Consider the following 230,686-nt stretch of genomic DNA (forward strand, 5'->3'; position numbering starts at 1 on the left):
CCCGATCTCTCATGAATTGGTCGAGAAGATCTACGCCGAATGGGCCGAATTCTTCTCCAGCGCCGACAAGCTTGACTGGCGCTTCGACCCCAAGACCCAGGATGGACTCTTCCCGGCAGATGTCTCCGAGACCGCCAAGGGCCATACGGCGCGTGATCTCAAGGAGTATTACCACATCTACCCGTGGGGCAAGATTCCGGACAGTCTGCGCGAGAATGCCATGGAGTATTACCGCCAGGCCGAAGCCTTCGCGGCAGAGCTTCTGAGCTGGGTCGAGGCCCATTCACCTGCCGAAGTGGCCGAGCTCTACCGTGAACCGCTCTCCAACATGATCAAGGACAGCGGTCAGACGCTGCTGCGCGTGCTTCACTACCCGCCGATGACCGGCAGTGAAGAGCCGGGCGCCGTCCGTGCCGCGGCGCATGAAGACATCAATCTGCTGACCGTGCTGCCGGCAGCCAACGAGCCGGGCCTGCAGGTGATGGACGTCAATGGCGAATGGATGGACGTGCCCTGTGATCCGGGTCAGCTGGTCATCAATGTCGGCGACATGCTTCAGGAGACCAGCGGTGGCTACTTCCCGTCGACCACGCACCGCGTGATCAACCCGACCGGCGAGGGCTCCAGCCAGTCACGTCTGTCGTTGCCGCTGTTCCTGCATCCGCGTCCCGAAGTGGTACTGTCTGACAAGCACACGGCGGACTCCTACCTCAAGGAGCGTCTGCGCGAGCTGGGTGTCATCTAGCGCCGGCTGCGGCCTGGCTTTCGTTCCCGGCCTGGCTTTCGCTCCCGGGAGCGATGAAGAGACACCTGTTGATCCGACGCCATCCGCGCCAGTGCGCGGGTGGCGTTGTCGTTTCCGGGCGTGGCCTCTGGCGGCAGAAGGCTTGATTCATCGGCGCCAAGACCGCATTGACTGTATTCGCAATCATGATCTGCCGCATCGCGGCTAAGGCTTCACTGATGACCACATCGCCTGTTGTACAGGACACGCATTCCAAGACCATGGGCTATCTGCTGTGGATCTTCGGTTTCCTCGGCGCGCACCGTTTCTACTATGGCAAGCCGGTCACCGGCACCATCTGGCTGTTCACCTTCGGGTTGCTGGGCATCGGCTGGTTGATCGACCTGTTCCTGATTCCGGCGATGGACCGCGAGGCGGACTTCCGTTTTCGCGAAGGCCCGATCAATTACTCGCTGAGCTGGATTCTGCTCACCTTCCTGGGAGTGTTCGGCATCCATCGCATGTACATGGGCAAGTGGCTGACCGGCTTGCTCTACCTGTGCACCGGTGGGCTGTTCTTCATCGGCGTGCTGTATGACTTCTGGACACTCAATGACCAGATATCGCTGCGTCATGCCGAGCAGGCGCCGGCCACCCAGCGCTAGAGATCACGCCTGCGTTGCATCCAGCGGGACGGAAGTGACGTAGCAGGAAAGGCAGTGTCGAGTTTTCGCATGTTCTAATGTGCTGGGGCTCGGATGTTTTCATCAACATGACGACAAGGAAGTGAACATGATCTGGTTGAAAGCCTTCATCGCCGCCTTTCTGGCGACTCTGATCTTCCATCAGGGCCTCTTCGGGCTCTTCTATCTGGCCGATATCCTGCCCAATGCACCCTACAACATGACGCCTACCGGGCCGCTGGGCGTCCCGTCAGTGCTCTCGCTGGCCTTCTGGGGCGGGCTGTGGGGGCTGCCGCTGTGGGCATTGGTGCGCCGCAGGACGGGCGTCAGCCATTGGCTGATCAGCCTCGTCTTCGGTGCAGTCGGCCCGACGGCCGTGGCCATGCTGGTCGTCTTTCCGCTCAAGGGGATCGAGGTCGCGCCACTGATGGTGGTCGGTGGCCTGATCCTGAATGGCGCCTGGGGCGTCGGCACCAGCCTGTTGATGCGTGTGCTGGGCGCGCGACCGAGTCCTGCAGCCCCGACGACAGCATGATGGCATCGATTCCGTGGACCATGGTGGCGCTCGCCTGGGCTGCCGGGTTGTGCATGCCGCTGGGTGGCGTGATCGCCCAGCTGGAGCGCAGTCACGAGAGTCACGTCAAGCGCAGCTGGCTGGCGGGGATCACCGCGCTCGGCGGCGGCATTCTGTTGGCCGCCGTGTCATTGGTGCTGGTGCCGCATGCCATGCAGGCGCTGTCCATCACGGCGCTGTTGGGGCTGTTCCTGTTGGGCGCGCTGACCTTCATGCAACTGGACCGCTGGCTGGCGCGCGGTGGCGGTGCCAAGGGCCAGTTGCTGGCGATGCTGATGGATTTCATCCCCGAGGCGATCGCACTGGGCGCACTGGCCTCTGCCTCTCCCGCCGCGGCGATGCTGCTGGCACTGTTCATCGCGGTGCAGAACCTGCCGGAAGGCTTCAATGCCTACCGTGAGCTGGAAGGGGTCGGGCTGACGGCGCGTCAGGGGCTCGGGGCCTTCGTGCTGCTGTCACTGCTGGGCCCGCTGGCGGCATTGGCCGGCCATCTGTGGCTTGCGGATGCGCCGGGCGTGCTGGGCGGTCTGATGGCCTTCGCCGCCGGCGGCATTCTCTACCTCGTCTTCCAGGACATTGCGCCCCAGTCGCGGGTGGCGCATCACTGGTCACCGCCATTGGGCGCCTCGCTGGGGTTCATGATCGGCATGCTGGGCGATCGCCTGGTCGGCTGACGATTCACCGTGGCGGGGCGGCACCAGCTGCCTCGCCACGGCTCGAGACCTTCACACCCTCCGTCATCTTCCCGATAGGGAGCTCGCATGAGCAAGCACGCCAATGAAGGCAACCTCACGGGGTTGCTGGAAGAGCTGGACCGCGAGATCGAAGGGGATATCTCGCTGGGCGACATTCTGGAGCACTTCAACTCCCGGGGCTTCGGCCCCTTGCTGGTATTGCCTGCCTTGCTGGTACTGCTGCCGACCGGGGCGATCCCCGGCGTACCGACGACCTGCGCGCTGTTCATCGTGCTGATCGCGGGTCAACTGTTGCTGGGGCGCAGGATGCCGTGGTTGCCACGCCGGCTGGCGCGCTTCAGTTTCGAGCATCAACGCCTGACCCATGGCGTCGAGCGGGCAAGGCCCTGGACACGACGCCTCGATCGTCTGCTCAAGCCACGCCTGAGCTTCATGACGCGCGGCGTTGCCTATCGCGGTATCGCGGCGCTGACCATCCTGCTGGCCACGGCCATGGTGCCGCTGGAGCTGGTGCCCTTCGCCGCGGCCTTGCCGGCAGCGACCTTGCTGCTGCTGGGACTGGGCCTGATCGGGGAGGATGGCCTGGTCATCCTGCTGGCCTTGCTGGTGCTGCTGCTGGATGTCGCCACGGGGTTCTGGTTGGTAGGTTGAAGGCTGCGTTGGTCGCTCAACAGCGACGCAGCGTATTTTAGGAGTCGAGGCTCGTATCCTTGATGACGCGATTTGGCTTCTGCATGCCATCAGCTGCGGGTTCATGAGAGCGGCTGCGCCGTTGTGTAGCAACGCAGTAAGACAAAAGACTGAAGTGCACCATTCAGAGGCAAACCAGGCTGTCATCTTGATGGGGATGGCTTTGCAGGCTGGCCGTGCTCGCCTAGACTGGTCGCCTGTTCAGTGCCATGGGGGCACGAATTCGGCTACTGAAGCGGGTCTGTCGCAAGGACGTTCGTCATGTTTGATTTCATCCAGTTCGATGCTGCCTTCTGGTCCTTCGTGGTGGCCATCACCTTGCTGACGGTCACACCCGGGGTCGACACCCTGCTGGTGATTCGCAATACCTCGCGCGGCGGCCTGCGAGACGGCGTGCTGACCAGTCTCGCGATCTGTGCCGGTCTCTTCGTGCACGCGCTGGTGTCGTCGGCGGGCATCTCGCTGATCCTGTTGCAGTCGGCATGGGCGTTCTCGGCCCTCAAGCTGGTCGGGGCGGGCTATCTGATCTGGCTGGGCATCAAGAGTCTCAAGAGTGCGCGGCGCGCACGCGGGCTGAATGTCGACGTCAGCGTGACACGGCAGCAGGTATCGTGCTGGCTGCCGCTGCGTGAGGGCTTCCTGTCCAATGTGCTCAATCCCAAGACGGTGGTGTTCTACATGGCCTTTCTGCCGCAGTTCATCGCGCCGACCGACCCGGCCGTGCTCAAGTCATTGTGGCTGGCGGGTGTCCACTTCGTGATCGCCAATCTCTGGCAGATCAGCGTGGCGCTGATGGTCGGTGGCGCAGGACGCTGGCTGGCAAGGCCGCGAGTCGCCTGCTGGATGGAAGGCATCACCGGGTCCGTCATGGTGCTGCTGGGGGCACGGCTGGCGCTAGGCCGCTAGGGATGAGCGGCCACTGCCAACATCGCAACGGAGCGCATGGGATGACGGTTCGTATCCTTGATGACACATGGATCCTGTGACATTGACTCTGGCGGCCTTTCTCAAGGTCGTCACGCACCTGGAAGCTCGGGATATCAGTGATGTCTACGATTCCCGCGTACAGCAGGTACGGGTGCTTTACTACGGTTACACCATCGACTTCCGCCACCAGCTGTGGCGCATCGATGATGAGTCGGTCTGTGCACATCTGGAAAAGACCGGTACCGCCGTCGAGCAGCGCGAGTGCTCGCGCATGGCCAGCCGACTGTTCGTCGAGACCTGCCATGCCTTGCAGCGCCGGGGGCGGGCGGCGCATATCGACACCCGCACCATGTATTGCAAGGCCGCAGCGACTTTCAAGCCTCGGCGCGACCCCTATGCGGGCATGACGCCTGCAGAGCGCAAGGCGCGCAAGGCGCTGGAAGCGGCGCATCGAGAAGCCGAGCAGGCCTGCAACCGCTACGTGCTGGATGCCCTGTCCTCGAATTCTCTGGAGATCCTGCGCCTGCGGCAACGCTACTGCGACAAGAGCAATCGATTGGCAGCACGGCTCGAACAACAATGATGCCCGGGCCGGTGCTGACGCCTGCCCGAGCCAACGACAGCAGCGGCACAGTGCTGCATTCATGACATGAAGACCGGCCCATCAAGGCTGGCATTGGCAGGGAACGCAATCGGATGAGTCTTTCACATACCCTTCGTCGCCGTCTGGGCGGGTTGAGTGCCGTGGTGCTGGTGGTCGCCGGGATAGCGGCCTGGCTGTACGCTGTCGATGAGGGGCGCTGGGTCGGGCGCGTGACCACGCGCCCCGAAACGCTGAATCTCGAGTCGGTGGAGCAGGGCAATCTGCCGGTCAATCAGTTCGTCTCGCTGCGCAATCACTGGGCGGTCTATCGCGAGCACACCGAGACCTTCCGCCTCGATGCCAATGCAGACGGGGGGCGCCGCATCGAGACGCTCTATTATCCGGTCATCTCTGACATGAACCCCTATCTGCTGGAATTGGCCGGCCTGTCACGCGCCTTCGGGGGCATCGATGGCATCCCCTCGGAAGAATGGCCGCGCATCGAGCGCATGGGCGTGCTGGTGCGAACCGACTCCGTGCAGAGCCTGGAAAACGTGCCGCCGCTGATCGAGTTCCCCGATGGCCTGTTCGGCACCGTATTGCACGCCGAGACGGACCTGCCGGGCGATGAGCGCTCCCTTCTGGCCGAGCGCTGGCCCGACATCGATCTGTCGCGTGTGATCATCATCAATGCTGGCCACCGCCCCGGCAATGTCTGGGCGATGATCGTCTATGGCGTGCTGGGCACGCTCTGCTGGGCACTGGCGGTCTGGCTGATGGTGCGACTGATGCGTACACCGCGCGTCACGCGCTCCCAGCCCTTGGCCTATTCCGGCCGAGCGGCCTCGGAGCCGGTGGTGTCGCAGGCATACCCAGGCGGCGAGGCTGAAGGCGAGGGGGCGTCTCAGCCCTATGCGCCTCGCTCCAATGCGGCATCTCAGCCCTATGCGGAATCTCAGGCCCATGACGACGCACCACAGCCCCAGGGCGCTCCCGGCAAGCGCCAGGGCTGGCGTGGCAAGGGCAAGAGAAGCGATGAAGGGCGACCTCTGAGCTATGCCGAGGCGCTGGGGCGTTACACCCCTCAGCAGAAGCCGCCGTTCGGCAATGGTGTGGCCGCCTCGCGACCGGGAGAAGCCAAGGGCGAGAGCCAGTCCGGGTCCTCGCCCGCCATTCGTCCACGTCGCGATGACTGACTGAACAAATGGCTGAAAGAATGGCGGAAGGGCGCAATGAGCTCTGATGCCATGGGCCCTGATACCATGGAAACGAAAACGCCAGCCCCATGGGGCTGGCGTTTTCGTTGCTGGATGCTGCTCGGCTCAGCGGCGATCCACTAGCGCGGTGGTGTAGCGCTGGCTGACTTCGCGGTCGCTGACCACCTTGACACCTTCGCTGGTGCCCTTGGCCAGGCTTTCGAAGATCACGCGGTAGGCCAGCACGGCCTTGACGTATTCGCGGGTCTCCTTGAAGGGGATACGCTCGACGAAGCGGTCGTATTCGCCCGGGGTGTCGGCGAGCCAACGATCGACGCGCCCCGGCCCGGCGTTGTAGGCCGCGGCGGCAGCCAGGCGGTTGCCGGAGTAGCGGTCCAGCATCTCGCGGATGTAGGTGCTGCCAAGGCGGATATTGGTGACCGGATCACCCAGCGCCGCGTTGCTGGGCGTGGGCAGCCCCAGGCCGCGACTGACCTGAGCGGCGGTGCCCGGCATCAGCTGCATCAGGCCGCGTGCGCCCACCGGCGAGGTGGCGGTGGGGTTGAAGGCGCTCTCGCGACGCGCGAGTGCCATCAGCATCCACGGGTCGACGCCGGCATCGGCACCGAAGCGCTGGAAGTCCTGCTGCCAGGCCGGCGGGAAGCGCCAGGAAAGGCCATCCCACAGCTGGCCGCGGATGGTGGCGAAGACGGTCAGGTCATACCATTTCTGCTGCAGTGCATAGGCTGCGAGACGGCGAGCATCGGCGTCATCCGCCTGGGTGACGGCGTTGAACCATTCGGAGCGAGCCAGACCGATCTCGTCGATGTTCATCAGCGCCCTGACACGCTTGACGGCCGGCGTCTCGGCGACCTCGGCCAGCTCCGCGTCGGAGAAGTCCTGGTCATCGCGATTGAGCGAATACGCCTGCCCGATACGGTCGGCGGCCAGGAAGCCGTAGAAGTTGCGCTCGGTCGCGGCACGCGTCCAGGCGGCGCGTGCTTCCTGCGGGCGGCCCAGGCTGTCATCGGCACGCCCCAGCCAATACTGGTAGCGGGCTTCGTTGCGGAAGCGGTCCGGCATCTTCAACACCCATTCACGCACCTGCGGCCAGTCGCCATCGCGCACCGCGTTGCGCATGCGCAGATCGAACAGCTCCTCGTCATCGAGGATGGTCAGGCGCTGATCGACCCAGCCGCGGTTGTTGGGGATGTCGCGCACCAATGAATACCAGGCCAGGTCGCGTTCGACGGTGTGGCGCTGTTCATCACTCATCGGCATGTGCGGATTCACCTTGCGCCAGGCTTCCAGCGCGGCCTCGGTGTCGGCACGCACGAAGCCATGCATGGCGGCGACGCTCAAGGCGGCGAAGGCATGGCCGCCGTGGCCGAGGTTGGTCGGCAGGCGCGTGATGGCGGCAAAGTTGCCCTCCAGCTGTTCGCGTGCCGCGATGGCCCGCTGCCAGCTGCTGGGCAGCTGGCGCTCGAGATAGCTGACCATGCCACCCTGGCCGGCAGCCCAGGCGAGCATGGCGCGTTCCCAGATGGCTTGATCATCGATCACGCCGCGCTCGCGCAACGCCGAGAACAGCGGGTCACAGGCCGAGTCCTGCGAGCCGGAGACATGCCAGAGCTTCAGGCCGCCTTGCGATGCGCTCGCGACATCATTGCTCAGCTGCGCCGTGTAGTAATAGCACTGGCGCTGCGCGCCGGCCGGCACGCCATCGCTGACTTCCAGCAGGGCATCATGACGGCCGGTACGCCCGTAGGCGGAGATCGCCTGGCCTCGCATCCACTCGGCCAACGGCGAGTCCGCATGACGCTCGATGAAGGACAGCACTTCCGCGGCGGTGGCGTACGGCAGGCGGGCCTTGAGCTGGTGGTACTCGATGTAGCCCTCCAGCACGTGGCCATTGACGGCGACCTGCTGAATCTCGTCAAAACGCTTGGCGCGCGCATCATCGAAGGCGGCGCGGAAGCTCTGGTCACTGGGAGTGGCGGCCTGCAGGGGCAGGCTCAGTCCCAGCAGCAGGCCTAGGCCGGTGAGGTGCCGCAGCGCCGCGAAGCGACGGCTGCCACGGGGTCGGAGTGTTTGCTTGCCTGGTGTCACCTGGGACTCCTGCGACTGTCGGTAAAGGGGGCGTGGACTGGCTGCGACCTTGTGGTGGCGGTTCAGTGCCCCGATGTTGAACAAGTGCCCCGATATTGGCTATCAGGGGTTGCCGATTCAGTAACGATAGTGGCTATCGTGGCAGTGGTCGGCGCTGAATAACAGCACCATCTGATACTGATAGTGAATTATCCGAGAGTGATATCGCGGCTGTGCTGCCGTGAAGTTGACAAGCTCAGTGAATGAAATTTGTGCTACCCGTGAGGAGTCCACTATGGGCAAGGCATTATGGTTGACGCGATTGTTTGGCCGCCGACATGTGCTGGGCAAGGCAGGCGCCGCCTTGCGCACCATGGGGCCCTTGCTGCGCGACGTGGTGAGCGGACGTTACCGGCCGGTACCGTGGAAGGCGCTGGGGTTGGCGGCCGGCGCCTTCATCTATCTGGTCTCGCCGCTGGATCTGATCCCGGATCTGCTGGTGGGGCTGGGGATTCTCGATGATCTGGTGATCGTGACCTGGTTGCTCGGCAAGCTCGATGATGCGCTGGCCGACTATCGCCTGTGGCGTGGCGAGATTCCCGAACCTGATCCCTCCGAGCCGCCGGCCCCCTGAAGGCATCCAGCGTGGAAACACCATCTCTCTACCGGCCCTGACGCCTGGCACTGGCCATTGGCCGCATGGCAGGGACGCCGCGACCCTGCCATGCTCGTGACACGCTATCAAACACCAGTTTGAATTGGCGTGCCGTCAGTGTCTGATCTGCCGTTCATCACAGGGCGGCGCACCGTTTGTTCACAAACGAGACGCGCCGCTGTGGCAACGCCCTGAACAACGCCTTTCAAGGATATTCTGCATGCTGATCTATGCCTGCCTGTTGTTTGCCGCACTGATGCTGGTGCTGACCAAGGTGCCGGTCGCCTGGGCGCAACAGCGAACCGGACGTTACGACAACCATGACCCGCGCGCGCAGCAGCGTGAACTGACGGGCTTCGGGGCCCGCGCGCTCGCCGCGCACCAGAACACCATCGAAGCCTTTCCGCTGTTTGCCGCCGGGGTACTGGTCAGCGTGATCACCGCGCCGGGCGCGCCTATCGCGACCACGCTGGCGGTGATCTTCGTGCTGGTACGACTGGGCTATTGGGGCTGCTATCTGGCCAACATCGCCACGTTGCGTTCCCTGTTGTGGGGCGTCGGCTATGTGGTCTCCCTCACGTTGATGGCGATGCCGCTTTGGATGTGATGCATGCAGTGCCGCAGAGCCTGCTGGGGCTGGCCGTCAATCCCGCTGACGTGCCGGCTGCGGGTGGCGTATTGGATGACGCCAGCTGGGCGCGGGCGCTGACCGGATTTCTGAGCTTCATTCCGCACACGGCGCGCTTGAACGTCAGGGTTGAGGAGGTCGCCGCGCCGGCCATCCGCATGCAGCTTCCGTGGCAACCGGCCTTGATCGGCGATCCACACCGCAGGCTGGTGCATGGCGGTGTGCTGACCATGTTCGCCGATACGTTGTGCGGCAGTGCCGTGCTCACGGGGCTGTCGGCACCGGAAGTCTGCCCGACGCTGGATCTGCGCCTCGATCACTACCGACCCGGCGTCGAGGGCCTGGCGTTGGTGGGCGAGGCGCGCGTGCTGCGGGTCACGGAGTCGATGGTGTTTACCGAGGCGCAGATCTGGCAGCAGCCGGGCAAGATCCTGTGTCGCGCGATCGGCAACTTCGTCAGGCTCGGCGAGCGCAATACGCCCAGCGGCTTTGCCGAGGCGCTGCTGGCGGCGGCCAACGCTCAAGCCCCCGCGAATCCCTCCACGGACGAGTCGGAACCATTGGGGCAGTCATCACAGGCTGCACAGCCAGCAGGCGAGAAAACCGAGCCGCAGGCGCCGCGCGACGCCCAGGACCCGCGCGGCCTGCTCAGTGCGCGACGTTTCGTCGAAGGGCAGCGCACTCACGCCGACCTGGCGGCGCTGCTGGCGAGTCTGCCCTACGCGCAGGCGATCGGGCTTGGGCTGTGTGCCATTGACGGGCAGCAGGCGGGCGCGGCCAGCGATGTCGAGCTGCATCCTGAGCAGGCGCTGAGCTATTCCATGGCGGCGATGCCTGACAATGTCGGCAACCCGATGCTGCCGGCGGTGCATGGCGGCGTGCTGGCCGCGGCAATGGAAACCGCTGCGACGCTTGAGGTGCTCAGGCGGCATGGGCGCGGCGGTCGCGAAGCGCGCCTGCCCAAGCTGATCGATTTCTCCATCGACTATCTGGCCACGGCGCGCGGCGATCAGGTGACGCGCATCGACTGTGAAGTGATGCGTGAAGGTCGGCGCATGACCAATGTGCGCGTCAGCGCCTGGCAGAAATCCCGCGAGCAACCGGTCGCCAGCGCGCGCATGCACTTCGTGCTGGAATCACTCGCCTCCCCGTGATTGCAGGTGATGTCTGCCCTGCAGGCGTCACACTAGAAAGCACCTCCCTGATGGCTACCTCTCCGTTGGCTTCCTTCGTTGGCTCCTTTCGTTACTACCCCAGGGAGCCGCTTGGGTGTTGCTGTGGCACATGCCTGGTGGGCCGGGCGCAATCATATGTCGCTAGTGCCTTGAAATCCCTCACCCTTGCCCCATATCTGATCCACGAGTGCTTCCTTCGATCTGCCGCCCAAGAAAGGCAGGCGTCGGCGAGCCGGTTAAATTGTTGCGGGGGCGCTCTGGCCACCGCGAATCTTCTTTTCAGGCATCCACGACATAGAGGTCCTTTTCGATGACGACCGCCACTCACACCGAAACGCACGGCTTCCAGACAGAAGTGAAGCAGCTGCTTCACCTCATGATCCACTCGCTGTATTCCAACCGCGAGATCTTCCTGCGCGAGCTGGTCTCCAACGCGGCGGATGCCTGCGACAAGCTGCGCTACCAGGCGCTGGACAACGATGCCCTCTACGGCAACGACAGCGAACTGCGCATCGAGATCGAGCACGACGCCGAGGCGAAGACCATCACCCTGCGTGACAACGGCATCGGCATGAGCCGTGACGATGTGGTCGCCAACCTGGGTACCATCGCGCGCTCCGGTACCGCCGAGTTCATGAAGAACCTGTCGGGTGACCAGCAGAAGGATTCGCGTCTGATCGGTCAGTTCGGGGTTGGCTTCTACTCCGGCTTCATCGTCGCCGACGAGATCACCGTGCGTACCCGTCGCGCCGACCTGGGCGCTGACCAGGGCGTCGAGTGGACCTCACGTGGCGAAGGCGAGTTCAGCGTCGCCGACATCGAGCGCGCCGAGCGCGGCACCGAGATCGTGCTGCACCTCAAGGACGATGCCATCGAGTTCGCTGACGATCATCGTCTGCGCAACCTGGTCACCAAGTACTCTGACCATATCGAACTGCCGGTGCGCATGAAGCGCGTCGAGAAGGACGAGGAAGGCAACGAGCAGGTCCACTGGGAAACCGCCAACTCCGCCACCGCGCTGTGGGTGCGCTCCAAGTCCGAGGTCAGCGACGAGGAGTACAAGAACTTCTACAAGCACGTCTCGCATGACTTCTCCGACCCGCTCAGCTGGAGCCACAACAAGGTCGAGGGCAAGCTCGAGTACACCAGCCTGCTGTTCGTGCCGGGCCGTGCGCCGTTCGACCTCTACCAGCGTGATGCCGCGCGTGGCCTGAAGCTCTACGTGCAGCGCGTCTTCATCATGGACGACGCCGAGCAGTTCCTGCCGCTGTACCTGCGCTTCATCAAGGGCGTGCTGGACACCAATGACCTGTCGCTGAACGTCTCGCGTGAACTGCTGCAGCAGGACCCGCAGGTCGACAAGCTCAAGTCCGCGCTGACCAAGCGTGGCCTGGACATGCTCAAGAAGCTGGCCAAGGACCCCGAGCAGTACCAGACCTTCTGGAACCAGTTCGGCTCCGTGCTCAAGGAAGGCCCGGCGGAAGACTTCGCCAACCGCGAGAAGATCGCCGAGCTGCTGCGCTTCTCCACCACCGAGACCGACAGCGCGACCCAGGACCAGTCTCTGGCCCAGTACGTCGAGCGCATGAAGGAAGGCCAGAGCAAGATCTACTACCTGGTCGCCGACAGCTTCAATGCCGCCAAGTCCAGCCCGCACCTCGAGATCTTCCGCAAGAAGGGCATCGAAGTCCTGCTGCTGACCGACCGCATCGACGAGTGGCTGATGAGCCATCTCACCGAGTTCGATGGCAAGTCCTTCGCGGATGTCGCCAAGGGCGATCTCGATCTCGGCGATGTCGAGAACGAAGAAGAGAAGAAGGCCCAGGAAGAGACCGCCAAGGCCAAGGAAGATCTCGTCAAGCGCGTCAAGGAAGCGCTGGCCGAGAACGTTCAGGAAGTGCGCATCACGCACCGCCTGACCGATTCCCCGGCCTGCGTGGTGCTGCCGGAGCACGAGATGGGCTACCAGATGCGCAAGATGATGGAAGCCGCTGGCCAGCCGCTGCCGGAAGTGAAGCCGATTCTCGAGCTGAACCCGGAGCACGCCCTGGTCACGCGTCTGGAAGGCGGTGAAGGCGATTACTTCACCGACCTGGCACACGTGCTGCTCGATCAGGCCATCATCGCCGAAGGCGGTGCGCTGGAAGATCCGGCCGCTTACGTGCGCCGCCTGAACAGCATGCTCAGCGCCTGAGACGGCGGAACGATCGAGCCACTGGCTTGATCAAGCATGTCCGCAACGACGCCCTCGCAGCCTATGCTGCGGGGGCGTTTTGCGTTGGGTGTGTCGTCAGCGATAGCGTCCAGTGCGAGGTGCAAGGTGTGCGGGGCAGGAAGGCGGCAGGGTAGGAAGGGAGGAAGGGGAAAGGGAAAAAGAAAAAGAAAAAGGGGAGGAAGCGCAGGGAGCACAGAGAGCGCGCCGCGGCAGTGGCGCGAAAGGCAGGCATCGTCTGGCGGTCTGTCGGTGACAGACGACAGGGCTTGCCGTGTCTTTCCTCGCTTGGCCGACCGCGCCATCTTCTCGCCCACGCGTTTTTAGGGTTTCATGCAGCCTCATGAGATACGCTGATGGTATCTCGCGTCCTGCTACTGCATCCCTCTCGATGAGCGCAGCACATGACTTACCTACCTTTCTCTGCGGATTGGCTGACTGGCGGAGTGCGTGGCCTGCCACGCCTGTCTGCGTGGGCCTGGGCCTGGCCGCGGCGCTCGTGGCGCCTGAGCTCTGTACGTCAGGGCTCTGTCCGTCCGGGCTCTGTTCGTATGGTCAGTGCCGCCTTGCTGCTGGTGATGGGGCTGGGCTCGATGGCGCAGGCGGCGCGGCTGGATGATGAGCTGCTGGCCCGTGACAGGACCCATCAGATGCCGGACCTGCGGCCCTATCCCGCGGGCAACAAGCGCAAGGTCGCATTCTTCGAACTGATGATTCCGCTGGTGGTGGCCGAGAACCAGCGTATCGCCGAGCAGCGCGACTGGTTGCTGGCGATGCGCAAGCGCGCAGGGGACGGAGGGCGTGACTACAGCGAGCGCGAGCAGGAGCGCCTCAACGGCCTGTGTGATCAGGCCAATCTGCCCTGTGACGTCACGCGCGAGGACATCGGCGTCAGCTGGACGCGCCTGCTGCTGCGCATCGATACCCTGCCGCTGGACATGGTGCTGGTGCAGGCCATCGAGGAGTCGGGCTGGGGGACGTCGGGCCATGCCCGTGAGGGCAACAATCTGTTCGGCATGCGCTGCTTCTCGCGCGGCTGCGGTATCGGGCCGCCGGGGCGTGAATATCGGCGTTTCGAGAGCCTGGAGGCCGGTATCGCCGCCTATTTCGACAACCTCAATTCCCAGCGCAGCTATGCCGAGCTACGTGAGCTGCGCGGGCGTCTGCGCAACGCGGGCCAGCCGGTGCGCGCCGAAGACCTCATCCCGACGTTGAGTGCCTACTCGACGCGGGGCAATGCCTACTTCACCACGCTCTATGATCTGTTGCGCTGGAATCGTGGCCTGATGCGTACCGTGCGTGAGCGCCTCGCGGCCAATGGCGCACTGTCCTAGTCATGATCGCGCAGCGAAGGTCTTGCCCCCCGCGCTGACAGGGGGGATCATGCCGCCATGCATCTGAGCAATGATCAACGGCGAATTCTCGCCCATCCCTTTCCCTCGCGCCTGCGCGATCGCACGCCGGCCAACAGCGCCGAGCACAGCGATTGCGTGGTGGTGCGTGCCTGTGCCGGCAGCGGCAAGACCGTGCTGATGGTCGAGCTGGCGCGTACCTACGCCGACGAGACCCTCATCTACACCTCGCTCAACCCGGCGGTGGCCGGGCGGACTGCCAGTCAGCTGCCCGCCAATGTCCAGTCGCTGTCGCTGCATCAGCTGGCGCGCCAGGCCTTGATGGAGGAGTACGGCGACAAGCTCAAGCGGCAGCCCGACATCACGCGCCGTCTGGCGCCGCAGAGCCTCAGCTGGCTGGGCAGTCTTTCCAGTCAGTCGCGCAGCCTGATCGCCCAGGGCCTGAACACCTTCTTCGCCGAGAGCGACGCGGTGCCGATGCCGGAGCATCTGCCTGAAGGCGTGGCACAACGGCTGAGCGCCAATGAGCTGCGCCAGCTGGTCGAGAGCATGCGGCTGGTGTGGGAGTGTCTGCTGGACCCCGCCGATCATCAGCAGAGCCTGTCGTTCAACGCCCTGCTCAAGCTGTGGTCGCAGCATGGCCAGTCGCTGGAGGCCGACCTGGTGATGCTGGATGAGGCGCAGGATGCCACGCCAGCGCTGCTGGCCATGTTGCGTCGCCAACGCTGTGACCTGCTGCTGATCGGCGACCCGCATCAGAGCCTGTCGCGTCAGGTGGAAGGCATGAGCTCGCTGGATTCGCCGCTGCTGGCCGATGCCACCGTCTACTCGCTGCCCGGCGCCTGGCGCTTCGGGCCGGCGTTGGCGGCGCTGGGCACGCGGTTGGCGGCCTGTTCGCCCACCGCCCGCGAGCAGGCCATGAGCGGCCTCGGCCCGGCGACCCGTCTGGCGCTGCCCGCGGTGCGTGAGGCATTGCTGCACTCCGGCAAGCGCCATGCGGTGATCAGTGCCGGCCCGGTGGCGGCGCTGGGTGAGGCGCTGGCACTGCATCAGCGCGGCATCGCGGTGGCCTGGCTGGATGGCATCGAAGGCTATCCGCTGGCGGGGCTGCTGGATCACTGGCGACTCTGGCGCGCGCATCAGATGGCCGAGCAGGGCGACAGCGCGAGTCAGCGTGAGTGGTGGCGACTGCTGCCTCCCTCCCTGACACGACTCGGCCAGACCCCGGCGCAGGTGCTGGGGGCTCTGACGCGTCTCGATGATCATCAGGCGCGCAGCCTGCATGAGCTGGCCTCCTGGTATGCCCAGGCGCCACTGGATCAATGGATCGGGGAGCTGCGCAAGCACGATGGCGACCTGCAGGCCGCCATCGTCAGTGCTCACTCGCGGGGGCAGTCGGTCGAGCTGCCCACGGTCATGCTGGGGACGGTGTTCCGCGCCAAGGGTCTCGAATTTGATTGCGTGGTGCTGGCCGATGATCTGGCATTGCCAGGCGCGCGCCAGCAATTGCCCAATCAGGTGCTGGTCACCAACCTCAGCTACACCGCCGCCACGCGGGCACGCCAGCTGCTGGTGCTCAATGAACGCCTGAGCCACTGGTGGCAGGCGCAGGGCGAGAGTGAGCGCTTCCCTCTGCTCGAGGCACTGCCGCAGGCCTGGCTGAGCGAGTCCACGCATGGCGTGCAGGCGCCACATCCGTGGTGGGGCAAGGCACGCCTGTCGGAGTTGGCGCTGACACCGCGCAAGCGCCTGCTGCTGCGCCGTCATGAGACCTCGCTTGAGGGCACGTCTGCCGCGGTGTCGCCCGCGGCTGGAGCGCGCGATCAGGCGCAAGCCTCGGGCGCTCCTGCCAGTCATGCTCAGCGCCTGGCCCATGATCAGCATCTGGGCCATGCCCGGGGCTCCGACGATGCCCTGCAGGCGCTCAAGCGTCAGGCACGCACCGACACGACGGCGCGCAAGCTGTATGAAATGGCCAGCAAGCTGCCGCCCGGGCGGCCTTCCGGCGGCCTGCGCAGCCTGCTGACCCCGAGCGACGCCGCCGCGTCCACTTCTTCCCCCAGCGAGTCGCCGACCCCCGGCGGCCCGACGGAGCCTCTTGATGAGTGAGTTTGCCCCTACGCCCGCCGCGCACGTGCACGACCTGGCGGCGCTGCGCTTCAACAATCGCTATGCCCGCCTGCCGGAGCACTTCTTCACGCGTGTTGCCCCGCAGCCGCGACAAGGCACGCGCCTTGCCGATGTGAGTCCTGACTGCGCCCGCCTGCTGGGGCTGGAGGCGCCCTTGACCTCAGACGCTTCCAGCGAGGAGGCGCTCGAGCAGCTGCGCCTCTTGATGGCCGGTGAGCAGTTGCTGCCGGGCATGGACGCATTGGCCCAGAAATACACTGGCCATCAGTTCGGTCATTACAATCCGCAGCTCGGCGACGGGCGAGGCATTCTGCTCGGCGAGCTTGAGACCGATCACGGCAAGACCTTCGATCTGCATCTCAAGGGCGCCGGGCGTACGCCTTACTCGCGCTTCGGCGATGGTCAGGCGGTGGTGCGCTCCAGCGTGCGCGAGTATCTGGCCAGCGAGTACATGGCCGCGCTGGGCATTCCCACCAGCCGCGCGCTGGCACTGGCGGTGAATGCCGAGCGGGTTCAGCGCGAGACCGTCGAGCCCGGCGCTACCGTGTTGCGCGTCTGCGAGAGCCACCTGCGTTTCGGGCACTTCGAGTGGCTGGCCCACTCCGGCCGGCATGAAGACCTCAAGACACTGATCGATCACGCCCTGCGGGAGCATTTTTCAGAGTGTCTGCCCGAGGAGCTGACTGAACCACTGCCGGAAGGCGGCGCGCAGGCAGCGGCGGACCAGCCGCTTGCAGACCAGCCCCTCACAGATCAAGTGCGCGTGACCAGTGCGCTGGCCATGTTCGAGACAGTGATCACTCGCACCGCGAGACTGATCGCGGCCTGGCAGGCCTACGGCTTCGTGCATGCGGTGATGAACACCGACAACATGTCGCTGCTGGGGCTGACCTTCGATTACGGGCCCTACGCCTTCCTCGATGGCTATGAAGAGAATCTGGTGCCGAATCATACCGATCAGGCCGGGCGCTATGGTTTCGCCCAGCAGCCGGGCATCGGGCTATGGAATCTGGAGCGTCTGGGGATCGCGCTGTCGCCGCTGATCGATGTCGAAGCGCTCTCCGCTGCGCTGGGCACCTATGAGGGCGAGTTGCAGCGCGAATATGCCCGCCTGATGCGCGCGCGTCTCGGGTTTCCGGATGCTCGCGATGAGGACATGACGCTGGTGCAGCAGTGGCGCGAGCTGCTGGCGGCCGGCAAGGTCGACCACACCCATGCCTACCGTCTGCTCAGTCATTGGGATGTCACGCAGTCCGCGCCGGAAACGCTGGTCGTGCGCCTGGCGGGGGAGCGTGGGCCGCATGGCAACTCGGCCCAGGCGCGCGATGAAGCTTCGGCGTGGCTCGCGCGCTATCAGGCGCGCGTCATGGCCATCGGGCTCTCCGCCGAGGATGAGCGCCAGCGTCGTCTGGCCATGCTCGGTTGCAATCCGCTGTATGTGCCGCGCACGCATCTGCTGCTGGAGGTGATCGCACGGGTCGAGCAGGGTGATGACACTACGCTCAAGGCCGTGCGTCAGCGTCTGACGGCGCCTTTCTTTCGCCCCGAGGAGGGCAGTCTGGAGGCGGCGCTGGAGCTGGGGCAGGCGCAGGGCGTCGCTGCCGAACTCGTCGATGACTGGACACGGCCACCGGCGGCGAATGCTGCGCCGATCTGCATGAGTTGCTCGTCCTGAGCGGTTCTGCCAGAGCGGCTCTCATTGAAGGGGCCTGAACTGCTTCGCTGACAGCGCAAGCCATGGCAGAGCATCCGCTTGGCGCAATGCAGGAAACACGCGCTGACACTCAAGTCATCGTCACGAAAATGGGATACTGCTGCGGCGGTATCCCATTTTTCATGGCAGGCGCTATCGCAGCCATAAGCTCGAGATTATGCGATGCATAACACAAAGCTGAGCTATTCTTGGTGAGGTGCCTTTTGTAAACTCATTGCAAATCAGTCACTTGGTAGTGCCGCAAGACGCCTGTCAGCATAAGGCAGCTGTTATGGCTGCCATAACGATAGCTTTATGCTTGCTTTTTTTGCAATGCAGCGCTTGACCCTGATGCACCGACAAGAAAAGACTGATGCTGGACACTCATCGTGTCGCGGGTGATGTCAGGCCTTCTGGCCATGCGTGAGTCACGGCTTGCGATTCAGGCAAGTCTCACCTGTGACAGGCAATAACGTCGCTGAAAGCGCCTCCGGCAGGCAGGATGGCGCGAATCAGCGCTCAACAGGAACGACGCCATGAACCTTTCAAGGCTGGCAGCCTCAGGTATGAACACGGACGTGAAACGAGGTGCGCGATGCTGAATATTCTAGTCGTGCGCGAGATGCGTGCACCGGACCTGGTGACACCCGACGAGGGCGTGAGCAGCACACTGGCGCGCGGGGAATGCCGCGTCGCGCTGGACCCGGTGACGGCCGGCAAGCTCGCGCGTCACCTCGACAGCAGCGTCAGTGACACCAGCGACGCCATCGTGCACGTGGAGAGCGGCGCCGGACGTCATGCGCACTTCGATGATGCGGCCTACGCCGCCCAGCCCGGGGTGGCGGTCGTCGCCGAGGCCGATATCGCGGCGGCGCGTGCCGCGGCGGATCTCGTGCTGTGCGTGCGCACGCCCAGCGAGTCACAGATCAGCGAGTTGCGTGAAGGCGCGGTGGTGGTGGCATTGATGACGCCGTACCAGAACCCGCAGCTGATCAGTAAGCTTGCCAGCCAGGGGCTGACCAGCCTGTGCATGGAATTCGTGCCGCGTATCTCGCGCGCCCAGAGCATGGACGCCCTGTCCTCGCAGGCGGGTGTCGCGGGCTATCACGCCGCGTTGCTGGCGGCCAATGAGTCCTCTGTATTCTTCCCGATGCTGACGACTGCCGCCGGGACCGTGCGTCCCGCGCGTGTCGTGGTGGTCGGTGCCGGCGTTGCGGGTCTGCAGGCCATCGCGACCGCCAAGCGTCTCGGCGCCCAGGTGTGGGCCTATGACATCCGCGCTGCCGCGCGTGAGCAGGTCGAATCGCTGGGCGCCAAGATGATCGATACCGGCGTCGATGCCTCCGGCGAGGGCGGCTACGCCCGCGAGCTGACCGATGACGAGCGCGCCCAGCAGGCCGATGCGCTGGCACGTCACATGGGCGATGCGCATGTGGTGATCTCTACCGCCGCGATTCCGGGGCGTCCGTCGCCGCGCATCATCAGCCGCGAGATGGTCGAAGGCATGAAGCCCGGCGCCGTGCTGGTCGATCTCGCCGCCGAAGGCGGTGGCAACTGTGAACTGACCGAGCCCGGCAAGCGTGTCGAGCACGCCGGCGTCACGGTACTCGGCCCGCTGGACATGGCCTCGAGCCTGGCGGTCAATGCCAGCGAGATGTACGCCAAGAACCTCTTCAACCTGCTGACCCCCTTCATGAAGGACGGCGAACTGACGCTGGACTTCGAGGATGCGGTGCTCGGCCCGATGCGTCTGACCGAAGGCGGCCGCATCACCCACGATGACGTACGCGCTCGCGCGGAGGACGCCGCATGATCGAAGGACTTTCTGCCGTATACATCCTGATGCTGGCGGCCTTCGTCGGCTACGAGGTCATCTCGCGCGTGCCGGTGATCCTGCACACGCCCCTGATGTCCGGTTCCAACTTCATCCACGGCATCGTGCTGGTCGGGGCGATGATCGCCCTCGGTCAGGCCGAGACCGGCATGCAGCAGTTCATCGGCTTCATCGCCGTGCTGCTGGGCGCCGGCAACGCGGTCGGCGGTTATGTGGTCACCGAGCGCATGCTGGAAATGTTCAAGACCAGTGATCGCAGCAAGGGCACAGACGCTGCCAATGGCATCAACGACAAGGAGGCTCGCTGATGAACTGGCTGGTCGAAACAGGGTATTTCGCGGCGGCGGTGGTCTTCATCCTCGGCCTCAAGCGCATGTCACATCCTTCCACGGCACGCAGCGGCATCCATTGGGCCGGTATCGCGATGGTCGTGGCGACGCTGCTCACCTTCCTGCATCCGCAGATTGATGGTCGTTATGGCCTGATGCTGCTGGCCATCGTCATCGGTGGCGGTATCGCCTGGTATTCCGGCAACAAGGTCGAGATGACCGACATGCCGCAGATGATCGCCATCTACAACGGCATGGGCGGCGGTGCGGCAGCGGCGATCGCCGCGGTCGAGCTGATGCGCATGAGCGACAACCCGGCACTGATCGAGCAGCACGGCTCGCTGGCGCTGTGGCTGGGCGTGCTCGGGGCGATGATCGGTGCGGTGGCCTTCTCCGGTTCCATCGTGGCCTGGGCCAAGCTGGATGGGCGCCTCAAGAAGGCGTTCAACTTCCCGAGTCAGCAGCTGATCAACATGATCGTGCTGGGCCTGACGGTCTACCTGGGTGTCGTGATCGCGGCGGTGGAACCATCAAGCTCACTGGTGCTGGTGTTCTTCGCGCTCGCGTTGCTGTTCGGCGCGATGCTGGCACTGCCCATCGGTGGCGCCGACATGCCGGTGATCATCTCGCTGTTCAATGCGCTGACCGGCCTTGCGGTGGCGATGGAAGGCTTCGTGCTCGGCAATGCCGCGATGATCATCGCCGGTACTGTCGTCGGGGCGGCCGGTACGCTGCTGACCCAGCTGATGGCCAAGGCCATGAATCGTCCGATCCGCAACGTGCTGTTCAAGCAGTTCGGGGGCGCCTCCGGCGTCGAGCAGGGCGAGATCGAGGGCAGCATGAAGGCCTCCGATCCGATGGACGCCGCCGTGCAGCTGGCCTTCGCCGAGCGCGTCATCATCGTGCCGGGCTACGGCATGGCGGTGGCACAGGCACAGCACAAGGTCTGGGAGATGGTCGAGCTGCTGGGTGAGCGTGGCGTCGAAGTGCGCTTCGCGATCCACCCGGTCGCCGGTCGCATGCCGGGTCACATGAACGTGCTGCTGGCGGAAGCCGGCGTGCCCTACGACATGATCGCGGACCTGGACGAGATCAACAACGACTTCGAGACCACCGACGTCACGCTGGTCATCGGTGCCAATGACGTGGTCAATCCGGTCGCCAAGAACGACGCCTCAAGCCCGCTGTACGGCATGCCGATCCTCAACGCCGACCAGTCACGCAACGTGCTGGTGATCAAGCGCGGCCAGGGTTCCGGCTTCTCCGGTGTCGAGAACCACCTCTTCTATCTTGACCACACACGCATGGTGTATGGCGATGGTCAGAAGGTGGTTGGCGACATGATCACGGCCCTCAAGACGCTGTGATCTGACGCCTCGGCGTGATGGGGCAAGTCTGCCGCCATCACGCCAGTGCTGAACAGACCGGCAATTTCTGCGCCTCAGGGGGCAGGAATTGCCGGTTTTTTTGTACATGTCGAGAGTTCATGCATATCGAGAATTCATGCATATCGAGAGTTCATGCGTATCGATGGTGCATGCCGGTCGATTGCTTGCGAGGCGCGCGTGGCAGGCGCGTCACCCAGGCGCAGCCCCCTGCGTTGGCCACGAGGTCTGCGCAGACATCTCTTGTTCAGCATTCTCTGACAAACTATGAGTACAATGCCTGCCATTCACTGAGCACATCGTCATCCAAGGAGTCAGCATGTCTGCCACTACCCCTTCACCTCGTCGGGCCATTCGTGATCGCGAGGTAAGCGAAACGACCCCTCAGGCGGTGGGACTCAATGTCTGCGTGCTGGGTGGCGGCAGCTTCGGGACCGCGATCGCCTCGATTGCCGCCGACAACGGTGCCAGCGTCACCCAGTGGATGCGTGATGCCAGCCAGGCCGAGGAGGTCAACACCCGGCACCGCAACTCGGGCTATCTGCCGGGCTTCGAGATCAATGCCTCGGTGCATGCCACCACCGACATGGCCGATGCACTGGCCGAGGCCGAGCTGGTCTGCGTGGCGATTCCTTCCAAGGCCTTCCGTACGGTGGTCCGTCAGGCGCGCGCTCACCTGCGTGAAGGGCAGATTCTGGTGGCCACCACCAAGGGCATCGAGAGCGAAGGCTTCACCCTGATGAGCGAGGTGCTGGAGCAGGAAACCGGCTTCACGCACATCGGCGTACTGTCTGGCCCCAATCTGGCGGCCGAGATCGCCCAGCGGCAGCTGACGGCCACAGTGATCGCCTCCGACGACGCCTACACCCGCGCTCGCGTGCAGACGGCCTTCGGCTGCGACTATTTCCGTGTCTACGCCAGCAATGATCGCTACGGCGTCGAGCTGGGCGGGGCGCTGAAGAACATCTACGCCATCGCGGCCGGCATGGCCGCGGCTCTGGGCATGGGCGAGAACACCCGCGCCATGCTGATGACCCGCGCGCTGGCCGAGATGAGCCGCTTCGCCGTGGCCAAGGGCGCCAATCCGATGACCTTCCTCGGCCTTGCCGGCGTTGGCGATCTGATCGTGACCTGCTCCTCGCCGCTGTCGCGCAACTATCGGGTCGGCTACGCGCTGGGAGAAGGGCGCACCCTCGACCAGGCGGTCGAGGTGCTGGGACAGGTCGCCGAGGGTGTCAACACCGTACGATTGGTGCAGGATGAATCCGAGCGACTGGGCATCTACATGCCGCTGGTCAGTGGCATGGCCAAGGTGCTGTTCGAGAATGTCGACCCGCATCACATGGCCCGCGCGCTGATGGGCGGTGAGCAATCCAGCGATGTGGAATTCGTGCTGTCGCGTGAGTCGGTGCAGCAGGCGCGGCAGTTGGAACCCGACGGCTCCTGAGGACTCATAGCAGGTAGCGGGTGATGGAACGTGTTTCGCCATCCCCTTGTCTGACTCGTGCAACGCTCCGGTTGGCGAGTCCCTGGTCATCGGCCGCAGCGACAGAGCGAGTGATGAAGCGCTTGCGCTGCGGCAGTCATCTTTTCAGGAGAATGTCATGAGTGTACTGATCATGCGTCACGGTGAGGCCCAGGCCGGCACGCCGGACCCCAGCCGCGAATTGAGTGAATATGGCCGCGAAGAGGCGCGCCGCATCGGGCGCTGGTTGGCCCATCAGCTGCCCGCTGAGCGTCGTGCGCGCCTGACGCTGGTCGTCAGTCCGTTTACCCGCGCCCAGCAGACCGCCCAGGAGATCTCCTCGGCGCTGGAGTTGAGTGGTGAGCAGCAGACCACGCTCGAGATCATCACCCCGGATGACCCGCTGACGCCGGTACTCGACTGGCTGCAGACCCATGTGCCGCCCACCTCTGAAGGGCGCGAGCCGCGTGACTGGCTGATCATCAGCCACAATCCGCTGGTCTCGAATCTGGCCAGCGCCCTGGTCGATGGCCCCGGCAGTACCCAGCTGGCCTTTGCCACCGCAAGTCTCGCCTGGCTGGACGCCGATGTCTGGGCCGCTGGCCTGGCGGATCTGCACCAGTTCGTGAGTCCGGCGGAACTGGCGTAAGTCACGCGCGGCTGTCATGAGCCACAACCATTGAGCCGCAACCATTGAGCCACAACGAAACGCCCCCGCCAGTCTGCACTGGCGGGGGCGTTTCGTTTTGGCCTGCAGCCAGACCGCTGCTGCTAGACCAGACCGCTCAGCTTGAGCACGAAGATGCCTGCCGTGATGGTGATGCCCGCCATTAGAGTGCTGATGGCGATGATGTTGGCGGCCAGGCGGTCATTGCCGCCCATCGCCCGCACCATCACGAAGCTTGCCGCCGCCGTCGGCGAAGCGAAGAACAGGAACAGCACTCCGAGTTCGGTGCCACGGAAGCCCAGCAGCACGGCGACGGTGGTCGCCAGCAGTGGCACGCTGATCATCTTCATCAGGCTGGCGCTCAGCGCCAGCTTGCGGCCTTCACGCAGCGAGCGCATCGACAGGGTGCCGCCGATGCAGATCAATGCCAGCGGCAGCGTCATGCGCGCGAAGTAGTCGCCGGAGGTCTCCAGCCACTCGGGCAGCTGCCAGCTGAATGCCGCGAAGGGCAGGGCGGCCAGCACGCCGAGAATCAGCGGGTTGGTGATGATGCCGCGCGCGATGCCACTCCAGCTGGTGCGGCCATCGCCGAGATAGCTCGACAGCACCACTACCGACAGCATGTTGTAGGACAGGATGACGACGCCCATCAGGATGCCGCCCATCGAGAGGCCGAGATCGCCATAGAGATTGGCGGCCAGTGCCAGCCCGACGATGGCGCAGTTGCCGCGAAACGAGCCCTGGACCACCTCGCCGCGTTCCTTTCTCGGCACGCGCAGGATCGCCCAGCCCCACAGCAGCAGGAAGGTGCCCAGTGTCGCCAGCGCGAAGTAGGTCAGCATGCCCGGACGCAGGGCGTGATCCAGGTCCGCGCGCACGATGGAGAGGAAGACCAGCGCCGGCATGGTGCCCTTGAACACAAGTGATGAGGCGGTGCCGATGAAGGTGTCATCGATCCAGCCAAGACGTTTGAGGCCCAGGCCCAGAAATACCATCGCGAAGACCGGAACGGTGACGTTCAGGGTCGCGACGAACAGCGCCAGCATGTCGTTCATGAAGTAGTCTCGCTCATTTCCGCCCTTGTCCTGTGAGTGTTGCGGTCTGTCTGGTGAGGCTTTTGGTCAGCGCCTGACGAGCGTTGCGCGACCGCGGCGGCCCGTTGCGAGCTGTCGTATCAGCCCCGTCGTGAACTGCCGCGGCGGCCTGGCTCAGGCCAGCCAGAAGCCCGTGATCAAGGCCGCTGCCAGCAAGGCCCAGAACAGGCCGTTGCGCAGGCGGGTATCGCGACGCGGCCTGGAAGACGGCGAGGAGGTGGCGGACTGCTTGTCATGCTTGGGCATCGAGGGGTCCTGTCCAGCAAGGTGAAATGTTGGCTCAGCGAATGAAGGCTCAGCGGGTGAAGGCTCAACGTGTGAAGGCTCTGGCGGGCAGACGACCGGCCAGCAAGGCGCTCTGACAACGGCGCGTGCCTGTCATCCGCCCAGCATATCAGGCTTTCCTTAGACTTAGGGATAGTCGCTCAGCTCGGGCATCAGCTCCGGTGCTAGTTCCGCTATCAGCTCTGGTATCAGGTCGCGTTGATCGCATGCCGCCAACCAGGGGCGCGGGCGGATGTGATGATCGAGAAGACCGGCGCCGCGACGCGCCTTGAGGGCCGGCAAAGGGCGGAATAGCCGCCATAACCGCGCGAGCGGCGACTGTGCGCGCACTCCTGCTTGGCGAGCGCAGGCTGTCCGCTTACCCTGTGCGCTGCATTGTCATCTGTCACGGTTAACTGCCGGGGCCACGGTTATCTTCCGGCCTCATGATCACCTGCCGGAACCATCAGCCCCGGCAGCGCATTGCCCCTATCAAGAAAAGTACAAGGAGCGGGTATCTTGCAGGACCCATACACGACCTCTGCGTCATCTTCTGCCGCGACGCCCTCTGACGCGACGCCCTCTGACGCGGCGCCCTCTGCTGCGACTCGTTCTGTGGCAGCTCGCTCTGCTGCAGCTCCCGCGCGCGCGTCTGACGATCCGTCCGCCTCTCCGGCGCTGTTGGTCAGTCGTGGGCTCGGGCGTCAATTCGGTCAGCAACAGGCCGTCACCGGGCTGACCTTTACGGCCTCGCGTGGTGAAGTCATCGGTCTGCTGGGTCCCAATGGCGCCGGCAAGACCACCAGCCTGCGCATGCTGGCGGGCACGCTCGCCGCCACCCAGGGCCAGCTGGAGCTGGAAGGCGAGGCCTTCGATGGTCGAGCCAGTCAGCGCCAGCTCAACCGCCTCAAGCGTCGCATCGGCTATCTGCCGGAGGGCGCGCCCCTGTGGCCGCAGCTGACGGTGCGCGAGAGTCTGGAGTGCGTGGCAGGTCTGCATGGGTTGTCGCGCAAGGTGCGCAATGATCGTCTTGCAGCATTGATGGACCGCCTGGATATCACGCCTTTCGCCAATCAATTGTGCGCAGTGTTATCCAAAGGCTATCGGAGGCGTGTGGCACTTGCGATGGCGTTGACCCATGACCCGGACATCCTGCTGCTCGATGAGCCCACCGATGGGCTGGACCCGCTGCAGAAGGACAGCGTGCGCGCCTTCATTCGCGAGCTGGGGCGCGAGCGACTGATCATCGTCTCCACCCACCTGCTGGAGGAAGTGCCTCGTATCTGTGACCGCGTGCTGGTCATGGCCAATGGCCAGCTGGGCTTCGATGACACGCCGGAGGCGCTGGCCGCGACCTCCGTCAGCGAAGGCATCCTGGGTGGCAGCCGTTCGCGCTACGGCGCGGGGTATGGGGCGAGTTCCAGCCTGCCGGTATGGCGAGTGACGCTGAGTCGGGCCCTGAGCGAGCGCGAGCTGGCCAGTGTCTCGCGCCTGCCGGGCGTGGCGGCCATCACGCCCGTCAAGCCCGGCGATGCCATGGCGCGTGACAAGTCGCCGCTGGTGGTCTCGACCGGCGCCGTGCTGCGTCTGGCCGGGCGTCTCCACCAGGACCCGCGCCCCGCGCTGGCACGCTGGTGCAGCTACATGGAAATCCGCCTCGATGAATGCGTCCACGAACGGGGCGATATCGAAGTCGCGTTCCGCCAGCTGGTGACGCGCATGGCGGAGCAGCCCTCGCCGCTGCCGATGCGCAAGCAGACACCGCGCGCAGATCAGGAGGTGTCGTCATGAGGGCCGTTCTCGCGCTGGTCCGCCGTGACCTGCATCAGGCACTGACGCAGGGTGCCAGCTGGTCGCTGCTGGTGGTGATGGCGGTGCTGGCTCCGCTGGGAGCCTTCGAGGTGGGCGATCTGCTGGCACGTGATCGCGCCGATCTTGGCTCGCTGTGGCAGGTGTTGCCCTGGTTGCTGGTGCTGTGGACGCCGCTGCTGGCCCTGCGCGGCTGGCCGGAAGAGCGCGCCAACGGCCTGCTCGAATGGCTGTCCGGTCTCGGGCTGGGGTCATGGCGACTGGCCAGCGCACGCCTGATCAGTGCCAGCGTGCTGGGCTGGCTGGGGCTTGCGATGACGGCGCCGCTGGTGGTGCTGATCCATTGGCTCGGCACGCCGGATCTCGGTCTGATGCTCAGCGGCTATCTGGGCATGGCGCTGCTGGTGATGGCGCTGGCCAGTCTCGGTCAGGCGCTGGCGGTGCGCGCGCCTTCTGCGCTGTCGGCGTGGCTCGGGGCGCTGGTACTGGGTCTGGCGCTGATGCTGCCGGGCACACCTGCGGTGACGAGCCAGCTGGCTCAGCATCTGGCGCCGCACTGGGTGCAGCTGCTCGATCTGATCAGCTTGCCGGCGCATCTGACGCCTTTCAGTGAAGGCCGGCCGACCTGGCTCGATGCCAGCTATTTCCTGCTGCTGACCCTGGCTGGGGTGGTGTTGCAGGCGCGCGGCCTCAGTCAGGAGCGCCATGCACGCAAGCAGGCGCCACAGTGGCTGGTCACGGCGGCGCTGGCGGTCGCGGTCACCGCGCTATTGCTGGCCGGCGTGCGCCTGCCGCCGCTGCTGACGGCCGGCGGCCACAATCCGCTCACCCGCGCTCATGATCTGACCGCCACGCGTCAGCACAGCCTGAGCCCCGCCAGCCGTGCGGTGCTCGATGACCTCGAGGCACCGGTCACGCTGACCTTCGCCTACAGCGAACGCTTCGCCGCCGATCTGCCGCAGCTGCGTGAACTGGCGACACGGATCGAGACGCGTCTGGCCGCCTTCGCGCGTGAGCCGCAGATACGCCTCAAGCGTGTCGACCCTGCACCGGACAGTGCCGACTTCGCGGATCTCGAAGCGCAGGGCCTGACCGCGCTGTCATTGCCGGGCGGCGAAGAGATGCTGTTCGGGCTGGTGGTGGATGGCCCCTACGCCGAACGCCGCGCCATTCCGCTGCTCAAGGCGGCGGATATCGGCGGGCTGGAAGCGCAGGTGACACGCCAGATTCAGGAAGTCTCGCGCACCGAGCCGCCGCGCCTGGGCGTCGTCTCGCGTTTGCCGGTGATGGGCCAACCCAGTCTGGAGCAGGGCAGAGCGCTGGGCAGCTGGGGCCTGATGGAGCATCTCAATGCACGCCTGCGCATCGACTGGCTGTCGGCCGGCGATGATGCCGCGCGTCCGATCGCCGATCAGGATGCGTTGCTGGTGATCGCGCCGCGGCTGTTGCCGGTCAAGACGCTGGAGGCCATTACGGCCTATCTCGAGCATGGCGGCCGGGTGTTGATGCTGGTGGACCCGCTGCCCGAAATGCTCGATCAGCCGGCGCCGGCTTCCGAGGCGCTGACGACATTGCTGGCGCGCGCCGGGCTTGAATCACGCGCGGGCGAGGTGGTGGCGGATGCGCAGCTGGCCTTGCCGATCGGCTTGCTGGACGGCACGCGTGCGCTGAGTCCGACGTTGCTCGGGCTAAGTGCCGCGCAGCTGTCGGACGCCGCGCTCAACCTCAATGTCGAGCAACTGGTGATGTCCAGCGCGGGCTGGTTGGCGCCGCTGCCTGATGCAGCAGACGCATCATCGAAAGGCCCAGGGGCGCAAGGCGCGCCGTTGCAGTGGCTGATTCGTGCCAGCGATGAGGCGCGCCTGATTCCGGCGGCGCGTGTTCACGCCAGCCGTATGGACCCGCGTCCGCTGTCGGGACTGGCGGGGGGAACACCGCCGGCGGGCGGGCTGGCCGTGCTGGCGCAGTGGCCGGCGGCGGGCGCCAAGGGCGGCCAGTTGCTGGTGGTCAGCGATGTCGACATGGCCAGTGACCGTCTGTGGCGACGCACGGCAGCGGATGGCAGCGAGCAGACCCTCAATGCCAATGCGCGTTGGCTGGAAAATGCCGTGGACCTGCTGGCAGGCAGCCCCGAGCTGGTCGCCCTGCGCGCGCGTGCCCATCAGGTGCGCGAGCTGACGCGCCTGCATCAACTGGCCGATCATCAGGCCGCCGAGGAGACCCGGTTGCGCAATGATTGGCAGACGCGTCTGAGTGCGCTCGGCGCGTCGCCGGTGTCTGGCAAGGCCGAAGCCGCGCAGCAAAGCGACGCCCTGGCGGCGATGCAGCATGACTTCGAGGACGCGCTGTCACGTCAGCAGCGTGAGGCGAATGCCGAGCGTGATGCCCTGCGTCGCGAGCTGCGCCTGTGGACGCTGCTGGCCTTGCCGGTAGCGTTGAGCCTGCTCGGCGAGCTGATCTGCTGGCGCCGTTATCGCGCCAGCCGTCGCGCGGGCTATCAGTCGACAGGGCGTCTGTCGGGCCACGGGCAACCCAGCGGGAAGCGCAACGCAGAACGTAATGAACAGCGCAATGAGCAGCGCAATGGACAACACAGCGCCCGCTCCGCGAGTGACGCCGCCACAAGCGCTTCGACAGGCTCGGGCAAGTCAGCCGCAGGCGTGTCAGTTTCAGGCAAGGCGGCTTCAGGCAAGACAAGACCGGGCGATACTACCCAGTCGGGAGGTGATTGATGGGGCGCTTCAATCGGACGGGATGGGCACTGACGGCGCTGGTCTCCGTGGCCGCGGTGATGGCGCTTACCGCAGGGCCGTCACTGCTGGAATCGCTGCGCTCAGGCGCCGCCACGGGCGGGGCAGACCCTGCGCAGTGGCAAAGTGATTCGTTGATGAGCCAGGCGCTGACGACAGTGACCGCGGGCCAGTCAGGCGTCTTGCAGCCCTTGCCGCTGCTGTCGCAGGTGGCCGCCTCAGCGCAGCGCATCGGCATTCGACATGGCACAGAGCCCAGCCAGGACTGGTTGAGTCTGGCGCGTGGGCCTGCAGGTGACTGGCAGATCACTTCATTGGCTGGCTGGCCTGCCCGCCAGGGCAAGGTGGAGGCGCTGGTGAGTCAGCTGGGCGAGGCACAATTGCGCACGCGCAAGCCGGCCACGGACAAGGCACTTGAGGCGCTGGGCTTCAGCGCGCAGTCACCGCTGCTGAGCGTGAAGGGCAACGGCGCTCAGGTGAGTCTGCAACTGGGCGCCAGGCCCGCGGCGGCAACGCAGCTGAGCGGTGCGGGTAGTGCTGAGTTGGCGGGGCGTTACGTGCGGTGGGTGCCGTCGCCCACGGATGCGAACGTGAAAGGCTCCCCCGCCATGGCTGGTGCGAATGGCGCACCGATCTGGGAGCTGACGCGCGATATCGGGTTGCCGGATTGGCGCGGCGGCATGGCGCCCAGCGAGGTGCTGGACGTCACCGAGCTACGCAGTGACGCCGCGGTGTACAAGCCGCTGAGTCGCATGGACATCTCGCTGGCGGCGTCTGCTCAAGACGCGTCAGCACGGCAAGGGCCGCTGGTGCGAGGCCTGGCACCTGACAGCGACGCTGCCCATGAGATTCTCGCTGCGCTGTCGCCGCTGACGCAGAATGATCTGCGCCCTCGCGCCTCCACGCCTGAAAGCGGCGCAGCCCAGCCAGACGCCTGGCAGCCTGCCGTGACGCTGACCCTCAACTGGTCGCGCCCCTCGCTCTATTACCGTCAGCATGAGCAGCTCAATGATCGCACCCAGCTGGTGCTGGCCATCGCGGCGGGCAGCAAGCCCTGGGCGCGGCTGACGCTCTCCGGCAAGGGGTGGCCCCCTGAACTGGTCGCGCGCTTGAATGCCGTCGAGATACAGGTCAATGGCGCGCTGCGCGATCAGCTGCTGGCACTGGGCGCGAGGGTGCCCCAAGACGAGCCCGTTGAGCTCACGGCTATCGCGGTTCAGGCGGCGCTGGCGGTCAGTCGTGCCTTGGCGTTGCCTGAGCCAGGAGCAGCTGAGACGGGATCGGAAGCAGCCGAGCCCAGCACGGAAACAGCCGCTGCGCTGGTGCCGGCGGGCATGGAAGGGGAGTGAGGTGCTCCATGGGCCAAAGGGAGGAGTAGCGCCCATGGGGCGGGGCTGGCATGCTGTTGACTGTATTTAAACAACCGTTTGTCTGGGCGCGTCAGGGACGGCGGCCCGTGGTAAGGAGACCTTGCGATGAATGCCACCTCACGGCAACCCCGGCCCGAACAGGCCTTGTCCAAGCAGGGCGACGCTGACCCGGCCAGCCTGAATACCGACACCGAGCGCCCGGTGCTGGCCTTCGCGCATGCCAATGGCTTCACCGGTGCCTGCTACAAGAGCCTGCTGGCGCCGCTGGCCGAGCACTTCAATCTGTTGCCGGTGGACCGACTGGCGCACGACCCTGCCTATCCGGTCGGCAACAATCTGATCTCGCTGCGTGATGAGTGGCTGGCGTGTCTGGACGCCGCGCTGGGGCCGTTGCCCGCGGCGGGCGGCACCGGGCGCAAGGTGATCGGGGTCGGGCATTCGCTGGGAGGCATCGTCAATTACATGGCGGCGCTCAAGCAACCGGAACGCTTTCACTGCCTCGTGCTGCTCGACCCGCCGTTGATGCTGGGCCGCGATGCGCTGGGCATGAAGGTCGCCAAGCGCTTCGGCTTCATTGATCGTGTCACGCCGGCAGGCCGCACTCGCGGGCGTCGCGCACGCTGGGACTCCCGTCAGGCCATGCAGGATTACCTGCGCCGTCGCTCGCTGTTCGCCAATTTCACGCCAGAGGCGCTGGACGACTACGTCGACAACGCCACCCATCGTCACGCGGATGGCAGCCTGTCGTTGAGCTTCGATACCCGTCACGAGGTCGAGATCTTCCGCCACCTCAGCGATCACCTGTCAGGCTCGCCGGCGAAGCTGGCGGTGCCGGTCAGGATTCTGGCCGGCGCCCAGTCTGATCTGCTCACGCCGGCGCGTCAGGCACGCCTGCGCCGCGCCGGGCTGATGGTGGAGCATGTCCGGGGAGGACATATGTACCCCTTTGAATACCCGCAAGAGACGCGCGCCGCGCTGCTGGCGGCCATCGCGGACCTTGCGCCGCCGGATGTACTGCCGCCAGGCCTGCTGGCCGGGAGGCAAGCATGAGCACTGATCAATCCATTCAGGACATCGCAGAGGCTTCCCTGAGCGCCAACGTCTCGCTGCGTGAGCGTCGCTTCCCACGGCGCACGGGCGGAGAGCTGGCGGCCCTAGAGTGGGCGCCTGCCGAGCACGCCGAGCAGGCACCGACGTGGCTGGCGCTGCATGGCTGGCTCGACAATGCCGCCAGCTTCAGCCGCCTGGCACCGCTGTTGTGTGAACGGCTGGGCATTCGTCTCATCGCCATCGACATGGTCGGTCACGGACTCTCGAGTCCGCTGGGTGAGCACGGTGATTATGCGGTGTGGGATTACTGCCACGATGTGATCGAGGCACTGGAAGGCCTGTATGACGAGGGGCTGCCGCGCGCGCCGGTCACGGTGATGGCGCACTCGCTGGGGGCGGCGGTGTCGGGGCAGGTGGCTGCGGCGCTGCCGGAATATATCGCGCGACTGGTGCTGATCGATGGCATCGGCGCACTTGCCACGCCAGCCTCGGAGGTGGTCGATCAGCTGCGCCGCGGATTGCTGGCACGCCACGCGCAGCCGGTCAGACGCGCCGCCACGCGACGTGCCCATTATCGTCATGTCGAGGACGCCGTGGCGGCGCGGGTCGCGGGAGGTGTCACGCCGATCGATGCCGATACGGCGCGACCGATCGTCGAGCGCAACCTCGAGGTGCTGGAAGACGGTGGCCTGCGGTTGAGAAGTGACCGCCGCCTGCTGCGGCCTTCATTGATGCGCTACACCCCGGAGCAGGTGCTGGCGTTATTGGCGGCGTTGACCCAACCGGTACTGCTGATCGAGGGCGAGCAGGGTATCCTGACCATAAGGCACGAGGCACAGCAGGCGCGCGATGCCGTGAAGAGGCTCGAGCGTCGCGTCTTGCCGGGCGGCCACCACCTGCATCTGGAGCCGGCCCATGTGGCGGCGGTCGCTGATGCCATCGTCGAGTGGATCAGCTCGCACTGAGCGATGCACCGCGTGCCGCGTCCGTTCATCTTTCATCATCTGCAGCGGGAGACATGCCATGGCCAAGCGCAAGACCATCGCCCTGGCACTGGGGAGTGGCGGGGCCCGAGGCTATGCCCATATCGGCGTCATCGAGGAAGTGCTGGCGCGCGGTTACGACATTCGCGCCATTTCGGGCTGCTCGATGGGCGCACTGGTCGGGGGTATCCATGCCGCCGGCAAGCTGGATGCCTATCGCGACTGGGTCTGTGAGCTGGATTACTTCGACGTGCTGCGGCTGGTGGATGTCACCTGGAGCCCGATGGGCGCCATCCGCGCGCGCCGCATCATGGATGAGCTGGAAGCCCTGATCGGTGATACGCGCATCGAGGACCTGCCGATTGCGGTCACCACCGTCGCCACCGACCTGATCGCCCAGAAGGAGGTCTGGTTCCAGAGCGGCAATCTGCTCGAGGCGATTCGGGCCTCCATCGCGGTGCCTGGGGTGATCACGCCGGTGCAACGCGACCGCAAGGTGCTGGTGGATGGCGGCCTGATGAATCCCTTGCCGATCACGCCGCTGGTCGCCGCCCACGTCGACCTGGTGCTGGCGGTCAACGCCACGGCGCATTCGCCGCGCAACCAGACACTGGAGCAGATGCTGCCACCGGCCGATGCCGCCGAGGAAGAGGCGCGCGAAGCCGCCCTGGAAGCGCGCGGCGGTGGTTTCAGTGACTGGCTGCGGGGAGTGCGTCGCGGGGCCGAGCGCATATTCTCTGCCGAGAAGGAGCAGGCGCTGGAGGACCAGCAGGGCATGGCATTTGCCAGTCCGGTCGGCGGTGTCCCGCTGCCGCCGGGTGATGCCTCGCGCCTGAAGTTCGAGGCACTGAAAAGCAGCGATGCCGAGCCAGTGTCGGGAGAAGACGCGTTGGCAGAGCCGCAGGCAGAGGCTGGCGCTGTCACCCAGGGCAAGCAGCCGCCATCCGCAGCCGAGCCTGAACGGGTCGATGAGAACGCGCCGGAGCTTGCCTGGGGCAAGCTGGACATGATGATGCGTTCCTTCGATATCACCCAGGCGACGTTGGCCAAGTACAAGATCGCCGGCTATCCACCGGATATCCTGGTCGAGATTCCCAAGACGGTATGTGGCGCCTATGAATTCCACCGCGCCGCGGGCCTGATCAAGCTGGGCCGGCACCTGGCCGCCGAAGCGCTGGATCGCTACGAGAAGGGCAGCGACGGCTAGCCTTTTTTGAGTTGCCCTTTAATGAAAAAGCCCCCGCCAATCGGCGGGGGCTTTTCGTTACGGTGCTCTTCAATACAGTGCTCTTCAATACAGTGCTCTTCAATACAGAGCGCTTCATTGCAGAGCGTGTGACCGAAGCCTGAGCGAAGCGTCGCCTCAGCCGTTGATCCACTTGTCGAAGATGGCGGCCTGCTCACCGGTGCCCTGCATCTGGGTCAGCCACTGATCGACGTAGGCCTTCCAGATGTTGTCGCCCAGCGGCAGCAGATAGCCCTTCTGGGAGAAGGTGAACGGCGCATCAGGATGCACGCTGCACAGCTCCGGATGACGGCTGGCCTGCAGCTGGGTCTCGATGGCGTCGGTGACCATCACATCAGCACGGTCTTCGATGATGTTGTTGAAGATGGTGCGGTTGTCGTTGTGCGCGACGCGCGTGGCATCGCTCAGGAATTCATTGGCGAAGCGCTCGTTGGTGCCACCCGGATTGACGGTGATGCGCACGCCGGGCTGATTGATCTGCGCGACGGTCTGGTACTTGTCGACGTCCTCGCAGCGCACGATGGGCGTCTTGCCGCCGGTCTGGTACGGCTGGCTGAAGTAGGCCTGAGCCTGACGGTCCAGCTTGACCGAGATGCCGGACATGGCGATATCGCACTTGCCGGAGGTGAAGTCTTCCATCAGTGTCGGCCAGCTGGTCGGCACGGTCTGTACCGTGGCGCCCAGGCTCTTGGCCAGTGAGGCGGCCATGTCGATGTCGATGCCTTCGAAGTCGCCATTGTCTTCACGGTGGCTGAAGGGCGCATAGTCACCGGTAGTGCAGACCTTCAGCACCTGGCCTTGTTGCACGCGCGAAAGCGTGCTGTCGGACAGTGCATCGCTGGCGGCGGCCGGCATGGCGAAGGCCAGTGACAGGCCAGCGGCGGTCGCGCCGCCGAGAATGGCAGCGGAAAGGGCGCGGCGCGAAGAGGTGCGCATTGGCTGTTCAGCGTTGGGTGTCATCAGGGTGTTCCCTTGTCGTTATGGCGGCAGGCTCGGCGTGAGGCCTGCCTTTGTTACTCAAGTGCTCGGCTATTCAATCACTCAGTTATTTAGATGCTCGCTATTCAGATGATCGCTATTCAAGTGCTCGGCTATTCAGGTGCTCGGATGGTCAATGTCTCGGCGGTGTGGCGAGCGCAGGATTCGCTCAGTCGAGCAGCGGGTCACGGCCCTTGCTGCGCAGCAGGACATAGACCGCGCCGCTGCCGCCATCCAGCTCCAGTGACGAGGTAAAGGCCAGCACGTCAGGCCATTGGCGCAGCCAGGCATTGACGTGGCTCTTGATGATGGGGTGATCGGCCATGCCGGTCCATGCCTTGCCATGCACCACCAGCACGCAGCGTGAGCGACGGGCGATGGCATCGTCGATGAAGGACTCGAGCTCGATGCGGGCCTGCTCCAACGTATAGCCGTGCAGGTCGAGGCCCGCCTCCCAGGCGATCTCGCCGCGCTTGAGACGCTGACGCTGGCGGTAGGGGAGATCGGGCACCGCGAAGTCGAGCAGCTGGCTGGGCGTGACCGGCTCGACCTGACCATCGGTGGTACGTGATGGCGTGCCGAGCGTGTCGGTCGAGGCTTCGCTGGCGGCAGCGCGCCGCGCCGCCAGGCGCGCCTGCTCTTCCTTGTCGACGGGCTTGCGGCCGGGGTCGGCGCGGTTGGTGGTGATCTTGCGTACGCCGGCCTGCTTGAGGGCGGCACGGAAGGCGTTGAAGTCGTCGCCGGTATCCGAGCTGTCGTCGTGATTGGGTGGCATGGCCGGGCTCCGCGGGCAATAAAATGGCAAGTCGCGCAGTATAGCGCGGCTGTTGTCGCTGTCGAAGACAGGCGGTTGTCACTTGCGAAGACAAAAGCGGCAGGCGCGCCATCAAGGCATGCCAAGGGTCGCCGCCACGCCTCGTGAACGCTACAATGCCTGCGCGAGACGCCACCGGCCCCTCACGACTGGCGGCGCTCGTTGTCCATCTGTCCGCTTACAGGAATCACCGTGTCCACATCTTCCGCGTCCGACCTGCGCCATCCTTCCAGTCTCAGTGAGCCGGACTCCCGTCTCGTCGAGGAGCTGGTGACCCTGCGCGACCTGATCCGCTGGGCGACCAGTGAGTTCCACGCGCATCGCCTGCACTTCGCCCATGGCACCGATTCTGCCTGGGACGAAGCGGTGGCGCTGGTGCTGGGTGCGCTGCATCTGCCGTGGGACACGGACCCCGCCGTGATCGACGCGCGCCTTCTGACCATGGAGCGTGCGCGCATCGTGGCGCTGGTGCGTGAGCGCATCACCACCCGCAAGCCGCTGCCGTATCTGCTCGGCGAGGCCTTCTTTACCGGCGTGCCCTTCGATGTCGATGAGCGCGTGCTGATTCCGCGCTCGCCGATCGCCGAGCTGATCGAGAGCGGCTTCTCGGCCTGGTTCCCGGAACTGCCGCCGACTCGCGTGCTGGACATGTGTACCGGTTCCGGCTGCATCGGTATCGCCACCGCGCTAGTGATGCCGACCGCCGAGGTCGATCTGGTCGATATCAGCAGCGAGGCGCTGGAAGTCGCGCGTCGCAACATCGAACGCCACGACGTGGCAGGGCGTGTCATCGCCGTGCAGTCGGACCTGTTCGCGGGCGTGGCGGGCAAGCGCTATGACCTGATCGTCTCCAATCCGCCCTACGTGGATACCTTCGATCTCTCCAACATGCCGCAGGAATTCGGCCATGAGCCGGCACTGGCGCTGGGCGCCGGTGACGACGGCCTGGATATCGTGCGCCGTATCCTGCGCGAGGCGCGTGACTACCTGACCGACGACGGCGTCTTGATCGTCGAGGTCGGCAATTCCGAGCGCCACCTGATGGAAGCCTTCCCGGAAGTGCCCTTCATGTGGCTGGAGTTCGAGCGCGGCGGCAACGGCGTCTTCGCCATCGATGCCCAGACGCTGGAAGTCTGTGCGCCCGAATTCGCTTGAGCTGGCGGGCGCCTGACCCGGCGGATTTCGCTTGAGCTGGCGGGTGCCTGAGCTGGCGGGATTCGACAGAAGCACGGGCGCAGGCCGCCAGGCGCTGCAACGCTTACGACAACTATTATCAGAACGCCGTCGGCCATGACCGGCGGCATCGCCTGAGGACCCCCTGAATGTCCGGAAATACCTTCGGCAAGCTGTTCACCGTCACCACCTTCGGCGAAAGCCATGGCCCGGCACTGGGCGCCATCATCGATGGTTGCCCGCCGGGCATCGAGATCAGCGAAGCGGATCTGCAGATCGATCTGGACCGCCGCCGTCCCGGCACCTCGCGCCACACTACCCAGCGTCGCGAGCCGGACCAGGTGCGCATTCTCTCGGGCGTGTTCGAGGGCCGCACCACCGGCACGGCCATCGGCCTGATGATCGAGAACACCGATCAGCGCTCCAAGGACTACGGCAAGATCAAGGACCAGTTCCGCCCGGCCCACGCCGACTACACCTATCACCACAAGTACGGTGAGCGTGACTACCGTGGCGGCGGCCGCAGCTCCGCCCGCGAGACCGCGATGCGCGTCGCCGCCGGTGCCATCGCCAAGAAGTATCTGGCGGGCCTGGGCGTGCAGGTGCGTGGCTACCTGTCCCAGCTCGGCCCCATCGAGCTTGAGGTCAAGGATTGGTCGCTGGTCGACACCAACCCGTTCTTCTGTGGCGATGCCGATCGCCTCGAGGAGCTGGAGCAGTACATGGACGCCCTGCGCAAGGAAGGCGATTCCGTGGGTGCCAAGGTCACCGTCGAGGCGACTGGCGTGCCGGTCGGCCTGGGTGAGCCGATCTTCGATCGCATCGATGCCGAACTCGCGCATGGCCTGATGAGCATCAATGCCGTCAAGGGCGTCGAGATCGGTGACGGTTTCGCCGTGGTCAGCCAGAAGGGCACCGAGCACCGTGACGAGATGACGCCGGAAGGTTTCCTCTCCAATCATGCCGGCGGCATTCTGGGCGGCATCACCAGCGGCCAGACCATCCGTGCCAGCATCGCCCTCAAGCCGACCTCCAGCCTGCGACTGCCGGGTCGCAGCATCGACGTCAACGGCGAGGCGGTCGAGGTGATCACCACCGGCCGTCATGATCCGTGTGTCGGCATCCGCGCCACGCCGATCGCCGAGGCGATGGTCGCGCTGACGCTGATGGACCACCTGCTGCGCCACCGCGGTCAGAACGCCGACGTCAAGGTCGACACGCCGGTGCTGCGCGAGGTGTAAGCCGCTTGCGGCGTTGCTGAATTTGTAAAAAAGACACGCCCCAGCCGTGGAGTGATGCCCAGCATCCTTCGTGGCTGGGGCGTCTTGCGTTGTGGGTTGGCTTGCGGAAAGTAAATAAGAAAAGACGTAAGTATCAGGCTGCCCCCGTGTCATTCTCGCTGCTAGACTCGAATGGCATGCATGCCAGCGGACTCGCGCACCACGCCGTGCGCGGGCAGACAACACAAGGAATCTGCCATGAAGATCAATGTCGAATTCGACCTCACGCCGCAGGAATTTCGCCAGGCGATGGGCCTGCCGGACGTGGAAGCCTTCCAGCAGGAATTGATGGAGCGCTTTCGTCGCCAGATGGAGGCGGGTGTTGAAGGCTACGACCCCATGAGTCTGCTCAAGCCATTGATGGCGCCGGGCGCGGGCACGCCGTTTGCCAAGTTCATGCCGCCGGGCATGGCCGAGGGGATGATGGGCGGCGCGTCTGGCGCTGGCAATGCCGGGCAGGGCGCAGCGGGCGGCATGCCCGGCGACATGGGCGAGAGCATGGCCCAGGGCATGGCCGCCTTCAATCAGTATCAGAAGATGATGCTGGATACCCTGCAGCAGTTCGGTCAGGGCGGCGCGGAAGGCAAGGAGGCTGACAAGCCGGAGTCTGCCACGCGCAGGAGTTCGGAGCGCAGTGGTGATCAAGGCGCGGATCAGAAGGCAGAACAAAGCGCCAGCCGGGCGGATGATGCGAAACCGGCCTCTGCGGCCAGTGCGCGCTCACGCGCCAAGCGCAGTTGATGACCGGCAGGCGCGAAGAACGCTCTTGGCTGACAGGGGCGTGAGGCATGCCCGGCCAATCCCATGACAGAAAATGTCCTTTGACAGTTTTCTGTCATGGGATTGCAACCACCTGAGGAGCAGACTAGTCTTTGTGCAGTGCAGCATATTGCTGTGCTCCACAGGTGGCGCAGAGACTTCTGCGCGCTGTCCCGGTACGGAATCCATGGGAGGAACCGTCATGCAGCAGGATCAGATGTTCAACGCCTTTGCCGAGCAAGCCCGCAGCTTCTACCAGCCGATGCGCAAGCTCAACACTCTGATGCTCGACCATATGGGCAAGATTGCCGATTATCAGATGGACGCTGCCAAGCGCTATACCGAGACTGGTCTTGAGCGTGCGCGTGCTGCCACTGAAATCAAGGGTATGGAAGAGTTCAGCGAGTTCAGCAACCGCCAGCTGGAAGTGGCGACCGAGCTGTCTCAGCAGATGATGGATGATTCCCTGAAGCTGGCCGAGATGGGCAACGAAATGCGTGCTCAGCTCGAACAGGCCTACTCTGACGCTGGCAAGGAAGCCACCGACAAGGCGTCCGCTGCCACAGAGAAAGCCGCTTCAGCAGCAGAGGACAAGGCATCCTCCGCTGCCAGCAACAAGCCGGCTGCCGCGACAAGCCGCGCCAAGCAGAACTAAGGTATACCCCGAAAAGGCTGGCGCTTGCGCCAGCCTTTTTTTTGCCGTTTTCAGGCATTGCCCCTGCCGTGCTGGAAGGCGCATGCTGGAGATGAGCACGCTGGCGCACAGGCTGTTTTGCTCTCGTATTTGCCGCGCGCGAATCCGACGGAAAGCAGACCTGCAGGTGGCAGGGCGTTGCAACTGACAGCGCATTTTAGCTGACAACGTACTTTGCTTGCCTTGGCATGCTCGCCTGCACCGCCCTGAAATCAGCCATGAAACGGTCTTCAACCCGTCTTGTGAAACGGTCTTCAAAAACAGTCTGAAAAGCAGTGTCCGTCGCCAGTGAAGGCGCCCGTCTCACGAGAGGCGGCATGGCACTGCTCAGTGGTCAGGAAGGATTCGATTCGATGAAATCGTGCCGCCGACAGACGTTCGGCAGCCAAGCTTCGATAGCCAATGACGTGATGGTCAATGACAAGGAGGAAGGGCGATATGGACTCAGCCCAGCAGCAGGCATTCTCGCAGACATTCTCTCAGGCCTTTACCAGTCTGTTCCCCGACGGTGCTGAAGGCACGAAGTGGGCCAGCGTGATGCAGCAGGCCAGTGCCCAGTATCAAGCCTTGATGAGTGACATGCTGGAGCGCCTATGGCCCAGCGCTGCCGCTTCCACCATCTATGACGAGATGGGTCGTTGCTTCCAGGCGGGGGCCGAGGCCCTGGCACGTGACCCGCAACTGTTGATGTCGACCCAGACGCGCCTCTTCCAGGACCAGATGGCCCTGTTGCAGGGCACGTTGCGCGAGCTGAATGGCGAGAGCGTCGAGCCGGTGATCACGCCCGCGCGCTCTGACCGTCGCTTCCGCGATGAGGCCTGGCAGAGCGAGCCCTATTACCACTTCCTCGTGCAGCAATACCTGCTGTTCTCGCGCGCCGTGGACGACATGCTGGCCGGCATACAAGGCCTGCCGGAGAGCCAGAAGCGCAATCTCGAGTTCTACGCGCGCCAGTACGTCAGCGCCTTCTCGCCCTCCAACTTCGCCTCCACCAACCCGGAAGTGCAGCGCGTGACCCGCGAGACCGGCGGCCAGAACCTGCTCGACGGCCTGAAGCGTCTGCGCGATGACCTGGCCAACTCCGCCGAAGGCATCAATGTCGCGATGACCGACACCGAAGCCTTCCGTCTCGGCGACAACATCGCCGTCACTCCGGGTGACGTGGTCTTCGAGAACGAGCTGATCCAGCTGATCCAGTATCGTCCGGCCACCGAGAAGGCCTTCAGCACGCCGTTGCTGGTCGTGCCGCCGTGGATCAACAAGTACTACATTCTCGATCTGCGTCAGGACAATTCGATGATGCGCTGGCTGGTGGAGCAGGGCCACACCGTGTTCCTGATCTCCTGGCGCAATCCGGGGCCCGAGCAGAGTGATCTCACCTGGGCCGATTACATGCAGATGGGGCCGCTGGCCGCGATGGATGCCATCGAGCAGGCCACCGGCGAGAAGCAGGTCAACATCCTGTCCTACTGCATCGGCGGCACGCTGACGGCCAGCACCATGGCCTATCTGGCGGCCGAGAAGCAGTCCGACCGCGTGCGCTCGGTCAGCTACATGGCAACGCTGCAGGATTTCTCCGATCCCGGTGAGATCGGTGTCTTCCTCAACGAGCCGGTGCTGCAGGGCCTCGAGAAGCAGATGGCGCAGGACGGCTATCTGGATGGCCGCGTGATGGCGTTCTCCTTCAACCTGCTGCGCGAGAATGACCTGTTCTGGTCGTTCTACGTCTCCAACTATCTCAAGGGCGAAGCGCCGACCGCGTTCGACCTGCTGTACTGGAACACCGACGGCACCAACCTGCCGGCCGGTACCCATGCCTGGTATCTGCGCCACATGTATCTGGAGAACCGCCTGGTGCAGCCCGGCGGCATCGAGCTGGACGGCGTGCCGATCGATCTCTCCCAGATCGAGACGCCGAGCTACTGGGTCTCCGCGCGCGAGGACCACATCGCCAAGTGGCAGACCACCTACAACGGTACCCAGCTGCCAAAGGCCTCCATCAAGCGCTTCGTGCTCGGTGGCTCTGGTCATATCGCGGGTATCGTCAATCCGCCGCACAAGAACAAGTACGGCTACGCCACCAATGACAGCCTGCCGGCAACGCCGGATGAGTGGCTCGAGGGCACCGAGCAGCACGAAGGCTCCTGGTGGAATGACTGGCAGGCGTGGATGACCGGCAATGGCTTCGTGGAGCCGGAACCGGAGGTCTCTGCGCGCACACCGGGTGAGGGCAAGCTCGACGTGATCGAAGCGGCACCGGGGCGTTATGCGCGCCAGACCATCCCCGAAGTGCTGGGGCAGAGCGTGCCGGAAGAGATCACCAGCGTGGCGGATGCGCAGCTCAAGGCCGTGCGTGATGTCCAACAGACGGTCGAGAAGAGCGTGAATGAAGCGCTCAAGCAGGTGACGCTGCCGCTGGAAGAGGCCATGACCGCGATGACCGAAGCCGTCACCGGCAAGGCCGCCAATGATGCCGGCGACACGGCGGGCAATAGTTCATCCAGTGCCTCCAGGGCGAATGGTGCGAGCACCAGACCTGCCGCCTCCAAGGCCGCATCAGCCGCTGGGTCGCCAGCCGCTGAGTCGGCTACGCCGGCAAGCAAGCCCGCCGCGCGCAAGCGTGCTGCACCCAAGAGCACAGCCTCCAGGAGCACTGCTGCCAAGAGCACAGCTGCCAAGAGCGCAACGACCACCAGCAGCACGGCCAGCGACAGCACTACCAAACAGAGCACGGCAAAATCGAGCACTGCGAGCACGGCTGCCAGCAACACCGGTAGCTCAGCGACCAAGACCACCACGGCGAGAAAGACCTCCACGCCGCGCAAGACGGCTGCCAGCAAGACGACCACTGCCAACAAGTCAACGGCGGCCAAGACGACTGCAAGCAAGACGACTGCGAGCACGTCAGCCTCTGACAGCAAGCCGTCTACATCCGGCACCTCGAGCAGCAGCACTTCTTCCACGGCTTCGGGTTCCAGCGCGGCAGGCTCCAGCGCTACGAAGCCCGCGACGACGCGCAAGAGTACTGCCAGCAAGACTACGGCGAGCAAGAGCACCGCCAGCTCGACGGGAAGCGCGAGCACTGCCAAGACGGGTAGCAGCACCGGTTCCTCCAGTCAGGGGGCTACCCGCTCCGGCACTTCAAGCTCTGGTACTTCCACTACCACCGCCAAGAGCGACACCGGCAGCGAAGCGCCCAAGCCGCGCCGTGGCCGTCCCTCCAATGCCAGCAAGGCCGCCGCCGCCAAGGCAGCGGAAGAAGCGAAGAAGGATGACGCCAAGCCTACGGCCAGCAAGACGGATGGCGCGTCTGGCAATGCCAAGGATAGCGACAAGAGTTGATCCGCGGCGCCACAAGCAGTGAGTCAGAACCGCAACGCCAGCCCTTCGGGGCTGGCGTTGTGCGTTCAGGCTGTATTTTCAAGCGGGGCTTTCGAGTGCGCTAGAGGTTTATCGACGCCGCATCCCTTGCGCCTTCCAGCAGTTCGATCATCGCGCTGGCGGCGTTCGAGAGGGTGCGGTTGTTGTGATAGAGGTAGCCGAGCTGGCGTTCGATGGGGCGGTGGTCGATGGGCAGGATCTCGATCTCGTCGTCGATCATGCTTTCCGGCAGTACGCTCCAGCCCAGGCCGATGGCGACCATCATCTTGAGGGTCTCGAGGTAGTTGGTGGACATCGAGACTTCCACCGAGAGGCCGTCACGCGCAAAGGTGTCGATGACGATGCCGCGCGTGAAGGTCAGGTGGCCCGGCAGCACGGCGTCGTGCTGTGAGAGGGCGGCCAGCGGCAACGCTTTATGGCCTGCCAGCGGGTGATCACGTCCGCACACGAAGCGCATCTCATCCAGCCACACCGGCACTACCGTCAGATTGGGATCGCGATGCGGTGCCAGGGTGACGACGGCCAGTTCCAGCTCCCCATCCAGTACGCCCTGATAGGCCTGTTCCGAATCCAGAAACCGCATGTCCATGCGCACCTCGGGGTGGGCCATGGTGAAGGCCTTGAGCAGCGGTGGCAGCCGGTGCAGGCCTACATGGTGGCTGGTGGCCATCGTCAGGCTGCCTTTTACCTCGCCGGACAGATTGCGCAGCGCACGCCGGGTGTCATCGTGCATCACCAGAATGGCGCGGGCACGGGGCAGCAGGATATTGCCGGCCTCCGTCAGCGAGACACGCCGTCCGATGCGATCGAACAGCCGTGCGCCATGCAGTTGCTCCAGCTGGGCGATGCGCTTGGAAACGGCCGGCTGGGTGAGGTGCAGCTGCTCGGCGGCAAGCGAGAAGGAGGCGGTTTCGGCGACGGCGACGAAGGCCTGCAGAGAGGGTGTGTCCATGTGGGGCAGCTATCCTGTCATGAGGGCATTCGGAGAGGCGTTCTTAGGGGCGTTCAGTGGAGCGTCAAGCGGGGCGATCGATGCCGGCGCAGGCGGATGCACTCCTGATCAAGACCTGATGAACAATAGTATTCCTTTTGGGAATCCAAAGCATGAAAAACATGAATTGCTTTTATTCATTGTCGCCGAGTACTCTTGATGGCACAGGACGCGGCGGCGATGCTGGAGCCTGCAAGCAAGTGGTCACTATCCACGGGCTCGCACGACCGCCCCGCCATCAACACTGGACGACACACCCTCATCAAGGGGCCGTTACGAGCCCCGAGGCAGCAAGCGCGCTCTTACCGTAAGGCGCCACGAGGAGACACGACATGGCTAGCCAGACCCTTTATGACAAGTTGTGGGATCAGCACCTGGTCAAGCAACGCGAAGACGGTACTGCACTCATCTACATCGACCGTCACCTGCTGCACGAAGTCACGTCGCCGCAGGCATTCGAAGGGCTGCGTCTGGCCGGTCGCAAGCCGTGGCGTCTGGATGCCAACCTGGCAACGCCGGACCACAACGTGCCGACGTCTCTCAAGGAGCGTGCTGCCGGTATCGCGGGCATCGAGGACGAGACCTCACGCATCCAGGTGCAGACCCTCGACGACAACTGCAACAGCTTCAACATCGAGCAGTTCACCATCAATGATGCGCGTCAGGGCATCGTGCACGTGGTCGGGCCGGAGCAGGGCGCGACTCTGCCGGGCATGACCGTGGTGTGTGGCGATTCCCACACCGCGACCCACGGTGCCTTCGCGGCACTGGCCCACGGGATCGGCACCTCCGAGGTCGAGCACGTGCTTGCCACCCAGTGCCTGATCCAGCGCAAGATGAAGAACATGCTGGTGCGCGTCGATGGTCGTCTCGGCACTGGCGTCACCGCCAAGGATGTCGTGCTCGCCATCATCGGCGAGATCGGCACCGCCGGCGGTACCGGCTACGCCATCGAATTCGGCGGCTCTGCCATCCAGGACATCTCCATGGAAGGCCGCATGACCATCTGCAACATGGCGATCGAAGCCGGTGCGCGGGTCGGTCTGGTCGGTGTCGATGACATCACCATCGACTATCTCTACGAGCGCCCCTATGCGCCGAACGCCCAGCAGTGGGAAGCGGCCGTCGCCGACTGGCGCAATCTGGTCTCCGATGCTGACGCCGAATTCGACAAGGTGGTGGTGCTCAAGGCCGAAGACATCGCGCCGCAGGTCACCTGGGGCACCAGCCCGGAGCAGGTCACCAGCGTCAATGGCGTGGTGCCGGACCCGGCCGCGGCCAGCGATGACACCGAAGCGCGTGGCATCACGCGCGCGCTCGAGTACATGGGCCTCAGTGCTCAGCAGAAGATCACCGACATCAAGCTGGACCGCGTGTTCATCGGTTCCTGCACCAACTCACGTATCGAGGATTTGCGTGAAGCGGCGCGCGTGGCCGAAGGCCGCACGGTCGCCAAGAGCCTCAAGCAGGCGATGGTAGTGCCGGGCTCTGGCCTGGTGAAGGCGCAGGCGGAAGCGGAAGGGCTGCACCAGATCTTCCTCGCGGCGGGCTTTGAATGGCGTGAGCCGGGTTGCTCCATGTGTCTGGCGATGAACGCCGACAAGCTGGGCGCCGGTGAGCATTGCGCATCTACCTCCAACCGCAACTTCGAAGGCCGTCAGGGCTTCGGTGGGCGTACGCACCTCGTCAGCCCGGCCATGGCCGCCGCTGCCGCGATTGCGGGTCACTTCGTTGATGTTCGTGACTTTGCCCCCATCCCTACCAACAACACTCAAGTCGCCTGAGGAGGCCCGACATGGAAAAGTTCATTCGCCAGCAGGGCCTCGTGGCACCGCTTGATCGCGCCAACGTCGATACTGACCTGATCATCCCGAAGCAGTTTCTGAAGTCGATCAAGCGTACCGGCTTCGGGCCGAACCTCTTCGATGAGCTGCGTTATCTCGACGAGGGCTATATCGGTCAGGACATCAGCAAGCGTCCGCTGAATCCGGACTTCGTGCTCAATCAGCCGCGTTACGCGGGTGCCAGCGTATTGCTGGCGCGTCGCAACTTCGGTTGCGGTTCCTCGCGGGAACACGCGCCCTGGGCACTGACCGACTTCGGCTTCCGCGTGGTCATCGCGCCGAGCTTCGCCGATATCTTCTACAACAACTCGTTCAAGAACGGTCTGTTGTTGATTACCCTCGACGAGGACACGGTGGACCGTCTGTTCAAGGAAGCCGAGGCGGTGGAAGGGTATCGTCTGGATATCGACCTCGAGGCACAGGCAGTCATCACGCCGACCGGTGAGTCGATTCCCTTCGAGGTCGACAGCTTCCGCAAGCATTGCCTGATGGAAGGCCTGGACGATATCGGTCTGACCCTCAAGGACCAGGACGCCATCGACAGCTTCGAGAAGCGTCATCGCACCGAGCGTCCGTGGCTGTTCCGCGACGGCAAGACGGCCTGATCTGGCCAGCGTCGCGTCAGTCAGCGCCTGACATCGCAACATATTCGTCATGGCTCGCCGTCCAGAATGGCGGCGAGCCCAGTCTCAGCACCGACGGTGAACCGTCGGTCTCGCCGGAAGACTTCCGGCCCAAGGAGAGTTCCAGATGAGCCGCAATATCCTGATTCTGCCCGGTGATGGCATTGGCCCGGAAATCACTGCCGAAGCTGTGAAGATCCTTGAAGCCGCCCGCAGCGAAGGTCTGGACATCACGCTGAGCGAAGGCAAGGTCGGTGGTGCAGGGTATGACGCGGCCGGCCACCCGCTGCCGGCGGAAACGCTGGAGGCGGCCAAGGCGGCGGATGCCATCCTGCTCGGCGCAGTCGGTGGCCCGCAGTGGGACAAGCTCGAGGACATCTCGCTGCGCCCGGAACGCGGCCTGCTGGGGCTGCGCAAGGAGCTCGAGCTGTTCGCCAATCTGCGTCCGGCGATTCTCTACCCGCAGCTGGCCGAGGCCTCCAGCCTCAAGCCGGAAGTGGTGTCCGGTCTGGACATCATGATCGTGCGTGAGCTGACCGGCGGCATCTACTTCGGTCAGCCGCGCGGCATCGAGACGCGTGATGGCCAGCAGGTCGGGTACAACACCTACGTCTACTCCGAGTCCGAGATCGAGCGCATCGGTCGCACCGCCTTCGAGATGGCGCAGAAGCGCAACAAGAAGCTGTGCAGCGTCGACAAGGCCAACGTGCTGGAAGTCACCATGCTGTGGCGTGACGTGATGGAGCGCATCTCCGCCGACTACCCGGATGTCGAGCTGTCGCACATGTACGTCGACAACGCCGCCATGCAGCTGGTGCGTGCCCCCAAGCAGTTCGACGTGGTGGTTACCGGCAACATGTTCGGCGACATCCTGTCGGATGAAGCCGCCATGTTGACCGGCTCCATCGGCATGCTGCCGTCCGCCTCGCTGAATGCGGGTGGTCAGGGCATGTACGAGCCGTGCCACGGCAGCGCGCCGGACATCGCGGGTCAGGGCATCGCCAACCCGCTGGCGACCATCCTGTCGGTGGCCATGATGCTGCGCTACTCGCTCAACGAAGCGGCCTGGGCCGAGCGCATCGAGAAGGCGGTCGGCGTGGTGCTGGATGAAGGGCTGCGCACTGCCGACATCGCCTACGCCGGGACGCGCAAGGTCTCCACCTCCGAGATGGGCGATGCCGTGCTGGCCGCCTTCAAGGCCCAGGCGTAAGGCAAGACCCGCGTGAACGCCGCAAGCCAGCGGCGTTCACGCGATGATCATGGGGGAGCTCGGCGTGCGTCGCCGGGTTCTCATGTCAGGACCTGCGGCTGGAGCGTTGGGCAAGGCTCGCCTCGTGTGAGTTGCCTGTGCTCGCTGCGGGTCATTCCTGTGTCGGGAGCGGTGGTGTCTTCCATGCTCCCGGCCGTGCATGAACAAGGAGAACAAGCATGTTGAAAGTCGGATTTGTCGGTTGGCGTGGCATGGTCGGTTCCGTGCTGATGCAACGCATGCGTGATGACAACGATTTCGCCGGTATCGAGCCGGTATTCTTCTCCACCTCCCAGGTCGGTCAGGCCGGTCCTGACGTGGGCACGCCGGTGCCGGCGCTCAAGGATGCCAATGACATCAATGAGCTGAAGGCGCTGGATGTCATCGTCACCTGTCAGGGCGGCGACTACACCAAGCAGGTGTTCGGCCCGCTGCGCGAAGCCGGCTGGAAGGGCGACTGGATCGATGCGGCCTCCACCCTGCGCATGGACAAGGACGCCGTGCTGGTGCTGGACCCGGTCAACCGTCATGTGATCGACCAGAAGATCGGCGCCGGTGCCAACACCTTCGTCGGCGGCAACTGCACCGTCAGCCTGATGCTGATGGGCCTGGGCGGCCTGTTCGAGGCCGGCATGGTCGAGTGGATGACCTCCATGAGCTACCAGGCGGCGTCCGGCAGCGGTGCGCGCCACATGCGTGAGCTGCTGACCCAGATGGGCCAGCTCAATGGCAGCGTGGCCTCCGAGCTTGCGGACCCGGCCAGCGCCATCCTCGACATCGACCGCAAGGTGACCGCCACCATGCGCGGTGATGACTTCGCGACCCAGCAGTTCGGTGCGCCGCTGGCCGGCTCGCTGCTGCCGTGGATCGATTCCGCGATGGAATCCGGTCAGACCCGCGAGGAGTGGAAGGCCGGTGTCGAGGCCAACAAGATTCTCGACAGCCAGGGCAACCCGATCATGATCGACGGGCTGTGCGTGCGTATCGGTGCGATGCGCTCTCACTCCCAGGCCTTCACCGTCAAGCTCAAGCAGGACGTGCCGCTGGACGAGATCGAAGACCGCCTGGCCAAGCACAACGACTGGGTCAAGGTCGTCGCCAATACCAAGGAAGACAGCCTCAAGCACCTGACACCGGCCGCCGCGACCGGCACCCTGACCGTACCGGTCGGCCGTCTGCGCAAGCTGGCGATGGGTGGCGAATACCTGTCCGCCTTCAGTGTCGGTGACCAGCTGCTGTGGGGGGCCGCGGAGCCTCTCAAGCGCATGCTGACCATCCTGCGTGAACATCGCGCGGCCTGATCGCACTGTGTAGCAGCATGTCGTCGGGTTCGTTGCGAGCCTGACCTGAAAACGCCCTCGGCTCTCTGGAGTCGAGGGCGTTTCTCTTTTGCACGTTACGTCTTGGAAGGTCGGTGATTTCAGGTAAGAGATAGGTCACTGATGTCACGGCGAGTACCAGATATCTCAGTCTTACCTGCGCATTTTTTGCGATTTTGACTGGCGCTTTTGATGCATGATGGCAGGGAGGTGTTTTTTACGGGTATCGTAAAGGGGATATCGTCGAGCTGGTCACTCGCGATATGACGCCTCTGCGGCCGTTATCGATCGTGGGCCGTCACTCTATCGTTGAAACTTTTTCCACTTTGCCAATGGCTTCCCGCACTCTTGGGACGGACTCTCTGGTATCTTGTGTAAGTATACGTAACATAATGCGCAGGCCGGGCAATGATTCGGCCGCATACGAAGGGACACTCAATGGGACGCAAGCTTCCTCTCGCACTGGCGGTGTCGTTCGCCGTCTACAGTGCTCAGGCCTTGGCAGTCGGCATGGAATCGCCGCGGTTGCGCTCGAATCTGAATCAGCCACTGGACGCGCGCATCGGCCTCACGGATACCTCGGGCCTCGATGCCAGCCTCATCAAGGCCGGCGTTGCCGATTCTGCCGCCTTTACGCGAGCGGGCGTCGATCGCAGCTATGTCAGCGATGACATCAAGGTTGCCGTCAAGCAGCAGGGTGGGCGCTACTACCTCCAGCTGTCCACCAATGGCGCGGTACGTGAGCCCTATGTGGACCTGCTGCTGGATGTCGAATGGCCCAATGGCAAGCTGCAGCGTCAGGTGACCCTGTTGTTCGATCCGGCGGGCTATTCGAGTCAGCCGTCATTGGTGACACCTGCCGGCGCGCGCTCGCGGCCGCTGGCCACCAACGATTCCTCGCCGACGCGTTCCGTGGTGTTCCGCGACAATGCCCAGCCCAGCCAGGCTGCCTCGCGCAGTGCGTCATCCAGCACGCCGCCGTCCAGCATCAAGGTGCGCAACGGTGATTCGCTGTGGACGATCGCGCGTCGCGTGCGTCCGGATGCCAGTGTCAGCATCCGTCAGGCGATGCTGGCGATCCAGGAAGCCAACCCCCGGGCCTTCCCGGGCGGCAACATCAACAAGCTGCGGGCGGGAGTGGTGCTGAGCGTGCCGGACCGCAGCACCATGTTGGGACGTTCGCGTACCGAGGCTGACAAGGAAGTGCGTCAGCAGTATCAGCAGTGGGTCGCGGGCGCGCAGGGCAAGACCGTGCCGGCTCCGGCCAGCAAGAAAACCGCTGCGGCCAGCACATCGAACGAGCCCTCCTCCAGTGCTGCGCCTGCGGCCACGGCCGCACCGAGCGGGCCCGCCAGCGCGGGTGCCGACGGCAAGCCGCGTCTGACGCTGCTGGATGAAGACGGCAGCAAGCCCAAGGCGGCGGCAGCCAGTGGTCAGATCTCCGCGGGTAGTCAGCAGGCGATCGATGAACTGTCCGATCGCCTCGAGTCGCTGGAAGATCAGCTGCTGACCAATCAGCAACGCCTCGATCAGCTGGAGCAGGAGCGGGATGACCTGCGCAGTGAAGTGGCCTCCCTGCGCAACGAAGTCGGTGAGCTGCGAGCGTCGCTGGCAGAGCGTACCGAGCAGCTCGAGACGGCCAAGGTACTGCTCGCCAAACAGAATCGTCTGCTCGTCAACAGCGGTATCTCTCCGTTGGCGTTGCCGGAAAGCCTGATCACGGCTGGCGTGGACCTCGGTCAGCCGCGCGACGGCGAGGGCAACCTGGTATTGCCCAAGCAGCCGTGGCCCCAGGCAACCTGGAAATGGGTGCAGGACAACCTGGCCATCGTCGGCGGTGCAGCCGGGGCATTGCTGCTTCTGTTGCTGCTGTTGTTGCGTCGCCGCTCCGGTTCCGGGGGCGATGAGAACATGAGCTTTGCCGATGCGGTCCGCGGCAATGAAGAGCCCGACCAGGACAAGCCACGCGTCTTCCCGGATACCTTTGCGGCCTCGACTGCCGCTGCTGCCGCGGGTCACAAGTCATCCGCGTCTGAAGATGCCAATGTGGCGGCGCGCCGGGGTTCCGGTAGCCTCGAGCCGCTCTCCCAGCCGGAAGCGGCTGCGATCAGCGAGGCGGACATCTTCATCGCCTACGGCCGCTTTGATCAGGCACAGGCCCTGCTGGAAGCCGGTCTGGTGGAAGATCCCGCACGCCAGGACCTGCGCCTCAAGCTGATGGGAGTCCATGGCGAGCTTGGCAACGCCGAAGCCCTGCATCATGAAGGTGAGCAGGTGCTGGCGGCCGGCAATGAGGAAGAGCGCTTCGAGGCTCAGGCGCTGCTGGATCGCTACAGTGTCTCAAGCAGTGCGCTGCGTGCTGTCGCAGGCGGCGGCGCGAGTCAGGTGGGGCGCAAGGTCTCCTATCTGTCGGGGGTAGCAAGTCAGCAGGCGGCAGCGCCTCGCGCGCCGCTTGAAGGTCGCGACAAGGCCGATGATGCGGCTCGCGGCCCGGCAGAGGCATCCGCCACGGGCTCTGACGCCTCCCTTGATGACCAGGAAGATGCCGGCGCGCTGTCTGACAGCGAATCGCATGCCGGTGACGGCGTGAGCGAACCGCTGGTCGAGCATGCTCCCGATCAAGGCTTCGCGTTCGAGCCGGGCCTCAAGGGCGAGGACCTCGAGAAGGCGCCCGTGCGTGAGAGCCACTTCAACAGCGACAACGTGATCGATTACCAGGCGCCGGAATTGACGCTGGGGGATGCTGGTCACGCCGATGGCGAGAAGGGCACTGATACCGCGGCATCCAAGGCGGCGGATAGCGCGCTCAAGGGCGAGTCCGTCGAGTTTACCTCGCTGCGTGAAGAGCTGGATGACCACTCCGCGCTCGAGGGTGGTGCCGCGAACGAGAAGGACGGTGCTGCAAGTGAGAGCAGTGGCGCAAGTGAAGGCAGCGCTGCGAGCCAGAAGCCCTATGAGGTGTCCAGCAAGCCGTCAGCCGCAGTCGATGGCATGGACGAGTTGCCGTCACTGGATAGCATGACGCTGGAAGAGGTGGACGTGCCGCGGCGTGATATCTCGGAATTCGAGGTCGAGGAAGTGGCGTTCGAGTCAGGGGATCAGGATAATGCCTATCCCTCTGTCGAGTCGGCAGGGTTTGGGGCTGGCGCCCAGGATACCGTGGCATTCCAACAGCTCGAGGAAGCCCGTCAGTTGTTGGTGGATGGCGATGATGATCAGGCGGCTGCGCTGCTTGAGCCGCTCGCTACTGCCAGTGATGACATGGTCCGTGAAGAGGCGCTGGCGTTGATGGAGCGCTTTGGTCTGACCTGATGCCCTTTTTTACACCGCTGGATGATAACGAGAAACGCCCGGGGCGCATTGCTCTGGGCGTTGAATATGATGGCACCCGCTATTGTGGCTGGCAGCGTCTGAGCCACGCCCCCTCCGTGCAGGAAGCGCTCGAGAAGGCCTTGTCCAAGGTCGCCTCCACGCCGATTAACGTGCATTGCAGTGGCCGCACCGATTCCGGTGTGCATGCCGTGCGTCAGGTCGTGCATTTCGATACCCCCGTGGGCCGCAGTCGCAAGGCCTGGCGCATGGGCGGTAACGTCAACCTTCCCCCCGATATCGGGATTCATTGGGCCGTGCCGGTGCCCGATGATTTCCACGCGCGTTTCAGCGCCATCGCCCGTCGCTATCGCTATATGATCATCAACCAGCCGTTTCGGCCGGTGATGGAGCGCAACAATGTCACCTGGTGTCGCGAGCCGCTCAATGTCGCCGACATGCAGGCTGCGGCGGCGCACCTGGTGGGCGAGCTGGATTTCTCGGCGTTCCGCGCCGCAGGCTGTCAGTCGCGCTCGCCGCGCCGCCACGTGCACTTCATTGAAGTCAGTCGCCATGGCCATCTCGTCATGATCGATATCCAGGCCAATGCCTTCCTGCATCACATGGTGCGCAATATCGCGGGCACCTTGATGGCCATCGGGCGTGGCGAGAAGCCTGTCGAGTGGATCGTCGAGCTGATGCGCGGGGGAGATCGCACGCGCTCGAGCGCGACGGCAGCGGCGACAGGGCTTCACTTCGTCGATGTCATCTATCCGCCGCGCTATGCGCTGCCCAAGGAACCCCTGGGCCCTGGTCTGGTCGCACATCTTGGCGAGTGGACGGGCGAGCGCCCGTTGCCGGACTGCCCGATGGTGCGCTCACGCATGGCGCGTGCCGAGGCCGAGGGTGCCGAAGAGGCGCGCGCGGCAGGCAAGCTCAGTGAGCAGGAGGCCATTCGACTGGCTAACGTAGCCCGTGAAGCCGAGCGCCTCAGTCGCGAGCATGAACAAGCGATTCCTGCGGCAGGCGATCCTGCGGCAGGCGATCCTGCGGCAGGCGTTCCTGCGGCAGGCGGCCCTGCGGCAGGCGCCGAGGATGACACGCTGACGGCTGCCACCCAGAATGAATCCTCACGTTGAACGGAGTGATCCCATGACCGAGATGAGCGCTCGAGCGAGCCAGCGTACCCGGATCAAGATCTGTGGCTTGACGCGTGAGCAGGATATCCGCGACGCCGTGGCGGCAGGTGCCGATGCGCTGGGTTTCGTGCTGTGGCCGGGCAGCAAGCGTGCGGTGGATGTGGCGCGGCTGGCCGAGCTTGCCGCGTGCGTGCCGGCCTTCGTGACGCGGGTCGGCCTGTTCGTGGATGCCAGCGCCGAAGAGATTGCGGCGGCGGCACCGCACCTCGATCTGCTCCAGTTGCATGGCAATGAGACGCCGGAGCAGTGTCGGGCGGCTGGGCGGCCCTATATCAAGGCGTTGCGCATGCGTGACGGGATCGATCTCGCCGCGCAGGCGGCGCGCTATCACGATGCGCGTGGCTTGCTGCTGGATGCCTATCGTCCCGGCGTGCCCGGTGGCACCGGCGAGACCTTCGACTGGTCGCGCATCCCCGCCGATCTGCCGCTGCCGGTCATCTTGGCCGGTGGTCTCGAGTCAGGCAATGTCGCCGCGGCGGTGGCGCAGGTCGCCCCTTACGCGGTCGATGTCTCCGGTGGTGTGGAAGCCGCGCCCGGCGAGAAGAGTGCCGAGCGCATGCAGGCATTCTGTCAGGCAGTCCGCCAGCAGCGCTGATTTGCCGGCAAGCGTTGTGGCCCTTGCGCTGCTTTCGCCCCAAGCGGCGAGGGCCGCAACGCTCAATTGGCATCTCGCACTACCCGCAAGGGGGGCGAAGCCGCTACAATGACCCCCAGAATTCGGAAAAGTGGCCGTACGACCAATGGGTTGCACGGTCTTTTCCATTGGCACTGCCCTGTGATGGTAGCTGCCCGCCATATTGCCGAGGCGTGAACGCCCTGGAATATGTGCCAACTCGCATGGCCGCCGACAGTCGTCGAGCGGTGCCCAGAACAGCAGCAAAACGGAAGCCTCCCCACCATGAGCTGGCTTGACAAGATTGTGCCGTCAATGAGCCGTATCCAACGCAAGGATCGGCGTACCTCCATTCCTGACGGCCTGTGGCGTAAATGCCCCAAGTGCGAAGCAGTCCTGTACCTTCCGGAGCTGACCAAGCACGACAACGTCTGCCCGAAGTGTGACCACCACCTGCGTCTCACTGCGCGTGCGCGTCTGTCCTGGTTCCTCGACAGCGAAGGCCGCGAGGAAATCGCGGCAGATCTCGAGCCGGTCGATCGCCTCAAGTTCCGCGACTCCAAGAAGTACAAGGATCGCCTGAGCGCTGCCCAGAAGCAGACCTCCGAGAAGGACGCGCTGGTTGCCATGCGCGGTGCTCTTTCCGGTCAGCCGGTCGTTGCCGTGGCCTTCGAGTTCAGCTTCATGGGTGGCTCCATGGGTGCCATCGTCGGCGAGAAGTTCGTGCGTGCAGCAGAGCTTGCGCTGGCCGAGAACATCCCGCTGGTCTGCTTCGCCGCCTCCGGTGGTGCTCGCATGCAGGAAGCCTTGTTCTCCCTGATGCAGATGGCCAAGACCTCCGCGGCGCTGGAAAAGCTCAAGCAGGCTGGCGTGCCGTACATCAGCGTGCTGACCGATCCGGTCTTCGGTGGCGTGTCTGCGTCGCTGGCGATGCTGGGTGACCTGAATGTCGCCGAGCCGAACGCCCTGATCGGCTTTGCCGGTCCGCGTGTCATCGAGCAGACCGTGCGTGAGAAGCTGCCGGAAGGCTTCCAGCGCTCCGAGTTCCTGCTCGAGCATGGCGCCGTCGACATGATCATCCATCGCCGCGAGATGCGTGAGCGCCTGTCCAGCATCCTGCTCAAGCTGCAGGGGATGCCGGTCAACGCCGCCAATCTGCCGGTCGCGGATGCGGTCGTCGAAGAAGCGCCCGTCGAGGCGGATGCGACTGTCGAAGCACCGGCCGAGCCGCGCTCCGCCGTGGACAGCGTGCTCGACGAGACCTTCACCAGCGAGAAGCCGCAAGGCGAACGTCGTGATGGCTGAGCAGGGCTCCGCCCCGGCAAGCTGCAGCACCGATGAGGTGCTGCAGTCTTCCTCACTCCCTCCGCTGGATGCCGCTTCGTGGCAGCTTTCCCCCCTGCATGATGCCGTGCCGCGTGGCCTCTCGCTGGATGAGTGGCTGACGCGTCTCGAGTATCAGCACCCCGTCAGTATCGATATGGGCCTTGCCCGAGTGCTGTGCGTGGCCAGGCGTCTCAGTCTGGTCGGGGCGGGTGCGCGTCGGCTCGGTGGCCGCATCATTACCGTGGCGGGCACCAACGGCAAGGGCTCGACGGTTGCCATGCTCGAGGCGCTGGGGCGTGCCCACGGGCTGAGCACCGCCACCTACACCTCTCCGCACCTGCTGCATTACAACGAGCGTCTGAGCTTCAATGGTCACGACGTCAGTGATGCGGCGTTGGTCACGGCCTTCGAGCAGGTCGATTCCGCGCGCCACTCCGGGCTGTCGGCCAGTGGTGAGCCGGTGGATGACGAGGGCGTGATCAGCCTGACCTACTTCGAGGCCGGCACGCTGGCCGGGCTATGGCTGATCGCTCAGCAGCAACCGCAGCTCGCGATTCTGGAAGTTGGCCTGGGCGGGCGTCTGGACGCCGTCAACATCATCGACTGTGATGTCGCGATGATCATCACGGTCGCGCAGGATCATGCCGCGTTTCTTGGCACCGACCTCGAGAACATCGGCTTCGAGAAGGCCGGGATTCTGCGCGCCGGCAAGCCGGCCGTGTTCGGCTCGGATGTGCTGCCGTCCAGTTGTGCGGCGCATGCTCGCACGCTGGGTGTCACGCCGCAGGTGCTATGGCAGGACTTTCGCTGGCAGGTCGTGGCTGACCTTGTGAATAGCAGTGGGAATGGCAGTGTGGATGGCAGCACGGACCATTCGGCTACCTCGCAATGGCAATGGCAGCGCCTGTCAGCGCCGGCGCTGACGTTCGATGCGCTGCCAGACCCGGGCTTGCCGCGTGACAATGCGGCCAGTGCGCTGAATGCTCTGGTCGAGGCCGGTATCGAGCTCAACGCCGAATGCGTGCAGCAGGCCATGGCGAGCGTCAAGCTCAAGGGGCGCATGCAGTGGCTGAGTCGTCACGGGCGTGACTGGTGTCTGGATGTCGGCCATAACCCGCATGCCGCGAGTTATCTGGCCAGCCGTCTTGCCGCTCATGACCTGCGTTGCGCGCGGGATCCTGCCACCCGTCCGCGGCGGGCGTTGCTCGCCATGCTGGGCGACAAGGATGCCGCTGGCGTGATTCAGGCGCTGGCACCGGTGGTGGACGGCTTCGTCGTCGCCACCCTGGATGGCGAGCGTAGCCGTCAGGCCAGTGAGCTTGCCGCCGTGGTCCGCCACTGTGGTGGTGAGGTGCTGGCGGAGTGCGAGACGGTCACCGCTGCAGCCGAATGGTTGGTACGCGAGACGAGCGCTGGAGAAGTATTGGTCTGTGGTTCCTTCTTCACGGTCGGTGAAGCATTGATGTGGCTCGACGCCCAGGCCTGATGCAGGCCGGCGGCGGGTCCGGGATTTCGGGTGCAAGGGAGATGTCACAATGAAATATGGCAAACGCGAGCGAATCAGCGGTGCGGTCATCCTGCTGGCGTTGGGGGTGATCTTCATCCCGATGCTCTTCGATGAGCCGCCGGCCCGTGATGAGCGCCCGAGTCCGGTGATGACGCTTGGCAAGCCGGTGGATATCGATCGCTCCAACGTCGATGAGCCGCAGCCGCCCAGTGAGCTGAAGATCGGCACGGATGTGCCGATCACCTTCGTCGACAGCAACGGCAAGGTGCGTGACAGTGACCCGGGTGCCGGCAGCGACAGCGGTTCCGAGTCCCAAGGCCGTGTCGCCGAGGCCGAGCAGTTGTCGCCGACCCGCTCTGTGGCCAGCAGCGAGCCGCAGTCAAAGCCAAAGCCGGAACCGGAACCCGCTGCCAAGCCGGAGCCCAAGCCTGCTCCCAAGCCTGAACCCAAGCCTGAACCGAAGCCTGCGGTTGCCTCGAATGCGCCGTCGTCTTCCGCCGGTGGCTGGGCCGTGCAGGTCGGCAGCTTCGGTGACCCGGCCAACGCCGAGCGTCTCCAGAAGGAGCTGCAGGGCAAGGGCTTCGCGGCATACCGTATCCCGCGTGGCAGCAAGTTGACCGTTGTCTTCGTCGGCCCGTACAAGTCCTCCGAGATCGGTGAGTCCGCACGCTCGCGCTTGCAGCAGCAGGTCAATATCAAGGGCCTGCTGGTACGACGCAAGGAGGGTGAGTGAACGAGCTGGTCTGGATCGATTGGCTATGTCTGGGCCTGATCGGGATCTCGGTACTGCTGGGGCTGATGCGGGGCCTGCTCAGCGAGGCCCTGGGCCTGGCGGGCTGGCTGGTGGCGCTGGTCGCGGCACGCCAGTTCGGCGCCGAGGTGGGGGGGCTGCTCGAAGAGATGATCGTCTCGCCGGGCATCCGCACCGCAGTCGGCTTCGTGCTGGTGGTGATCGCGAGCGTACTGATCTGGGGGCTGATGTTGCGCCTGCTGGAACGCTTGATTCATGCGGTCGGCATGGGCGGCTTCAATCGTCTGCTCGGCGGTGTGTTCGGCGCCTTGCGCGCGGCGATCATACTGGTGCTGATCACCGCCGTGGTGGGGCTGACGCCCCTGCGTGACAGCGCCGACTGGCAGGCCGCCCAGCTGCGGCCGACGCTTGAGCAGCTGCGCGACTGGTCGTTGGCTCGCTATCGTGAGTGGGATACGGGCGGTGACTGGGGCCAGAGCGTGTCGCTGCCGGATTCCGCCAGCGGCTCCAGGCTCAAGCAGCAGGCCAGCGGTCTGATCGACAGCGCCCAGCGTGAAGGGCGTGCGTTGAGCGACAGCCTCAGCCAGCAGGCGCTGCAGTCATTCACGCGCCAGGATGCCACGCAGGACCAGCCCTCGCTGGAGGCGTTGCTCAGAGGCAGCACCGCTGGCGAGGCCGCAAGCCGCAATGCGGGTGGTGAGCAGTGACAGGCAGGATCTTCAGCGCCGGGCATCGTGGCCCGGCGTTGTCGTTTTCGGCATTCGGCACACGTTGCTGAAGTCTCATGCGGGGCAGTCGAAGGGGTTGACCCATCGGTCAGGTGTTGCCTGCATGGGGGGCAGGCCTGACAATTGCGCCGTGTGAGCACTCATATTGCCATATGGACGGGCGCCGGCAGTCGCCAGCGTGCGCTTCCCTATCCAAGTGTGTATTAGTGAGGTAATGACGGGATGTGCGGGATTGTAGGTTTGATGGCCAACGCCTCGGTCAACCAGGCGCTGTATGACGCGCTGACCGTATTGCAGCACCGCGGGCAGGATGCCGCGGGCATGATGACCTGGCACGAAGGTCGTTTCCTGCTGCGCAAGAGCAATGGTCTGGTGCGTGATGTCTTCCGCACTCGTCACATGCAGCGTCTCAAGGGCAACATGGGGATCGGCCATGTTCGCTACCCGACCGCCGGTTCTTCCAGCGAGGCGGAATCACAGCCGTTCTATGTCAACTCGCCTTACGGCATCACGCTGGCGCACAACGGCAACCTGACCAACTCCGACCAGCTCAAGCAGGAGTTGTTCTCCTCTGATCTGCGTCACATCAACACCAGCTCCGATTCGGAAGTGCTGCTCAACGTCTTCGCTCACGAGCTGGGCAAGCAGGGCATGCGTCTGGGTGCCGGTGATGTGTTCGATGCCGTGCGTCGTGTGCATCGTCGCTGCAAGGGCGGCTACGCGGCCGTCTCGATCATCAACGGCACTGGCCTGGTCGCTTTCCGCGATCCGCACGGCATCCGTCCGGCGTGTTTCGGCAAGCGTGACTCCGCCGAAGGCGTCGAGTACATGATCGCCTCCGAGTCCGTGGCGCTCGACGTCGCCGGCTTCGAGCTGATCCGTGACTTGGCCCCGGGCGAAGCGGTATTCATCGACATGGAGCGTGAGCTGCACACCCTGCAGTGCGCGGATGATCCGGTTCTCAAGCCGTGTATCTTCGAACACGTCTACCTGGCGCGTCCGGATTCCCTGCTCGACGGTGCCTACGTCTACGGCACCCGCATGCGCATGGGCGAGAAGCTGGCCGACAAGATCGTGCGTGAATGGCCGGAGCAGGACATCGATGTCGTGATTCCGATCCCCGATACCTCGCGTACCTCCGCCCTCGAGCTGGCCCAGCATCTGGGAGTGACTTACCGCGAAGGCTTCATGAAGAACCGCTATATCGGCCGTACCTTCATCATGCCGGGTCAGACACTGCGCAAGAAGTCCGTGCGTCAGAAGCTCAACGCCATCGATATCGAGTTTGCCGGCAAGAACGTGCTGCTGGTGGATGATTCCATCGTGCGCGGTACCACCTGCAACGAGATCATCCAGATGGCGCGCGAAGCGGGCGCCAAGAACGTCTATTTCGCCTCGGCAGCACCGGCGGTTCGCTATCCCAACGTCTACGGCATTGACATGCCGGCGGCGGAAGAGCTGATCGCCCATGACCGTACCGAGAAGGAAATCGCGGACCTGATCGGCGCTGACCGTCTGTTCTATCAGGACCTCGACGACCTGAAGGACGCCTGTCGTGAAGTCAATCCGGCGCTGGATGAGTTCGATTGCTCCGTGTTCGACGGCGTCTACGTGACCGGCGACATCGACGAAGCCTATCTGAACGACCTGCGTGCCTCGCGCAATGATGGCGCCAAGAGCGCTGGCGAGACCCACGCGGTGGTGGATCTGCACAACGATTCGGAAGATCTCGACTGATCCGGCTGCCTGCCATTCTCGGCAGGCAATCACGCGATGAGCGAACCGCAACGGGCTCCGGAGAAATCCGGGGCCCGTTGCGCGTTCAAAACCGGTAACATTGGCGCATCGCTTTTCCTTCTTCTTGCTGTCGACGCGACCCGAAATGCTGAAGACGCGACATGTCACAGCGGCGCGTGAGGCTGGATCGTGATTCACAGGGCAGTAGATTCCATCAGTAGAGGTACTGGACACCATGCACGACGACAATCTTTCCCGCGCCGGTCTTTCCCGCGATGAGCTGGGCCTCGAGACGCTCGCCATCCGTGCCGGTCACCTGCGCGGTGCCGAGCAGGAACACGGCGAGCCCATCTACACCACCTCAAGCTTCGTCTATGGCAGCGCCGCTGAGGCCGCAGCCAAGTTCGGGGGCGATGAAGCCGGCAACATCTATTCGCGCTTCACCAATCCGACGGTGCGCTTCTTCGAGGAGCGCCTGGCGGCGATGGAAGGCGGTGAGCGTTGCGTGGCGACCAGTTCCGGCATGGCCGCGATCATGTCCACCGTGCTGGCGTTGCTGGAATCCGGCGATGAAATCGTCGCGTCGCGTTCCATCTTTGGTTCGAGTGTCAGCCTGTTCACCAAGTACTTCGGCAAGCTGGGCATCACCACGCGCTTCGTCGAACTGAAGGATCTGGATGCCTGGCGCGACGCGATCACGCCGGCCACCAAGCTGTTGTTCGCCGAGACGCCATCCAACCCGCTGTCCGAGCTTGGCGATATCAAGGCATTGGCGGCGCTGGCCCGTGAGAACGACGCCTGGCTCGCCATCGACAACTGCTTCTGTACGCCGGCCCTGCAGCGCCCGCTGACGCTGGGTGCCGATATCGTCATCCACTCCGCCACCAAGTATCTCGATGGTCAGGGCCGGACGCTGGGTGGCGCCGTGGTCGGAAGCTCCTCGTTGATGGAGGAGGTCTATGGCGTGGTGCGTACCTGCGGGCCGTGCCTGAGCCCCTTCAACGCCTGGGTCTTCCTCAAGGGCCTGGAGACGCTGAACATTCGCATGGAAGCCCACTGTGCACGCGCGCTGACGCTGGCACATTGGCTGGAATCGCATCCGGCCATCGAGCGGGTGCATTACTCCGGACTTGAGAGTCATCCGCAGCATGAACTGGCCAAGGCCCAGCAGAAGGCCTTCGGTGCGGTGCTCGGGGTGGTGGTCAAGGGCGGCCGCGAGGCGGCCTGGTCGGTGGTCGATGCGACGCGCATCCTGTCGATCACCGGCAACCTGGGCGACGTGAAGACCACCATCACGCACCCGGCCACCACGACTCACGGTCGCCTCAGTGATGACCAGAAAGCGGCCGCCGGCATCGAAGAGGGCCTGCTGCGTATTGCCGTCGGTCTGGAAGATCTCGACGACATCAAGCGTGATCTGGCGCGCGGACTTGATCGCCTCGCGAGCTGAGTCCCGTAACGCCTGCCTTTGCACACCAACGCCCGGTTCTGCCGGGCGTTGGTGTCTCTGGACAATTTCGCTGGTGTTGCCCGCAAGGGTTGGCGTCCGTTCGGGCACTGGTTAAGCTCTTGCTCAAAGAACCTGCCAGGTCGATGGTCAGGTGGAGACTGTCATCAGGAGCACTTCATGTGGCGTAATTCTCGACGGGGCTGGGGCTGGCCTGTCATCGTGATGCATTGGCTGTCGGCGCTGGCCATCGTCGGGCTCTTCGCGCTGGGCTGGTGGATGACGTCGCTTGGCTATTACGATGCCTGGTACCAGCTCGGTCCGTGGTGGCATCGCTCGGTCGGGGTGATATTGCTGGTGCTGACGCTGGTGCGGCTCGCCTGGCGCTGGAGCCAGACGACCCCGCAGGCTCACGGCACGCGCAATGAACAGCGCGCGGCGCTGGTCGGGCATGTGCTGCTCTACGTGCTGATGCTGGTGGTGATGATCTCGGGTTACCTCATTTCCACCGCTGACGGGCGTGGCATCAAGGTATTCGATCTCTTCGAGGTGCCGGCAGTGATCTCGGGGCTGAAGGATCAGGCATCGCTGGCAGGTGAGGTGCATTGGTATGCTGCCTGTGTGCTGATCATCCTGTCGCTGGGGCATGCAGCGGCAGCATTCAAGCATCACCTGCTGGATGGGCAGGACACGTTGCGGCGCATGATTCGGCCGCTGCGCTGACGAAAAGGAAGGCGTTGGGTACGCTCGAACGCCAGATGTGACGAAACCTCTCAAGGAGCACCAACATGAACAAGACATCCTTCCTCGGCAAGTCACTGGTGGCAGGTCTCATGGCGGCGTCGTTGCCGCTGATGGCGGGTCAGGCACAGGCCTCCGATTACACGATCGATACCGATGGCCAGCACGCCTTCATCCAGTTCAAGATCAGCCATCTGGGCTATTCCTACGTGCTGGGGCAGTTCAAGGAGTTCAGTGGTGATTTCTCCTATGACCAGGGCAAGCCGGAAGATGCAAAGGTGTCGGTAGAGGTCGATGTCGATAGCCTGGACAGCGCCCACGCTGAACGCGACAAGCACATCAAATCGGCCGACTTCCTGGATGTCTCCCAATATCCGACGGCAACCTTCACCTCGACCGGCTTCGAGTCCACCGGCGATGGTTCCGGCAAGCTGAAGGGTGACCTGACGCTGCACGGCCAGACGCAGCCCGTGACCCTGGATGTGGATCATATCGGCGGCGGTGAAGACCCGTGGGGCGGCTACCGTCAGGGCTTTGAAGGCACCACCACGCTGAAGCTCGCCGATTACGGCATCGATACCTCCAAGCTTGGCCCGAATGCGGCCACCGTCGATCTGTACCTGGTCATCGAAGGTATCCGCCAGTAAGGACGGCAAGCGCAGGACACTGGTGCTGACGTCAGCACCGACAGTGTGCACTGACGCTATGGGCTGAGCGCAAGCGCTCTGCAATCCGACCCCATGCCTCTCGACACAAACGCCCCTGCCAATCGGCAGGGGCGTTTGTGTTTGTGCAAGGCGCTCGCATCACATGGAGCGTCGTTCAGGCGTCAGCCGCGCAATGCCAGATAGCCGCCTGCCCCGATCATCAGGCCGCCGGCGCTGCGATTGAGGCGTTTGACCGCCTTCGCCGAACGCAGATAGCGGCGGACACGCCCGGCGAGATAGCCCACCGGCACCACGCCCAGCAGCAATGCGCTCAGGTTGAGTCCGGCGGCGATCACGATATCGCTGCCGGACAGCCGGGTGATATCCATGAAGGTGGGCAGGAAGGCGATATAGAACAGGATGACCTTGGGGTTGGATGCCGAGATGAGAAAGCCCTGCAGAAACCCTTTCCACCAGTTGCCGCGTAGCCTGGGGACATCAGTCTCATCCAGCGTCGGTGAGCTCGTCCATAACTTGTAGCCGAGATAGAGCAGGTAGGCGGCGCCCAGGATACGGATGACCACGAAGACTTCGCCCCAATGCGTGGCCAGTGCCGACAGGCCGAACACCGCCGCCAGCATGTAGCAGACATCACTGAGACTCATGCCCACGGCCATCGGCACGCAGGCATTGCCACCCTGGCTCATGCCGCGCGCCAACAGCGCGAGGATGCCAGGCCCGGGGGTGATGCCAAACAGGAAGATGGCAATGAAGAAGGTCAGCCCGCTTTCAAAGGTCATGAGAGGTCCCTGATGCATAGAGGGGAGGACAGCGCCGCCAAAGCGACGATGCAATCAAGCGCGTCTCGACAGGCGAGAGTGCCAAGCGCAAGACACCAGAGTAATGCAAAGCGCGGCGGCGCGGGAGAGCAGAACAAGAGGAGGGGATGAAGGAGGAGAAAGCGAGAACAAGGAAAGAGTAAAGAGAGCAGAATGAAGAGGAGATAAGAAGAGAGAGAAGAGAGAGAAGAAGGAAGAATCGTGTAACAGGGCAGATGCATGATTCAAGACAAGCGCGAAGCGGGCGCTCTGTGGCATATAAAAGCGCCAGCCGGTGGCCCGGCTGGCGCTGGGTGCTGCACATGCACGTTTTCGTCGGCGCGCATCTTGTGACAGTGCGTCACCTGCTGGCAGGTTCTCCTTCTTCTTTCCTGTGTCTGATGCCATGAGGCTCGGGCACTCAGGTACTCAGGTATTCAGGCACATAGGTACTCTGGCGCTTGGGCGCTCAGAACAGGGTTTCACGTATCGGGGGCATCGGCATCGTGGCTTCTGCGCGGCGGGGCTTCAGATGAGACGACGCCGCAAGTTGCGATGCGTCTCGCTGCGATGGCTCGCGAGCAATCCGTTGCTCACTCGCAGTCGTTGAGGACGGCGTCCGGGAAATGACGACGCAGCATGCGGTTCTGGAACTCGTCGATGAACGAGCAGTTGATGATGATGATGAAGCGCTCGAAGTGCTCGCCGGCGTTCTCCTGGGTGATGGAGCTGACACTGTGGAACAGCTGGTCATCGTGGATGTGCAGGACCTCGCCCGGTGCCAGCTCCGTGGTGGTCAGCAGCTCCTTGCCTGCCTTGTCCTGATAGAGGGTGTTGATGGCACCGCTGACATTCTCGCGGTTGAGCACCAGGATGCTCAGGTACTTGCAGCCATCGGCGTGGATGCCCTGACCCTGGAGAGGATCGATGGTGCCATCACCGCGCACGCCGGTGATCTGCATCAGGATAGGCTCACGCGGGCCGATCCCCCACATGTCGGCCCAGGCCTTCACGAAGGCGCGCACATCCTCGCGTTCGGTGAAGCTCTCTTCCAGCGGTGCGTAATAGCGCAGACGGTCAGCCATGCTGGCGGCGTCATTGAACTTGCCGCCCTGCGCCATCGGACATTCGCCCAGCGTCTCGACTTCATGCTGGTCGTTCAGGTGCAGCCAGGACATGCGCTTCCAGCGGGTGTTGACGTAGGGGTCACGCGGCAGGTCCTTCAGGAAGCCCTGCCAGGCCTCGAGGTCGATCTGGGAGGTGATGGAAGCCTTGCTCCAATGCTGGCGTGCCAGCTCCTCGTGGACTGCCTCCGGCCAGTACTGCGAGGCAAGCGGCAGGCGCAAGGGGGTGGTGTCCGTCTTGGGGGTCGGGTAGTGCTCCACCAGGCCGCCCTGTTCCAGGGTGATCTTGCGGGAAGAGTCGGCCAGTTGACGTACGCCACGATTTGCGATGTTCATATGAAATTCCTCGACGTTTTGTGCGCTTGGGCGCAAATGGAAGGTGTTGCGTTGGCAACGTCGAGGAGAATGGGAAGGTGCGCACGAGATAGTCAAACCCGTACCATGGCGGTAACACGCTAATCTCGCGCAAGTATCATCAATATGGGTACATGGCCAATATCGAGGTATGAGTAATCTAATCGACTGGTATTATGTAAGTCATTAGCGCTATTCTTCGCCCTTTGCAGACGAGCAGCGCAACGCAGGTTCAGGCCGCCTGGCACTGCATGAAGCGTTGAGGATAGTTATCGAGAGGCGCTGCAAGACGCTGGGTTTACGCGCAGCAGACCCTTAGACTTTTCTCATGACGACAAGAACTCGTTCTGCGTGTGAGAGAACTCGTTCGAAGTGACATTCCGTCACGAGTTGATCTGCCCCGCCGAAGTCCGGCGAACAGGCGAAGGACGGCAGCGGAGGTATCCTTCAACATGGCTAAAGGGTTCCGCCAGGCCAGCAGGGCCGCCGGAATATTGTGCTCTCGTCCCGTCATCATTGCCGTGGTACTGACGTTGATGGTGGTGGTGATGTGGGGCCAGAGCATGCTGGGTCGATGGCCAACCGCGTTACTGATGGTGATTCTTGGCGCAACTGCGGGCATCATGCTATCTCGCAAGCGTCAGGTGTCACATCATCAGCATACGCAGGAGGCGGTCATGCAGACGAGTATGGTTGGCCTCTCGACCAGCAAGGGACTTCCCGTCAGTGATCAGCGCTTTCGAGAGCTGTTGGAAAGTCTGCCGCGCGTCGCCGTTCAGGGCTATGACAGCCAGCGCCGCGTCATCTACTGGAACGAGGCCAGCGAGCGGCTATACGGCTATAGCGAGCAGGAAGCTCGTGGACGATGCCTGGAAACTCTGGTGATCCCGGAGACGATGGCAGATGTCGTGGTGGACGCACACCATGCCTGGGTCTCTCAGGGTATCGAGATCCCCTCCAGTGAACTTGAGCTCAAGCACAAGTCAGGCGCCCCCGTGCCTGTCTTTTCCCACCATGTGATGTTGGGAGAGCGCACTGACAACCCGCTGATGTTCTGTATCGACATCGATCTGGCGGGTGAGCGCAAGGTCCAGCGTGATCTGGATTACATGACGCGTTTCGACCCCCTGACGGAGCTGCCCAATCGCCAGACCTTCGAGAGCGAACTCGGTGAGGCGCTCAGTGAATGTCAGCGTCATGACGACACCCTGATGGTGCTGTTTCTCGATATCGATCATTTCACCGAGATCAATGACACCCTCGGTTACGAGATGGGTGACCGCGTCATCCGTAGCGTGGCCAAGCGTCTGCAGGGCTTCCAGCGCAATCAGGACTTGCTCTCGCGCTTTGGTGGCGATGAATTCGTGCTGGCGATGCCACGTCTGGATTACGAGAGTGATGCCCTGTCGGTGGTCGAGCGCATTCGTCAGGACTTCCAGCGACCCTTCGAGATCGAAGGGCGCCAGTTGCTGCTGCGCCTGAGCATCGGCATCAGCCTGTATCCCGAGAATGGGAGCGAGGCGGCCGAGCTGGTGCGCAATGCCGATGTCGCCAAGCATCGTGCCAAGCTGGCCGGGCGCGATGGCTATCAGTTCTTCAATCAGGAAGTCCGCAACGAGATGCTGCATCAGCACCATCTGGCCGGACGTCTGCAGTCGCTGCTGAATCAGGACGGCGGAGGGGAATTGTCGCTGCATTACCAGCCGCAGGTGGCGGCGCGCAGTGAGCGCATCGAATCCTTCGAGGCGCTGCTGCGCTGGCATTCTCCCGAGGGCTATATTCCGCCCTCCGACTTCGTGAAGGTCGCCGAGCGCACCAACCTGATCGAGCGTCTGGGAGACTGGGTCATCCGCCAGGCGTGTCGTCAGCAGGCCGAATGGCGCGCCATGGGGCTGAAGGGCTACCGGATCGACATCAACATCTCCGGACGCCAGGCCATCAGTTCGGATGTCTTCACCCGCCTTGAGGCCTATGTCGAGGAATACGGACTGACACCGCGGGACATCGGTATCGAGCTGACCGAGAACGTGTTGATCGATGCCGATATCAAGGTGCGCGACAGCCTGCGGGCGCTCTACGACCGTGGCTACAAGATCGCCATCGATGACTTCGGCACCGGCTATTCCTCGATGAGCTATCTCAAGTTGTTGCCGGTGACGGCGCTCAAGATAGATCGCTCCTTCGTGATCGAGTGCGCCCAGGAACCCAAGGACCGCGCCATCATGGAGGCCACGGTCTTCCTTGGTCATCGCCTCGGGCTGGAGGTGGTCGCGGAAGGGGTCGAGAACGAACAGCAGCTGGAGTTGCTGCGCGAGATGCGCTGTGACCTGATCCAGGGCTATTACTTCTACAAGCCGATGGCGGCCACGGATATTCAGCGACTGTTACTCGGTGGCAACAATCCGCCGAATCGCGCCTCGGGGGCTCTCGCCTCGGACAAGGGCGCTGCAGCCCCTGGCTGTCACTGATACCGGTCGGCCATGCGAGCGATTGATGGTGCTTCTCCAGCAAAGGTCTGTTGCTGTTTGGGCCCTTTTTTGTTCGCGGACTAAAAGATATGATGCTGACAGTTGAAACGCGTCAGGCCGTCACCCTTCATCTCGAGTCCTCCATCTCGGATAAGGACTGGCCACCTGATGTGAAGTCTTCGAGTCGAGCCAGCCATGGCTCCTCGATCATTTCTGCCGAGGGTGGCTGCGTCGTTCAATGCGCAGGGTTGTTCGCCCATCCTCGCTTCCAGCCTGCGTTGCAGGTTGCGATGGTTCCTTGAGCGGATTCACGATCTTTCCGGCGCTATCCTCTGGATACATGTCCGGGCAAGCCAGTCCTTGTGACTGGCTTTTTTTATGCCTGTCACAAAGTGTGGCGGCTAGTGGGGCGGTGCCGTCGCCAGCTCCCGGGCGAGCCATTCGCCCAGCGCCTCGGCATGCGGGTGGCGAGCACGAGCGCGGCCGACCTGCGGCAAGGTCAGCGTCAGACATGCCTCGGTCTCGACGAAGCCCCAGGGGGCGACGAGGCGCTTGCTGCGCAGGTCTTCCTCCACCAGATAGTCCGGCGCGATGCCGACGCCCAGTCCGACCAGTGTCGCCTCGAGCAGGTAGTTGAGGTGTTCGAAGCCTTGCGCGTAATCCAGCCCCTCACTGGATAGCCCCTGGCGTGAGCACCAATCCGGCCAGGCTTGCGGGCGTGATCGGGTATGCAGCAGGGACAGGCCCAGCAGAACCTCGGGGGAAGGGGGGCTGGATGCCTCGCTCAGCCACTCGCTGTCGGGCCGCAGTACGGGCCCGATGCGCTCGGTGCCCAGCACGCGCGTCTCCTGATGTTCGGCGTCATCAAAGGGCGGCGTCTGGAAGCGCAGGACACCGTCCACGCCATTGCGCAGCCCTTCGTTGTCATCACTGGCAGTCAGGTGCAGCTCGAGCTCCGGCAGGGCGTCCTTGAGTGCCCCCAGCCGCGGAATGAACCAGCGTGCCAGAAACGACCCCGGGCAGCTCAGCACGAAGGGCGCCCGCGCATCACTGCGTGCCAGTGCGCCGCACACGCGTGCCAGACCGCCAAGGTGATGACGGGTCGCGGTCGCCAGCTCACGGCCGGCCTGTGTCAGTGTCAGGCCACGTCCGGCGCGATCGAACAGGCGTGTGCCGAGTGCGTCTTCCAGCTGGCGGATCTGACGGCTGACGGCGCCGTGGGTCACATGCAGCTCCTCTGCGGCGCGCGAGGCGCTCTCATGGCGAGCCGCCACATCGAAGGTGCGCAGGGCATTGAGGGGAGGCAGTAGCTCGGTGCGCTCCATGGTGTGTCTCCTGAGCAAGTGCTGTGCGAGTGCTGGGCGTGTCATTGGTATGGAAAGGGTGACTGCGCGGCAGTGACCGTCTCGACCATCTGTGAGATTTTCTCACACATCTTGGCGAATTTATCGTTTTTCTTCCAGTGCCTGCAGCGCTAGGATGATCACCATATCGCTGGCCCCGCAGATGCCTTGCGCAGTATGTGAGACCAGCCACTGACACGATTCGAGGAGTTCAGCATGAGCCAGACGACTGCTACCCCCAGCCTGCGCCAAGGGCCTGATGCCAAGGGTTTCTTCGGTGATTTCGGCGGCCGCTTCGTTGCCGAGACGCTGATGCCGTTGATCCTGCACCTGCAGCGCGAGTATGAAGCCGCCAAGCAGGACCCGGCATTCGCCGAGGAGCTGGCTGGCCTGTCCGCGGACTATGTCGGCCGCCAGAGCCCGCTGTATTTCGCCGAGCGTCTGACCGAGCAGCTGGGCGGCGCCAAGATCTATCTCAAGCGTGAAGACCTGATGCATACCGGGGCTCACAAGATCAACAATGCGCTGGGCCAGGTACTGCTCGCTCGCCGCATGGGCAAGCAGCGCATCATCGCCGAGACCGGTGCCGGCATGCACGGTGTGGCGACTGCCACCGTGGCGGCGCGTTTCGGGCTGGACTGCGTGATCTACATGGGCTCCACCGATATCCATCGCCAGCAGCCCAATGTGCAGCGCATGCAGCTGCTGGGCGCCAAGGTCGTGCCTGTCACCGCCGGTGATGGCACGCTGAAGGATGCCATGAACGAGGCGCTGCGTGACTGGGTCACCAACGTCGATGACACCTTCTACATCATCGGTACCGTGGCCGGGCCGCACCCGTACCCGCAGCTGGTGCGTGACTTCCAGTCCATCATCGGTCAGGAAACCCGTGTGCAGCTGCAGGAGAAGGAAGGGCGTCTGCCGGATTCGCTGGTCGCCTGCATCGGCGGCGGTTCCAATGCCATGGGCCTGTTCCACCCGTTCCTCGATGAGGAAAGCGTCGAGATCATCGGTGTCGAAGCCGCTGGTGAAGGCCTGGAAACTCCGCGTCATGCCGCCAGCCTCAAGGGCGGCCTGCCAGGCGTACTGCATGGCAACCGCACCTTCCTGCTGCAGGATGAAGAAGGTCAGATCGGCGATGCACACTCCATCTCCGCCGGTCTCGACTATCCGGGTATCGGTCCGGAACACGCATGGTTGCATGACATCAAGCGTGCCGAATATGTCGCCGCGACCGACCAGGAAGCGCTGGACGCCTTCAAGATGCTGTGCCGTCTGGAAGGCATCATTCCGGCGCTGGAGTCCTCCCACGCGCTGGCGGAAGTCATCAAGCGTGCACCGGGCCTGCCGAAGGACCACCTGATGGTGGTCAACCTGAGCGGCCGTGGTGACAAGGACATGGCCACCGTGACTCATCACCTGGCCGACGAACTGGGCCTGAACCCTGACGGCGAGTAAGCCCGGGTCTGTCACGTGTTGCCCGGCGTCAGAGTCGTCAGTCGCTGACTGAATCTGAGCGCCCCATGCCTTCTTCGCCTGCGGGTGTCATCGATGCCTGCAGGCCAGCAAATCCGGAGTCTATTGATGAGCACTTCCGCTATCGACACTACTGCCAGCAGCCGTCTTGACCGTCGCTTCGCTGCCGTGCGCGCCGAGAATCGCGCCGCGCTGGTGACCTACATCACTGCGGGCGACCCCGGCTACGATGCCAGCCTCGCGACCTTCCTCGGCATGGCGGACGCCGGCGCCGATGTCATCGAGCTGGGCATGCCGTTCACGGACCCGATGGCCGATGGTCTGGCCATTCAGCATGCTACCCAGCGTGCCCTGAAGGCCGGCCAGACCATGGATCGCACCCTGGCGATGGTCAGCGAGTTCCGCAAGCGCGATCAGGACACTCCCATCGTGCTGATGGGCTACTACAACCCGATCTATCGTCGTGGCGTGAGCCGTTTTCTCGAGCAGGCGAGCGAGGCCGGCGTCGACGGCCTGATCGTCGTCGATCTGCCGCCGGAGCACGATGACGAGCTGTGCATCCCGGCCAGCGAAGCGGGCATCAGCTTCATTCGCCTCGCTACGCCGACCACTGACAGCGAGCGTCTGCCGGGTGTGCTGGCCAACACCTCGGGCTTCCTCTACTACGTCTCCAGCAATGGCGTGACCGGCGGCGCGGCACCGACTGCCGAGAAGGTCGAGGCCGAGGTCGGTCGCATTCGTGAGCATACCGATATTCCGGTCGCGGTCGGCTTCGGTATCCGTACCGCTGAACAGGCGGCACGGATCGGGCGTTTCTCCGACGGTGTGGTGGTCGGTTCTGCCTTGATCGACCTGCAGGCCAATGCCGAGACGCCGGAGCAGGGTACTCAAGCCGTGCACGCCCTGACCCGTGAACTGGCTGATGCCCTGAAGACCGCGCGTCAGTGATCGCTGGTTAGCGGTCAGCATGCCCCTCGCAGGGGCGATAGTTAGATAGTTAGATAGATAGACTGCAACGCCTCGAACCCTGTTCGGGGCGTTGCTGTTTGTAGGGCACGCGCTATCGGCACGACGCGGCGTGTCACGTCCATCGCCTCGTTCTCGCGCTTACTCTCAAGCTCAATCTTGCGAAGCACGCGCTGGCAGGATCTCGGCCAACCAGTGTGCTATCCGCCCGCGTACCTGCTCACTGTCGTGCCATTGCAGCAGCAGGTGGGGTGCCTCGGGCAGGTAATGAATCTCGAGCGTATCGCGTGAGGCGCTCGGCCAGTCGCTGACCAGTTGCTCGATGGCCACCCGGGGCACGGTGTTATCGCGATCACCGTGCAACAGCAGAGTGGGCGGCAGTCGTGTATCAGCAGAAAGTGCTGCGATGTCATCGCTGGCATGATCCGTGAAGCGAATCAGGCCGTAATAGGCATCAAGGCGCACGGAATGCACGACGCGGGAATCCTCGGCCAATCGCCTGGCGGCCGCGGGCTGAAGTTCTCCGTCGGGGTACCTGCGTGGCACCTCCACGCTGGTCGCGGGGATCAGGTGCGCCGCCGTCCAGAGTCCTGCGTTGTACAGATAGCGCCAGCGAATGCCGCCGCGGACGCCCGGGGCGGCGAGCAGGCTGCCATCGATCGACAGCTCCGGGTGCTGGGCGAGGGCATTGAGTATCACCGAGCCGCCCATGCTTTCGCCCGCCACGATCAAGGGGAGGTTCGGGTGGTGCTGGCGCAGTACCGTGATGGCGTCCACCAGATCCTCGACCAGCAACGGGGGCTCAGGCCATCGCCCTTGCTGGCTGGACTCCCCGAAACCGCGTTGGTCATAGGCGTAGGTCACGATGCCTTGTCCGGCCAGCCATGGGCCCAGATCGGCATATGCCAGCCGGAAGTCGCCGTAGCTGTGCAGGCCAAGCAGCATGGCGCGCTGAGGGGTTGCCTGCGCAGGTTGCCATGACTCCCATGCCAGCGACGTGGCGTCGCGGGTCACGAGATGGGATGAGGCGGAGGATTCATCAAGGTAAGGAGCCTGGTGGATGTCATTGGCCGCAAGGTAGTGCGGCCCGCATCCCGATAGCAGTATGCAGAGTGTGACTGACACAAAGGGCAGCAGAGCGTTCAAGGAGTGGCTCTCCGTGGCGAATGGCGTGATGTGTGTACTACGTCCGACGCTGCCGTGTGGATCATGCTGTCAGGGCATCTGAAGTGTGAGTGCTGTCAGTGTTGTGGTAGTGATCGCGCTCGATTCAAAGGCCTGTGCGGCGCTCGAGAGTCGAATGATGATCGACGCCAGTGCCGATCGAATGACGCTGGACTCATATTCAACGCATCGCAGTGGGTTAATATCACTGAGACATAGGCCGCATACTGGTGCCGAGGATCCGGCACGCTGGTGCTGGTAATTCGCCGAGTCCTAAGGCTCGGCATGTCATCCAGCCAGGATCGCAGAGGAGTCTGCTGAGGATACGCCAGTGAGTGACACCACATCGTTTGGCACCATGCCGAGCACTTCCCGGCCCGCCAATGGCCAGGAAGCCGAAGGCTTGCTGAATCAGCTGCTGGATCACACCAGCAACGGCGTCTGTTGCTACGACCTCGAAGGGCGCATTCGCTGGGTCAACCCCGCCTTTGAGCAGCTTCTCGGCTATCGAGAGCAGCAGGTGATCGGCAAGGTACCCAGTGAATTCCTGATGGGGCCGGCATCCGATCTGCTGGTCATCACCCGATTGCGTGAACAGCGCCGCCGCGGCGAACCCAGCGATGAGGAGCTGGTGCATTACGACAGCAATGGCCGGCCACTGCGATTGCGGCTGCGTTGCATTCCGCTCAAGGATTCCAGGGGGCGGGTGGAAGGGTATCTGGGGCTGCAGACGGACATTACCCAGATGCACCGGGCCTTGATGTTGAGCCACTCCCAGCTTGAACTGCTGGAAGCCGTGGCGGCAGGCCAGTCTCTGGACAAGACATTGCGTGACCTGTGCCTGACCATCGAAGGTGCCGCGGTTCAGGTGCGCTCCTCGTTGCTGCTGCTGGATGATGTGGGCCGCACCATCGTGGCAGGCGAGGGGCCCAGCCTGCCGGCAAGCTTCATGCTGTTCACCCGTGGCTTGAAGATAGGGGAAGGCGTGGGCACCTGTGGGACGGCGATGTGGCGGCGCAAGCCGGTCATGACGCCTTCCATCGCGCTGGAACCTGCCTGGGAGGGCTTCCGTGAGCATCCGCATGCGTTGGGGCTGGATGCCTGTCTGTCGATGCCGATTCTCGATGGCGAGGATAACCCCCTGGGCAGCTTTGCCTTCTATGCCGAGACAGGCGAGGTCTTCGATGCGACTCACCATGGCTTGCTCGAAGTGGCGGTCAAGGTAGCCAGACTGGCGATCGAACGCTATCGACGTGACCAGCAACTGACGCATCAGGCCTTGCACGACTCGTTGACAGGCTTGCCCAATCGGCGTCTCGTGCGTCGTCATCTCTGTGAGCTGGCGGAGCAGGCCCAGCCCGGCGAGATGGGCGCGCTGATGTTCCTGGATCTCGATCACTTCAAGCGTCTCAACGATATCCTCGGACACGATGCCGGTGACCTGGCGCTCAAGCAGGTCGCCTCGCGTCTGGCAGAGATGCTGGGCCCGCAGGACTTCCTCGCGCGCCATGGGGGAGACGAGTTCATCGTGCTGCTGGCACCGAGAGCCGGTGGGCCGCGCGAAGCGGCTAGCCGAGCGCGCCAGGTAGCGGAGCAGATGCTGGAGCGACTGCAGGAGCCGCTGGAGCTTGAAGGGCGAACGCATCAGTTGACCGGCTCGTTGGGCATCACGCTCTATCCGCGTCATGAGGAAGGCTATGGCGCCTGCTCTCAGCAAGTGTTGCCAGCTGGCAAGGCCGGGCATGACGAGATCGACAGAGAGGAGGGCGATGCCTGGAGTCACCTCCTGCATCAAGCGGATATCGCGCTCTATGAGAGCAAGGGGGCCGGGCGTGCACGGCTGTGCTTCTTCGCGCCCGAGATGCGCCAGCGCATCATCGATGCCGCCCGGATGGAACACGCGCTGCGTGAGGCCGTGTCTCGCCAGCAGCTGAGTGTCCACCTCCAGCCGCAATTTTCCCTGCCCGAAAGTGGTGAGCCGCAATTGTGTGGCGCCGAGGCATTGCTGCGTTGGCATGACCCGCAGCTGGGGATGGTCTCGCCAGCGACCTTCATCCCCATCGCGGAGGAGTCCGGACTGATTCTCGAGCTGGGGCATTGGGTGCTGGAACAGGTCTGTCGCGAGCTTGCCGCCATGACCGCCCGAGGCTATGCGCTACCGATGGCGGTCAATGTCAGTCAGGTACAGTTTCGTAGTAGCGAGTTCGTGCCGCAGGTCACCAGGCTGTTGGCGCGACATGACTTCGCGCCTGAGCTCTTGCGTATGGAAATCACCGAGAGCCTGGCGACGGATGATGAAGCAGCGATGCTCGAGAAGATTGACCAGCTGGCAGCCTTGGGCCTGAGCTTCTCGATTGATGATTTCGGCATTGGCTACTCGAATCTGTCGCGTTTGCGTCGTATGCCGCTCAAGGAGCTGAAGATAGATCGCAGCTTCATCAATGACCTGTCTCTTGAGGATTCGCCAGACACGCATACCACGGGCAATGAGATCGTGCGTGCCATGCTGATGATGGCGAGCGCCCTGTCACTCGATGTCGTGGCGGAAGGCGTGGAAGAGACGGAGCAACTCGAAGTCTTGCGGCGCATGGGTTGCTCGCGAGTTCAGGGCTACCTGCTGGGGCGCCCGCGCCCGATGGCAGAGGTGATTGGCGACGCGGAGGCCCGATTGTCGAAAGGATAGGGGAGGCATGTTCATGAGGCTGTCTCAGCCAGCCTGGGGCATGACACCGAAATCAGGCGTGGAGCATGCCTTCAGGTTATTGCTCCAGCGCCTCCAGCATGTGGCTGATTACAGGAGCGTGATGCTGACGGCGCAGCAATTGTCGGGTTTATCTCGCCACTTCAATGGCTTATACTTCCGCTCGCTACGCCCCCTTAGCTCAGCTGGATAGAGCGGCCCCCTCCTAAGGGGCAGGTCGCAGGTTCGACTCCTGCAGGGGGCGCCAGCATCCCACCTTCTGGACGACGTCGTCTGTCCAGCCTTCTGCGTAATCGCCTCATCGCCTTATCGTCTTCTCTGTACCGTTCGTTGCGTGCTCGGACCTTGCTGTGAGCAGCGCCCGTCCTGGCTTCAGGCTCGGATTAAGAACTGCCGCACTTGATTAATCTATCCGATTACTCGATCAACAATGTCCTGGCTCTTGGTCTGGACATCGCATCGTCGTGTCTGTCGATTGTCGTTAGAAGGCTGAAGTGCCACAGCATCGCCGTTAGTGGCTTCTCTGGGCGGCCTGCTGCTGCCTGAAATGATGATCGAGTGCGATGGTTGGCGTGGTGTCTCGCGTGGTGTGAGCGTCAGCGCAAGCCTGCAGGGGCGTGCCCTGAGCGTGCGCCAGTCTATCGAGCTGCAGAGATTCCATCTTTGATGGCGTCGTGTGGTATCAGTTCAAACAAAGGAGGGGGATAGCATGGCCAATCCATATCGCCGCCTGCTGGCGTTGCTGCCGACCACGCCGCGCCAGGTAGGCGAGGTGATCAGCGTCAGCGGCTCGCGCGTTCGCGTGGATCTGGTAGGGGGTGGGGTGCGCACCTGCCAGGGCGATGCCCAGATGGGTGGCATGGTCTACGTGGTGGGGGATCAGATCACGGGCGTGGCGCCGAGCCTGCCGGTGGTGGTGGTCGAGGTGTGAGAGGTAGGGCCATAACTTAGATTATGCGTTATGACCCTAATTTAAAAAGTAAAATCTTTATCTTATACGGTAATAGTGGTTGTATTGGCGATTTTGTTAGCTATTAAAGAGTAAAGGTCAATGTTAGTTTCTGGAGATTTTATAGAAACTATTAGTGTATAACGTACATCGTTCTCATATCGACCAAATTTCTTCCGTGTGCGCCACCAGCCCATCGTAGGGCAGATACCTACCATTCCTCTACTAGCCAGCTCAGCAGCACTACCCACCCAAATATCGGAGTGAATTGACCCTCTATGCCTATTTTTTGGACCTATTGTCCAGTTGTTATCATTTCCTTTGCTAGTGTTATTATCGTTGTTGTCGTCATCTGGATAATCATTAATTCTATTGCGGAAATCTTGTTCTGATTCATATGGTCGTTTTACTTCGAAGCGTAAGCCATGAGATTCGTAACGGTAACGCGAGGTTACTCCTCGAGCAGATGGGCTTGGCTCTATAAAATAGGAGAGCGTTACACGCATTTCTACTTCTGTTTCACCAAGTGCCTCTAGCTCTTCTAATGGCCAAGGAAGATGATGAATATTCATCTCATTCATACTTGGATCTTTGCTAGGCTGCTTTTTATAGGGCTTGATAGTCTCTTGGCTGATTAAGGTCAGAGAGTTATTAAAACTCCACATGGCGCGATTGAGACTGGGCACACCAAAGCCGCAATGACGTACAAGCTGCAAATAGTCTGATTTTGTAGACTTTACGCCTTTCGCCAAAAAAGTATTACGCATTGCGGCAGTCCACTCAGCAGAGTGAACTATAAGTGCGCGTATGGACTCTGGCCATAATTGTGGATATTCAGCCATTAATTGAGCTGCCATGTGTGAAGCTAGGGTTGTAGCAGCGCTTGTAGCGTTAGATGTAGTGAGTAGCCGGTCTTGTGGTTTAAAATTGGCAGTAAGAAGGCTAAGGCTGGGCATACAAGTTGCCCCTAAAGTATCTGAAGCTGCATTTCCTCCCTCGAATACTACATCAGGTTTTAATGGCCAGTGAGTTTGCCATGTGACAGATGTTGTGCTGAAGGGACTAAGCCCACCTTTTGGTGCAATAGGGCTATAATGTTGTGTGTTGCTTTCTGTTATGTAATCTTTTTCAGTGGAAGCCCCGACCGTAAGTGCATTCCAAGCTTGAGCAGGATCATGTATGCTATCGGTAGAGTTACTGTCAGGATACGTAGCCCAAGCTTGCATATCATTAATATTCCCTGCTGAAAGAATAAATAAGCGAGGGTTGTTGAAGTTGTTGTCTGCATCAATAGCTAATCTATCTATTGTAGCCGACCAAGCAGATGGCCTCCCTCGATCTCTATTGTCACGAGTAGTGATGGTCATGCTGAATACGCGGGAGCGCTCTGGAGCGGTTATTTCTGGACGTGAAACAGCATCAGTGGTTAAATAACCATGATTTTTTGAGCTGCTTCCGTTGGCGCCACCACTTGATAGTAGCTTTACAGACTCCAATCGGTGGTTAACTTTGAGCTGATTTTGAGAGGCTAGCCATGGCGTCCAATCTCCCATAATAGCTAAACCAGCCATTGCTGTGCCGTGGCCAATTTGATCGTTACTTCCAAAACTTGAATCAATTGTGTGTAAATCTTTGGAAGATATAGCTGGGGCCAAGATGGGATGACCAATATTGACACCACTATCTAGCAAGCAAATGTATGGAACTTTTTTTGATTGTTTTGGGTAACTGGTTCGGTGAAGTAAATCATCTACCCAGCCGTGTTGTTCGCTCGGTTCTAAATTATCAAAAAACTCTGCAGTTTCTTTAGCCTTACGGAGCTCAGCGATCATGTTTAGTGTTTGAAGTGATTTCTTCATCTTCTTCGCTGAGCCATAAATCATAACGACGCTACGCTCAGGAAATAGAATTTCACCATTAGCTATTTCAAAGCCTAGAGCAGCAGCTAGCCTCTTAAATTTTAGTGTTCTTTCTTGTTGCTTTTTATCTACAGATAGCCATGCTTCCCACCAAAATTCTTCATCATCATTCTTGGGGAACTCTTCAATACTGTCGGTCCAAAGCGCTTCGAGAGTAGCGCTGCGGATTTGTGATATAGTGTTTAGAAGATTACTGTTTTTGGGCTTTTCGTTACTATCCTTTTTAGGATCAAGGTAAGCGTGAACAAGATTCTCTAATATATATAATTTTCCGTCGGGAACTAAGACAGTCGCAAAGTGCTTGTCGTTTTCTTGGTTTTTCCTAACATTAAGTAGCTCTATTCCTGAGTTTTCACGTGCAAGAGACTTGAAAGCTAAATCTATATTAGGGAAGCTCTCGAACTCAACATGAAAGCCAATATCATCCTTCATGCCCGCAATTTTTTGTGCAGCGCGCGCTTCTTTGAAAAATGGTTTCAGACTATTCAGTTGTTGCAGTAACCTCCTGCCATGGTTATAACGATCGCGAAGAGGCAATTCAACTGATCTTCCACCTCCTCTTGGAGAAGTATATGGAGCTGATGTAATACTTCCGGTTATTATGAAGTGTGGTTTTTTAGAGTCATTCCCTGACATATATTAAGAATCCTGAGAGCTTTTTAATTGGTTAGACTTTTCTACTGGCAAATTGATGAGACATTTGTCGGCGCTCATTTATCATATTAATTATATCATTTTCAGATATAAAGTCTGATTCTTCTATTAAAGCGTTTTTAAGGGTCTCATCAGCCGCGCGTACGATTTCCGCATAACTTAAACCATCTGCAGCTTCAGCTAGTTGCGCCCATGATATTACATCTTTAGTCATCCAGCTTAGTCTTGATTTGAGCACGTCTGCTACATGACTAATATCTGGTAAACCATAGATTAATATATCATCAAAACGACGGAACAAGGCTCGATCAAGGATTTCTGGATGATTGGTTGCAGCCACGATTAAACTATGTGATTGATCTTGTTCAATCATCTGTAAGAAGCTATTCAAAATGCGCCTGGTTTCACCAACCTCGTTAGCGAGTCCTCGCTGCGAGCCAATAGCATCGAATTCATCAAAAAAATATATTCCGCGCGTCTGGCTAGTGGTATCAAAGACTTGTCTAAGCTTTGATGAGGTTTCACCCATAAATTTTGTAATAAGCCCATCTAGGCGGACTTGTATTAACGGCAAGCCAAGCTCTCCAGCGAGGACTGATCCCGTCATGGTTTTGCCATTTCCAGGGGGCCCCACGAGCAGTAACTTTCTGCGTGGTGACAAGCCGTGTTCAAGAAGCCGCGCGGCATGCCTCTGTTCGCGTATAATTCTCTGAATTTGCTGTTTAAGAGATTCCTCGAGCACCATATCCCCAAGATGGGCTTTGGGATAAGAAAAGCTCAGTAATTCAGCAAGCTCTCCCCTCGGTTGACCGATAGGGGTGGGTTGACTTGGTGCTTTACGATGCTTGGCTTTGTCTACCAGCGTTCTAAGCTCCTCGGCAAGCTTGCCGTGGCCGAGTTTTGCCTCATGGGCTGCTAGCTGCATAGCAACAGAGTAGAAACGACTATCGTCGCCATCCAAATGTGACTTCAGCAGAGCTTTGATGTGGTTGGCGCTAGCCATGCTGTGCCTCCTCAGACAAGGCGATAAATGCTTCAAGTATACCTGAGGCCGTCCATCTGCTCATAGAATTTGGCTGAACCTTGTTTGAAGCCCTTGGTATCCGGGTCAAGTGGGAGTGCTGCAGCTCTCAATGTCAGCACCATTGTTTATGTATGGTGACGTGTATGGTAGGGCATGAAATCTACCCCTAAGGCCTTATACTGCGAGGCTATACGACTCCTGCAGGGGGCGCCAGCAAGCCCACCTTCTGGACGACGTCGTCTGTCCTGCCTTCTGCGTCATCGCCTTATCACTTCTCAGTACCGTGCCCTGCGTGGCTTGCTCCTTGCTGTGAGCAGCGCCCCTCCTGGCTTCAGGCCCGGAGTAAGAACTGCCGCACTTGATCTTCCTATCCGATTACTCGATCAACCATGTCTTGGCTCTTGGTCTGGACATCGCATCGTCGTGTCTGACGATTGTCTTTTCACTCAATCGTATTGTCAGCCAATCGTCTTGCCAGCCAATCGTCCTGCCAGTTCAGCGCCGCAGGAAGGCGCAAGAGCAAGCCCTGCAAGAGAGTCTCTCGATAAATGCAGGGCTTTGGGTGTCAGCGGGAGTCTGATGTCACGGCATCAGTGGGCAGGGACAGAAACTCCTGCATGATGCGGGTATCGCGGAAGCGTTCGATCAGCTCCGGATCCGAGTCGAGTGCCGGCGGGTTGGCGAGACCTTCACGAATCTTGGCTGCCAGCGCCTCGATGGAGTCTTCGGAGATCAGGCGCGCTTGATCATGGATCAAGACATTGCGAATGCCGCCGGGGACATCCGGTGCCACGCACGGCGTGCCACAGCACATGCTCTCCACCAGCACGATGCCGAAGGCCTCACTGCGTGAACTGAGCACGAACAGGCGGGCGTGCTTCATCCACGGGTAGGGGTTCAGGCGGCTACCGATCAGGTGGACCCTGTCGCCGACGCCCAGCTCGCGGATCAGTGCTTCGGTGGCTTCCCGCTTGGGGCCATCGCCCACGATGACGAGGTCTTCCTCGATGCCTGAGGCGAGGTATGCCTTGATCAGCACATCCTGACGCTTGACGTCCGAGAAGCGACACACCTGCACCACGTAGGGGCGGGAGGGCAGTTCCACCTCTTCCTCTGCCATGGCGGCGATGGCATCCAGATCACAGACATTGCCAATGGTCGCGAGTCGCGCCGGCTTGATTCGATGCTTTTCCAGCAGGTGTTCCAGTTGCTGGCGCACATTGTCGGTGTTGCACACGACCTGTTTGCCGCTATACAGGCGGCTCAACAGGAAGCGTTGTTGCCAGCCCTCTTTCAGGTCGCCGGGCCATGACACCGCCACCTGCCACATGCGTGGGTCCCGCCACGACCAGAAGGTCTCGAAGGCGCCCTGGCCGCGCGTGATGACCCGATCGATCAGGCCGTGTTCCTTTTCCAGACGCGCGACGAAACGGCGCAGATAGTGACCGCCGTAATAGCCTCGCCAGACGTATCCTGAGCCCTTGATCCACGGGGCCAGCAGCAGGCGGGTGAACAGGTCGTAGAACAGGCCGATGCCCGTCTTGCGAAATGCCTTGTCGAAGTCGACCTGATGAAGGTGCACGCCGGCATCCGGGACGAGTTTCAGTTCGCCCTTCAGTACCAGTACATGGACCTCATGGCCTTCGCGGTGCAAGACATTGGCGAGATTGACGGTATTGCGTTGGATACCGCCGATGTTGAGCTTGCGGACGATCAGCAGGACGCGTTGGCTCATGACCTCCCCCTCCTTCGCTATATGCCGTTCTCTGGTCTCCACGATGCTGGCTTCACTCTACGCCGATCCATTTGGCGGAGGAAATGCGTGGCGGCGGGCCGTGAGCGGCATCTGTGCGCAGTTCATCCGCACCGAGAAGTGCCTTTGGCGAGTGAGTGAGGCATTATCTGCACCATCGCTTCGTCAGTTCTTTCTCCTTCGCCAAGATATTCTTCATGCCTGAGCCGAAAACCTCGTCCCGCGCTGGCGCTTCCCGCATTCGCCGTGCCACCGCTGATCGTCATTTCGACGGTCTGGCCGACAAGTTCGAACGTGGTTTCTACACCACGGAGCGCGGACGTGTTCGTCTTGCGCTGACCCAGCGTCTGATGGATGAGCGTTTCTCGCATTTGCCGCCTTCCCCGGTATTGGAAATCGGTGCGGGGCTCGGGCAGACAGCCCACTGGTGGCTCACGCGTGGACACCACCTCACGCTGGTCGAACCCTCTGGCGAGATGCGTGAGCGCGCGAAACGCTTCCTGAGCACTGCCGCGCCGCAAGGCCAGGGGCTGTCCGCTGGTACGACGGCTGATCAATCCCGGGCGGCTCAGGCGGCGTCAGATCCGCAGGTGCCTGGTCAAACCGACGCGCTGTCGAATGATGAGCCGTACGCGGGGCGACTGATCTGGGAGGGGCGTGATGTGCAGGGCTTCGCCGCCGCGACTGATCAGCAGTGGCCGGTGGTGGTGTGCCACGCCGTGCTGGAGTGGCTGGTCGATCCTCGGGAGGGTTTTGCATTGCTCGCGAAGTTGCTGGCGCCCGGTGGCGTCATGTCGCTGAGTGTCTTCAATCGCGATGCGCTGGCGTTTTCCAATGTCAGCAAGGGCAATTTCGACAAGGTACTGGAAGGGCGCCTGGCAGGCTGGGGTACCGGCAAGCGCTTGACGCCCATCTCGCCGCTGCACGATGGCGAGATACGCCAGTGGGCCGCGGAGGCCGGGCTTGAGGTACGTGAGCTGACCGGGCTGCGCGTCTTCCACGATTATCTGCGCTCACGCGACCCGCTGAGCGAGGCTGACATGCAGAAATTGCTGGCGCTCGAGTGTCAGCACTGGCGCACGCCCCCCTTCGTCTATCTGGGCCGCTATCTGCACTATGAGCTGGTGCGCCCGGCCTGAGGCGGCAGCCGCACAACCGCATTGTTTCGATATCCGGCGCTCTCGCCGTTGTCCGTATCTTCCTACCCTGTTGGAGTCTTCATGTCTGCTCAAACCCCCGCCTGTCAGCTGCTCGAGCGTCAGGACAGTGATTTCCGTGATTGGCTGTGGGTCGCTGCGCCGCGTGATGACTGGTGGTTGTCATCGGACAGTCAGCGGCGTGTCTGGGGGCATGACACAGGCATCGTGAATGCCGCGCGGGAAGCCGGGCATCGGGTCAGTCATGCGGTATCCTTCGCCGATGCGCGAGCTGACGACACCATCGCGCAAGCCGCGGGCGCCATCGTGTTCTGGCCCAAGGCGCACGCGCTGGGCGAGTGGTGGCTGGTGGCGCTGTGCCAGGTGTTGCCGGCAGGCACGCCGATCAAGGTGGTCGGCGAGGTCAATGGCGGCATCAAGCGCGCTGAGCGCATCCTCAAGGCGCTGGGGATGACGGCGCGCAAGGACGATACCGCGCGCCGTTGCCAGCTATGGTCATCCGCCACGCGTGAGTTGACGGCCGAACAGGCCGCCTGCAGTGAATCGCCACTGGCAGTGGCTGGACAATGGACAGAAGGCTGGGGCGAATTCGAGGCGCTGGAGATGCGTCTGACCAGTCATCCGGGACTGTATGGCAATGCCAAGCTGGACCCGGGGACCGCGCTGCTGCTGGAGAACCTGCCGACCCGTGGCTACAAACGCGCGCTGGATATCGGGGCGGGTGACGGCATCATTAGCTGCTGGCTGGCGCGCCACGGGGCACGCGTGATGGCAGGCGACGTCAGTGCCTTCGCGGTGGAGGCGACCCGTCGCAGCCTGGCGCTCAACGGGCTTGAGGCGGACGTACGCCTGAGTGATGTGTTCGCGGCGTTCGAGGGGGAGCGGTTCGAGGCCATCGTGGCCAATCCGCCGTTCCATCATGAGCGCGATATCGATTACGGACCGGCGGCGCGCCTGATCAGCCAGGCACCGGATCACCTGATGCCCGGCGGCACCCTGACGCTGGTTGCCAACGCCTTCCTGCCGTATCCCGATCTGCTGCAGGCCGCCTTCGGCGAGTTTGAAGTGCTCGCGGAAACGCGCCAGTTCAAGGTCTATCGTGCACGCAAGGCGCGCTGATTCCCTGCGACCTGAGCCTCTGCGGCCTGATGCCCCGCGGCCTGAAGCCCAGCTCGCCGCTTACGCCTCCGGCGACTGATAGCGGATGGCCGTGATGATGTAGGTCGTCTCGCCACCCGGCGCGGCCACGCTCACTTCATCATCCAACCCCTTGCCCAGCAATGCCTGGGCAAGGGGCGCATCGACGCTGATCCAGCGGCGCGGATTGTCGGTCTCGTCAGGGCCGACGATGCGAATCTCCATCTCCTCTCCCTGCTCGTCCTCCAGCGTCACGAAGGCCGCGAAATAGACGCGCTCCAGATCCGCGGGCAGGCGATCGACCACCGTCAGCTCATCCAGGCGTTTCTCCAGATAGGCGATCCTGGCGATGGTCTGATTGAGCGCCTTCTTGTTGTAGGTGTAATCCGCATTCTCGCTGCGATCCCCCATGGCGGCGGCCTCGCCCGTCTTGCGCGAAAGCTCCGGGCGCCTCACGCGCCTCAGGTGGTCGGCCAAGCCCTTCATCTTCGCGTGGCCCTGCGGGGTAATCACGTTGCTCTTCTTTTCCTGGCGCGGGTCCGTCTTGGGGTCGCGCCAGCGTGTCATGTTGCGACCTTGCATGGTCTGCTCCGCTGGTTCTGTGGGTAAGGCTCAAGGCGTCGTGTGTGATGTTCGCTAGCGTTGAGACCTGCGACCAAGGGTGATTGGCGGCCGATTCAAACGTTCGTTACAGTCAGTGTGTGCTCGCCGGAGCACTTGCGCGTCACCCATGCTGAATCTGCCAACAATAACGAAAATCAGGGAGCTGTCCATGCCCATGCTGCCATCTTCACACCCGTCTTGCCGTGTCATATCCCGTTGCTGTCGCGTATTGCTCTCCGGGGGCATGGCGCTGGGCATCACGCTGGCCGGCATGACCGGAGTCCATGCTGCCCCGGGCGATGATGACGTCTTCCCGCTCTCCAAGCGCTGGGCGCAGATCAATTATCAGGTCTCCGGTGATGCTCAGGAAAAGGGCATGGAGGCCCTGGGCAAGGAGGTGCGCGCGCTGGCGGATCAGTATCCGGACAATGCCCATGTGCTGACCTGGGAAGGCATCATCCTGGCCTCATGGGCCAAGGCTCGCGGAGGCCTGGGAGCACTGGATCTGGCCAAGGAAGCCAAGGCCACGCTCGAGAAGGCGATCTCGCTCGACCCCAGGGGCGACAATGCCTCCGCCTATGTGACGCTTGGCGCGCTCTATGACAAGGCGCCCGGCTGGCCGGTGGGCTTCGGGGATGATGAGAAGGCGGGAGAAGTGCTGCGCAAGGGGCTTGAGGTCAACCCGACGGGCATGGATACCAATTATTATTACGCCGATTATCTGGCCTCCGAAGGCCGTGATGAGGAAGCGCTCAAGCATGCGCGTCTCGCCCAGGACGGGCCGCCGCGTCCCAACCGTGAGCTGGCCGATCAGGAATTGCAGAAAGAGATTACCGCGCTGATCAAGCGCCTGCAGTGAGTCTCCGCCGCCCGTATCGCTTGCATGGCTACCAGAAGCGGAGACTGGCTGGAGTGACATCAGTGAGTCATGCAAGTGAACGGCAGCGCTGGCGTCAGACGCTGTTCTAACACCCCGAATGAATTCCCGATTCCCTGAATGACTGAGTCCTTTAGCCCCACGGCCCGAGCGGATATCCCGCTCGGGCCGTGTCGTTTATCGCTCTGTGGATGAGAAGTCGTCCAGGTGCCTTCAGGCGGCGCCTTGAATGGCGCTGATGACTGACTCAGTACGGCGCGGCGAGCAAGTTTGCAGGTGACGGGCTGGCCAGTCTCGTGGCAGGACAGGATAATGCCTGCTCAGCCAAGGAGGATGCATGAGCGAGCAACAAGAGCACGTCGCAGGGCAACAGGCCTTCGCGCATGATGATGTCGAACTGGTCGAAGCCAGGGTGTTGCAGGACGGCTTCTTTCGCCTCGAGCAGCGCGAATTCCGCCACCAGCGTTTCAACGGTGGCTGGAGCGATGTGATCCATCGCGAGGTGCATGTCCGTCACGATGCGGTAGGCGTATTGCCCTACGACCCGGTCAACGACCGCGTGGTCTTCGTCGAGCAGATTCGCGCCGGCATGCTGGAAGATGCACGCACGCCCTGGAGTCTGGAGCCGATTGCAGGGCTGGTGGACAAGGACGAGCAGGCCCATGAGGTCGCGCGCCGTGAGGCGATCGAGGAGGCGGGGTGTGAGCTGACCGACCTGGTCGAACTCTACCGCTACTACCCGAGCCCCGGCGCCTGTACCGAGGAAGCCACGCTGTTCATCGGTCTGTGTGACAGCAGTGGGCTGGGCGGCGTGCATGGTCTGGCCGAGGAGAATGAAGACATCCGCGTGCATGTGCTTGATTTCCAGGCGGCCCTCACGCTGCTGGAACAAGGGCGGTTGGGTAATGCGATGGCCATCATGGCCATGCAATGGCTGCTGCGTGAACGTGCCTCGTTGCGCGTCATGCATGCCTGAGGCAGTGAAGGCGAAGCTTGGCAATCCCCCGTGTCTCACGCAGGCTTCCTCAACCTGCGCGTCAGAGCTGCTATTCTAGAGGCTTGCTGAAAACCGGCAGCCAGCAATGATCACTGTCTGCGCCAGTGTCCGTATCAGTCTCGGTTTTCGTCTCAGCTTCAGTCTCGAGAGCTGGACTCGAGAGTCGATAGCCGAGAGCTGATCGCCGACAGCCTGAGCGCTGGCGCAGCGCTTGATTTATCGCCCGTTGCCCGCATCTTGCCACGCACGATAGCGGGCGTGCTTTGACAGACAACATGCCAATGTTCTGAGATTCGCAAGGAGATCGCCCATGCAGGTCAAGAAAGCCTATGTGGCTGACCTAAAAGCACTCCATGCCGAGTGCGGGTCCAATTATCTGCGCCTCACGCGCATCCTCGGCAAGGCCGAGGCCGGTGACAGCTTCGCCTTCCCGCTGGCGGGCAATCAGGGCCACTTCGGCACGCTGCTGCTCGAGGTGGTCGAATGCGCGCCCTATACCACCATGGTCACGGTCGCCCAGACCGGCGTGCTGGACCACATCATCGATTCGCCGCGCATGAGCGTGCACCTGTACCACGATGTGCGCATGGCGGAGGTCACCGACTTTCAGCGCCAGCGTCACTTCTCAGGGCGCAATCGTTACCCGAATCCGCGCATGCACCAGCCGGACGAAAAGCTTCAGCTCAATCGCTTTCTCGGCGAATGGCTGACCCATGCCCGCGCCTTCGGGCAGGCGGATGTACCGGAATTGCCGTGACGCTCAAAGCTGGCATGGCGCACAGGCGCTGACACCCGATGGATTTCCCGTCTTGATTGACAGAACCGCGATGGCCCGGCCGTCGCGGTTCTGTTCATTTCCCTGCTGCTCGAGAGACCGATGCGACTGATTCAAATAAGTGATTGCCATCTGCGCGCCGACCCTGACGCGCGTTCACGGCTGGGCTTCCCCTGGCGTCAGCTGGAGGCGGTGATGGCGCATGCCTCGCGCCTGCGCCCCGATATCCTGCTGGTGACCGGTGATGTCAGCCAGGATGAGAGCCCTGCCTCCTATCGCATGGCGGCAGAGCTGTTCGATGGCCTTGGCTGCCCCTGGTTCTGGTTCGCGGGCAACCACGATCATCCTGAATTCATGCAGGAGCTGCGTCCCTTCCATCACGAGCTGGATCTGGGCGACTGGCGACTGCTGTGTCTGGATTCGCGCGTCACCGGGCAGGCCGGGGGGGAGCTTGGCGAGGAGCAATTGAGCGAGCTTGCGCAGTCACTGGCGCTGTCCGTCGAGCTGGACCCTCGTCCGATCCTGCTGGCCATGCATCATCATCCGCTGCCGATCGGCTCGGACTGGATGGATGCGCTGGGCCTTGCCGACCGCGATGCGCTGTGGGAAGCATTGCGCCCATACCCGCAGGTGCGGGCCGTGCTGTGCGGGCATATCCATCAGGCCTTCACGCAACTCATGCCGTGTGGGCAGGGCAGTGTGGCCGTCTATGGCGTTCCCTCCACCTCCGATCAGTTCGCTCCGCTGAGCCATGATTTCGCCGTGGATGAGGCGGCGCGCCCCGGCCTGCGCGTGGTGGACCTCGATGGTGAGCATCTCGAGACCTGGGTGGAGCGGGTCACGCTCTAGCCAGTCTCGCAAGGAAGGGCGGGCAAGCTCGTCCCCATGCGCTGGCGCTTTCCCGGCGTCATCATGAATATTCTGGGCGTCAGCATGAATGCCCTCGGTGTTGATGAGTGTGGTGCAAGGCCCACAGGCAACAGGTATGCATTTTTGGTCTTAAAAGATAGTTTCTGATTCTTTGACGTTATCAAGGCGGGGCGAGTACCGTGTAACCATTCGGCGTGCTCCCTCGGGGCATCCATCTGTCGCTGACAGAGCGCGCCCTGACTTCACGGGCCGCCTCTCGGGGCGTGTCCCAACGCTCACGAGGTTGCCGCACGCGATGCTTACCCCCGAACGTCAGACCCACCTCAAGCAGCTTGAGGCCGAATCCATTCACATCATCCGTGAAGTGGCAGCAGAATTTGCCAATCCGGTCATGCTGTACTCCATCGGCAAGGATTCCGCCGTCATGCTGCACCTGGCGCGCAAGGCCTTTGCGCCGGGCGTCCCGCCGTTCCCGCTGATGCACGTCAACACCACCTGGAAATTCCAGGAAATGATCAAGTTCCGCGACGAGATGGCCGCGGAAGTCGGCATGGAGTTGATCGAGCACATCAACCAGGAAGGCGTCGAGGCGGGCATCAACCCGTTCGATCACGGCAGTGCCAAGTACACCGACATCATGAAGACCGCTGGTCTCAAGCAGGCACTCGACAAGCACGGCTTCGATGCTGCCTTCGGTGGCGCACGTCGTGACGAGGAAGCCTCGCGGGCCAAGGAGCGCGTCTACTCCTTCCGTGATCAGTACCACCGCTGGGACCCCAAGAACCAGCGTCCGGAGCTGTGGAACATCTACAACTCCAAGATCAACAAGGGTGAGTCCATCCGCGTCTTCCCGCTCTCCAACTGGACCGAGCTGGACATCTGGCAGTACATCTATCTCGAATCCATCAAGATCGTGCCGCTGTACTACTCCGCCGTGCGTCCGGTGGTGAAGCGTGACGGCCTCGACATCATGGTCGACGACGACCGTCTGCCGCTCAAGGAAGGCGAAGTGCCGGAGATGAAGTCCGTGCGTTTCCGCACCCTGGGCTGCTACCCGCTGACCGGTGCCGTGGAATCCACCGCCGCGACCCTGCCGGAAATCATCCAGGAAATGCTGCTGACGCGTACCAGCGAGCGCTCCGGTCGTGCCATCGATCACGACCAGGCAGGCTCGATGGAGAAGAAGAAGCGCGAAGGTTACTTCTAAGGTCGCCCCAGCATATTGCCTGCAGGCGCCGCCATGCGGCGCTTGATGGCCTGAACGAACAATTCGCCTGATGAGTCGGCTCGCAGCCTCACGAGACACTGGTTCGCGACACTGGCTCGCCACCTCATCAGGCCCATGACAGCGGCAAGGAGAAGAGTGTGTCCCACGCGTCAGACAAGATTTCCGCGGATATCGAAGCCTACCTGCAAGAACACGAGCGCAAGGACCTGCTGCGCTTCATCACCTGCGGTAGCGTCGATGATGGCAAGTCGACCCTGATCGGTCGTCTGCTGTTCGATTCCAAGCTGATCTATGAAGATCAGCTGGCCTCCATTACCCAGGCCTCCAAGACCAGCGGCACCACCGGTGACGAGGTCGATCTGGCCCTGTTGGTCGATGGCCTGCAGTCCGAGCGCGAGCAGGGCATCACCATCGATGTCGCCTATCGCTTCTTCTCGACCGACAAGCGCAAGTTCATCATCGCCGACACGCCGGGGCACGAGCAGTACACCCGCAACATGGCCACCGGCGCCTCGTCCGCGAGCCTGGCGATCATCCTGATCGACGCGCGCTACGGCGTGCAGACCCAGACCCGTCGTCACAGCTTCATCGCCGACTTGCTGGGCATCCAGCACCTGGTGATCGCGGTCAACAAGATGGACCTGGTCGACTACTCCGAGACGCGCTTCAACGAGATCGTCGCCGAGTATCAGGAATTCGCCAACAAGCTGAATGCGCCGGACATCCGCTTCGTGCCGATGTCCGCGCTCAAGGGCGACAACGTCGTCAATCGCAGCCCGGCACTGGACTGGTACACCGTCGATGGCGAAGCGGGCCCGTCACTGCTGGAGGTGCTGGAGACCGTCGAACTGACTCACGACCAGAACCTCAGCGATCTGCGCTTCCCGGTGCAGTACGTCAATCGCCCCAACCTCGATTTCCGCGGTTACTGCGGCACTTTGGCGGCCGGTGTCGTGCGTCCGGGTGACAGCGTCAAGGTGCTGCCGTCCGGCAAGACCTCGACCATCGAGCGCATCGTCACCTTCGATGGTGATCTCGAGATCGCCTACCCGGGGCAGGCCATCACCCTGACGCTCGACGATGAGATCGACATCTCGCGTGGCGACTGGCTGGTGGCGGCGGATGCCGAGCTGCCGCTTTCCAATGCGCTGGAAGCGGATGTCGTCTGGATGCACGAGAAGGCGCTGCAGCCGGGACGCCAGTACGATATCAAGCTGGCGACCCGTGACCTGACCGGCCAGGTCAGCGCCATCGACTACCTCTACGACGTCAACACGCTGGAGCATCACGCGGGCGACAGTCTGGCGCTGAACGCCATCGGTCGCGTCCAGCTCGAGTTGACCCAGGCGGTGCCGGTGGATGACTACCGCTCAAGCCCGGGGACCGGCAGCTTCATCGTCATCGATCGTCTGAGCAACGTGACCGTCGGCGCGGGCATGATTCGCGGCGTGGGTCGCTCCGGCACCCAGGCCACCACCCAGCAGACCGATTGGGCCGCGTTTGAAGCCGACCTCAACGCGCTGGTGCGCAAGCACTTCCCGCACTGGGAAGCCCGCGACGTGCGCGAGCTGCTCGGCCGCACCAACTGATTCCGTCCTGTAGCGACAGCAGAATGGAAGTCAGCGAAATACCAACAACAACGCTGGACACGCAATAACAACACGGCCTGCTGGAATGAAGCCGGAGAACGCAAAAGCCCCCATGGCCGCAAGGCGATGGGGGCTTTTTGCATGGCGCGGCTTACATCAGCGCATCAGGCGACAGCAGTGTCGATGGCGAGTGGGGCAGAGGGGCCGAAATGCTCGTGGTGACACTGGCTGAGCGGTACGCCGATACGGCTGAGGTGCTGGATCATGCTCTGCATGAAGCCATGCGGGCCGATCACGAAGGCCTGCAGTGACTCGGCGCTGGCACCGGTCGCGGCGATCTGCTGCGCCAGCCAGTCGCGCTCGATGATGCCCAATTGCGCATGGGCTGGCAGCGTCTCGGCCTGTTCGTAGCAGACCTGATAATGCAGCTGCCTTGGATACTGCGCGACCAGCGCCTTGAGGGTGGCGTCGAAGGCATGCACCTCGGGATTGCGCGCCGCATGCAGGTAGATCACCTGGCGGCCTGCCGCCAGCGCCGCCGTCAGCAGCGGCAGCATCGGCGTCTGGCCGACACCGGCCGACAGCAACAGCACCGGGGCATCGGCGCTCTGCGGGGCAGCATGCTCGAAGGTCAGCTCGCCGGCCGGCGGCAGCAGTTCGATCTCGTCACCTGCCTTCAGCGCATGCAGGTACTGGCTGGACTGGCCGTGGGCCTCACGCTTGACCGAGATGCGGCAGAAGCGCTCGTCCGGCGCGTGGGACAGGCTGTAATGACGATGGATCACGCCCTGCGGTGTCGTCAGGCGCATGCCGATGTACTGGCCCGGCAGGAAGGAGAACATCGGGCCTTCCACCGGCGCCAGGTACAGCGAGCGAATCTCGCGGCTCTCGTCCTGCGTGCGCACGATGCGGAAGCGGCGCAGCCCCTGCCAGCCGCCGCGGGTAGCGGCGAAGCTGTCGTAGCGGCCCTGCTCGGCGGCGATCAGCGCAGCGGCCAGTTCCCCGTAGAGGGCGCCCCAGGCATCGGCGATCTCCGGTGTGACGGCATCCCCCAGCACCTCACCGATGGCGGCCATCAGGCACTCGCCGACGATGGGGTAGTGTTCCGGCAGGATATTGAGCGAGACATGCTTGCTGACCACGGGCGCCAGCAGGCGGTCCACCGCCTCACGCGAGTGGCGTGCGCCGACATAGGCGAGTACGGCGCCGGCCAGCGCACGGGCCTGGCCGCCGCTGGCCTGGTGGGTCTGGTTGAACAGCGGCTTCACCTCGGGATAGCGCTCGAACATCAGCGGATAGAAGCGCGCCGTGATGGCATTGAGATGCTCGGCGACGACGGGAGCGGTGGCGGCGATCAGGTCTTCCTGGGCGTTGGTCAGCATGACGATACCTCTGATTGATGTCCCTCCCTCTATGGCAAGGGGCGTGCCAACTCTCGAGGCCAGTCGTCATGCACTCTGTAGGTCTATGATGTCAAAATGACATGGTCATGTGGCGTGTTTTAATGACATCAATCGTGTCATGATGACATCAATCTTCAGCCTTCTCACTCCCGATACCTGCAAGGATGACCGCATGCCCGATGCCCTCTTGCCCCTGAACGATACGCCGGTCGCGGCCGTGAATGCCTGGCTCGCCGCCTGGTTGTCCCGCGAGGAGGGCGGCGAGCGGCGCGCGCTGCCATGGACGCGTCTGCTGGCCGCGATCATGCAGCAGCTGCCCGGTGAGGCGGCGACCCTGATGCGCTACCTGCCCGAGCGTGACGAGTTGTTGCCACTGGCCACCTACGGCCTGCCTGCCGAGGTGCGCGGGCGACGCTTCGCGCTGGCGGAGCATCCGCGGCTCAAGGCGATAGCCGAGCACACGGGAGTGCATCGTTTCGCGTTGGACAGCGACCTGCCGGACCCCTTCGATGGCCTGCTGGGGGAGGTGCATGGGCCGGATCTGCTGGTGCATGACTGCGCCGGTATCGCGCTGCGCGAGGGCGACACCCTGCTGGGAGTGATGACCTTCGACGCATTGACGCCGGGGGTTTTGGCCCCGCTGGAATCGCTGTGCGCCTCTGCGAGTACGGACGAGCTGGCACTTCCGCTTCAGGAGGTGCAGGCCTGGTTGTCACTCCCCGCACACTGTCTGTCGCTGTCACTGCGACAGGAGTGGGCCGCGGGAGCCACGGTCGGCAGGTCAGGGCTTTCGGCACCGATGGTGGTCTCACCGACAGGCATGGCGTCACAGAGCGCCATGGCCTGCCCGCAGCGTGGCCCGGCGATGGCCAGGCTCGAGGCGCAGCTGGAGGCGGTCGCCGATACCGAGATGACGGTGCTGGTGCAGGGCGAGACCGGCGTGGGCAAGGAGGGCGTGGTCCAGCGGCTGCACGACGCTTCCCGGCGGGCTGCGCGGCCGCTGGTGCGCATCAACTGCGCCGCCTTGTCGCCGGACCTGGTCGAGAGTGCGCTGTTCGGTCATCGGCGTGGCGCCTTCTCGGGCGCGACCCATGATCACCGTGGCCACTTCGTGATGGCGGATGGCGGCACCCTGCTGCTGGATGAGATCGGCGAGCTGCCGCTGGCGCTGCAGCCCAAGCTGCTGCGGGTGTTGCAGGAGGGCGAGCTGCAGCCGCTGGGCAGCGATCGCGTGGTCAAAGTCGATGTGCGCGTCATCGCGGCCACCAATCGCGATCTCGAGGCGGAGGTCGCCGCCGGGCATTTCCGTGAAGACCTCTACCACCGCCTGAGCGTCTATCCGCTCAGGGTGCCGCCGCTGCGTGAACGCGGGCGTGCAGATCTGCTGGCGTTGGCCGGCACCTTTCTTGAGCACAACCGCACGCGCCTCGGACTGGGCAATCTGCGCCTGACGCCGGCGGCGGAGCGCCTGCTGTGCGACTACCCCTGGCCCGGCAACGTGCGTGAGCTGGAGCACTGCCTGAGCCGCGCCGCCCTGCATGCTCGGCTCGCGCATGGTGCTCACCCGACTCGCCTGCGCGCCGATGGTCGCCAGCTGGTGGTGATCACGCCGGAACTGCTGGGGCTGGAGGTCAACGCCGAGGTGCCACTTGAGCGGGCCAACAGCGTGGCGCAGGAGGTTCAGGGCATGCAGGTGGGGTTGGTGGATCAGACAGGAAGAGCGAGTCAGATGGCAGGAGCGAGTCAGACAGGAGGAGCAAGCTCTGCACAGCGCACCGCCTGGCAGGGAGGCGACGAGACGCTGGGGCTGCGCGATGCCACCGAGGCATTTCAGCGCGAGCACATCTCGCGGGTCTGGCAGGCGAGTGATCGCAACTGGGCGGAGGCGGCGCGCAGACTCAAGGTCGATCGCGGCAACCTGTACCGGCAGGCGCAGCGTCTGGGAATTGTCTGAGGCGCGAGGCAGTGTCTGGGGCGAGAGGAAGTGTCTGATATGCGAAAAGAAAACGGCGATGCTCATGGAGCATCGCCGTTGTTGTATCTCTGCCGCCGCCGGCCCTGGCGCGACGAGAAGTTCATGTCTCGAACGCGCGTTCAGGCGCGAGTGGCGATCAGCACCGCACGCCGCGGCGCCGGGTGGCCTTCGCGGGTCAGGCTCGGGTCATCGGGATCGAGGAAGTCGCTCAGCGAGTGGTAGGTCATCCAGTCGGTGGCACGCTGCTCGTCCAGGGTGGTCACGGCTTCATCGACGATGCGCACGTCCTTGAAGCCGGCGCGCTCGCACCAGTGAGCCAGCGCCTGCGAGGAGGGCAGGAAGTAGACGTTGGGCATCGCGGCGTAACGCTCGCCGGGCATCAGCACCGTCGTCACGTCACCTTCCACCACCAAGGTTTCCAGCACCAGTTCGCCGCCGGGATGCAGGGTGTCGCGCAGCTGGAAGAGGTGGTCCATCGGCGAGGGGCGGTGATAGAGCACGCCCATCGAGAACACGGTATCGAAGGCGCCCATCTTCGCTGGCACATCCTCGATGCCCACCGGCAGGAAGTGCAGGTTGCGGCCCTGGGGGTGGGCCGCGCCGATGAAGTGGCGCACGGCATGGAACTGGCAGTAGAAGCGCGGCGAAGGGTCGATCACCAGCGTGAAGGCCGCGCCTGCACCGACCATGCGCCAGCCGTGGTAACCATTGCCGCCGCCGACATCCAGCACACGGCGATGGGTGAGGTCCGACAGATGCGGCGCGAGACGCTGCCACTTCCAGTCGGAGCGCCATTCGGTGTCGATATGGATCTCGTCGAGCTGATAGGGGCCCTTGCGCCACGGCATCATCGCACGCAGCAGGTTCTCGCTCTGGCGCAGCTGGCCGCTAGTCAGGCCAGTGGGAAAGCGTGCACCGACCCGGTCGGCATCCAGCTGTACATCGCGCGCGTCGGGCAAGGCGGGCAGCTTTTCCAGCGCGCCATGCCAGGCCTTGAGGTCGGCGTGACGCTTGCGGTCCAGGCCATTGGCCAGTTGCTCGGGCAGGGCGCCCAGCCAGCGGGCGAAGCCGTCGCCGACGGCGCCTGGCTCACAGGCAAGCTCGGTGAAGGCGCGGTAAAGGTCGCGGTCATACGGGGAAATGCTCATGCGCTGGGTCGGGTCCGTGCAGGCGTAGCGGTCATTCGGCGGCTTTGAAGGCGACCATCGATGCGAAATTCAGGTATTGCAGCCAGGTGTGGCTGCGCTGGAAGCCGGCGCGCGCCAGGCGCTCGTGATGCGTGTTCAGGCTGTCGGGCTTCATCACGTCCTCGAGGGCCTCACGTTTCTGGGAGATTTCCAGATCGGAGTAGCCGTTTGCGCGCTTGAAGTCATGATACCGTTCGATCAGCCAGGCATTCTCGACCGGATCATCGCTGATGATCTTCTCGGACAGGATCAGCACGCCGCCGGGTTCCAGCGCCGCGAACAGCTTGTCGATCACGGCATCGCGGTCTTCCGGCGGCAGGAACTGCAGCGTCAGATTGACCACGATCATGCCGGCCGGCTGATAGTCGAGGGTGCGAATGTCGGCTTCGGTGACGTTGATGCGATGGTCGGGGAAGGCCTCGGCGAGTTCGCGGCTGGCGCGCTCGACCATCGGTCTGGACAGATCGACGGCTTCGATCTCGATATCCTCGGCGGCCATCTCGCGGGCCAGCGCCATGCTGGCAGCGCCCAGTGAGCAGCCCAGATCATAGACCCGCGCGCCGGGGCGCAGGTGGGCGCGGGCCATCAGGCCCAGCATGGCGATGATCTGACCGTAACCCGGCACCGAGCGGCGCAGCATGTCCGGAAAGCAGCTGACGACCTGCTCGTCGAAGGAGAAGCTGGCGACACGGTCAAGGGGTGTCGTAAATATCGCGTCACGGTAAGATGCATCACTCATGGATCAAGGCTTCATCGGGCAGTGGGCCAGGGCGACATGCCTGTGGCCGAGGACCGGCCGGGCAGAGCGCCCCGTCGGGCCCGCCATTCTACGCATTCGGCGCCCGTGACGCACCCGTCACGGCTGGCGGGTGATGCCTCCATCAATCGATTTCAGGCCGGGCCATGCAGGGCCGGTCATTACACTTCAAGGAGAGAGGTGGCCATGTCCACTCAATCAGCGGCACGTTCTGCGCGTCGTAATACCCAGGCCTGGCAGGCTCTCGCGCGCCATCATCAAGAGCAGATGGCCGATGTGCATCTGAAGGACCTGTTCGCCGAGGATGCGGCGCAAGGGCGTGACCGAGTGGCGACCTTCACGCGCTCTGCCGCGGGACTGCGTCTGGATCTCTCCAAGCAGCGCCTCAAGGGCGAGACCCTGGAGCTGCTGCTGGATCTGGCGCGCGAAACCGGCGTCGAGCAGGGCATCAAGCGCCTGCTGGCCGGCGAGCATGTCAATCGCTCCGAAGATCGCCCGGCGCTGCACGCCGCGCTGCGTCTGCCGCGCTCCGCCAGCCTCGAGGTGGACGGCGAGGATATCGTGCCGGCCATCCACGAGAGCCTCGAGCACCTGGCCGAGATGGTCGACACCTTCCACAGCGGCCAGTGGCGCGGCGCCACCGGCAAGCCGATCACCGACGTGGTCAACCTCGGTGTCGGTGGCTCGGACCTGGGCCCGTTGATGGTCTCCAGCGCCCTGAGCGATTGCCGTCCCAAGGACATCCACGAGATCGGCGTTCACTTCGCCTCGACCATGGATGGCTCCCAGCTGGCGGATTATCTGGAATCCTTCAGCCCGGAAACCACGCTGTTCATCCTGTCCTCCAAGTCATTCTCGACCATCGATACGCTGTCCAATGCCCGCACCGCGCGCGACTGGCTGAAATCACGCCTCGACCCGGAAGGGCGCCTGGAAGCGCTGATCAACCGTCAGCACTTCATCGGCGCTTCCGCCAAGCCGGAGAAGATGACCGAGTGGGGCATCGCGCCGGAACATCAGCTGCTGTTCTGGGATTGGGTCGGCGGCCGCTATTCGCTGTGGGGCACCATCGGTCTGCCCATCGCGCTCAATGTCGGCATGGACAACTTCCGCCGTCTGCTGGCCGGGGCGCATGAGCTGGATGAGCACTTCCGCACCGCGCCGCTGGAAGACAACCTGCCGGTGCTGCTGGCGCTGGCCGGGATCTGGAACAACAACTTCCTCGATATCCGCGCCCACTCCATCCTGCCCTACGACGGTCGCCTGGAATACTTCGCAAGCTACCTCGAGCAGCTGGAGATGGAATCCAACGGCAAGTCGGTGACCAACGATGGCGAGATGATCGACTACTCGACCTGTCCGGTGCTGTGGGGCCAGCTGGGGCCGAACGCCCAGCACGCCTTCTATCAGCTGCTGCATCAGGGCACCCAGGCGGTCGAGTGTGACTTCATCGCGCCGATGTGCCGTTATGATCACGTAGAGGACGCCGAGACGCGCGCCCACCTCAAGGCACAGCACCGCCTGACGCTGGCCAACTGCTTCGCCCAGTCACGTGTACTGATGCTGGGCGATGACGCCATCCCCGGTGATGAGGCGCAGCCGAACCACAAGCGCTACCGTGGCAATCAGCCGTCGACCACGCTGCTGCTGGAAACGCTGACACCGGAAACGCTGGGTGCGTTGATTGCGCTCTACGAGCAGAAGGTCTTCGTTCAGGCCACCATCTGGGATATCAACCCGTTCGATCAGTGGGGCGTGGAGCTGGGCAAGCAGATCGCCACCGCCACCGAAGCGACCATGACCACCGGTGAAGGCTTCGAGACGCTGGATGCCTCCAGCCGTGCGCTGATCGAAGCGGTGTGGGCAGCCCAGGATCAGGACCCGCGCTGAGCCCACGGCGGATGTGAGTGAGAGTGAGAGTGAGTGAGTGAGGGCATGCTGATATGCCATGCAAGACGAGCGGCGGCGGCAGTCGTCGCTCTCTGTTGATTTGTACAGTATTCTCGCTATCCTATAAGCGAATCAATCGTTTACACTAGACAGCACGACGCGGACCGTCGAAAACCCTGCTTCCAGCGTATGAACGCTCGAGAGATGCCTAGCCATCTTGAGGCGTGGGAGGGGAGGTTTCGCGGTCTGGCGTGTTGTCGGGAGTGCTGATGGCCAATTCCCCCTTTCCGTCAGATACGGCAGCGATGCACGCCACCGCGCCCGTCAAGGGTCTGCTGTACTTGCACGGCTTCAATTCGGCCAGTTGTTCGCCCAAGGCACGCTTGATGCAGCGCGCGGCAGAGCAGTTCGGCCTGCCGTGCGTGATGCCTGACATCCCCCCGGAGCCCGGCGCGGGTCAGGCGGCGGTCAACGCGGCCTATCTCACGTTGTGTGAGCGCCTGGCGCTGGACCCCGCAGACCCTGCCTGTGATGACGCCATCATGGTGATCGGCAGTTCCATGGGCGGCTTTCTGGCCACCTGGCTGGTCGCGCGTGAGGCCGCACGCCTCGAGGGGCCGACTGGCCCCTCACAGAGCGTCTGGCGTCAAGGGCCGCGCAGCGTGCTGATCAATCCGGCCGTGCGTCCCGCGCGACTGGTCAACGAATGGCTCGGCTCGGTGCATGCCAACCCCTATACCGGCGTGACGTTCACCGTCACCGAGGATTTCGGGCCCGGGCTGCTCGCATTGGAAGCGGAACCGGTCACGGCGCAGCGCACCCTGGTGCTGTTGGCGACGGCCGATGAGACATTGGATGTCAATGATGCCGCAGGGCTCTATCAGGGAAGTCGCTTGATCATCACGCCGGGTGGCGATCACGGCTTTGCGCAGCTGGCGGAATATCTGCCGGCGATCATGGCGCATGGCGGGCACCGGCTGGCCCCCGCCACCGCAGCGGCGATGCATGTCGCGCCGGACTAGCAGGTCATGCGCGTAGTGCTTTCTGCTACGACGCACCACGACCTGGCTGGGCACGGCACCTCTTGGCACGACATGGATTGGCACGACTTGGCAGGGCGTTTGATGCTGAACGCCAGGCGCCGGTCTCTCATTTTTCAGGAATCCGTTGTCCGTCTCGCGCACGTGAAATGGCGAGTCGGACGGCGGACGTCAACACCAAGGACACAAGGCTGCGATGAGTCAGTACAGCGCCAGTTCCATTGAGGTCCTCTCCGGCCTCGAACCGGTCCGCAAGCGGCCCGGCATGTATACCGACACTTCTCGGCCCAACCATCTGGCGCAGGAAGTCATCGACAACTCCGTCGATGAGGCGCTGGCGGGGCATGCGAAGGAAATCCGCGTGCGCCTGCTCGAGAATGGCGGTATCGAGGTCGGCGATGACGGTCGTGGCATGCCCACCGACATCCACCCCGAGCATGGCGTGACCGGCATCGAGCTGATCCTCACCAAGCTGCACGCGGGGGGCAAGTTCTCCCAGGACAGCTATCGCTTCTCCGGCGGCCTGCACGGCGTGGGCGTCTCGGTGGTCAATGCGCTGTCGACGCGTCTGGAAGTGGAAGTGTGCCGCGATGGCCTGCGTCAGCGCATCGCCTTCGAGAATGGCGAGAAGGCCGAGGAGCTGACCCAGATCGGCACCGTCGGCAAGCGCAATACCGGCACCCTGGTGCGCTTCTGGCCGGACGAGAGCTACTTCGACAGCCCGCGCCTGGCGATGCCGCGCCTGCGCCACCTGCTGCGTGCCAAGGCCGTGCTGTGTCCGGGCCTCAAGGTCGTGCTCATCGAGACCGATGGCAGCGAGACGACCTGGCACTACGAGGATGGCCTGCGCGATTACCTGCTCGGCGCCACCGATGGCTTCGAACGCCTGCCGGAATCGCCCTTTGTCGGCCATTTCGAGGACGAGGAGCACGGGGTCGACTGGGCGATCCAGTGGCTGCCGGAAGGCGGTGAGCTGGTGCAGGAACCCTACGTCAACCTGATTCCCACGCCGCTGGGCGGCACCCACGTCAATGGCCTGCGTTCCGGTCTGCTCGAGGCGCTCAAGGAATTCTGCGACTACCGCAGCCTGCTGCCGCGTGGCGTCAAGCTGAGCGCGGATGACCTGTGGGAGCGCGCCGCCTTCGTGCTGTCGGTGAAGATGCTCGATCCGCAGTTCGCCGGCCAGACCAAGGAGCGCCTGTCCTCGCGCAGCGTCGCCGCCTTCGTCTCCGGCGTGGTCAAGGACGCCTTCTCGCTGTGGCTCAACCACCATGTCGATCAGGCCGAAGCGCTGGCGGAACTGGTGATCTCGGCGGCCCAGCGCCGTCTGAAGAGCGCCAAGAAGGTCGCGCGCAAGAAGGTCACCTCCGGGCCTGCGCTGCCGGGCAAGCTCTCGGACTGCTCAAGCTCCGACCCTGCCGACAGCGAGCTGTTTCTGGTCGAGGGCGACTCCGCCGGCGGCAGCGCCAAGCAGGGCCGCAACCGCGAGACCCAGGCGATCCTGCCGCTGCGCGGCAAGATCCTCAATACCTGGGAAGTCGAGTCGCATGACATCTACTCCTCCCAGGAAGTCCACGACATCGCGGTCGCCATCGGCCTGGACCCGGGCTCGGATGACCTCACCAAGCTGCGTTATCACAAGGTCTGCATCCTGGCGGACGCCGACTCCGATGGTCTGCACATCGCCACGCTGCTGTGCGCGCTGTTCGTGCGTCACTTCCCGGCGCTGGTGGATGCCGGGCGCGTCTTCGTCGCCATGCCGCCGCTGTACCGCATCGACCTGGGCAAGGAAGTGCATTACGCCCTGGACGAGAGCGAGAAGGCGCACATCCTCAAGCAGCTCGAGAGCAAGCGTGGCACGCCCAACGTGCAGCGCTTCAAGGGTCTGGGTGAGATGAATCCGCTGCAGCTGCGGGAAACGACCATGGCGCCGGACACCCGCCGTCTGGTGCAGCTGACGCGCAGTGCGGATGACGGCACCCACGAGATGCTCGACATGCTGCTGGCCAAGAAGCGCGCCAGTGATCGCAAGAGCTGGCTCGAGGACTACGGCAACATGGCCGATATCGAGGTCTGATCATCGGTTGAGCTGCAAGAGCAGACAAGCTGCGCGACAGCATTCTTTCGGGAGCGCCACAGTCAGGGGCTCCCCGGTTTTACGCTCGTAATCAAGGTCAAGCGCCCATGAGCATGGATATCCAGGTCGCGGAGGGTGACGTCGAACGTCTGGCCCTGCGCGACTACACCGAAAAGGCGTACCTCGACTACTCGATGTACGTGATTCTCGACCGCGCCCTGCCGCATGTCGGCGATGGCATGAAGCCGGTGCAGCGCCGCATCGTCTACGCCATGCGCGAACTGTCCCTGACGGCCAACGCCAAGTACAAGAAGTCGGCGCGTACCGTCGGCGACGTACTGGGCAAGTTCCACCCGCACGGTGACAGCGCCTGTTACGAGGCGATGGTGCTGATGGCGCAGCCGTTCAGCTATCGCTATCCGCTGGTGGACGGTCAGGGCAATTGGGGGAGCCAGGATGACCCCAAGTCCTTCGCGGCGATGCGTTACACCGAATCGCGGCTGTCGAAGTACTCCGAGGTGCTGCTGTCCGAGCTCTCCCAGGGCACCGTCGACTGGGTGCCCAACTTCGATGGCACCATGAACGAGCCCAAGGTGCTGCCGGCGCGTCTGCCCAATGTGCTGCTCAACGGCACCACCGGTATCGCGGTGGGCATGGCGACCGACATCCCGCCGCACAACGTGCATGAAGTCGTGGCCGCCACGCGCCATCTGCTGCGTCATCCGGACTCCGACAGCGATCAGCTGATGGAGTACCTGCCGGCACCGGACTTCCCCACCGAGGCGGAGATCATCACGCCGCGCAGCGACCTCGCCAAGCTCTACCGCACCGGTCGTGGCAGCGTGAAGATGCGCGCCCGCTACGTGCTGGAAGAGGGCGATATCGTGATCACGGCGCTGCCGTATCAGGTCTCCGGCGCCAAGGTGATCGAGCAGATCGCCGCCCAGATGCAGGCCAAGAAGCTGCCGATGGTCGCGGACCTGCGTGATGAGTCCGACCACGAGAACCCGACGCGCCTGCTGATTCAGCCGCGCTCCAATCGTGTCGATATCGAAGGCCTGATGGCGCACCTGTTCGCCACCACGGACCTCGAGAAGAACGCGCGCGTCAACATGAACGTCATCGACCTCAATGGGCGCCCGCGGGTGATGGCGCTGCACGAGATGCTGGCCGAGTGGCTGCGCTATCGTCGCGCCACCGTGCGTCGTCGCCTCGAGCATCGTCTGGCCAAGGTCGAGGACCGCCTGCATATCCTCGAGGGGCTGCTGACGGCTTACCTGAATCTCGACGAGGTGATTCGCATCATCCGCGAGGAGGAAGACCCCAAGGCCAGCCTGATCGAGACCTTCCAGCTCTCCGAGCGTCAGGCCGAGGCGATCCTCGAGCTGCGTCTGCGTCACCTGGCGCGTCTTGAAGAGATGAAGCTGCGTGGCGAGCAGGACGAGCTCAAGCGCGAGCGCAAGCACCTCAAGCATCTGCTGGGCAATGACGAAGCACTGACGGACCTGATCGACAGTGAGCTTGAGCAGGCCGCCATCGACTTCGGCGATCCACGCCGCTCGCCGCTGGTCGAGCGCGGCGAAGCCAAGGCGCTGTCGGAAGTCGAGCTGATGGGCGCCGACCCGATCACCGTCGCGCTGTCCGAGAAGGGCTGGATCCGTGCCGCCAAGGGGCATGATATCGATCCCGAAGGCCTGTCCTACAAGGCCGGCGACCGCTTTCATCTGGCGGCGCGCGGCAAGACCAATCAGCCGCTGGTGCTGCTGGATGACACCGGGCGTGCCTACACTCTGGCCGCGCACAATCTGCCCAGTGCACGCGGGCAGGGCGAGCCGATCACCGGGCGCATGAATCCGGCGGCGGGGGCGGCGATGGTCGGGCTACTGCTCGATGCGCCTTCCGCGCGCTATCTGCTGGCCTCCGATGGCGGCTATGGCTTCGTGACCACGCTCGAGCAGCTCACCGGCAAGAACAAGTCCGGCAAGGCGGCGCTGACCTTGCCGCGCGGCTGTGCGGTGCTGCCACCGGTCGAGGTGCCGACAGTGCCGGAGGCTGCCGATGGCTCGCCCGCAGCCTTGGAAGTGGCGGTGGTGTCCAACGAAGGGCGCCTGCTGGTCTTCCCGCTCTCCGAGCTGCCCGAGATGTCCAAGGGCAAGGGCAACAAGATGCTGTCGATTCCGGGCGAGCGCGCCGCCAACCGCGAGGAGTTCGTGCGCTCGCTGGTGGTCTTGCCCGCCGGCGCGACCCTGGTGGTGCATGCCGGCAAGCGCAAGACCCTGCTCAAGGGGGCGGATCTCGATTATTATCGTGGCGAGCGTGGCCGCCGCGGCAGCAAGCTGCCCAAGGGCTTCCAGAAGGTCGACCGTCTGGCTGTCGATAGTTGAACCGGGCCGGATGGCCTGGCTTGTTAGCTGAGGTGCGTCGGCGTTGACGCCGACATGCCCCGTGGGCGACACCTTGATGATTCATTGCTCAGGAATGATTTTCCAATGACACAACGTATCTTGATCCGTGCCACCGGCACGGCTCGTCCAGGACAGCTGGCAGGGCTTGGTCAGGCGCTGGCGCGCAGCGGCGCACGACTGCTGGACATCAATCAGAGCGTGACCTTCGGGCTGGTGTCGCTGGAAGCGCTGGTGGCTCTTGGCGCGGAGTCCGATCTGGAGGCCGCGCTGGCCGCCGCCGGTGAACAGCTGGGGCTGGATGTGCAGGCCGTGCAGGTCGGTGCTGAAGAATATGCGCGCTGGAGCCATCAGGCGGAGCGCCCGCGCTGGATTCTGACGCTGCTGGCGCCGTGTCTGCCGGCCGGCATTCTGGCCGAGGTCGGCGGCCTGACAGCCGAATTCGGCATCACCGTCGAGCTGATGCATCGTCTGTCGGGGCGTGAGCCGCTGGATGGCGAGTCACCGGCCGAAGGCGCCTGTGTCGAGTGCTGGCTGCGCCTGCCGGAGAGTGGCACCGACATCAACGCCCTGCGCGAGAAGGCGCTGGCGCTGGGCGCGCTGCACGGTGTCGATATCGCGATCCAGGAAGATGATATCTGGCGTCGTCATCGTCGCCTGATCTGCTTCGACATGGATTCGACGCTGATCCAGACCGAGGTGATCGACGAGCTGGCGCGCCGTCACGGTGTCGGCGAGGAAGTCTCGGAAGTCACCGAGCGGGCCATGCGGGGCGAGCTGGACTTCAAGGAAAGCTTCCGCGAACGCATGAGCAAGCTGGAAGGCCTGGATGAGTCGGTGCTGGCCGATATCGCCGCCAATCTGCCGCTGATGGATGGGGTTGAGCGCCTGATGGCCAACCTCAAGGCGCTGGGCTATCGCACCGCGATCCTGTCCGGCGGCTTCACCTACTTCGCGCGTCATCTTCAGCAGCTGCTGGGCTTCGATGAGATCCACGCCAATGAGCTGGTGATCGTCAATGGCAAGGTCACCGGTGAAGTGCGCGAGCCGATCGTCGATGCCGAGCGCAAGGCCCTGCTGCTGCGCGAGATCGCCGAGCGTCATGACTTGCGCATGGAGCAGACCATCGCCGTCGGTGACGGTGCCAATGACCTCAAGATGCTGGCCGAGGCGGGGCTGGGCATCGCCTTCCGCGCCAAGCCGCTGGTGCGTGAACAGGCGCGCCAGTCGATCTCGACCCTGGGCCTGGATGCCGTGCTCTACCTGATGGGCTATCGCCAGCAGGATCTCGAGCACTGATCCGTGATTCCGCCGCTGAACGCCTGCGCTGAGTGACAAGCCAGTGTGTGAGTGACAACGCCCCCATCGCCGCCGCGATGGGGGCGTTGTCGTCTGGTCATCTGGCCGTAGAATAGTCCCAAAGCAGCAATGCGCTTTCGGGTGTGAGGGCTAGACTGGAGGGGAAGCGCCGACGACTCGTCGCTCGTCAGTTGACGCCATACTGAAACGCCACTCGCCACGCCGTCAGGAGTTTGCCCATGCCGTCACCCTATGACGATGAACTGCACCTGCTGTGCCTGTTTCCGCATGATGCCGCCCTCAAGGGTTTGAAGATTCGCCACGATGCCAGTCCCGACATGGTGGCCGCCGCCGAGCGTCTGCATGCCAAGGGGTTGACCACGCTGCCGGATGGCGGCTATCTGACGTCGGTGGGCCGTGAGGCCGCTGAACACGCCCATCGTCTCAATGACCTGCTTCATGTTCCGATGGCCATGACGGGTACCTGAGTTCACCCATTGGCTGAATCGCTGATCGCGAGAAGGAAAAACGCCCCGTGGCTTTCGGCCACGGGGCGTTTTTGTCTGCGGCCTCAGGGGCGGTGAGTCACCCGTGTACTCAGGCCTTGTGCTTGCGATAGGTCGCGCGGGTGATCTCGACGATCTCCACGCTGACTTCGCGGGCCGCCTCGCAGTGAGGCTTGAGGGCCTCCATCAGGATATCCGCCAGGCGCGACTTGTCGTCATCGCTGCGGCCTTCCAGCTGGTGGCAGTGCAGATTGACGAAGCCGTGCTTGTGCGCCAGCGGTGCCTGATTGCCGGCCAGTCGCCAGTGGCGCCAGCTTTCCGCGCGCACCTTGATGTCGGTTTCCTTGAACAGGCCACTTTGCATGGCTGCGGCATGCAGGTCATCCATGATCGCGTCCATGTCGAGGCTGGGGGCCAGACTGTCGGCATAATCAATGACGAGATGAGGCATGTGATGGGCTCCTTGAGCATGGCCACGCCTCTCGGGGCGTGTGCCGATGATGAAATTGGCCAGCGATAGTAGCAAATTTTGTGCAGCACGCCGCCTGTTGTTGCCTCACGCTGTCAGTGGGCCATTCACGCACTGGCGATGATGCCCGTCAGGTTGAGCGAAGATGGCTCTCCCTCGTCGCCCGCAGGGGAAGACGCCGAAGGGCCAGTGGCGGCGTCGACTCCCGGATGTGTCTTGGACACTGTGGACTTGGGCAGAGGGGGCTTGGACAGAGGGGGCTTGGAAAGAGGTGTCTTGGAGCGTCGGCCGGGCACTTCACGTACCAGGCGCGGCATCAGGAAGCCGGGCAGGTGCTCAAGCAGCGCTTCCATCAGGTTGCAGGCCTCTTCATCGCTGACCGCGAAGTGGGCGGCGCCCTGCACGGGGTCGAAGGCATGCAGGTAGTAGGGCAGTACGCCGCACTCGAAGAGGCGCTCGGCGAGGGCCGTCTGCACTTCCACGCTGTCATTGACGCCGCGCAGGATGACGCCCTGATTGAGCAGGGTGACGCCGGCGCTCTTGAGGCGAGTCATGGCGGCAGCGACGGCGTCGTCCAGCTCGTTGGCATGGTTGGTGTGAATGACCAGCACCTTCTGCAGGCGAGTGGCACCCAGCCAGCCGAGCAGCTCGTCATTGACGCGGTCCGGAATCACCACCGGCAGGCGCGTGTGGATGCGCAGGCGCTTGAGATGCGGGATCTCGCCCAGCGACTCCACCAGCCACGCCAGGCGCTTGTCGGGGGAGACCAGCGGGTCGCCGCCGGACAGGATCACCTCATGGATTCGCTCATCGGCACGCAGGTAGTCGAGGATATCCTGCCACTGCGCGCGGCTGGGCTGATGGTCGTCGTAGGGGAAGTGACGGCGGAAGCAGTAGCGGCAGTTGATCGCGCAGCCGCCGCTGGCCATCAGCAGCACCCGATTGGTGTACTTGTGGATCAGCCCCGGTAGCGGCGTATGCTCGGCCTCTTCCAGCGGATCGGTGGCGTAGCCGTCGAGCACGTCGGTCTCGGCGTCCAGCGGCAGCACCTGGCGCAGCAGTGGGTCGTCGGGGTCATTGGCGCGAATGCGGCTGGCATAGGCCTCGGGCACGCGGATCGCGAACAGTTCATGGCCGTCACGGGCGCCCGGCAGCCACTCGCGCTCGAGCCCCAGGCGCTCCAGCAGAGCCTGTGGAGAGCGGATCACGTCGCGTAGCTGTGCACGCCAGTCATTCGGGGCAGACGGGGCTTCAGCGGCAGATGAGAAGGCCTCTGAGGCACGACTTTCGTGGCTGGTGTGCGGGATGGTATGCAAGGATGCAGGGGTTCGGGTTATCATGCGCATCACTTCTAGTCATGATTGCAGCCAATTGACTGCAATCTGGAATTCATGGCGGGCAAGACCCGTTAACGAGTCGAGAGCGAGCAAGATGGCCAACTATTCTACCAACGAATTCAAGTCCGGTCTGAAAGTGATGCTGGACAATGATCCCTGTGCCATCGTCGATAACGAACTGGTCAAGCCGGGCAAGGGTCAGGCCTTCAACCGCGTCAAGCTGCGCAACCTGAAGACCGGTCGTGTATGGGAGCGTACTTTCAAGTCCGGCGAGAGCATCGAAGCCGCCGATGTCATGGAAGTCGACATGGAATACCTCTACACCGACGGTGAAATGTGGCACTTCATGCGTACCGATGGCTCCTTCGAGCAGTACGCTGTCGATGGCAAGGCGCTGGGCGACACGGTCAAGTGGCTGAAGGAGCAGGTCGTCTACACCATCACGCTGTGGAACGACAACGCGATCGCCGTCACCGCGCCGAACTTCATCGAGCTGGAAGTCGTCGAGACGGACCCGGGCCTCAAGGGCGACACCGCCAACGGTGGCTCCAAGCCGGCGACCCTGTCTTCCGGCGCCGTGGTGCGTGTGCCGCTGTTCATCAACCAGGGCGAAGTCCTCAAGGTTGATACCCGCAGCGCCGAGTACGTGTCTCGCGCCTGAGCCTTTTCGCTCACGTCGTGAACACCCTGATGCCTCGCCTCGTGCGGGGCATCATCGTTTGTGCTGCTCCTTCGTGCTGCTCATTCCTGCTGGTCAGTCGTGCAGGGTGATCGTGTCGATCAGCCCTTCCGGTTGGCCAATGTCTCCGATGTCCCCTTCCTCGAGCCTGTCCATGTCTGATGCCGATTCTTCCGCCGCTGCTTCACCTCTCTCAGCCGCTGCCGCGCCAGGCGCCGCCCTGGCAGAGGACTGGGCGCCCACTGCCACGCGTGAGCGGCTTGTTCAGCGCGCGCGTCTGATCAGTGAGGTGCGCACCTTCTTCGCCGAGCGTGAGGTGCTGGAGGTGGAAACGCCGGTGCTGGGGCAGGCCGGTTCGACGGATGTCGGTCTCGCGTCATTGTCCTTGAGCGCGCAGCTGCCGGGCGAGCGTGAGCGCGTGCCGCTGTGGCTGCAGACATCGCCGGAATTTCACATGAAGCGTCTGCTGGCGGCCGGTAGCGGGCCGATCTTCCAGATCGCGCGTGCCTTCCGGGATGGCGAGGTCAGCCGCCGCCACAATCCCGAGTTCTGCATGCTGGAGTGGTATCGCCCCGGCATGAGCCTTGAGGCGCTGATGACGGAGACCTGTGAGCTGATCCGGCGCGTGATGGCGCTCGGGGCACAGTTGACCGGCCAGCCGTCGCTGCTCAGTGAGTCTCAGGACGCCCAGGCCAGGCCTGCCATCACGCCTTACCGTGCGCTGTTTCGCCGTGTGCTGGCGCTGGACCCCTTCACGGCCTCGCTCGAGGAGCTGCGAGCCGCCTGTTCGCGAGAATGTGAGGTCGCGGCTGACGACTGGTCGCATGAGACCTGCCTGGATGCGCTGATGAGCCTGGTGATCGAGCCGACTCTTGGCTCAGGGGCACAGGGCGCAGAAGCACAGGGCGCAGGAGCGCAGGGGCCAGGGTCAGAGGGGATAGAAGCACAGGGACAAGCCACCGTGGAGCTGGTCACCGAGTACCCGGCCGCGCAGGCTGCCTTGGCGCGCAAGCATCAGGACAGTGAGGGTGATTGGGTGGCGTCGCGCTTCGAGGCCTACGTGGCGGGCATCGAGCTGGCCAACGGCTATGACGAGCTGACCGATGCCAGCGAGCAGGCGGCGCGCTTTGTTGAAGACAATGCTGCGCGAGTCGCCCAGGGCCTGCCTGAGGTAGCGGCTGACCAGCGACTGGTGGCGGCCTTGCAGGCGGGAATGCCCGCGGGGAGCGGGGTGGCGCTGGGGCTGGATCGTCTGATCATGCTCGCGCTGGGGGAGCGCGATATCTCGGCGGTGATCGCTTTCCCGGCATCACGTGCTTGAGAGCCGACATGAGAGGCAGCTTTCGATGTGATTTGCGTGAATCCCAGCGTTTATTGCCAACACGCTTGCCGAGCGTGCGTCGACTAGACTGGAGAAGTCAGCGTGGAGGGTTGGCGCTTGCCTGCGAAGCCCGCAGGCAAGGTGATGGCAGGACCAGGGCAATGGTCGCAGCGGGTCTTCTTTTATCGGGCATGGTGAAAGGAGGCGACAGATGATGGCTCGAACCCTCGGAGCCTTCGAGGCATCATCCGGCAGTCGCGTCGTGAGAGCGTGACGCCCGTCATGGAGGACTCTGATCTGTTTGGGCACTGAAGGTAGTGATCACCCCGATGGCAACGTTCATCGCGGGGCAAGGCAAGAAGGCGGGGAGCGCGGTCAGTCTCCTGTCGTTAAAAAGGGAAGCCAGGGGCTTCCCTTTTTTTATGCCCGGGTTTCATGTGCGGGCTTTATGCACGAGTGTCGTGCTCGCGCTGCGCCATGCCTGACCTTATTTCTCGTCTGTGGTCGGCGTGTCCTGCGCCGTCTCTGTCGCATGCTCTTCTGGCTCGGTCGGGGCCGGCTCTGTGACAGAGGGGCGCATGCCGAGTGACTGACCCATGCTGACCTTCTGGCCCGGTGTCAGGGCGTCATCGAACTCGACGCTGTCCGGGAAGCACATCACCACGGTGGAGCCGAGCTGGAAGCGGCCCATTTCGGCGCCATGCGCCAGCTCGATGAGTTGATCGAAACGGGTCGTCTCGACATCACCGGAAAGCGGCGTGACCTGACCGCTCCAGACGGTCTTGATCGCCGCGACGATCATCGCGCCCACCAGCACCATGGCCATCGGACCATGCTCGGTCTCGAAGATGCACACCAGGCGCTCGTTGCGCGCGAAGAGGCCCGGCACGTGCTTGGCAGTGGCTTCGTTGACCGAGAACAGGCGCCCCGGGACGTAAGCCATCTCGACCAGACGACCGGCCACCGGCATATGGACGCGATGGTAGTCCTTCGGTGACAGATAGACGGTGGCGAAGCGACCGTTGCGGAAGGGCGCGGCACGCTCTTCACTGCCCCCCAGCAGCTGGGTCAGCGAGAACGCCTGGCCCTTGGCCTGTACCAGGGTGCCGTGGTTGATGTTGCCGAACTGGGACAGTACGCCATCGGCCGGTGACACCAGGCCTTCACCGATGGGGCGGGCATCCGCCTTCAGGGCGCGGGTGAAGAAGTCATTGAAGCAGGCGTAGGCACGCGGATTCTCCTCGAGCGCCTCGTTCATGTTGACGCCGTAGGCCTTGATGAAGCGCTCGATGAAGGTGTTCTTGACCCACGGATTGGTGCAGGCGGCGACACGGCCGATGAGGCGTGAGATCAGGTGCTGGGGCAGTGGGTACTGGCTCAGGGAAAACAGCTTGGCGCGATCCACGATGGCGATCCTTGCAGGCACTTTCAGGAATGAAAAGCCCGCTCCTCGAGAGGGCGGGCGTTGGCCGGCAACAGCGGCGGCCAGCAGTTGGGCTGCACCTTAGCCCATCGTCAATAACGGCTCAAGCCTGCGAATTGCCGCAGCCGTGGGCCTGGCGACAGTTGCCAGACAGGCCATGCGTGTCATCCCGGCATGGCCAGCCTTGGCGTGCTGGCGCCGGACAGGGGCGTTCCAGTCTGCGATCAAGCGCCTTCAGCGTTCGATGGGCGTATCGTCACGGTTGCCCCATTCCTTCCAGGAGCCCGGATAGGCGCGCACATCGCTGAAGCCCAGCGCCTGACCCACCAGCCAGGTCAGACCGGAGCGGTGATGGCTCTGGCAGTGCGTCACGATGTGCTGTTCGGGATTGAGGCCGCGAGCGCCCAGTTCGGTCACCAGCTCCGCATAGTCGCGGATACGCAGGTTGCGCTCACGGTCCATGGCCTCGGTCCACTCGAAATGCACGGCGCCCGGGATATGGCCGAGGCGGGCGTTCTGGCCCTTCTCGCCGCGATATTCCTCCGCGGAGCGTGCATCCCAGACCACGACGCTTTCCTGCGGGTCCTCGGCCGCCAGTCGATCGAGAATGTCTTCCCGCGTCGCCATCACGTTGGTGTCCATGTAGGCGGCGTGATACTCGCTGGGGCTCCAGTCGCTGGCGGTGTCACTCAGCGGCAGGCCATCGCCTTGCCATGCGTGCAGGCCACCATTGAGGTAGCTGTAACGGGTATGGCCGAGCAGCGCCAGGGTCCACAGCAGGCGTCCGGCCCAGCCGCCGCCTTCATCGTCATAGGCCACTACATGGCTGTCGCGGGTGATGCCAAGGGCTGACATCACGCCAGACAGCGCCTCGGGGCTCGGCACGCCGGGAATGTCATCGTCATTGCTGCCGACCAGCTGCTTGAAGTCGAGCAGGCGAGCGCCGGGCACATGATGCGCATGGCTCTCGGCTTTCAGCGGGACGTCGACGATCACGATATCAGGATGGTCGAGCATCTCCGCGAGCTGCTGCGGTTCGACGATCAAGGGCAGCAGGTCGGCTTCCGAGGGGGAAGGGTGTGAAGAATCGTGAGACATGGCGTAATCCTTGCTTCTACGAAGAGAGTGATCCTTCCGGCATCATGGCACGTCGGCTGGCACTGTGGTCAAGTCACTACGATCAAGACACTGCAATCAAGTGACTGCGGCGAGGCGAAGTGTCACCGCGCCAGATTCCTTGCCATCTTGTCCCCTGAAACGACATGTTTTCAGTATAATGCCGCGCGTCACATTCCGGGGCGAACGTGTGAATGCCCAGTGCGAACGTATGACGGTACAGACGTGGACGACGCGTGTGCCAGCAGGGCACAGTGCGCGCCATGACCTGACCTTCTGGACAGCCTTCTGGACAGGCTTCTGATCAGAAGGCGAGGCCAGCCATTAACCCCAGCAGCCAGTAGATCCAGTAGGCCTTGTCGAAAGAAGCGCTTGTTTCAGTGCAGCGGGCCTGGGGCGAATGCCACATTCTGGCCCTCGGGAACACCCTCTTAACGGCCCCAGGCAATACACTGTCTATCGCCAGTGGCGCTGCTGCACTCTTCGAGTGCGGTGCGGGCGCTCAATGTGTGTCATTTCGGTGCAGCGTGTCGGCGACCCGTCGACGCTGAGCTGCTACTCAATCGCTTCATCCTGAACGGGAGTCATCATCTTGCTCGAGCGCCTATTCTCACTGCGTGCCGAAGGCACCACGACGCGCACGGAAGTGCTGGCGGGCATCGCCACCTTCATGGCGTCGATGTACATCATCGTGGTCAATCCCGGCATCCTGTCAGCCGCCGGCGTGCCATTCAGTGCCGCCCTCACGGCGACCGTGCTGGTCAGCTTCTTCGGCAGCCTGATGATGGGCCTGTACGCGCGCAACCCGATCCTGGTCGCGCCGGGCATGGGCATCAATGCCCTGTTCGCCTACACCATGGTACTGAGCGGTGGCATGAGCTGGGAGGTCGCGCTGGGCTGCGTGTTCTGGGCCGGCGTCATCTTCGCGGTACTGGCCATGTTCAACGTGCGCCGCCTGGTGATCGATGCGATTCCCGCCCAGCTCCGCTACGCCATCGCCTGTGGTATAGGCCTGTTCATCACCTTGATCGGTCTGGTGAATGCCAAGCTGATCGTGTCCAACCCGGTCACCGTGGTCAGCGTGGCGCCGATGACGCCCTCGCTGGTGGTCTTCCTGCTGGGGCTGGCGCTGACCGCCATCCTGGTCGCGAAGCGCATTCACGGCGCACTGATCATCGGCATCATCGTCACGACCCTGATGGCGACCACCATCGGGCGTCTGTGGGGGGATGGCAGCGCCTACTTCCCGCCGGAGATCGCCCAGCCGACGCTGGTCAACTTCACCGGTATCTTCGCTGCCCCTGATTTCAGCGGCCTGCTGGCGCTGGACCTGCTCGGTTCGCTCAAGGTGGCCTATGCGCCGTTCATCTTCGTCATCCTGTTCACGGTGTTCTTCGATGCGCTCTCGACCTTCATGGCGGTGGCCGAGGCGGGCAATCTGAAGGACGAGAATGGTGACCCGCGCAATATCCGTCGCTCGATGATGGTCGATGCCTTCTCGGCGCTGGTGTCCGCGCCACTGGGTACCAGCCCGGCGAATGCCTACATCGAATCGGCGGCCGGTATCAGTCAGGGCGGACGCACCGGGCTGGTCGCGGTGGTGGTGGCGCTCTGCTTCCTGCCGTTCCTGTTCCTGGCGCCGCTGCTGTCGCTGGTACCGTCCATCGCGACTGCCCCGGCGCTGATTCTGGTCGGCGTGTTCATGATGGAGCCGATAGGCAAGATCCACTGGCACCAGTTCGATGATGCGATTCCGGCCTTCATCGCCATGGTGATGATTCCGCTGACCTACTCCATCACCCACGGTATCGTGTTCGGCTTCCTGAGCTTCGTGGTCATCAAGCTCGGCGTCGGCAAGGCGCGCGAGATTCGCCCGACCATGTGGGTGCTGTTCGCGCTGTCACTGCTGCTGTTGCTGGAAGGCTAGGCTTCGAAAGCGGCAGTGATGTGTCTCGAGGCTGTGATGTGTCTTGAGTGCCTCGAGCATGAAAAAGCCCCGCCAGGCAGTGACTGCCTGGCGGGGCTTTTTGTTGACGGCTTTTTTGATAGCGCCTGATCAGCTCTCGGTCAGCGAGAGCAGAATCTTCTTGTAGCTCTCGAAGCGCACACGGCCGATCTCGCCGTTGTCCACGGCCTGAAGCAGGGCGCAGCCCGGCTCCTTCTCGTGCTTGCAGTCGCGGAAGCGGCAATAGCCGAGATAGTCGTGGAACTCGCGGAAGCCGTCGGTGACCTGCTCGGGAGTCAGGTGCACCAGACCGAATTCACGGATGCCGGGCGAGTCGATCAGGTCACCGCCATCCGGCATGTGATAGAGCCAGGCGGTGGTGGTGGTGTGCATGCCCTGGCGTGATTCGGCCGACAGCGGGCCGACACGAACCTCTTCCCTGGGCAGCAGCATGCCGATCAGGGACGACTTGCCGACGCCACTCTGGCCGACGAAGACCGAGGTGCGGTCGCTGAGCTGGGCCTTGAGGGCATCCAGCCCCGACTCGCCACGCGTGGTACAGGCGACGACTTCGTAGCCGAGCGCTTCATAGCGCGCCAGCAGGTCGCGCAGCTCACCGCCGCTTTCCGGCAGCAGGTCGACCTTGTTGAGCACCAGCACCGGCGTGATGCCGGTGGCTTCCGCGGCGATCAGATAGCGGTCGATCAGGTTGGGCTGCGGGGCGGGTTCGGCGGCGAACACGATCAGGATCTGGTCGATGTTGGCCGCCACCGGCTTGAGCACGCCGCGCATGTCGGGGCGTTCAAGCTCGGTGGTGCGTGCGCCACGCGCGACGACGACGCCGCTGGCATCGCTGGCTTCGCGCCAGATGACCCGGTCACCGGTGACCAGCGTCTCGAGGTTGGCGCGCAGGTGGCAGCGGTGCAGGCTGCCGGATTCGCTTTCGACTTCCAGGCTACGCCCGTAGTGGGCGATGACACGGCCATGCTGCTCCGGGCCATATTCGCCGGCGTCGAGCTTGTCGCGGTCCTGCGTCTCGCGCTTTTCGGCGCGCTTGGTACGCTCGGCCTGCACCTTCTCGATTCGCCATTGCTGCTGGCGGCTTAGCTTGCGTTTACTCATGCTTGGCTGGTGACTCCGGTCGCCGTTCGTTCGCCAGGGATGGGAGAGTCTTCCCCCCTTTGCGGCGCGATTGTACCCTTTGCGCCCTCGGGTGTCGTGCGACGCCCCGGGGTGGCGTGTGATACTGCTGTCATCGACTGGCGTCCCGCGCCATTCCATCATCTGCTCAGCAAGGAGTGACCCATGGCAAATCCCACCGCGCAGGCCGACCGCCTCATCTGGATCGACCTGGAAATGACCGGCCTCGACCCGGCGCGTGAGCGCATCATCGAGGTAGCCACGCTGGTCACCGACGGTGACCTCAACCTGATCGCCGAAGGCCCGGTGTTGGCCGTGCATCAGCCGGACAGCCTGCTGGAGGCGATGGATGAGTGGAATACGCGCACCCATGGTGAATCCGGGCTGGTGAAGCGCGTCAAGGAAAGTCAGATAGATACCGCCGAAGCCGAACGCCAGACCCTCGAGTTCCTGGCCCGGCACGTGGCGGCAGGCGCCTCGCCGATGTGTGGCAACAGCGTGCATCAGGACCGTCGCTTCCTGCAGCACGAGATGCCGTTGCTGGAAGAATTCTTCCACTATCGCAACATCGATGTCTCGACCCTGAAAGAGCTGGCCAAGCGCTGGAATCCGGCCGCGCTCGACGGCTTCAAGAAGCGTGCGACCCACCAGGCGATGGACGATATCCGTGAGTCACTGGCGGAGCTTGCGCATTACCGCAAGACCTTCCTCAAGCTGACCCAGCAGGGCATCGTCTAAGCATCGTTCCTCTAGGCAAGGGCGCTCGAAGCGAAAGCCCTGGAGGCAACGCCTCTCAAAGCGCGGTGGCCAGGCGGGCGCCGCGCTTGATGGCCTGCTCCTTCAGCGCCCAGCGCACATGCTCGCGCAGCGGCTCGCTGGGGTAGGCCAGACGGGCGCGCAGCACATGCTCGACCTGCTCCGACCAGGGCGCGTTGCCCAGCCCGATGGCGATGTTGGAGAGCCACTTCTCGTAGCCGATGCGTCGAATCGGGCTGCCTTCCGTCTTGCTGAGAAATTCCTGCTCCCCCCAGCAGAACAGGCGGATCAGCTCGATGCGATCCAGATCATGGCGCGGCGAGAAGTCCGTCTCCTGAGTCGCCTTGGCGAAGCGCGTGAAGGGGCAGAATAGCTGACAGTCATCGCAGCCGTAGATGCGGTTGCCCATCGGGCGGCGGAATTCCTCGGGGATGGCGCCATCGAGCTCGATGGTCAGGTAGGAGATGCAGCGCCGCGCATCGACGACCTTGTCCTCGACGATGGCATCCGTCGGGCAGGCGACCTTGCAGGCGTTGCAGCTGCCGCAGTGTTCCTTTTCAAAGGGGGCGTCCACCGGCAGGGGCAGGTCGGTGTAGAGTTCGCCCAGGAAGAACAGGCAGCCGGCCTGCTGATTCATCAGCATGGCGTTCTTGCCGAACCAGCCGATGCCGGCCTTCTGTGCCAGGGCGCGCTCCATCACCGGGGCGGAGTCGACGAAGGCGCGATAGCCGAACTTGCCGACCTCCTTCTCGATCTGCTTGGCCAGATTGGCCAGTCGCTTGCGCATCAGCTTGTGGTAATCACGCCCCAGCGCGTAGCGTGACACATAGGCGCGTTCGGGTTGGCTGAGCACCTGAGTGGTCTCGACCTCAGGCGGCAGGTAATCGAGGCGCACGCTGATGACGCGCAGTGTCCCGGGCACCAGCTCCTCAGGGCGAGTGCGCTTGGTGCCGTGCTTGGCCATGAAGTTCATCTCGCCGTGATGGCCGTTGGCCAGCCAGCGCTCCAGATAGGCCTCATGGGCCGAGAGGTCGACATCGGTGATGCCGACCTGCTGAAAACCCAGCTCGCGCCCCCATGTCTTGATGCGCGTCGCCAGTTCCGCCATGGCCTGTTCATCGGCGGCGGGGCTCCCGGTGTCGGCAGGTGAAGTGGCGGCAGTGGATGAGTGCGGAGCAGACATGGGGGTTCCAGCGAGATCGAGGGCAGAGGCGCGCCACCTTAGCGCAACTTGCCGGTCAGCCCAAGCGTGCTGCCTGACGGCGTGGGCACGGCAGGTAAGGTGCAGTAGAAAGGAAGGCGGCATGCAGCGCCATGCCTCACGATAGGCAACGCATATCCAGGCAGGCAACGAGCGTCCAGACAGGCAACGAACATCCAGTCAGGCAATGGATATCCAGACAAGGAGTGTAGGCATGACAGCGCACGAATCGACCTCTGACCAGACCTGCCCCCCGGCATCTTCGGCAACCATGACGCTGTGGCGTTCGGTCAACTGTCTGTGGCCGTTGGCGGCGCTGCGTGATCTGGAGCATTGGATGCTCGCGGAGGAGACCGTCGCCGCTGACAGTGGCCAGAGCGAGGCGCCGGTGGAGAAGCGGCTGATGGGGCGCGCCGCGCAATCGGCGTTCGATCTGCTGCGTCAGCGTTGGCCGGAGACGCGCAGGCTGTGCGTGCTGTGTGGCGGCGGCAACAATGGCGGCGATGGCTATCTGCTGGCGCGCTTGGCATTGCTGGCGGGCTTCGAGGTGCGAGTCATCGCCTTGACGCCGGAGGCTGCCTTGACCGGGGATGCGCAGCTGGCCGCGATCGCGGCACGCGAGGCTGGTGTCGAGACGCTGGCATGGCCGAAGGCCGATGAGGAGGCGGCGGATGCGCTGCTCAAGGGCTGGCCCTTGCTGGTGGATGCGCTGACCGGCATCGGCCTGCGCGATGCGCCGCGCGGCAGCGTGGTCGAAGCCATCGAGCGCATCAATCACGCTCATCAGCAGGGCGTGCATGTCATGGCGCTGGATGTGCCCTCAGGCTTGAACGCCGCGACGGGCGCGGTCGCGGGTGTCGCCGTGGAAGCGGATGTGACGCTGACGTTTCTGGTCGACAAGCCGGGCCTGCACACCGGACGCGCCGAGCTGCACGCCGGGCACGTCAGTCTGGCGCGCCTGGGCGCGGCGCGCGTGTTGCCGGAGGTGGTCGCGCAGTCGCGAACCGCGGCCTTGCTGGCAGAGGATGCCGTGCAGCGGCTGACACCGCGCTGGCTGGAGTCCGAGCTGGTGCCGCGCTCGCCGCTGGCCCACAAGGGCGATACCGGCAGCGTGCTGGTCTTCGGCGGCGGGCCGGGGCTGGGGGGCTCGGTGTTGCTGGCCAGTGAGGCAGCGGCGCGGGCCGGTGCCGGCAAGGTCGCGCTGCTGACGGCGCCCGCGCATATCAGCGCCAGCCTGACGCGCTGCCCCGAGGTCATGGCGCGCGGTCTCAAGAGTGGCCCGGAGGGCAGCAGTCATGATGGCTTCGCCGTGCTGGAATCACAGCTGGCACAGGCCAGTGTGACGCTGGTCGGGCCCGGCATGGGTACCGAAAGTCTCGAGAGCATGCTGTGGGGGTGGGGCGGCATGTCGCGGGTGCTGGCGGCAGGTCAGCCGCTGGTCGTGGATGCCGATGGCCTGAGCCTGCTGGCCTGGCGCGCGAGCGAAGGCGACATCATCCGTCGCGATGATTGGGTGCTGACGCCGCATCCCGGCGAGGCCGCGCGTTTGCTCGATTGCAGTGTGGCGGACGTCGAACATGACCGGATCGCAGCCGCAAGAGCGCTTCAGCAGCGTTTCGGCGGCAGCGTGGTGCTCAAGGGCGCGGGCAGTCTGGTGGCGAGCCCTGCGGGGGTGCTCGAGGGGCCGGCGCTGGCGCTCTGTCCCTATGGCAATCCGGGCATGGCCAGTGGCGGCATGGGCGATGTGCTGGGTGGCATCATCGCGGGGCTGGCGGCGCAGGCGCTCAACGGCGGCTTCGATGCACGCCAGCCGCGTTCCTCCCTAGATGAGGCGGCGCAGGCCCGGCGAGTCACGCGCGCCATGGCGCAGGCGGCTCGGATTGGGGTGCTGGTGCATGCCCTGGCGGCCGACCGGGCGGTACAGGAGCGTGGTGAACGTGGCCTGCTCGCAGGTGATCTGGCATCCTATATGCATTTATTGCTCAATCCACGGGCCCGAGATGCGCATACTTCTGTCTGATGAAAACGCCCAGGTTGCCTTCGGCACTCAATTGGGAAATATCCTTGCCGGCCGCGGGCTGGTGTTCCTTGAGGGTGAGCTGGGGGCGGGCAAGACGACCCTGACCCGCGGCGTGCTGCGCGCCTATGGTCACCAGGGCGCGGTCAAGAGCCCGACCTACACCCTGGTGGAGCCCTACGTGCTGCCACGGGCCGAGGGTGGCGAGTGGCACATCAACCACTTCGATCTCTACCGCCTCGCCGACCCTGAAGAGCTCGAGTTCATCGGGGGCCGCGATCTGCTCGCCGCCGACAGCCTGGCGCTGATCGAGTGGCCGAGCTGTGGTCAGGGCTTTCTGCCCACGCCGGATCTGCGCATCACGCTGTTCGTCGCCGACGAAGGACGCGAGGCCGAATTGACTGCCCTGACACCGCGAGGTGAGGGTTGGTTGGCAACACTGGCCGAGCGTCGAACCTCTCAGGCATGATGACGCCGTTCCGCTTGCGTTGTCTGGCGGCGCAGTGTCCGATCATTCGTTATCTTCATTCATGTTCTTTCTGTCTGGGTCATCCTGTCTGATGCCTGAAATAGCGTCCAAAATCCCCCGTATGCGTCTGGCGCGCAGCTTCCGTCGCTGGCTGGCGGGTGGCGTCGTCTGCTCGCTTGCCAGTCTGGTGCTGGCGCCGCAGGCGCTGGCCGCCAAGGTCGAGAACCTGCGCTTGTGGACCGCACCGGACCACACGCGGCTGGTGTTCGATCTCGACAGTGCCGCCAAGGCCAAGGTCTTCGGCCTCGACAATCCGCGCCGTCTGGTGATCGACCTTGCCGGCAGCGAAGTGGCCAGTGCCGCCGTCGAGCGCAAGTTCGCCGCGCTGAATCTCGAAGGCAGCGCCATCAAGTCGATCCGCAGCGGACGTCAGGGGGATGCCCTGCGTGTGGTGCTCGACCTGACGCGCCCGGTCAATCCCAAGGACTTCACGCTGGCGCCGAATGCCAAGTACGGCAATCGCCTGGTGGTGGATCTCGAGTTCCCCGGCGAGTCGGCGGTCGAGAATCCCATCGACCCCATCGAGGCCCGTATCCGCGAGCAGGAACAGGCCGCGGCCAAGCGCAAGCTGAAGGGCGAGCCGGCGGAACCTGTGGTCAATACCCAGGCGGCGGCACATCCCAAGCGTGACATCATCATCGCGATCGACCCTGGCCACGGCGGGGAAGACCCGGGCGCAAGCGGCCCCAGCGGGACTCGAGAGAAGGATGTGGTGCTCAAGATCGGCAAGCGCCTCAAGCGCATGTTCGATGCCCAGCCCGGCTTCAAGGCCATCCTGACCCGCAACAGCGATTACTACATCCCGCTGCGCAAGCGGACCGAGATCGCGCGTGAGCAGAAGGCGGACTTCTTCGTCTCGATTCACGCCGATGCCTTCAACAGTCCGCGCCCGCACGGCAGTTCGGTCTTTGCGCTCTCAAGCCGCGGCGCGACGTCCGAGACCGCACGCTGGCTGGCCGCCACCGAAAACCGTGCTGACCTGATCGGGGGCGTGGATGGCAATCTCAGCCTGAATGACAAGGATGAGATGCTGCGTGGCGTCTTGCTCGACCTGACCATGACCGCGACGCTCAACGATTCGCTGGCGGCGGGTAGCGGCGTGCTGGCCAATCTCGGGCGTATGAATTCCCTGCACAAGCGTCAGGTGGAGCAGGCGGGCTTCGTGGTGCTCAAGTCGCCGGATATCCCCTCGCTGCTGGTGGAGACGGGCTTCATCTCCAATCCCCAGGAAGAGCGCAACCTCAACAGCGGCCCCTATCAGGAGAAGCTGGCGCGCTCGATCTTCTCGGGAATCCAGAGTCACTTCGAGCGCAATCCGCCGCCCGCGAGTCTGCTGGCATGGCAGCGCAGCCAGGCACGCGGTGGCAACGGCGGCGAATATCGCGTCAAGAGTGGCGATACGCTGTCGGAAGTGGCCCAGCGCCACAACGTGAGCATGGCGGCCCTCAAGCAGGCCAACAACATGAGTGGCGACACGGTGCGCGTGGGCCAGCTGCTCAAGATTCCGCGCAGCTGAACCTGACGTCATGAAGTCGCCCTGACCGCACCTTGCGTTGGCGGGGCGCAGACACTGTCCGCTGATGCAGTTCCGGCATGCGTTGCTTGCCGTGACTGGGTCGGCGGACAGTATCGTTTTCAGAGAAGCGGCGTTTTTTCGCTCGTGTATCCAGGAGTTTATCGATGTCTGACGAGCTGACCGACATGCAGCCCGCTCGCCCTGGCGAGCGACGGATCCGTATCCTCAATCCGCGCCTTGCCAACCAGATCGCGGCGGGTGAGGTCGTGGAGCGGCCGGCTTCCGTGGTCAAGGAGCTGGTCGAGAACGCCATCGATGCCGGCAGCACCCGCATCGAGCTGGAGCTGGAAGGTGGCGGTGCGCGGCTGATTCGCGTGCGCGACAACGGCTGCGGCATCACCGAGGAAGACCTGCCGCTGGCGCTGTCACGGCATGCGACCAGCAAGATCGAGAGCCTGGATGATCTCGAGGGCGTGGCGAGCCTCGGTTTCCGGGGCGAGGCACTGGCCTCGATCAGTTCGGTCTCGCGGCTGGAGCTGTTCTCGAATGTCTCGGATGAACCGGCCAATGGCTGGCGGGTGGTGGCGGAAGGGCGCGAGATGGCGCCGCGTGTCTCCCCGGCGCCGCATCCGCGTGGCACCAGCGTCGCGGTGCGTGATCTGTTCTTCAATACGCCGGCGCGCCGCAAGTTCATGCGCACCGAGAAGACCGAGTTCGGTCATGTCGAGGAAAGCTTCCGGCGGCTGGCATTGTCACGCCACGATATCGGCTGGACGCTGCGTCACAACCAGAAGGTGGTGCACCAGCTGCGCGCCGGTGAAGACACCCTGACGGTGGAGCGGCGCATCGGTGCGTTGCTGGGGCGCAACTTCCTCGAGCATGCGCTGCATCTGGATATCGAGGCCTCCGGCCTGCGCCTGTCCGGCTGGGTGGGCTTGCCGACGCACTCGCGTGCCCAGGCCGATCAGCAGTACTTCTTCGTCAATGGCCGCGTGGTGCGCGACCGCCTGGTCGCGCATGCCGTGCGTCAGGCCTATCGCGATGTGCTGTTCCATGGTCGGCATCCGGTGTTCGTGCTCTACCTGGAGCTCGACCCGACGGTGGTAGATGTCAATGTTCACCCGACCAAGCACGAAGTGCGCTTCCGGGACGGGCGACTGGTGCATGACTTCCTGTTCTCCAGTCTGCACAAGGCGCTGGCCGAGGTGCGCCCCGGTGACAACAGCGCCGCGCCTACCGGCATCGAGGGGCAGGAGAAGGAGGAGGCCCCCGGCTGGCAGCAGCAGGGCATGCGTCTCGGTCGTCAGGAACAGGATGCCCAGCCAAATGCCGCCTCCGAGCAGCAATCGTCATCGGCCGGTCCTCAGGCCGGGGGCGACTCGTCGGCCTCGCCGAGCGCGCCTGCAGGTCGCCCTGCGCCCCCCTGGCAGCCTTCCTCGCAGTTGCCGCCTGCCGGTGATGGACGCTCCAGCGAACGCCTGAGTGCCGAGCGTGTGCGTCAGTTCATGGCCGGCTATCGGGCACTGCACCCCAGCGAAGATCATCTGCTGACGCCGGGTGGCGGCGCAGGCGGCACGGGCGTGGTCAACGACCCGGCGGCGATCGCCAGTGCCGAGCGTGAGGCGCGGCGTGCACCACGTGTCACGCTGGGTGAAAGTGGCCGCGAGGGTGACGGGCCAGGGCAGGGCGCAGGACAAGGGAGTGCGCAGGCCGGTGTCGGGGAGTCTGCGCCCGGCTGGCGGGTTGACTCGCCTCAGGCGGGTGGGCCGTCCGGTGGCGCGCCTTCCAGCGACGCCGTGTCTGGCATGTCGGCGCCGTCTGGCCCTAGTGACTCTGTCTCGGGTGGTTCGGTCTCAGGCAGCTCGGCAGTGGTGATGCGCGGTCTGCCGGCCCAGAGTGACGACGATGACACCCCGCCGCTGGGCTACGCCGTGGCGCAGCTGCATGGCGTCTACATCCTGTCGCAGACCTCGCGCGGGCTGGTGATGGTCGACATGCATGCCGCTCACGAGCGCATCACCTATGAGCGCATGAAGCAGCATGTGCATGGTGGCGGCCATCTGGAGGCCCAGCCGCTGCTGGTGCCGGTGTCGCTGGCGGTCAGTTCGCGCGAGATGGGCACCTTCGAGCGCGAGTCCGAGGCGTTCACGCGTCTGGGTGTCGAGCTGGACGCTGCCGGGCCGGAAACGCTGCTGGTGCGTCAGGTGCCGGTCGTGCTCGGCAATGCCGATGTGGAACCCCTGGTGCGCGGCATGCTGGAAGATCTTGAGCGCTATGGGCGCAGTGACCGCATGGAGGCGCACATGAATGAACTGCTCGCCGACATGGCGTGTCGCGGCAGCGTGCGCGCCAACCGCCGACTGACGATTCCGGAAATGAATGCCCTGCTGCGTGACATGGAGCGCACCGAGCGCTCCGGGCAATGCAATCATGGCCGACCGACCTGGACCGAGCTTTCGATGCATGAGCTCGACAAGCTGTTCCTGCGCGGCCAGTAGATGACGCCCCGTGTCGTCGCGGTTCACCCCTGATTCACCTCCCAGCCCAGACAATAGGCCATGACCCAGATTCAACCCCCTGAAGATTCCCGACACCACGCACCTGGGGTGGCTGACAAGCCGCCTGTCGTGTTGTTGATGGGGCCGACGGCCTCCGGCAAGACCGACCTCGCCATTCGCTGGCATGAGGAGCAGGGCGCGGAGCTGATCAGTGTCGATTCGGCGCTGATCTATCGCGGCATGGATATCGGCACGGCCAAGCCGAGCGCGGCCGAGCTGGCCCGAGCGCCACACCGCCTGATCGACTTTCTCGACCCGCTGGAGAGCTATTCCGCCGCCGAGTTTCGTCGCGATGCGCTGGCGCATATTGCCGAGATCCAGTCCCGCGGCAAGATGCCGCTGCTGGTCGGTGGCACCATGATGTATTTCAAGCGTCTATTGGAAGGCGTAGCGGAGCTGCCGGCAGCGGATGCCGAGCTGCGCGCGGAGCTCGAGGCGCGTATCCAGTCCGAGGGTCTGCCGGCGCTGCATGCGCAGCTGGCGCGGCTTGATCCGGCCACGGCACAGCGCATTCGGGCCACGGATCCCCAGCGGCTGACACGTGCGCTGGAGGTCTGTCTGATCAGCGGGCGCCCGATGAGCGAGCTGCTCGCGGAGCAGCCAGAGGCGGAACTTCCGTTCCGGCCGATAGCGATCGCACTGGCGCCCCACGATAGAGCCGTGTTACATGAACGTATCGAGACGCGTTTTGATCAGATGTTGGAACAGGGCTTCATTGCCGAGGTCGAAGCGCTGAAGGCACGTCCGGAGCTGCATGCGGGCCTGCCCTCGATACGTTGTGTCGGCTACCGTCAGGTGTGGGATTTTCTCGATGGCCATCTGAGCCGGGACGAGATGCGCGAACGTGGCATCATCGCGACGCGTCAACTCGCCAAGCGACAGTTGACCTGGTTGCGGAGCTGGCAGGGGATTCACTCGGTGGATTCCATGGGTGTAGATCCTTACAGTGAAACCTTGAAAATCGTGCGCCAGACCTGCACTTAGCGTAACATGAGCGGTCACGACCCGCGCCCGTGAAGCCCCCTCAAGAGGGCAACCCGGAGCGCTGGCGAACATAACCATACTTACCTCGAACGAGACATTTTTACGGAGAGTCACATGTCCAAAGGTCAATCACTCCAGGACCCGTACCTGAACATCCTGCGCAAGGAACGTATCCCGGTCTCGATCTTCCTGGTCAACGGCATCAAGCTGCAGGGCCAGATCGAATCCTTCGATCAGTTCGTGATCCTGCTGCGCAATACTGTCTCCCAGATGGTTTACAAGCACGCTATCTCGACCGTGGTGCCGTCGCGCAATGTGCGCCTGCCGGCCCAGGATCCGAGCGTGCCGTCCACAGAAAGCTGAAGTTAGAGGCGCTGATTGTTCTTCGAACGACCCGAAGCCGGTGAAACGGCCGTCCTGGTGCATGTCAATTTCCGGGACGAAAAAGAACGCGAGGATGCCGGTGAGCTCCTCGAACTCGTACGTTCGGCAGGCGCCGTGCCGGCGACCCTCATCGAGGGTAGCCGGCCCCGTCCCGACTCCCGTACGTTCATCGGAGAAGGCAAGCTTGAGGAAGTGCAAGAGGCCCTGGCCGTGCACGAAGCCGAGCTGGTCATTTTCAACCATTCATTGAGTCCTTCCCAGCAGCGTAACCTCGAAGCCACGCTCAAGTGTCGCGTCATCGACCGTACCGGTCTGATTCTCGACATCTTTGCCCAGCGTGCGCGGACCCATGAGGGCAAGCTGCAGGTGGAACTCGCACAGCTCGAGTACATGTCCACCCGCCTGGTGCGGGGTTGGACCCACCTTGAGCGTCAGAAAGGCGGTATCGGTCTGCGAGGCCCGGGGGAAACCCAGCTCGAGACTGACCGTCGCCTGTTGCGCGCCCGTATCAAGTCGATCCACAAGCGACTCGAGAAGGTGCACAAGCAGCGCGATCAGAACCGCCGTGCCCGTGCGCGTGCCGAGATCCCGAGCCTGTCGCTGGTCGGCTATACCAACGCCGGCAAGTCGACGCTGTTCAACGCGCTGACCACCTCCGAGGTGTACGCCGCCGATCAGCTGTTCGCGACGCTGGACCCGACGCTGCGTCGGCTGGAACTCGAGGATGTCGGTCCGGCAGTCCTGGCCGATACCGTCGGCTTCATTCGTCATCTGCCGCACAAGCTGGTGGAAGCCTTCCAGGCGACCCTGCAGGAAGCGGCGGAAGCGGATCTGCTGGTACATGTCATCGACGCCGCAGACCCGGAGAATGACCGCAATACCGAGCAGGTCAATCACGTCCTGAGCGAGATCGATGCCGGTGATGTGCCGCGTCTGTTGGTCATGAACAAGATCGACCGACTCGACATGGCGCCGCGCATCGAGCGTGATGGCTTCGGTCGTCCGCTGGCGGTGTGGCTGTCGGCACGCGACGGCAAGGGGCTGGATCTGTTGATGCAGGCCTTCGCCGAGCTGCTGTCCGACAACGTCATCTCCATGCAGCTGACGCTTGGGCCTGAGAAGTCCCGTCTGCGGGCAGGCCTGCATGAGCTGGACGCGGTCAAGGACGAGCAATATGACGAGCAGGGCAATGCGCTGCTGGACGTTCGTCTCGAGAAACGCGACTTTCTGCAGTTGTTGTCGCATCTTGGTGAATCGCCTGAAGATTATCTCGGCGGTGAACATGACGACCGTGAAGCCTGGCAGCGTGAGCTGTCCGCCGAACGCGCGGAAAAGCATCGCGTGTCGGTCACGCACAAGTCCTGATACCGTCTGGTAACGAGACTTGCGCCGGTGCGCTGCGCAGCACTCGATGAGAAGTGGCGCACGACGCAGCAGCGCACTGTTGTCGCAAGGCAGTGGCAAGCACTACCCGGCATCCATCGCCGCGCACGAATGACGATGGATGCCCTCGCGCAGGGTATGCCCTGCGCGTCAGAGCAGCGGGCATTCAGCAGGATTGGCTGGATGCCGTCCGACGGACGATGGCCGTCGGGCAGGGCCATGGCCTTCTCCCGCAAGGGACGCGTCGCCATGCCGTACGAGAGAATCGGTCGCCGGAGGCCATCAGGCTCAAGGCACGGAACCGGTCGCAGCTGGCAGGGCGGCGTCATCATAATGACGAGCGGAACATCGACTGAGTGGAGACGACGTATGGCTTGGAATGAGCCGGGTGGCGGCAACCAGCATGACCCGTGGAGCGGCGGTGGTCGCAACGGGGACAAGAAGGGGGGCGGGGGTAACGGCGGTGGCAATGGTGGACCGCCCGACCTCGACGAAGCGCTGAAGAAATTCCAGGACAAGCTCAACGGCATGCTCGGCAATGGCCGCAAGCGTCGTGGCGGTGCCGGTGGCAATGGCGGCAACGGTGGCAGCACCAATGCCTTCGCACTGCCGGGTATCATCGGTGTCATCCTGGTCGCCATCTGGGCGGCTTCCGGTTTCTATCTGGTCGATCAGTCAGAGCGTGGCGTCGTGCTGCGTTTCGGCAAGTACAACGACATCGTCGGTCCGGGCCTGCACTGGAATCCGCCGATCATCGACGATGTGCGTGAGGTCAACGTCACCAAGGTGCGTTCGCTCTCCCAGACCAAGTCGATGCTGACCCAGGACGAGAACATCGTCGAAGTCCAGATGTCCGTGCAGTATCAGGTGTCCAACCCGCGTGACTTCCTGCTCAACGTCCGTGCGCCCGAGATCAGTCTCGAGAACGCCATGGACTCTGCGCTGCGTCACGAAGTCGGCAGTGCCGACATGAACGACATCCTGACCTCCGGTCGTGAACTGCTGGCCAGCAACGTCAAGTCGCGCCTGCAGTCCTATCTGGACAACTACGGTGTCGGCCTGACGCTGCAGACCATCAACGTCGAGTCCACCTCTGCGCCGGCAGCGGTCCAGGATTCCTTCGATGACGTCATCAAGGCGCGTGAGGATCGTCAGCGCACGATCAACCAGGCACTGGCCTACGAGAACTCGATTCTTCCGGAAGCCCAGGGTCAGGCGCAGCGCATCATCGAGGAAGCCGAGGGTTACAAGGAGTCCGTGGTCGCGAAGTCCCAGGGTGAAGCCAACCGCTTCACGTCCCTGCTGACCGAGTACCAGAAGGCGCCGGAAATCATCCGCGAGCGCATGTATCTGGAAACCATGGGCGAAGTGCTCGGCAAGACCAACAAGGTGCTGGTGGATGTCGAGAACGGCAATTCCCTCATGTACCTGCCGTTGGACAAGCTGGCCAACAAGTCCAGTGCTGCCGCTGAAGACAGCAGTGGCATGAGTCGTAGCGAGCTGGACCGTGTGTCCCGACAGGCGAGTGATGCCCTGAGCCGCAGCCAGAGCACTGACAGCAGCAACAGCATCCGTCGGGAGGGTCGTTAATGATCAACAATCGCTCACTGATGGCCGTCGCCGGTCTGGCCGTAGTGGCCTGGCTTGGTAGCAACAGCCTCTACACGGTTGATGAGACCCAGCGCGCCATCAAGCTCAAGTTTGGTGAAGTGGTGGAAGACAACATCCAGCCCGGCCTGCACTTCAAGCTGCCGGTCTACAACACGATCCGTACCTTCGATACGCGCGTGTTGACGCTGGATGCCCAGGCAAGCCGTTATCTGACCCGCGAGAAGAAGGCCGTCATCGTCGACTCCTTCGTCAAGTGGAAGATCGTCGATCCGAAGCGCTACTACGAAGCGACCTCCGGCGACGAGCAGATGGCCGAGCGCCTGATCGCGCCGCGTGTCGACGAGAGTCTGCGTAACGAGTTCGGCAAGCTCGAACTGGTGCAGATCATCTCCGAGCAGCGTGACGCGCTGATGAAGAAGCCCACCGAAGAGCTCGACGAGGTGATGCGCAAGGAACTGGGGGTGTCGATTCTCGATATCCGCGTCAAGCGTATCGACCTGCCGGACGAAGTCTCCCAGGCGGTCTACGAGCGCATGAAGACCGAGCGCCAGCGTGAGGCACGAGAGTATCGTGCCCAGGGTCAGGAGCAGGCCGAGAAGATCCAGGCCAATGCCGATCGTCGCCGTTCCGTTCTGCTCGCGCAGGCCGAAGAGCAGGCGCAGACCCTGCGCGGTGAGGGCGATGCCTCCGCCGCAGCCATCTATGCCGGTGCCTACGGGGCGGATACCGAGTTCTTCCGCTTCTACCGCTCACTGCAGGCCTATCGCGACAGCTTCAAGGGCGATGGCAACATGATGGTCATGCAGCCGGACAGCGAGTTCTTCCGCTTCTTCAAGGACCCGCAGGGTGGTAGCAAGTAAGCAGCATCATCAAGCCCGAAGGCTCGCCTTCGGGGATGTTGCGCGCGGCTTCTGGCAGCATCAGAGGCCGCGCAGTGGATGAACGTCGCTCGAGAGGTTCGCGGGGTTCATCCCACAAGGATTCATGCTAGACTCCTGCAACCGGGCACCGCCCGGTTTTTTTGTGGCCGCTTTTCATGCACAGGCGCAAGGCCGACAGGAAAGCGTCGAGCAGGACCTTGCTTCACGGGTCTCGGTCGGCTGCTGTGAAATCCCCCGCAGGCGTCGCGTTCGTCACGCACGCCAACCGGGTGCATTTCCTCGCGTCACGAGTCACCCCTTGTCATAAATCTCTCGCAGGATAGCGCAATGACCATCGCAGATCGCTGGCTCCTCCCGGATGGCATGGATGAGGTATTGCCCCCTCAGGCAACCCGTATGGAGGCGCTGCGCCGCGCGCTGCTCGACCTCTATCATCGCTTCGGCTATGACCTGGTGCTGCCGCCGCCCGTCGAATTTCTCGATTCGCTGCTGACCGGCACCGGTACCGAGCTTGATCTGCAGACCTTCAAGCTGACCGACCAGATGACCGGTCGCATGATGGGCGCCAGCGCCGACGTCACCCCGCAGGTGGCGCGCATGGATGCTCACTCCCTGCACCGCGAAGGCCCGGTACGTCTGTGCTACTGCGCCAACGTGCTGCGCACCAAGGCGGACAAGCACCAGGGCGGTCGCAGCCCGGTGCAGGTCGGTGCTGAGCTGTTCGGTCACGCCGGCCTCGAGGCCGACCACGAGATCCTGCACCTGGCACTGACCAGTCTCGAGCAGGCCGGTGCCGGTGAATTGCACCTGGCACTGGGCCATATCGGCATCTATCGTGCCTTGATCGCCGAAGCCGGCATGAATGACGAGCACGAGCGTGAACTGTTCGCCGCCATCGAGCGTAAACAGTATTCCGCTCTCGATGCATTGATCGATCGCGTGGTGGGTGACAAGGTAGTGGCGGGCATGCTCAAGGCGCTGCCGCACCTGCACGGTGATGACGAGATTCTTGCCCAGGCGCGTACCGCCTTCGCCGGCGCACCGGCGGCAGTCGCCAGCGCTCTGGATCAGCTGACGGCGCTGAGCTGCGCGGTCCGCGAGCGTCATCCGCAGGTCACGCTCTATTTCGATCTCGCCGAACTGCGCGGTTACGAGTATCACACCGGCATGGTGTTCGCGGCCTACGTCCCGGGTTACGGTCAGGCGCTGGCCAAGGGTGGTCGCTACGACGATACTGGACGTGCCTTCGGTCGTGCGCGTCCTGCCACCGGCTTCTCGATGGACCTCAAGCAGCTGGCCTCGCTGGCCGTGCAGGCCCCGGCCTGCGACGGCATCTGGGCGCCGGCACTCAACGACAGCGCGCTGCGTGAGTGTGTCGATCAGCTGCGTGCCGCTGGCGAGCGTGTCATCGAAGCGCTGCCGGGCCAGACCACCGGCGCGGATGCACACCGTTGCAACCGTGAGCTGGTCAATGGCGACGGCGGCTGGCAGGTCGTCACACTCGATGCCTGAGCTTGTATGGCTGAGCTTGAATGGTTGAGCTTCGGTGATCCGAGAGCGATGGCAGCGAGTGACAGATAGCAGAACAGCTGGGGCCACTGGGTCCCGAGGTGCAGCTGCCGACAGGGCAGCTGCACTTGTGAGTGGGTTTTCACCGACGGTTATTCACCGAAAGAGATAGGAACCATGGGCAAGAATGTAGTCGTGCTCGGCACCCAATGGGGTGATGAAGGCAAGGGCAAGGTCGTCGACCTGCTGACCGAATCCGCCAGCGCCGTCGTGCGTTTCCAGGGTGGCCACAACGCGGGTCACACCCTGGTGCTGGACGGCAAGAAGACCGTCCTCCACCTGATCCCGTCCGGCATCCTCCACCCGGGCAAGACCTGCGTCATCGGCAACGGTGTCGTGCTGTCTCCGGAAGCGCTGATCAAGGAAATCCGTGAGCTTGAAGCCAACGACGTGCCGGTGCGTGATCGCCTGCGTCTGTCGCCGGCCTGCCCGCTGATCCTGTCCTACCACGTGCGTCTGGACCAGGCGCGCGAGAAGGCCCGTGGCGTCGCCAAGATCGGTACTACCGGTCGCGGCATCGGTCCGGCCTACGAAGACAAGGTCGCGCGTCGTGGCCTGCGTCTGGGTGACATGCTCCACCGTGAGCGTTTCGCCTCCAAGCTGGGCGAAGTGCTGGATTACCACAACTTCGTGCTGCAGCACTATCACGGTGAAGCGCCGGTCGACTTCCAGCAGGTGCTGGACGAAGCCATGGAAATGGCCGAAGAGCTGCGCCCGATGGTCTGCGACACCGTGGATCTGGTCCACTCCGTGCGCAAGGCCAACGAGAACATCCTCTTCGAAGGTGCTCAGGGCTCACTGCTCGACATCGACCACGGTACCTACCCGTACGTCACCAGCTCCAACACCACTGCCGGCGGCACCGCCACCGGTTCCGGCGTCGGCCCGCTGTATCTCGACTACGTGCTGGGCATCACCAAGGCCTACACCACGCGTGTCGGCTCCGGCCCGTTCCCGACCGAGCTGTTCGATGAGTTCGGTCGTCACCTGGCCGAGCGTGGCCACGAATTCGGTGCCACCACCGGTCGTGCGCGTCGTTGTGGTTGGTTTGATGCCGTCGCTCTGCGTCACGCCGTGCAGATCAACTCGGTCAGTGGCATCTGCCTGACCAAGCTGGACGTGCTGGACGGTCTCGAGAACATCCGTGTCTGCATCGGCTATCGCAGCAAGGATGGCGACGTGCTGGACAACCCGGTGGATTCCGAAGGCTACGAAGCCATCGAACCGCTGTACCAGGACCTGCCGGGCTGGAGCGATTCCACCATCGGCGTGCGCGAAGTCGACAAGCTGCCGGCCAACGCCCGCGCTTACATCAGCTTCCTGGAAGAGCAGGTCGGCGTGCCGATCGACATCATCTCCACTGGCCCGGACCGCAACGAGACCATCGTACTGCGCAACCCGTTCCACGGCTGATCATCACGCATGGCTTAGATGAGCCTTGCATGACGGCATGATGGCGTGACCAAGACACCCCGTCGGGATTCTCCCGGCGGGGTGTCTTGCGTTGTGGAATTGTGGAGGGGGCATGAGTAGTGGGGGTCTTTAGAGAGGGCTTGCGTTGCAGGGGAGGGGCGTAGCGGGGCAGTCGTCATCGCTCACCTGGCGCGCACGGGATTGTTGTACAGGGCACCTGGTCCCTCGGGCAGTGCTGGTAGATATTTTAAATGGGAATGATTGTTATTTTTGTTGTGATCGGCGGCTATCTTGTCGGCAAACTGGTTGCCCAGGTCGCAATTCGACGTTTTCGGTGGGGTCCCCGCTTCACATCGTTCTGATACAGGACTAAAATGGTCCCCAATTAATCTTCCCGTGGTGGAGGCCAGCATGCTGAAGCTTTCCAAGATGACCGATTATGCCGCTGTCGTGATGGCGCGCATCGCCCGCGAGCCGGACTCGGCCCATGCGGCGATCGATCTGGCCGAAAGCGTGCAGCTGCCGCATCCCACCGTGAGCAAGACGCTCAAGGCGCTAGTGCGGGCCGGGCTGCTTGAGTCGCGGCGCGGTGCGCTTGGCGGTTATCGCCTGGCTCGCCCGGCCAGCCAGATCACGGCCAGCGACATCATCAGCGCCATCGAAGGCCCGGTGGCCGTGACCGAGTGCAGCCACGCCGACGGCGATTGCGAGCTGGTCAACACCTGCGGGGTGGCCGACAACTGGCAGCGCGTCTCGTACGCCATCAGTGAGCTGCTGGGCAGCGTGACGCTGGCGCATCTGGCGTCATCCGCGCCACTGCGCATGCCGGTGCAACTGCCGATTCAGGCCATCAGCCTGTACGGGGATGACGAACCGCCCCCCGTGGCCAGGGCAGCCAACAGCACTGGCAAACGCTAGAACCGGCAAACACTGAATCCGTTGCCGCGCGACACACGTCGCCGTGGCAACACGAACATTCGAACTTCGCTGCGATTCGGGCGGGGTGATCAGGCATCTGAACAGACCCGGAGCTCTCCGGGAGAGGAGACCAGCATGGCGAGCCAGGAGATGGAGCAGCTTGTACAGCGCGAGTACAAGCAGGGCTTCGTGACCGATATCGAGAGCGACACCATTCCGCCGGGACTGGATGAAAGCGTGATTCGCTTCATCTCGGCCAAGAAGGGTGAGCCGGAGTGGATGCTGGAGTGGCGTCTGGATGCGTATCAGCAGTGGCTGAAGATGAAGGCGCCGTCCTGGGCCCACCTGGATTATCCGGAGATCGACTACCAGGCGATTTCCTACTTCAGCGCCCCGAAGAAGCCGGAAGACCGCCCGCAGAGTCTGGATGAGGTCGACCCCAAGCTGCTCGAGACCTACGAGAAGCTGGGTATCCCGCTGCACGAGCGTGCCGCACTGGCGGGTGTCGCGGTCGACGCGGTCTTCGACTCCGTGTCCGTGACCACCACCTTCAAGAAGGAGCTGTCCGAGGCGGGCGTCATCTTCTGCTCCATCTCGGAAGCCATCCAGGACTACCCGGAGCTGATCAAGCAGTATCTCGGTACCGTGGTGCCCAAGGCTGACAACTACTTCACCGCGCTGAACGCGGCCGTCTTCACCGATGGCTCCTTCGTGTTCGTGCCGGAAGGCGTGACCTGCCCGATGGAGCTTTCCACCTACTTCCGCATCAACGCCGCCAATACCGGCCAGTTCGAGCGCACCCTGATCATCTGCGAGAAGCAGGCTCAGGTCTCGTATCTGGAAGGCTGTACCGCGCCGCAGCGTGATGACAACCAGCTGCACGCCGCCGTGGTCGAGCTGGTGGCCCTGGAAGACGCCTACATCAAGTACTCCACCGTCCAGAACTGGTATCCGGGCGATGAAGACGGCAAGGGCGGCATCTACAACTTCGTCACCAAGCGTGCCGATTGCCGTGGTGACCGCTCCAAGGTCTCCTGGACCCAGGTCGAGACCGGCTCCGCGATCACCTGGAAGTACCCGTCGTGCATCCTGCGCGGCAAGGACAGTGTCGGGGAGTTCTACTCCGTCGCCGTCACCAATGGCCGTCAGCAGGCGGACACCGGTACCAAGATGATCCACATCGGTGAGGGCACCAAGTCCACCATCGTCTCCAAGGGCATCTCGGCCGGTAACTCCGAGCAGTCCTATCGTGGTCTGGTCAAGATCGGCCCGCGGGCCAAGGGCGCGCGCAACTTCACCCAGTGTGACTCGCTGTTGATCGGCGACCGCTGTGGCGCGCACACCTTCCCGTATCAGGAAATCGGCAACGCGACGGCCACCGTCGAGCACGAGGCGACGACCTCCAAGATCGGCGAAGATCAGCTGTTCTACTGCCGTCAGCGCGGCATCAGCGAGGAAGATGCGGTCAACATGATCGTCAATGGCTTCTGCAAGGACGTCTTCCAGGAGCTGCCGATGGAGTTCGCCGTCGAGGCCGAGGCGCTGCTCAACGTCACCCTTGAAGGCGCCGTCGGCTGATCCCGCCGTCCCTTTCGCATTCACCCCATTCTTGAGGGCCGCTCGCGGGCGGCCTGTCAGCAAAAGGTATCAACATGCTCGTAGTCAAAGATCTGCACGTTTCGGTGGAAGGCAAGGAAATCCTCAAGGGTCTCGATCTGACCATCAACAAGGGTGAAGTCCACGCCATCATGGGCCCGAACGGCGCAGGCAAGTCCACGCTGTCTTCCGTGATCGCCGGCAAGGACGGCTATGAAGTGACCTCGGGCACCATTACCTACGAAGGTGAGGATGTGCTGGAGATGGAAGTCGAAGAGCGTGCGCGTGCCGGCATGCTGCTGGGCTTCCAGTACCCGGTGGAAATCCCGGGGGTCAAGAACGTCTACCTGCTCAAGGCGGCGCTGAATGCCAAGCGTGAAGCCGAAGGCCTGGGCGAGATTCCGGCCCCGGAATTCATGAAGCTGATCCGCGAGAAGCTGGCCTTCATGCAGATGGACGCCAGCTTCCTGCAGCGCGCCGTCAACGAAGGCTTCTCCGGCGGTGAGAAGAAGCGCAACGAGATCCTGCAGATGCTGGTGCTGGAACCGAAGCTCGCCATGCTCGACGAGATCGACTCCGGCCTCGACATCGATGCTCTCAAGGTCGTCGCCAAGGGCGTCAACTCGCTGCGCAACGAAGACCGCGCCGTGCTGATGGTCACCCACTACCAGCGTCTGCTCGAGCACATCGTGCCGGACCAGATCCACGTGCTGATGGATGGCCGCATCGTCAAGTCCGGCGACAAGTCGCTGGCACTCGAACTCGAAGCCCAGGGCTATGACTGGCTGCAGGAGGAAACCGCGTAATGACAGCACTTGCTACCGCGTCCGTCCCCGGCAGCGAAGCCTTCGCCAGCGAATTCGCTGCCCGCAAGGCTCGCTTTGCGGCCGATCCGAGCTGGATGGCCGCCCGCCGTCAGGCCGGCATCGCCCGCTTTGAAGCCCTCGGCCTGCCGACCCGCAAGGTCGAGGCCTGGAAGTACACCGACACCCAGGCACTGGGTCGTCAGCAATATCGTCTCGCCGACGATGCAAGCCTCGCGCCGGCCGTGAAGGATGCGCTGGCTCTCGACGTCGACGCCTACCGTCTGGTGTTCGTCGATGGCCTCTACAATGCCGAGCTGTCCGATGTGGCAGGCCTGCCCGACACCGTGCGTGTCGTGCCGCTGTCTGACGCCATCGTCAATCAGCCGGAAGTCATCGGCGGCTCGCTGAATCGCCTGACCGGCATCGATTTCACGCCGTTCGTGGCGCTGAACTCCGCCTTCACCGAAGAGGGTGCGGTGATTCAGGTCGGCCCGCGCACGGTGCTCGACAAGCCGGTCTACGTGCTGTTCCTGTCGCGTGCCGCCGTCGAAGGCCAGCCCGTGACCATGAGCCACCCGCGTCTGCTGGTGCAGCTGGGCAGCCGCGCTGAAGCCAGCGTGATCGAGCATCACATCGGTGAGAGCGGCGCGACCAACTTCACCAACATGGTCAGCGAAGTGATGCTGGAGCGCGGCGCCGTGCTCAATCACTACAAGCTGGGCGAAGCCGCCACCGGCGAGACGCATATCGCCTCGCTGCAAGTCGAGCAGCCGCGTGACAGCCAGTATCGCTCCATCAACCTGAACACCGGTGGTGGTCTGGTGCGCAACGACATCGTCTGCGACCTGAACGGCAACAACGCCCATGCACGCCTCGATGGCCTGTTCTTCGGTCGTGATCGCCAGCACGTGGACACCCACTCGCTGGTCAATCACAACGAGGCTCTGACGTTCTCCGACGAGAACTACAAGGGTATCCTGGCCGACCGTGCCCGCGGCGTCTTCAATGGCCGCGTGCTGGTCAAGCGCGACAGCCAGCAGATCGAGGCGCATCAGAACAACGCCAACCTGCTGCTGTCGGACCGCGCCGAGATCAACACCAAGCCGGAACTCGAGATCTACGCCGACGACGTCAAGTGCTCCCACGGCACCACGACCGGTCAGCTCGACGAGACCGCCGTGTTCGCGCTGCGCGCCCGTGGCATCGATGAGCAGACCGCCCGTGGCCTTTTGACCCTGGCCTTCGCCAACGAAGTCATGACCGGTCTGGGCATCGACGCCATCGCCGAGCGCATCGAGCGCAGTGTCGCGGGACGCCTGCCGTCACGCTTCCACCTCGATGAGCTGGTCGATCTCAGCGTCGAGCTGGGTGGTGGCGCCGTGGCGGTGGCACGTGATGAGGACTTTGCATGAGCGCACTCGACAACCTGATGCTTGACGTCGTGCGGGTACGCGAGGATTTTCCGATCCTCGAGCGTCGCGTGCATGGTGATGTGCCGCTGATCTATCTGGACAGCGCCGCCACCAGTCAAACGCCGACCGCCGTCATCGACGCGATGAGCGACTACTACCGCAAGACCAATGCCAACATCCACCGGGGTCTGCATACCCTGGCGGATGAGGCGACGGCGGCCTTCGAAGGCACGCGTGAGAAGGTGCGCAGCTTCATCAATGCGCGCCTGACGCGGGAAGTCATCTTCACGCGTGGCACCACCGAGGCGATCAATCTGGTCGCCAATAGCTGGGGGGCCAACTGGCTGAATGCCGGCGATGAAGTGCTGATCTCGGTGATGGAGCATCACGCCAACATCGTGCCGTGGCAGCTTCTGGCCGAGCGTCTCGATATCGTCATCAAGGTCATCCCGTGTGACGACGATGGCGTGCTCGACATGGCGGCTTACCGCGACCTGCTGGGCGAGAAGACGCGCCTGGTCTGCGTCAATCAGGTCTCCAACGCCCTGGGCAGCATCAACCCGGTGGCCGAGATGGCGAAGCTGGCACACGCTCACGACGCACTGATTCTGGTCGATGGCGCCCAGGCGGTGCCGCATCAGCAGGTCGATGTGCGCGAGATCGATGCTGACTTCTATGTCTTCTCGGGCCACAAGATGTACGGCCCGACCGGCATCGGTGTGCTCTACGGCAAGGAAGCGCTGCTGGAGGCGATGCCGCCGTGGCAGGGTGGTGGTGAGATGATCCGCACGGTGTCGTTCGAGAATGGCACCCTGTTCGCGGACCTGCCGCACAAGTTCGAGGCCGGCACGCCGCCCATCGCCGAGGTCATCGGGCTGGGCAAGGCCATCGACTGGCTGGACTGCACCCACATGGCGCTGATCACGCGCTGGGAACAGCAGCTGATGCGCCATGCCAGCGAGCGCATGCGCGAAGTGGACGGCCTGCGCATCATCGGCAACTCGCCTGACAAGGCGGGCGCGATCTCCTTCGTGGTCGATGGTGCCCACGCCCAGGATATCGGTCTGCTGATCGACCAGCTGGGGGTCGCCATCCGTACCGGCCACCACTGCGCGCAGCCGGTGCTGCGTCGCTTCGGTGTCGATGCCACCTGTCGGGCCTCCTTCGCGGCCTACAACACGCCGGAAGAGATCGACATGTTCGTCGATGCCCTGCAGCGTGTGCTGACCATGGTGCGCTGAGCACCACCCTGCGGTGGCCCTGACGGGCGCTGATCAATGAGGCTCGCGCATGGCGGGCCTCATTGGTATCGGCACTTGCCAGGGGATGTTGTCACCCGCACGTCTTGAGTGAACCAACAGAATTCACGAGCCGCATGCCTGTCATGCGGATCGGCAAGGAGAGGGCATGAGCCACACTGAAGACCAGCTGGCCAGCCTCGGCAAGGGCCAGAAGATGCCGTTGCAGCGGGACGTGGAGGGCATCTCGGTACCGTTCGGCAAGTCGGTGACCCTGCACGAGGACTCGGTGGTCGAAGTCATGCAGGCCAAGGGCGGCACCGTCAGCGTTGCCTTCGAGGGTCGCATGTACCTGATCGAGAGCTTCAGCCTCGATGCGCTGGGGCTGGACGCCGTGCCGCGTCCGCATCTGCCTGCCGGCCAGAGCGATGCCGACATCGAGGCCTTCGTCTGGGCCCAGCTGCGCACCTGCTTCGACCCCGAGATCCCGGTCGACATCGTCGAGCTGGGGCTGGTCTATGGCTGTCGTATCGACACCCTGATCAGCGGCGAGAAGATGGTCAATCTCAAGATGACGTTGACCGCGCCGGGCTGCGGCATGGGCAACGTCATCGCCGAGGACGCCAAGCGCAAGATTCTCGGCGCCGAGGATGTCTCCAAGGTCCACGTCGAGATCGTGTTCTCGCCTGCCTGGTCGCGCGAGATGATGAGTGAGGACGCCCGCCTGGAACTGGGCATGTTCTGAGCATCATCAGCGCACCTTAGTCGTCTGCTGTTGTCGCCCTTTACTCTCTGCGGCCCCCTGGAGGCCTTGCATGGCCGTCAGTCGCAGTAACACTTGGGCGAGATGCAGCAAACGCAACCGGATGGGCGGGAACCTCTCGTCCATCCGGCTATCCAATTCACGTTGCTGAGCGTCCGGGCAAGTTGCTGCCTCGGGCCGCGTCGGCACGTCCGTTTGACGGTTTCCCGTATCACCTGCCTCAAGGAAGACTCCCCAATGCGATTCCAGACTGCGCTGCGCACCCTGACCGCCACCCTGATCCTGAGCACCGCTGCCAGCGCGCAGGCCGCCTGGAAGCTGGATGGCGATGTGTCACAGCTGAGCTTCCAGACCACCAAGATGGCCAAGTCGGGCGCCAGCACCGTCGAGACGGATGCTTTCACCTCCTGGCGGGCGCGCGTCAATGACGCCGGTCAGCTGTCGGTGGAGATCGACCTCGACTCCGCCAGTACCGGCATCGACATTCGTGACCAGCGCGTCAGCGAGAAGCTGTTCGAGTCCGGCACCTATCCGTTGGCCGTGATGACCGCCAGTCTCGACATGCCGACCCTCAAGGTGATGGAGCCGGGTGATACTCAGAAGGTGGATGTCGAAGGCCAGCTGACGCTGCACGACAACACCCAGAACCTGCCGATGAGCCTGCAGGTGACGCGCCTGCGCGGCGATCGCTGGCTGGTGCAGACCCTCACGCCTGTGATGGTCGATGCTGAGCAGTTCGCGCTGGTTGATGGCATTCGCACCCTGCGTGATCTGGCCGGGCTTGGCAACATCGCGACCCAGGTGCCAGTCAACGTCAAGGCCGTGATGGTGCAGGAAGACTGAGCGGAGTCACCCGCATGCGTGGCCGGGGAACAGTCAGTGCTGGCAGAGCCTCGGCCGCTTGGGTAGGCTGGGCGCTCATGCCTGCACGATGTGACGGTAGCGGCAGGAAAGACAGGCAGGGATGGGCGTGAGGAAGAGATGCAGCGAGTGATCATGCGGGCTGGCTGGACCATCGTCGGTCTGCTGGCCGCCGGTGCAATGACGGTGGTCGGGCTCAACCTCTGGGTCGTGATGGCAACGCACGATCGCATTGCCACGTCACCGCTGACCTGTCAGAGCCGTGAAGTGGGGATCGTGTTCGGCACCTCCCACGGCCTGGTGGGCGGGGGCAGCAATCCACACTATCAGGCGCGCCTCGATACCGCCGCCCAGCTCTACCGCCTGCGCCGCGTCTCCAACCTGCTGCTCTCGGGAGACAACCGCACGCGTTACTACAATGAGCCGATGACCATGTGGCGTGATCTGCGAGCGCGCAACGTGCCGCAGGAGTTCATGACGCTCGATTACGCGGGCTTCTCCACCTTCGATACCCTCGTGCGAGCGCACAAGGTCTTCGGTGTCGACGAGGCGGTGCTGGTCACCCAGCCGTGGCATTTGCCGCGTGCGCTGTTCATCGCCGATGCGCTGGGTCTGGAGGCTGTAGGCTGTCCGGCCATCTCCGAGCGCCAGCCGCCGGGGCTCAAGCTGATGCTGCGCGAGTGGCTGGCCCGTGCGGCGACAGTCGGTGATCTCTACCTGTGGGGGCGCAAGCCGCGCTTCCTCGGTCCGCAGGAGTCGCTGCCGACGCCGGTGTTGTCATCGCACTCATCTTCGCAACCCTCGTCATCTCACTCCTCAGACAAGCACGTGATGTCGCCGTCGGAGGCCTCCGTGATAGCCGGAGCAGGGCAGCAGGCCGCTGTCAGTCGTGATGTGGCGGATGGAGTGGATGTGACGAATGAAGAGAACGCTGCCGACACGCCGGACCCGCATCCCCTCGCGCGTCAGGCGCAGGCAAGCCTGCTGGCGAGTCTACCCGGAGTGAAGCAGGCATTGCTCCAGTGGCTGCCTGTCAGGTCTGATACGAACTAGCCGCGTATCGCTGCCGCGGCGCACAGGGTCAATACGAAGACGCCCCGCACTTCCTTTGGAAGGCGGGGCGTCTTGCGTTCACGGCCTGGCGGCGCGGGCAGGTGGCTAGCCGGCGCGGCGGCGGGCGGCCTGACCTGTCTGGTGACGGTACAGCTCGCGAATCAGATGGCGGCAGTTGTGGAAGATGCCTTCCAGTACCTTTTCCATGCTGTCAGGCAGCGGATGCGTGAAGGCGGTCGAGCAGGCCTGCATCAGGACGCGTTCCTGTTCGAGCAACTCGTTGATCAGCACCTGATTGTCATTGCCGACGATGCTCTTCAGGCGACTCCACAGCCACATGTAGTCATCGCGCTCGACATCGGCGTCGCGCGGCATCAGGCTCAGATGCTTGCGTGTCTCGACTTCCAGGGCCTGTTTGAGCTCGACACGGCTCGCATAGAAGGGCTCGAAGGCCTTCAGGAGCGCGGGACGCAGCCGTTCGGCGTTATCCTCGAAATAATCAAGACTGTCTGCCAGGGCTTCCTGGACGCTATCCATCGCCACCTGGCGATTGTCGAGAAACATGGGCGGTCACCTCCTCCGTCAGAAGAGATTGTGCGGGTGAAAACAGTGTTTTTCTACCCCTGAAGGGCAGAAAGTCAGGATATTTATTCCCGCACTGTCAATCCCTGCAGTTTACGACAATACAATGACGTTCTGGTGACGATCATCGTTGCCTTTCAGGCGCTGTCCTTGCCCTGTTTCCATCGCTCACGCTCGTACACGCGCGGCCATCTGACCCAGAAACGCCAAGGGTGCAGTCATGACGACCTGCACCCTTGGGAAACGTTGCGCGCAATGCCCTCAGGCTTCAGCGCTAAGGCTCAAGCCCTCAGCCCTTGGGCTTGGGCGGAATCTTCTTGGCCGGCGCGGCGGACTTGGCGATGTGATCGATGATCAGACCGGCGATGTCCTTGCCGGTGGCCGTCTCGATCCCCTGCAGGCCCGGCGAGGAGTTCACTTCCATGATCACCGGGCCATGGTTGGCGCGCAGCAGGTCGACACCGGCGACGGACAGGCCCATGGCCTTGGCGGCGCGGATGGCGGTGGAGCGCTCTTCCGGCGTGATGCGGATCTCGCTCGCGGTGCCGCCACGGTGCAGGTTGGAGCGGAACTCGCCATCGGCTGCCTGACGCTTCATGGACGCCACCACCTTGTCACCCACCACCAGGCAGCGGATGTCGGCGCCACGCGCTTCCTTGATGTATTCCTGCACCATGATGTTGGCTTTCATGCCCATGAAGGCCTGGATCACGCTCTCGGCGGCCTGGTTGGTCTCGGCGAGCACCACGCCGATGCCCTGGGTGCCTTCCAGTAGCTTGATGACCAGCGGCGCGCCCTTGACCATGGTGATCAGGTCGGGGATGTCATCCGGCGAATGCGCGAAGCCGGTGACCGGCAGGCCCAGGCCCTTGCGCGACAGCAGCTGCAGGGAGCGCAGCTTGTCGCGTGAGCGGGAGATGGCCACGGAATCATTGACCACGTAGGTGCCCATCATCTCGAACTGACGCAGCACGGCGCAGCCATAGAAGGTGACGGAGGCACCGATGCGCGGCACGACAGCGTCGAAGTGCTCGATCTCGGCGCCCTTGTAATGGATGGACGGGCGGTGCGAGGCGATGTTCATGTAGCAACGCAGCGTGTCCACCACGCGCGCGGTGTGGCCACGTGCCTCGGCGGCCTCGATCAGGCGACGGGTGGAGTAGAGGCGTGAGTTACGTGACAGGATACCGATATGCATGAAATCCTCCGGAGCCGAATGGGCCAGACAGAGATAGGAATGAATCAGAACAAGACTGACGTGATGCCCGTCAGGAGGCGTGGTATTCGCCGGTGAAGCCTTTGTTGTCTCGAGGCGTCACGCGATGCAGATGGCAGCGGGGCCAGCGTCTTGAGGCGAGATGCCGAAGCATGCCGCCGCGCGCCTGGCTGGTGCCGTCAGGGTTCGCCATGCAGATAGGCGGCGCCCGGTGCGACCAGCAGGCGACGCAGGGCACGGCGCCCCAGCAGAATGGGGTGACGCATCTGGGAGCGGTCCACCAGCGTCATGTCGATATCGTAGTCGAGCCCGGCCAGCTTCATGCGCGAGCGGATCGCGTAGCGCCATTCGGCCTGACCATTGGATGAGCGCACGCGGCGGCGATCATGCACCGGCGTCTCGACCGTATGCGGCGGGGAGTCGCTACCGCCGGTCCGGGTGATGAAGCGAACCCACAGATCATCGTTGTGTTCGAAGACCTCGATGCTCTCGGCATGCAGCGCACTGGAATGCGCACCGGTGTCGATCTTGGCATTGAGGTGCAGCTTGAGTTCCGGCAGCTCGATCAGCTCACGCCGACCCACCACGCCGCGCGGACGAAAGCCCAGCAGGTCATGATTCAGTGTCTTGAGATCGAGGGGCGGTGCCTTGTCGATGTGATGACGCGAAGTGTTCTTGTGATGCGACATGTTTCATCCTGAATCAGAGGGCGTGAGCGAAGCGGGCAGCGGCTCACGGCATGAAGACACCGGGCAGGCGCGGCACAACGTAATGTGCGTTGCCGGCATGGCGGGGTAATGGCCAGGCGGGCGCGCAGCATAGTCACTTAACGTACTGACAGCAATCCTTGCTGAAGCCTCTTTTTTCGCCTCACGAATCGGAGATGACGGTGGCGCTGACAATGCCCGGCAAAACCGCCCCGGGCACGCGGTCATGGCACGCGGTCATGGCGCGCTTTCATCGCCGCCAGACGCCTCGCTTGCGGGCGCTGGGCAAGTCACCCACGGCCACAGGCGCGGGTGACATCGTGCCGGTGGCGCGTCGCAACTTGCCCTGTTCACCGGTGCCGATCAGCCCCGATTCCATGCCTTGAGCAAGTGTCCGATAGAGTGTCTGTTCAAGTGTCCGATCAAGTGTCGTGGGTTATGCGCATGATCTCAAGCACTGTCACCTGCGGGCATGCCCGGCGTCAATGACGCGGGGCAGGATTGCCGGTATCGGCCTGGCGGGTCAGGGCGGCGAGCGCCTGACCCAGCGGGCTGTCCGCACTTGCGTTGCGCAGCGTCATCAGCACCGGCAGACGCAGACGCGGAATCAGGGCGAGGTCGCGGGCCAGGGCGGCGAAGTTGGCCTGCGGGCAGCTGGCCAGGCGGGTCAGGAAGGCCGGCAGACGTTCGGCATCTTCCAGGTGGGCGTAGCCGCGCGCAGCGATTGCGACCAGCACGTCGACATTGACGGCCTCGTCGTCGGCCAGCAGGGCATCGATCCACTCCGCCGCCGCAGGCCGTGGGCTGGCACCGGCGGCCCGCAGGCAGGCGCACAGCGTCTCCAGGTCCCCCAGGTCACGCGCGGCCTGGCCACGTGCGATCAGGGCGGAGAGCAGCTCGGTCTCGTATTCCTCAGGCAGCTGGCCAGCCAGCTGGGCATGGGCGGGCGGTGCCTGCTCCAGACACAGCGCGATGGCGCGCAGCGGCGTGTCCGGCAGATCAGCCAGACGCTGCACGAAGGCGGCGGCAAGCTCGCCGGACAGCTCGCCGCGTCGTGTCAGCACGTCGGCGATGCCCTGCAGGCCGAGTGACGGCCAGTCATCCAGCGGTAGCTGGGCGGTGAGATACTGCTCGGCGAGCTCGTAGTACTGGCTGGCAGGGCAGTCACAATCGAGGCTGGCACGGGCGTGCAGCATGGCGCGCAGGCTGTCGTCCGGCGTGAAGGCCAGCGGGTTGTCCTGCATCAGGTTGTCGATCTTGCCTGCCTCGGCCTGCTGGAGATCAGGCCGGCCGACGGTCAGCGCCGTCTGACCCAGCGTCGTGATCAGGCGTTCGAGGAAGGCGTCGCGTTGTGCGGGAGACAGACGACCTTCCTCATCCAGCGGCAGGGCCAGAAACCACACCAGCGGATCGTCGAGCCCGGCCGGCCGGAACACGCATGCCAGGCGCGCCTGACCCTTGAAGGGCTGCTCCCACGGCTGCTGTTCGGTCTCGAAGGCTTCCAGTTGCTCAAGACTGAGCGGCGCCAGGGTGCGACCCAGGTGATAAAGGTGCAGCTCGGCGCCGGTGCGTGTGAAGAAGTTGCTCAAGGAAGAAAGAGGAGTCATGAGGCTCACCACGGCTGTGTCTCCGCCACGCCTTGGCTTGGCGTGCGGAAGAACGGAAGAAAAGAGTCTTGTCGAGCATCATTGCCAGGCGTGGCATGTGTCGTTGAGTGACAGCTGCCGGCGCGTGACATGTGCCTGAGCATGTCTGGAATGGCAGCGACTTTAGCGATTCACCGGCTGTCATGCCACCCGCTGGCGTGTGATGGCGGCCAGAGGGAAGAGGGCGACCTGATCCTATTATGGCCGCTCTTTCGACCCGTGACGGCTTGACAGATGACGCGGCACCTCAAGTCCCGGTGAGCGTTTTGCAGGTTGATGATTTTTTGATCAATTTTCGTCATCCCACGGCTGGCGCGGCTTGCAGCGTGACCGAGACGGGTTATCCACAGCATCGTCCACGGATGGCGTGAATAACTGTCATCCACTTGTCGTCAGGCTGACATCTAACGCTGCAGGTAGCCCAGACGGCGTCACTGGCCCGCCATGACAGGCATGCTAGAATCGCGCTCATTGACAGGAATGCTGTCTTATTCCTTCTGGTTATGACCTTAAGGGATGAAATGATTGGGAATGCGGGGCAGTCCCGTTATCCTATACAACCAAATCACATATAAAAGGCTGTGCTTATACCTGTTCTGTTGGCTCGACATCCGCGTTCAACCGAATGTCAGCGACCGTCCAGCGCCAATGGCCCAGTCTTGCGATCCACGAGGAATCCCGATGCGCCAATCACGTTCGCTCGCAGCTGTCTTCTCTTCTACCGCTCTCAAGGGCGCCGTGATGGCTGCCGCGCTGGGCGCGACCACCCTGGGCAGCCTGGCGGCACAGGCTGACACCCTCAAGGTCGGCATGTCGGGCGGCTACTTCCCGTTCACCTTCGTCAAGCAGGACAAGCTGCAGGGCTTTGAGGTGGATGTCCTCAACGCCGTCGGTGAGATCACCGGCGACGACATCGAATTCGTGACCATGAGCTTCTCCGGCCTGATCGGCTCGCTGGAAGCCGGCCGCATCGATACCGTGGCCAACCAGATCACCATCACCGATGCGCGTAAGGCCAAGTTCGCCTTCACCCAGCCCTACGTCTACGACGGGGCCCAGGTGGTCAAGCGTCGCGGCAATGACGAGATCACCGGCGTCGAGTCCCTCAAGGGCCACAGCGTGGCGGTCAATCTGGGCTCCAACTACGAAGCGCTGATGAAAGAGCTGCCCTACGCCGACCAGATCGACATCAAGACCTATGAGTCCAACATCGAGCAGGACACCGCCCTGGGCCGTGTCGATGCCTTCGTGATGGACCGCGTCAGCGCAAGCCAGGTGATCCAGAAGACGCCGCTGCCGCTGGAACTGGCTGGCAAGCCGTTCTCGCGTCTCGAGAACGCACTGCCGTTCCGCAAGGACGCCGAAGGCGAGGCCAAGCGTGACGAGGTGGATGCCGCGCTGACCGAGCTCAAGGAAAATGGCCGTCTGGCCGAGATTTCCAACAAGTGGTTCGGCAACGACATCACCACGCCTTGAACATTGCCCGCTGCGCCCTGATACAAGGGCGCATGCCAGGATGTCATGTGCAAACGGGGTGACGGCTTGACCGTCGCCCCGTTGTCGTCATGTCGACGGGTGTCTTTCCAGACCCTCAGCCAAGCCCCCAGCCTGTCCGGATAACGAATGGATACTCTCAATATCGATTACATGCTTGGCCTGTTGCCGGTCATGCTCAAATACCTGCCACTGACACTCAAGATGGCCTGTATCGGCATGGTGGCCGCGCTGGTACTGGCTTCGCTGTTGGCGGTAGTGCGGGTGCTCAAGGTGCCGGTGCTGAATGCGCTGACCATCGTGTTCATCTCCTTCTTCCGCGGCACGCCGCTGCTGGTGCAGTTGTTCCTGTTCTATTACGGCCTGCCGCAGGTGATGGCGTTCCTGACCCAGATCGATGGCGTCACCGCGACGATTCTCGGCCTGACGCTGCACTTCTCGGCCTACATGGCCGAATCCATCCGCGCCGCCATCGTCGGGGTCGATCGCAGCCAGACCGAAGCGGCGCTCTCGATCGGCATGACCAATGTCCAGCTGATGCGGCGCATCGTGCTGCCCCAGGCGGCCCGCGTGGCGGCCCCCACGCTGATGAACTACTTCGTGGACATGATCAAGTCCACGTCGCTGGCCTTCACGCTGGGGGTGACCGAGTTGATGGGCGCGACCCAGAAGGAAGCGGCCAGCAGCTTCCTGTACTTTGAATCCTTCATCATGGTGGCCATCGTCTACTGGGTGATGGTGGAAGGGCTGTCCTTCGTGCAGCGCTGGATGGAGAAACGTCTCAACAAGGCCTATCAGCGATGATTGCAGTCAGAAACCTGGTCAAGAAATTCGGCGGGCAGGCCGTGCTCGATGGCATCACTCTGGAAGTGAAGCAGGGTGAGATCATCGTCGTCATCGGCCCGTCAGGCACCGGCAAGTCCACGCTGCTGCGCTGCATCAACTTCCTCGAGCAGCCCGATGGTGGCGAGATCCAGATCGGCGAACGCAAGGTCGAGGCCACGCGCGCCAGCCGTCACGACATTCTGGGACTGCGTCGCAGCAGTGCCTTCGTGTTCCAGAACTATGCGCTGTTCGCCAACAAGACGGCGCTGGAGAACATTGCCGAGGGCCTGATCGTCGTCAATGGCTGGCCCAAGGCCAAGGCGCACCAGCGGGCGCGCGAGATTCTCGAGCGTATCGGCATGAGCGAGAAGGCGGACGCCTTCCCGGCGGCTCTGTCAGGCGGTCAGCAGCAGCGTATCGGCATCGGGCGCGCCATGGCCGCCCAGGCCGAGGTGATCCTGTTCGATGAGCCGACCTCGGCACTGGACCCGGAATGGGTCGATGAGGTGCTGGAGCTGATGAAGCAGCTGGCGGTCGAGCGCCAGACCATGATCGTGGTCACCCACGAGATGCAGTTCGCGCGGGAAGTCGCCGACCGCGTCATCTTCATGGAAGGCGGACGTATCGTCGAACAGGGGCCGCCGAGTCAGCTGTTCAGTGCGCCGAAGGATGACCGTACGCGCGCCTTCCTGCGCAAGGTGCTGGATGAAGTGCCGCCGCAGTGCGCCGAGGGAATCTGATGCTGCCCGGTTGAGGAAATGACTCTCAGGTCACGTGAGGTAACGCCTCGGGCAGTACCTGCGACAGACACAACGGCCACCGCGATATCCTTCGCGGTGGCCGTTGTCGTTTCTCTGGCGGTGATCATTGATCCGCTTCTGGTGTTGCAGGGCGCGTTCAGGGCGACGCTTCATGGGGCCGCAGCGCGTGGCTAGCCATGGCGGGGCATCGAACGCACCTTGTCGAAGGCTTCCTGAAGCGCCATCGAGACGCGCTCTTCCAGCAGCTCCTGTTCGGCGGGCGCCATGTAGAACGCCATGTCGACGTCGTGGCGGATATAGCGGGGCGCCAGCTGATTGAGCGCGATGCAGGCCACGTCTTCGCGGCTGTCGACATCCATGGCGTGGCTATCGGGATGCAAGCGCAGCTGGTCGAGCACCAGCTGCTCCATGTAGTTGTGTACGCCTGCGCTTTCCATGTGTATTGCCTCCTGGTGATGGGTGCTATCTCCCATGCAGGGCCGTGCCCCCTGACATGTCGGTCCCTTCAGTGTGCTCAGCAGTATCTTCATCCGAGCTGACTCTCTGTGACGCTCTCCCATCCACTCGCCAGCGCGGTTGCTGGCGGCAGGACAGCAGGCGGCGGAGTCTTGGGTGTCGCCTGCCGCTCAAGGTCTTTCAGCCGGTCAGCAGGCGGGTTTCCGCCTCTTCAATATGATCAGCCAGTCCCGATAATACCAGTGTATCGCCACACGCCAGCGTCAGGTCGCCGGTGGGTTCTTCCAGGTTCTCGCCACTGGCGCGCACCACGCGTGAGACGAGAATGCCGCACACTTCCGGCAGGGCGATGTCGTCCAGTCGCCGGCCACAGGCCCAGGCATCGGCGGTCAGCGTCAGCGGATGACGCCGCAGCAGCGGGTTGCCGCGTTTGTCGGTCAGCTGGGACTGCTGACCATGAAAATAGCCATGCAGCATGCTGTAGCGCGCCTCGCGCGCATTCTGGATCGAGCGCGCCACGCGGCGGAAGGGTACCTCGAGATTGACCAGTACATGCGAGACCAGCATCAGTGAGCCCTCGAGCACCTCGGGAATCACCTCGGTGGCCCCGGCGGCCTTGTAGGTCTCGAGGTCCGCGTCATCCTGGGTGCGCACCAGCACCTTGAGGTTCTCGAGCTCCAACGGCTGGATGGCGCGCAGAATGGCCAGCGCGTGCGAGAGCTGATTGACGGTAATCACCACCTGACGGGCGCGCTCGATACCGAGTGCGCGCAGGATTTCCAGTCGCTGCGCATCACCGAACACCACCGGCTCGCCGGCGCTGGCGGCCTCGTGGACGCGGATGGGGTCGGCATCGATGGCGATCCACTCAAGTTTCTCCTGAGTGAGAAATCGCCCCACCGTCTGGCCGACACGCCCGAAGCCGCACACGATGACATGGCCACTGAGCGGGGCGGTGGCGGCGCTCAGCTCCGCGGTGGTGTGCGGGTTCTCCTGAGTGGGCGTGGTGGAGCGGCACAGGCGGCGCGTCAGTTGCTGGTTGTGGCGAATCAGGCTCGGCGTGACCACCAGCGAGCCGATGATGATCGCCACCACCAGGCCCACGGTCTCGTTGTCCATCAGGCGTTGCTGACTGGCCAGGGCCAGCAGCGCGAAGCCGAATTCACCGCCCTGGGACAGCACCAGGCCAGTGCGCAGCGCGCTGTCCAGCGGGCGGCCGGAGAGGCGCGCCAGTCCGGTGATCAGCAGTGCCTTGGTCGCCAGCAGGCAGGCCACGCCGATGACGACCCAATACCATTGGGCCAGCAACACCTGCGGGTCCAGCAACATGCCCACCGAGACGAAGAACAGCCCCAGCAGGATGTCGCGGAAGGGTCGGATGTCGGCCTCGATCTGATGGCGGAAATGGCTCTCGCCGAGCATCATCCCGGCCAGGAAGGCGCCCAGCGCCATCGACAGGTGCAGGCTGTGGGTCAGCCAGGCGGAGAACAGCGCCACCAGCAGCACGGTGAGCACGAACAGCTCTTCCGAGCGCGCGCGCGAGATTTCCTGGAACACGAACGGCAGCACCCACTTGCCGATCATCAGCATCACCGCCACCAGCCCGAGCCCCTTGATGAGCATCAGGCCCAGGTCACTGAGCAGCTGGCTGCCATCACCGGCCATGGCCGGAATCAGGATCAGGAACAGCAGGGCGGCGAGATCCTGGAACAGCAGCACGCCCACGGCAGCGTGACCGTGGGGGCTGTCCAGCTCATTCCAGCGCGCCAGTTCCCGCGTGACGATGGCGGTGGAGGAAAGCCCCAGCGCGCCGGCCGCGACCAGCGCCGCCGCCGGCGACAGGCCAAGCGCCGAGCCCAGCGCCCAGAACAGGCCGCTGCATACCGCCACCTGACAGGCACCCAGCCCGAACACCGTGGTCTTGAGAGCGCGCATGCGCGGCACCGAGAATTCGAGGCCGAGCGAGAAGAGCAGAAATACCAACCCGAATTCCGACAGGAAGGCGAGTTCTTCCGGGCGACCGATCCAGCCCGCCAGATGAGGGCCGACCAGAAAGCCGACCGCCAGATAGGCCAGCACCGGCGGCAGATGCAGGCGGCGGAACAGCGCCGCGGCCACTACCGAGGCTCCCAGCAGTATCATCACATCATTGAACAGCGTGTCTGCCATGCGGCCTCCTGGCCTTCCGTGAGCATCATCGGGATAATAGCGTGAACGAACCATGCATGATTTGACGGAGGTCGCATGAACCCGACTGAACAACCCCAGGACGGCGAGATCGCCGGCAATCCCTATGACGAGCTGCGCGCGCTGCTGGCACGTCTGGAAGCGACCATGAAGGCAGCAGACCTGTGGCGCATGGACACGCCATCCCCGCAGGCCTTCATGAGTGTGGAGCCATTCTGTGTCGATCGCATGGACATGGGCCAGTGGCTGCGCTTCGTGTTCATCGCTCGTCTGGAAGCGCTGTGCGATGCCCGTGCGCCGTTCCCCGCCAAGTGTGAAGTGGCGCCGGCCATCGAGGCCTGGTTGAAGGATGCCCGCCCCGAGCGCCGCGTGGCGATGACGGAAGTGATTCGTGAGATCGACACGCTGATCACGACGCACTGATTGCCGGGCAGGCATCTCACCTCGCACCGAGCCTTCTCTACCCGACACCTCCCACTTTGCCCCTATGCAGGCGTGATGCCCTCGTATTGCGCCTCGAGACAACTGTCAGGAGCTTGCATGGCCTATTACTTCGCCTACGGCAGCAACATGAATCCGGCGCGTGTCGTGGCACGCATCGGCGAGACGCGACGGGCCGTGCATGGTTGGCTGCAAGAGCATCGCCTGAGTTTCGACAAGGCCTCTCGAGTCGAGGGTATCGCGCATGCCAACGTGCAGCCTGCGCCGGGCGAGCGCGTCGAAGGCGTGCTGTACGAGCTGCTCGAGGCCGAGCAGATCACGCTGATGGACCCCTTCGAAGGCCGCCCGCATGAATATGAGCGTTTCCTTCATCCCATCGTCACCCGTGAAGGCGTGATCGACGCCTGGGTGTATGTGGCGCTGCCCGAGCGCACCGCCGAGGGCCTCAAGCCGGCACGCGAATACCTGGAGCACCTGCTTGGCGGGCGTGACTTCCTGACGCCGAACTACTTCACGGCGCTGAGCGGCGTCGAGGCCGTGCATGCGCTGGATGACGCCACCCTGGCTCAGCTGGGCCTGTCGCGCACTACGCCGCGCTGACGGTCGCCTGATAGTTGACGGGCGCCTGTCATCTGTTTTCTGTCAGCTGTCGTGTGACAACAAAAAAGCCCGCCTCTCGTTGGAGAGGCGGGCTTTCGTGTTTCTGGTCACGCTGCGCGACTGATTGGCGTGAGCCTCAGTCCTGCGCGGCCAATGCCGGGTCCAGGTTCGTCTGGTCACGACGGCTGGCCAGCATGCCGATGATCAGCCCCGCCAGCGCCGGCGCCAGCCAGCCCAGATTCATCGAGGCCAGCGGCAGCAGCGGCTCGATGCGGTGCGAGATGGCCATCAGCGAGTCGATGCCACTGGCTTCGAAGCCATCCAGCAGGCTGACCAGCAGCGTCAGGCCCAGGGTCCAGGCGAACACGCGCGGCGCATCGTGCAGGCGCGGACGCAGGTAGGACAGCAGCGTCAGCACCAGCACCAGCGGATAGAGCGTCACCAGTACCGGAATCGAGACGCTGATCAGGGTCGAGAGGCCCAGATTGGCGATCAACGCCGAGGCCACGGCCATCACGATCACCAGCAAGCGGTAGGGCACGCTCGGCAGCAGGCGATGGAAGAACTCGCCGCAGGAGGTCAACAGGCCCACCGCGGTGGTCAGACACGCCAGGGTGATGACCAGCGCCAGGATCAGCTTGCCGGCATCGCCGAACAGTGCCTCGACGTAGACCGGGATCAGTTCGCCCTTGGCCGCTTCGCTGACCAGCGCATGACTGGTGGCGCCCATGTAGGTCAGCGGCAGGTAGACGGCGGCCAGACAGATGGCTGCGATGGCGCCGGCCCACAGGGTGTAGCGGGTCACGTCAGCGGTCGCGGTGATGCCGCGTGCCTTGATCGCCGAGACGATCAGGATGCCGAACACCATCGAGGCCAGCGCATCCATGGTCAGGTAGCCCTGCTGGAAGCCGGTCATGAACGGCGCCTCGGCCCACTCGGGACTTACCGGCCCCAGCGGCCCCTGTGGGTCGATGATGGTGAACAGCGCAATCAGCGCCAGCAGCGCGATCAGCAGCGGCGTCAGCCACTTGCCGACCACATCCATCAACTTGCCCGGGCTCAGCGCGATCAGCGTGGCGATGCCGAAGAACAGCACCGAATGCAGGGCCAGGCCGCTCTGTGCTGACATGTCGATGAAGGGGCGCATTCCCATCTCGAAGGCCACGGTGCCGGTGCGCGGAATCGCGAACATCGGCCCGATGGACAGGTAGACGGCGACGCCGAAGGCCGCGGCTGCCCACTTGGGCAACGGCGAGGTGATCTTGTCGAGGCCGCCGCCGATCACGGCCACCGCGACGATACCGGCCAGCGGCATGCCGACACCGGTGGCCAGAAAGCCCAGTGCCGCAGGCCAGAATTCGGCACCCGCGCCCTGACCCACCTGAGGCGGGAAGATGATATTGCCTGCACCCAGAAAGAGGGCAAAGGTCATGAAGCCCAGCGCCACGATATCGAGGCTGGAAAGTCGTGTTTTCACTATGACGTCCTACGGATTCAGCAGATGCGTTGCAGCAGGCGTCATCAGGTGACCGATGAGGTGGTCGGTCAGGCAAGAAGACGTGCCGAGAAGCCGTTGGCTAGCGACAGGGGTGGGTCACCAGCAGACCCGGGAGCAGCGGGGTAGTGTTGCGCGCGGGCCGAATGGCGAGATCAGGCTGACGGATTGTCGCCACCCTGATCTGACGCGGCGCATTATCGTTGATTTCACGTAGCAAGACAAAGTCACCAGCAAGCCACGCGTCAGGCTCACTGCGCGGCAGGTGCCGAGGGCGGTAGTGGAATGAAGCTCGGCCAGTCGTCCGGCACCACGAAGATGCGCCATTGCTGGCGGGGTGAGCTGGCGGTGGTCGGCTCGCCGTCAGGCGCCGCCACGCTGCGCTCCAGCCACAGCTGGCGGGGGTGTTGATGCGTGCGCTGGCGACTGTGCTGCTGAGGCGCCGTGACTTGCTGAGCCGCCGTGACTTGATGAACTGGTTCGTCCGGCCTGAGGTCGTCAGCGGCGCCAGGTGGTACGAAGTGATCGCGCAGCCAGCGGTCCAGTGCATGCCATGGTCGTAGCGACGCCACGGGCGGGGCGGCCAGCCAGGCAGGTTTTTCCCTGACACAGCCCAGCAGCGGGCCGCCATGCATCGGGGAGGCCTCGAGGGGCTGACAAAAGGCGGCAAACTGGCTGACCCTCATCCACCAGCCGGCCTGGCGCGCACTCTCGGGATGGCAATGGCGGGGCGGGGGCAGCGTGTCGGCGGGAGCTATATCTGGCTGCCAGGGGCGAAACAGGCAACCGGGCAATGCCAGTTGCTGGCCTGCAAGCAGCGGGGCAGGCGGATCTTCTGCCAGCGGTGAGTTCGTCTCGCTCGCGCCTGCCTGTCTGGCCAGTGCTTGTCTGGCCAGTGCCTGGCGGATCGTCTGCTGTCCGCGCTCGGTATAGGCCAGGGGCAATTGATGCTCAAGGCTGCGCTGATACTTGATGGCGAGGCTGTCGGCGCCGCCGGGGCCTATCCAGCGTGCGGGGCTGTCGGCCGCTTCAGGGCCTTCGGGCAGGCCGAGATAGAACTTGATCGCGACCTCCAGGTGCGTGGGCGCCGTGTCCTGCGCCGCCAGATAGAGCATGTCCAGTTCGCCCAGCGTGATCTTGCCCTGGGAAATCCTGAGGTTGTTGACCAGCAGGCGACTGCCGGGCGCGTGTGCCAGCACGAATTGCCAGAGCAGCTCGTGGTAGTGGCCCAGGCGATAGTGGCGGCGCTCATTCACGGCGGCCTCGAGCGCGTGGGGCGCCTGCTCCAGTGTCATCAGCCAGCGGTGGCGGACGCGGTCATCCTTTAGCCCGAGTGCCGCCAGGGACGGGCGCGGATAACGCGCAAGCTGCAAGAGATCCGGGGCATTCAGAAGCCAGGCGATATCCCTGACGCGCGGGTGGCTGTAGCGAGCGCAGTCGCGGCGCAGGTCGCAGCCGGTCGCACAGGGGGAGTCGGCCCATTGGGCAAAAGGGGGCGATGACTCGGCTGCACCGGGCGATGCATGGGACGGGGCTTCGGGCTCGATAGGCATGACGCCAGTGTATCCCACGTCGGATGACGGTCGATAATGCGTGGCACTGTTCGGGGCTGGCCCTGTGTGAACCGAGCCGAGTGCTGCTTGCTGGCCGTGGTGTCCTGCTGGTGCTCCTTTCCTCCCTCTCTCTGCTCCCTCTGTCTTTTCGCTCCTTTACTCACTCGTCACTCTTTACGCCAGTTATTACGGCACCCTTTACGCCAGCCTTGCGCTGCTCACTCGACACTTGCTCGCCGTTTTCTTGACGCTCTTCCAACACGTTCTGCTGTCCGCCGCCGGTAATGCGACGGCTGTCTCCGGGCTGTCATCATTTTGACATCGTTGCTTGGGTCGCCTAAGCGATTGAAAACGTTGAGATTACTTCGCGTGGTTGGGTGAGGGTGCTTCAGTCCGGGTTGGAAGAGCGCTGAATTGATTCGCTGGGGGAATCAATCCTGTTCCGGTGCGGGGATATATCCCGCGGCTCGCGAGGTTCACAATGCACTCCATCAACGTTGCAGCAAATATGCAGGGCTGATGAGGCGGTATTGACCTCGAGCTCTTGGTTGTCGAGCGACATGAATCTTCTCGACATCAGTGGGCAAGACGTCACCGACTGACAGTGTGAGGGGCAGAATCCACACCCTGAACAATCGGTCAATGAATATTCGTAAAGATTGATGTGCACAATTTCTTGCTGCTAGACGCTGTTTTCAGGCGTCTCAGCCAAAGAAAAAAGAAAAATACGCATTTTCTTGTTTTTGTGGCATCCAGTTCTGCTGTGGCGACGTATAACTCATCAGCACAGCAAGACACACGCTGCAGCGTGCAGCATGTTCGACCAAGGTGGTGGGCGAGACACTGTCTTCCTCAACCAAAGTCGATAGTGATCTGCCAGGCCGAAGCGCCGCTCAAGGGGATGGGTCAGCACGCAAACAAGGAATTCTTGCACTCTCCATGTTGTACAAGTCTTTTTCAGAACCGCTGCAATAGCTTTATGGGTGATGAGAGGGGCAGGAGGGTCAAGCACTGGGGAAGGCCGTTCGTTTCCAGTGGCGTTGCTCAAATAGAAACAGTGAGCTTCCAGTTGCACGGCTAGTTTGAGCGCAGCATAACCATTAGTCTGTTAATCATCGAAGCGCAGCACGCACCACAGTCAGTGAAGGCCAGGACCCGGACAGGGGTCAGCAAACCACTCCTTCACTGACTGACAACGACTCAAAGCGGAAGTATCCGCACCAGGACCAGGAGATACACCATGAAAAACATTTCCCTCAAGACTCTGATCGCTACCGTCGCCATCGCCACTGCCAGCACCTCCGTATTTGCCGCCGACGACAGCCCTGCCGCGGTGCGCGTCCAGAACGCCATCAGCAGCCAGCAGATCATGGGCCAGACTCAGCCGGCTGCCACCAGCCAGCAGAGCTTCTCCGAAACGGGCATGAGCGTTGCTGCCGGTCGCGTTGAGCAGGCGCTCAATGCTGACCACATCCGCGGCGTCGATACCGCTGCCGTGTCCCAGGCAAACGCCACCGTCAATGATCAGGGCAAGAGCGTCGCCGCTAGCCGCGTTCAGCAGCACATCAGCGACAACGCCTGAAGCAGAGTGGGTCACTCTGACAACTCGGTGACCCCCGAACATCGCCTCACCTGACATTCGACCTTGCCCATTTCTGGAGAATCATCATGAAAACCCTGACTTCCCTGATCGCCGCCGCTGCCATTTCCATTGCTGCCACCTGCGTTGCCACCGCTGATGAAAGTGTTGCCGATGCCCAGGTGCGTGCCGCACTGAGCGAACAGGTCATCCACGGCCAGGCGCAGCCCGCCGCAACGCAGCTGAATGCTGCCGAGTCCGGCATGAGTGCCGCTGCCAACCGTGTCGAGCAGTCCCTGAACGCCGACACCATCAAGGGTGAACAGACGCACGCCGTCTCCCGCGGCCAGAGCCTGAGCAACGACAACGGCAAGAGTGTCGCGGCATCACGCTTTGAAGATGCGCTGAACGACAACGCCTGAGTCTGCAGGTCCTGATTCATGGCCCCAGGCCCGGGACCACAGCAGCACTGATCTCACTTTTATCTATTCGCTATTCACTTTTTCTGGAGTCATCTCATGAAAACCCTCAATGCCCTTATCGCCGCCGTTGCCCTGTCCGTGACCGCCACTGGCGTCGCCAATGCCGATAGCGTTGCCGACCAGCAGGTTCGCGCCAACATCAGTGAATCCGTGATCCACGGTCAGGCCCAGCAGGCAGCCACTCAGCAGCAGGCCATCACCGATGCAGGCAAGAGCGTTGCGGCCAGCCGTGTCGAGCAGGCGCTGAACAGCCAGACCATCAAGGGCCAGCAGGCGCAGGTCACTCGCGACACCCAGCAGTTCGTCAATGATTCCGGCAAGAGCGTTGCCGCGTCACGTGTCGAGCATGCCCTGAACGACAACGCCTGATGCGTCGCGCCGTCACGCTGACGGCAGCGAACAAGGACTCTGCTTGCGACCTGGCTGACCTTTTTGACCCGGTTGGCCCAGTTGGCCCGGTTGACCCGAACAAAGATTTCACTGGAGATATTTCATGAAAATGCTCAATACCCTCATCGCCGCCACTGCGCTTTCCGTTGCTGCCACCGGTGCTGCCTTTGCAGACAGCGTCGCTGACCTTCAGGTGCGTTCTGCGCTCAGCGAATCCGGCATCCACGGCCAGGCCCAGTCCGCCGCCGCCGAGCAAGCCACCTTTGCCGATACCGGCATGAGCGTTGCCGCGGGCCGTGTCGAAAGCTCCTTGAACGATGCTGCGATCGAAGGTCAGCGCGCGACCCTGGCGTCTGACTCACAGCAATTCGTCAACGATGCTGGCAAGAGCGTTTCCGCGACTCGCGTCCAGCATGCTCTGAGCGAAAGCGTCTGAGCCAGATTGTCTGGTTCAGGTTGTCTGAGCCCCGCTCTGATTCGTGACTACGCATGGCAGCAACTGACTCAAGTGCCCCCGCAGCAAGTGTCGTCATGAGCAGCAGCAAGAGTTTTAAGCAGCTAGAGCTTGACGATCTAAAAGCGTGAACAAGCCAGTCGTACAGCAGTGTCACTGACACTGATCGCCAGGTGATACCTCGTCGCGAAGTGCAACGACAGTCTGACCCTTCCTGAAATGGCCGGTATCTGTCGGGAGTCATCCCGCGCAGCGACGCCCCGTGCCTAATACGATGACGTAGAAGGGTCCCGCCATGGGCAAGCCTGAATATCGCGCCATCGTAAGCCGCATCCTTGTGGGTAGTGCTTGTTGATAGTCTTTGATAATTGTTCACGTGGGTGATGTCAGTTATCAACTCTGATAGATATCCCGCCTGGATATACGCAGTACATGAAGTGATCAATGATGTGTCACTTCATGGCAACTCGATAGTGAAAATGAACGGAGGATAGAAAGATGATCAAGTCATTCATGACTCACGGCCTGGCAGCGTTTGCCCTCGCCGCCAGCGGCCTGGCCAGTGCCGATATCAGCACTGATGACAGCAGTAACGCGCGATTCAATAGCGCTCAATCTCACGGCATTCACAGCGAAGTGCGTGATTATCAGAAGAGCGAAAAGCGCTACGCCGCAAATCCTGACATTCTGATCATCAGCCGTGGCAATGTGTTTGCCGATAGTGATGTGCATGGTGCAGTCGATATCGACGCCGACCATCGCTGAGTTTTCGATGCTGAGGGTTCACACGACTCGGTTCACATGACACGCTTCACATGACTTCATGCCGTAAGTTGTCATTGCGAAACAATTGAAGCGCTGTGAACTGATTGCTGCTTGAATCACTGCGCAGCGACGATCGAAAGCGTAGGCACTGATGCGCAAGCCAGTGACTACCGAAATTCAGTGAAAGCGAAAGGAAATATCCCAGACGTAGAGACACTTTGATAGTGAGCAGAACGCTTGAGCAAGGGCTTTGGGGCCCTCCACCAGCCTGACTTGAACGACCCGGTGGCAAAACCCTTTCTCAAACGCTTTCCTGTCCTGGGTGTCGCTGTCCCGACATTCATTGCCCGCCACCATGGCGGGTTTTTTTATGCCAGGATTCCAGAATGGCGCAGCAAGTGGCTGGTCGACTCTGTGCATGGCGCCTTGCTTGATGCCCGCAATATGCTGAGGGTTTTCCAGATGATTCGTAAGGATTCATCGGCAGTTCACTGTGTGGATGTAATGATGCATCACGGTGATTAAACGTTGTTGATTGCCGGCCTGCATGTCGGATATCCCGAGGCAGGATGCCATGATATCACTCAAGTGGAGGCCCATGATGGTGCGCGGAAAACTCAAGAAAGTGGCAGGTTCATTGGTGTTGGGTGTTGGTCTGATGTCAGGGAGTGTGATGGCGGGTGATGTCGTCGAAAAGCCCAAGGTGCTGATCTTCGATGTCAATGAAACGCTGCTGGATCTTGCCTCGATGCGCAGTTCCGTCGGCGAGGCACTGGGGGGAAGAGAAGACCTGCTGCCCCTGTGGTTCTCGACCATGCTGCATTATTCTCTGGTGTCTACCGTGACCCGGGATTACCACGATTTCGGGAAGATCGGTGTCGCCTCGTTGCGGGTGGTCGCGCAGAACAACGGTGTTGAACTGACGGATGAGCAGGCGAAGAAGGCCATCATTACCCCGTTGCTGACACTCCCGCCTCACCCTGATGTCAAGGAAGGTCTGGCCAGGCTGAAGGCTGAAGGCTACAAGATCGTCAGCCTGACCAACTCGTCCAACAAGTGCGTCCAGGCGCAGTTCGAAAACGCGGGATTGCTGCCGTATTTCGATGCGCGCTACAGCATTGAAGATATCCAGATCTACAAGCCGGACCTGCGTTCCTATGAATGGGTGCTGGACAAGCTTGATGTCGAACCCGAGGAAGCCATGATGGTCGCGGCACATGGCTGGGATGTCGCGGGTGCCAAGGAGGCGGGCTTGCAGACCACGTTCATCGCCCGCCCGGGCAAGGCATTGTTCCCGTTGTCAAAGAAGCCCGATCATGTCGTGAAGGATGTGAACGAACTGGCCGACATTCTGCAATAGCACCAGAACCCTTGATTGACAGAATCCTTGCTCGACGGGTGCTGAAGATATCCTGTCAGCATGGCGTTTATGGCATTGGTGAGGCTGGCGGGCGTCGAGTGACAGGGCAATTTGCCTGTTCATGGTGAGATTGCCAGCCTCAGCGCATGGCAGATGATGGCGTCAATGGTAGGCTGGGCGGCATTCCCCTTCTTACCGACCGGAGCTGAACATGAGTGACGCATCACAGCAGCATGGCCACCGTGCCCCTCAGATCATCGAGCCGAGCGCCCAGGCGGATGCCTGCGTGATCTGGCTGCACGGCCTGGGTGCTGACGGCAGTGATTTCGTGCCCGTGGTGCCTGCGTTGGGTCTGCCCGAGAATCACGGCGTGCGTTTCGTCTTCCCGCATGCACAGGAGCTGGCCGTGACCGTCAATGGCGGCATGCGCATGCCGGCCTGGTACGACATTCTCGAGATGAATCTCGGGCGGCGCGTCGATGAGGTGCAGCTGCGTGAATCCGCGGCCTACGTGCATGCCTTGATCGAGGAGCAGATCGCCCAGGGCATCGCCAGTGAGCGCATCATTCTGGCCGGCTTCTCCCAGGGCGGCGCGGTGGTCTATGAGGCGGCGTTGAGCTGCGAGCGTCCGCTGGGCGGCCTGCTGGCGCTCTCGACCTATTTCGCGACCAGCGCGACCATTGCGCCGAGCGCCGCCAATCAGGGCCTGGCCATCAGTGTCCATCACGGTACCCACGACGATATCGTGCCGCTGGCACTGGGGGAGGCGGGCGCCGAGAGTGCGCGTGCACTGGGTCATCCGCTGGAATGGCAGACCTGGCCGATGGCGCACGCCGTGTGTCTCGAGGAAATCGAGGCGATCGGTGAGTGGTTCAAGGCGCGTCTGCTGGCCTGATCGGCTGTCAGTATCGACTGCCAGAGCAAAAACGCCGCTGACGGAGTGATTCGTCAGCGGCGTTTTCGTGTGCTGCCAGCGGTCCCGTCATGCGCCGTCAGCCCTCATGTCAGATGCTGGTCGCGTTCAGCAGCGATAGCGGTAGGCGAGGTGTTCATCCTTGCGCGGGCCGGTGATGCGCCAGTCGAGATCAAAGCCCAGGGCATTGCCCGTCTCATCGCGCACGATGACCAGCGTGGCGGCGTAGAGATCATCGATGCACAGATGCGCTTCACGACTGACGAAGTGATCTTCGCCTCGAGCGCTGTCGGCCACCAGGTCGAACAGGAAGACGGCGGCATCGCGGCCACGACGCTCATGACTGAGCGACAGTGCCTCGCCATCCGCGGTCAGCTGCCAGCGATAGCGGTTGTGGAAGTTGACGCTGGATGACTGGCCCTCGAGCTGGAACTGGCCCTGCTCGAGAAATACCACGCTCTCCGCCACTTGCTGAGCCGCCTGTCGTGCCCCGTCGTGAGGGGGAACAGTGGCTTCTCGAGAGACCGTCACCTCGCCGCTTCCCTGGCCAGACCAGGCATTGCGCGAGGCCGGGCCGGAGCGTGACGAAAAATCCAGCCGGCGGATCTGCGCGAGCAGCGCATAGAGGGTTACAATTGGTGTCAACTTCTTCTGGCTACCGAGTTTACTCGTCATGTCCTACCTGATTGGTGTCACGGCCCTCTGGGCCTTCTCGTTTTCCCTGATCGGCGTCTATCTGTCCGGTCAGGTCGATAGCTATCTGGCCGTACTGACGCGTATCGTGCTGGCGTGCCTGATCTTTGCGCCGTTCATGCGCCCGCGGGCGATCAGCGGTCGTCTGCGCTTCCAGTTGATGGCCATCGGCGCGATCCAGCTCGGCCTGATGTACATCTTCTTCTATCGCTCCTTCCTGCTGCTGCCCGTGCCGGAAGTGCTGCTGTTCACCATCTTCACGCCTATCTACATCACCTTGCTCGATGACCTGATGAACAAGCGCCTGTCGCCATTCTACCTGCTGACCGCCGCGATTGCGGTGCTGGGGGCGGCGATCATTCGCTACGACGGGGTCAGTGACGGCTTCTGGCTCGGCTTTGCGGTCGTGCAGGGCGCCAACCTGTGCTTTGCCATCGGGCAGGTGGCCTATCGTCAGGTCGCTCCGCAGCTGCCGGCGGATGTCGCCCATCGCCATGTGTTCGGCTGGTTCTATCTCGGCGCACTGGCGCTGGTGATCGTGATGTTCCTGCTGTTCGGCAGTACCGACAAGCTGCCGTCGCAGCCGGTGCACTTCGTGGTGCTGGGCTGGCTGGGCATCGTGGCCTCGGGGCTGGGCTACTTCCTGTGGAACAAGGGCGCGACGCGGGTCGATGCCGGCACGCTGGCGATCATGAACAATGCGCTGGTGCCGGCGGGCCTGCTGGTCAATCTGCTGATCTGGAACCGCGACGCCGACCTGGCGCGTCTGGCGCTGGGTGGGGCGGTCATCGTGGCGGCACTGGTGATCAATCAGGTGTGGGCGCGTCGCCGCGAGCAGGCGCTGCGCATGGCCTGAAAGGCTGTGCCATGGACGAATTCAGGCATCGCACCTCAATCAGCCCTCGCCCTGTGCGAGGGCTTTTTGCAGGTGAGCGGTGAGGCGCGCCAGTATGTCCTGCTGGCGGGGAATCTCGTCAGAGGGCCGTGCAGCATTCTGCGTCACTTCCTCGCCGAGCTGGGCCGCATTGAGACGCAGGCCGGACTGTTCGGCATTGAACAGGCTGCCGGGCAGGGTGGCGATGCCTGCATTCAGCAGCTCCTGATGCAACTGCTCAAGCTGGCGCGCCTCAAGGCTGGGCAGACCACACCATTGCAGATAGCCGCCGCTCGGTGGCGGCAGCCAGACGCTGTCGCCCAGCGCTGCGCTCAGGTGCGCGCGCAGACGCTCCAGGCGCCTCGCATAGCAGCGTCGCATGCGCTGCACGTGGCGGCCGTAATCCCCGCTGGTGATCAGTTCGCTCAGGGCAGCATGCATCCATGGCATGTCGCCCATGCCATTGGCCCAGCGCGCCCGAATCAACGCCTGCAGCCCCAGTGGTGAACCCTGCTCGGGCCGTGACAGCCACAGCCAGCCGCAGCGGGTGCGGGGGTCCAGCGTCTTGGAAAATGATCCGAGACTGATCAGCGCAGGCATCGGCCTGTCGGCATGGCGGTGGGCGAGGTCGGCCAGCCACGGATGGCGGGTATCGAAGCTCAGCTCGGCAAAGGTGGTGTTCTCGACCAGCAGGATGGCGTGGCGGGCCGCCAGTGCCAGCAGGCGGTGGCGATCTGGCGTGCTCAGCTGTCCGCCTAGGGGATTGTGGCCATCCGCGGTCACGATCAGGGCGTCCAGCCTCAGGGCGGGCGTCTTGTCATCATGACGTTCGAGCAGACGCTCGAGCGCCGCGACATCCAGTCCCTGGTGCGCGCGGGCAGGAATGGCGATCGCCTGATGGCCCTGGGCTTCAATGGCGGCCACGATGCCGAAATAGCCCGGCGCTTCGACGCCGACCCGACAGCGGCCCTTGGCGGCACGCAGCTGGCCGAGCAGCAGTGACATGCCATGCTGCGCCCCCTGACTGATCAACAGGGCGTCGCTGTCACAGGGATGGCCGTGGTGGCTGAGGTGCTGGGCGATGGCGGTGCGCAGCGCACTCGAGCCCGGCGGCAGGGCATAGGCGCTGGGATGCTGGGCATGCGCCCCGAGCTGAGTGCGCGCCAGACGATACAAGCGACGCACGGCGGGGGCGTCCAGCTCCGGATGAGCGGCACCCAACGGCGCCAGGCGCGGGTCACTGGCATTCGCCATCGCCTGCCAGGCCGGGTCGCTGATGGTGAGTGTGGTGATGGCACGCGGTTTGTGATGTGACTCCCGCTGCCCGTATTGCGATTCGCCGGGGTGATGAGATGAAGCCGGGCTGGTCTGTGAGTCGGTATTCAGGGCATCCGCGTCGTGAGCAGCCTGCGTCGCTGGCGCGACCCGATAGCCGGCACGCGGTTCGGCGATGATCAGGCCCGCCGCCTCCAGCTCGCCATAGGCACGAATCACGCTGTTGAGGCCGAGCCCCGACTGCGCCGCCTGCCGCCTGAGCGAAGGCAGGCGCTGGCCCGCGCTCAGTTTGCCCGTCGCCATCTGGGCCTTGAGTCGCTCGACCAGCTGCTGATAGCGCGGCAGCGTCGCGGCAGTGGCACCTGAGCTGGCGCCTGAACTGGCGGTTGAGCTGGTGGTTGAGTTGATGGCATCGCCGGCAAGCGAAGGGCGGCTGGCGGACGAAGCGTGCTCGGCGGATGACATGCCTGTCTGTACCCCTTGAATTGGTGGTTATCTGTATCTTGTGCCCCCTTGAGGGTTCGCGGCAAGCTGAAGGCTCATGTCGTGGTCCCGTCGGTGTACGTCCTGCACCTGCCTATGGGCCGACCGCTTGCCATTTCTCTCGCTGGAGTCTGCGTGATGTGGATGCCACTTTGCTTCGTGTTTCTGTTCGCCAGCGGCTTCATCGCCGCGCGCTTCGGTACCCTGGACGCTGAACCCTTCACCCTGCTGCTGGTGCGCAGCCTGCTGGTGCTGCCGGTGCTGGGGTTGATTCTGTGGCTGCGCCGCAAGCCGCGTCAGTGGGGTCGGCGCAACGACCGTCTGGCGCAGATGGGCATTGGCATGCTGTTGCATGGCGCCTATCTGGGCGGCGTGTTCGCGGCGGTCAAGGCGGGGCTGCCGGCGGGCCTGACGGCGCTGCTGGTCAGCCTGCATCCACTGGTGACGGCGGCCTTGTCACTGCCGTTGTTCGGCGTGCGGCTGGGGTCCAAGCAGTGGGCGGGGCTTGGCTGTGGCGCCATCGGCGTCAGTCTGGTGCTGGGGGCAGGGCTTGCCAAGGACGGCGCGGGCACCCTGGAGTGGCCGCTGATCGGGCTCGTCTGGTGCCTGGTGGCGCTGATCGGCGTGTCCAGCTCGACACTGTGGCAGAAGCGGGTCTCCGGGCGCATGGGGCTGGTCGAGGGGCTGATGTTCCAGTATCTCGGTGCGGGCGCGGTGTTCGTCGTCGCCGCGACCAGTGTCGGCAGCTTTGCCTTTGACCCCACGCCGCGTCTGCTGCTGACCATGGCCTGGCTGGTGATCGCCATCTCGGTCGGTGCCATCTGGCTGCTGATGCTGATGCTGGAACGGGGCGAGGCCCATCAGGTCGCGCGCACCTTCTTCCTGGTGCCGCCGTGTGCCGCGCTGATGGCATGGTGGCTGTTCGATGAGCAGTGGACTGCGCTGATGGTGGCGGGCGCGGCACTGGTGGTGCTGGGGCTGGTGCTGGACCGCCCGCGTCCGGGCAAGGCGCCGGCGGAGGACGCCACGCCGCCTTCGCCTTCAACTCCCTCAACCTCAACAGCTTCAGCAACTTCCAATGCCTCGGCAACGAACAGCGGGCAAGCCGCCCCGCGCTGAGGCGTGCCGAGCGCACAACTCACAACGCACAGCGCACCAGGTACAAAGCACAACGCCCCGCCGGCCCGAGATGGGCTGGCGGGGCGTTGTCGTTTCTGGCCAGTCAGAAGCGCTAGCCAGGAAGTGGCTGATCAGAAGCGATAGCTGATCCCGGCCATGGTCACGATGGGGTCGATCTCGACCTTGTCGTTGACGCTGCCCGCCACGGTGACATCGGAATCGATATCCAGATACCAGGCGGCGACGTTGGCCGCCCAGTGCTCATTGATCACCAGATCGACGCCGATCTGTGCGGCCGCGCCCCAGCTGTCATCCATCTCGAGTTTGGTGCCATCGTCGAGGGTTTCATCGGAGAAGTGGGTGTAATTGACGCCCGCGCCGATGTACGGCTGGATGCGCGATTCACGTCCGCCAAGCGGGTAGTACTGCAGTGTCAGGGTCGGCGGCAGGTGATCGACGGAACCGGCTTTCTGGCCATTGAGCGAGATGTCGTGGTCGAAATCCTGCGCCGCCAGCAGCTCGATACCGAAGGTGTCGGTGAAGCGATAGCCGAGAGTGAAGGCAAAGGCGCTGTCATCATCGACATCCACGTCGGCACCGATGGCATCGATGCGACCGTTGTCACTCTTCGGCGAGACCTCGGCGACACCCGCACGCGTCCAGAACTGCCCGGCGCCGTAGTTGAGCGAGGTGAGAGGGCTGTGAGAGTTGGCATTCAGCGAGTCGGCGGCCATGGCCGGTGCGGCGCCGAGAGTCGCGAGGCTGGTGAGGCCTGCCAGTGCCAGAAGCTGCCACGGGCGTGCTGCAGAGCGCGGGCTACGCGAAGTCAGGTGCGTGGGGAGGGAGGCTGAGCGAGTGACGACGTCGGACATGATGGCTCCTGAAGGATGGCGGGAAACAATGCCCTCATTCTAGGTAGCTGAATTTCGAGAAATTTGATCTGGGGCAAGAGTTTACGGGCGTACTTGCTTGGTCAGGGGCGTGGTTGATCCAGGTCAATTTCTGCGCCGCGCCGCTCAAGATCGGCCTCATATTCGTTGGCTGCCCACAACGAAAACGCCGCAGACCTGAAGGTCTGCGGCGTTTGTGTGTGATGCCCATCTGCGCCTGGACGGCTCGGCGTTGCCGAGCTCCATCGTTGACGTTTTCATGACGCGGCATCACACGGCTTGCCAGGTACTCGCTGGAGGCATGTTCACGCCTCGCGCAAGGACTTAGAAGCGGTAGGTGACACCGGCGCCGACAGTGACCGGGTCCAGCTCGGTGTCGTTCACGTCCTGACCGGCGATCTTGGTGTCGGCCTTGACGTCGGCGTAACGAGCGAAGCCGTTGACGGCCCAGGCTTCGGTGATCTTGAGGTCCACACCCAGCTCGGCAGCGGCGCCGTAGCTGTCATCGATGTCCATGCTCTGGCCACCGGCAGACTCACCGGAGAAGTGGGTGTAGTTCAGGCCGACACCAGCGTACGGCTGGACGCGGGCTTCAGTACCACCCAGCGGGTAGTACTGCAGCATCAGGTTGATCGGCATCTGATCGAAACCACCGGCGCTGTTTTTCCAGTCAGTGCTGAATTCTTCAGTGGACTGCAGGGCGATGGCCAGGTTGTCGTGGAACATGTAGCCCACGGAACCGGCGAAGCCAGACTCGTCCTTGGCGATCAGACCGTTGCCGTTGTTGCTCTTGCCGTCGACCTTGGCAACGCCACCGCGCAGGAAGGTATCACCCTTGCCATATGCCATGGCGGATTGTGCGCCCATAGCCATGGTGCCGGCGATAACAGTAGCGGTCAGGATCTTGATAGCTTTCATGTGTAATTCTCCTTGAAGCTTGGCTTCGTAAGCTGCCTGTCAGCAGTGCCTCGCTACCCTACGGCTTGGGCCGTGTGCTCTGCGTGGCTGCGTCGATCAGGGGACGCTGCAAACTATAAAAAACAGCGTTCTGTTTGGCAAGCATTTTTTTAGAACGTTGTTTGAAAACTTATTAGGTGTCCTGTTAGCGGATGTTGCCGATTATTTCAGGGAAGTTTAATGTCTCACGAGTGAGACTTGTGCTGACGCATTCGAGCGACATCCTCATTCATCCTCGCGCAAGGTGACCAAGACCTTGGTCGCATGCCGTGCGCGAGGTTATTGCTCACTACGCCAAAGACCGCCACCGGCTTCTGCAGGCTCAGCGCCGCTTGCGTGCGGCGCGTGCTTCCAGCTGTTCCAGCCACTGACTGACCTCGGCGCTCTGCGCATCCGCATCGCGGTAGACGGCAAGAAATTGTCGCCATTCATCGTGCTGCCAGCCCTTCAGGCGGCGCCACAGCACGTAGAGATCGCGCAGGCACTCGTGGCGGCGCAGCAAGAAGCGGCGCGTCTTCTCGAGGTCGATGATGACGGCGTCCATTCGCCAGGTGCTGGCCGGCGGCTCACTCGGCGGGCGACTGAGGAAGATGTGCTTGGGGAACAGGCAGCCATGCATCAGGCCAGCCTGATGAATCTCGCGAACGAGGCGGGCGCTGGCGGTGATGACCTGAGAGCGCATGCCGGCATCGAGTTCCGCCCAGCGTTCATGCCAGTGGTCCAGATCATCGCGCCCGGCGAGATCGAAGGTGATCAGGATGGCGCGCCATTCCCGGCCAGCACGCCGCTCGCCGTACCAGCCGGCGTCCACTGCCGGAATTCCCAGCGCGTGATAGTGGCGGATGGCACGCCATTCGCGAGAGAAGGTCGGTTCGCCCAGCGGGCGCGCCAGGCTGCGGCCCAGGTGGTTGGTCTGGCGCTTGAGATAGAGGCGATGACTATTGCCGTCCTCATCCTCGAGCGTCAGCAGCGAAACCGTCGAGACGCCGCCGCGTTCACGATTCGGCGCGTCGACGTCGTGGGCTGCCACTTGCCACAGAGCATCGAAGCTATTGAGGTCGTGCTGTTCCAGCAGGCGGGCGAGGCCGGCTTCGCAGTAATCGCCGTGGCCGCGCGGCGCCGTGGCGCTGGGGCTGGTGGTGGCGGTGTGACCAGCAGAGGGATGAATGGGGGAGCGATGCGTCATGTCAGGTAGGAATCACGGTCTCGGGTGATAGGCGGTAAGCGTGCACTGACAATCCTTGTCGGTGAGCGCTGCGATGACTGGCCATGATAGTTAGCCTGCTGGGGAAGTGACAGGCCTGCGGGACAAAACTCTCCTTCCCAGCGCGTCAATGGCGCGGGGCCGTGATGGCTTTCTGCGCGGCGGCTGGCGCCGCTTGGGTGCGCCAGTCGGTCGCAGCGTGGTGCAACGTCGCAGTGTGGTCGATGGTCGCAGCGCGCGCAGGGGTGCGCAGAGTCAGCGTTGAGATGGCGCCAGGCCAGCGACACCCCTCGCTTCAGCATCCATGCGGCTTGCAGCGGAGTTGTCCAGTGACAACAGGCACTTGGCGGAGGTGGCGGGTGCGACATTCGCTCGGTGAGTGCGACAACCTGACATCTGGAGACTGGCGCGGGAGGGTAGACAATGCCGACCAAGGTCTTGGTGCCACGGTGCCATTGCCTGTGTGCTTGCCGGCGAGAGTCGGCCTGATGTGTCCGTCCGACGTCGGTGGCAAGCGCATGCAGGGACGGCAGCCTGACCGTCCGCCTTATCGCAAAGGGGTTAAGACATGATCTCCGATACCGTCGTGGAGCTGTCGCGGTTCCAGTTCGGCATGACCGCGCTCTACCACTTCCTGTTCGTACCATTGACCATCGGCATGGCCTTCCTGCTGGCCATCATGGAATCCCTGTATGTCATGACCGGCAAGCAGGTCTACCAGGACATGACCAGGTTCTGGGGCAAGCTGTTCGGCATCAACTTCGCCCTCGGCGTGGCCACTGGCCTGACGATGGAATTCCAGTTCGGCACCAACTGGGCCTACTACTCGCATTACGTCGGCGACATCTTCGGTGCGCCGCTGGCCATCGAAGGTCTGGTGGCCTTCTTCCTCGAGTCCACCTTCGTCGGCCTGTTCTTCTTCGGCTGGGACCGCCTGACCAAGCGTCAGCACCTGATGGTGACCTGGCTTGTCGCCTTCGGCTCCAACTTCTCGGCGCTGTGGATCCTGATCGCCAACGGCTGGATGCAGAATCCGGTCGGTGCGGCCTTCAATTTCGAGACCATGCGCATGGAGCTGACCAGCTTCGCGGATGTCATCTTCAACCCGGTCGCCCAGGCCAAGTTCGTGCATACCGTGTCGGCAGGCTATGTGACCGGCGCCATGTTCGTGCTCGGCATCAGCGCCTTCTATCTGCTCAAGGGGCGTGATCTGGGCTTCGCCAAGCGCAGCTTCGCCATCGCCGCCGCCTTCGGCCTGTTCTCGGTGGCCTCGGTGATCGTGCTGGGCGATGAGTCCGGCTACGAGGTCGGGGATGTCCAGAAGGCCAAGATGGCCGCCATCGAGGCGATGTGGGAAACCGAGCCGGCGCCGGCGTCCTTCACGCTGATCGGTCTGCCCAACGAGGAGACCCAGCACACCGATTACGGCATCCATATTCCCTATGTGATGGGCCTGATCGGCACGCGCTCGCTGGATACCGAGATCCCCGGCATCAAGGAGCTGACCGAGGAGCACCGCGGACGCATCCTCAATGGCATGCAGGCCTATGACCTGCTCCAGCAGCTGCGTGATGGCCAGGACGACATCGCGACCCGCAAGGCCTTCGATGCGGTCAAGGATGATCTCGGCTACGGCATGCTGCTCAAGCGCTACGTCGAGACGCCGTCAGATGCCACGCCGGAGATGATCGACAAGGCCGCCGCCGACTCGATTCCGCCGGTCGCGCCGATGTTCTTCTCGTTCCGCATCATGGTCGCCTGCGGTATGGCGATGCTGGTGATCTTCATCGCGGCGGTGTGGATGACCGCCAAGCAGCGCTTCGACGTGCGTCCCTTCCTGTGGATCTGCCTGCTGTCGATCCCGCTGCCGTTCATCGCCGTGGAAACCGGCTGGTTCGTGGCCGAATTCGGGCGTCAGCCGTGGGCGGTGGGGGAGATCCTGCCGACCTTCATGGCGGCCTCGAGTCTGGATGAGTCCGACCTGTGGTGGTCCATCGGTGGCTTCCTGGCCTTCTACAGCCTGTTCTTCGTCATCGAGATGTGGCTGATGTTCCACTTCGCGCGCAAGGGGCCGTCTTCCCTGCACACCGGTCGCTATCACTTCGAGCGCGGCGGCATCCACCATGGCGCCATGTCCGAAGATGACGGCATGTCACTCAATCCTTCGCTGTCATTCAAGGAGTAACGGATCATGTGGGATTACGAGATCCTCAAGCTGTTCTGGTGGGTGGCGGTAGGGCTGCTGCTGATCGGCTTCGTCATCACCGATGGCATGGACATGGGCGCGGCGATGCTGATGCCGCTGGTCAGCCGCAACGACAGCGAGCGCCGTGTGGTGATCAATACCCTGGCCCCGCACTGGGATGGCAATCAGGTGTGGCTGGTCACGGCCATCGGCGCGGTGTTCGCGGTGTGGCCGGTGGTCTACGGCGCCGTGTTCTCCAGTTTCTATTTCGCGATGCTGACCATCCTGTTCTCGCTGTTCTTCCGCCCGCTGGGCTTTGACTATCGCTCCAAGCTCGAGAACACCCAGTGGCGTGGCTGGTGGGACCGCGGCATCGTCGCCGGCAGCCTGATTCCCACCGCCTTCTTCGGGCTGATCTTCGGCAACCTGCTGCAGGGCGTGCCGCTGGAAGTCGATCAGTTCATGCGTGCCAGCTACGCCGGCAGCTACCTGGGCCTGTTCAACCCCTTCGCGCTGCTGTGCGCCGCACTATCCGTAGTGATGGTGATGCTGCATGGCGGCACCTGGCTGGTGGCGCGTGCCGATGAGGCCGTCGCCGCCCGCAGCGCGCGTCTGGTGCAGCCGCTGGGCCTGCTGACGCTGGGGCTTTTTGCGCTGGGCGGGCTGTGGGTGTGGCTGTCCGGCATGGGCTACAGCATCGATCAGATGGGCGATACCGCCTCGGCCTTGAAGCTGCTCGACAAGCAGGTCGGGCCGGGCAGCTGGCTGGATGTCTACGCGCGTGAGCCGTTGACGCTGCTGGCACCGCTCAGCGCGGTGGTCGGTGTGCTGGCCGCGATGGTGCTGTCGGCCCGGCGCAAGGGCGGCGCGGCCTTCACGGCAAGCTCCGTCGGGGTAGGGGGTGTGGTCGCCACCGCGGGCATCAGCATGTTCCCGTTCATCGTGCCGTCCTCGCGCATGAGCGAGGCCAGCCTGACGCTGTGGGATTCCGTTTCCAGCGAGCTGACGCTCTCCATCGTCACCGTGGCGGGGCTGGTGATGGTGCCGACCATCATCCTCTACACCACCTGGTGCTACGTGAAGATGTGGCGTCGCGTCACCGTCGCGCATATCGAGCAGGACGGTCACAGCCTGTATTGAGGTGCGCTGAGCTGACCTGAATTGAGTTGAGCTAGCTGAGCCAATTGCTCCCATTTGCTATCAATAGGCGAGGGCACTGCCCTCGCCAGGAGACGACACTATGTGGTATTTCGCCTGGATTCTCGGTGTGTTGCTGGCCTGCTTCGCGGGCATCATCAATGCATTGTGGCTTGAGCAGACCCACACCTTTGACGATGATTGAGTGAGGCGGCCCCCAACGTTACTTCTGCGCCGCTGACCGTTCCGATCAAGGAGAGCTCGATGTCACGACCCTGGTACGCCTCACGACCACCGGCCTGGTGCCGAACTCGACCTGCCCATCTGGCCTCGCTGCTGCTGTCTGCCATGGTGGCCATCTGGATGCTGCTGGGGCCGGATGCGATAGCCTCGATGCAGACAGGGCCGCGCTATCTGATGTTGCTGGTCGCGCTGTGGGGGCTGGGCGCCGGCTTCACGCATGGCGTCGGCCTGGTGCCGCGCCATGCGACCCGCGCCTGGCTGCTGGGGGCGCCGCTGAGCTGGTGTCTTCTGCTCATCACGCTGGTGGTCCTCGCGTCCAGCCAGTAACGCGATTGCGCAGGCTCTAATCATTACATCAACAAACACGGCCGCTCCCTGGAGCGGCCGTGTTTGTTTAGGGCTGATGGCATGGCTCAAGGGCATGGCTTGCGAGCCCTTGAGTGATTCAGGCTTTACTTGTTGAGGCCGCAGGCTCTATAACGCAGCGAGGTGGCGTCGCGTTCATCGACCCGCGCAGACCGCTCTCACAGACCGCTCTCACAGACCACTCTCGCAAGCCCTCGCCGGCCCCGCAGGCCATCGTAAACCCTCGCTGGCTCTTGCAGGCCATTGCGGATGTCTGGCGCTGTGCGGGGCTTTTCACGGATTCTTGCAGCTGGCAGATCCGTTCGCGCTGGTCACCGTCAGCATTGACGCTGCGTTGTATTCGTCGCCCTCGGCCCCAAGAGGTAATGGAGCGGAGGGAGGAGAGGCGCCGATCGAGAGCGGGAGAGTGTCTGGTAAGGCGCTGGTGCAGCACCTGTGTCCTCTTCACTCTCACCTTGTCAGATGATGATGCCCTGGCGTGCATGAATGACGGGGCTCTCGATGGAGGAAATACCATGCGGTCCTCAGCTGATGCATCCTGCGGCCAGGCGTCTGGCCGGCAGTCCTCGTCGGGGCACATTCCCCGCGACATGTCGCGCCGCCTTTCCGGTGACTGGGTCTTGTCATTGGTGGTACCGGTGATGAACGAGGAGGAGACCATCGGTCTCTTTCTGGAGGCCATCGAGAAGACCCTGGGCTCGCAGGTGCCGCATCTTGAAGTGCTGTTCGTCGATGATGGCTCAACCGACGGCACCCTGGCGTGTCTGGAGGCCGCGGCGGCCGGCGATGCCCGCGTGCGCTACCTGAGCCTGACACGCAACTTCGGCAAGGAAGCGGCCATGTCCGCCGGCATCGAGCAGGCGCGTGGCGATGCCATCGTGCCGATGGATGTCGATCTGCAGGACCCGCCGGAGGTGATCCTCGAGTTCATCAGCCAATGGCAGGCCGGCTACGACATGGTCTATGGCGTGCGCGCCGCGCGTAATGAAGACACCGCCACCAAGCGCAAGACGGCAGGCTGGTTCTACCGCGTCTTCAACCGCCTGACCTTCACCGAGATACCGCGCGATGCGGGAGACTTTCGCCTGCTGGACCGCCGCGTCGTCGAGGCGCTACGGCGCCTGCCCGAGCGCAACCGCTTCATGAAGGGCCTGTTCTCATGGCCCGGCTATCGCTCGGTGGGTGTCACCTATCAGCGCCCGTCGCGCACGGCCGGCACCACCAAGTTCAACTACTGGAAGCTGTGGAACTTCGCCCTCGATGGCGTGGTGAGCTTCTCGACCTGGCCGCTGCGGGTCTGGACCTATATCGGCAGTGTCGTCGCCGCTCTGTCCTTCCTCTATATCCTGGTGATCATCAGCAAGACGGTGCTGTTCGGCGCCGATGCGCCGGGCTATGCCTCACTGATGGTCGCGATCCTGTTCTTCGGCGGCATGCAGTTGATCTCGATCGGCGTGCTGGGCGAATACCTCGGTCGCCTGTTCATGGAAACCAAGCAGCGTCCGCTTTACCTGATCGACCATGACAGCCTGCACGACAGCCCGCCGGGCAGCGTGTCACCGGACAGGGGCCTCGACAGCGGCCTGAGCACTGCGCGAGTCGTGCGCGGCGCGTCACGCGATGCGGCGCGAGGTGAATCACTTGAGCGCTGATCGTGAGGGCGTCAGCGAGTCCGACAGGCCAGTCACTGCCCGCGCCAGGGAGGAGGCGGGCACCGCGACCCGCTTCGGGCTGGTCGGGCTGGCCGCGACGGGCGTGCACCTGGGCGTCGCCGCCTTGCTGCTGTTCCTGTGGCCGCAGCTCAATGAGTTCATCGCCAATATCATTGCCTTCTGCGTCGCCTTTCAGGTCTCGCTGGTCGGCCATCGCCGGCTGACCTTCAAGCGCCAGGGCAGTGCCTGGCGCTTCGGACTGGTCGCGGCGGGCGGCTTTGCGCTCAACAATGGCCTGTTGGCACTGCTGATGCAGGGGCTTGATCTGTCGGGCTTCGTGGCCATCGCGATCGCCACGCTCTCGGTGCCGATCGTGACCTATCTGGCCTCACGGCTGTGGGCCTTCAAGGAAGACCATGCATGAATGACAGCGTCACCGCAGGGCCGCGCTCGACGCTGGGGGAGCGCCTCAAGACCCTGGCGGCCGAGACGCCGCCCCCTGCCGAGGCACTCGCGCGGGCGCAGGCCGTGCGCATCCCCTGGGGGCATATCCTGCTGGCGCTGCTGGTGACGCGCGCCGTCTGGCTCGCCATCGCGCTGTGGGGCGATCACAGCTATCTGCACGCCATGGCGCAGTTCGACGGCAGCTGGTTCAAGGGCATCATGACGCGCGGCTACGATCTCGAGGCGCGCGGCATGAGCGATGGTGACGCCGCCAATTGGGCCTTCTTCCCGCTCTATCCGGCGCTGCTGTGGCTGGTGACACTGGGCGGCCAGCTGGACCCCGAACTGATGGGCGTGCTCCTGAGCAATGCCTTGCTGGCCGTGGCGCTGGGGCTGGGCTGTCGCTATCTGGCCATCACGCGTCCCGGCGCGCCGTTGCTGCTGTTCGTGTGGCTGGCGGCCAGCATGCCGTACAGCTTCTATTTCAGCGCACTCTATTCCGAGTCACTGTTCTGGCTGCTGTGTCTGGCGTCATTGATCGACTGGCGCTGTCAGCGCACTGGCCGCGTGATGCTCTGGACGCTGCTGTTGTCGATGACCCGCGCCACCGGGGTGTTCTGGGTCATCGCGATGGGAATCGAGCTTGTGGCGCGCCTGCGCCTGCGCGCCTTCGCCGAGCTGTGGCGGCGGCCCGATTGGCTGCTGATCGGCGTGGTGGGGCCCTTGGGGCTGTTTCTGTTCATGGCGCTGCTCTATCACCGGACGGGTGACGCGCTGGCCTTCAGTCATGTGCAGATTTCCTGGGGCCGTGAGATGGGCAATCCCCTCACCAACCTCATTGAAGGGCTGAGCTACTGGCAGAGCGCGCCGGAAACGCTGCGCCCGGCGTGGCAGGCGAGCATGGCGCTGGTCGGTGTCGGTCTGATCGGCTGGCTGGGCGTGCAGCGGCGCTGGCTGGAGATGGGGCTGGCGGGCTTCACGCTGTTCGTACCGCTGGCGACCGGGCTGGACGCCATTCCGCGCTACATGATCGGCATGCCGGTGTTCGTGCTGGCCCTGCATGACCTGCTCACGCGTCTGCCACGCACGCTGGCCTGGGGCCTGGTCATGCTGGGCGCGCTCGCTAATCTCTGGCTGGTGGAGAACTGGTATGACACCGTCTTCTGGCTCGTCTGATGCCCTGTATGGCGCGCCACGGCCACGGCGCAGCCAGCGGGCCTGGTGGCTGCTGGCCACCGTGGTGGTGCTGGCCTTCGAACTCACCCTGCTGTGGCTGGCGAGCACGCCCAGGGTCGATGAGCACTACCGGCGTTACTTCATCGAGCATGCCACCACCTGCTATCGGCCGATGGGCGAGGTGCCGGTACTGACGCCGGGGGAGCGCTACCCCATCCGCAAGGGCGAGCCGCTGGGCAATTGCGGCGTGCTGTGGGCCGGTTTCTACTCGCCCCAGCCAGACGTGCCGGTCAGTGCGCGGCTGGCGGAGGTCACCTTGCGCCTGCGGGTCGCGCCCGAGGTCTCGCCGGCAGGCTCGCAGGCCGTGGTCGTGGCGCTTGAGCTGTCACGTTTCCCGGATTCGGCCGCCGCGCTGCCGGTGGAAGTCATGATCGGGGAGCAGACCGTCACGCGCTGGCCGGTGGGCGGTAATTATGAGCGCTTCGAGGTCGAGGTGCCCGCCGCGCTGATCGCGAGCGACGGCAGCTTCAGCCTGACCCTCAAAGGGCCGCCGCCCATCGCGCCGCGCGATGCGGGCCTGGATGCCAACAAGTTTCCCGTGGGCCTGCGTCTGGACGCGCTGACGCTGCGCTCACCGCTGGGGCTGACGCCCGCCCGGGCGCAGCCCTGACGTACGCTCTGAATTGAAGGGTGCCTTGAATTTAAGTGCGCCTTGAATTGAAGTGCGCCCTGAATTGAGGACTGGCGTGATGAATACCGTGATGAATGGCGTGATGAGCGCAGAGCAGGGCACGCGGCCCCGGGCGCAAGAGCACTGACGTGACGCCGATAGTCAGGTAAATTGTGCGCGTGAATACCCAATGATCCGTTCGGCCGAGTGTCGGTGCGTCCCCGGCGCGCGCCTCGTGCCCTATAACGATAAAGCACCCGGTGGTCTGCTGACTGCCACGCAAGGGATGCTCAAGGAGTTGTCGTGGAATTTTTGAATGCCATTCCCATGGATACCAGTCGGCTGTTCGAGATAGGGCTGCAATGGGGCGGAACCCTGCTGTCGGCGCTGGCCGTGCTGGTCTTCGGCATGTGGGTCGCCAAGCGCCTGACCCAGTGGGCGACCTCGCTGCTGCACCGCAAGAGCATGGACGAGGCGGCGGCCGGTTTCGTCGGCCAGATCGCCTACGCCATCCTGGTGGTCATGGTGCTGCTGACCGCCCTGGACCAGCTCGGCGTCGATACCACCTCCATGATCGCCGCGTTGGGTGCCGCGGGTCTGGCGATCGGTCTGGCGCTGCAGAGCTCGCTGTCCAACCTGGCCTCCGGCTTCCTGCTGGTCACGCTGCGTCCGTTCAAGAAGGGCGATTACGTCGAAGCCGCCGGCACCTCCGGTAGCGTCGATCAGATCACCATGCTGCAGACCCGCCTGGTGACGCCGGACAACCGCAAGGTCACCGTGCCGAACTCCAGCGTCATGTCCAACACCATCACCAACTACTCCGCGCTGCCGACGCGGCGTCTGGACCTGGTCGTCGGTGTCAGCTATGACGACGACATCCGTCAGGTCAAGGCGGTGCTCGAGGAGCTGGTCGCCGGTGACGAGCGCATCATGAAGGAGCCGTCCCACCTGATCGCCGTGTCAGAGCTGGCCGACAGCTCGGTCAACTTCAACTTCCGCATGTGGTGTCAGGCCTCCGATTACTGGGCGCTGAAGTGGGACATGACCGAACGCATCAAGCTGACCTTCGATGAGCGCGGCATCAGCATTCCCTATCCGCAGCGCGATGTGCACTTCCATCAGGCCAGCACGCCGGCCGAGTAACTTCCGCAGTACGTAGGCATGTCGACAACGCCACCCTCGGGTGGCGTTTTTGATGGGCTTTCGTCGGGGCATTCCATCGCGCCCCGAGTCAGGTACTCTCGACGTCATCCGTCCTGCGTGTCGTTCTGATCGGGAGTCCAGTGCATGACAAGGTCGCAGCCGTTGTCCCAAGCGTGTGATGCCGCTGATGCCAGACGGCGTCAGGCATGGCGCATTCTGCTTGCCAGTCTGGTGGTGATCGGGCTCGGGCTTGTGCCGCTGATCGCCACGCGCGCGCTGTATCTGGATGACATGAGCCGTGCGCTGGATGGCTATTACGGCTGGATGCTCAATGCACGCCCGGCCGCCGAGGGCATCATGCGTCTGCTGGGCTTCGGCGACGTGCTGGTCAATGTCGCGCCCTTGCCGCAGCTGGCGGCCTGGGGACTGGCGGCGGGCATGGCGCTGGCCTGGTGGCGATGGCTGCCGGGACTTTCGCTGGCGGGCTGCGTAGTGGGCAATGCGCTGATCTGGCTGACGCCCTTCACTCTGCAGAATTTCAGTTACGCCTTCGACAGCCTGCCGATGAGCGTGGCGCTGGCCAGTGCCATACTGGCCTGTCTGGTGCTGCGTGCTGGCGGGAAAAGCAGGGCAGAGGGAGAGCAAGGCGGAGGGATAAGCGAAGGGCGAGGCCCATGGCAAGTCTGGCAGCCGCCGCTGAGCGCCTTGCTGCTGTTGTTGCTGGCGCTGTGCAGCTATCAACCGGCCCTGAATGCCTTTCTGGTGCTGAGCCTGCTCGAAGCCCTGTTCGCGGGTGCTACCAGCACCTCACTGTGGTCGCGCTGGCGGTTGCTGTTGCAGCGAGGGGCGCTGGCCGCCGTCGCCTTGCTGCTCTATCTGCCCATCACCCGGTTGCTGGTGGCGGGGGAGTACAGTCAGCAGCATGGCCAGATGCTGCCCTTCGCCGACCCTCAGGCCTTGCTGGCGGGTCTCGAGCACAACCTGAGCGTGGCGCTGGGCGCACTGCGTGAGGGCCTGGGGCAGGTCACGTTGTTGCTCAGTCTGGCGCTGCTGGCCGGGGCAGCGCTGTTGCGACTCCTGCCTCACGGCGCGCTTGTGCGACAGGAAGCCGCTACTGGCGCGCCCGAGGGCAGGTCTCGCTCGGCGCGCCAGCTATCGCTGCAGCGCATGAGCTGGGCCCTGTGGGCGCTGCTGCTGGTTCCCGCCCTGTGGGGGCCGATGCTGTTGCTGGCCGAGCCGGTATTTCATTCGCGCACCCTGATCGCCTGGGGGCCGCTGCTGGGTGGCGCCCTGATGCTGGCACTGAGCGTGAGAGCAAGAGAGAGCGTTAGATCGAGCGCGGAGGCAAGCGCAACGCCGAGCATGACGGAAACGGCCAACACGCAGCGCAAGACATCTGTCTGGCGGCGTCTGGCGCAGTGCCCGTTGATGCAGTGTCTGTTGATCGTCGCCTGTCTGTTGCTGGCGCGCCATGGGGTGATCTTCGCCGCCTGGAGCAATGCGCTGGCCGCCCAACAGACCCATGAGACACAGCTGGCGCGCACTCTGGTGGCTCAGGCGCGGGAGCAGGGCCTGCCGCTGGACTCGCCCCGCGACGCCGAGCGCTACCAGCCTCGCGATGCCTTGCCGGTACTGGTGCTGGGCGAGGCGCCAGTGGCGCCACTGGCGCGGGTCGCTCGCCAGCAGGTGGCGGCCGTGGGCCAGAATCTGGTTGCCGCCTTCACGCCCGACAACTACTGGGCCGTGGTGCGGCTGCGCCTGGCGGGCGCCAGCGCGGTGACCTTGCTGCGCGATGAGGCGCTCAAGGCACGCCTGCAAGCGAATTCGCCCTGTGCGCCGGGCGATGCTGTCAGTCAGCCCTCAACTCCTTCATCACTACGGTCGCAAGTGCAGTCTCAAGTTCTGCCGCAAGTGCAGTCTCAAGTGCCGTCGCCAGCGCTGTCACTGCAAGAGGGAGTCTGGGTGATCGATTTTCGCAAGCCTCGCCAATGTGATTAGGCCATATGAGAAAGCCGTGACAGCGTGAGTCAGTGAGGACAAGTTGCCATGAACGACAACGCCGCCCCGAGGGGCGGCGTTGTCGTATTGCCGATATGAACGGCAATAGGTACAGGCTTCAACAGTGTCTTGTCACACCTCGATCAGGCGTGGTTCTCGACCTTGTCGAATTCCGTGGTGATTTCATCAGCCGGTGCTGCGCTCATGATGCTGACCACGTAGATGGCGATGTAGGCGAAGATGACGCCCGGCACGATCTCGTAGAGATCGAAGATGCCACCGGAAAGCTGCTTCCAGACCACCACGGTCACGCCACCGACGATGATGCCGGCCAGGGCACCGAAGCGGTTCATGCGACGCCAGTACAGCGACATGATCAGAGCCGGACCGAAGGCGGCACCGAAGCCGGCCCAGGCGTAGGACACCAGACCCAGCACGCTGGAGTTCGGGTCCAGCGCCAGGATCCAGGCGATGATGGCGATACCGACCACCGCGAAGCGACCGACCCACACCAGCTCGGACTGGGTCGCATCCTTCTTGAACAGCGCCTTGTAGAAGTCATCGGCCAGGGCAGAGGACGACACCAGCAGCTGGGAGTCAGCGGTGGACATCACGGCAGCCAGGATGGCGGCCAGCAGCACGCCGGCAACCGCCGGGTGGAAGATGAAGTTCACCATGACCATGAAGATCTTCTCGCTGTCGGCCAGGTCCTTCGGCACGTAGACGAGACCCAGCAGGCCGATGCAGATGGCCGCGAACAGACCCAGCGCAGACCAGACGACGGCGATGGTACGGGCCGCGCCGATGTCCTTCTCGCTGCGGATGGCCGCGAAACGCGCCAGGATATGCGGCTGACCGAAGTAGCCCAGGCCCCACGCCAGTGAGGAGACGATGCCGACCAGGGTCAGCGCTTCGCCGGTGGAGGCGTCACGGAACCATTCCAGCAGCAGCGGGTTCTCGGCAGTGATGCGCGAGGTCGCTTCTGCCACGCCACCCATGTCGGTGAGTGCCACGATGGGCACCACGATCAGGGCAGCGGCCATCATCAGACCCTGGATGAGGTCAGTCCACGACACGGCGAGGAAGCCGCCGAAGAAGGTGTAGGACACGATGGCGATGGTACCGACGGTCACGGCGATGGTGTAGTCGAGGCCGAAGACGGTCTCGAACAGCTTGCCACCTGCCACCAGACCGGAGCTGGTGTAGAAGAGGAAGAACAGCAGGATGAAGACGGCCGAGATGACGCGCAACATCTTGGAGTTGTCGCGGAAGCGCTTCTCGAAGTAATCCGGCAGGGTCAGCGAGTCGCTGGCGACGAAGCTGTAGATACGCAGGCGCTTGGCGACGATCAGCCAGTTGAGCCAGGTACCGGCCAGCAGACCGATGCCGATCCAGGCAGCGGACAGGCCGCTGAGGTAGGCGGCGCCGGGCAGGCCCAGCAGCAGCCAGCCGGACATGTCAGACGCACCGGCGGAAATGGCGGATGTCCAGGGGCCCAATGAGCGGCCACCCAGGATGTAATCCGACATGTTGGAGGTGCGCTTGTAGGCCAGCAGGCCAATGCCGAGCATCACCGCCAGATAGATAGCGAACGTGATGAGTATGGTGGGGCTGTTATCGACCATCGTGGAGTAAATCCTTTGCATTTATTGTTGTCGGACGGCGAGCGTCGTGATGATTCACTGCCAGTGACGGTTCCTGTCAGACCGTCGCCGGGAGTCCTGCGTCATGCATCGAACGTCCTTCGAGGGCCATGTCGCGGCGGCTCTCGCAAGTTCCTGCCAATCTTGTACGTTCAGACTAGCGCATAAACGAATCTTCTGACGTTCGTCCGTCCCCGCATATTGCCGTCGAGTCAAAAGGGAAACGGCAACGGACACCGCAGGGCACGAGCATGAGGGGCCAGTCGCTGGCGATTCATGTCCGTGGGCGTCCCTGTCGGTGTCCGGGGCAGATGACGGCCTGGCGTGCTCGCCGTCATCCACTGGGCATCGTCCTGATGCCCTGTCACCTGGCTACCTCATGCACGTCCAGCATGCAGTCTTCCGCCAGGCATGACCTCTGCTGCCGCCGCGAGAGCAGGCAGCGTCGGTCATTCGTCGCCCATGGCGAGAAGAGACGCGTTGCCGCCGAGAGCCGTGGTGTTGACGGTACGGGTCTTCTCGGTAGCGAAGCGGTGCAGGTAGTGCGGGCCGCCGGCTTTCGGGCCAGTACCAGAGAAGCCCTGACCACCAAACGGCTGTACACCTACCACAGCACCGATGATATTCCTGTTGACGTAGACATTACCAACACGAATTTTCTGTGCAACGGCATTAGCAAAACTTTCGTTTCGCGAATGCACACCGAAGGTCAGGCCGTAGCCGAGGCCGTTGATGGTATCGATGACCTTGTCCACTTCGCCGCCTTTCCAGGTCGCGATGTGCAGGACCGGACCGAACTGCTCGCTTTCCAGGCTATCGATGCCGTCGATGCGCAGGGCGACCGGCGCGACGAAGGTGCCGTGCTCGGTGATGGTCTTGTCGACGGCGGCTTCGGCGATCACGCGACCCTGGCTGCGATATTCCTCGATGTGCTTGAGCAGACCGGCACGCGCTTCCTCGTCGATGACCGGGCCGACGTCGGTGCCCAGGTCACGCGGGTCGCCGATCTTCAGCTCGTCCATCGCGCCCTTGAGCAGGCCGATGACCCGCTCGGCGACGTCTTCCTGCACGTAGAGCACACGCAGGGCGGAACAGCGCTGGCCGGCACTCTGGAAGGCGGACTGCACCACGTCATTGACGACCTGCTCCGGCAGGGCGGTGGAGTCGACGATCATGGCGTTGAGGCCACCGGTCTCGGCGATCAGCGTCGGCAACGGAGCGTTCTCACGCGCGGCCAGCGAGCGGTTGATGATCTGTGCGGTCTGGGTGGAGCCGGTGAAGCACACGCCAGTGATGCGCGGGTCGCTGGACAGCACGCTACCCACGGTCGGGCCATCGCCCGGCAGCAGCTGGACGACATCGTGCGGCATGCCGGCTTCGCGCAGCAGTTCGACCACGCGGTGAGCGACCAGCGAGGTCTGCTCGGCGGGCTTGGCGACCACGGTGTTGCCGGTGACGGCGGCGGCGACCATCTGGCCGCAGAAGATCGCGACCGGGAAGTTCCACGGGCTGATGCAGGCGAAGACGCCCTTGCCGCCGAGCATGATCTGGTTGTGCTCGCCGGTTGGGCCCTGCAGCTCGGTCGGCTCGGCAAAGTCGGCACGCGCACGGTTGGCGTAGTAGCGGCAGAAGTCGACCGCTTCACGGATCTCGGCGATGCCGTCGGTGAGCAGCTTGCCACCCTCGCGGGAGCACAGGGTCATCAGCTCGGCGGTGTGGGTTTCCATCAGGTCACCGAAGCGCTCGAGAATCGCGGCGCGTTCCTCGACCGGCGTCTGCTCCCAGCGCGGGAAGGCAGCCCAGGCGGCGTCGATGGCCTTGGAAGCTTCCTCGGCACTGGTCCACTGCACATGGCCCAGGGTGTCACGACGATCGAACGGGCAGGTGACGGCCTGACGACGCTCGGCATTGACCTCGACATCGAAGGCCAGCTGCGGACGCACGTCGTAGGTGGTGTCCATGTGCGTGGCCATCTCGTCGATCAGCGGCTGGTACTGGCTATTGATGTTCAGATTGATGCCCCGTGAATTCAGGCGGTCTGCGCCATAGATGTTCGGCGGCAGCGCGATGCGTGGGTTGTGGTAGGTCTTGTACTGATTGAGCGTGACCACCGGGTGGGTGCACAGGCTCTCGACCGGCACGCGCGGGTCGACCAGCTGGTGAACGAACGAGGAGTTGGCCCCGTTCTCCAGCAGACGACGCACCAGGTACGGGAGCAGGTCCTTGTGCGCGCCGACCGGCGCATAGATACGGCACCAGGTCCCCTTGGGGGCACGCTTGAGCGCGGCTTCATACAGGGCTTCGCCCATGCCGTGCAGGCGCTGGAATTCGAACTGACGTGTCTCGCCGGCGTTGGCCACATCCAGAATGGTGCTGATGGTGTGGGCATTGTGGGTGGCGAACTGCGGGTAGATGCGTCCGCGAGTGTTCTCGGACAGCAGGAAGCGCACGCAGACCAGGTAGCTGACGTCGGTGGAGGCCTTGCGGGTGAACACCGGATAGCCTTCGACACCCAGTTCCTGGGATTCCTTGATCTCGCTGTCCCAGTAGGCGCCCTTGACCAGACGCAGCGGGATCTCGTCGCCTTGCAGGTCGGCGATGCGGTTCAGGTACTGCAGGGTCGGCAGGGCACGTGTCGAGTAGGCCTGCACGACGAGGCCGAACTTGCCCCAGCCACGGCAGGTGTCGCTCTCGTAGACGGCGCGGAACACTTCCAGCGAGATTTCGAGACGATCGACTTCCTCGGCATCGATGGTGATGGCGACGTTCAGCTCGCGGGCGATGCCGGCCAGTTCACGCACGCTTGCCACCAGCTCTTCCAGCACCTGCTCACGACGGCCGAATTCATAGCGCGGATGCAGAGCGGACAGCTTGATGGACACGGACGGTGACGGGGTGCCTTCCTTCAGCTTGCGCGAGGTTTCGCCGACGGTGCGGATGGCACGCGCGTAGTCGTCGAAGTAGCCCTTGGCGTCGTCGCGGGTACAGGCCGCTTCACCCAGCATGTCGTAGGAATAGGTGTAGCCCTTGTCGAACAGCGGCTGGGAGCGCTTGAGCGCTTCCTTGATGTCGCGGCCCAGCACGAACTGCTTGCCCATCACCTTCATCGCCTGGTACATGGCGCGGCGGATGACCGGCTCGCCGAGACGATTGACCATGCGGTTGATGAAGGTGGCCGGCTTGCCGTCGCCCTTGGGCAGATCCATCTTGATGACGTTGCCGGTCATCAGAAGGCCCCAGGTGGAGGCGTTGACGAACCAGGACTCGCTCTGGCCCAGGTGGGACTTCCAGTCGGCCACGCCGAGCTTGTCCTCGATCAGCGCATCGGCGGTTTCCTTGTCCGGAATGCGCAGCAGCGCCTCGGCCAGGCACATCAGCAGCACGCCTTCCTGGGTGTCGAGGCTGTACTGCTGCAGCAGCTCGTCGATGGAATCGACGGCGGTGTCCATGGTGCGGATCTCGCGTACCAGCTCGGCCGTCTTGTCGCCGATGCGCTTGGCATCTTTCTCTTCGGCATTCAGCAGCCCGACCAGCTCGCTGACGTAGGCGCTTTCATCGACCAGGTAGTGGTCGCTTAAGCGCGCGAACAGCGCCTCCGGAGACTGCTGCCAGGTGCTGGCGGCCAGCATCTGGTCACTGCGCAGGATGTTGTCCTTGAGCACATTGCCCTTGAGCACCCCTTGCTTGTCGTTTGTCGATGACTGGGCGGCTGTGGACGTGGCTGAGGCGATCGCGGCATTCACTGCACTGGACTGATCGGAGGAAGTGGAGGTGGTCATGGTGCGAACCCCTTGCTGCTGGGCGTCGAAGCGCCGAATGGGATTGCCGAGTCACAGCGCCGGGAGTGATGCAGAACGCATCAGAAAGCGCGACAGCGGCACGTCTGGATGTATGACTGAGAATGTAGGGTGGCGCAGGGGGGCGGGTCTTTCCAATTTCTCGGCTGCGCATGTCAAATTCACGGGCATGTCAGAAAAGCAGCTCGCTTCTCCGACCTTTGTCGAAGGCTGTGCAGCGAAATGATGCGATCTTGTTATACCAAGGTGGTAGAGGCTTGAGGGGCGAATTCAAGAGCGGCGTGTCAGACACACGGGCGGATCTGACACGCACGCCTCACCGGCTCCTGCCAACTCGATCAGGACTTGCGCAGTGCCGAAGGCGGGAAGCCGAGATGCTTGCGGAAGGCGTGGGACAGGGCGCTCTGGTTGGCAAAGCCGCAGCGATCCGCGATCTGGGACAGGGAAAGCTCGCTGGTGCCCAGCAGCTGGCGTGCCTCTTCCAGCCGACGGCGCAGCAGATACTGATAGGGCGAGAGGCCGGTCAGTACGCGGAAGCGCTCGCTGAAATGCTGCTCGGAGAGATGCGACTGGCGGGCAAGATCCGCCACGCTGAGGCGCTGGCCGAGATTGGCGTCGATGAAGCGGTTGAGCGCGACCAGATCCAGCTGACGGCCACTGGTGTTCAGCGCGCTCATCGGCTCTTCGATGCGCGTGTTCAGGCAGGCGAGGAAGGTGGCGGCGAGCAGGTCGCCCGGCGCCTGCTGGTAGTCGTTGACTTCCGCGAGCATGAATTCGAGATAGCCACGCAGGCGGGTGTCCAGCGTGAAGAAGCGTGGGCGCTCGAACAGACGCTTGAGGTCGCGGTGATGGCCGGTCAGGTAGGGCGCATCATCGGGCAGGTCGAGAATCAGCTGGCGATTCTCGCCGATGCCCGCGTAGTAGTGGACATGATCGGCCGGCACTATGCAGCCGGTCAGCGGGCGAATCTCGCCGCCCTGGCCCTCGATCTCGAACTCGGCCAGGCCATCAAGGCCGATCACCAGCTGGTGGTAGCTGTGATCGTGGTGCTCGCGCAGGTTGGAGAGCGGGATCAGGCGCATCTCGCTGGCGGCCATCAGGCGCGAGTCTCCGCGACACCGGTGCGGGCACGCAGATGACCCAGCAGCACGTTGAGCTCTTCACGACCGGCGCGCGAGAACAGCGCACCGCCCTGGGCCAGCTGCCACGGCCGGGCATGGTTGTCGAAGATGCCCTGGCAGCGGCGCCGCAGACTCTCCAGATACTCATCATGGCGAATCGGGTAGCCGATCACGCTGTGCCACTCGTTCTCGTTGATCTCGCCGCTGATCGCCTGGTCCAGCACGCGGGCGATATCGCTGTAGTCGGTACGAAAGCGCGGCGTACGCGACATCATCAGCATGGCCACGGTGCCGACGGTGACGATCAGGCAGACCACGAAGGTGATGATGAAGATGGACATGAGCGAACCTTGTGCGGACGTAACCGGAAATAGTGTCGTAGCTCACCATTCTACCACGCTGCACGGCCAGTATCGTCAGTGCGACAGGCGCGTCATGTTCTGTCTGTCAGAACGTTATGGCATGATTCAAGTCCATTGAGACGGCATGGCGCACGTTGCCTGTCAGCCTCGTTCTTCACCTGCCGTGGGAGTCCCGCCGCATGGCCAATCAACGTGTGGAAGCGGTCGAGCGTGCCTTGACGCTGCTGGAAGCCTTTACCCCCGCGACCCCTCGCCTGACGCTCAACGAGCTGGCGCAGGCCAGTGGTTTCTACAAGAGCACGATTCTGCGGCTGATGGGCTCGCTTGAGCACTTCGGCTATGTGGCGCGTGACAGCCACGGCATCTACTCCATCGGCGCGGCGCTGGGGCGTTTTGCCCAGCTGGCACCGGCGCTGCCGGCCCGCGAGGCTCAGCTGCGCGGCTGGTTGGCGGCGCTGAATGCCGCCAGTGGCGAGACGGCCAGCCTGATGCTGGTCGAGCATGGCTCGCAGGCCGAGGCGCGCCCGGTGGCGGGCGTGACACGCCCGCGTCAGGCGATGTGTCAGTACGCGCATGTCAGCCAGTGGCCGCTGCGTCATCAGCTGGAGGAGGGCGAGCTGGTCGATGAGGCGCTGTCCGCCTTGCTGCAGCAGTGTGCCGACAGTGGCGAGATCGAGACCGGCGAAGCCGCCGGCCTGTCGGTGGCGGCGTTGGCGGTCAGCGTCGCCCAGCATCACGACGAGGGGCTGGCACCGGCGGAAGTCATCGTGCTCAGTGGCCCGACGGCGCGCCTGACGCCTGCCCAGGCCCACCGCCTGCTCGCCCAGTGGCAGCAGGGCGACTGATACGCGACTTGCCAGTGACACGTTATGGGAAGTGCTGAAATGACATCGCCCCCGCCGGCAAGACCGGCGGGGGCGATGTCATTTCAGAGCGCTGTCATTCAGGGCGTGTCACCTCATGAGAGGCGCGGACCCTTGCCTGGATCAGGCGTCGGTGGCGGCCTTGGCGGCGCTCATGCGGCGACGCAGGATGGGGCCGACGATCACCGGCAGCAGCAGACCGGCGATGGCGATGCACCACAGGGTCACGGCCAGCGGGCTACCGATCAGGATGGTCCAGTCGCCGTCAGACAGCTGCATGGCGTGACGCAGGTTCTTCTCCATCTCCGGCCCCAGCAGCATGCCGAGAATGACCGGCACCAGCGGGATATCCAGCTTGCGCAGGAAGTAGCCGGCGACCCCGAAGGCGACCATGAAGTACAGGTCGAAGGTCGAGTGGCTGATGGAGTAGATGCCAACGAAGGCGACCATGGTCACCACTGGCAGCAGGTACTTGGGCGGCACGGACAGCAGCTTGACGAAGATGCCGACCATCGGGATGTTCATCAGCAGCAGGATGACGTTACCGATCAGCAGCGCCGCGATCACGCCCCACACGATGTCGCCGTGCTGGGTGAACATCAGCGGGCCCGGGGTGATGTTGAGCGAGATCAGCATCGCCAGCAGCACCGCGGTGGTACCGGAACCCGGCACGCCCAGCGTCAGCATCGGCACCAGGGCGCCAGAGGCGGCACCGTTGTTGCCTGCTTCTGGGGCGGCCACGCCGCGCGGATCACCTTCACCGAAGTTGCCTTTCTTGCCGAGGATCTTCTTCTCCAGCGTGTAGCTGATGAAGCTGCCCAGCGACGCACCGGCGCCCGGCAACACGCCGGAAATGAAGCCCAGCACACCGCCGCGGAAGGAGGTCGGCAGAATCGCGACGATGTCCTTCAGCTTCAGGGTCATCTTGTTCATGGCGATCATCGGCTTGCCTTCACCGGCGTGCTGTTCGATGAAGAACAGCAGCTCCGAGATGGCGAACAGACCGACGATGGCGATGATGAAGTCGATGCCCTCGAACAGCTCCAGCACATCGAAGGTGTAGCGCTGGGTGCCGGTGGAGCCATCGATGCCGACGGTGGCGATCATCAGGCCGATGGCGGCGGCCATCAGCGTCTTGACCGGATTCTTGCCGGTGATGCCGCCCAGGGTGGCGAAGGCCAGCACGAACAGCGCGAAGTATTCCGCTGGGCCAAAGGTCAGCGCGAAGCTGGCCAGCCACGGCGCCATCACGATCAGGCCGATGGTGGCGATCAGGCTGCCGATGAAGGAGGCGATCGCCGAGATGGCCATCGCTTCGGCGGCCTTGCCTTTCTGGGCCATCGGATAGCCATCGAGGCAGGTCATCATCGCCGGCTCATCGCCCGGGATGTTGAGCAGGATCGAGGAGATGCGCCCGCCGTACATGGCACCGGCGTAGACCGAGGTCAGCAGGATCAGCGAGGTTTCCGGGCTCAGGCCCAGGGTGAAGGCCAGCGGAATCAGGATGGCCACACCGTTGGCCGGGCCCAGGCCCGGCAGTGCGCCGATCAGGGTGCCCAGGAAGGCCCCCAGCACGGCGAACATCAGATTCTCTGGCTGCAGGGCGATGCCGAAGCCCTGCATCAAGAAGCCAAGACTTTCCATTACGCCACCTCCAGGATGCCCAGCGGCAGTGGTAGCTCAAGCACGAAGTTGAACAGGGCGAAGACGACGATGCCGCCGAGCAGGCCTGTCACGTAAGCGCGAACCGGCTTGGAGCCCATGCGCCAGCACAGGGTGCCGACCGCAGCGGTGGTCGTGACGATGAAGCCCAGTGGCTCAAGCAGTGCGGTGTACAGGCACAGGATGACGATGGCCAGCACCATCTCGGCGCCGGTGCGGCTCCACGGCCATTGCTGGTCCGGGTCGGGGCGCACGATCAGATACAGGCTGCTCAGCGCCAGCACGATCGAGAGCACCGTGGGGAAGGTTTCGGGCCCGATGGACTCGGCCCCGCCGAAGGGTTCCGGGAACTGCTGGGCACCCCAGCCGTACGCGACGGCCAGGGTGAGCATCAGCAGACCAAAGATGCGGTCATTCATCAGCGAATCAGCCCAATGTCCTTGGAAAGGGTCTGGATGTCCTGGATCTGTGCCTTCACGAAGGCATCAAACTCGGCACCCGATTTGTGGAACGGCATCAGGCCGCTCTTGGTCATCACGTCTTTCCATTCTTCGCTTTCATAGACGCTGTCCAGCGTGGTGGTCCAGTACTGCTCGGCATCGTCGCTGACACCGGCCGGGATGTAGAAGCCGCGCCAGTTGGGGGCGACGGCATCGATGCCCTGTTCGCGAGCGGTCGGCACGTCAGCCAGCTTGCCCGGCAGGCGCTCTTCGGAGAGCACGGCCAGCACTTTCAGGTCGCCGGATTCCATGAAGCCCTGAATCTCGGAGATATCACCGGTGAAGGCCTGCACGTGGCCGCCGACGACCTGGGTGATGGCTTCGCCGCCGTTGTTGTAGGACAGGTAGGAGACCTTGGGCAGGTTCTCGACATCGGCTGCCTGGGCAGCGATCAGCACCTTGAGGTGATCCCAGCCACCTGCGGCACTGCCGCCGGCGAACTTGACGGATTTCGGGTCTTTCTTCAGCGCGTCCATTACCTCGCTCAGGGTGTTGTACGGCGAATCCTTGGAGACGGCGATGGCGCCGTAGTCCGCGCCCAGTGCGCCGATCCACTCGACCTGGTCCTGATTCATGCCCGGGAACTGGCCCTGTGCCAGGCGGGTGGTGGTCGCGGTGGAGGCGGCCACCAGCAGCTGCTCGTCACCGGCACGCTTGGAGACGGTATGCGCGAAGGCGACGCCGCCACCGGCACCGGCCATGTTGATGGTCTGCACGTTGCCCGGCACGAAATCGAGCTCAGACAGGATCTTGCCGACGCTGCGGCAGGTGAAATCCCAGCCGCCGCCCGGATCAGCCGGAGCGATGCAGTCAACCTTGCCTTTCGGTTCGAAGGCGAAGGCCTGGGCGGACATGGCGGTGACCACCGCGGCTGTCAGGAGTTTGAGTGTCATATGACGTGTCATGGCGACCTCTGGTGTTATTGGATTGTGGTAGCGGCACATGTCGTGGGTCAGGCGCTGGCAGCGGCTGAGCGAGAAACTCGCCCTGCAGCCGCGAACCTGACAGCAACCTTACAATTCTGTAAGGCGGAACTTTATTCTGTATGGTGAAATTAGACTGCCGCCCGATGGCTCGCAAGATACCCATTCGTCGCACCGACCTTGGTCGAAAGGCATATTTGCGCACCTTTGCGGTGCATTTTTGTGAATGATCCGGCGGGATGTCGTGTTGGAATCTGGCGGTTTCCGACGCTCTCTTGCTTCTCTCTTGCTTTTCTCTTGTTCCTCTCTCACTCCTCTCTTGTTTTTCTCTCGCTTCTCTATCGCTGCTCTCTCGCTGCTCTTGCATGCCTCCCTCGCACCTCTCCCAGCAGGCCCGAGCGGGGCGCTTGCGCCGCCTGCGTGAGCTGTGCGTTCACGGGTGCCCTGGCTGGCTTGTCGTGTTTGAAACGTTATGCGGCGTTGCAGCAGAAGCGTGGTCCTTGGGCTTTGGTCTAGCGTGTAGCCGGTGGCCAGACTGCGTGCTGACCAGGTGCCAGCGTCAATCGTGCAAGGGGACAGGGGAGGGGAGAAGACTCATGGCCAAGGTGTTGGGCAGTGTGTGGGCGTTGTTGCTGGGTATCGTGCTGATCATGCTCGGCAATGGCATGCACTTCACGCTGATCGGTCTGCGTGGCGGCATCGAGGGTTTCTCCTCGGCGGAGCTGGCGATCGTCACCTCGGGCTACTTCGTGGGCTTTCTCTCCGGTGCGCGCTATACGCCGGTGCTGATCCAGCGGGTCGGGCATGTGCGGGTGTTCGCGGCACTCGGCAGCTTCATCTCGGCGGCCTTGATCGCCTTGCCACTGCTGACCGAGCCCTGGGCCTGGACGCTGCTGCGCCTGCTGATTGGCTTCTGCATGTCGGGCATCTATGTCACGGCGGAAAGCTGGCTGAATGCGGCCGCCAGCAACGAGACGCGCGGCAAGGTGCTGTCGGCCTACATGATGGCGCAGACACTGGGCATCATCGGCGCGCAGGGCCTGTTGACGCTGGGCGACGCCGCGACCTCGGTGCTGTTCATCTGTGCCTCCATCCTGGTGTCGATCTCCTTCGGGCCGATTCTGCTGTCGGCGGCCGTGGCCCCGGTGGTCGAGGTGTCGCGGGCCATGTCGTTCGCGAAACTGTTCAAGGCGTCACCGCTGGGCGCCATCGGCATCTTCCTGCTCGGCAGTGTCTATGCGACCCAGTCGGGGATGGGCGCGGTCTTCGGCACCCAGGTGGGCCTGTCGGGCTCACATATCGCTCTGTTCATCGCCATGCTGTTCGCCGGCGCGCTGGTGTTGCAGACCCCGATCGGCTGGCTGTCGGACCGCATGGACCGCCGCGTGCTCATCTGCGGCCTGTCCGCCGCCGGGGCAGGCTCATGTCTGTTCGGCTGGATGGCGGGCGATGCGCTGTGGCCGTTGATCGCCTCGGCCTTCTTTGCCGGGGGCGTGACCACACCTCTGTACGCGCTGCTGTTGGCCTTCACCAATGATTCGCTGACGGCCGAGGAGATGCCGGGCGCCTCCGGCGGGCTGGTATTCGCCTTCGGGCTGGGCGCCATCGTCGGGCCGCTGGCGGCAGGTGGCGCGATGGAGGTGATGGACCCCTACGCCTTCTGGCTGGTGCTGGCGACCACCTTCGTGGCCATCTCGCTGTATGCGCTCTATCAGATCACCCAGCGCGAGATGGTGCCGGTCGAGGAGACCGACAGTTACCTCAACATCCTGCCGACGGCGTCACCGATGGCGGTCGAGGTGGCGGTGGAATGGGCACATGAACACGCCGAGGATGAGCAGCTGGCCGCCGAGGCTGCCGAGGCGGCGGCGCAGGAAGAGGCCTTCGAGGTCGCGCTGGAAGAAGCCTTCGAGGAGGCGTTGGAAGAGGCGCTGGATGAGGCGTTCGAGGCCAACGTCGCACCGCTGGAGGAGGCGGAACTGGTGGAGCCGGACCACGAGTACGTGGCAGAGCCGCTGCTCGAGGCTGATGCTGACACGGAAATCGCGTTCGAGACGGAGCGGTTGTCCGAGCTGTTGCCGGGAGCGGAGCTGACAACTGAGACAGAAGCAGCGCCGGCAACGGAAACAGAGCCTCGGTCACAGACAGAGTCAGAGACAGCTTCTGAGCCGCACGAAGAGAGCGACCCGCAATCGCCCTATCAGTTTGACTCCGAACATCAGCCGCCCAAGGGGCCGTGGCCCTCCATGCCCTGAGGTCGCTGGGGCAAGCCAGTCAGTCGCCAAAAGCCGCCGCCCCGGGCAATGGGGCGGCGTCTTGCTTTCGGCAGCCTTGAGCGTTTGCCGGGCGAGCGCGGCGCTCAGGGCTTCAGTTGATCACTGCAGGCCCAGCTCCTGCGACATCTGCTCGACATCGCTGACCTGCTGGGTGATGAAGCGATCCAGCGCCTTGCCGGACTTGTGGAACGGCATCAGGCCGTTGTCCTGCATCACCTGCTGCCACTCGGGCGTCTCGGCCATGCGGTTGAGGGTCTGCTCCCACCAGTCGAAGGCGGCATCCGATGCGCCACCCGGCAGGTAGAAGCCGCGCCAGTTGGGGGCGACCACATCGATCCCCTGCTCACGCGCGGTGGGAATGTCGCTGTACTGGCCGGGCAGACGCTCTTCACTGAACACTGCCAGCAGGCGCAGGTGGCCGGATTCGACGAAGCCGCGGGCCTCGGTCATGTCGCCGGTGAAGGCCTCCAGGTGGCCGCCCATCACCTGGGTGATGGCAACGGAGCCGGAGTCGTAGGCGAGGTACGGTAGGGCGCGCAGATTGTCGATGCCCGCCTCACGCGCCGCCATCAGCACCTTGAGGTGATCGAAGCCGCCCGCGACATCGCCACCGGCGAAGCGCACCGCCTTGGGGTCTGTCTGCATGGCGGCCAGCAGCTCGTTCAGCGATTGGTAGGGCGAGTCCTCGGCCACGGCAATCACGCCGTAGTCGGCGCCGAGAGTCATCAGCCAGCGCACGTCGTCGACCTTGCCGTCCTGATAGGCATGCTGGCCCAGGCGGGTGGTGGTCGCGCTCGAGGCGGCGACGATGACCTGCTCATCGGCGTGGCGCTTGGACTTCACATGCGCGAAGGCGACGCCACCGCTGGCGCCGGGCACGTTGAGGGTCTGCATGCCGGCAGGGATGAGGTTCTGCTCATCCAGCAGGCGGGCCACGCTGCGACAGGTGAAATCCCAGCCACCGCCGGGCTTGGCGGGCGCGATGCACTCCGTCTTGCCCTGCGGGGCGAAGTCGGTCTGTTCGTTCTGCTCCTCTTGGGCGGCGTTGGCGCTCAAGGGCGCCAGCAGGCCAAGGCTGAGCAGCAGGGCAGCGGGCAGGGCGACAGTGCGCTGTCGAGATTGCTTTCTGCGTGAGAAGGGATGGCGGGCAGGGGATATGGCGTGCATGGCATTCGTGTCCTTGGTGTTCAGCGTCGATCGTTATGGTTATGTCAGTCAGCGCGGCATGGGGCTGGGCGTTGCTGGCTGTCGCACGCTCATGACTGTTGTGGTGAGCTTGCGAGAGTGCGAATGAACGAAAATAGCCTATTTCGGCGAGTCGCGAAAAGGCACGGCAGGCGGGCAGTGAGTAGAGAAATCGCATTTCCCGCGCCGTCACTCCTCAAGGTGGTCTCGGGATTGCTAGAATTGCGCCATCAGGCTGTGGTGAGCGCTCCGCGATCTTCCAGCCGCCGCCTTTCATTGAGGAGACGGGCCATGACCCTTACCCCGCGCATGCACGACTTTCTCGCCCGCCTGCCCAAGGTGGAGCTGCACCTGCACATCGAAGGCTCGCTGACGCCGGCCTTGATGTTCGAGCTGGCGGCGGAGCAGGGCATCGAATTGCCCTACACCACCCTGGAGGAGGTCGAGGCAGCCTATGACTTCGCGGACCTGCCTGCCTTCCTCGCGCTCTATTACCAGGGCATGGGCGTCCTGAATGACGAGTCGCACTTCTACCGTCTGGCGCAGGACTACTTCCGCCGTGCGAGCGCCGATGGCGTCAAGCATCTGGAGCTGTTCTTCGATCCGCAGGCGCATCTGGCGCGTGGCGTGAGTCTGGAAACCCAGTTCGCGGGGCTGGAGCGCGCCTGTCGTGAGGCGGTGAAGGAATTCGATATCACCTCGGCGCTGGTGCCGAGCTTCCTGCGCTGTCATTCCGCGGCGTCTGCGCGTGAGCTGTTCGACGCGCTGATTCCCTTTGAATCGCGCTTCGTGGGTGTCGGCCTGGACAGCGCCGAGATCGGCAATCCGCCGGAGAAGTTCACCGAGGTCTTCCAGCTTGCGGGGGAGCGCGGCTGGCATCGTGTCGCGCACGCAGGTGAGGAAGGCCCGGCAGAGTACATCCGCACGGCGCTTGAGGTGCTGGGGGTGGAGCGTATCGACCACGGTGTGCGCTGTCTGGAAGATGCCGCCCTGGTCGCACAGCTGGCCGAGCGGCGTATCCCGCTGACGGTGTGTCCGTTGTCCAATGTCGCGCTCAAGGTGGTGGAGCGCATGGAAGATCACCCGCTGCCGAAGCTGATCGAGGCGGGCCTCAATATCACCCTCAACTCGGATGACCCGGCCTATTTCGGCGGCGGCATGCTCGACAACTTCATCGCCGTGCAGCAAGCGCTGAATCTCAGCGAGGTGCAGTGGCTCACCCTGTGTCGCAACGCCATCGACGCCGCCTTCCCGCAGCGCGGCGAAGGTCTCGGCATGAGTGACGCCCGCCGTGGCGTGCTGCTGGCACAACTCGATAGCTGCGCAGCCTGAGAATTATCACCGGCGCTTGAATACTGAATGCAATCAACGGCTTGGCCACCAACATCGCCAGCAGGACGCCGCCTGCGGCAACCGCTCCATCAGATGTTGCTTGACCGCGCTAAGTCGTTGAGTACAATGCAGTTCTGGCGTGCGCAATGCACCGCCCTGCGGGTGTAGCTCAATGGTAGAGCAGAAGCTTCCCAAGCTTAAGACGAGGGTTCGATTCCCTTCACCCGCTCCATAGTTTCACTAATCTCATGATTTTCTAATTTATTTACCGTTAAGCTCGAAAACAAAAACATCATCAATGCCTTGATTTAAAATCACCTTCAGCGTCAAGTTATGCTCCACACAACTCTCCAACAACCTCCACAGCTTCAGTGAGTTATTTTCACCTTCTTGTCTCTGAATACTGCTGTAGCAAATCAATATCCTATTAGACACACCGCCACCAAATCGATATGCGACTATCCCATCCTTATCAATCTGCAATGCCCCAGACGAAACAGGAGCTTCTTCAGTCCCACGAATCCTTTCAGTATGAGACCACGCCTTATGATATAGATCTATGGCACGCTGGTAAAAATTTTCATCAAATATAGTATTGCTTAGTTTGTTAGAATACCGGTTAAAGGATTTGTCATCATTCGGCTCAATCGGATAACGGGCGTCAGCCACTACAAGATCACTCATTTTTTTTAACAAATTCCACTCGTTCTCATCAAGCGGAAGCTCTACAAACTTTGCCACTTCAATCAATTTATGACTAAATTTTGATTTTAATACTTCTGAGACATGCTTTCTAGGAACATCTTTAAAAAGGCTAACAACTCCAGATTTCAACACCATCTCCAAGGCGTAGCCAATAAGTAGAAGACTGGACTTCGAAACATAACGGATCCTCATTATTCTTTTCTGAATATTATGATCCAGCGTCCCGCCTTCCTCTCGAAAACAAGAAATCTCGTCTTTTATTTTACGTGCGATCTCTCGCAACTCACAAGAAGATTCATAATGTATTTCTGCTTCCTTCCGCCATGCATTACTGTTGTAAACGCCGTGTTCTTTATGATCGCCTTTTATTGATTGAAGTCGATATTTCTCTGCCATAGAAAAGCTACCAAGTTTAAAGGGTTCGAGAAAAAGTTGTGAAATTATGAAGCACTGGGTGGCGGCCGGAAAGCCTATGCAGCCCCTCGAATAAACAATGTACAATTTCTCTCAGTCGTTGGCTACGCGAATAGCTATAGTACCAGCTACAAATGCCTGCTTAAATTTCGTAACCTATTGATCTAATAAGTGATTTCGTAGTAAGTAGCGATTCCCGTCACCCGATCAATAGCTTTCTAGTCTTACGATTTTATAGTTTTTCTCTCCTGGTCATGGAATTGTTAGTCACAGAAGTGGCTACACTACTCATCTGCTCAAGTGATCCCTTAAGTTCATCAATTTTAGCTATAGGGTGAGGTTGTGCATCTGTCAGGGTTTCGACAGTATTAACCAGTGCCCCATGCGGACATGTCTTGTCGAGTCTAGAGTAGAGTTAGATTGGATAATTAGCCTGCATTATGATCTAGATTATTCTTCAGATCGTTTAGCAGCACAGTTTCACTTGGCCTTTCTTCAACAAAGCTACGATGGCACCTTCCCGCATTAACCGATCCCAGCACTTAGGCCCCGCTTGGCATTGTGTCTTATACCTTAATGGTGAGAATTGCTTCACGTTGATTGGAAATGCTCGAATATGAGATGTCGTTACCAACTCTCATGTTGGAGCTGTAGGTGCTCTCCCGCAGAAATGGTTATCGGCAGCAACAACATGCTCAAGGAGGGGAGCGGCTGTCTTGCCGAACCGATCGGAGCAAAAAGTGTTGCTGACGTGGCGGAGAGCCGCGATATTGGCAGGTCACCTTTCAGCAGTTCGTCACTCGTTGAACGACAAGGAAACCCAGTGGAACTCACCGTCTGGCTGGCATATGTCAGCGTCATCATCGCCTTGATCACCTTTCCCGGACCGTTTGCGTTGCTGTGTATGGATCATGGTCTGCGCCACGGTCGACGCCGCTCGTTCGCGACGGTGGCGGGCGGGGCGGCGGCGTCACTGGTGTTGATGGCCTTGTCGTCGCTGGGCCTCGGCGCGGCATTGGCGGCGTCCGAGACAGGGTTTCTAGTGCTGAAGATCGTCGGGGCGCTCTATCTCATCTATCTGGGCATTCAGGCCTGGCGGGCGCCATCCCAGCCGGTGGTGTTCGACGCCGTGGGGGAAGACGGGCAGATGCGCGCCCGAGCCACGCGTTGGCAACTGTGCCGCAAGGGCTTCGGTATCGGGATCAGCAACCCCAAGGACCTGCTGTTCTTCGGCGCGCTGTTTCCCAACTTCATCGACATGGCCCAGCCGCAGCTGCCCCAGTTCGTGGTACTGGCGCTGACCTGGTTGGTGGTGGACCTGCTGACGATGAGCACCTACGCCCATGCGGGTTCCAGCATCAGCCGCTGGTTTGATAGCCACCGGCGCGTGCGGCTGTTCAATCGCACCACGGGCAGTCTGTTCGTCGTGGCCGGCGCGGGACTGGCGGCGTCGCATCGTTGAGCAGAGCCCCGCTCTATTGCACAAGACGTGAAGCGCACGAAGACGACAACGGCACCCGAGGGTGCCGTTGTCGTGTCTGGAGCCTGACGATCATCAGTGCTTTCGGGCTCAGCGCTCAGGACGTGATTCGAGATACCTGCTCAGCAGTTCGCGATCTTTATTGGAGACCTTCTGGTTCCAGCTTTCCACCACATGCTGGCTGGCCTCCTCGAGGGCATCCTGCAGCTCAGGCGGGGCCGGCGTGATCAGCTTCGCGCCGTTCTCCTGCAGGATGGCGTAGGCCTCGTCCAGCACGCTGTGGGTGGCCGTCCAGCCGGCAGACTCGGCGGCATGCGCGGCATCGATCAACACTTGCTGCTGCGCCTCTGTCAGGTCGTCGAAGCTATCGCGATTCATGTGGATGATATTGAGCGGCATCGCGTAGTTGAGCGTGGTGAAGTGGGGCATGTAGCGGTAGAGCTCCGCACTGACACCGCCCATCGCGGAGGTCAGCGCGCCGTGGATGCTGCCACCGGGCAGCAGGGGTTTGAGCTCTCCCCAGCTCATGACCTGAGGCGCCGCGCCCAGGTTGAGCAGCACACGCTGCGTATTGCGGTCATAGGTGCGGATCGGCATGTCCTCCAAGTCACCACCGTCAGCGATGGGCGTTTTCGACCACAGGCCGCTGGGCGTCCACGGCAGGGCATACAGCAGGATCTGGTTGTACTCGGCGAGCAGTTCCTCGTAGCGCGGCTTCGCGACCACGTAAAGGCGGTGAGCTTCATCGAGGTCGTAGGCGATCGCCGGCAGCGAGGAGATACCGAAGAAGGGGGCTTCCTCGGCGAGCGCGCCACTGAGTGTCGCGGCGATGTCGATGACACCGCCGGCGGTGGCCTGCAGGTGACTGGCGGAGCGAATGTCCGAGCGCAGCGTCAGCGTCAGGTCACCTTCGGACTGGCTGGCGACCTGCTGGCTGAATTCGGCAGCGCGTTGGCCCATCATCGTGTCGGGCTCGTAGTCGCTGCTCATGCTGAGGGTCGTCTGGGCGTGCGCGCCGAGTGCGCCGATCAGGCCTGCCGCTGCCAGGCCAGCGGACAACAGGGTGGAAATACGTGAAGAAGGCGTCATGGGGAATCCTTTCTTTTTGTCATTGACCTTTGCCCGCTAGGGTAGTGCATGCCTGCGTTTATGCTCAGCTGAATCGTGACGTCGCGCATTTTCCCTGCGCTGTCGGGAGAGGTTGCCGCGTGGGGTGGCCGTCATGGCCAAGGTCTGTGGCACGGGCGCGTGCCTGACTCACAGGGTATCGCGTTGTGCGAGATAGCGATCCAGCAGTTCGCTTTCCTCGAGGGCAACCTTGCTGCGCCAGCTTTCGATCACGCTGACACTGGCGCGTGCCAGTGAGCGCTTGAGTTTGGGCGAGAGCGGATTGCTGACCGTCACGCCGGCCTCTTCCAGCTGGGCATGGGTCTGCTCCAGGACGCTGGCGATGGCGTTCCAGCTGGTGTCTTCAATCTCGGTCGCGGCGCTGAGAAGGGCCTCGCGCTGGGTGTCGTCGAGCGCCTCGAAGCGTGACCGGCTCATGTGAACGATATTGAGCGGCATGGCGTATTGCAGCGCAGTGTAGTGGTCCAGCGTGCGGTTGAGCTCAGCCGTCAGGCCGCCCAGGGCCGAGGTCATCACCGCCTCGATACGGCCTTCGGCCAGTTGCTGCTGCATCGGCTCCCAGCCGAGCACGGTGGCGATGGCGCCAAGGTTGAGCAGTACTCGTTGGGTATTGCGGTCGTAGGCCCGCACGGGCACGCCCCGGAGGTCATCGCGTGTGGTGATCGGCTTGCGCGACCACAGCCCGCTGGGCGGCCAGGGCAGGGCGTAGAGCAGAATCTGGTCATGCTCTTCCAGCAGCGCTTCATAGCTGGGGCGCGCCAGACGGTAGAGCTCGCGCGCCTGATGCGGGTCATCGACCAGGGTCGGCAGCGAGCTGAGGCCGAACAGCGGCATCTCGGCGGCCAGCGCGCCGCTGTGCGAATCGGCCAGTTGGATGATGCCGGCGTTGATGGCCTCGAGGTGATTCACCGAGCGCAGCCGACTCAGCGGGCCTTCTCCGAAGGTGATCGCGAGCTCGCCCTCGCTGAGCGATGCCACCTGATCGACGAACTGCTGGGCGCGCTGGCCCATCATGGTCTGGGGGCCGTATTCGCGGCTCATGGTCAGCTCGACAGGCTCCGCCTGGGCGGGCGTGCCCAGGGTTGCAAGGCCCACTGCCAGGCTCACGCCGAGCGTTCTCTTGATGCCGAACATTCTCTTCATGTCGAGCACTCCCTGCATGACAAGCACTGCCTTCATGCCGCTACGCTGTCCGATTGGCATTCGTCGTCATCCATCCATAGGGGGTAAATCAAGTATCCCTCAAAAGTGCAGGGCGTGCTGTCGCTGTCTCGATCAACGCTTCCCTCGTTGGCCTGTTTCACGCCTGCACCGGCACGATTCGGGAAGGGCAACGGGCGTTGAACTGCCAGTTGGCGCAATGTGGTCTACGCTCAAATCATGGCTGTGCAACTGCCCTGACACGAACTCCGCGCCGGGACCGCATGGCCGGATTGTCGACGACTGTCAACGGGAGGTAGACCACATGCTGACCCACGTATGGGGCTTGATGGCGCATCCGCAACGGGAATGGCAGACCATCCGCAAGGAACACGAATCCATCACCCACCTCTACGCACATCATGTGCTGCTCATGGCGCTGGTGCCTGTCATCTGTGCCTATATCGGGACCACGCAGTTCGGTTGGAGCCTGACGGAAGGCCACGCCATTCTTCTGGAGCCACTGGATGCCTTCTTCGCCGGTATCGCGTTCTATATCGCCATACTGACAGCGATCGGCTTCATGGGCACTGTCATTCACATGCTCTCGCAGCGCTTCTCGGGGCACCCCAGCCGCCGGCGTTGCATCATCTTCGCGGGCTATGTCGCCACGCCGATGTTCCTCGCGGGGCTGGTCGCGCTCTATCCCGTCATCTGGGTGTGTATCCTCGCGGGCACCATTGGCCTGTGTTACAGCGCATACCTGCTGTATCTGGGCATTCCGCCACTGCTCGACATCTCCAACAAGGAAGGCTTCCTCGTCACCGGGTCGACACTGGGGATCGGGGTGCTGGTTCTCGAGGGCCTGCTGGCGGTCACCGTGCTGCTGTGGGGGTATGGCGCACGCTGGTTCATGTAGTCCATCGCGGCGCCCCGGCGTCAGTCAGCTGATGCCTCGGCGCGCGAAAAGCGCCTCTGCAACGCCTCGCCTTCATCGGCGGGGCGTTGTCGTTTCGTGCGCGGGTTGGCGCGTGGCACTTGTGCTCGGTGGCGGCGGCGTGGAAAGTGTTGGACTCAATCGACAGTGTGGAAGAAAGCGCATGGACAAGTTTGAACAGCGACTGGAGCAGGCTGCGCGGGCTGCATGGTTGTCATATGTCGGTGGACGGACCCAGGACGACATCGCGGTGCAGCTGGGGGTGTCGCGCCCCGGCGTGCAGCGCCTGCTGTCGTTGGCGCGCCAGGAGCGGCTGGTCAAGATCTCCATCGATCATCCCGTGGCCAGCAGCATGGCGCTGTCGGATACGCTGGTGGAGCACTTCGGGCTGAGCTTCTGCGATGTGGTGCCCTCTGACACCCAGTCACCGGAGAGCATCGCGGAGTATCTGGCGGTGGCGGGTGCCGAGCGCCTGGCGTTCTATCTCGGTCGCCAGCAGCCGCAGACCATCTCGCTGAGCACCGGGCGTGCGGTGCGCGCGGCGGTGGAAGCGCTGAGTCGCAGCGAGCGCCCCCAGCATCGCATCGTGTCACTGGTCGGCAATGTGGCGCTGGATGGCTCCTCCAACCGCTATGACGGCGTGATGCTGCTGGCGGACAAGATCGGCGCTGATCGCTTCCTGCTGCCCGCGCCCGTGGTGGCGGCCAGCATCGAGGAGAAGGAGTCGCTGCAGGGGCAGAATCTGGTCAAGGCGGTGTTCAAGGTCGCCTGTGAGGCCGATGTGGGCATGATCGGCATCGGGCGCCTCGATGCCCAGGCGACGCTGTTCCAGGATCAGTTCATCAGCGCCGCCGAGCGCGATGAGCTGATGGAAGTCGGTGCCGTGGGCGAGTTGATGGGCTGGCCGCTGGACACCCATGGCCGGCTGATCGATTGCCCGCTGGCGCAGCGCATCACCAGTGTGCCGCTGACCTCGCTCAAGGCGCAGCCGCTGATCGGGCTGGCGGGCGGGCACGACAAGGTGCCGGCCATCCTGAGTGCGTTGCGCGGTGGTTGGCTGCAGGGGCTGATCATCGATGAGGTGGCTGCCCAGCGGGTCTGCGCGGCCCTCAAGGAGTGAGCAGAGAACTGCCGTCTTCGTATGGCTTCATCGAGCTGTCTGCAGCCTGATGTTTTCTGCTGATGGCTTGCGCTTGACGACTGGCTCCTGTGGATACAGTCCGCACAAGACGCCGTACAAGGCGCCGAGCGAGTCATCGGGAGCAGGGCGGGGCGTATGGCCCCAGGCCTTGCTCCTGGTGTCGTTCTTGGTGTCGTTCTTGGTGTCGTTATCGTGATCAGGGTTCAGCATTGTCGTTGCCCGCGCGATGCCCGCGCGATGCCCGCGCGATGCCCAGGCGCTTCCGTTACCTTCCCGGCGCTATTGCTCTGTCACTCCTTCGCCATTCCTTTGCTATTTCCTCGCGATACCTGCGTTTTTTCTTGCCCTTTGCTCTCTCTTTTCCCTCCCTTGGTTCGCTCTTTGTTCTCTCTTTATTTTCTCTTCGTTCTCCCATCCTCGCGTCGGAGCCACGATTTTTAGGGCGAACGCTGCCTTCTACTGTCTGACAATCGAACGCGTTTGTTCGCCACAATGATAAATAATCGGGGCGGCAATCGTGGTCTGCGTTGTTTCGTTTAACGCTAATATCTGTCTATGCTGAATTGCACGCAAGCTCAGTGGCCATGCCGCCTTGTGGCCTACACCCAAAGGATCAGATCCCAAGGTTGTATAGCCCAAGGTATAGCGCTTCAGGGTTTGCTTTTTCACGGGTCTGATCCGATCATTTGTTCACTGAATGACGTTTTGATCGAGCGTGTTTGCGTCGCGATGTCTCGCCAGGATATCCGTTCACCAAGCCGGTTGATGGGAAGGTATCGGTGCCCAAGGCGCCGCTGCCCTCGAAAAGAACAATGCCAATAACGCCCCGATGGAGTGCCCTCATGCGCCTACCTCACATCACCAAGTCCCGCCGTCATCTGCTCTCGCTCGCCAGTGTCGCTGCCCTGGCGCCGCTCAGCGCTCAGGTCAGCGCTGAGACCATCACCGTCGCGACCGTCAACAACGCCGACATGGTGGTCATGCAGAGCCTGACCAGCGAATTCGAGAAGGCGCATCCGGACATCACCCTCGACTGGGTGGTACTGGAAGAGAACGTGCTGCGTCAGCGTCTGACCACCGATGTGGCGACCCAGGGTGGCCAGTTCGACGTCATGACCATCGGCACCTATGAAGTGCCTATCTGGGCCAAGCATGGCTGGCTGACCAAGCTCGACAACCTGCCGGAGGACTATCAGGTCGACGACCTGATCAAGCCGGTGCGTGATGGTCTGAGCGTGACCGAAGGCGAGAAGAAGGGTCTCTACGCGCTGCCGTTCTATGGCGAAAGCTCCATGCTCTACTACCGCAAGGACCTCTTCGAGCAGGCCGGTATCGAGATGCCGGAGCAGCCGACCTGGAGCCAGGTCAACGACTGGGCCGCCAAGCTCAACTCCGCGGATGAAGGCGTCTACGGCATCTGCCTGCGCGGCAAGCCGGGCTGGGGCGAGAACATGGCGGTGCTGGGCACCATGGTCAACAGCTTCGGCGGTCGCTGGTTCAATGAAGAGTGGGAACCGCAGCTGGATTCCCCGGCCTGGAGCGAGGCCATCAACTTCTACGTCGACATGATGGGCAAGTACGGCCCGCCGGGCGCGACTTCCAACGGCTTCAACGAGAACCTGGCACTGTTCTCCAGCGGCAAGTGCGGCATGTGGGTCGATGCTACCTCGGCGGCCGGCAAGCTCTACAACCCGAAGGAATCTTCCGTGGCCGACAAGCTGGGCTTCGCGCCGGCACCGATCGCCAAGACGGAGAAGGGCTCGCATTGGCTGTGGTCCTGGGCGCTGGCGATTCCGGAATCCTCCAAGTCCAAGGATGCCGCCCAGACCTTCATCACCTGGGCCACTTCCCAGGAATACGTGAACCTGGTCGGCGAGCGTGAAGGCTGGGCCAGCATCCCGCCGGGCACCCGTGTCTCCACCTACGAGAACCAGTCCTACAAGGACGCCGCACCCTTCGCCGGCTTCGTGATGGACGCCATCACCAGTGCCGACCCGACCGATCCGACCCTGGAGCCGGTGCCCTATGTCGGCGTGCAGATGGTGACCATCCCGGAATTCCAGTCCATCGGTACCCAGGTGGGTCAGATGATCGCCGCGGCGCTGGCCGGCCAGATGTCGGTCGAGCAGGCACTGTCCTCCGCCCAGCGTTCCACCGAGCGCACCATGCGCCAGTCGGGTTACTGATCTGATCCAGCCGGTCTGATCCCAACCGATCTGATCTGAACGTTGCAACGGCCTCCCGTCTTGCCTAGAGCCTCAATCGTAATTGACTCGAAGCACGGCGGGAGCCCCGTCCGGCACCCGCGGTACCCCCTTCCTCTCGAGACTCCTGCAACGCCCTCGCGGCGTGGCACGGGGAGCCTCGGCCTGAAGCCCACCGCATTGCCCGACTTCCTCACCGTATCGAAGGACTCACCATGCGCACGAGAGCATCCGGACGCACCGTCGGGGGATTGCGGACCCTGTCGCTGCAAGCCCCAGCCGTAAGCCTGTTGTTGATGTGGATGCTGGTACCACTGGTCATGACCCTGTGGTTCTCCTTCCAGCGTTACAACCTGATGATGCCGTCGGTGTCCGGCTTTGCCGGCGTCGACAACTATTACTACCTGCTGACCGACCCGTCCCTGTGGACCGCCATGGGCAACACCTTGCTGCTGGTGGGCTGGGTGCTGGTCGCCACCGTGGTCGGCGGCACGCTGCTGGCGGTATTGCTGCAGCAGGAATTCTTCGGCCGCGGCGTCGCGCGTCTGTTCGTGATCGCGCCGTTCTTCATCATGCCCACCGTGAGTGCCCTGGTGTGGAAGAACATGATGATGCATCCGGTCAACGGCATTCTCGCCTGGGTCGCCGGGCTGTTCGGTCTGCCGGCCATCGACTGGTTCGCCAGCCTGCCGCTGACCTCCATCGTGATCATCGTCACCTGGCAGTGGCTGCCGTTCGCGGTGTTGATCCTGCTGACCGCCATCCAGTCACTCGATGACGACCAGGTCGAGGCGGCGCGCATGGACGGGGCAGGGCCGGTGGCGATCTTCTTCTACATCACCCTGCCGCACCTCAAGCGTGCCATCAGCGTGGTGGTGATGATCGAGATGATCTTCCTGCTGACCATCTTCGCCGAGATCTTCGTCACCACCTCCGGTGGTCCGGGGCTTGCCTCGACCAACCTGGCGTACCTGATCTACATCCGCGCCCTGCTGGACTTCGATGTGGGTGGTGCCTCCGCCGGTGGCGTGATCGCCATCATCCTGGCCAATATCGTGGCCTTCTTCCTGGTGCGTACCGTCGCCAAGAATCTCGAGAACTGATGACAAGCGCTCAGCACAGGGAGACTCAATGATGTCGACTTCAACTTCCAATTCCGTGGCCGCCGCCAGCGCTGCCGTCAGCGCCAGTCGCGCGCGCCGCAGCGTGATCAACAAGAAGCTTGTCCTGACCCTGGTGGCCTGGACCATCGCGCTGGTGATGTTCTTCCCGATCTTCTGGATGATCCTCACCAGCTTCAAGACCGAGGCCGAGGCGATCGCCACGCCGCCGAGCCTGTTCTTCACGCCCAGCGTCGAGGGCTATATCGAGATCCAGGCACGTGCGGACTACTTCAAGTACGCCCTCAACAGTGTGGTGATCTCGCTAGGGGCAACGTTGCTGGCGCTGCTGATCGCGATTCCATCCGCCTACTCGATGGCCTTCCTGCCCACAAAGCGTACCCAGGGGACTCTGCTGTGGATGCTGTCGACCAAGATGCTGCCGTCCGTTGGCGTGCTGCTGCCGGTCTACCTGATCTTCCGCGATCTGGGACTGCTGGATAGCCGTACCGGCCTGATCATCATCTACATGCTGATGAACCTGCCGATCGTGGTCTGGATGCTCTACACCTTCTTCAAGGACATTCCCAAGGACATCCTCGAAGCCGGTCGCATGGATGGCGCCAGCACCCTGCAGGAGATCTTCCACCTGCTGCTGCCGCTGACCCTGCCGGGCATCGCTTCCACCGGTCTGCTGTGCGTGATCCTGAGCTGGAACGAGGCGTTCTGGAGCCTGAACCTGACCACCTCCAACGCCGCACCGCTGACCGCCTACATCGCGTCCTTCTCCAGTCCTGAGGGGCTGTTCTGGGCCAAGCTGTCCGCGGCTTCCACGCTCGCCATCGCGCCGATCCTGATCTTCGGCTGGATGACCCAGAAGCAGATGGTACGCGGCCTGACCTTCGGCGCCGTCAAGTAATCCGCGCCAGCCAGAGACACGCAAGACGCATAAGCCACAGAGAGGTACGCCGCCTGCGCCACATTGGCTGATGAACATTGACTGATAGCGGATCAGCGCAGGCGGCCGAGAGCCACACGCATGTTGCACCCTTGCCATGCCACCCAAATTTGCCATCACCTGCCCTCGGGCAGGTGCGGATAAGGAAACTTCCCATGTCCACACTCACGCTCAAGAACATCGTCAAGGAATTCACCTCCGGCAGCGGCGCCAGCGCCTCCACCACCCAGGTCATCAAGGGAGTCGACCTGGAAGTGAAGGACCAGGAATTCGTGGTCTTCGTCGGCCCGTCCGGTTGCGGCAAGTCCACGCTGATGCGCATGATCGCCGGTCTCGAGAACGCGACCTCCGGTGACATCCTGATCGATGGCAAGCGCATGAACGATATCGGCCCGGCCGAGCGCGGCCTGGCGATGGTGTTCCAGAGCTACGCGCTCTACCCGCACATGACGGTGGGCGAGAACATGGGCTTCAGCCTCAAGCTCGCCGGCGTCTCCAAGGAGGAGCGCGCCGAGAAGGTCAACGCCGCCGCCGAGGTGCTGCAGCTCGGGCCGCTGCTGGACCGCAAGCCCAAGGCTCTGTCCGGTGGTCAGCGTCAGCGTGTCGCCATCGGCCGCGCCATCGTGCGCAACCCGAGCATCTTCCTGTTCGATGAGCCGCTTTCCAACCTGGACGCCGCGCTGCGGGTGCAGATGCGCATCGAGCTGGCGCGTCTGCATGCCGAGCTCAAGGCGACCATGATCTACGTGACCCACGACCAGGTCGAAGCCATGACCATGGCCGACAAGATCGTCGTGCTGCAGGGCGGCGTGGTCGAGCAGGTCGGCTCGCCGATGGAGCTCTACCATCACCCGCGCAACCGTTTCGTGGCCGGCTTCATCGGCTCGCCGAAGATGAACTTCCTCGACATCACCGTCACTGGTGTGGCCGGCGAGGGCGTCACGGTGCGCCTGCCCGATGGCAGCGAGCGCCTGATTCCGGTGGTGAGCCAGACCGAGGATGGCGCCTCGGTCATCGTCGGCGACAGCCTGACGCTGGGCGTGCGCCCCGAGCACCTGATGCTGGACGAGCAAGGCCCGTTCAGCGGCCAGGTTCAGGTCATCGAGCGTCTGGGCGGGGTGACCTCCCTGTACCTGGCGACTCCGGATGGTTCCGGCGATGCGCCGATCGGCGGCCTCAAGTCCGACGAGCAGTCCGACAGCGGCTGGATCCTGATGGCGGATGGCGACGTCAACAGCCGCGTGGGTGACAGCATCCGCTACGGCTTCGATACCGAGCGTGCGCACCTCTTCACCCGTGAAGGGCTGGCGCTGCAGAATCTCAACCGTCACCCGCTGACCAGCCTGACGCGTCAGGACAATTCCCTGTCCAGTGCCAGCGCCGCACAGGAAGCCCGCGCATGAACCGCGCAGCCGAGAATCTGGAGGCCGGAGAGGAGGACGAGATGAGTACACCCTTGCAGCAGGTGATCTTCGATTGTGACGGCGTGCTGGTGGACAGCGAAGTGCTGGCCGAGGAGGAGTTGTCGCGTCAGCTGGGTGAGTGGCTGCCGGACCTCGACACCGAGGCCGAGCTGCGCGCGGCGCTGGGCATGACCACCGAGGCCATCCTGGGCCATCTGGAGGCCATGAGCGCTCACACCCTGCCGCCGCAGGCGATGGAGCGCATCGACCACGCCATCGAGTCACGTCTGGCGAAGGAACTTGCGCCCATCAGCGGCATGGCGGAACTGCTTGGTGGGCTGTTGGCGAATGGCGTGGCCGTGGCGATCGTCTCCAACAGTGCCGAGCGGCGGGTGCGAGCCTCGCTGGCCGCCACCGGTCTGGATCGCTGGCTGGGCTCGGTGCCGCTCTTCACGGCCGAGCAGGTCGCGCGCCCCAAGCCCGCGCCGGACGTCTATCAGCTGGCGCTGCGTCAGCTGGGACGTGATGCCCAGCAGTGCGTGGTGATCGAGGATAGCCTCGCCGGCGTCAGCGCGGCGGTCGCGGCCGGTCTGCGCGTGATCGGCTTCACCGGCGCCGGGCATATTCCGCCGGGCCACGCCCAGCGTCAGCTGGAGGCGGGTGCCTGGCAGAGCCGTGCGAGCATGGAGGAGGTCAGTGGTCTGATCAGTCAGCTGCGTATCGGTCAGGCCAGCGACCTGAGCGCCACATGAGCACCGTCAGGGAGTGACAACATGCAGACGCTATCCGAGTCGGCCAATAATAGTGAGCCGCTGACCTCGCCGCGCAGCGCCCGGCTCGCCGGCAAGGTGGCGGTGGTCACCGGCGCTGCGGGCGGTATCGGCCTGGCCATCGCCACCCGCTATGTCGCCGAAGGCGCCTATGTGGCGCTGGCGGACATCAATGGCGAGGCGGCGGAGCGCGCCGCCCAGAAGCTGCGCGAGCAGGCCGGGCCACAGGCACGCGTCCTGGCGGTGACGCTGGACGTGACGTCGAGCGTCTCGCGTCAGAGCATGCTGGAATGCGTGCAGGCACAATTGGGGCCGATCGATATTCTGGTCAACAATGCCGCCGTCTTCGCCATGGCGCCGGTGCTGGAGGTCAGCGAGGGCATGCTGCGCCACCAGCTGGCGGTCAATGTCGAGGGCCTGTTCTTCACTCTGCAGGCGGTGGCCAGAACGATGGTCGAGCGCGGGCAGGGCGGCAAGATCATCAACATGGCCTCGCAGGCCGGACGACGCGGCGAGGCGCTGGTCAGCGCCTATTGTGCCTCCAAGGCCGCCGTGATCAGCCTGACCCAGTCCTGCGGGCTTGATCTCATCCGCCATGGCATCAATGTCAATGGCATCGCGCCGGGCGTGGTCGACACGCCGATGTGGGATCAGGTCGATGCGCTGTTCGCCCATCATGAACAACGCCCGCTGGGCGAGAAGAAACGTCTGGTCGGTGAGGCGGTACCCTATGGACGCATGGGGCTGCCGGATGACCACGCCGGCGCCGCGGTATTTCTGGCCTGTGAAGACAGCGATTTCGTCGTCGCCCAGACACTCAATGTCGACGGTGGCAACTGGATGAGCTAAGGATGAGAGACACCTTCCGTCCCGCTGCAAGGGTGCGCATCCATGAATGAGGTAGTCACGTGACATCTTTACCCGATTCTCGCCTGGCCCACATGTCGCCCTCGTTGGACGACATGGCCAGCCGTGTGCTGGCGGAGCACGCCTCCAGTCAGCGCACACGTACCATCGTGGCCCTCGCCGGCCCGCCGGCGGCGGGCAAGTCGACGTTGTCGGAATCCCTGTGCGAGACCCTCAATGCGCTGGAATCCGGCATCGCCGTGGTGGTGCCGATGGATGGCTATCACTACGACAACGCCGTGCTGGCGCCGCAGGGCCTGCTCTACGTCAAGGGCGCACCGGAGACCTTCGATGCGCGCGGGCTCTATCATGATCTCGTCAGGGTGCGCGCCGATGATGGCCCGGTCGCCGTGCCGGTCTTCGATCGCCCGCTGGACCTGGCACGTGCCGGTGGCCGCGTGGTCGAGACTCACCATCGCATCGTGCTGGTCGAGGGCAACTATCTGCTGCTGCGCCACGCGCCCTGGGACGCGCTGCTCGGCTTGTTCGACATCAGCATCTTTCTGGATATCGAGGATGAGGTGCTGGTGCCGCGTCTGTTGCATCGCTGGCGCGAGATGGGCCAGGATGCCCGCGGTGCCCACGAGCGCACCCATCACAAGGACATGCTCAACGCGCACCTGATCAAGCAGGACTCGCTCAACGCCGACTGGCGTTGGCGCCTTGCGAATGCCCCCATCGGCCCCGATGGGGAAGACCGCTGAATGACGGATGGCAGGGAGAGCCCCATGTGGGTAGGCGTTGACTGTGGGACTCAGAGTACCAAGGTGGTGATCGTTAATCCGGCCTGCGGCAGCATCGTGGCCCAGGGCCAGCGCAGTCATGCGCTGCAGGAAGGCGCCAACGGACGCCGCGAGCAGGACCCGCAGGACTGGGTGGCGGCGCTTGAGGGCGCCTTCGCTGATGCACTGGCCGCCTCGCGGCTGGACCCGCAGCGCATCACGGCGATCGGAGTGTCCGGTCAGCAGCATGGCATGGTGGTGCTGGATGAGGCCGGTGTGCCGCTCCATCCGGCCAAGCTGTGGTGTGATACCGAGACCAGCGAGCACAATGCCGCATTGATTGAGGCGCTGGGAGGTGAGGCGGGCTGTCTGGAGACGCTCGGCCTGGTGCTGCAGACCGGCTACACCGCCTCCAAGCTTGCCTGGCTGCGTGAGCGGCATCCCGAGCGCTACCAGCGCATCGCCAGCATCCTGCTGCCGCATGACTATCTCAACTTCTGGCTGACCGGCGAGCGCGTCGCCGAATACGGCGATGCCTCGGGCACCGGCTATTTCGATACGCGGCGGCGCTGCTGGCATCAGGATGTCTTCGCGCAGATCGCCCCGGAGCTCGACGCCCGGCGCGTGCTGCCCCGTCTGATCGAATCCCATCAGCCGGCCGGGCGCATTCGCCCCGAGATCGCCGCGCGCTTCCGGCTGTGTGACGACGTCATCGTCTCCAGCGGCGGCGGCGACAACATGATGAGCGCCATCGGCACCGGCAACATCGCGCCGGGGCGGGTGACGCTCAGCATGGGCACCTCCGGCACGGTATGCGCCTGGTCGGCGGACTATCCGGCCGACTGCGACCCTCAGGTGGCCAGTTTCAGCGCCAGCGATGGTGGCTGGCTGCCGCTGGTGTGCACCATGAATGTGACCTCGGCCACCACGCGGGTACGCGAGATGTTCGGCTTCGACATCGCCACCTTCTCGGCCCAGGTGGCAAGTGCCCCGCGCGGAGCCGAGGGCGTGCAGGTGCTGCCGTTCTTCAATGGTGAACGCGTGCCGATGCTGCCGCGTGCCCAGGCCAGTTTCCATGGGCTGGACAGTCGCAATGCCACCCCGGCCAACCTGTGTCGCGCGACCATGGAAGGCGCAAGTTACGGCCTGCGTTACGCACTGGAGTGCATGGGGCCGCTGGGCAGTGAGGCGCGCCAGATCCGCCTGGTGGGCGGTGGCGCCAAAAGCCCGCTGTGGCGTCAGATGCTGGCGGACATTCTCGGCCTCGAGGTGGTCTGCCCGCAGGTGACCGAGGCCGCCGCCCTGGGCGCCGCGATTCAGGCGGGCTGGTGTCTGGGACAGTCAGGCGCAGATGGACAGGGTCGCCATAGCGAGACGCTTGAGCAACTCTGCGAGCGACTGGTCGCGCTGGATCATGCGACACTCGCCCAGCCCCGGGCCGAAGGAGTGGCCGCCTACCGCAAGGGCTACGCCGATTACCGCGCGCTGCTGGCCAGCGAGCACGGCATTGCCGCCGGCGGCTGAGCACGTTGTCAGAGCTCAATACATCAGCACGTCACGCCAAAACACATCGCCCCCGTCGAGTCTCACTCGGCGGGGGCGATGTGGTTCACGCGCTTCACGGCATCAGTCGCGGCTCAGGCACGAGCTCATGCATTGGACGAGCGCGCCCACAGATTGACGCCGCCATCGACGGCGTAGCGATCGATCTCGTCGAGCTCGGCCTGGGTGAAGTCGAGATGATCCAGCGCCTTGACGCAATCGCTGACCTGTTCCGGACGGCTGGCGCCGATCAGTGCGGTGGTGACGCGGTTGCCACGCAGCGCCCAGGCGAGGGCCATCTGGGCCAGCGACTGGCCACGGCGCTCGGCGATGGCGTTGAGGGCGCGCACCCGCTCCAGATTGTCCTCGGTGAGGTGGTCTTCCTTGATCGCTCCGCCGCGTGCCAGACGGCTATCCTGCGGCACGCCGCCCAGATACTTGTTGGTCAGCACGCCCTGGGCCAGCGGCGAGAACACGATGGAGCCGATGCCCTCGTCATCGAGGGTGTCGAGCAGGCCGTCTTCCTCGATCCAGCGATTGATCATCGAATAGCTGGGCTGATGGATGATGCATGGCGTGCCCAGTTCGCGCAGGATGGCGGCGGCTTCGCGGGTGCGTTGGGCATTGTAGGAGGAGATGCCTGCATAGAGCGCCTTGCCGGAGCGCACGGCGCTGTCCAGCGCCCCCATCGTCTCTTCCAGCGGCGTGTCGGGATCGAAGCGGTGCGAATAGAAGATGTCGACGTAATCGAGGTCCATGCGCTTGAGGCTCTGATCTAGGCTCGAGAGCAGGTACTTGCGGCTGCCCCATTCGCCGTAGGGGCCAGGCCACATGTGATAGCCCGCCTTGGTGGAGATCACCATCTCATCGCGGTAGCCGGCGAAGTCGCGCTTGAGCATGCGACCGAACATTTCCTCGGCGCTGCCCGGCGGCGGCCCGTAGTTGTTGGCCAGGTCGAAGTGGGTAATGCCCAGATCGAAGGCGGTCTGGCAGATGGCGCGCGCATTGTCTTCGTGGGCGTTGTTGCCGAAGTTGTGCCAGAGCCCCAGCGACAGGCGGGGCAGTTTGAGGCCGCTCTTGCCGCAGCGCTGGTAGTGCATGCGTTCGTAGCGATCTTCAGCCGGGGTATAGCGCATGGCGGAGTCCTTTCACGAGTGGAGGCGCGATGTCTCACAGGGGTGAGGTGACATCGAATGACGCCTTCAGTCTAGGTCGCGTCTGCAGGTCTGATAAGCACATGCGAACGAATAGATTGTTCGCCAGAACGTACAATGCTGTGGCAGTCTCGATCACTGAAATCCCGGATGGCTGGCATGAGGAGCAGGCAGGATGCGGCATCACAAGCAGGTGGAGCGACTGATGTTGTTCGCTCAGGTGGCGGAAGCCCTCAGCTTCACCCGGGCGGCCAAGGCGCTGGGCGTCTCGCGTGCTCATCTTTCCGAGCAGGTGAGGCGGCTGGAGCAGGACATCGGGGCGCCCTTGCTGATCCGCACCACGCGAGCGGTACGCCTTACCGAGGAGGGCGAGCGCATTCGCCAGCGCATGCAGTCGGTACATGGCGAACTGCTGGCACTGGAGCGCGAGCTTGAACACGACCTGGAGCAGACGAGTGAGTCGGAGCGTCAGGGCTATAGCGGCGTGTTGCGCATCACGGCGCCGGTGCTGTTCACCGAGCGTTATCTGGTCGAGGTCTGCAATGCCTTTCAGGCGCGCCATCCGGCGGTCGAGCTGCGTCTGGACGTCAGTTACGAGAGCCATGACCTGACCCGCGAGCCATTTGATGTGGCATTTCGCGCCACGCGCACGCCACCGGACAACATGATCGCGCGTCGCCTGCTCGATTACGTCCATTGCTGCTGCGCGTCGCCTGAGTATCTTGCCGCGCATGGCACGCCGCACACGGCCGCGGCGCTTGGCGATCATCGCTGCCACGTCTGGTCGGGGCAGTCCGGCTGGCCGCTGGCCAGTGGTGAGGTCAGTCTCGCGGGGGGATTGGCCATCAATGATCACCGCCTGCTCAAGCAGCAGGCGCTGGGTCATGCCGGCATCATCCGGGTCGCCCATTATCTGGTCGACCGTGAGCTGGCCGAAGGCCGTCTGGTACGTCTGCTGGCGCACGAGGAGGGCGAACCCAACAGCATCTACATGCTCTATCCCCAGCGCCTGCCGCAGTCGGGCAAGCTGCGTGCCTTCATGGCGGCGGTGGAAGCCGCCATGCCACCTCGCGGTGCGTGACCGAAAGGCACAGACGCTTGGAGCATATGACAAGAGACCGCCGTGCCCTGATGGGCGCGGCGGTCTTTTCATTCGCCTCTTTTATCCAGGCTGGCGGTGCCTCAGAGGCCCAGCGCGGCGACCCCGGCCTTGGCGATCTGGGCATCCTGCTCCGGCTTGACGCCGGACACGCCGATGCTGCCGGCGATCTGGCCTTCGACCATCACCGGCACGCCGCCGCCCAGCATGCCTTCAAGCTGCGGCGCTGACAGGAAGGCGGTGCGGCCGCCGTTGATGGAGTCCTCGAACAGCTGGGTCTCGCGGCGACCCAGGGCAGCGCTCTTGGCCTTCTCCTGGGCGAAGTAGCCGGTCATCGCCGGGGTGTCGTCTAGGCGACGCAGGCCCAGCGGGTGGCCGCCGTCGTCGGCAACGGCGATGGAAACGGCCCAGCCATTGGCCTCGGCTTCCTTCTGGGCGGCGTCCAGCATCTGATTGACGTCAGCGAGGGTCAGTACGTGGCGAGTGATCATCGGGCTTCCTTGGCAGTGGTGAGGGAAAAGGACAGTGAAAGAGATAGTGAAACAGATACTGAAACAGATAGTGACGCTTCATTCCTGCGGGAGCGTCTCGGGCAGGGCGTCATCCACCAGTTCGATCCAGTGACTCACCGGCGTGCGTCCGGCGCTCGAGAGATGCGTCTGACAGCCGATGTTGGCGGTGGCGATGCGCGCAGGCCCGTTGGCCTCCAGCGCCTCAAGCTTGCGGTCTCGCAGCTGGCGTGACAACTCCGGCTGCGTGATCGAGTAGGTGCCGGCGGACCCGCAGCACAGATGGCCCTCCATGACAGGCGCCAGTGTAAAGCCCAGTTGCGACAGGATCTTCTCCACCTCGCCGCCCAGTCCCTGGGCATGTTGCAGGGTGCAGGGGCAATGGAAGGCCAGCGGCTGTTGGTCGGGCGCCGCCGCGAGATTCTGTCGATCATCGCGGGCGATCTCCTCGCCCAGCACCTCGACGATATCGCGGGCCAGGGCGCTTACGCGTGCAGCGCGCTCAGCATAGTCCGGGTCATCGGCCAGCATCTCGCCATATTCCTTGACGAAGGCCCCGCAGCCACTGGCGGTCTGTACGATCGCTTCCGCACCGGCCTCGATGGCCGGCCACCAGGCATCGATGTTGGCACGCATGCGCGCGCGACCGGCCTGCTGGGCGTTGAGGTGATAGTCGATGGCACCGCAGCAGCCGGCCTCCTGAATGGGCGTGACGCCGATGCCGAAGCGCGCCAGCACACGGGCAGTGGCGGCATTGATGTTGGGGGCCAGGCCAGGTTGCACGCAGCCCTCCAGCATCAGCACCTGGCGAGAAAGCGCCTGATCAGAAGGCGTCGCGGCGACGGGGGCAGTCGGGTGCTCGGCTTGACGGTCGCGCTCGCGGGCCAGCGGGATCTTGTCGGCCAGCGCGCCAGGCGCGAGGGGACGAAAGCGCACACCAAGTGCCAGCAGGGCCTTGAAGCGCGCGGGCTCGACCAGCGCATGGCGCAGGCCGCTGCGCAGCAGGCGCTCTTGCCACGGGCGGCCGACGCGGCGCTCCAGTTCCTGACGCCCGATATCGAGCAGGGTGTGATACTGCACGCCCGACGGGCAGGTGGTTTCGCAGCTGCGACAGCTCAGGCAGCGATCCAGATGCCGCTGGGTCTCGCGGGTGATCTCGCTGGCCTGCTGGCGGGTGCTTGAGTCCCGGCTCTCGGGGTCGCTCTCCAGCAGCTGCTTGATCAGATAGATGCGCCCGCGCGGGCCGTCACGCTCATCGCCCAGCAGCTGATAGGTGGGGCAGGTGGCATTGCAGAAGCCGCAATGCACGCAGCTGCGCAGGACCTTGTCGGCCCGCTGGATATGCGGTCTGGCAAGCGCGGCGTCACTGAAGTGGGTCTGCATTCAGGTGCGTCTCCTGTCGTGGCGTGAGTCACATCTCGGCGTACAGGCGACCGGGATTGAGGATGCAGTGGGGGTCCAGCTGCTGCTTGAGCTGAAGGTGATAGCGGGCATTGGGGGCGGCCAGCGGCATCAGCGGGCTGTCCTCGGCGGCGACGGTGCCCGGCGTGTAGCAGATGGCATGGCCGCCCAGCCGACTGGCCAGCGAGCGGATGCGTTGGGCCGGGGCATCGCTTGCAAGCCAGCGCTGGGCGCCCGCCCAGTCACACAGCAAGTCGGCATCCCCCAGAGGGCCCAGCAGTTCGCTGACGGCGGCTTGCCACTCGAGGTGGTCCAGCGCCAGCGGCAGCGACAGTCGCCACAGTGCCTGATGCGGCGCGCGCGCGCTGAAGAAGGGCAGGCGGTGCTCACGCAGCTCAGTCCAGTGCGCCGTCGCCTGATCCGTCGTCAGGGCCTCACCGCCCAGCTGCTCGCAACCGGCCTGGACCGAACGCTCGCCCCCTTCCAGGCGCAGGGTGAGTCGGCCGTCATGCCAGCTGGTCGCCGTGATCGGCAGCGGCGTGCGGCCCCAGGCATTCAGGCGAGTCAGCGCCTCGGCGAGACTGAGCTCCAGACACAGCGATTCGCTTGCCACCGGGCGCGGCATCACCTTGAACGAGACTTCACTGATCACGCCCAGCGTGCCCTGGGCACCGCACATCAGGCGCGACAGGTCGTAGCCCGCCACGTTCTTCATCACTTCACCACCGAAGCGCAGCGCCTTGCCGTCGGCACTGATGATGCGCGTGCCCAGCACCAGGTCGCGCAGGCTGCCGCTCCAGGGGCGGCGTGGGCCGCTGAGTCCCGAGGCGAGCGTGCCGCCGACGGTCGCCGCGGGGCCTAAGTGGGGCGGCTCGCAGCTCAGGTGCTGACCCTGCTCGGAGAGTACGGCCTCAAGCGTCGCCAGCGGGGTGCCGGCGCGCACCGAGACCATCAGCTCCACCGGGTCGTAGTGGGTGATGCCATGATGCGCGCGCATGTCGAGCACTTCTTCGGCGGCCACTTCACGGCCTAGAAAGGCCTTGCTGCCACTGCCGGCGATGCGCAGCGGGCGTCTCGCCTCATGGGCGGCGCGGACCTGTTCACGGAGTGCCTCGCTGGCATCCTGTTGCTGCGGGGGCTGGCTGGCGGCAGGCGTAGCGCACTCGGCATGGCTTGGCACCTGATCCTGGAGCGAATCATCTGGCTCTGGCATGGCATGTCTCTATTAACGTGGCGATGAAGTGGCGAACGTCAGGTAGCGAAAGGTCAGGCGGCAGCGGATTTGAGAGCTGTCCATGACAGAGAAACCGTCCAGCCACGTGGCAACTGTCTAGAAACGCGGCAGATCGGGATGCGGCAACTGGTTGTCATGCACATGCATGGCACCGAATTCGGCGCAGCGCGCCAGCGTCGGGATGTTCTTGCCGGGGTTGAGCAGGCCAGCGGGGTCGAAGGCGGCCTTCACGGCATGGAAGACGCTGATCTCCTCGTGGTTGAACTGGGCACACATCTGATTGATCTTCTCGCGGCCCACGCCATGTTCTCCGGTGATGCTGCCGCCGGCGGCCACGCACAGTTCGAGAATCTTGCCGCCGACCTCCTCGGCCAGTTCCAGCTCGCCGGGCTGATTGGCATCGAACAGGATCAGCGGGTGCATGTTGCCGTCACCGGCATGGAAGACATTGGCCACCGCGAGCCCCGATTGGCGCGAGAGCTCCGCGATGCCGTTCAGCACGGCGGGCAGCTCACGACGCGGAATGGTGCCATCCATGCAGTAGTAGTCGGGGGACATGCGACCCACGGCGGGGAAGGCATTCTTGCGCCCGGCCCAGAAGCGCGCGCGTTCGGCCTCGTCCTGTGCCTGGCGGATCTCGGTGGCGCCTGCGCGCTCCAGTACCTCACGGACTCGCGCGCAGTCATCGACGACATCGGCCTCGGCGCCGTCCAGCTCGCAGAGCAGAATGGCGGCGGCCTCGACTGGATAGCCCGCGTGGATGAAGTCCTCGGCGGCGCGGATCGCCAGGTTGTCCATCATCTCGAGTCCGCCGGGGATGATGCCGCAGGCGATGATGTCGCCCACCGCGCGGCCGGCCTTGTCGATATCGGCGAAGCTCGCCATCAGCACCTTGGCGGTCTCGGGCCTGGGCAGCAGGCGCACCGTGACTTCCGTGACCACCCCCAGCATGCCTTCGGAGCCGGTCATCAGCGCCAGCATGTCCAGCCCGGGCGAGTCGAGGCTGTCGGCGCCGATCGTCATCGCCTCGCCTTCGATGGTCAGCATCTCGAGCTTGAGCAGGTTGTGCACGGTGAGGCCGTACTTGAGGCAGTGCACGCCACCGGCATTCTCGGCCACGTTGCCGCCGATGGAGCAGGCGATCTGCGAGGAGGGGTCCGGTGCGTAGTAGAGCCCGAAGGGCGCAGCGGCCTCGGAAATGGCGAGATTGCGCACTCCGGGCTGCAGGCGCGCGGTGCGGGCGTCAGGGTCGATCTCGAGAATCCGCGCCATGCGCGACATCACCAGCAGCACGCCTTGCGCCAGCGGCAAGGCGCCGCCGGACAGCCCGGTGCCGGCGCCACGTGTCACCACCGGCACGCCCAGCGCATGACATTCACGCAGCAGGGCGGCAACCTGCTCGACCCGCTCCGGCAGGGCGACCAGCATCGGCATGACACGATAGGCGGACAGGCCATCACATTCGAAGGGGTGCAGGTCCTCCTCGCGGTGTAGCAGCGTCAGGTCCGGCAGCAGGGTGGTGAGATGCGCCAGCACCTGGCCCTTGTCGTGCTGGGCCAGCGGTCCATCCAGCGTCGGGTCATAGAGGATATTCATGCACTGCCTCCCGGGAGGTTGGGGTCTGCGCGGCTGCTGTCTGTCGTTTCTGTCTGCTGGTGCTGTCTGTCGTTACTGTCGGCTGGTGCGGGGTTCGAGCGAGTCGCCTGTCGACTTCGTCGGCGTGAGGGATCTGCCTTTACTGGCAAGCCTTGACTGATATGCCTCACCTGACCTGCCGCACCTGATCTGCCCACAATCTGGCCTGCCTCCCCGGCCTTGTCCATGCTTCACATCAGTGGTCTGACCAGACATTCGTCTAGTGTTTGTGCAAGGAAAACCACGCTTTACTGGCCTCACATCTGCTGCCATCAGGCGGCTTTGCGTCACTCGATCGACAGGTCTGACCAGTCGGGAGTCGCAGGCGCTGCCAGCGAGTCAATGACGCGCCGCCGGCGGGTTGATCAAGTGCCACGAGCGGGTTGATCAAGACGAGCACACAAAGGTCGAGCAAAAGGGGAGGGGCAGGATGCTGCGAACCATCGCCGAGTCAGGCGCGGACCCCCGCGCCGCGGATCAGGCGGCGGCGCGTCTGGAGCAATTGATTCTGGACGGCGTGCTCAAGCCCGGGCAGATGATCCCCTCGGAGCGCCGGCTATGTGAGCGGCTGGGCATCTCGCGGGCCTCGCTGCGTGAAGGGCTCAGGCTGTTGCGTGGCAAGGGCATCATCGAGACGCGACACGGCAAGGGCTCGAGCGTCGCGGCGCTGTTGCCGAGCGGCGATATCAGCCCGCTGATGCACCTGTTTCGGGATCAGCCGCGCACCCTGTATGACCTGCTGGAAGTACGGGCCCTGCTGGAAGGGCAGTCGGCGCGACTGGCCGCCCAGCGCGGCACGCCGGCGGATAGAGTGCTGATCCGGCGTCATTACGAGGCGATGGCGGCCTGCGTGCGCGAGTATCCGCCTGATTTTGAGTCCTCAGCGCAGGGCGATGAAGCGCTGCCGGATGCCCAGCAGCTGGCGCGTCACGACCACGCCTTCCACCACGCCATCTGTGAGGCGTCCCACAATCCGGTGCTGGTGCATACGCTCAAGGGCATCAATGACCTGCTGCTCAGCTCGGTGTTCGCCTCGCTGCGCAATCTCTACCATCGCCCGATTCCCCGCGGCCAGATCAATGCCCAGCACACGGCCATCTACCGCGCGGTGATGGACCAGCAGCCGGAGGCGGCGGAGAAGGCGGCGCTGGAGCATCTGCACAGCATTCGCGACAACCTGCGCGAGCTGGAGGCGGAGGATGAGCGGCTGGTGCGCTCGGCCATGCGGCTGGAAGGCTTCGAGTAGCGCGTCAGGGTTCTGGCTCAGGCGGACAAGCAGGCTGGCAAGCGGGGCGGACTCAAGGCAAAGTGGGCAGCTCATCGCCCAGGACAACGTGCTGCCTTCATGTGGAAACTCTCTTCCGCGAGTGATTGGCTCGACCGCCTCAATCACTCCCGCCACGCCATGCTGTGGCTGTTCATCGCCTCGATGCTGGAAACCCTGCTGATCCCGATTCCCATCGAGGTCGTTCTGATCCCGTGGATGCTGCGCCACCCCGAGCGCCGCTGGCGCGTGGCCGCGGTGGCACTCGCCGGCAACCTGACCGCGGCATTGCTGGGCTTCTATCTGGGAGCCTACGCGCTGGCGACGTGGGGCGATGGGTTGATCAGCTTCTTCGGCGGGCAGCAGGCCTTCGAATCCTTCCAGCAGCGTTTCAGCGAGCAGGGCTTCCTTGCCATCATGCTGATCGGCATCGTGCCGATTCCCTTCCAGAGCGCCATGCTGGTCGCCGGTGCCAGCGGCTATCCGGTCGCGTTGTTCCTGCTGGCGGCGTTGGTCGGGCGCGGGGTGCGCTATTTCGGGCTGGCAGCCCTGGTGGCACTGGTCGAGGATCAGGCACTGGCGCTCTGGCAACGCTACTCGCGTCCGCTGGGAGTGATCGGGCTGGCGCTGACAGGCGTGTGGCTGTGGCAGGCCTTCATCGCCTGATCGCTCACTCTTGCCGGTTTGCGCTGACCTGTGACAGCAACGCCTTGCCGCGCTGATAGTCGGCCTGCCAGATCGCCTCGGGCACCATGCTGCCGCCGGTGGCCCAGATGACATGGGTGGTTTTGGCCTGCACCTCGTCGTCATCCAGCCCATTGGCCGCCCGCCAGGCGTGCCACTCGGGGGCATCATTGCGCAGTACGTGGTGGATACCGGGTACGCCGGCCAGCGCGGACGGCTCAAGCATGAGGCCTTCGCTGTCATATGCCAGCGCGAGCAGTTCGAGCAGATGCTCGTCACGCACGGTATGGATGCCGCTGAGCAAGGGGGCCATCACGCGCCCGACGAAGGCCGAGGCGCGACCCACCGCCAGGCCATCGGCGCAGGTGCGATTGTCCAGCCCGATATCCTCCACCGCGATGCCGTCATGTTCGCCGGTCAACATGCCCAGCAGCATGCAGGGGGAGTTGACCGGTTCAGCAAAGAAGCAGTGCACGGCGTCACCGAAGACCTGCTTGAGGCCGTAGGCCACGCCCCCCGGCCCGCCGCCGACGCCACAGGGCAGATAGACGCAGAGCGGGTGGCGGGCATCCACCGGGATGCCCTGCGCCGAGAGCTGCTCCGCGAGGCGGCTGGCCGCCGTGGCGTAGCCCACGAACAGGTCCCGCGAGCTTTCGTCATCGATGAAGTGGGCGTTGGGCTGCTGCGCTTCCTGGCGCCCCGCGGCGACGGCCTTGCCGTAATCTCCGCTGTGCTCCACGACCTCCGCGCCCCGCGCGCGCAGCAGGTCCTTCTTCCACTGCTTGGCATCCGCCGACATGTGCACGGTGACGCGAAAGCCGAGCCGCGCGCTCATGATGCCGATGCTGAGACCCAGGTTGCCGGTGGAGCCCACCACGACCTGTTGGCCGGCCAGCAGGTCACGTATCTCATCACGCTGGAAGGCGCGGTAGTCGTCTTCCTGATGCAGCAGCCCTGCGTCAATGGCGAGACGCTCGGCATGCTTGAGCACCTCGTGGATGCCACCGCGCGCCTTGATCGAACCCGAGATGGGCAGGGCGTTGTCACACTTGATCATCAGGCGGCCGGGCAGCGGGGATTCGGTTGCGCTGAGAGGAGAAGCGGTCGAGGCTATGCCGCTCAGCGCCTGCTGCAAGCCGGGCGCTGCCACCAGCGGCGATTCGATGCGCCCTGACGCGGCGGCGGTCTCGGGGAAGGCCTCGGCAATCCAGGGAGCGAAACGCATCAGGCGTGCGGCGGCGTCCTCGATGTCGTGGACTCCCACGCCACTCGCCTGCAGCGCCGGTGAGGCGAGCGCCTGGGCGGTCGCGACGCGTTCAGGATTGAGCCAGCCGATTTCGCGGCCGGCCATCAGGCTGGCGATTTCCGGGTGACGCAGCGTCAGGGCGTGGAGGTCATGGGGCGTGGCAGACATGCGGTGTCCTTGTGGGGGCTCGATCCAGCGATCAGGTCAGATCACAGGTTAGCGCGTCTTCCACTGGCAACGCACGTAGCCCAGCTTTCACATTCCGTAAAGGTCAGTGACAAAAAAGACCGAATTTTTTGGCAACCATCGGGATAGAAATGCAAAAGGTGCAGTCATAGTAAGCAAGGACATGATGTTATCGCGATGTTATGTCTGGCTTTAACTGTTCTTTGGTCCGCCACGGTTTTCCTGGCGGATTTTTTTATGCCTGAAATATGCGGGTTTTGGCAGGTTTTCGCTGGGGACGTTCGAATATCCCCAAGCTTTCAGCGACTTTCACTGTGGCCAGAGGTCTTGGTGGCAGGGCGCGGCACAGCGCTTTACAGTGACTGTCACCGCCTCGGGTTGCGGCGCGTAAATTGTTGGATGTCAGGCTGGCGGCAGAGATTGATTAGCCATTGGGTAATCTTCGAGGCGTTGGCCTGCTGGTGCAAGCATGCTGAAGGTGCTCTCGATGCACTCGGTTTTCTCTGCCATCACGTACAGAGCCCCCAGCGGTGATGACCGCTGGGGGCTCTGTACGTTAGGTCTGGCTCCAAGCAGTTTCTTGATGGGTGAACTGTCTCAACAGCCGTTCTGCATCACCAGCAGCGCACTCAGGACATCGCGGCGGGTGACCATGCCGATCAGGCGGCCCTGCTCGACCACAGGATAGACCTTGGGACGCTGGCCATTCATATGCTGCGCCAGGTCCGTGATGCTGTCATTCGGGCCGACGCTGAGGACTTCGTGACGCATCAGGTCGCCGACCTGGGCATGCTGGCCGCAGTGATAGGCACTGTCGAGCAGCTTGCCGAGGATGTCCTGTTCGGAGATGAAGCCGATCAGGCGGTCCAGGTCATCCACGACCGGCACGCCGGGCAGACGGTGGTGGGTCAGGCCCTGGGCGAGTTCGAGAATGCTGGTGCGTGCCTTCACGCGATAACAGTCGCGGGACATGATGTCGCGAAGGGTCGAGGGCACCTTGAGCTGGGTGGCTTTCATGGGCAGATCTCCTGCGTCACTGCTCTTCGACTCTCCGGTGAGGGAGTCGTGCGATGAATGCCGGCAGCCACTTTCGTGACTGCCGGCGACATTCAACATCTGTTCAGAGCATAGGGCATCACTGCGTGAGCTGCGCGTCCCGTTGCCTTGAGGGGGTATCAGTCACCCGGGCCGCATTCCATGCAGCGCTCGACGATGGCCGGGCCCAGCTGCAGGTTGGCGTTGAGGTCACGCAGCGCGGTGCGCAGGCCTTCCTCGATCACCGGGTGATAGAAGGGCATTTCCAGCATCTGCTCGATGGTCATGCGTTGCTGATGTGACCAGGCCAGCAGGTGGGCGAGGTGCTCGGCACGCGGGCCGAAGATCTCGGCGCCCAGCAGCAGGCCGGTGCCTTGCTCGCCATAGACGCGCAGCATGCCCTTGTTCATGCGCATCACGCGGGAGCGACCCTGGCCGGTGAAGTCGACTTCGCCCACCGCGTAGCAGTCGCAGGCACCGTAGCGCTGTTCGATCTCGGCGGTCGAGAGGCCGATGGTGGCCATCTGCGGATCGCTGAACACGACGGCGATGGTGCTCTTGCGCTGACCGGCACGCACGTCGGGGAAGCGACCGGCGTTGTCACCGGCGATACGACCCTCATCGGAGGCTTCGTGCAGCAGCGGCAGGTCGTTGTTGGCGTCGCCGGCGATGAAGACATGGCTCGGCGTGTCGTCGCTCAGACGAGTCTGCAGGGTGTGTCGATTGAAGATCGGCACGCCGCGCTCGTCCAGCTTCAGGCCCAGCGCCTCGATATTGAGGCGATCGACGTTCGGGCGACGGCCGGTGGCCGCAAGCAGGTAGTCGAAACGCTCGGTGAGACGTGCTTCGCTGCCACGCTCGATGAAGGTGATCTCGACACCGGCGCCGTTCTCGTCCTCGACGCGTTCGATCTTCTCGACCTTGGCGTCCGGGTCGAGATAGAACTCCTCGTTGAAGACGCGATCGGCATTGGCACGCAGCTTCTCGTCACGCAGCGGGCCGATGGCGCCGCCGACACCGAACATGCGGATGCGCACGCCGAGACGCGTGAGCGCCTGGCCCAGCTCCAGCCCGATGACGCCCGGGCCGAAGACGGCGACGGATTCCGGCAGGTCGTCCCAGTCGAAGACGCTGTCGTTGATGATCAGGCGGTCACCGGCATTCTCGAAGAAGCCCGGGTAGCTGGGGCGTGAGCCGGTGGCGATCACGACACGCTCGAAGGTGACGCGGGTCTCGTTGTCGCCGATGATCAGGCTGTTGGCGGTCTCGAAACGCGCATTGCCGCGCAACTTGTCGTGGGAGGGAATGCCTTCCACGGACTCGACCACGAAACCGACGAAGCGGTCGCGCTCACGCTTGACGCGGTCCATCACGGCGCGGCCATCCACCTTGACCTCGCCTTCGATATTGATGCCGAACGGTGCGGTGTCACGGGCGTGATGCGCGGCTTCGGCCGCACTGATCAGCAGCTTGGACGGCATGCAGCCGACACGGGCACAGGTGGTGCCGTAGGGGCCACCTTCGATCATGACCACGGAATCGGTGTGTGCCTTGGCGGCGCGATAGGCACCCAGACCGGCACTGCCTGCACCGATGATGGCGACTTCAACCTGGCGTTCGTTCACGTCGTACTCCTCAAGGCGCGCCAGCGGCGCACCTGACAATGGGGTCTCAGGCGCGAGCGTGGCCCGCGCGTGATGAAAAGAGAAAGTTATCGGGGCCTGTCAGCGTGATGCGTTCAAGCGCTGGTCAGGCTGCCGAAGTAGCGGGCGACTTCATCGCTGCCGCCGACATGCTCGCCGTCGATCCAGACCTGCGGCACGGTGGCCTGACCGGTCATGGCGCGCAGGGTGCGTGAGGTCACGCCGCGGGTGCCGACTTCGATGACTTCGTAGCTGATGCGTGCTTCGTCGAGCATCTGCTTCGCACGTGCGCAGTACGGGCAGCCCGGCTTGCTGAACAGGGTAGCGAAGCTGGGACGGCCGGCGTCCGGGTCCAGATAGTCGAGCATGGTGTCGGCATCGGAGACTTCAAAGGGGTCGCCCGGCTTCTGCGGCTCGATGAACTGCTTCTCGACCACGCCGTTGCGTACCAGCATGGAATAACGCCAGCTGCGCTTGCCGAAACCGATGTCGCTCTTGTCGACTAGCATGCCCATCCCGGCGGCGAAGTCGCCGTTGCCATCGGCGATCAGGCTCAGGTTCTCGGCTTCCTGATGCTCGCCCCAGGATTCCATGACGAAGGCGTCATTGACGGACAGGCAGACGATCTCGTCGACGCCGACAGCATAGAAGCGATCGGCCAGCTCGTTGTAGCGCGGCAGGTGAGTGGAGGAACAGGTCGGGGTGAAGGCGCCCGGCAGGGCGAAGACCACCACGTTGCGGCCTGAGAAGATCTCCTCGCTGGTGCGCTCGACCAGACGGCCGTCGCGACGGATCTTGAAGCTGACGTTCGGGACCTGCTGGCCTTCGTGTGATTCGAGTTGCATGAAATTGGCTCCGGTCTCGATGAGACGTATCTAAAGGGGATGGCAGGCGACTGAGGCTCGATGACAATGTCGAGTGCATGAGAAATCAGTGCCTTGCGAAACTGGAGCCAGTCTAGGGGCAAGCCTCTTTCGGGTGAATTTGATTGCATCAAGCGAGGCGATAGCTTTTCTTGATGATGATGCTGACAGCCAGTCGTGGGCTGGTTCATGGCCTTGTTCTCGGCAGGAGCGTGCTGGTCGGCAAGCGGCTTTTTTGCCGGAAATAGTTATACAGACTTGATATTTGCCCCTGTCAGCCATAAGTAGTGGGTACGTCACAGCATCGTCAGGCGTCGAGTCTGGCAAGCGAGGCAATAGATGAACGCACGAGAGTACATGGCGAAGCACGGCCTGGACGGCGACAAGGACAAGGAGGAGGACAAGCCTCAGAGTCTGGAAGAACATGCCTGGGCACGTGCACGTGAGTCCGGCAGCCATGGGCCACGCACCGGGACGCCGCATGACTGGGAAGACTGGGAGCGCTACCACGAGCAGCTGGCCGCGGACTCCGAGAAGCTGTCCCAGAAGATCGATCGTCAGGCCCGCGCCGGCGGATCCGCCGGCGCGCACGACGATGACGTCGACAAGGCCGACGCTGATCGAGACGGGCAGTGATCAAGAAGTACAGTGATCAAGAGGGACACTGATCAACACGAGTACCGAACATTCATGACCTCCGTGGAGTCACGGTTGTCACAATCGCAAGGAGCAACTCATGGATATCATTCGCATCATTCTGGCCATCATCCTGCCGCCGCTGGGCGTTCTCATGCAGGTGGGTGTCGCCAACAAGCATTTCTGGATCAATATCATCCTGACCTGCTTCGGTTTCCTGCCGGGGATCATCCACGCGGTGTGGGTCATTACCAAGTTCTGACCGCCGCTGAGCCCTAGAGGCTCTGATATGGCTGCCCACCTCGGGCAACCCAGAGTTGAAAGACCCAAAGCCCCCGCTGCCTTGTGTGCAGCGGGGGCTTTTCAGTGGGCGCTCACCGGGGAAGCGCCATGTGGCGTCGGTGATTCAGCGGCGGTGGATGCCGAGGGCCCTGGCGAATGGCAGGCGACGGTAGTTCAACATGTAGACTTTCGCATAGCCTGATTTCAACGCTTTTCAGCGAGCGTGGCGCTTGTCGCCTCTCGCTTGCCCCCGTAGGGTCAAGTGGGACTGAGGGCAGCGATCAGGGCCGGTGAAGCCTGTTCGATCACATGCTCCACGATAACAACAACACGTATGGATACCACGCATGGTCACGACTGCTGAGCCCGACGCGCCGCAGGAGACCAGCTCCTGCTTCGCGATCTTCAATGATGTGCAAAAGAGTTATGACGGCGAAACGCTGGTGGTCAAGGGCTTCAATCTTGAAGTCCAGCGCGGCGAGTTCGTCACCCTGCTGGGGCCGTCCGGTTCCGGCAAGACCACCTGCCTGATGATGATGGCAGGCTTCGAAACGCCGACCCACGGCGACATCCTCCTCGACGGTACCCCCATCAACGACTTGCCACCGCACAAGCGCGGTATCGGCATGGTCTTCCAGAACTATGCGCTGTTTCCGCACATGAGCGTGGCCGAGAACCTGGCCTTCCCATTGGAAGTGCGCGGCATGAGCAAGGAGGAAATCTCGACCAAGGTGGCCAACGCGCTGGACATGGTGCGACTCGGCGAATTCGGCGATCGCCGCCCGGGGCAGCTCTCCGGTGGGCAGCAGCAACGGGTCGCCCTGGCACGTGCGCTGGTCTTCGAGCCGGAGCTGGTGCTGATGGATGAACCGCTGGGGGCGCTGGACAAGAATCTGCGCGAGGAGATGCAGTTCGAGATCAAGCGCATCCACCAGCGCCTCGGCGTCACCATGCTCTACGTGACCCACGATCAGACGGAAGCGCTGACCATGTCGGACCGCATCGCGGTCTTCAATGACGGCATCGTCCAGCAGCTGGCAACCCCCGAGGCGCTGTATGAAGCGCCGGAGAATGCCTTCGTCGCCTATTTCATCGGCGAGAACAATCGCCTCAATGGCCAGGTATCGCAGCTCGACACTCAGGGTGAGCATTGCACGGTGACCCTCGACAGTGGCGAGCAGGTCCGGGCACTCAAGGTGGCTGTCAATGAGGTCGGCGAGCGCACCCAGCTGTCACTGCGTCCGGAGCGGGTGCGCCTGCTGTCGGCGGAAGAGCCAGGCGCCGCGGGCACGCAAAGCCCTCCCGACAATGTCTTCTCCGCCGAGGTGCTCGAGGTGATCTATCTTGGAGATCATCTACGCACGCGCGTGGCGGTGTGTGGCAGTGACGAATTCATCATCAAGACACCCAACGCCGAGGGTTATCCGCCCTTGCGGCCCGGGCAGACCCTGCAGGTCGGATGGGACGCCTGCGACTGCCGGGCGCTGGATGCCTGAGGCCAGCAAGGGTCAGAGCAGGCTGGAAGCACAGGCGAGAAAGGACAGGCGAGTAAAGACAAGGCAGCAAGGGAGGTGAAGCACGCTTCCTCAGCAAAGCAAGAGCAGATTTCGCGACAAGAGTGCGGCACAACAACAAGAAATCAGGGAGATTCATCCATGTCAGTCATCAATCAGTTCACCGCGTCATTCACTACCTCGCGCCCGGGCATGCCGCTGCGCAGTCTGCTGGCGGTTGCCGTGGCAGCGGCCGGCATGAGCGCCGGTGCGGCCCAGGCCGAGACGCTCAATATCGTCTCGTGGGGCGGCGCCTATACCGACAGCCAGAACAAGGCTTATCACGAGCCCTGGGAAGAGAAGAGCGGCGACACCGTCGTCAATATCGACAAGTCATCCAATGCGCTTTCCGGTCTGCGCGCACAGGTCCAGGCCGGCAACGTCACCTGGGACCTGGTCGACATGCTGCCCAGTGATGCCTTGATTGCCTGTTCGGAAGGCCTGATCGAGCCGCTGGACCCGGACACCCTGTTCGCGGCAGCGCCGGATGGCACGCCGGCCAGCGAGGACTTCATCGAGAATTCCCTCAGCGAGTGCTTCGTGCCGCAGATCGTCTACTCCAACATCGTGGCCTTCAATACCGAGATGTTCCCCGAGGACAAGCAGCCGGATTCCATCGATGACGTCTTCAATCTCGAGGAATTCCCCGGCAAGCGTGCGCTGCAGAAGAAACCGATCAACAACATGGAGTGGGCGCTGGTGGCCGATGGCGTGGCCCCGGAAGATGTCTACGAGATGCTGGATTCCGAGGAAGGCATCGAACGTGCCTTCGCCAAGCTCGATACCATCAAGGACAGCGTGATCTGGTGGGAAGAGGGCGCACAGCCGCCGCAGCTGCTGGCGGACAAGGAAGTGGCCTTCGCCTCGGCCTACAACGGACGCATCTTCGATGCCGAGGTCAACGAGAAGCAGCCATTCTCCATCGTCTGGGATGCCCAGGTCTTCGAGCTGGATGGCTGGGTCGTCCCGACCGGCAAGCTCGACAAGGTCAAGGATTACCTGATGTTCGCCACCGATACCCAGCGTCTGGCGGATCAGGCGAAGTACATCTCCTACGGGCCGGCGCGTACCTCCTCCGCGGCACTGGTCTCGACCCATGCGGACACCGGCATCGACATGAAGCCGCACATGCCCACCTATGGCCCCAACTTCGAGACCGCCATCCCCAAGGATGACGAATTCTGGGCCGACAACCTCGATGAGCTGAGCCAGCGCTTCAACGCCTGGCTGGCACGCTGACCCCTGCACTGACCCGCTGGCCCCGGTGGCGCACACCCGCGCGCCGGGGCCTTTTTGATCATGCCTGATGGCCCGTCGGCCATGCTCGATTCCGCCAGGTTGGCTTCCGTCACTGTCACGCGGAAGCCGGCTGGCGGCCCAGGCATCCTCGGATAGCCGATCAAGGAGTGCAGGATGAGCGATTCCTCCGCCCCGGCCACGTCCGGAAGCGCAGCACATGACCCCAATGGTGCCCCCGGCGCGGCGCTGACCACCGCCGATGGCGTACCGCTGAAACAGAGCCTCAATCGCGCCATCCGCCGCAGCCGCATCAAGGCATTGCTGCTGGTGGCACCGTTGCTGGTCTTCATCGGGCTGGCATTCGTCATGCCCATCTTCGACATGCTGTCACGCAGTGTCGACAACCCGGAAGTTTCCACCTATCTGCCACGCACCAGCGAGGTGCTGGTCGACTGGGACGGCGAAGGGCTGCCGGAAGAGGCCGCCTACGCCGCCCTGGCGCAGGACCTGGCCGCGGGACTCAAGGCGCGCAATCTCGGGCGTGTCGCCTCGCGTCTCAACTACGAAAAGTCCGGCATGCGGTCGCTGTTCATGAAGAGCGCCCGCCGTGCCGGTCGCATGGAGGCCCCTTACAAGGCCGCGCTGATCAAGGCCGATGAGGATTGGGAGGACCCGGATATCTGGCGTCTGATCAAACGCGAATCGTCGCCTCTCACCGCTTCCTACTATCTGGCGGCGGTGGATCGCCAGTTCTCACCGACAGGCGAGATCGTCGAGAAACCAGAGTATCTGCAGATCCACGTCTCGCTGTTCATCCGCACCTTCTGGATGAGCGCGGCGATCACCGGGCTGTGTCTGTTGCTGGCCTATCCGGTGGCCTGGCTGCTGGCGACCCTGCCAGCCAGTCGCGGCAATCTGCTGATGATTCTGGTGCTGCTGCCGTTCTGGACCTCGCTGCTGGTGCGAACCACCACCTGGATCGCGATCCTGCAGCAGCAGGGGGTGCTCAATGACATGCTGGTGGGTGTCGGGATACTCGCCGAGGAGGCGCGTATCCAGATGATCTACAACAAGACCGGTACCATCATCGCGATGACCCACATCCTGCTGCCGTTCATGATCCTGCCGCTGTACTCGGTGATGAAGACCATCCCGCCCAGCTACATGCATGCGGCGCGCTCGCTGGGCGCCGGGCCGATCACCGCCTTCCGGCGCGTCTACTTCCCGCAGACCCTGCCGGGCATCGGGGCGGGCTCGATTCTGGTCTTCATCCTCTCCATCGGCTACTACATCACGCCGGCACTGGTGGGCGGGCAGTCGGGCCGCTTCATCACCAACTTCATCGCCTATCACATGCAGACCTCGCTCAACTGGGGGCTGGCAGCGGCCATTGGCTCGATACTGCTGGTCGTGGTGATCCTCTTCTATCTCGTCTACAACCGTCTGATCGGTGTGGACAAGGTCAAACTGGGGTGACAGATGGCCATACCTTCCTATGCAACTCGTGGTGAGCGGATCTGGCATTGGGTGTTCTGCGTGCTGTGCGCGCTGATCTTCCTGTTCCTGATCGGGCCGATCCTGGTGATCATTCCGCTCTCGTTCAATGCCGAACCCTACTTCACCTTCTCGGAGAAGATGCTGTCGCTGGACCCGGAGGGCTATTCGTTGCGCT

The 230,686-nt window shown here is 63.4% G+C and carries 192 protein-coding genes, 2 tRNA genes and 1 pseudogene (2 of these 195 cut by a window edge); 139 read left to right on the forward strand and 56 right to left on the reverse strand.

The annotated features are described in order from the left end of the window. From HA399_RS04885 to HA399_RS04920, 8 genes are all read left to right on the forward strand, one after another. Positions 1 to 745, forward strand: the 3' portion of a protein-coding gene (locus HA399_RS04885) for an isopenicillin N synthase family oxygenase (protein WP_043335503.1). The gene continues 95 nt to the left of window position 1, outside the view; the window shows 745 of its 840 coding nt (coding positions 96-840); the start codon falls outside the window, past its left edge; its stop codon occupies positions 743 to 745. A gap of 218 nt (positions 746 to 963) precedes the next feature. Then, positions 964 to 1,389 carry a TM2 domain-containing protein gene (locus tag HA399_RS04890; protein ID WP_043335505.1) on the forward strand — a complete coding sequence of 142 codons (426 nt, stop codon included), beginning with the start codon at positions 964 to 966 and terminating at the stop codon, positions 1,387 to 1,389. Positions 1,390 to 1,516: 127 nt separating this feature from the next. Beyond that, entirely contained in the window at positions 1,517 to 1,942 is a 426-nt protein-coding gene (locus tag HA399_RS04895) for a hypothetical protein (protein WP_404326256.1), read from the forward strand. Further along, positions 1,942 to 2,655, forward strand: coding sequence for a ZIP family metal transporter (locus HA399_RS04900; protein WP_404326258.1), 714 nt, complete (start codon positions 1,942 to 1,944; stop codon positions 2,653 to 2,655). The genes HA399_RS04895 and HA399_RS04900 overlap by 1 nt, the downstream gene beginning before the upstream one ends. Positions 2,656 to 2,742: 87 nt before the next feature. Beyond that, positions 2,743 to 3,327 carry an exopolysaccharide biosynthesis protein gene (locus HA399_RS04905; RefSeq protein WP_404326259.1) on the forward strand — a complete coding sequence of 195 codons (585 nt, stop codon included), beginning with the start codon at positions 2,743 to 2,745 and terminating at the stop codon, positions 3,325 to 3,327. A gap of 300 nt (positions 3,328 to 3,627) precedes the next feature. Further along, a complete protein-coding gene (locus HA399_RS04910; RefSeq protein WP_043335514.1) occupies positions 3,628 to 4,272 on the forward strand; it encodes a LysE family translocator in 645 nt (214 codons plus the stop codon). Between the two features lie 67 nt (positions 4,273 to 4,339). Next, positions 4,340 to 4,876 carry a hypothetical protein gene (locus HA399_RS04915; RefSeq protein ID WP_043335517.1) on the forward strand — a complete coding sequence of 179 codons (537 nt, stop codon included), beginning with the start codon at positions 4,340 to 4,342 and terminating at the stop codon, positions 4,874 to 4,876. 113 nt (positions 4,877 to 4,989) lie between these two features. Next, on the forward strand, positions 4,990 to 6,072 hold the full coding sequence (locus HA399_RS04920; RefSeq protein ID WP_404326260.1) for a hypothetical protein: 1,083 nt from the start codon (positions 4,990 to 4,992) through the stop codon (positions 6,070 to 6,072). A 126-nt stretch (positions 6,073 to 6,198) separates the two neighbouring features. On the opposite strand, the gene HA399_RS04925 is transcribed toward HA399_RS04920, so the two are convergent. Next, positions 6,199 to 8,181, reverse strand: coding sequence for a transglycosylase SLT domain-containing protein (locus HA399_RS04925; RefSeq protein WP_279876633.1), 1,983 nt, complete (start codon positions 8,179 to 8,181; stop codon positions 6,199 to 6,201). Between the two features lie 274 nt (positions 8,182 to 8,455). On the opposite strand from HA399_RS04925, the gene HA399_RS04930 reads away from it, so the two are divergent. From HA399_RS04930 to sixA, 12 genes are all read left to right on the forward strand, one after another. Further along, on the forward strand, positions 8,456 to 8,794 hold the full coding sequence (locus tag HA399_RS04930; protein WP_043335522.1) for a YkvA family protein: 339 nt from the start codon (positions 8,456 to 8,458) through the stop codon (positions 8,792 to 8,794). A gap of 241 nt (positions 8,795 to 9,035) precedes the next feature. After that, positions 9,036 to 9,422: an MAPEG family protein gene (locus HA399_RS04935; protein ID WP_404326261.1), complete on the forward strand. Its 387-nt coding sequence runs from the start codon at positions 9,036 to 9,038 to the stop codon at positions 9,420 to 9,422. Then, positions 9,422 to 10,597 carry a hotdog domain-containing protein gene (locus HA399_RS04940; protein WP_404326906.1) on the forward strand — a complete coding sequence of 392 codons (1,176 nt, stop codon included), beginning with the start codon at positions 9,422 to 9,424 and terminating at the stop codon, positions 10,595 to 10,597. The genes HA399_RS04935 and HA399_RS04940 overlap by 1 nt, the downstream gene beginning before the upstream one ends. 331 nt (positions 10,598 to 10,928) lie before the next feature. After that, positions 10,929 to 12,812 (forward strand): molecular chaperone HtpG, encoded by a 1,884-nt coding sequence (gene htpG, locus HA399_RS04945; protein WP_107335276.1) that lies wholly within the window; start codon positions 10,929 to 10,931, stop codon positions 12,810 to 12,812. A gap of 422 nt (positions 12,813 to 13,234) precedes the next feature. Beyond that, complete coding sequence (locus tag HA399_RS04950) at positions 13,235 to 14,164, forward strand: glucosaminidase domain-containing protein (protein ID WP_404326263.1); 930 nt, start codon at positions 13,235 to 13,237, stop codon at positions 14,162 to 14,164. 57 nt (positions 14,165 to 14,221) lie between these two features. Continuing rightward, positions 14,222 to 16,291, forward strand: a complete 2,070-nt coding sequence (locus tag HA399_RS04955; RefSeq protein WP_404326264.1) for an ATP-dependent helicase — start codon at positions 14,222 to 14,224, stop codon at positions 16,289 to 16,291. Further along, positions 16,284 to 17,987 carry a YdiU family protein gene (locus HA399_RS04960; RefSeq protein WP_404326265.1) on the forward strand — a complete coding sequence of 568 codons (1,704 nt, stop codon included), beginning with the start codon at positions 16,284 to 16,286 and terminating at the stop codon, positions 17,985 to 17,987. The genes HA399_RS04955 and HA399_RS04960 overlap by 8 nt, the downstream gene beginning before the upstream one ends. A gap of 613 nt (positions 17,988 to 18,600) precedes the next feature. Next, positions 18,601 to 19,818 carry an NAD(P) transhydrogenase subunit alpha gene (locus tag HA399_RS04965; protein WP_200906709.1) on the forward strand — a complete coding sequence of 406 codons (1,218 nt, stop codon included), beginning with the start codon at positions 18,601 to 18,603 and terminating at the stop codon, positions 19,816 to 19,818. Further along, positions 19,815 to 20,147, forward strand: coding sequence for an NAD(P) transhydrogenase subunit alpha (locus HA399_RS04970; RefSeq protein ID WP_043335532.1), 333 nt, complete (start codon positions 19,815 to 19,817; stop codon positions 20,145 to 20,147). Before HA399_RS04965 ends, HA399_RS04970 begins: the two co-directional genes overlap by 4 nt. Further along, on the forward strand, positions 20,147 to 21,535 hold the full coding sequence (locus HA399_RS04975) for an NAD(P)(+) transhydrogenase (Re/Si-specific) subunit beta (protein ID WP_043335534.1): 1,389 nt from the start codon (positions 20,147 to 20,149) through the stop codon (positions 21,533 to 21,535). The genes HA399_RS04970 and HA399_RS04975 overlap by 1 nt, the downstream gene beginning before the upstream one ends. Positions 21,536 to 21,872: 337 nt before the next feature. Continuing rightward, positions 21,873 to 23,000, forward strand: a complete 1,128-nt coding sequence (locus HA399_RS04980) for an NAD(P)H-dependent glycerol-3-phosphate dehydrogenase (RefSeq protein WP_404326266.1) — start codon at positions 21,873 to 21,875, stop codon at positions 22,998 to 23,000. A 157-nt stretch (positions 23,001 to 23,157) separates the two neighbouring features. Continuing rightward, entirely contained in the window at positions 23,158 to 23,667 is a 510-nt protein-coding gene (gene sixA / locus HA399_RS04985) for a phosphohistidine phosphatase SixA (RefSeq protein WP_054554945.1), read from the forward strand. A 122-nt stretch (positions 23,668 to 23,789) separates the two neighbouring features. On the opposite strand, the gene HA399_RS04990 is transcribed toward sixA, so the two are convergent. Continuing rightward, on the reverse strand, positions 23,790 to 24,740 hold the full coding sequence (locus HA399_RS04990) for an AEC family transporter (protein WP_043335541.1): 951 nt from the start codon (positions 24,738 to 24,740) through the stop codon (positions 23,790 to 23,792). Between the two features lie 153 nt (positions 24,741 to 24,893). Beyond that, on the reverse strand, positions 24,894 to 25,025 hold the full coding sequence (locus HA399_RS04995; protein WP_263643036.1) for a hypothetical protein: 132 nt from the start codon (positions 25,023 to 25,025) through the stop codon (positions 24,894 to 24,896). Between the two features lie 633 nt (positions 25,026 to 25,658). Between HA399_RS04995 and HA399_RS05000 the strand changes: the two genes are divergently transcribed. From HA399_RS05000 to HA399_RS05025, 6 genes are all read left to right on the forward strand, one after another. Further along, positions 25,659 to 26,834: an ABC transporter ATP-binding protein gene (locus HA399_RS05000; RefSeq protein WP_404326268.1), complete on the forward strand. Its 1,176-nt coding sequence runs from the start codon at positions 25,659 to 25,661 to the stop codon at positions 26,832 to 26,834. Beyond that, positions 26,831 to 29,584 carry a Gldg family protein gene (locus HA399_RS05005; RefSeq protein ID WP_404326269.1) on the forward strand — a complete coding sequence of 918 codons (2,754 nt, stop codon included), beginning with the start codon at positions 26,831 to 26,833 and terminating at the stop codon, positions 29,582 to 29,584. The genes HA399_RS05000 and HA399_RS05005 overlap by 4 nt, the downstream gene beginning before the upstream one ends. Next, positions 29,584 to 30,951 carry a hypothetical protein gene (locus HA399_RS05010; protein ID WP_404326270.1) on the forward strand — a complete coding sequence of 456 codons (1,368 nt, stop codon included), beginning with the start codon at positions 29,584 to 29,586 and terminating at the stop codon, positions 30,949 to 30,951. The genes HA399_RS05005 and HA399_RS05010 overlap by 1 nt, the downstream gene beginning before the upstream one ends. Before the next feature lie 126 nt (positions 30,952 to 31,077). After that, entirely contained in the window at positions 31,078 to 32,022 is a 945-nt protein-coding gene (locus tag HA399_RS05015) for an alpha/beta fold hydrolase (RefSeq protein WP_404326272.1), read from the forward strand. Then, positions 32,019 to 32,987, forward strand: coding sequence for an alpha/beta fold hydrolase (locus HA399_RS05020; RefSeq protein WP_404326274.1), 969 nt, complete (start codon positions 32,019 to 32,021; stop codon positions 32,985 to 32,987). Before HA399_RS05015 ends, HA399_RS05020 begins: the two co-directional genes overlap by 4 nt. 58 nt (positions 32,988 to 33,045) lie before the next feature. Then, on the forward strand, positions 33,046 to 34,212 hold the full coding sequence (locus HA399_RS05025; RefSeq protein ID WP_404326276.1) for a patatin-like phospholipase family protein: 1,167 nt from the start codon (positions 33,046 to 33,048) through the stop codon (positions 34,210 to 34,212). Positions 34,213 to 34,368: 156 nt separating this feature from the next. On the opposite strand, the gene HA399_RS05030 is transcribed toward HA399_RS05025, so the two are convergent. After that, complete coding sequence (locus tag HA399_RS05030) at positions 34,369 to 35,211, reverse strand: transporter substrate-binding domain-containing protein (protein WP_404326277.1); 843 nt, start codon at positions 35,209 to 35,211, stop codon at positions 34,369 to 34,371. A 187-nt stretch (positions 35,212 to 35,398) separates the two neighbouring features. Further along, entirely contained in the window at positions 35,399 to 36,004 is a 606-nt protein-coding gene (locus HA399_RS05035) for a Smr/MutS family protein (RefSeq protein WP_131431499.1), read from the reverse strand. A 231-nt stretch (positions 36,005 to 36,235) separates the two neighbouring features. On the opposite strand from HA399_RS05035, the gene prmB reads away from it, so the two are divergent. The 5 genes and pseudogenes from prmB to phaC all read left to right on the forward strand — a co-directional run. Beyond that, the gene (gene prmB, locus HA399_RS05040; RefSeq protein ID WP_043335549.1) at positions 36,236 to 37,198 is read left to right on the forward strand and encodes a 50S ribosomal protein L3 N(5)-glutamine methyltransferase; all 963 of its coding nucleotides are present in this window, start codon (positions 36,236 to 36,238) and stop codon (positions 37,196 to 37,198) included. Between the two features lie 167 nt (positions 37,199 to 37,365). Next, positions 37,366 to 38,457: a chorismate synthase gene (gene aroC, locus HA399_RS05045; RefSeq protein WP_043335551.1), complete on the forward strand. Its 1,092-nt coding sequence runs from the start codon at positions 37,366 to 37,368 to the stop codon at positions 38,455 to 38,457. A gap of 237 nt (positions 38,458 to 38,694) precedes the next feature. Continuing rightward, entirely contained in the window at positions 38,695 to 39,237 is a 543-nt protein-coding gene (locus HA399_RS05050; protein ID WP_404326279.1) for a DUF6489 family protein, read from the forward strand. A 220-nt stretch (positions 39,238 to 39,457) separates the two neighbouring features. Continuing rightward, entirely contained in the window at positions 39,458 to 39,910 is a 453-nt protein-coding gene (locus tag HA399_RS05055; protein ID WP_043335557.1) for a phasin family protein, read from the forward strand. 576 nt (positions 39,911 to 40,486) lie between these two features. After that, positions 40,487 to 42,250: pseudogene (gene phaC / locus HA399_RS05060) on the forward strand (class I poly(R)-hydroxyalkanoic acid synthase); the annotation flags it as partial. 1,141 nt (positions 42,251 to 43,391) lie between these two features. Here phaC and HA399_RS05065 read toward each other — a convergent pair. Continuing rightward, the gene (locus tag HA399_RS05065) at positions 43,392 to 44,282 is read right to left on the reverse strand and encodes a LysR family transcriptional regulator (RefSeq protein WP_404326281.1); all 891 of its coding nucleotides are present in this window, start codon (positions 44,280 to 44,282) and stop codon (positions 43,392 to 43,394) included. A gap of 371 nt (positions 44,283 to 44,653) precedes the next feature. Here HA399_RS05065 and leuC point away from each other — a divergent pair, with 371 nt between their 5' ends. The 15 genes from leuC to HA399_RS05140 all read left to right on the forward strand — a co-directional run bounded on the left by leuC (position 44,654) and on the right by HA399_RS05140 (position 63,361). Next, positions 44,654 to 46,105: a 3-isopropylmalate dehydratase large subunit gene (gene leuC / locus HA399_RS05070; protein WP_404326282.1), complete on the forward strand. Its 1,452-nt coding sequence runs from the start codon at positions 44,654 to 44,656 to the stop codon at positions 46,103 to 46,105. Positions 46,106 to 46,116: 11 nt separating this feature from the next. Continuing rightward, positions 46,117 to 46,770 (forward strand): 3-isopropylmalate dehydratase small subunit, encoded by a 654-nt coding sequence (gene leuD, locus HA399_RS05075; protein WP_054554933.1) that lies wholly within the window; start codon positions 46,117 to 46,119, stop codon positions 46,768 to 46,770. Positions 46,771 to 46,915: 145 nt separating this feature from the next. Continuing rightward, the gene (gene leuB, locus HA399_RS05080; RefSeq protein WP_043335563.1) at positions 46,916 to 47,998 is read left to right on the forward strand and encodes a 3-isopropylmalate dehydrogenase; all 1,083 of its coding nucleotides are present in this window, start codon (positions 46,916 to 46,918) and stop codon (positions 47,996 to 47,998) included. A gap of 218 nt (positions 47,999 to 48,216) precedes the next feature. Next, the gene (asd, locus tag HA399_RS05085; RefSeq protein ID WP_192838485.1) at positions 48,217 to 49,338 is read left to right on the forward strand and encodes an aspartate-semialdehyde dehydrogenase; all 1,122 of its coding nucleotides are present in this window, start codon (positions 48,217 to 48,219) and stop codon (positions 49,336 to 49,338) included. 456 nt (positions 49,339 to 49,794) lie between these two features. Continuing rightward, the gene (locus tag HA399_RS05090; protein WP_404326284.1) at positions 49,795 to 52,668 is read left to right on the forward strand and encodes a FimV/HubP family polar landmark protein; all 2,874 of its coding nucleotides are present in this window, start codon (positions 49,795 to 49,797) and stop codon (positions 52,666 to 52,668) included. Continuing rightward, positions 52,668 to 53,804 (forward strand): tRNA pseudouridine(38-40) synthase TruA, encoded by a 1,137-nt coding sequence (gene truA / locus HA399_RS05095; RefSeq protein WP_404326285.1) that lies wholly within the window; start codon positions 52,668 to 52,670, stop codon positions 53,802 to 53,804. Before HA399_RS05090 ends, truA begins: the two co-directional genes overlap by 1 nt. Positions 53,805 to 53,826: 22 nt before the next feature. Continuing rightward, positions 53,827 to 54,459 (forward strand): phosphoribosylanthranilate isomerase, encoded by a 633-nt coding sequence (locus tag HA399_RS05100; RefSeq protein WP_153636798.1) that lies wholly within the window; start codon positions 53,827 to 53,829, stop codon positions 54,457 to 54,459. Positions 54,460 to 54,762: 303 nt separating this feature from the next. Continuing rightward, positions 54,763 to 55,782 carry an acetyl-CoA carboxylase, carboxyltransferase subunit beta gene (gene accD, locus HA399_RS05105; RefSeq protein WP_284726259.1) on the forward strand — a complete coding sequence of 340 codons (1,020 nt, stop codon included), beginning with the start codon at positions 54,763 to 54,765 and terminating at the stop codon, positions 55,780 to 55,782. Beyond that, complete coding sequence (locus tag HA399_RS05110) at positions 55,775 to 57,289, forward strand: bifunctional folylpolyglutamate synthase/dihydrofolate synthase (RefSeq protein ID WP_404326907.1); 1,515 nt, start codon at positions 55,775 to 55,777, stop codon at positions 57,287 to 57,289. The genes accD and HA399_RS05110 overlap by 8 nt, the downstream gene beginning before the upstream one ends. A gap of 49 nt (positions 57,290 to 57,338) precedes the next feature. After that, positions 57,339 to 58,043 (forward strand): SPOR domain-containing protein, encoded by a 705-nt coding sequence (locus tag HA399_RS05115; protein ID WP_404326288.1) that lies wholly within the window; start codon positions 57,339 to 57,341, stop codon positions 58,041 to 58,043. Further along, entirely contained in the window at positions 58,040 to 58,768 is a 729-nt protein-coding gene (locus tag HA399_RS05120; RefSeq protein WP_404326289.1) for a CvpA family protein, read from the forward strand. Before HA399_RS05115 ends, HA399_RS05120 begins: the two co-directional genes overlap by 4 nt. Before the next feature lie 243 nt (positions 58,769 to 59,011). Then, the gene (gene purF, locus HA399_RS05125) at positions 59,012 to 60,526 is read left to right on the forward strand and encodes an amidophosphoribosyltransferase (RefSeq protein ID WP_043336916.1); all 1,515 of its coding nucleotides are present in this window, start codon (positions 59,012 to 59,014) and stop codon (positions 60,524 to 60,526) included. Between the two features lie 235 nt (positions 60,527 to 60,761). Further along, positions 60,762 to 61,976, forward strand: coding sequence for an O-succinylhomoserine sulfhydrylase (locus HA399_RS05130; protein ID WP_404326290.1), 1,215 nt, complete (start codon positions 60,762 to 60,764; stop codon positions 61,974 to 61,976). Between the two features lie 177 nt (positions 61,977 to 62,153). Then, entirely contained in the window at positions 62,154 to 62,696 is a 543-nt protein-coding gene (locus HA399_RS05135) for a cytochrome b (protein WP_153635333.1), read from the forward strand. Positions 62,697 to 62,761: 65 nt separating this feature from the next. After that, positions 62,762 to 63,361, forward strand: coding sequence for a YceI family protein (locus tag HA399_RS05140; RefSeq protein ID WP_043336921.1), 600 nt, complete (start codon positions 62,762 to 62,764; stop codon positions 63,359 to 63,361). Between the two features lie 182 nt (positions 63,362 to 63,543). On the opposite strand, the gene HA399_RS05145 is transcribed toward HA399_RS05140, so the two are convergent. Then, positions 63,544 to 64,161 (reverse strand): LysE family translocator, encoded by a 618-nt coding sequence (locus tag HA399_RS05145; RefSeq protein ID WP_054554925.1) that lies wholly within the window; start codon positions 64,159 to 64,161, stop codon positions 63,544 to 63,546. 611 nt (positions 64,162 to 64,772) lie between these two features. Beyond that, a complete protein-coding gene (locus tag HA399_RS05150; protein WP_084589647.1) occupies positions 64,773 to 65,639 on the reverse strand; it encodes a 2OG-Fe dioxygenase family protein in 867 nt (288 codons plus the stop codon). Positions 65,640 to 66,334: 695 nt separating this feature from the next. On the opposite strand from HA399_RS05150, the gene HA399_RS05155 reads away from it, so the two are divergent. Beyond that, positions 66,335 to 68,125 (forward strand): bifunctional diguanylate cyclase/phosphodiesterase, encoded by a 1,791-nt coding sequence (locus HA399_RS05155; protein WP_279836720.1) that lies wholly within the window; start codon positions 66,335 to 66,337, stop codon positions 68,123 to 68,125. 401 nt (positions 68,126 to 68,526) lie between these two features. Here HA399_RS05155 and HA399_RS05160 read toward each other — a convergent pair whose 3' ends face one another. Beyond that, entirely contained in the window at positions 68,527 to 69,450 is a 924-nt protein-coding gene (locus HA399_RS05160) for a LysR family transcriptional regulator (protein ID WP_404326292.1), read from the reverse strand. Positions 69,451 to 69,684: 234 nt separating this feature from the next. On the opposite strand from HA399_RS05160, the gene trpB reads away from it, so the two are divergent. Further along, the gene (trpB, locus tag HA399_RS05165) at positions 69,685 to 70,926 is read left to right on the forward strand and encodes a tryptophan synthase subunit beta (RefSeq protein ID WP_054554923.1); all 1,242 of its coding nucleotides are present in this window, start codon (positions 69,685 to 69,687) and stop codon (positions 70,924 to 70,926) included. Positions 70,927 to 71,052: 126 nt separating this feature from the next. Beyond that, the gene (gene trpA, locus HA399_RS05170; protein WP_324691970.1) at positions 71,053 to 71,892 is read left to right on the forward strand and encodes a tryptophan synthase subunit alpha; all 840 of its coding nucleotides are present in this window, start codon (positions 71,053 to 71,055) and stop codon (positions 71,890 to 71,892) included. Between the two features lie 171 nt (positions 71,893 to 72,063). Here the strand turns inward: trpA and HA399_RS05175 are convergent, their stop codons facing one another. Continuing rightward, positions 72,064 to 72,855, reverse strand: coding sequence for an alpha/beta fold hydrolase (locus HA399_RS05175; RefSeq protein ID WP_404326294.1), 792 nt, complete (start codon positions 72,853 to 72,855; stop codon positions 72,064 to 72,066). Between the two features lie 550 nt (positions 72,856 to 73,405). Here HA399_RS05175 and HA399_RS05180 point away from each other — a divergent pair. The 3 genes from HA399_RS05180 (at position 73,406) to HA399_RS05190 (ending at position 76,706) form a co-directional block, all read left to right on the forward strand. Next, positions 73,406 to 75,757, forward strand: coding sequence for an EAL domain-containing protein (locus HA399_RS05180; protein ID WP_404326295.1), 2,352 nt, complete (start codon positions 73,406 to 73,408; stop codon positions 75,755 to 75,757). Positions 75,758 to 75,945: 188 nt separating this feature from the next. Beyond that, a tRNA-Arg gene (locus HA399_RS05185) sits at positions 75,946 to 76,022 on the forward strand. Positions 76,023 to 76,484: 462 nt separating this feature from the next. Beyond that, the gene (locus HA399_RS05190) at positions 76,485 to 76,706 is read left to right on the forward strand and encodes a hypothetical protein (protein ID WP_404326297.1); all 222 of its coding nucleotides are present in this window, start codon (positions 76,485 to 76,487) and stop codon (positions 76,704 to 76,706) included. Positions 76,707 to 76,768: 62 nt separating this feature from the next. Here HA399_RS05190 and HA399_RS05195 read toward each other — a convergent pair whose 3' ends face one another. The 3 genes from HA399_RS05195 to HA399_RS05205 form a co-directional block, all read right to left on the reverse strand. Further along, positions 76,769 to 79,279, reverse strand: a complete 2,511-nt coding sequence (locus HA399_RS05195) for a S8 family peptidase (protein ID WP_404326299.1) — start codon at positions 79,277 to 79,279, stop codon at positions 76,769 to 76,771. 31 nt (positions 79,280 to 79,310) lie between these two features. After that, on the reverse strand, positions 79,311 to 80,300 hold the full coding sequence (locus HA399_RS05200; RefSeq protein WP_404326300.1) for an AAA family ATPase: 990 nt from the start codon (positions 80,298 to 80,300) through the stop codon (positions 79,311 to 79,313). A 586-nt stretch (positions 80,301 to 80,886) separates the two neighbouring features. After that, positions 80,887 to 82,056: a glycosyltransferase gene (locus HA399_RS05205; RefSeq protein WP_404326301.1), complete on the reverse strand. Its 1,170-nt coding sequence runs from the start codon at positions 82,054 to 82,056 to the stop codon at positions 80,887 to 80,889. Positions 82,057 to 82,271: 215 nt separating this feature from the next. Here HA399_RS05205 and HA399_RS05210 point away from each other — a divergent pair, with 215 nt between their 5' ends. Beyond that, on the forward strand, positions 82,272 to 83,213 hold the full coding sequence (locus HA399_RS05210; protein ID WP_404326302.1) for a methyltransferase domain-containing protein: 942 nt from the start codon (positions 82,272 to 82,274) through the stop codon (positions 83,211 to 83,213). Between the two features lie 81 nt (positions 83,214 to 83,294). Continuing rightward, positions 83,295 to 84,350, forward strand: a complete 1,056-nt coding sequence (locus HA399_RS05215) for a methyltransferase (RefSeq protein WP_404326303.1) — start codon at positions 83,295 to 83,297, stop codon at positions 84,348 to 84,350. Between the two features lie 60 nt (positions 84,351 to 84,410). On the opposite strand, the gene HA399_RS05220 is transcribed toward HA399_RS05215, so the two are convergent. Beyond that, the gene (locus HA399_RS05220; protein WP_175088083.1) at positions 84,411 to 84,950 is read right to left on the reverse strand and encodes a GreA/GreB family elongation factor; all 540 of its coding nucleotides are present in this window, start codon (positions 84,948 to 84,950) and stop codon (positions 84,411 to 84,413) included. 196 nt (positions 84,951 to 85,146) lie between these two features. Here HA399_RS05220 and HA399_RS05225 point away from each other — a divergent pair, with 196 nt between their 5' ends. The 6 genes from HA399_RS05225 (at position 85,147) to cysN (ending at position 91,307) form a co-directional block, all read left to right on the forward strand. Next, complete coding sequence (locus HA399_RS05225; protein ID WP_404326304.1) at positions 85,147 to 85,830, forward strand: tetratricopeptide repeat protein; 684 nt, start codon at positions 85,147 to 85,149, stop codon at positions 85,828 to 85,830. Between the two features lie 355 nt (positions 85,831 to 86,185). Beyond that, positions 86,186 to 86,824: an NUDIX domain-containing protein gene (locus HA399_RS05230; protein ID WP_404326306.1), complete on the forward strand. Its 639-nt coding sequence runs from the start codon at positions 86,186 to 86,188 to the stop codon at positions 86,822 to 86,824. Positions 86,825 to 87,155: 331 nt separating this feature from the next. Continuing rightward, positions 87,156 to 87,602, forward strand: coding sequence for a DUF1249 domain-containing protein (locus tag HA399_RS05235; RefSeq protein ID WP_043337025.1), 447 nt, complete (start codon positions 87,156 to 87,158; stop codon positions 87,600 to 87,602). Positions 87,603 to 87,722: 120 nt separating this feature from the next. Next, on the forward strand, positions 87,723 to 88,469 hold the full coding sequence (locus HA399_RS05240) for a metallophosphoesterase (RefSeq protein WP_404326308.1): 747 nt from the start codon (positions 87,723 to 87,725) through the stop codon (positions 88,467 to 88,469). A 316-nt stretch (positions 88,470 to 88,785) separates the two neighbouring features. Beyond that, positions 88,786 to 89,697, forward strand: coding sequence for a sulfate adenylyltransferase subunit CysD (cysD, locus tag HA399_RS05245; protein WP_054557074.1), 912 nt, complete (start codon positions 88,786 to 88,788; stop codon positions 89,695 to 89,697). A gap of 158 nt (positions 89,698 to 89,855) precedes the next feature. Further along, entirely contained in the window at positions 89,856 to 91,307 is a 1,452-nt protein-coding gene (cysN, locus tag HA399_RS05250) for a sulfate adenylyltransferase subunit CysN (RefSeq protein WP_404326310.1), read from the forward strand. A 164-nt stretch (positions 91,308 to 91,471) separates the two neighbouring features. On the opposite strand, the gene HA399_RS05255 is transcribed toward cysN, so the two are convergent. After that, on the reverse strand, positions 91,472 to 92,689 hold the full coding sequence (locus HA399_RS05255) for a globin domain-containing protein (RefSeq protein ID WP_404326311.1): 1,218 nt from the start codon (positions 92,687 to 92,689) through the stop codon (positions 91,472 to 91,474). 193 nt (positions 92,690 to 92,882) lie between these two features. Between HA399_RS05255 and norR the strand changes: the two genes are divergently transcribed. Beyond that, positions 92,883 to 94,664: a nitric oxide reductase transcriptional regulator NorR gene (gene norR / locus HA399_RS05260; RefSeq protein ID WP_404326313.1), complete on the forward strand. Its 1,782-nt coding sequence runs from the start codon at positions 92,883 to 92,885 to the stop codon at positions 94,662 to 94,664. Between the two features lie 140 nt (positions 94,665 to 94,804). Here norR and cmoB read toward each other — a convergent pair whose 3' ends face one another. Both cmoB and cmoA read right to left on the reverse strand, forming a co-directional pair. Next, positions 94,805 to 95,833 carry a tRNA 5-methoxyuridine(34)/uridine 5-oxyacetic acid(34) synthase CmoB gene (gene cmoB, locus HA399_RS05265; protein ID WP_404326315.1) on the reverse strand — a complete coding sequence of 343 codons (1,029 nt, stop codon included), beginning with the start codon at positions 95,831 to 95,833 and terminating at the stop codon, positions 94,805 to 94,807. A 31-nt stretch (positions 95,834 to 95,864) separates the two neighbouring features. Continuing rightward, the gene (cmoA, locus tag HA399_RS05270) at positions 95,865 to 96,611 is read right to left on the reverse strand and encodes a carboxy-S-adenosyl-L-methionine synthase CmoA (protein ID WP_043335167.1); all 747 of its coding nucleotides are present in this window, start codon (positions 96,609 to 96,611) and stop codon (positions 95,865 to 95,867) included. Between the two features lie 204 nt (positions 96,612 to 96,815). Between cmoA and pgi the strand changes: the two genes are divergently transcribed. The 6 genes from pgi (at position 96,816) to HA399_RS05300 (ending at position 105,825) form a co-directional block, all read left to right on the forward strand. Beyond that, positions 96,816 to 98,519, forward strand: a complete 1,704-nt coding sequence (gene pgi / locus HA399_RS05275; RefSeq protein ID WP_054557080.1) for a glucose-6-phosphate isomerase — start codon at positions 96,816 to 96,818, stop codon at positions 98,517 to 98,519. Positions 98,520 to 98,788: 269 nt separating this feature from the next. Next, positions 98,789 to 99,541: a YqiA/YcfP family alpha/beta fold hydrolase gene (locus tag HA399_RS05280; RefSeq protein WP_404326317.1), complete on the forward strand. Its 753-nt coding sequence runs from the start codon at positions 98,789 to 98,791 to the stop codon at positions 99,539 to 99,541. Between the two features lie 214 nt (positions 99,542 to 99,755). Next, on the forward strand, positions 99,756 to 101,636 hold the full coding sequence (gene parE, locus HA399_RS05285) for a DNA topoisomerase IV subunit B (protein WP_043335172.1): 1,881 nt from the start codon (positions 99,756 to 99,758) through the stop codon (positions 101,634 to 101,636). 107 nt (positions 101,637 to 101,743) lie between these two features. Continuing rightward, a complete protein-coding gene (parC, locus tag HA399_RS05290; protein ID WP_404326318.1) occupies positions 101,744 to 104,020 on the forward strand; it encodes a DNA topoisomerase IV subunit A in 2,277 nt (758 codons plus the stop codon). A gap of 105 nt (positions 104,021 to 104,125) precedes the next feature. Beyond that, positions 104,126 to 105,337: a phosphoserine phosphatase SerB gene (serB, locus tag HA399_RS05295; RefSeq protein WP_404326319.1), complete on the forward strand. Its 1,212-nt coding sequence runs from the start codon at positions 104,126 to 104,128 to the stop codon at positions 105,335 to 105,337. Positions 105,338 to 105,576: 239 nt separating this feature from the next. Further along, entirely contained in the window at positions 105,577 to 105,825 is a 249-nt protein-coding gene (locus tag HA399_RS05300) for a TIGR02647 family protein (protein ID WP_043335179.1), read from the forward strand. A 109-nt stretch (positions 105,826 to 105,934) separates the two neighbouring features. Here HA399_RS05300 and HA399_RS05305 read toward each other — a convergent pair whose 3' ends face one another. Then, positions 105,935 to 106,294 (reverse strand): 5-carboxymethyl-2-hydroxymuconate Delta-isomerase, encoded by a 360-nt coding sequence (locus HA399_RS05305; RefSeq protein WP_043335180.1) that lies wholly within the window; start codon positions 106,292 to 106,294, stop codon positions 105,935 to 105,937. 125 nt (positions 106,295 to 106,419) lie between these two features. Continuing rightward, a complete protein-coding gene (gene epmB / locus HA399_RS05310) occupies positions 106,420 to 107,652 on the reverse strand; it encodes an EF-P beta-lysylation protein EpmB (RefSeq protein ID WP_404326322.1) in 1,233 nt (410 codons plus the stop codon). A gap of 91 nt (positions 107,653 to 107,743) precedes the next feature. On the opposite strand from epmB, the gene efp reads away from it, so the two are divergent. Further along, the gene (gene efp, locus HA399_RS05315) at positions 107,744 to 108,310 is read left to right on the forward strand and encodes an elongation factor P (protein ID WP_043335182.1); all 567 of its coding nucleotides are present in this window, start codon (positions 107,744 to 107,746) and stop codon (positions 108,308 to 108,310) included. Between the two features lie 238 nt (positions 108,311 to 108,548). After that, positions 108,549 to 109,649, forward strand: a complete 1,101-nt coding sequence (locus HA399_RS05320; protein ID WP_404326909.1) for an EF-P lysine aminoacylase GenX — start codon at positions 108,549 to 108,551, stop codon at positions 109,647 to 109,649. A gap of 487 nt (positions 109,650 to 110,136) precedes the next feature. On the opposite strand, the gene asd (HA399_RS05325) is transcribed toward HA399_RS05320, so the two are convergent. Together asd (HA399_RS05325) and HA399_RS05330 are read right to left on the reverse strand one after the other, a co-directional pair. Beyond that, positions 110,137 to 111,054: an archaetidylserine decarboxylase gene (asd, locus tag HA399_RS05325; protein WP_404326324.1), complete on the reverse strand. Its 918-nt coding sequence runs from the start codon at positions 111,052 to 111,054 to the stop codon at positions 110,137 to 110,139. 252 nt (positions 111,055 to 111,306) lie between these two features. Further along, positions 111,307 to 112,170, reverse strand: coding sequence for a sulfurtransferase (locus tag HA399_RS05330; protein ID WP_404326325.1), 864 nt, complete (start codon positions 112,168 to 112,170; stop codon positions 111,307 to 111,309). 610 nt (positions 112,171 to 112,780) lie between these two features. On the opposite strand from HA399_RS05330, the gene HA399_RS05335 reads away from it, so the two are divergent. Continuing rightward, a complete protein-coding gene (locus tag HA399_RS05335; RefSeq protein WP_404326326.1) occupies positions 112,781 to 114,115 on the forward strand; it encodes an NCS2 family permease in 1,335 nt (444 codons plus the stop codon). 129 nt (positions 114,116 to 114,244) lie between these two features. Here HA399_RS05335 and rsgA read toward each other — a convergent pair whose 3' ends face one another. Then, positions 114,245 to 115,255: a small ribosomal subunit biogenesis GTPase RsgA gene (gene rsgA / locus HA399_RS05340; RefSeq protein ID WP_043335189.1), complete on the reverse strand. Its 1,011-nt coding sequence runs from the start codon at positions 115,253 to 115,255 to the stop codon at positions 114,245 to 114,247. A gap of 183 nt (positions 115,256 to 115,438) precedes the next feature. Between rsgA and orn the strand changes: the two genes are divergently transcribed. Beyond that, the gene (gene orn, locus HA399_RS05345) at positions 115,439 to 116,011 is read left to right on the forward strand and encodes an oligoribonuclease (RefSeq protein WP_107335235.1); all 573 of its coding nucleotides are present in this window, start codon (positions 115,439 to 115,441) and stop codon (positions 116,009 to 116,011) included. Positions 116,012 to 116,066: 55 nt separating this feature from the next. On the opposite strand, the gene queG is transcribed toward orn, so the two are convergent. Then, positions 116,067 to 117,137: a tRNA epoxyqueuosine(34) reductase QueG gene (gene queG, locus HA399_RS05350; protein WP_225996436.1), complete on the reverse strand. Its 1,071-nt coding sequence runs from the start codon at positions 117,135 to 117,137 to the stop codon at positions 116,067 to 116,069. A 307-nt stretch (positions 117,138 to 117,444) separates the two neighbouring features. Here queG and HA399_RS05355 point away from each other — a divergent pair, with 307 nt between their 5' ends. From HA399_RS05355 to HA399_RS05445, 19 genes are all read left to right on the forward strand, one after another. Continuing rightward, positions 117,445 to 119,250 (forward strand): NAD(P)H-hydrate dehydratase, encoded by a 1,806-nt coding sequence (locus HA399_RS05355; protein WP_404326327.1) that lies wholly within the window; start codon positions 117,445 to 117,447, stop codon positions 119,248 to 119,250. After that, a complete protein-coding gene (gene tsaE, locus HA399_RS05360) occupies positions 119,231 to 119,716 on the forward strand; it encodes a tRNA (adenosine(37)-N6)-threonylcarbamoyltransferase complex ATPase subunit type 1 TsaE (RefSeq protein WP_043335197.1) in 486 nt (161 codons plus the stop codon). The genes HA399_RS05355 and tsaE overlap by 20 nt, the downstream gene beginning before the upstream one ends. Positions 119,717 to 119,837: 121 nt before the next feature. Further along, complete coding sequence (locus tag HA399_RS05365) at positions 119,838 to 121,292, forward strand: N-acetylmuramoyl-L-alanine amidase (protein WP_043335201.1); 1,455 nt, start codon at positions 119,838 to 119,840, stop codon at positions 121,290 to 121,292. 164 nt (positions 121,293 to 121,456) lie between these two features. Then, on the forward strand, positions 121,457 to 123,790 hold the full coding sequence (gene mutL, locus HA399_RS05370; RefSeq protein ID WP_404326329.1) for a DNA mismatch repair endonuclease MutL: 2,334 nt from the start codon (positions 121,457 to 121,459) through the stop codon (positions 123,788 to 123,790). 60 nt (positions 123,791 to 123,850) lie between these two features. Beyond that, the gene (gene miaA / locus HA399_RS05375) at positions 123,851 to 124,834 is read left to right on the forward strand and encodes a tRNA (adenosine(37)-N6)-dimethylallyltransferase MiaA (protein WP_404326330.1); all 984 of its coding nucleotides are present in this window, start codon (positions 123,851 to 123,853) and stop codon (positions 124,832 to 124,834) included. A gap of 114 nt (positions 124,835 to 124,948) precedes the next feature. Then, positions 124,949 to 125,197, forward strand: a complete 249-nt coding sequence (hfq, locus tag HA399_RS05380) for an RNA chaperone Hfq (protein WP_043335203.1) — start codon at positions 124,949 to 124,951, stop codon at positions 125,195 to 125,197. A gap of 15 nt (positions 125,198 to 125,212) precedes the next feature. After that, complete coding sequence (hflX, locus tag HA399_RS05385) at positions 125,213 to 126,583, forward strand: ribosome rescue GTPase HflX (protein WP_404326331.1); 1,371 nt, start codon at positions 125,213 to 125,215, stop codon at positions 126,581 to 126,583. A gap of 387 nt (positions 126,584 to 126,970) precedes the next feature. Further along, positions 126,971 to 128,191: an FtsH protease activity modulator HflK gene (gene hflK / locus HA399_RS05390; RefSeq protein WP_043335204.1), complete on the forward strand. Its 1,221-nt coding sequence runs from the start codon at positions 126,971 to 126,973 to the stop codon at positions 128,189 to 128,191. Beyond that, positions 128,191 to 129,072 carry a protease modulator HflC gene (gene hflC, locus HA399_RS05395; protein ID WP_043335206.1) on the forward strand — a complete coding sequence of 294 codons (882 nt, stop codon included), beginning with the start codon at positions 128,191 to 128,193 and terminating at the stop codon, positions 129,070 to 129,072. Before hflK ends, hflC begins: the two co-directional genes overlap by 1 nt. Before the next feature lie 348 nt (positions 129,073 to 129,420). Continuing rightward, positions 129,421 to 130,605: an ATP phosphoribosyltransferase regulatory subunit gene (locus HA399_RS05400; RefSeq protein WP_131431591.1), complete on the forward strand. Its 1,185-nt coding sequence runs from the start codon at positions 129,421 to 129,423 to the stop codon at positions 130,603 to 130,605. A gap of 174 nt (positions 130,606 to 130,779) precedes the next feature. Next, the gene (locus HA399_RS05405) at positions 130,780 to 132,075 is read left to right on the forward strand and encodes an adenylosuccinate synthase (protein ID WP_043335209.1); all 1,296 of its coding nucleotides are present in this window, start codon (positions 130,780 to 130,782) and stop codon (positions 132,073 to 132,075) included. A 411-nt stretch (positions 132,076 to 132,486) separates the two neighbouring features. Then, complete coding sequence (locus HA399_RS05410; protein ID WP_279831138.1) at positions 132,487 to 132,993, forward strand: SUF system Fe-S cluster assembly regulator; 507 nt, start codon at positions 132,487 to 132,489, stop codon at positions 132,991 to 132,993. Positions 132,994 to 133,128: 135 nt separating this feature from the next. After that, on the forward strand, positions 133,129 to 134,571 hold the full coding sequence (gene sufB, locus HA399_RS05415) for a Fe-S cluster assembly protein SufB (RefSeq protein WP_054557094.1): 1,443 nt from the start codon (positions 133,129 to 133,131) through the stop codon (positions 134,569 to 134,571). 74 nt (positions 134,572 to 134,645) lie between these two features. Continuing rightward, positions 134,646 to 135,395, forward strand: a complete 750-nt coding sequence (gene sufC / locus HA399_RS05420; RefSeq protein ID WP_043335213.1) for a Fe-S cluster assembly ATPase SufC — start codon at positions 134,646 to 134,648, stop codon at positions 135,393 to 135,395. Next, positions 135,395 to 136,807, forward strand: a complete 1,413-nt coding sequence (sufD, locus tag HA399_RS05425) for a Fe-S cluster assembly protein SufD (protein ID WP_052384761.1) — start codon at positions 135,395 to 135,397, stop codon at positions 136,805 to 136,807. The genes sufC and sufD overlap by 1 nt, the downstream gene beginning before the upstream one ends. Beyond that, entirely contained in the window at positions 136,804 to 138,048 is a 1,245-nt protein-coding gene (locus HA399_RS05430; protein WP_043335215.1) for a cysteine desulfurase, read from the forward strand. The genes sufD and HA399_RS05430 overlap by 4 nt, the downstream gene beginning before the upstream one ends. A 166-nt stretch (positions 138,049 to 138,214) precedes the next feature. Continuing rightward, complete coding sequence (sufT, locus tag HA399_RS05435; RefSeq protein WP_043335218.1) at positions 138,215 to 138,790, forward strand: putative Fe-S cluster assembly protein SufT; 576 nt, start codon at positions 138,215 to 138,217, stop codon at positions 138,788 to 138,790. Positions 138,791 to 139,045: 255 nt separating this feature from the next. Then, complete coding sequence (locus tag HA399_RS05440; RefSeq protein ID WP_153635363.1) at positions 139,046 to 139,651, forward strand: YceI family protein; 606 nt, start codon at positions 139,046 to 139,048, stop codon at positions 139,649 to 139,651. A 138-nt stretch (positions 139,652 to 139,789) separates the two neighbouring features. Next, complete coding sequence (locus tag HA399_RS05445) at positions 139,790 to 140,722, forward strand: vancomycin high temperature exclusion protein (protein ID WP_404326333.1); 933 nt, start codon at positions 139,790 to 139,792, stop codon at positions 140,720 to 140,722. A gap of 105 nt (positions 140,723 to 140,827) precedes the next feature. Here the strand turns inward: HA399_RS05445 and HA399_RS05450 are convergent, their stop codons facing one another. The 4 genes from HA399_RS05450 to HA399_RS05465 all read right to left on the reverse strand — a co-directional run bounded on the left by HA399_RS05450 (position 140,828) and on the right by HA399_RS05465 (position 144,834). Further along, a complete protein-coding gene (locus HA399_RS05450; RefSeq protein ID WP_043335223.1) occupies positions 140,828 to 141,286 on the reverse strand; it encodes a hypothetical protein in 459 nt (152 codons plus the stop codon). Between the two features lie 307 nt (positions 141,287 to 141,593). Next, complete coding sequence (gene rimK, locus HA399_RS05455; protein ID WP_043335225.1) at positions 141,594 to 142,502, reverse strand: 30S ribosomal protein S6--L-glutamate ligase; 909 nt, start codon at positions 142,500 to 142,502, stop codon at positions 141,594 to 141,596. A 197-nt stretch (positions 142,503 to 142,699) separates the two neighbouring features. Then, on the reverse strand, positions 142,700 to 143,209 hold the full coding sequence (locus HA399_RS05460; protein WP_082388802.1) for a RimK/LysX family protein: 510 nt from the start codon (positions 143,207 to 143,209) through the stop codon (positions 142,700 to 142,702). Between the two features lie 500 nt (positions 143,210 to 143,709). Beyond that, positions 143,710 to 144,834 (reverse strand): DUF3549 family protein, encoded by a 1,125-nt coding sequence (locus HA399_RS05465; RefSeq protein ID WP_404326334.1) that lies wholly within the window; start codon positions 144,832 to 144,834, stop codon positions 143,710 to 143,712. Between the two features lie 780 nt (positions 144,835 to 145,614). Between HA399_RS05465 and HA399_RS05470 the strand changes: the two genes are divergently transcribed. The 3 genes from HA399_RS05470 to HA399_RS05480 all read left to right on the forward strand — a co-directional run bounded on the left by HA399_RS05470 (position 145,615) and on the right by HA399_RS05480 (position 147,932). Then, positions 145,615 to 146,349: an amino acid ABC transporter substrate-binding protein gene (locus HA399_RS05470; protein ID WP_043335456.1), complete on the forward strand. Its 735-nt coding sequence runs from the start codon at positions 145,615 to 145,617 to the stop codon at positions 146,347 to 146,349. Positions 146,350 to 146,496: 147 nt separating this feature from the next. After that, positions 146,497 to 147,171: an amino acid ABC transporter permease gene (locus HA399_RS05475; protein ID WP_043335389.1), complete on the forward strand. Its 675-nt coding sequence runs from the start codon at positions 146,497 to 146,499 to the stop codon at positions 147,169 to 147,171. Continuing rightward, positions 147,168 to 147,932 carry an amino acid ABC transporter ATP-binding protein gene (locus HA399_RS05480; protein WP_131431600.1) on the forward strand — a complete coding sequence of 255 codons (765 nt, stop codon included), beginning with the start codon at positions 147,168 to 147,170 and terminating at the stop codon, positions 147,930 to 147,932. Before HA399_RS05475 ends, HA399_RS05480 begins: the two co-directional genes overlap by 4 nt. Before the next feature lie 191 nt (positions 147,933 to 148,123). Here the strand turns inward: HA399_RS05480 and HA399_RS05485 are convergent, their stop codons facing one another. Beyond that, positions 148,124 to 148,390: a late competence development ComFB family protein gene (locus tag HA399_RS05485; RefSeq protein WP_054556810.1), complete on the reverse strand. Its 267-nt coding sequence runs from the start codon at positions 148,388 to 148,390 to the stop codon at positions 148,124 to 148,126. A 199-nt stretch (positions 148,391 to 148,589) separates the two neighbouring features. Beyond that, positions 148,590 to 150,578 carry a cation:proton antiporter gene (locus HA399_RS05490; RefSeq protein ID WP_082388800.1) on the reverse strand — a complete coding sequence of 663 codons (1,989 nt, stop codon included), beginning with the start codon at positions 150,576 to 150,578 and terminating at the stop codon, positions 148,590 to 148,592. Positions 150,579 to 150,653: 75 nt separating this feature from the next. Here HA399_RS05490 and HA399_RS05495 point away from each other — a divergent pair, with 75 nt between their 5' ends. Further along, entirely contained in the window at positions 150,654 to 151,019 is a 366-nt protein-coding gene (locus tag HA399_RS05495) for a YqcC family protein (RefSeq protein WP_107335221.1), read from the forward strand. 117 nt (positions 151,020 to 151,136) lie between these two features. After that, positions 151,137 to 151,637 carry a gamma-glutamylcyclotransferase family protein gene (locus HA399_RS05500; protein ID WP_404326336.1) on the forward strand — a complete coding sequence of 167 codons (501 nt, stop codon included), beginning with the start codon at positions 151,137 to 151,139 and terminating at the stop codon, positions 151,635 to 151,637. 136 nt (positions 151,638 to 151,773) lie between these two features. On the opposite strand, the gene brnQ is transcribed toward HA399_RS05500, so the two are convergent. After that, positions 151,774 to 153,114 carry a branched-chain amino acid transport system II carrier protein gene (gene brnQ / locus HA399_RS05505; protein ID WP_404326338.1) on the reverse strand — a complete coding sequence of 447 codons (1,341 nt, stop codon included), beginning with the start codon at positions 153,112 to 153,114 and terminating at the stop codon, positions 151,774 to 151,776. Between the two features lie 269 nt (positions 153,115 to 153,383). Further along, positions 153,384 to 154,685, reverse strand: a complete 1,302-nt coding sequence (locus HA399_RS05510; RefSeq protein WP_404326339.1) for a DUF1853 family protein — start codon at positions 154,683 to 154,685, stop codon at positions 153,384 to 153,386. A gap of 1,240 nt (positions 154,686 to 155,925) precedes the next feature. Between HA399_RS05510 and HA399_RS05515 the strand changes: the two genes are divergently transcribed. The 8 genes from HA399_RS05515 to HA399_RS05550 all read left to right on the forward strand — a co-directional run bounded on the left by HA399_RS05515 (position 155,926) and on the right by HA399_RS05550 (position 160,610). Continuing rightward, positions 155,926 to 156,267, forward strand: a complete 342-nt coding sequence (locus tag HA399_RS05515; protein WP_107335218.1) for a hypothetical protein — start codon at positions 155,926 to 155,928, stop codon at positions 156,265 to 156,267. An 86-nt stretch (positions 156,268 to 156,353) separates the two neighbouring features. Further along, entirely contained in the window at positions 156,354 to 156,686 is a 333-nt protein-coding gene (locus HA399_RS05520; protein WP_404326341.1) for a hypothetical protein, read from the forward strand. Positions 156,687 to 156,782: 96 nt separating this feature from the next. Then, positions 156,783 to 157,115: a hypothetical protein gene (locus tag HA399_RS05525; RefSeq protein WP_043335408.1), complete on the forward strand. Its 333-nt coding sequence runs from the start codon at positions 156,783 to 156,785 to the stop codon at positions 157,113 to 157,115. A 124-nt stretch (positions 157,116 to 157,239) separates the two neighbouring features. Beyond that, on the forward strand, positions 157,240 to 157,572 hold the full coding sequence (locus HA399_RS05530) for a hypothetical protein (protein ID WP_404326343.1): 333 nt from the start codon (positions 157,240 to 157,242) through the stop codon (positions 157,570 to 157,572). A gap of 516 nt (positions 157,573 to 158,088) precedes the next feature. Beyond that, positions 158,089 to 158,355: a hypothetical protein gene (locus HA399_RS05535; RefSeq protein WP_404326345.1), complete on the forward strand. Its 267-nt coding sequence runs from the start codon at positions 158,089 to 158,091 to the stop codon at positions 158,353 to 158,355. Positions 158,356 to 158,592: 237 nt separating this feature from the next. Further along, complete coding sequence (locus tag HA399_RS05540; protein WP_404326346.1) at positions 158,593 to 158,880, forward strand: hypothetical protein; 288 nt, start codon at positions 158,593 to 158,595, stop codon at positions 158,878 to 158,880. A gap of 73 nt (positions 158,881 to 158,953) precedes the next feature. Next, positions 158,954 to 159,715, forward strand: a complete 762-nt coding sequence (locus tag HA399_RS05545; protein ID WP_404326347.1) for a haloacid dehalogenase type II — start codon at positions 158,954 to 158,956, stop codon at positions 159,713 to 159,715. Positions 159,716 to 159,926: 211 nt separating this feature from the next. Then, entirely contained in the window at positions 159,927 to 160,610 is a 684-nt protein-coding gene (locus HA399_RS05550; RefSeq protein ID WP_131431615.1) for an alpha/beta hydrolase, read from the forward strand. 126 nt (positions 160,611 to 160,736) lie between these two features. On the opposite strand, the gene HA399_RS05555 is transcribed toward HA399_RS05550, so the two are convergent. Beyond that, entirely contained in the window at positions 160,737 to 161,303 is a 567-nt protein-coding gene (locus tag HA399_RS05555; protein ID WP_404326348.1) for a DUF6314 family protein, read from the reverse strand. Here HA399_RS05555 and HA399_RS05560 point away from each other — a divergent pair. Beyond that, complete coding sequence (locus tag HA399_RS05560) at positions 161,302 to 162,177, forward strand: carboxylate/amino acid/amine transporter (protein ID WP_213113909.1); 876 nt, start codon at positions 161,302 to 161,304, stop codon at positions 162,175 to 162,177. The two genes, HA399_RS05555 and HA399_RS05560, sit on opposite strands and share 2 nt — an antisense overlap. Before the next feature lie 39 nt (positions 162,178 to 162,216). Here the strand turns inward: HA399_RS05560 and HA399_RS05565 are convergent, their stop codons facing one another. Continuing rightward, positions 162,217 to 163,935 carry a PLP-dependent aminotransferase family protein gene (locus HA399_RS05565; RefSeq protein WP_404326349.1) on the reverse strand — a complete coding sequence of 573 codons (1,719 nt, stop codon included), beginning with the start codon at positions 163,933 to 163,935 and terminating at the stop codon, positions 162,217 to 162,219. A gap of 156 nt (positions 163,936 to 164,091) precedes the next feature. Between HA399_RS05565 and HA399_RS05570 the strand changes: the two genes are divergently transcribed. Beyond that, positions 164,092 to 165,072 carry a DMT family transporter gene (locus HA399_RS05570; RefSeq protein WP_404326351.1) on the forward strand — a complete coding sequence of 327 codons (981 nt, stop codon included), beginning with the start codon at positions 164,092 to 164,094 and terminating at the stop codon, positions 165,070 to 165,072. Positions 165,073 to 165,203: 131 nt separating this feature from the next. Here HA399_RS05570 and HA399_RS05575 read toward each other — a convergent pair whose 3' ends face one another. The 3 genes from HA399_RS05575 to HA399_RS05585 form a co-directional block, all read right to left on the reverse strand. Continuing rightward, positions 165,204 to 165,944: an OmpW family protein gene (locus HA399_RS05575; protein WP_404326353.1), complete on the reverse strand. Its 741-nt coding sequence runs from the start codon at positions 165,942 to 165,944 to the stop codon at positions 165,204 to 165,206. A gap of 342 nt (positions 165,945 to 166,286) precedes the next feature. Further along, a complete protein-coding gene (locus HA399_RS05580; protein ID WP_348472597.1) occupies positions 166,287 to 166,880 on the reverse strand; it encodes an OmpW family outer membrane protein in 594 nt (197 codons plus the stop codon). Positions 166,881 to 167,241: 361 nt separating this feature from the next. Next, positions 167,242 to 168,105, reverse strand: a complete 864-nt coding sequence (locus HA399_RS05585; protein WP_404326354.1) for a lipopolysaccharide kinase InaA family protein — start codon at positions 168,103 to 168,105, stop codon at positions 167,242 to 167,244. A gap of 586 nt (positions 168,106 to 168,691) precedes the next feature. Between HA399_RS05585 and HA399_RS05590 the strand changes: the two genes are divergently transcribed. From HA399_RS05590 to HA399_RS05635, 10 genes are all read left to right on the forward strand, one after another. Then, positions 168,692 to 170,308 (forward strand): cytochrome ubiquinol oxidase subunit I, encoded by a 1,617-nt coding sequence (locus HA399_RS05590; RefSeq protein WP_284727080.1) that lies wholly within the window; start codon positions 168,692 to 168,694, stop codon positions 170,306 to 170,308. Between the two features lie 6 nt (positions 170,309 to 170,314). Continuing rightward, positions 170,315 to 171,448 carry a cytochrome d ubiquinol oxidase subunit II gene (gene cydB / locus HA399_RS05595; RefSeq protein ID WP_209443815.1) on the forward strand — a complete coding sequence of 378 codons (1,134 nt, stop codon included), beginning with the start codon at positions 170,315 to 170,317 and terminating at the stop codon, positions 171,446 to 171,448. Positions 171,449 to 171,548: 100 nt separating this feature from the next. Next, complete coding sequence (gene cydX / locus HA399_RS05600; RefSeq protein ID WP_024951692.1) at positions 171,549 to 171,650, forward strand: cytochrome bd-I oxidase subunit CydX; 102 nt, start codon at positions 171,549 to 171,551, stop codon at positions 171,648 to 171,650. 59 nt (positions 171,651 to 171,709) lie between these two features. Further along, complete coding sequence (locus tag HA399_RS05605; protein ID WP_131431628.1) at positions 171,710 to 172,015, forward strand: cyd operon YbgE family protein; 306 nt, start codon at positions 171,710 to 171,712, stop codon at positions 172,013 to 172,015. 554 nt (positions 172,016 to 172,569) lie between these two features. Beyond that, positions 172,570 to 173,706, forward strand: a complete 1,137-nt coding sequence (locus HA399_RS05610) for a glycosyltransferase family 2 protein (protein WP_225347777.1) — start codon at positions 172,570 to 172,572, stop codon at positions 173,704 to 173,706. Continuing rightward, positions 173,696 to 174,130: a GtrA family protein gene (locus HA399_RS05615; protein ID WP_159055771.1), complete on the forward strand. Its 435-nt coding sequence runs from the start codon at positions 173,696 to 173,698 to the stop codon at positions 174,128 to 174,130. Before HA399_RS05610 ends, HA399_RS05615 begins: the two co-directional genes overlap by 11 nt. Continuing rightward, positions 174,127 to 175,326 carry a hypothetical protein gene (locus HA399_RS05620; RefSeq protein WP_404326355.1) on the forward strand — a complete coding sequence of 400 codons (1,200 nt, stop codon included), beginning with the start codon at positions 174,127 to 174,129 and terminating at the stop codon, positions 175,324 to 175,326. The genes HA399_RS05615 and HA399_RS05620 overlap by 4 nt, the downstream gene beginning before the upstream one ends. Beyond that, complete coding sequence (locus HA399_RS05625; protein ID WP_404326356.1) at positions 175,301 to 175,996, forward strand: hypothetical protein; 696 nt, start codon at positions 175,301 to 175,303, stop codon at positions 175,994 to 175,996. Before HA399_RS05620 ends, HA399_RS05625 begins: the two co-directional genes overlap by 26 nt. 303 nt (positions 175,997 to 176,299) lie before the next feature. Next, on the forward strand, positions 176,300 to 177,139 hold the full coding sequence (locus HA399_RS05630) for a mechanosensitive ion channel family protein (protein WP_279836944.1): 840 nt from the start codon (positions 176,300 to 176,302) through the stop codon (positions 177,137 to 177,139). 144 nt (positions 177,140 to 177,283) lie between these two features. Then, positions 177,284 to 179,137: a glucosyltransferase domain-containing protein gene (locus HA399_RS05635; RefSeq protein WP_404326357.1), complete on the forward strand. Its 1,854-nt coding sequence runs from the start codon at positions 177,284 to 177,286 to the stop codon at positions 179,135 to 179,137. Positions 179,138 to 179,280: 143 nt separating this feature from the next. Here the strand turns inward: HA399_RS05635 and putP are convergent, their stop codons facing one another. The 4 genes from putP to HA399_RS05655 form a co-directional block, all read right to left on the reverse strand. Next, a complete protein-coding gene (putP, locus tag HA399_RS05640) occupies positions 179,281 to 180,762 on the reverse strand; it encodes a sodium/proline symporter PutP (protein ID WP_192837900.1) in 1,482 nt (493 codons plus the stop codon). Between the two features lie 467 nt (positions 180,763 to 181,229). Further along, positions 181,230 to 184,409 (reverse strand): bifunctional proline dehydrogenase/L-glutamate gamma-semialdehyde dehydrogenase PutA, encoded by a 3,180-nt coding sequence (putA, locus tag HA399_RS05645; RefSeq protein ID WP_404326912.1) that lies wholly within the window; start codon positions 184,407 to 184,409, stop codon positions 181,230 to 181,232. A gap of 506 nt (positions 184,410 to 184,915) precedes the next feature. Then, positions 184,916 to 185,674, reverse strand: a complete 759-nt coding sequence (locus HA399_RS05650) for an AraC family transcriptional regulator (RefSeq protein WP_279831079.1) — start codon at positions 185,672 to 185,674, stop codon at positions 184,916 to 184,918. After that, on the reverse strand, positions 185,674 to 186,039 hold the full coding sequence (locus HA399_RS05655; RefSeq protein WP_043335450.1) for a hypothetical protein: 366 nt from the start codon (positions 186,037 to 186,039) through the stop codon (positions 185,674 to 185,676). The genes HA399_RS05650 and HA399_RS05655 overlap by 1 nt, the downstream gene beginning before the upstream one ends. A 200-nt stretch (positions 186,040 to 186,239) precedes the next feature. Between HA399_RS05655 and HA399_RS05660 the strand changes: the two genes are divergently transcribed. After that, positions 186,240 to 186,905 (forward strand): helix-turn-helix domain-containing protein, encoded by a 666-nt coding sequence (locus HA399_RS05660; protein ID WP_404326358.1) that lies wholly within the window; start codon positions 186,240 to 186,242, stop codon positions 186,903 to 186,905. A 141-nt stretch (positions 186,906 to 187,046) separates the two neighbouring features. Here HA399_RS05660 and HA399_RS05665 read toward each other — a convergent pair whose 3' ends face one another. Genes HA399_RS05665 through HA399_RS05675 form a run of 3 tightly spaced genes read right to left on the reverse strand, consistent with a single transcriptional unit; the run spans position 187,047 to position 189,978 of the window. Next, positions 187,047 to 188,567 (reverse strand): tripartite tricarboxylate transporter permease, encoded by a 1,521-nt coding sequence (locus HA399_RS05665; RefSeq protein ID WP_043335451.1) that lies wholly within the window; start codon positions 188,565 to 188,567, stop codon positions 187,047 to 187,049. After that, entirely contained in the window at positions 188,567 to 189,004 is a 438-nt protein-coding gene (locus tag HA399_RS05670) for a tripartite tricarboxylate transporter TctB family protein (protein ID WP_043335453.1), read from the reverse strand. The genes HA399_RS05665 and HA399_RS05670 overlap by 1 nt, the downstream gene beginning before the upstream one ends. Beyond that, entirely contained in the window at positions 189,004 to 189,978 is a 975-nt protein-coding gene (locus HA399_RS05675) for a tripartite tricarboxylate transporter substrate binding protein (RefSeq protein WP_248379136.1), read from the reverse strand. Before HA399_RS05675 ends, HA399_RS05670 begins: the two co-directional genes overlap by 1 nt. Positions 189,979 to 190,604: 626 nt before the next feature. On the opposite strand from HA399_RS05675, the gene HA399_RS05680 reads away from it, so the two are divergent. Next, positions 190,605 to 192,263, forward strand: a complete 1,659-nt coding sequence (locus HA399_RS05680) for an MFS transporter (protein WP_404326359.1) — start codon at positions 190,605 to 190,607, stop codon at positions 192,261 to 192,263. 120 nt (positions 192,264 to 192,383) lie between these two features. Here the strand turns inward: HA399_RS05680 and HA399_RS05685 are convergent, their stop codons facing one another. Further along, on the reverse strand, positions 192,384 to 193,451 hold the full coding sequence (locus HA399_RS05685; protein ID WP_404326360.1) for a Bug family tripartite tricarboxylate transporter substrate binding protein: 1,068 nt from the start codon (positions 193,449 to 193,451) through the stop codon (positions 192,384 to 192,386). A 309-nt stretch (positions 193,452 to 193,760) separates the two neighbouring features. Between HA399_RS05685 and HA399_RS05690 the strand changes: the two genes are divergently transcribed. Further along, the gene (locus HA399_RS05690; protein ID WP_404326362.1) at positions 193,761 to 194,801 is read left to right on the forward strand and encodes an adenosine deaminase; all 1,041 of its coding nucleotides are present in this window, start codon (positions 193,761 to 193,763) and stop codon (positions 194,799 to 194,801) included. A 158-nt stretch (positions 194,802 to 194,959) separates the two neighbouring features. Further along, positions 194,960 to 195,033, forward strand: a tRNA-Gly gene (locus tag HA399_RS05695). A 29-nt stretch (positions 195,034 to 195,062) separates the two neighbouring features. On the opposite strand, the gene HA399_RS05700 is transcribed toward HA399_RS05695, so the two are convergent. Continuing rightward, the gene (locus HA399_RS05700; RefSeq protein ID WP_404326364.1) at positions 195,063 to 195,902 is read right to left on the reverse strand and encodes a hypothetical protein; all 840 of its coding nucleotides are present in this window, start codon (positions 195,900 to 195,902) and stop codon (positions 195,063 to 195,065) included. A gap of 841 nt (positions 195,903 to 196,743) precedes the next feature. Here HA399_RS05700 and HA399_RS05705 point away from each other — a divergent pair. After that, positions 196,744 to 197,382 (forward strand): LysE family translocator, encoded by a 639-nt coding sequence (locus tag HA399_RS05705; RefSeq protein ID WP_404326366.1) that lies wholly within the window; start codon positions 196,744 to 196,746, stop codon positions 197,380 to 197,382. Between the two features lie 108 nt (positions 197,383 to 197,490). Here the strand turns inward: HA399_RS05705 and HA399_RS05710 are convergent, their stop codons facing one another. Both HA399_RS05710 and dctP read right to left on the reverse strand, forming a co-directional pair. After that, the gene (locus tag HA399_RS05710) at positions 197,491 to 198,489 is read right to left on the reverse strand and encodes a TRAP transporter substrate-binding protein (protein ID WP_404326368.1); all 999 of its coding nucleotides are present in this window, start codon (positions 198,487 to 198,489) and stop codon (positions 197,491 to 197,493) included. A 168-nt stretch (positions 198,490 to 198,657) separates the two neighbouring features. Beyond that, positions 198,658 to 199,671, reverse strand: a complete 1,014-nt coding sequence (dctP, locus tag HA399_RS05715; RefSeq protein WP_404326370.1) for a TRAP transporter substrate-binding protein DctP — start codon at positions 199,669 to 199,671, stop codon at positions 198,658 to 198,660. Between the two features lie 322 nt (positions 199,672 to 199,993). Here dctP and HA399_RS05720 point away from each other — a divergent pair, with 322 nt between their 5' ends. From HA399_RS05720 to xylB, 10 genes are all read left to right on the forward strand, one after another. After that, positions 199,994 to 200,587, forward strand: coding sequence for a Yip1 family protein (locus HA399_RS05720; protein WP_082388794.1), 594 nt, complete (start codon positions 199,994 to 199,996; stop codon positions 200,585 to 200,587). A 181-nt stretch (positions 200,588 to 200,768) separates the two neighbouring features. Beyond that, complete coding sequence (locus HA399_RS05725) at positions 200,769 to 201,725, forward strand: sugar-binding transcriptional regulator (RefSeq protein ID WP_043334551.1); 957 nt, start codon at positions 200,769 to 200,771, stop codon at positions 201,723 to 201,725. 863 nt (positions 201,726 to 202,588) lie between these two features. Continuing rightward, positions 202,589 to 203,932 (forward strand): sugar ABC transporter substrate-binding protein, encoded by a 1,344-nt coding sequence (locus HA399_RS05730; RefSeq protein WP_107335189.1) that lies wholly within the window; start codon positions 202,589 to 202,591, stop codon positions 203,930 to 203,932. 233 nt (positions 203,933 to 204,165) lie between these two features. Further along, on the forward strand, positions 204,166 to 205,053 hold the full coding sequence (locus HA399_RS05735; RefSeq protein ID WP_043334545.1) for a carbohydrate ABC transporter permease: 888 nt from the start codon (positions 204,166 to 204,168) through the stop codon (positions 205,051 to 205,053). 31 nt (positions 205,054 to 205,084) lie between these two features. Beyond that, positions 205,085 to 205,969 (forward strand): carbohydrate ABC transporter permease, encoded by an 885-nt coding sequence (locus HA399_RS05740; protein WP_043334580.1) that lies wholly within the window; start codon positions 205,085 to 205,087, stop codon positions 205,967 to 205,969. 194 nt (positions 205,970 to 206,163) lie between these two features. Continuing rightward, entirely contained in the window at positions 206,164 to 207,411 is a 1,248-nt protein-coding gene (locus tag HA399_RS05745) for an ABC transporter ATP-binding protein (RefSeq protein ID WP_107335188.1), read from the forward strand. Continuing rightward, on the forward strand, positions 207,408 to 208,163 hold the full coding sequence (locus tag HA399_RS05750; protein ID WP_404326372.1) for an HAD family hydrolase: 756 nt from the start codon (positions 207,408 to 207,410) through the stop codon (positions 208,161 to 208,163). Before HA399_RS05745 ends, HA399_RS05750 begins: the two co-directional genes overlap by 4 nt. Before the next feature lie 21 nt (positions 208,164 to 208,184). After that, positions 208,185 to 209,030, forward strand: a complete 846-nt coding sequence (locus tag HA399_RS05755; RefSeq protein ID WP_284727092.1) for an L-iditol 2-dehydrogenase — start codon at positions 208,185 to 208,187, stop codon at positions 209,028 to 209,030. Between the two features lie 59 nt (positions 209,031 to 209,089). Beyond that, on the forward strand, positions 209,090 to 209,791 hold the full coding sequence (locus tag HA399_RS05760) for a nucleoside/nucleotide kinase family protein (RefSeq protein WP_404326374.1): 702 nt from the start codon (positions 209,090 to 209,092) through the stop codon (positions 209,789 to 209,791). Between the two features lie 24 nt (positions 209,792 to 209,815). After that, a complete protein-coding gene (xylB, locus tag HA399_RS05765) occupies positions 209,816 to 211,333 on the forward strand; it encodes a xylulokinase (RefSeq protein ID WP_404326376.1) in 1,518 nt (505 codons plus the stop codon). 125 nt (positions 211,334 to 211,458) lie between these two features. On the opposite strand, the gene mgrA is transcribed toward xylB, so the two are convergent. Beyond that, positions 211,459 to 212,487, reverse strand: coding sequence for an L-glyceraldehyde 3-phosphate reductase (gene mgrA, locus HA399_RS05770; protein WP_192837910.1), 1,029 nt, complete (start codon positions 212,485 to 212,487; stop codon positions 211,459 to 211,461). A 193-nt stretch (positions 212,488 to 212,680) separates the two neighbouring features. On the opposite strand from mgrA, the gene HA399_RS05775 reads away from it, so the two are divergent. Continuing rightward, positions 212,681 to 213,586: a LysR family transcriptional regulator gene (locus HA399_RS05775; protein WP_404326378.1), complete on the forward strand. Its 906-nt coding sequence runs from the start codon at positions 212,681 to 212,683 to the stop codon at positions 213,584 to 213,586. 101 nt (positions 213,587 to 213,687) lie between these two features. On the opposite strand, the gene HA399_RS05780 is transcribed toward HA399_RS05775, so the two are convergent. The 4 genes from HA399_RS05780 to glcD form a co-directional block, all read right to left on the reverse strand. Further along, on the reverse strand, positions 213,688 to 214,095 hold the full coding sequence (locus HA399_RS05780) for a heme-binding protein (RefSeq protein WP_043334532.1): 408 nt from the start codon (positions 214,093 to 214,095) through the stop codon (positions 213,688 to 213,690). A gap of 78 nt (positions 214,096 to 214,173) precedes the next feature. Then, positions 214,174 to 215,496, reverse strand: a complete 1,323-nt coding sequence (gene glcF / locus HA399_RS05785; protein WP_404326379.1) for a glycolate oxidase subunit GlcF — start codon at positions 215,494 to 215,496, stop codon at positions 214,174 to 214,176. 28 nt (positions 215,497 to 215,524) lie between these two features. Further along, positions 215,525 to 216,727, reverse strand: coding sequence for a glycolate oxidase subunit GlcE (gene glcE / locus HA399_RS05790; RefSeq protein ID WP_404326380.1), 1,203 nt, complete (start codon positions 216,725 to 216,727; stop codon positions 215,525 to 215,527). Between the two features lie 117 nt (positions 216,728 to 216,844). Continuing rightward, entirely contained in the window at positions 216,845 to 218,344 is a 1,500-nt protein-coding gene (gene glcD / locus HA399_RS05795; RefSeq protein ID WP_153635412.1) for a glycolate oxidase subunit GlcD, read from the reverse strand. Positions 218,345 to 218,813: 469 nt separating this feature from the next. On the opposite strand from glcD, the gene glcC reads away from it, so the two are divergent. After that, the gene (glcC, locus tag HA399_RS05800) at positions 218,814 to 219,629 is read left to right on the forward strand and encodes a transcriptional regulator GlcC (RefSeq protein WP_404326381.1); all 816 of its coding nucleotides are present in this window, start codon (positions 218,814 to 218,816) and stop codon (positions 219,627 to 219,629) included. Positions 219,630 to 219,728: 99 nt separating this feature from the next. Continuing rightward, positions 219,729 to 220,313, forward strand: coding sequence for a YqaA family protein (locus tag HA399_RS05805; protein ID WP_404326382.1), 585 nt, complete (start codon positions 219,729 to 219,731; stop codon positions 220,311 to 220,313). Between the two features lie 4 nt (positions 220,314 to 220,317). On the opposite strand, the gene HA399_RS05810 is transcribed toward HA399_RS05805, so the two are convergent. From HA399_RS05810 to HA399_RS05825, 4 genes are all read right to left on the reverse strand, one after another. Next, complete coding sequence (locus HA399_RS05810) at positions 220,318 to 221,745, reverse strand: D-serine ammonia-lyase (RefSeq protein ID WP_404326385.1); 1,428 nt, start codon at positions 221,743 to 221,745, stop codon at positions 220,318 to 220,320. A gap of 615 nt (positions 221,746 to 222,360) precedes the next feature. Next, positions 222,361 to 222,780 carry a CBS domain-containing protein gene (locus tag HA399_RS05815; protein ID WP_043334523.1) on the reverse strand — a complete coding sequence of 140 codons (420 nt, stop codon included), beginning with the start codon at positions 222,778 to 222,780 and terminating at the stop codon, positions 222,361 to 222,363. Positions 222,781 to 222,938: 158 nt separating this feature from the next. After that, complete coding sequence (locus tag HA399_RS05820; protein ID WP_192837919.1) at positions 222,939 to 224,423, reverse strand: dihydrolipoyl dehydrogenase; 1,485 nt, start codon at positions 224,421 to 224,423, stop codon at positions 222,939 to 222,941. Between the two features lie 113 nt (positions 224,424 to 224,536). Continuing rightward, positions 224,537 to 225,286: a glutathione peroxidase gene (locus HA399_RS05825; RefSeq protein WP_107335176.1), complete on the reverse strand. Its 750-nt coding sequence runs from the start codon at positions 225,284 to 225,286 to the stop codon at positions 224,537 to 224,539. A gap of 375 nt (positions 225,287 to 225,661) precedes the next feature. Between HA399_RS05825 and HA399_RS05830 the strand changes: the two genes are divergently transcribed. From HA399_RS05830 to HA399_RS05855, 6 genes are all read left to right on the forward strand, one after another. Next, a complete protein-coding gene (locus HA399_RS05830) occupies positions 225,662 to 225,940 on the forward strand; it encodes a hypothetical protein (protein ID WP_404326386.1) in 279 nt (92 codons plus the stop codon). A 100-nt stretch (positions 225,941 to 226,040) separates the two neighbouring features. After that, entirely contained in the window at positions 226,041 to 226,202 is a 162-nt protein-coding gene (locus HA399_RS05835; RefSeq protein WP_043334518.1) for a YqaE/Pmp3 family membrane protein, read from the forward strand. 367 nt (positions 226,203 to 226,569) lie between these two features. Next, positions 226,570 to 227,718, forward strand: coding sequence for an ABC transporter ATP-binding protein (locus HA399_RS05840; protein ID WP_131431673.1), 1,149 nt, complete (start codon positions 226,570 to 226,572; stop codon positions 227,716 to 227,718). Between the two features lie 159 nt (positions 227,719 to 227,877). Continuing rightward, complete coding sequence (locus HA399_RS05845) at positions 227,878 to 229,014, forward strand: extracellular solute-binding protein (RefSeq protein ID WP_225347830.1); 1,137 nt, start codon at positions 227,878 to 227,880, stop codon at positions 229,012 to 229,014. Positions 229,015 to 229,188: 174 nt separating this feature from the next. Further along, positions 229,189 to 230,490, forward strand: coding sequence for an ABC transporter permease (locus tag HA399_RS05850; RefSeq protein WP_054556762.1), 1,302 nt, complete (start codon positions 229,189 to 229,191; stop codon positions 230,488 to 230,490). Positions 230,491 to 230,493: 3 nt separating this feature from the next. Further along, positions 230,494 to 230,686 carry the 5' portion of an ABC transporter permease gene (locus HA399_RS05855; protein ID WP_043334517.1) on the forward strand. The gene runs 659 nt beyond the window's last position, so the window shows 193 of its 852 coding nt (coding positions 1-193); it begins with the start codon at positions 230,494 to 230,496; the stop codon falls past the right edge of the window.

Source organism: Cobetia sp. UIB-001, assembly GCF_044789135.1.
Taxonomy (GTDB): Bacteria; Pseudomonadota; Gammaproteobacteria; order Pseudomonadales; family Halomonadaceae; genus Cobetia; species Cobetia amphilecti.

Bases quoted from the DNA above. Each gene is read 5' to 3' on its own strand.
- purF (WP_043336916.1), top strand. From the start codon at position 59,012: ATGTGCGGGATTGTAGGTTTGATGGCCAACGCCTCGGTCAACCAGGCG.
- tsaE (WP_043335197.1), top strand. From the start codon at position 119,231: ATGCGCATACTTCTGTCTGATGAAAACGCCCAGGTTGCCTTCGGCACT.
- htpG (WP_107335276.1), top strand. From the start codon at position 10,929: ATGACGACCGCCACTCACACCGAAACGCACGGCTTCCAGACAGAAGTG.
- putP (WP_192837900.1), bottom strand. From the start codon at position 180,762: ATGGTCGATAACAGCCCCACCATACTCATCACGTTCGCTATCTATCTG.
- HA399_RS05115 (WP_404326288.1), top strand. From the start codon at position 57,339: ATGAAATATGGCAAACGCGAGCGAATCAGCGGTGCGGTCATCCTGCTG.
- putA (WP_404326912.1), bottom strand. From the start codon at position 184,409: ATGCTGGCCGCCAGCACCTGGCAGCAGTCTCCGGAGGCGCTGTTCGCG.
- leuC (WP_404326282.1), top strand. From the start codon at position 44,654: ATGGCTAGCCAGACCCTTTATGACAAGTTGTGGGATCAGCACCTGGTC.
- HA399_RS05845 (WP_225347830.1), top strand. From the start codon at position 227,878: ATGTCAGTCATCAATCAGTTCACCGCGTCATTCACTACCTCGCGCCCG.
- HA399_RS05430 (WP_043335215.1), top strand. From the start codon at position 136,804: ATGAGCGCACTCGACAACCTGATGCTTGACGTCGTGCGGGTACGCGAG.
- HA399_RS05470 (WP_043335456.1), top strand. From the start codon at position 145,615: ATGGCTGCCGCGCTGGGCGCGACCACCCTGGGCAGCCTGGCGGCACAG.
- HA399_RS04995 (WP_263643036.1), bottom strand. From the start codon at position 25,025: ATGCCCAAGCATGACAAGCAGTCCGCCACCTCCTCGCCGTCTTCCAGG.
- HA399_RS04975 (WP_043335534.1), top strand. From the start codon at position 20,147: ATGAACTGGCTGGTCGAAACAGGGTATTTCGCGGCGGCGGTGGTCTTC.
- HA399_RS05030 (WP_404326277.1), bottom strand. From the start codon at position 35,211: ATGACACCCAACGCTGAACAGCCAATGCGCACCTCTTCGCGCCGCGCC.
- hflC (WP_043335206.1), top strand. From the start codon at position 128,191: ATGATCAACAATCGCTCACTGATGGCCGTCGCCGGTCTGGCCGTAGTG.
- HA399_RS05230 (WP_404326306.1), top strand. From the start codon at position 86,186: ATGAGCGAGCAACAAGAGCACGTCGCAGGGCAACAGGCCTTCGCGCAT.
- rsgA (WP_043335189.1), bottom strand. From the start codon at position 115,255: ATGAGTAAACGCAAGCTAAGCCGCCAGCAGCAATGGCGAATCGAGAAG.
- hflK (WP_043335204.1), top strand. From the start codon at position 126,971: ATGGCTTGGAATGAGCCGGGTGGCGGCAACCAGCATGACCCGTGGAGC.
- HA399_RS05510 (WP_404326339.1), bottom strand. From the start codon at position 154,685: ATGCCTATCGAGCCCGAAGCCCCGTCCCATGCATCGCCCGGTGCAGCC.
- HA399_RS05175 (WP_404326294.1), bottom strand. From the start codon at position 72,855: ATGCTGCTTGGCCTGCACAGCTACGGCGACTTCCGGCTGGCATATGCC.
- miaA (WP_404326330.1), top strand. From the start codon at position 123,851: ATGACCCAGATTCAACCCCCTGAAGATTCCCGACACCACGCACCTGGG.
- HA399_RS05710 (WP_404326368.1), bottom strand. From the start codon at position 198,489: ATGACGCCTTCTTCACGTATTTCCACCCTGTTGTCCGCTGGCCTGGCA.
- HA399_RS05365 (WP_043335201.1), top strand. From the start codon at position 119,838: ATGCGTCTGGCGCGCAGCTTCCGTCGCTGGCTGGCGGGTGGCGTCGTC.
- HA399_RS04930 (WP_043335522.1), top strand. From the start codon at position 8,456: ATGGGCAAGGCATTATGGTTGACGCGATTGTTTGGCCGCCGACATGTG.
- HA399_RS05775 (WP_404326378.1), top strand. From the start codon at position 212,681: ATGCGGCATCACAAGCAGGTGGAGCGACTGATGTTGTTCGCTCAGGTG.
- HA399_RS05550 (WP_131431615.1), top strand. From the start codon at position 159,927: ATGAGTGACGCATCACAGCAGCATGGCCACCGTGCCCCTCAGATCATC.
- HA399_RS04950 (WP_404326263.1), top strand. From the start codon at position 13,235: ATGACTTACCTACCTTTCTCTGCGGATTGGCTGACTGGCGGAGTGCGT.
- HA399_RS04955 (WP_404326264.1), top strand. From the start codon at position 14,222: ATGCATCTGAGCAATGATCAACGGCGAATTCTCGCCCATCCCTTTCCC.
- HA399_RS05675 (WP_248379136.1), bottom strand. From the start codon at position 189,978: ATGACACTCAAACTCCTGACAGCCGCGGTGGTCACCGCCATGTCCGCC.
- HA399_RS04895 (WP_404326256.1), top strand. From the start codon at position 1,517: ATGATCTGGTTGAAAGCCTTCATCGCCGCCTTTCTGGCGACTCTGATC.
- glcC (WP_404326381.1), top strand. From the start codon at position 218,814: ATGCTGCGAACCATCGCCGAGTCAGGCGCGGACCCCCGCGCCGCGGAT.
- glcD (WP_153635412.1), bottom strand. From the start codon at position 218,344: ATGAATATCCTCTATGACCCGACGCTGGATGGACCGCTGGCCCAGCAC.
- HA399_RS05815 (WP_043334523.1), bottom strand. From the start codon at position 222,780: ATGAAAGCCACCCAGCTCAAGGTGCCCTCGACCCTTCGCGACATCATG.
- HA399_RS05050 (WP_404326279.1), top strand. From the start codon at position 38,695: ATGAAGATCAATGTCGAATTCGACCTCACGCCGCAGGAATTTCGCCAG.
- HA399_RS05055 (WP_043335557.1), top strand. From the start codon at position 39,458: ATGCAGCAGGATCAGATGTTCAACGCCTTTGCCGAGCAAGCCCGCAGC.
- HA399_RS05480 (WP_131431600.1), top strand. From the start codon at position 147,168: ATGATTGCAGTCAGAAACCTGGTCAAGAAATTCGGCGGGCAGGCCGTG.
- orn (WP_107335235.1), top strand. From the start codon at position 115,439: ATGGCAAATCCCACCGCGCAGGCCGACCGCCTCATCTGGATCGACCTG.
- HA399_RS05685 (WP_404326360.1), bottom strand. From the start codon at position 193,451: ATGCACGCCATATCCCCTGCCCGCCATCCCTTCTCACGCAGAAAGCAA.
- HA399_RS05015 (WP_404326272.1), top strand. From the start codon at position 31,078: ATGAATGCCACCTCACGGCAACCCCGGCCCGAACAGGCCTTGTCCAAG.
- HA399_RS05210 (WP_404326302.1), top strand. From the start codon at position 82,272: ATGCCTGAGCCGAAAACCTCGTCCCGCGCTGGCGCTTCCCGCATTCGC.
- HA399_RS05625 (WP_404326356.1), top strand. From the start codon at position 175,301: ATGACACCGTCTTCTGGCTCGTCTGATGCCCTGTATGGCGCGCCACGG.
- HA399_RS05160 (WP_404326292.1), bottom strand. From the start codon at position 69,450: ATGGAGCGCACCGAGCTACTGCCTCCCCTCAATGCCCTGCGCACCTTC.
- HA399_RS05450 (WP_043335223.1), bottom strand. From the start codon at position 141,286: ATGTTTCTCGACAATCGCCAGGTGGCGATGGATAGCGTCCAGGAAGCC.
- HA399_RS05655 (WP_043335450.1), bottom strand. From the start codon at position 186,039: ATGTCCATCTTCATCATCACCTTCGTGGTCTGCCTGATCGTCACCGTC.
- HA399_RS05145 (WP_054554925.1), bottom strand. From the start codon at position 64,161: ATGACCTTTGAAAGCGGGCTGACCTTCTTCATTGCCATCTTCCTGTTT.
- HA399_RS05520 (WP_404326341.1), top strand. From the start codon at position 156,354: ATGAAAACCCTGACTTCCCTGATCGCCGCCGCTGCCATTTCCATTGCT.
- HA399_RS05605 (WP_131431628.1), top strand. From the start codon at position 171,710: ATGTCACGACCCTGGTACGCCTCACGACCACCGGCCTGGTGCCGAACT.
- parC (WP_404326318.1), top strand. From the start codon at position 101,744: ATGAGCATGGATATCCAGGTCGCGGAGGGTGACGTCGAACGTCTGGCC.
- HA399_RS05565 (WP_404326349.1), bottom strand. From the start codon at position 163,935: ATGTCATCCGCCGAGCACGCTTCGTCCGCCAGCCGCCCTTCGCTTGCC.
- HA399_RS04920 (WP_404326260.1), top strand. From the start codon at position 4,990: ATGAGTCTTTCACATACCCTTCGTCGCCGTCTGGGCGGGTTGAGTGCC.
- HA399_RS05580 (WP_348472597.1), bottom strand. From the start codon at position 166,880: ATGAAAGCTATCAAGATCCTGACCGCTACTGTTATCGCCGGCACCATG.
- HA399_RS05610 (WP_225347777.1), top strand. From the start codon at position 172,570: ATGCGGTCCTCAGCTGATGCATCCTGCGGCCAGGCGTCTGGCCGGCAG.
- HA399_RS05475 (WP_043335389.1), top strand. From the start codon at position 146,497: ATGGATACTCTCAATATCGATTACATGCTTGGCCTGTTGCCGGTCATG.
- HA399_RS05300 (WP_043335179.1), top strand. From the start codon at position 105,577: ATGCCGTCACCCTATGACGATGAACTGCACCTGCTGTGCCTGTTTCCG.
- HA399_RS05660 (WP_404326358.1), top strand. From the start codon at position 186,240: ATGGCCAATCAACGTGTGGAAGCGGTCGAGCGTGCCTTGACGCTGCTG.
- HA399_RS05215 (WP_404326303.1), top strand. From the start codon at position 83,295: ATGTCTGCTCAAACCCCCGCCTGTCAGCTGCTCGAGCGTCAGGACAGT.
- HA399_RS05850 (WP_054556762.1), top strand. From the start codon at position 229,189: ATGAGCGATTCCTCCGCCCCGGCCACGTCCGGAAGCGCAGCACATGAC.
- HA399_RS05525 (WP_043335408.1), top strand. From the start codon at position 156,783: ATGAAAACCCTCAATGCCCTTATCGCCGCCGTTGCCCTGTCCGTGACC.
- HA399_RS05830 (WP_404326386.1), top strand. From the start codon at position 225,662: ATGGCGAAGCACGGCCTGGACGGCGACAAGGACAAGGAGGAGGACAAG.
- HA399_RS05530 (WP_404326343.1), top strand. From the start codon at position 157,240: ATGAAAATGCTCAATACCCTCATCGCCGCCACTGCGCTTTCCGTTGCT.
- HA399_RS05330 (WP_404326325.1), bottom strand. From the start codon at position 112,170: ATGTCTCACGATTCTTCACACCCTTCCCCCTCGGAAGCCGACCTGCTG.
- HA399_RS05440 (WP_153635363.1), top strand. From the start codon at position 139,046: ATGCGATTCCAGACTGCGCTGCGCACCCTGACCGCCACCCTGATCCTG.
- HA399_RS05205 (WP_404326301.1), bottom strand. From the start codon at position 82,056: ATGAGCCAACGCGTCCTGCTGATCGTCCGCAAGCTCAACATCGGCGGT.
- leuB (WP_043335563.1), top strand. From the start codon at position 46,916: ATGAGCCGCAATATCCTGATTCTGCCCGGTGATGGCATTGGCCCGGAA.
- HA399_RS04970 (WP_043335532.1), top strand. From the start codon at position 19,815: ATGATCGAAGGACTTTCTGCCGTATACATCCTGATGCTGGCGGCCTTC.
- HA399_RS04940 (WP_404326906.1), top strand. From the start codon at position 9,422: ATGCATGCAGTGCCGCAGAGCCTGCTGGGGCTGGCCGTCAATCCCGCT.
- HA399_RS05130 (WP_404326290.1), top strand. From the start codon at position 60,762: ATGCACGACGACAATCTTTCCCGCGCCGGTCTTTCCCGCGATGAGCTG.
- HA399_RS05680 (WP_404326359.1), top strand. From the start codon at position 190,605: ATGGCCAAGGTGTTGGGCAGTGTGTGGGCGTTGTTGCTGGGTATCGTG.
- parE (WP_043335172.1), top strand. From the start codon at position 99,756: ATGAGTCAGTACAGCGCCAGTTCCATTGAGGTCCTCTCCGGCCTCGAA.
- HA399_RS05010 (WP_404326270.1), top strand. From the start codon at position 29,584: ATGGGGCGCTTCAATCGGACGGGATGGGCACTGACGGCGCTGGTCTCC.
- cydB (WP_209443815.1), top strand. From the start codon at position 170,315: ATGTGGGATTACGAGATCCTCAAGCTGTTCTGGTGGGTGGCGGTAGGG.
- HA399_RS05805 (WP_404326382.1), top strand. From the start codon at position 219,729: ATGTGGAAACTCTCTTCCGCGAGTGATTGGCTCGACCGCCTCAATCAC.
- HA399_RS05495 (WP_107335221.1), top strand. From the start codon at position 150,654: ATGAACCCGACTGAACAACCCCAGGACGGCGAGATCGCCGGCAATCCC.
- accD (WP_284726259.1), top strand. From the start codon at position 54,763: ATGAGCTGGCTTGACAAGATTGTGCCGTCAATGAGCCGTATCCAACGC.
- HA399_RS05665 (WP_043335451.1), bottom strand. From the start codon at position 188,567: ATGGAAAGTCTTGGCTTCTTGATGCAGGGCTTCGGCATCGCCCTGCAG.
- HA399_RS05035 (WP_131431499.1), bottom strand. From the start codon at position 36,004: ATGCCACCCAATCACGACGACAGCTCGGATACCGGCGACGACTTCAAC.
- sufC (WP_043335213.1), top strand. From the start codon at position 134,646: ATGCTCGTAGTCAAAGATCTGCACGTTTCGGTGGAAGGCAAGGAAATC.
- aroC (WP_043335551.1), top strand. From the start codon at position 37,366: ATGTCCGGAAATACCTTCGGCAAGCTGTTCACCGTCACCACCTTCGGC.
- hfq (WP_043335203.1), top strand. From the start codon at position 124,949: ATGTCCAAAGGTCAATCACTCCAGGACCCGTACCTGAACATCCTGCGC.
- HA399_RS05025 (WP_404326276.1), top strand. From the start codon at position 33,046: ATGGCCAAGCGCAAGACCATCGCCCTGGCACTGGGGAGTGGCGGGGCC.
- HA399_RS04980 (WP_404326266.1), top strand. From the start codon at position 21,873: ATGTCTGCCACTACCCCTTCACCTCGTCGGGCCATTCGTGATCGCGAG.
- HA399_RS05555 (WP_404326348.1), bottom strand. From the start codon at position 161,303: ATGACGAGTAAACTCGGTAGCCAGAAGAAGTTGACACCAATTGTAACC.
- sixA (WP_054554945.1), top strand. From the start codon at position 23,158: ATGAGTGTACTGATCATGCGTCACGGTGAGGCCCAGGCCGGCACGCCG.
- HA399_RS04915 (WP_043335517.1), top strand. From the start codon at position 4,340: ATGGATCCTGTGACATTGACTCTGGCGGCCTTTCTCAAGGTCGTCACG.
- HA399_RS05195 (WP_404326299.1), bottom strand. From the start codon at position 79,279: ATGTCAGGGAATGACTCTAAAAAACCACACTTCATAATAACCGGAAGT.
- HA399_RS05100 (WP_153636798.1), top strand. From the start codon at position 53,827: ATGAGCGCTCGAGCGAGCCAGCGTACCCGGATCAAGATCTGTGGCTTG.
- serB (WP_404326319.1), top strand. From the start codon at position 104,126: ATGACACAACGTATCTTGATCCGTGCCACCGGCACGGCTCGTCCAGGA.
- glcF (WP_404326379.1), bottom strand. From the start codon at position 215,496: ATGCAGACCCACTTCAGTGACGCCGCGCTTGCCAGACCGCATATCCAG.
- HA399_RS05405 (WP_043335209.1), top strand. From the start codon at position 130,780: ATGGGCAAGAATGTAGTCGTGCTCGGCACCCAATGGGGTGATGAAGGC.
- dctP (WP_404326370.1), bottom strand. From the start codon at position 199,671: ATGAAGAGAATGTTCGGCATCAAGAGAACGCTCGGCGTGAGCCTGGCA.
- HA399_RS05485 (WP_054556810.1), bottom strand. From the start codon at position 148,390: ATGGAAAGCGCAGGCGTACACAACTACATGGAGCAGCTGGTGCTCGAC.
- HA399_RS05305 (WP_043335180.1), bottom strand. From the start codon at position 106,294: ATGCCTCATCTCGTCATTGATTATGCCGACAGTCTGGCCCCCAGCCTC.
- HA399_RS05020 (WP_404326274.1), top strand. From the start codon at position 32,019: ATGAGCACTGATCAATCCATTCAGGACATCGCAGAGGCTTCCCTGAGC.
- HA399_RS05280 (WP_404326317.1), top strand. From the start codon at position 98,789: ATGGCCAATTCCCCCTTTCCGTCAGATACGGCAGCGATGCACGCCACC.
- HA399_RS05155 (WP_279836720.1), top strand. From the start codon at position 66,335: ATGCAGACGAGTATGGTTGGCCTCTCGACCAGCAAGGGACTTCCCGTC.
- asd (WP_192838485.1), top strand. From the start codon at position 48,217: ATGTTGAAAGTCGGATTTGTCGGTTGGCGTGGCATGGTCGGTTCCGTG.
- HA399_RS05745 (WP_107335188.1), top strand. From the start codon at position 206,164: ATGTCCACACTCACGCTCAAGAACATCGTCAAGGAATTCACCTCCGGC.
- HA399_RS05730 (WP_107335189.1), top strand. From the start codon at position 202,589: ATGCGCCTACCTCACATCACCAAGTCCCGCCGTCATCTGCTCTCGCTC.
- pgi (WP_054557080.1), top strand. From the start codon at position 96,816: ATGTCCACTCAATCAGCGGCACGTTCTGCGCGTCGTAATACCCAGGCC.
- HA399_RS05065 (WP_404326281.1), bottom strand. From the start codon at position 44,282: ATGGACACACCCTCTCTGCAGGCCTTCGTCGCCGTCGCCGAAACCGCC.
- HA399_RS04900 (WP_404326258.1), top strand. From the start codon at position 1,942: ATGGCATCGATTCCGTGGACCATGGTGGCGCTCGCCTGGGCTGCCGGG.
- mgrA (WP_192837910.1), bottom strand. From the start codon at position 212,487: ATGCGCTATACCCCGGCTGAAGATCGCTACGAACGCATGCACTACCAG.
- HA399_RS05690 (WP_404326362.1), top strand. From the start codon at position 193,761: ATGACCCTTACCCCGCGCATGCACGACTTTCTCGCCCGCCTGCCCAAG.
- HA399_RS05560 (WP_213113909.1), top strand. From the start codon at position 161,302: ATGTCCTACCTGATTGGTGTCACGGCCCTCTGGGCCTTCTCGTTTTCC.
- sufB (WP_054557094.1), top strand. From the start codon at position 133,129: ATGGCGAGCCAGGAGATGGAGCAGCTTGTACAGCGCGAGTACAAGCAG.
- HA399_RS05650 (WP_279831079.1), bottom strand. From the start codon at position 185,674: ATGGCCGCCAGCGAGATGCGCCTGATCCCGCTCTCCAACCTGCGCGAG.
- norR (WP_404326313.1), top strand. From the start codon at position 92,883: ATGCCCGATGCCCTCTTGCCCCTGAACGATACGCCGGTCGCGGCCGTG.
- truA (WP_404326285.1), top strand. From the start codon at position 52,668: ATGCCCTTTTTTACACCGCTGGATGATAACGAGAAACGCCCGGGGCGC.
- HA399_RS04890 (WP_043335505.1), top strand. From the start codon at position 964: ATGACCACATCGCCTGTTGTACAGGACACGCATTCCAAGACCATGGGC.
- HA399_RS05490 (WP_082388800.1), bottom strand. From the start codon at position 150,578: ATGGCAGACACGCTGTTCAATGATGTGATGATACTGCTGGGAGCCTCG.
- HA399_RS05780 (WP_043334532.1), bottom strand. From the start codon at position 214,095: ATGATCACTCGCCACGTACTGACCCTCGCTGACGTCAATCAGATGCTG.
- HA399_RS04935 (WP_404326261.1), top strand. From the start codon at position 9,036: ATGCTGATCTATGCCTGCCTGTTGTTTGCCGCACTGATGCTGGTGCTG.
- HA399_RS05500 (WP_404326336.1), top strand. From the start codon at position 151,137: ATGGCCTATTACTTCGCCTACGGCAGCAACATGAATCCGGCGCGTGTC.
- HA399_RS05670 (WP_043335453.1), bottom strand. From the start codon at position 189,004: ATGAATGACCGCATCTTTGGTCTGCTGATGCTCACCCTGGCCGTCGCG.
- trpA (WP_324691970.1), top strand. From the start codon at position 71,053: ATGAGCACTTCCGCTATCGACACTACTGCCAGCAGCCGTCTTGACCGT.
- HA399_RS05835 (WP_043334518.1), top strand. From the start codon at position 226,041: ATGGATATCATTCGCATCATTCTGGCCATCATCCTGCCGCCGCTGGGC.
- cysD (WP_054557074.1), top strand. From the start codon at position 88,786: ATGCTTACCCCCGAACGTCAGACCCACCTCAAGCAGCTTGAGGCCGAA.
- efp (WP_043335182.1), top strand. From the start codon at position 107,744: ATGGCCAACTATTCTACCAACGAATTCAAGTCCGGTCTGAAAGTGATG.
- HA399_RS05255 (WP_404326311.1), bottom strand. From the start codon at position 92,689: ATGCTGACCAACGCCCAGGAAGACCTGATCGCCGCCACCGCTCCCGTC.
- HA399_RS05585 (WP_404326354.1), bottom strand. From the start codon at position 168,105: ATGACGCATCGCTCCCCCATTCATCCCTCTGCTGGTCACACCGCCACC.
- HA399_RS05515 (WP_107335218.1), top strand. From the start codon at position 155,926: ATGAAAAACATTTCCCTCAAGACTCTGATCGCTACCGTCGCCATCGCC.
- HA399_RS05840 (WP_131431673.1), top strand. From the start codon at position 226,570: ATGGTCACGACTGCTGAGCCCGACGCGCCGCAGGAGACCAGCTCCTGC.
- epmB (WP_404326322.1), bottom strand. From the start codon at position 107,652: ATGATAACCCGAACCCCTGCATCCTTGCATACCATCCCGCACACCAGC.
- HA399_RS05135 (WP_153635333.1), top strand. From the start codon at position 62,154: ATGTGGCGTAATTCTCGACGGGGCTGGGGCTGGCCTGTCATCGTGATG.
- cydX (WP_024951692.1), top strand. From the start codon at position 171,549: ATGTGGTATTTCGCCTGGATTCTCGGTGTGTTGCTGGCCTGCTTCGCG.
- HA399_RS05235 (WP_043337025.1), top strand. From the start codon at position 87,156: ATGCAGGTCAAGAAAGCCTATGTGGCTGACCTAAAAGCACTCCATGCC.
- HA399_RS05535 (WP_404326345.1), top strand. From the start codon at position 158,089: ATGATCAAGTCATTCATGACTCACGGCCTGGCAGCGTTTGCCCTCGCC.
- glcE (WP_404326380.1), bottom strand. From the start codon at position 216,727: ATGCCAGAGCCAGATGATTCGCTCCAGGATCAGGTGCCAAGCCATGCC.
- HA399_RS04960 (WP_404326265.1), top strand. From the start codon at position 16,284: ATGAGTGAGTTTGCCCCTACGCCCGCCGCGCACGTGCACGACCTGGCG.
- cmoB (WP_404326315.1), bottom strand. From the start codon at position 95,833: ATGAGCATTTCCCCGTATGACCGCGACCTTTACCGCGCCTTCACCGAG.
- HA399_RS04910 (WP_043335514.1), top strand. From the start codon at position 3,628: ATGTTTGATTTCATCCAGTTCGATGCTGCCTTCTGGTCCTTCGTGGTG.
- HA399_RS05465 (WP_404326334.1), bottom strand. From the start codon at position 144,834: ATGACTCCTCTTTCTTCCTTGAGCAACTTCTTCACACGCACCGGCGCC.
- HA399_RS05545 (WP_404326347.1), top strand. From the start codon at position 158,954: ATGATGGTGCGCGGAAAACTCAAGAAAGTGGCAGGTTCATTGGTGTTG.
- rimK (WP_043335225.1), bottom strand. From the start codon at position 142,502: ATGCATATCGGTATCCTGTCACGTAACTCACGCCTCTACTCCACCCGT.
- HA399_RS05220 (WP_175088083.1), bottom strand. From the start codon at position 84,950: ATGCAAGGTCGCAACATGACACGCTGGCGCGACCCCAAGACGGACCCG.
- HA399_RS05410 (WP_279831138.1), top strand. From the start codon at position 132,487: ATGCTGAAGCTTTCCAAGATGACCGATTATGCCGCTGTCGTGATGGCG.
- HA399_RS05575 (WP_404326353.1), bottom strand. From the start codon at position 165,944: ATGTCCGACGTCGTCACTCGCTCAGCCTCCCTCCCCACGCACCTGACT.
- mutL (WP_404326329.1), top strand. From the start codon at position 121,457: ATGTCTGACGAGCTGACCGACATGCAGCCCGCTCGCCCTGGCGAGCGA.
- HA399_RS05445 (WP_404326333.1), top strand. From the start codon at position 139,790: ATGCAGCGAGTGATCATGCGGGCTGGCTGGACCATCGTCGGTCTGCTG.
- HA399_RS05720 (WP_082388794.1), top strand. From the start codon at position 199,994: ATGCTGACCCACGTATGGGGCTTGATGGCGCATCCGCAACGGGAATGG.
- HA399_RS05700 (WP_404326364.1), bottom strand. From the start codon at position 195,902: ATGGCAGAGAAATATCGACTTCAATCAATAAAAGGCGATCATAAAGAA.
- HA399_RS05005 (WP_404326269.1), top strand. From the start codon at position 26,831: ATGAGGGCCGTTCTCGCGCTGGTCCGCCGTGACCTGCATCAGGCACTG.
- HA399_RS04965 (WP_200906709.1), top strand. From the start codon at position 18,601: ATGCTGAATATTCTAGTCGTGCGCGAGATGCGTGCACCGGACCTGGTG.
- cmoA (WP_043335167.1), bottom strand. From the start codon at position 96,611: ATGAGTGATGCATCTTACCGTGACGCGATATTTACGACACCCCTTGAC.
- leuD (WP_054554933.1), top strand. From the start codon at position 46,117: ATGGAAAAGTTCATTCGCCAGCAGGGCCTCGTGGCACCGCTTGATCGC.
- HA399_RS04990 (WP_043335541.1), bottom strand. From the start codon at position 24,740: ATGAACGACATGCTGGCGCTGTTCGTCGCGACCCTGAACGTCACCGTT.
- HA399_RS05635 (WP_404326357.1), top strand. From the start codon at position 177,284: ATGACAAGGTCGCAGCCGTTGTCCCAAGCGTGTGATGCCGCTGATGCC.
- HA399_RS05355 (WP_404326327.1), top strand. From the start codon at position 117,445: ATGACAGCGCACGAATCGACCTCTGACCAGACCTGCCCCCCGGCATCT.
- HA399_RS05825 (WP_107335176.1), bottom strand. From the start codon at position 225,286: ATGCAACTCGAATCACACGAAGGCCAGCAGGTCCCGAACGTCAGCTTC.
- HA399_RS05140 (WP_043336921.1), top strand. From the start codon at position 62,762: ATGAACAAGACATCCTTCCTCGGCAAGTCACTGGTGGCAGGTCTCATG.
- HA399_RS05110 (WP_404326907.1), top strand. From the start codon at position 55,775: ATGGCTGAGCAGGGCTCCGCCCCGGCAAGCTGCAGCACCGATGAGGTG.
- HA399_RS04905 (WP_404326259.1), top strand. From the start codon at position 2,743: ATGAGCAAGCACGCCAATGAAGGCAACCTCACGGGGTTGCTGGAAGAG.
- HA399_RS05240 (WP_404326308.1), top strand. From the start codon at position 87,723: ATGCGACTGATTCAAATAAGTGATTGCCATCTGCGCGCCGACCCTGAC.
- HA399_RS05570 (WP_404326351.1), top strand. From the start codon at position 164,092: ATGTGGATGCCACTTTGCTTCGTGTTTCTGTTCGCCAGCGGCTTCATC.
- trpB (WP_054554923.1), top strand. From the start codon at position 69,685: ATGAGCCAGACGACTGCTACCCCCAGCCTGCGCCAAGGGCCTGATGCC.
- HA399_RS05725 (WP_043334551.1), top strand. From the start codon at position 200,769: ATGGACAAGTTTGAACAGCGACTGGAGCAGGCTGCGCGGGCTGCATGG.
- HA399_RS05400 (WP_131431591.1), top strand. From the start codon at position 129,421: ATGACCATCGCAGATCGCTGGCTCCTCCCGGATGGCATGGATGAGGTA.
- HA399_RS05200 (WP_404326300.1), bottom strand. From the start codon at position 80,300: ATGGCTAGCGCCAACCACATCAAAGCTCTGCTGAAGTCACATTTGGAT.
- HA399_RS05590 (WP_284727080.1), top strand. From the start codon at position 168,692: ATGATCTCCGATACCGTCGTGGAGCTGTCGCGGTTCCAGTTCGGCATG.
- xylB (WP_404326376.1), top strand. From the start codon at position 209,816: ATGTGGGTAGGCGTTGACTGTGGGACTCAGAGTACCAAGGTGGTGATC.
- HA399_RS05225 (WP_404326304.1), top strand. From the start codon at position 85,147: ATGCTGCCATCTTCACACCCGTCTTGCCGTGTCATATCCCGTTGCTGT.
- sufD (WP_052384761.1), top strand. From the start codon at position 135,395: ATGACAGCACTTGCTACCGCGTCCGTCCCCGGCAGCGAAGCCTTCGCC.
- HA399_RS05755 (WP_284727092.1), top strand. From the start codon at position 208,185: ATGCAGACGCTATCCGAGTCGGCCAATAATAGTGAGCCGCTGACCTCG.
- HA399_RS05750 (WP_404326372.1), top strand. From the start codon at position 207,408: ATGAACCGCGCAGCCGAGAATCTGGAGGCCGGAGAGGAGGACGAGATG.
- HA399_RS05740 (WP_043334580.1), top strand. From the start codon at position 205,085: ATGTCGACTTCAACTTCCAATTCCGTGGCCGCCGCCAGCGCTGCCGTC.
- HA399_RS05150 (WP_084589647.1), bottom strand. From the start codon at position 65,639: ATGAACATCGCAAATCGTGGCGTACGTCAACTGGCCGACTCTTCCCGC.
- queG (WP_225996436.1), bottom strand. From the start codon at position 117,137: ATGGCGGAACTGGCGACGCGCATCAAGACATGGGGGCGCGAGCTGGGT.
- HA399_RS05620 (WP_404326355.1), top strand. From the start codon at position 174,127: ATGAATGACAGCGTCACCGCAGGGCCGCGCTCGACGCTGGGGGAGCGC.
- HA399_RS05090 (WP_404326284.1), top strand. From the start codon at position 49,795: ATGGGACGCAAGCTTCCTCTCGCACTGGCGGTGTCGTTCGCCGTCTAC.
- sufT (WP_043335218.1), top strand. From the start codon at position 138,215: ATGAGCCACACTGAAGACCAGCTGGCCAGCCTCGGCAAGGGCCAGAAG.
- HA399_RS05190 (WP_404326297.1), top strand. From the start codon at position 76,485: ATGGCCAATCCATATCGCCGCCTGCTGGCGTTGCTGCCGACCACGCCG.
- HA399_RS05460 (WP_082388802.1), bottom strand. From the start codon at position 143,209: ATGTCGCATCACAAGAACACTTCGCGTCATCACATCGACAAGGCACCG.
- HA399_RS05735 (WP_043334545.1), top strand. From the start codon at position 204,166: ATGCGCACGAGAGCATCCGGACGCACCGTCGGGGGATTGCGGACCCTG.
- HA399_RS05810 (WP_404326385.1), bottom strand. From the start codon at position 221,745: ATGTCTGCCACGCCCCATGACCTCCACGCCCTGACGCTGCGTCACCCG.